The following is a 169,387-nucleotide window of genomic DNA, read 5'->3' as shown; positions in this document are numbered from 1 at the left end:
TCGCCCTTGATAAGCTCGAGTCAAACCATTGGCGTGTTTGTCAAGGGCGATTGCGTGGCCTTCCCACTAAATTCATGGAAAGAATCTGAACCATCTACCGACTTTTCATAGAACTTTTGACAGTACCTTTTATTGTTTTTTAGATTGAAAAGTATCGTTTTGGATTATATTGTATTAAATTTTGAATATCATTCTCTTTAATGCCTTTCTGCTTTAATTCGGGTATAACCGAATTAAACAAGTAACGCGGATGCCAATTTTCGTATTCTTCATTAAAAGGAAATCGACCGAGGTAGCTACATACAGAGTCACATGAAATAATAATTTGTTCGGAATACCCCATCTGTAATAAACCATAAAGTGTACCTATCCTTAGTCTATCTTTAGAAAAATGCTCATTTCCAAATCTATCGAATCCAACCAATGCGCCTTCATCCAATATACTCAATTGATAATCTAAATTGTGATTTGCACAACAATGCCCAATAATACATTTTTGTAAATTTACACCCTCACTTTTAAACAACTGTACTTGCTCCGGTCCCATTGTCCCATGCTCTGTATGAGTAATAATCGGAATTCCGGAGATTCTGGATGCATGACTTGCTGCTTTAAGACACATTTCTTCATATTCAGTTATCCTGTTATAGCCAGTGGCAGCTTTAATGATTCCTGGTCGAATTCCTGTTTCTCCAATGCCATCAGTGATTTCTTTCAAATAAATTTCTAAGATTTCTTCCCATGAAAGTCTCTGTATAGCAAACAATTTTCCTCTTGCCTCTAAGTCAAATCCCGTTGAACATATTATACGAACCCCGGAACGTTGGGAGACCTCGGCCATTAACTCAGGATCTCTGCCTAATTCCATAGTACAAGGATCAACCATACAGTCTACCCCGTAGGTTTTTAATTCTTGTAAGCGATCAACTGCCCGATCAATAATTTCTTTCCTAATATACTTAGGTGAAAAAGGGTCAAGATGCCATCCTGTATAGCCGATTTGTAAATGTTCATGCATCAAGATATAGTTAAAATCATTGATCTCAACTTCCCCTGTTACTGTTTGAACTTGTCCCATTATTTCCCCTCCCGCCACCTGGTTACCTTGTCAGATTCTTTTTATACATCACATAACTATTCCTATAGTATTTTTCCAAAAATTCAGATAATAAAATGAGTAAAGTTTTTCTTTTTTGGCTATATTCTTCTTTTGAGTTATTTCTGATCTACTCTCATACAAATTGGCCTTATTTTAAAACTAATCTTCTTCACCTAATTATTTATAAGGAACATGACTTTATACTAGGTGAAGAAGAAACTGATGAAGTTGTTCCCTTGCCTTTTCCAGCATACTGACTACATTACGCTTCTTTACTAATTATTTATTCATCCTCTTTCATCTTAATCTTCCACGTCTTCCATTCATTGTTTTTGAGGTGCTCGCGCATTGTGGCTCTTGCTTTTTTTTCATCTTTTTCACTGATTGCTTCCATTATTGTAAAATGTTCTTCTACCCCTTCTTTATGCCTATTTGGCAAGTTTGAAGACTGTTTTTTGCTTTCCTCAATCCCACTTTTAAACAGACTGGAAATAGAATCGAATACCTTTATAAAAGCACTATTATGGGTAGCATAGAATAATGTTTTGTGAAAAAGAAAATCATTCTCTACTCTTTCCTCAAGCTTCTCGGAACTCGCGAGTTTACGATTGTATTCTTTTAAAAGTTCAATATCTTCCTCTGTTGCTCTGTCGGCTGCTAACGAAGCTGCTTCAATTTCTAAAGCACGGCGAAGTTCAAGAATTTCGATTAGAGATTGAATATTTAGTAGCGAGGGTCCAATGGACTGGACAAACGTTTCCCCCTCTAATTTCCGAATGAAATTTCCTGATCCAGATCGGCTTTCCACTACACCGCTTGCTTTTAACACGCTCATAGCTTCCCGGACAACTGTCTTACTAACTCCAAATTCTTCAGCAAGTTTTCCTTCAGCAGGTAATTTATCACCTTCTTTGTAATCTCCCCTTCTAATAAGTTGATAAATTTGTTGAACAATTTCTTCATAAATTTTTTGACGCCTAATAGGAGTAATACTCACTTTTATCACCTCAATTATTTTTATCTTCTTAAACTATAGTAATCCCCCCTTTCATTTTTCACAAATATAAATGGACAGCTGCAGTTCTTTATTCGTTTATTTAAGAGTAAGGAGACAGAACTACTTCATGTCTCCCTCCGATCTTCATAGCACAGCTTTCATAAAGACTTAAAGGCTTGTTGATTTCTATCCTTTTCATTAATAATGGATCTTTCTGTATTACGTCCTTTCCTTCTCTGCATTATATACATACAAAGAATAACGATAGTACCCACTGTATCTGTTATCCAGCCAGGGTTAATTAAAATAATCGCCATTACAAACAGTAATGTACTTTCAACCATATTTAATTTCACTACCCAAAACCCTTGTAAGGATGTTGTTAATACATAAACACCTAATATAGCAGTAACAATTGCAATAACCGTTTGTAGTGTAAAGACTTCATCGCCAACGCCTAACAATAGAATTGGTGAATAAACAAACATAAATGGAATAATATAACCTGATAGTGCCAATCTGAAACTGGTCCATCCAACCTTGTTTGGTCTTTCACCAGCGATAGCCGCTCCAGTATAGGCTGCTAAAGCTACTGGAGGTGTAATATTAGATAAGCAAGCATAATAGAAAACAAACATATGAGCAGCTAACACCGGTACGCCTAGCTGAATAAGTGGCGGTGTTGCAATTACTGCAGCTACAATATAAGCTGCTGTAGTTGGTAGCCCCATCCCTAAAATAATACTTATAACCATAGTTAAAAAGAGAGTTATTACCAAGTTTCCATTAGCGAAACTAATTAGCTGATTTCCTAACGTTAAGCCAATGCTAGTTAAAGATGTAATCCCAACAATAAAACCGACTAACGCACAGGCAATTCCGATTCCTAATGCCCCTTTTGCTCCGTTTTCTAATGTGTTCAAAAAGTCTTTTAGTGATAACCGTGTTTCTTTCCTGAGAAAACTGGCAAGGATCGTTGTCACGATTCCCCAGAAGGCTGCAAAAAGTGGTGTATAGCCATCAATCAAAAGGTAGAAGATCACTACAATTGAGATTAATAAATGGCCTCGTGCCCGCATGGTTTTTCTAATGTTCGGTAATTCTTCTTTAGGAACCCCTTTAAGCCCTAATTTCCTAGATTCATTTTCCACCACAAACCATAAAGCCAAATAGAATAAGAGGGCAGGGACCAATGCAGCTAACATGATTTGGGAATAGGGAATCCCTGTGTATTCAATCATGATAAAAGCAGCTGCCCCCATAACAGGTGGAACCAGTTGTCCCCCTGTTGAACTGACCGCTTCAACAGAAGCAGCAAAGTGAGGCTTGTATCCTTTCTCTTTCATCAATGGAATAGTAAACGCTCCTGTGGAGGCTACGTTAGCAACCGCACTGCCGTTAATGGTACCCATCAAGCTGCTTCCTAAGATTGCGATTTTAGCCGGTCCTCCTGGTTTATGCCCCGCGATTCCCATGGAAAAATCATTAATAAACTGAGAAAGCCCTGTTTTGCCAAGGATTGCACCAAATAATATGAACAAAAATATATACGTGGAAGATACACCAAGGGCAATACCGAAAATTCCCTCTGAACTTAAATAGAGGTGTTCAATTATCCGTTCAATGGAGTACCCACTATGACCAAGCGAACCAGGCAATAAATAACCGAAATATCCATATAAAATAAACACCAATCCTAAAATAGGCAGTTCATAACCTATAGCTCTCCTCGTGGTTTCAAAAATCAGAAGAATACATAAAGCACCAAAGATGTAATCAGTAATAATTGGTACCCCGGCACGCAATTGCAAGGCATCATAACCAAATAATAAATAACCGGCAGCAGCAAGACTCATTATAGCTCCGATCCAATCCACTACAGTAGGTCGAACTTGATTAGATTTCTTTAAGGCAGGATACAGCAAAAAAATTAGAACCATTAAAAATGCAAGGTGGACTGATCTTTGTTTTACTTGCATCAAAAGCCCAAATTGAGCAGTATATAAATGGAAAAGGGAAAAAGATATTGCAATTAGAGTGACTATCAGGCCACTAACCCCTGTTAACTTTCTATAACGAGTGCTAGAATCAAATTTCTTTATCAACTCTTCTTCATTATTTTTTTTCTCCATTTCCCTTTACCCTCCTTACATTTTTTGTCACTCTACTTCGCTTGTATCCAGACCCTGCTCTTGATAGTAACGCTTAGCTCCTTCATGCAATGGAGCAGTTAAGCCTTCTAAAGCCAGTTCCAGTTCCATCGCCGCAATTGCATTATGACTTCCCTGTACCTCTTCAATATTTTCATATATTGATTTTGTTAAGTTATAAACAAGATCTTCATCCAAATCTTCATGAGTGAACAGAATATTAGACACACCCAAAGTAGGGATATCTTCATCAACACCTTTATATGTGCCTCCCGGAAGTGTCACGGATACATAAGTCGGATTCTTCTCTATAACAGCTTTACGTTTATCTTCCTCAATTGGTAATATTCCGATGTCTGTTGAATTAGCAAGGTCTACTACAGCCGGAGTTGGTAATCCTCCAGAAATCATGATTGCATCAGTCTGTCGGTTTTTCATTGCTTCCGCAGCTTCATTGAACCCAACAAAGTCAGCTTTAATAGAACCACCTTCTCCATAACCTAATCCATACGCTTCTAATATTTCAGTCGAGTTAACATCAGCTGCACTTCCTATCGCTCCAGGGATAAAACGCTTTCCATCAAGATCTTCAATTGTCTTAACATCTCCTTCATTATTAACTAGAAAATGAATGTAATTTGGATATAAATTTGTAATTGTTCTTAAATGTTCGTGAGATTCGGTATAAGTACCGGCTCCTTGATAGGCATCATAAATAACTCCACTTTGACCAATTGCAATTTGGACTTCCCCCCGCTTTAATAATTCGATATTATTAGGAGTTCCCTGGGTTGATTGTGCAGATACACGTATATTATCAATATGATTAGACCATAAGTTAGCCAATGTATTACCTATTGGATAATAAGCTCCTCCTGTTGTAGCTGTGGCAATATTGATATCTGTCAAACCGGAATTTCCAGAACCATTAATTTCTTCCGCTGACTCCTGCCCACAGGCGCCTAATAAGAAACCGCCTACTAACCCCAATATTACTAACATAGTTTTTTTGAACTTCAATATCATAACCTCCCTGTATATTGGTCAACTTAAGCCATTTGTATTAAATCGGTTAAAAAGTCTACATTTACCTCTAATTCTTTTCCTAGTCTTTCTAATTCTGTGACAGTTTCAATTGTTAAAGGAACTCCCTCAGATCTACGCTTTTCTAATGTAATTGTTTCTATTTCCCCTGGAATATAAATACGATCAAATCCTTTTTGTAGCTTTAGATTTCTAACTTCACTAATAGCTTGATCTATTTTCTTTTTAAATTCCACCTCGGATATGAATAGGTCTGGTCTTAATACAATTGCAAACATTCCCACGTTTTGAGGTTCTGTAAAGTTCGAATATAGATCATTTATATGCGGTCCCCAATTGCTGCCGGTCATAATTCCTGAAAGAATATCAACCATAAAGGCTAAGCCATATCCTTTTGGCCCTCCCAGTGGAAGAACTAAACCATCTACAGCCTCCTGAGCATTAGTCGTTTCTTGTCCATTCTTATCAATTGCCCATCCTAAAGGAATGTTCTCATTGTTTTTCATTGCTAATATAATCTTTCCTTTAGAAACCACACTTGTAGCCATATCAAGTATAAAAGGTTTTTCTCTCCCCGTTGGAAAACCATATGAGAAAGGATTTGTTCCAAAATATTTTTCAGCCCCTCCAAATGGAGGCATATTAGCGGGGGCATTAGCAGTAATGAATGTAATTAATCCTTCATTAACCGCCAACTCACTATAATATCCTAAAGTTCCAAGATGGTTGGCGTTTGTTAATCCTACTATAGCCACTCCTGATTTTTTGGCCTTTTCAATTGCAATCTCTGTAGTTTTTCGAGCAATATAGGGACCAATTCCATTATTCCCATCAATGTATGCGCTTACAGGCGTTTCATGAATGATACTGACATCAGCCTTAGCCCGTACTACTCCCACATGTAAGCGCTTTAAATAAATAGGAACGCGAGTAATCCCATGAGAGTCTACCCCCCGTAAATTAGCTCGAACTAAATGAGTGGCCGTTTCTTGTGCTTCCATCTCGGAAAGTCCGCCCTTTAATAAGATGTCATAAGCCAGCTTTTCTAGCCTTCTATAATCAATATATAATGGCTTTTTAGTCATTTTCATCACTTCTCTTCCACTTATTGAGTTTTATTTATCGTTAACTCCTTTTTAATTCCTTTTTGTATCAATACTTGGTCAATCCACGATTGATCCAGCGATTCGTTTTCTATTTGTTCAAAAATCCTTTCTTCAGCTTGGCTTTTTTCTATTGTCTTTCTAGCAACTTCTTCTACAAATTGATTTGGTACTATAACGACTCCGTCTAAATCTCCAATAACCAAATCACCCGGATGTACTACCACATCACCGCATGTAACTGGCACATTCACCTCACCCGGCCCATTTTTATATGGCCCCCGAGGCTGTAACCCTTTTGCATATACAGGAAACTGTAAGCTATTAATCCCATCTGCATCTCTCACTGCTCCGTTTATGACAAATCCTCTGATTCCTTTCTTCTTTGCATATCTGGACATAATTTCGCCCGTAGTCGCATGACTTAAAGTCCCCCCTGCATCGACAACAATCACATCACCAGGGGAAGCTAATTCTATTGCTTTGTGCATCATAAGGTTATCGGTTGGAGGCACCTTGGCAGTAATTGCCCTGCCTAGCAGCTTCATTCCATTTTTATGGATTGCTTTAATTTCACCACCAATCGAGTTCACTCTCCACATGACATCAGCAATATTTGAAGTAGGTAAATCAAGATAAGCATCAATCAACTCTTTTGGTAACGTAGGTACTTTTTCAATTATTTTAAAACCTGCTTCCAAATCAGCCACCTCTTCCTATTTTTTTTCATTAGGTTTTAAATCAATGTTCCAAGTTCTGAGCTCATTATTTTGTAAGTGATTCCTCATATTCTTGCGAGCTTGTTGGCTATTTTTTTCTTGTATTGATTCAATAATTTTATTATGCTCATCAACACCCTCGGCTTGACGGCCAGGTATATTTATTGATTTCATTTTATTCTCTTTAATACCATTTTTAAACAGAGTAGAAATGGTTGAGAAAACCTTGATAAAAGAAGAATTATGAGTAGCTTTAATAAGACACTCGTGGAATCTGAAATCCTGCTCAATGGTTTCTTCCAATATTTTCGCTTCACTTAATTTCCTATTAATCTCTCTCAACTCTTCAATTTCTTCCAACGTTGCCCTATCTGCAGCCAAAGAAGCCGCTTCAATTTCAAGTCCCCTTCGAAGTTCAAATATTTCCAACACCGACTCTTTATCCAGTAAAGCCGGTGCTATAGAAGTAACAAACAAACCGCCATCTAAATTATTAATAAAATTACCTGAACCGGGAAGTCCCTTTATCACACCACTTGTCTTAAGCACACTCATCGCTTCCCTGACAACCGTTTTACTAACACCAAATTTTTCTGCTAATGTTCCTTCTGATGGCAATTTACTACCAGACTGCAAATCACCATCATGCACCATATTACATATGTGGTGGACAATTTCTTCACTAATTTTCTTTTTTCTGATTGGTGTAAACCCTTCCATAAAATCATAGCTCCTAATTCACAGTATATTAGCTTAAAAAATCCACTTCTTTTTAAAAGCTTTATTAAATTATTAAAACATTAATTTAATTTTGCATTATCAATATAAATTTGTCAATATTTTTTCAGATAATTAAAATTTATTTATCAATTAAGATTGTTTTGTTTATTGCTGAAGAGTCTGAGGTTTAGCTGAGAATCAAAAAAAGATGCCCCTGCGAATTATAAAGAAGTCATCTTTTCTTTTGATTATTAGATTGTTTATTAGGCTTCAATATTATTAAAGTCTTCTTAAATTTACATTTTTCCCGCTTTGTTTTCTCTCTTTCGGGGAATAGGAAAACAAAAAGCCCAGCCTCTCTTCCACGATGGAAGAAAACTGGACTTTCTGGGAGGGAGCGCGTTAGTTACTTAAAGAAATTAAGCACGCCCTGATAAATTGCTTCGGCTGCATCCTCCTGGAAGGAATCAGATGCCAGCTTACGCGCTTCTTCTGCGTTCGTCAGGAAGCCGACTTCGACGAGGACGCTCGGCATTCGTGAGTTGCGAATGACATGGAAGTTGCCTTCCTTGACGCCGCGGTTGTTCGTCTTCAGCTTCTTGATTAATTCACTTTGAATCGAATCGGCGAGCTTTTTGCTCGAAGCTGCTGCATAATTGCTGTGCCAAAACGTTTCCGTTCCGCTGGCCGCGCTGCTTCCGGCTGCATTGGCATGCACGCTGATAAAGGCGTCGGCATTGCGGTTGTTGGCAATCGCCACCCGTTGACTCAGTTCGAGGAAGACATCGGATGAGCGCGTCATGACGACGGTCGCACCGGCCGCTTCCAAACGGCGCTTGAGCTTCAAGCCGACATTGAGGACGACATCCTTTTCCCTGACGCCATTTGCAACGGCTCCTGGGTCCTGCCCTCCGTGTCCTGGGTCGACGACAATTACTTTCCCGTTAAGGGAACCAGATCCGCCGCTTGATGGAGCACGCAGGTAGGAGAGTGAAACATAGGCTGTCTGCCCTTGGTACGTAAAGACGGCCCAGTTGCCTGTTGTCGCATAATACTGCACGACATCGCCATTGCTCAGCCTGCCGATCGGTGCCCGGCTCGTATCAGGTGTCGAGCGGACGTTCAAGCCTTCTGGAGCATTGTAGACGACGGCCCGCGTCGCGACAGAATCAAGCAAATCCTGATCCGGCTGGTATTCTGGCAGCTTGTATTCCGGATAAAGCGCTCTTGCGAGGAAAAGCGCGAATTCGAGACGGGTTGTCCCATTATTTGGACCGAATGTGCCATTTGGATAGCCCGCTGAAATGCGAGCTGTCGTAATCGCGTTGATTTGCGTGGCGCCGAACGTATTCGCGTTGACATCACGGTAGACAACATCGACACGCGTGCTCTTTAAATCAAACGCGCGTGATAAGAATACTGCCATCTGCGCTCTCGTCACCGGAGAGTTCGGTGAAAACGTCGTTGGCGTTGTACCGGCGATCAGGCCACGTTCTGTTCCTGTGGCGATATAGCCTGAAGCATAGTGATTAGCCGAAACATCAGAGAATTTCGTCGCTCTCTGTGTTCCATCGAGCTTCAACGCCCGTCCGAGCAGCGTCACCGCTTCTGCTCGCGTTACTTGATCGTTTGGCCGCAACGTTCCATCCGGATTTCCTTGAAGGATGTTATCCTGATACAAACGGGTGATTTCACTGCCTCCGTAAGAAGGCATATCAGGAAACGGACCTTGTGCCTGTACAACCTGCCCCTCACCTTGTATGAATGGCGTTAAGACCAAGGTCAATAAAATTGTAAGAAACGTTAGCTTGCGCATTGCATCACTCCATTCTATTTTCATCATTATGAGTCTATTAAAGTGTGGTGCTGCGTTTAATATGTATAGCGTTCATAGAGTAATGATACACATAGCTTCATTCTAGTGAAATTAACTTTAATGACTCATATCCGTCTAATGGAAATAGTAACACAGATTGCCGTCGAAATGATGGTGATTTTGGCTTATTTTACATAAAAAAAAAGAGAAATTTCATCTTTATGTCAAAAATGGCGAAACAAAGGGAACCAGCTCGCTCTTTCTCTGCTTTGTAGTCCGAAACGTCTAGTAGAATAAGAGAGGGGCTTTCTTCTTCGCTGCACAAATGAAACAGCGGGCCAAATGGAAACATCCTTTAGCCCGCTTCTTTTTCTTATGCTTTTTCGTTTGGCGGCAGCAAAAAGTCAAAATCACAGCCTTCATCTGCCTGGAGAACATGCTCGCGGTACAGCTTCGTATAACCTCTGCGGTAGTCGTCATAGACGGGCGGCCGCCATTGCTTCCGTCTGGCTTCAAGCTCTTCTTCCGCCACGTCGAGAATCAGCTGCCTTTTTTCGACATTAAGCTCTATCCAGTCGCCATTACGCACCAGTCCGATCGGCCCGCCAACCGCGGCCTCAGGGGCGGCATGGAGCACGACCGTGCCAAATGCCGTTCCACTCATTCGGCAGTCCGAAATCCGCACCATATCACGGACACCCTGTTTAAGCAGCTTTTCCGGAATCGGAATCATGCCCGCCTCCGGCATCCCCGGTGCTCCGACCGGCCCGGCATTTTGCAGGATCAGCACGCTATTTTCATCAACTTCAAGCTCCGGGTCGTTCACCCGCTTTTCCATCTCTTCAATGGACGAAAAGACGACCGCCTTGCCTCGGTGGGACAGCAGACGACTGTCTCTTACCGCCTTCGGCTTGATAATCGCCCCGTTTGGTGCAAGATTCCCTTTCAGAACGGCGATACCGCCTTCTTTATGCAACGGCTCGTCGAGCGATTTTATAATCGGGCGGTAGACCTCATCTACTTTTATTCTTTCTAAAATCTGCTTCCACGTCTGCCCGGTAATCGTCATCTCTTCATCATAAAGAAGTGGCTGCAGCTCCTTCAGCAGCGCAGGGACGCCGCCGGCACGATAAAAATCCTCCATCTGATAGTCACCTGCCGGCCGTAAATTCGCCAAAAACGGCGTCTCCCTGCTTAGTGTCTCAAAGCGATCAAGCGTCAAGCCGATTCCAAGCCGTTTGGCAATCGCAAGTAAATGAATGACGGCATTGGTCGAGCCGCCGACGGCAAGCAGCGTACGAATCGCATTGCTGAACGCTTTTTCGGTCATAATATCGGATGGCCGCAGTCCGCGCTTGACGGCAGTGACAATTGTTTTGCCGGTTTCTCTTGCCAGCCGCAGCCGCTCATTTTCGGTCGCCGGTGCAGCGGCTGCACCAGGCACCATCATCCCAAGCGCTTCGGCACAGGCGGCGATTGTCGAGGCGGACCCCATTACCATACAATGCCCCGCCGTCGGTGCCAGCCTGCTGTTAATCTCCTGTATTTCTTCTTCTGAGACCGTGCCGGCTTTGTACTCCTGCCAGAAGTGGCGGCAATCCGAACAGGCCCCAAGCGTCTTCCCTTTATATTCCCCATTGGCCATCGGCCCGCCCGTAAAAGCAATCGCCGGTTTATTGGCACTCGCCGCTCCCATCAGCTGCGCCGGCAGCATTTTGTCGCAGCCGCCGATCAGGATCACTCCGTCAATCGGCTGGGCCGCGATCATTTCTTCTGTATCCATCGCGACCAGGTTGCGGTAAAGCATCGTTGTCGGGCTTGTAAACATCTCTCCAATGGAAGTGGTCGGAAATTCAAGCGGAATGCCGCCGGCCATTAACACACCCTGCTTCATCACCTCAATCATCGGCTTAATGTGACTGTGGCAGCGATTGACCTCGCTGAACGTATTGCAAATCCCGATGACCGGCTTATCGAAATCCTCTTCCTCATGTCCAAGATGTCGCTGAAACGCCATTTTGATAAACCGGCTGAAGCCGGCATCCCCATAAGACGTTTGTTTCTTCTTTTCCATCTTCTCCCGCCTTCCTTATCGTTGAATGCGCTTTCAAAATAAAAGGCCAAACATATGCTTTACGTTTAAAAGGGAAAAAACATCCTCTTCGGCTTACATGAGCGGGCATTATGCATAGAGAAGAAGAGAACCCCGCTCCTCTCGAAGCTGCTGAAAAAGTACGATTTCCACTTTTCCAGCAGCTTTTTCGTAATGAGCGTAGCCGTTGCCTGATTTTGAAAGCCTTGCTACGAGTGGGCTTCCCGTAGCAAGGCGCGCAACGCGCGGAGCCATTACACTTCTTCGAGTTACGGAAAAAGAGGTTTTTCAGTGGCCTCCTCCTCTCCATGTTCTAAAAATGTAGCGCGGCTTCGCAGTTTTGCAGTGGCTCCGTTCTGCGCGCAGCGTCAGGCAGGAAAATCACCTGCCTGACTGCTTTAAAACCCTTGCGCAGACTTCACTTACGGCTTAGAGCTTGAGACAAAACTCGCTTTACCCTGTTTGCAGTGGCTCCACTCGCCATATGCATAGAGAAGAAGAGAACCCGCTCCTCTCCATGTTCTAAAATGTAGCACGGCTTCGCAGTTTTGCAGTGGCTCCGTTCTGCGCGCAGCATCAGGCAGGAAAATCACCTGCCTGACTGCTTTAAAACCCTTGCGCAGACTCCGCTCACTGCCTCGGCATAAACTCAAAAGGAAAAACACTCTTTTGAGTTTATACCTAAAACATCCGTTTTGTTCCGAGGTAGCGGTCTTTCCAGTAGGCGGCTTCGAGGCTGCCGATTGCGACGCCGGTTGAGGTGCCGCTGTGGGTGAATTGTCCATTTCCAATGTAGATGCCGGCATGGGATGGTCCTTTTGTATAGGTTTCAAAGAAGACGATGTCGCCGACGCGCGGCTCTTTCACTTCTGTCCCGACTTCCCACATTCCGGCGACGGTGCGCGGCAATTGAATGCCGTTTTTCGCAAAGACGTAGGAAATGAAGCCGCTGCAGTCGAATCCCGCCACCGTGGTTCCGCCCCAGACGTACGGGGTGCCAAGCAGTTCGGAGGCATCGGCGACGAGGTTCAAGGCGTTAAATTCCTGCGGGGGTTCCGTGGACTTGCCCGCTGCTGCATTCAGCTTCTCAATCGTCTTCGGTCCAGCCACACCGTCGACGGTTAATCCTTGTTGGCGCTGGAATGCTTTGACCGACTGCTCCGTTACCGTGCCATAATAGCCGGTGACCGACTGGTTAAACAAACCGATTCGCTTCAGTTGCGTCTGAAGATCGCTCACCGCCTGGCCCTCGGAGCCGAACTTCAATAATGCCGAGTCTGGCGCTTTCGGCTGTTCAACCGGTTTTTCTTTTTCCTGAGCCGGTGGTGGTGTCTTCTCGACAGGCGGCTTTGGCTGCACGGAAGGTGGTTCCTTGCTGACGACACTGGCCGATACAGAGGATACCGGAGATTGAAGCGCGCGCAGCGTTTGCGGACCGACAATACCATCAACCGTAATTCCCTGCTGTTGTTGAAAATGTTTGACCGCACTGGCGGTGCTGTTTCCAAAAATTCCGTCTGCCGTGCTTTTATAAAAACCAAGATCAGCAAGACGCTGCTGCACGTCCTTGACGGCCTGTCCTTTTGAACCAATGCGTAACATGCTGCTTGTCTGGACGGAGGAAGCGGACAGCTTGTGCTCAACCGGCGCGATAGTCGCCACGTTACGATTTTGCAGCGCGTTCAACGTCTGCGGCCCGGCAATTCCGTCAACGGCAAGCTGATTCTCCTGCTGGAACGAACGTACGGCAGCGGAAGTCGCCCGTCCGTAATAGCCGGTAATGTCATTGTCAAAATAACCGGCTTCCTTCAGTTGCTGCTGGAGTGTCTTCACCTGTTCACTCGTTGTACCCGGACGCAGCACCTGCTGCACCACTCCGCCGGAATTGGTGGAACCGGCCGCAGCTTTGCCGGCCGAAGAAAGAAGCTCATCAATCGTGCTTCTCGTAGCTTGTCCTGTCACCTCAAGTCCGTGACTGCGCTGGAAGGAGGCGACTGCCTCTTTTGTGATGGTGCCGTAATAACCGGTCGCCGTATGGTAGGTGAAGTGCCCCTTTTCTTTCAGCGCTTCCTGCAGCTGCTTCACATCCGGATGAGTCATCCCCTCCTGCAGCGGCTGATCGCCAAGTGCCGCCTCGGTAATCAAGGGAGATGTGAAGAACAGGCCGGTCGCGAATGTCGATGAAAGCATCACCTGTTTCATTTTCGGCGAGGAAGAAGACTGCTGCTTTCCCTCTGGATCTATCGTCAAATGGACGGCCATCAACCGTTCCCACCTTTCATCATTTTCTGTTTTCTTTTATTTTACTTCACAATCGGCAAAATTGTCCATTTGAGAATTTTCTGACTGTACATTGATGCAGTGCTGGAATTGTTGGAGCTAAATGGAAAGTGTTTTCATCGCGAAGATGGAGAAGCTAGAAAAGACGAATTCAATTACGAATAAGGGGGACATTGATGTTTTATCATGTGAAAGAACTTCAATATAACGCGAAGCCGGATAAGCCCGATGCTGTCTACGCAAAGAAATTGCAGGAGATTCTCGGAGGACAGTTTGGCGAGATTAGCGTGATGATGCAATATTTATTTCAAGGCTGGAACTGCCGCGGCGAGAAAAAATACCGTGATATGCTGCTTGATATTGGTACAGAGGAGATCGCCCACGTTGAAATGATTTCGACGATGATTGCCCAGCTGCTTGATCAGGCGCCGGCACGTGAGCAGGAGCAGGCTGCCCAGAATCCGGTCCTGAACTCGGCGATGGGGGGCAATCAGGATGTGCAGGATCAAATTGTAAAAACGGTATTAAGCGGAATGAGCCCGCAGCATATGATCGTATCCGGTCTTGGCGCACAGCCTGTCGACAGCGTCGGCTATCCGTGGAATTCCCGCTATATGATCGCCAGCGGAAACATGCTTGCCGACTTCAGAGCAAACTTGAATGCCGAGTCACAAGGACGCCTTCAAGTTGCCCGGTTGTATGAGATGACAACCGACAATGGGGTGCGGGATATGCTTTCCTTCCTTCTGGCTCGTGACACGATGCATCAGAATCAGTGGATGGCGGCGATCGAGGAGCTTGAGCAAAATCAGAAGCCAATTGTGCCGAGCACGTTCCCTCAGGAGCTTGAAAAACAGGAAGTCTCCTATTCGTTCATGAACTTTTCCGCCGGGGAAGACAGCAAAGCCGGGCGCTGGGCCAATGGTCAGAGCATGGATGGCCAGGCTTCATTTGAATATGTTGCCAAGCCTGAAGCAATGGGGCAAACGCCAGAGCTTACGCCTGCCCCGCCTTATGTGCACGGTACACCGCCAACTGCCGGGCAAGCACAAGCCCAGTATGAACAGGAAGCGATCCAAAGCCATTAAAACTCATTTTAGGGGCTGGGAATAAGGTTGTTTTTGCCTTATTCCCAGCCCCTGACCGTTTTTGTCTCCTATAAGAAAAAGGGATGGTTGGAAAGGCTCTCACCTTTCCAACCATCCCTTACGGCCATCATCCTCAGAAAACGAGCTGCTGAGACATGAGCGTCCTGTTGTGGGTATTCCCTTTTTTCTTTTGTATGAAATGTTATTAGCTAGCTGGATCTTCTTCTAGCTCGTCAACTGGTTCTTCTTCGTCTAATAGTGCGTCATCTTCACCTTCGTCAGCCGGATCTTCACCTAATTCCGGCTCTGCGTCCGCTGGCCCATCCATTGCTGGATCTTCAGGTGCATCTAACTCTGGTGCGTCAGCAGGTGCATCAGCTGGATCAGCTGGATCTTCCACTTCTGTATCAGGCTCAAGTGCTGGATCTTCTTCAGCGCCTCCGCATGCTGCTAATAGTCCTAGTGATAAGACAGCTGCTGCTGTTGTCATTAAAAATTTCTTCTTCATAATCAATTACCCCCAAATTTAGATATGTGACTAACGGACATACATGTCTCTCGCGTTAGCCTGTGTGTATCTTACCAAGTCTCTGCAACAACGTCTACACATTACTGGCTTTTTTGGCAATGTCTTGCCAGCTTCACAACTTATCACATGGTTTTTCAAAAGTTTGTCAAAACAAAAACTCATTTTGACACATCTTCGCCATGTGCAGCCTGCTCCGCTTGCTGCCAGTCAAACAGAAAAAGCCTATACCCCTTGTTGTATAGGCTTACCCATTGATCGAGCTTTTATACATATGCTTATGTAAATGATCGAATCAGCCTTTCCATGACGCCCTTACATTCGTCTGCGGGAATAGGCCGGCTGAACAAATAGCCTTGCGCTTTATAACAGCCTTCATTGCGAATAAGGGAGAGCTGTTCCTCCGTTTCGATTCCTTCACATATAACGGAGACATTCAAGCTGTTGGCCATCGCGATGATCAGCTTGACAATCGCCTGGTTCTCAGGTGAACCCTGTCCTCTGACAAACGATTGATCAATTTTCAACGTATCGATCGGGAACATTCTCAGCTGACTGAGAGAGGAATAGCCCGTGCCGAAGTCATCCAATGACACAGCGACACCCTTCTGCTTGAGCTGATTCAATTTGGCGCGAATTTCGTCGACCTGTAAAATGGCTGTTTTTTCTGTAATTTCCAGACAGAGATAAGACGGATCAAGCTCGGCCCGCAGCAGAGCCTGTTCAACACGGCTGACAAAGTCAGGGCGTTTAAAAAACTCTTTTGAAACATTAACGGAGACGATCAGCTCTCCAAAGCCTTCGCGATGCCATCGCTTCGTTTGCCGGCACGCTTCATTCAGGACCCACTCGTCAATTTCCGCGATGACGCCCATCTCTTCGGCAAGCGGCAGAAAAACCGCCGGGGAAAGGACATTTTTCAATGGATGATTCCATCTGACGAGCGCCTCTATTCCAAAAGGGATCCGTTTATCAATGTCGACTTGCAGCTGGTAATATACTTCGAGTTCCTGCCGGCGAATCGCTTTAAGCAGTTCCGTCTCAAGGGAAAGCTCGTCAGCGGTTGTCTCATTCATCCCCTGCTCGTAGCGCTGATAATGGTTACGGCCTTCTTCTTTTGTCCGGTACATCGCGCTGTCTGCGTTTTTCAGCAGCGTTTCCGCATCTTTTCCGTGCTCCGGAAAAAAACAGGCGCCGATGCTCATCGACATATACAGTTCTTTTTCATTTACGATGATCGGCTTTTCAAAAGCGGCAAATAAAGCGGAGATCACATCCTCCGTGATCACCTCATCCATATCGGGTAAAAAAATCGTGAACTCGTCGCCGCCGAATCGGCTGACAACGCCATCCTCGCCGATCACCCGCTGAATGCGCCGGGCCATTTTCACCAGCAGCTGATCTCCGACTTGATGGCCGTAAGAATCGTTAATTTTTTTAAAGCGGTCCAAATCAAGAAAAAGCACGGCCACTTTTTTTCCGTTTTCGGCCGCCGTCTGGAGAGCGTCCTCAAGCTTGTCCTTAAATAATACCCGGTTAGGCAGCTGCGTCAGCGTGTCATGAGAAGCATTATACTTCATTTGTTCTTCCTGCTGCTTCCGCTCACTGATATCGCGCATAATGCCGATACAGTAGCTATCCTCCGGCTGCGGCTGTTCTACTTGTGTAACGGTGAGAAAAGACCAAAAGAGCGTCCCGTCTTTGCGCTCATTTAACAGCTCGCCAGTCCACGAGCCATTACGGCTAATTGAATCCCACATTTCGTCATAGACATGCTTCGGTGTGTTTGCGGATTCGAGCATACTGGGGTTCATGCCCGCGATATCCTTTAATGTATAGCCTGTCATACGCTGAAATGCAGAATTAACGGCAATGATTTCATGCCGATGATTCGTCAGCAATAAGCCATCGTTCATGTAGTTGAACAGCGTTTCTACATTTCTGTGGTTTTGTGCAAAACGAATAAAAGCTGAGTTCATCTCTGGTCCCCCTCACTTATTAAATGAAGTACATTGTCTGCAAAGCACATTACTTGATGGCAAATGTAATGTCCGTTTCTGCTGCGACCTCTCCATTCACTGTAGCAAGAGCATGTCCCTTCCCAACGGGACCTTTCAAACGTGTAATTTCAACTTCCAGTCTCAACTGATCTCCCGGCTTCACCTGTCGTTTGAAACGGCAATTGTCGATACCGGCAAACAAGGCCAGCTTTCCCCGATTTGCCTCCGACTTTAATAGCGCCACTGCCCCAACCTGGGCAAGGGCTTCCACAATCAGGACGCCAGGCATTACAGGATAGTCGGGAAAATGTCCGTTAAAAAACTCTTCATTGATTGAAACATTTTTTATGCCAACCGCACGCTTTCCTTCTTCGACTTCAAGGACTTGATCAATTAATAAAAATGGATAGCGATGGGGGATTATCTCTTTGATCTCTTCAATTGTTAGCAATTCATCCACCTCTTAGTTGAATTCTTTTTGTTATTATACCATATTCACGCAGCCTGGTGGCGCTTCGCCGCTTGATTGTTGACATCTGATGTTATCATTTTGTCACCTATCGTAGAAAGAAAAGACGGCAACGGCGCCGCTCTGCACTTGTAATCAAGGTTGAACTGCAACCTGCCCTTCCCTCCTATCCGTCCGCTTTCTCTAGCGGGAAAGCACTGGAGGAACACAAAACCGACACGGTCCTCTCCGGAAAACCTTACGAAAAATGCAAAAACGGCTTTGAGAGTCCTATCCCAAAGCCGTTTTGTCTACGGTCTCAAACCGTGGTGTTATTCACCCCGGATAATGTCTAAAATATGATACCATGTTTCCGGTTTGAGAGCGTCGGCAGGATCACCGTCTCCAATGACGCCGTACCCGACGATCAATCCGAGCAAAAGGCTGCCGCCGATTAACACGATTGACAAAAGAATACGCAGCCAGATCGGGATGAGACGCAAACGCGGTCTCCTCCTGCTCTTACGGCCGCTTGCGCTTTTATGCTCGTCGCCGCTTGCCAGCCGACGTTCTTCCCTTGACTTTGGCTTAGCACTGCCGGCTTGAACGGCGTTCTCTCGTTTTGTTTGTTTCAGCCGTGAATCTTGTTCAGTCATCGTTTTCTCCTTGAATCCATCGACAGGGTTGGCGGATCACCTTTACTCGCTGCCTCATTCATCCGGTCTAAGTCCTTAGCAAAAAGCAAACTAAGAAGCTCTCTTCCCTATCGACGGTTATCTCCGAATCCCATTGACCAGCCCCGCCATCTCATCGGCAATTGACATCGCTCTTGTCGTAAATTGGTAATGGCGCTGGGTCGTCAGCAGCTCATTCATTTCCCGGCCCAGGTCAACATTTGACGCTTCAAGTGAGCCCTGCATCAGCCGCCCTTCATTTCCAGGCACTTCTTCGAGCATATCTGCCTCCGCATAGCCCAGTGCAGCAAAGTCAGGGAGACGGTAGAGATTATTTCCGGCAGCTTCCAACAGCTGCGGCTTATGGACGTGTGTTAGCGCCAGCTGCCCCGCATTGAGCACCGTCCCGTCATTTAACGTAATATTCAGCATCCCTTCCGGACTAAGCTGAATCTCCTCGAAATCAAGCGGGAAAGAAATGCGTTCAAATCCGCCATTCAACAGAAAGTCGCCGTTGCTTGTCACAATCGTGACGAGATCAGGGTTATCCGGATCTTCGCTCAAATAAAAGGCACCATCCCGCGTAAGATACTCGATCTGTTCTCCATTTTCCTCGATACCGATGCGGAAGAAATGGTTCGGCTGCGTGATCGCAAAATCAAGCTCACGGTCGGTTCCGACCAGGGAACCTTGATCAAGACGAAGCGCGGTGGAAGCGACTTTCGCGCCAACGCCTGAGCGCAACCCGGCCGGCGTCAATCGTCCCATTTCATAATTGGGATTCGTTTGATTGTTGATTTGCTGATGGAGCAAATCGGAAAACGTCACTTCCCGTCTTTTAAATCCCGTCGTATTCACATTGGCGATATTATTCGAAATGGTGTCAAGCTTCTGCTGAAGCTGCCCAGCCGTCACCGACGCCGTTATCATTGAACTGTTCATCCGTCCCCCTCCTTATAAGGAAACCCGTAGCTTTCTTTTTTTATCCTTTACTTTACGCATTCTGTTCTCGTTTCTTATCCAATCCGGCCAATTTCGTTAACAGCCTTGTCCATGCTTTGGTCATAGGCTTGCAAAATGCGCTGATTCGCTTCAAATGAGCGATAAGCATTCATCATTTCCGTCATCGTTCTTGCCGTGTCGACATTTGAACGTTCCAGAAAGCCCTGCTGAAGCTGATAGGTCAGCTCATCATTGCCGACAGCCGTCGGCAGCTCGCCTTCCCCTTCAAAACGCAACAAACCGCTGCCTTCCTTCACTAGCTGCAGTGGGTCATCAGCGTAAGCGAGATCAAGCTGGGCAATCGGCGCCCCGGCCGCTGTCATGATTTGTCCGGCTTCATTCACACGAAACTCCTCATTATCAACCTGGATCGGATTTCCCGCTGTATCAAGCACATAATGTCCTTCAGAAGTCGTCAGAAACCCTTGTCCATCAACGGTAAAATTCCCGTTTCTTGAATAGCGCAGTTCACCGTCATCATTTTGCACGACGAAAAAAAGCGCTCCCGGCCGGCCTGATTCCGTTGCCGGCATCACACCTTGTAAAATCGCCACATCCGTGTTATTGCCAGTTTCCATCATGTCTCCTTGACGAAAATTCGGCATCCGTTCCTGAAGATACACACCTGTCGTCAACGTGCCAATCGGTCTTGACTGTCCCGCCGGCATTTCCTGCGTTCCCATTGCCTGAATCAGCATGTTCGGAAATGAACGCAAAGAAGCCTGATCGGCTTTAAAACCCGGCGTATTGACGTTTGCAATATTGTTCGTAAGCATTTCCTGGCGCTGCTGCTGGGCAATCATGCCGGCCGCAGCCCCGTACATTCCGCGAAGCATGGCGTCAAGCCTCCTTTGAGCTTTACTCGTTAAATCCGGATTTTCTTATTCGACATTCGATCAAGGTTCTCAAGGATAATCCCTGTCCCTTTTGCCACACAATGCATCGGCTCTTCCGCGACTACGACCGGAACCTTCAGCTCTTCCGCGAGAAGCTGGTCAATTCCATGCAGAAGCGCGCCTCCACCTGTCAGGATCACACCGCGGTCAATGATGTCTGCCGAAAGCTCTGGCGGGGTTTGCTCCAACACTTGTTTGGAAGCTTGTACAATATAAGAAACCGACTCCGACAAGGCATGTTCAATCTCCTTCGAGTGTACCGTAATTGTGCGCGGAAGTCCACTGACCATATCACGTCCACGGATATCCATTTCCTCTTGACGTCCACCTGGAAATACAGTTGCAACCTGCATTTTAATGCTTTCCGATGTTCGCTCCCCGATCAACAGCTTATACTTCTTTTTAATGTAAGAAAGAATATCGGAGTCAAAACGGTCTCCCGCTACTTTAATGGAAGAGGAGGTGACAATATCACCCATTGAAAGAACAGCAACATCTGTTGTTCCACCGCCGATGTCTACGACCATGTTACCGCTCGGTTGAAAAATATCCATCCCAGCGCCGATTGCAGCTACTTTCGGCTCCTCTTCCAAGTACACATTTTTGCCTCCGCTCTTCTCAGCCGCCTCGCGAATTGCTTTTTGCTCGACTGACGTAATGTTTGTCGGGCAGCAAATTAAAATACGGGGCTTTGAGAAAAGACTCTTTACATTAATTTTCCCGAGAAAATGCTTTAGCATCGATTCTGTCATTTCAAAGTTTGCGATCACTCCGTCCTTCATCGGACGTAAGGCAACTATATTTCCTGGTGTACGTCCAACCATGCGGAACGCTTCTTCTCCTACTGCAAGAACTCTTTTTGTGGCTGTATCAACTGCGACAACGGATGGCTCATTTAAAACGATGCCGTTTCCCTTTACATAAATAAGGACGTTTGCCGTACCTAAATCAATTCCAATATCTCGACCAAACATGTTTCCTTGCCTCCCTGTTTTCCGAACATCAGTCGCATTTCTTGTTACGATTTACCTAATTGTTAATTCTACCACAAATTTGTTCGAACAGGGATGGATTTTCCAAATTTTATTGGCGTGCTTTTACAATCGATGATAATGGCTGGTCCTGCGTTTTGCGATACTTGACTTTGGTCGCTTCTCCCCCGCGAAGATGACGGATTGATTTATGGTACTCAAGTATTTCCTTTACCTCATTTGCCAGCTCGGGATTAATCTCTGGCAAGCGTTCCGTGAGGTCTTTGTGTACGGTACTTTTCGAGACTCCAAATTCCTTGGCTATTGTCCTCACCGTCTTTCTCGTCTCGACGATATACCTGCCTATCTTGATAGTTCGCTCTTTGATGTAATCGTGCACACGACTCGCCTCCCTAATTCTGTGATGGTGATTGGTACAGTTTATTAGGGTTCATAGGCAGATATACCATCTTATTAGGGGGACGAGCGCGACTTTTCAGAATTGGAGCATTCGGCTGTTCATTTCACTGATCTCAATCAAGTCGGCAAGCGTTCTTTTTCCGCGCTGTTCAAGCAGGATTAACAGCGCGCAAAATAAATTGGCTGTTGTCAGCGCATCACCGAGCGCTTCGTGACGGTTGAAGATTTTCGTGCCAAATTGCAAAGCGTATTTTTCCAAATCAAGCATCTGATTGGAAGGACTGATAAAGCCAATCAGATTTAATGTATCAAGGCAGATTGGAAAATTCAGCCGATAGCCGTGACGCTGGGCCTCTTTCTTTAGGACCATCATATCAAAGGCAACATAATGTCCTACCCAAATGCCGCTTGCCGTTTGATCCGCAAAATCAAAAAATGCTTCGAGCGCTTCCAGCGCCAGAGGAGAGTTCTCGACCGTTTCCCCGGAAATACCGGTCAGCCTTGTAATCTCAGCTGGAATCTCACGGCATGGATTGACGTACGTCTGAAATGTCCTCTGCTCAACTTCCAGCTGCCGCACTGTCACGGCGGCAAGCTCGATTATCCGGTCGTTTGCCCCTACGGCGAACCCGGTCGTTTCCGTATCAAATACCGTAAACGTCAGCTCACGAAGCGAGGTGTTTAACGGATACTCCGAATAAGGCGTATGCGGCAAAGACGGCTTCTTTTTAAACATAGTAGCACCTCCCATTAAGCGACGTAGAAGCAGTGGGCGGGGTTCTTTCATGGATCACGCAACTACCACGATTTCGTGAGCCGGTTTCTCACAAATAGAAGTGGATCTCTTTAAAAGCAGAGTCGAGACGATCCGTCCTTTTAAAAAGAGATCGCCTGATTTTGCAGAGAGCGGATCGCCCGTAAAGCAAGAATCAGTTCCTCCTTATCCTTTGTGCGCAACCGGCTGAAATGAATCTCGCTCGACGAAGGCTCGCCACGCTGATGAGCATGCCACGCGCTTTGCAGCCGAATCCGCAGAATAACCTCGTAGGCGAAGCGGAGATCATCGGCCGTTTCCCGGGAAAGAACGTTCGTTTCAATCAGCTTTTCAAGCAGTTCAAGCGGCGTTCCGTCAACGATTCCATGCCTCGCCGCCAGCAGTTGAATACTGTGATGCAGAGGGAACAGAGCATGCTTCTTTCCATCAATGGTTTCCCGTTTCATTCTGAATAAGGCGCGGATAGGATGATCCAGCTGTGGAACAGGATGCTCCTTTTCCAGCTCTGCCATCCGGTAAAGAAAGATCCGTGATTTTACGAGCTGCACCCTGACGATGGCAGTAAATTGATCATGCAGCTCCTCGTCGCCATACAGATGGCGAAATGATAAAAAATTATTGGCGAGCAGCACATGATCATTCGTCGCGCGCAGACTCCAGCCTCGCAGGCGCTCCTGCCAGGTCGAGATTGCGCCCCGCCATCTGTCTTCACTGGCCATCATCAGCCCGTCACAGCGTTTGTAGCCGGCCAGCTCAAGCTGACGAACGATCTCCTTCCCTAACTCAGCAAAATACTGGTCAACACTCCGCTTCGCCTCATTCGGCGGGTCAGCATAAACGAGGAAATGGTCCTGGTCTGTCAGCATAAACTGTTCGCCGCGCCCGCCGCTGCCCATCATATACCAGCCAAACGCAACCGGCGGTCCCACTGAACCATTCTCAGCTAAATGGTTCAGTGCCAGCTCGACACAATGGCGCGCGAGCCGGTCATAGAGCTTTGTCATTACATCGAGCGTGTGAACGACCGGAATTTCATCCTGAATCAAGTAGGAAAGAACTTCATACATTGCCGGCTTAAGCCTGTCTACCGTCGCCGGTGTTGCTTCTTCGATCTTTTGAATGACCCCTGTGACGCCACGGTTTTTCTGCTGGAGCAAATCGGAAAGACTGACCATTCCGGCGACCCGCCCTCCGTCCATGACAGGGAGGTGCTTAATGCCATTCATCAGCATGACGGACATCGCCTCGTAGTAAAAAGCGTCCCTGGAAATAATGTAGGGATGTGGCGTCATAATGTCACGAGCAACCGTCCCTGCGCCCAGCCCTTTTGCGACGACTCTTTCGACAAGGTCTTTCTCGGTAATAATCCCGATCAATTGATCATTATCATTCAGGACGACAACCGAGCTCGTCGCCTGTCCGACCATCGCCGCCGCCACATCCCGGACATCCTCCTCCATATCAGCGCTAATCATCGGCATTTTCATCACATCGTGAATGCGGCGAATGAAAGGCTCGCTCTCACCCCATTGCTTAGCGAGCGTAACCTGTTCCGCTAACGAGGCGTAAATATCGCGCAGCCGCACGGTCACCTGCTTTAAAATAAAGTCGCGGACAGCCGGCTCATGCCAGCGCAGCTCGATCACTGTATAGGGAATGTGGAGACAAAGCGTCTCCTCGATCGCCCTCACTTCAACAGGATAGCGCTCTCGCTGCCTGTTTTTTTCTGCCAGGAAATCAGCCAGGCTCGAAAAACCGATCATATCTCCCTTTTCCAGAACTTCCAGGACCTCCCTCTGGCTGCTCTGTCCGACAAAAACTTCTGCCATCCCCTGGAGGATGAGCAGAAGTCCTTGACGAGGCGTCTTGGCATACAGTACCCTCTCGCCTTTTTGATATCGTTTCAGCCCGCATTGAGCCAGCAGCCCGCCAAGCTCCCCTGTCGGGAGCCCGGCAAAAAGCGGATGCTCGTGTATCCGGGCCAGCTGTTCTTTATCTTCCAGTGGATTCATCCATCCAAACCTCGCCATCGCGATAGCTCATTTGTTCAGGATAACGGAGGTCAACGACTTCATCCTGCAGCTTTTGCGACGGAGCCGCCGTCATTTTCGAAACGAGATAACAAACAATCAGGTTAATCGGCACACCGATAATGCCGGCGCCGGTATCCTGTATTCCTAAAAACGTAATGCCGGCCCGCGCCAAAAAGATATAGGTCAATGTCACCGACAGGCCGACGAGCATCCCGGCGATCGCTCCTTGAGCGTTCATCCGCTTCCACCACACGCCAAGAAGCAGCACCGGGAAGAAGGTTCCACCGGCAAGAGCAAACGCCCAGGCAACAATTTGCGTAATCACCCCTGGCGGATTGAGCGCCACGATTCCGGCGATGACCGTCGCCAGCACAATCGCCCAGCGCCCGGCAGCAAGCCGTCTGCGATCGCTCGCCTGCGGATTGACAAGGCGATAGTAAATATCATGGGCAAAGGAGGAAGAAATCGTAATGAGCAAACCTCCGGCTGTTGATAAGGCAGCCGCCATCGCCCCGGCAGCGACCAAGCCGATGACAAACACACCAAGATTGGCGATTTCCGGTGTCGCCATGACGACAATATCATTCGAAATGATGATTTCCTGCCATTGCAGAATGCCGTCCCCATTCGTATCAGCCACTTGCAGCAATCCCGTATTGACCCAAGTTTCCGTCCAGGCAGGCAGTTGATCAATCGGCTGGTCAGCGACGCGCGTCATTAAAATAAAGCGGGAGAAGGCGGCATAGGCAGGAGCAGATAAATAAAGAAGAGCGATAAACACAAGAGCCCATGCTCCACTCCAGCGCGCTGCTTTCATTGTTGTTACGGTATAGAAGCGGACGATGACGTGAGGCAGGGCGGCCGTCCCGACCATCAACGTAAACATAAGCGCGATAAACTGCGATTTATCGCTTTCGGCAAACGGAGCAAAATACTCGCTTAACCCAAGCTCCCGGTCGAGTTCCCCGAGCCGATCGACAATTCCTCCATACGTCAGCCACGGCAGCGGATTGCTTGTGATTTGCAGCGACATAAATACGATCGGAATGATATAAGCAACGATCAAAATCATATACTGAGCCACCTGGGTCCACGTAATCCCCTTCATTCCACCGAGTGTCGCGTAAATCGCGATAACGACTACCCCGATCATCGTGCCATACATCGCCGGAATATTGAGGATTCGGCCGATCACCACGCCCGAACCGGAAAGCTGTCCGATAATGTATGTAAAGCTGATAATAATCGTCGCGATCGCCGCAATCAGGCGGGCGGCGTTACTGTCAAAACGGTCGCCGATAAATTCAGGGACCGTATAGCGGCCATATTTGCGCAGCTGCGGCGCCAGTAAGAAGGTGAGGAATAAATAGCCCCCGGTCCAGCCCATGATGTAGGCCAACCCATCATAGCCCATCACCATCACTGTACCGGCCATCCCGATAAAAGAAGCGGCACTCATCCAGTCACCGCCGATCGCCATCCCGTTCCACAATGGAGGAACGCCACGGCTGGCGACGTAGAAGTCCGATGTCGCCTTCGCTCTGTTATAGACAGAAATTCCAATATAAAGGCCAAAGGTAGCAATAATCATCAAAATCGATACGAGTGTTTGCTGGTCCATTATTGAACCCCCTCATTATTTTTTTAATGGTCTAATACTTTTCCTGAGCTGACCCGTGTATTTTGCTCCTCATCAATCCCGAATTTCCGATCAATTCTGTCACTGATGACAGCGTTTGCAAAAAGCAGGATGACGAAGATGACGACGGCGCCCTGCGCTCCCATGTAGTAATGCGCCGGCATGCCTAAGATCGTAAAGCTCGATAACGCTTCAGCAAAGGCAACGACACCAAAGGACACAATTCCCCCAATGATCAGACAGATCACAACAAGCCAAGTCCGTGCCCGAAAATAGGCTTCAGCAACACGTTTATCAATTTTTCTCATCTAGCTTCCTCCTTTTTTCTTTTTCCTTTCGTGAACTTCCGACGAACTCCGGCAGGCATCCCCCCTTTCAATGGCGCAGATTATGAGGCGCGCGGCCCTGTATAAAAGCACGTCTGACACCGCCCGAGCCGAATACGCTTTTTCGCCGCCCGTATATTGAGTAACAGGACAATCGGCACAAAAAGAATAAGAAGCGGATCAATGATGAACGTCAAACAGAGGGCAACGAGGACAGGAAGGGCACTAAGAAAGATCACATAACGCGCAAACGGCATTTCTTTCCATGATGGCTGTTGACATTTCGGGCAAACTGAATAGTCCGTCATTGGTTTACCTATCACTCCCATTTTTAACGCAAGCCGAAGATAAAGCGCACTGTTTCAAAAAAACCAAGAGGGACCATCGCCACTTGAACGATCATATAAAGAAAGATCGCCGCAAAAGGGACGGAGAGGATGAGTGGTTTTCTCAAACGAAAAGCTAGAATAATAGCGAGCAGTGTAATTCCTAAGAAGACATACAGCAATAGATTCTCCCCTTTCTTGAAAGCGCTACCATAAAAAGATAATAAAGACTGCAACTACTCTATAACACGTTTCACAGCTACTAACAGTAGGCTTCCGCCATATTAAAGAGATAGCATTCGAGGTGTTGCAGTACACATTATTTCAAATTTTAAGACAACTGTCAAGTATGGCAAATGTTTGAAAAGGTTAGAAATTATGGCTATATCGACGCTAGCAAAAGAAAATCGGCTAATTTTGCCTTTTTAAATTTTTTTCAGTCATTTTTTGAAAAAGGGAAAGTTTTTTCAGCACGCTCGAACTTTGAGCGGAACGTGATTCCTCTATTCCTTTATTCAAGGCAATTTTTCACCTTACAAGGAACGAGATTCCGTTATTAGGCTCTCATAAGCGGTCTACCCTCCTTGTAGCGGCCAATAGCGGAATGAGGTTCCTCACGTAAGCGCAACGAGCGGGCTGAATGCGAAATAGCGGAATAAGGTTCCGATTCCCGCCTCCGCTATATTAGCTTAACGCCGACACAAAAAACCACCCACCGAAGCAATCATAAAAGATTGGTTCGGTGGGTGGTTGAAGGTTTTATCGCACTCAGTTTGTAATCGTCCGCTTTGCAGTAATCCGCACCCACGGCCGTTCGCCTTCCCACTGCAGGGCGACAGGTACGTGGAACGTTTGCTCCAGCAACGGTTCGGTCAGTACGGCGTGCTTTTCGCCCGAGCCGACGATTTCTCCTTTGTTGAGCAGGAGGGCGTGGGAAACCGAAGGAACGATTTCTTCGATATGATGAGTGACATAGAGCAATGTCGGGCCTTCCGGGTCCTGGCACATCTCTTCAATCGTTGCCAGCAGCTCCTCTTTTGAATAAATGTCCAAGCCGTTACAAGGCTCATCAAGTATTAACAGTTCCGGCGAGGCCATTAACGCCCGGCCAATCATCGCCTTCCGTCTTTCCCCTTGGGAGAGCGACGGAAAGTATTGATTGCCGACATGGTCAATTCCGAGCTGTTTAAGCAGCTTGCGGCCCTTTTCGATATCGGCCTCTGTCACCTCTTCGTAAATGCCGACGGAGGCGTTTTTTCCACTAAGGATAATTTCGAGAGCGGTATCGCGCGTCCGGTTCTGAAAGCGGTCGTCCAATGATGTACTGACCCACCCGATTGATTTGCGCAGCTCCTGGATGTTGACTTGTCCAAAACGTTGTCCAAAGACGGTCACGGCGCCACCGTTTGGCCATTGATAGCCTGTAATCATCTTAAGCAGCGACGTTTTGCCGGAGCCGTTCAAGCCAAGTACCGCCCAATGCTGCCCCTTTTCGACCGTCCAGGATACGGAGTTTAAAATATACTTTCCGTCTCGTTTCCAGACAATATCTTCGAGTTCAATCACATGCTGTTTTTTCGCTTCTTCGTTCATAACCATTCTCCTATCCGAGCGTAAATAACGATCTCTATCCTTATTTATTTGCGGTTTCTTGTCGAAATCCTGCCTTGATCCGGCTTTTTGTGCGAATATTGGGACAGGCGGTGTCAACGGCCCCGTTCCGCCCGAGCCGTTTATCCCTCACTCCGTAGTATAGCCGAGCCGTTTTAAAATTTCTTCCGTATGCTCACCCAATGCCGGCGGGGCGCTTTTGATCTGCGCCGGCGTTCTTGAAAATTTCACCGGCGTGCCGAGCATTTTCAGCTTCCCGACCTTCGGGTGTTCCGTTTCCACGACCATTTCCCGTTCGAGCATGTGCTGATCGTTCAGAATATCTGAGAATTTGTTAACCGGACCGCACGGAATTTTCACCGATTCAAACAGCTCGATCCAATGCTTGATCGGCTTCTTGGAAAAAACATCATTCAAGTAGGCGACAAGCTCCTTGCGCTGTCTGACGCGATCGGCGTTCGTCGCATATTTTTCCTGTTCAAGCGTTTCATCCTTCATTGCCCCGAGAAACGTCTGCCACATTTTATCATTCCCGACCGCGAGAATAAAATGACCGTCCTCCGCTTCAAATACTTGATACGGGACGATGTTCGGATGCTCACTGCCAAGCGGAACCGGATCCTCGCCCGAAGCGAAATAATTGCCGGCATGATAGGTCGACCAGGAAACGATCGTATCGAGTAACGACGTATCAATCCACTGCCCTTCCCCCGATTTGTCGCGTTCAAGCAGCGCGGCTAAAATGCCGAATGCAGCCCACATCCCCGTTCCGACATCGGCAAGGGAAAATCCGGCCTTCGTCGGCGGTCGGCCCGGCTCTCCCGTCACGGACATCAATCCGCCCATTCCTTGCGCCAGCACATCATAGCCCGGCTTCTGCGCGTACGTTCCCGTCTGACCAAAGCCGGAGATGGAAGCGAGAATAATTTTCGGATTTCGCTCCTTCAGCACCTCGTAGCCGATACCGAGCCTCTTGATCGTGCCGGGGCGGAAGTTTTCCACGACGACATCGGCCTCCTCGACGAGCTTAAGGAAGATCTCCTTGTCGCGCTCCTCCTTCAAATTAAGAACGATGCTTTTCTTATTACGGTTAATGCTTAAAAAATAAGCGCTTTCGTCTTCAACAAAAGGAGGCCCCCATTGGCGTGTATCATCCCCGCCCGGGCTTTCCACCTTAATGATCTCGGCTCCGAGGTCCCCGAGCGTCATCGTACAGTAGGGTCCGCTCAAGATCCGCGTTAAATCAATCACCTTTATTCCTTCGAGTGCTGACATCTCTATCCTCTCCTTCTGAAATTCGGTTTTCTTTTTTCAACAAAGGCGCGAACCCCTTCCGGGAAGTCGACCGGATCGACGCTCGTCTCCGTACCGGTCTCCCACTGGATCGAGGTGCTCGGCTGGACGTACGCCACCGAACGTTTGACCGCTTTAAGCGAGGCCGGGGACTGGGACAAAATCTGCTGGGCGATTTTCAGCGCGTAATGGCTGCTGTCGCTATCTTCCGGCACGACATAATTGAGCATCCCGAGCTGATACCCTTCCTCGGCATCAAGAATTCTCCCCGTATAGACGAGATCCAGCGTCCGGCTTTTGCCGATTAACTGCACGAGCCGGTTCGTGAAGGCTTGATTTAACGTGATGCCGAGCCGTCCGATCGGCATCCCCAATTTCGCGTCGACCGTCCCAATTCGCAAATCACAGGCAAGCGCCAGCTCCAGCCCGGCTCCCATCGCCGGGCCGTTGACGACGGCAATCGTCGGCAGTGGGATTTTTTCAATCGTGGAAATGGCCCGCTCCATCGCCTGAAACGACTCTTCTGCTTCTTCCACCGTAAAACGGTTAAATTGCTTAATATCGGAACCTGCCGTGAACTGCCCTTGTCCACCGCGGATGATAACAACCTTCGCCCTCGGATTTTTGACCACTCTTTGGCCAATTCTCGCAAGCTCTTCCCACATTTCTTTCGTCATCGCATTCCGCTGCTGCGGGCGATGAATCGTGATAATCGCCATCTCGGCACTTTCCTGCAGGATCATTTTGCAATCCTTCTCCATGCGGCTTATCGTAACTTTCATGTGCTCCCCCCCATTTTGAGTTCGCTTGATCCGGTCGACAATCGACTTATCTTCAGTGTAGTATATTATTCTGACTATTACAACAATAAGATTGGTTTCGTGCTCGTTTCTAGAGAAAATCAGTGGTTCCTAGCTGAACAGCATCCATTTTTTATTATTTTCTTAGCAGACTGTCATCTTCCGGGCTACGCAACGACTGCAAATAGTCGACCAAGCTCACCCCTGTACATGTGAAAAAGCTCTCTCAAAGGAGACAATAGCCTTTGAGAAAGCTTCATTCGGGATAGCCCGGTCCTCCAGCGCTTACTTCCATTTACCCAGAAAAAGCGAAAATGAACCGTCACGAACGTCGAGATCGCTTTTAGTCCTGCGGAATTTCCCGTTTTGTCATCAGCCTTTTCAGCAGGGGAAAGAACAACGCCAAAATAGTCAGCGTCAGGATGATCCCACTTCCCGGCCGGGTGAAGAAGCCGAGGATGCTTCCCTGGGTAATCATCAGCCCTTGCCGGAGTCCTGTCTCAATAATTTGTCCTAACACGATGCCTAACACAACAGCCGCTAGTGAAAAATGATAACGCTTCAGCATATAGCCGATAAGCCCGAAGAAAAACATGATCCAGACGTCGCCAATGCGGTTATTAATCGCAAACGAGCCGACAAGTGAGAGGAGAATAATCGCCATCGCTAAATATTCGTATGGCACGTCGAGCACTTTTACTAAATAACGGATTGCCACTAACACGACAAGCGTCATCAAAATATTGGCGACGAACATGCCGCTGAATAATGTGTAGACAATCTCCGGATTTTGCTCAAATAAAAGCGGTCCCGGCTGAAGGCCATGAATTAAAAACGCGCTCAAAATAACCGCCGTCACCGCCCCGCCCGGAATCCCGAGCGTTAAAAGAGGAACCATCGCTCCGCCGACAGCCGCATTATTTGCCGCTTCCGGCCCGGCGACGCCATCGATATTTCCTTTCCCGTATGACTCCTTGTCTTTCGAAACAGAAACGGCGGCACCGTAACCGACAAAGGCGGCGATCGTCGCTCCGGCTCCCGGTAAAAAGCCGATGACGGTGCCAATCACGCTGGAGCGAAGCCATGTATTCTTAACATTGGCGACATCCTCTTTCGTCGGCATCGCAAAGCGCGGAACTGCTTTCCCTCCGCCCGGCATCTTTTGCCGCAATGCTTTTTTATGCAAGCGCAGAAAAACTTCCGATAAGGCAAATAAACCGATGATCGCCGGGACAAAATCAATTCCGGACATCAGGATTGTTGAATTGAAGGTGTAACGCGCCACCCCGGTAATAACATCAAGACCGACCGTCGCCAGAAAAAGTCCTAGAAAGACGGATACGAACGCTTTAAGCTGATGATTGGCATCAATGCTCGCCACGACGGTCAAGCCGAGAAGACCTAAAGCAAAGTATTCGGGAGGTCCGAATGAAAGAGCGATTTTCGCTGCCTGCGGCGCTAAAAACGTAATCGCTATGACGCTGATGGAACCGCCGACAAGCGAGGAAATCGCCGCCATTCCTAATGCGCGCCCGGCTTGGCCTTTCCTGGCAAGCGGGTAGCCGTCGAGCGCCGTCATCGCTGCCGGCGCATCGCCAGGTATATTAAACAGAATCGCCGCAATACTGCCGCCATAGATCGAAGCGGCATAAATCGCGATCATAATCAGAAAGCCATTTAAGGGCTCCATTGCATACGTAAAAGGAATCAGCAGGCTGATCGCCGTCACTCCGCTCAATCCCGGGACTACGCCGAACAGAATCCCGATCAGGACGCCGAGAACGACCATCATAAAATAGACAGGATGAAAGACCGTCTGCCAGCCTAAGAGAATACTTTCCATCATTCACATCCACCGCCTTAATAGAAGAAGTAACTCGCTTCCCTTAAAATCCCGACGCCTCTGGGAAGAGGAATCGTTAAGAAATTCCCGAAAACATAGGTTAGAAAGACGAGCGCGATCAAGGAAAACGCGATATTTTTCAACCGTTTCATCTTCATAATGACACCGCATACGACACTGAAAACAGCGGTCATCACGATAAAGCCGAGATACGGCAGTAGGAGAAGGTAGAAAAAGATCGCCGCGACGATCGCCAACAGACGGCCATTCGTAAATTGCTGAATATACGCTGTTTCTTCTTGTTCATCGACGCTTTCCTGCCGCTTCTTTTTGATCGCCCTGATGAATGTTACCGCCGATAGCGCACAAAGCAGCACGAGCAACAGCATCGGCCAAAACTGGGGACCGACAGACTCACCGGAGTCCCGCAATGGCGAAATACGGATATGCAACTGAACCGTCACGATCAAAATCAAGCTGACAAAAAAGATACTGCCGGTGACAAGCACCTCACCATAACGATGAAAAAAACGACTCAAAACCGCTCCCTCCTTTACGGATGATCATTCCATATAGCCAAGATCGCGCAATAGCTGCACGATTGTCTCACGCTCTTCTTCGGCATGGGCACGATAGTCCTCATAATCCAAGTACCCGTCCACCATATGAAAATAGGAATCCTCTTCAAATTGCCGATAGTGTGGCAGGTTTGCCGCCGCATAAAACACATTGTGCAAGTAAACGGTAATGGTCGGATCAAGATGACCAGGGGCGTTCATCCCTCTCCAGCGCCCAATCGAAATGTCGATCCCAAGCTCAGCTGTGGTCGGGGCGTCAATGCCGTCGAATGGGGCGTCACTCGGCACGAGCAACGGACGGATTTGCCCGGCGCGGTACAGGTCAATCACCGCTCCCGTCGTTTCATGCAGCACGTCAATATGGCCGCCGAGCACACTCGATACCCGTTCTCCCGACGCATTGCTTGGAATATACGTGAATGAGGTGCCAAGCTGGTTGTTCATTTCCATAATCCGCAATTCGTCATCAGCTAACGCACCGGCGCCGGTAAACGTTACACTTCCGGGATTGTCGCGATCAGCTTCGATCAGATCCTCCCATGTTTGATAGGGACCATCGCTGCGCGTCCAGAAGACCTCGGTCGGACCCTGGTTGCGGATGATGAATGTCGTATCATCAATGAAGCTGTACGGCTGTTCTCCTAATGTGTCATTAATGACCTGAGAGGTGATCGCTCCGTAAATCGTATAACCATCCGCCGGCTGTGAAAGAGCGTAGGCTAACGCCACTTCGCCATTTCCACCCGGCATATTGTTCGGAACGAGCGTCACGCCGAGAATTTTCTCCGCATCGCGGCTGATCTGCCGCGCATAAAGGTCCGAGCCTCCTCCTTCTCCCCACGGAATAATGTACTCGATGTTCCGCCGCGGATAGTCTTCGGGCTTCGGAATCCATTCGCGCAGCTCGGTGATTCCTTCCTCCTCCGTCAGCTCTCCTTTATGGACGCGCTCCGTAATCTCATCGATTCCGGCGATCACCTCCTCATTATCAATCGCCGCATACGCCCCCGGATCATAGGTTGTCTGTTCATTCCCACATGCCGCCAGCACTAGACAGCCTGCCGCCAGCAACATCATCATAAGTGCTTTCTTCATCTCCAAACCTCCAATAGGATAAGAAAACCGCGTAGCGGCTTTTCTTAGAAGCGGCGCGCGGAGCCGTTACCCTCTTTTAAGATGGCTGAAAACGGGCTTTTTTCTGCCTTCCGCGTAACGGGCGAAGCCGACGCCCTTCTTCGAATCATCCGAAAATGTTGTTCCTCCGAACAAGAAACCGCTTACAATTTATCGCTTTCGGACGACAGTCGACAATAGACCGTCGCACGATTTCATTTTCAGAGATAAGCAAGAAGCTCTTCAATCCTCTGAAAATGGTACGTAGGCTGATAGCTCAGATCAATCGGGAGCGCATTCAGCCGATTCGACCAGGCACTAGGAATTCCGGCGGAAATCGCTCCGACGATATCCGGTGCCGACCCGGCGACATGAAGCATTTGCTCTTTTTCAACTCCGGCTTGCTCATAAGCATATTGATAGACCGTTGGTGAGGGCTTATAACAGCCCATTTCCTCAGCCGAAAAGATGTAGTCAAAGCCGACTCCCAGCCGGTTTTGCAAGGAGATGAGCATCTCCTGCCCTCCATTTGAAAGCATCGCAATCGTATAGCCTTTCTCCTTCACCTGCTCGACGGTTTGGCGGGCATCATCCCAAAATTCAAGCTCGCTCCATTTCTGCACGAGCCGCTCCTGATCATGTTCAGAAAGGTCAATCCGATGGGCGTAAAGCGTGTGGACAAGTGTCCGTCTCGTCACTTCTTTAAACCCGAGGAAATGTCGCTGTAACGAGTTCAGCATGATTAAATATTCATACTGCTTTGTTCGCCACATTCGAAAAAAAGCGGCTGCATCCTGATTGACGAATTGAGGATGACGCGCCAAAATCGGAATAAAGGTGCCTTCGATATTGGCCAGCGCACTAAATACATCAAACGTTACTAAACGATAGTTCATAACGGCCTCCTATCTTTTCAATGATTAGTGCCAGTATATGAGCGGCTGTTCAGAAAATGTCTATCATTTGGAAAGAGAAAGGTTGCTAGCATGTGGATAAGCCGTCTGGCGGCCCTTTCGGCTAACTGAAAAATTTCGGGGGAGGATCGTATAAGGGTTGTTAGGTGATGAAAAACTGAGCTTGAGACAAAACTAGCTTAGAGGCTAGGCAAAAGGTAAAAAACAACCTTTTGTCCAGTCTCTTTCAAAATCAGGCAATGGCTTCACACGCTCCAAGCCCGTTGTGAGACATCCACTCACAACGGGCTTTTAAAAAAATCGTGACGGTTCCGCTCATTTTTTATGAGGAAAGATTTTTTGCTCAATCCGGCTGATGATGCCTTGATTGTGCATATCTAAAATGACGCGCGCTTCCTCGACAAGGCCCTTCTTGATTAAATCGAGGATCACTTTATGTTCTTCAATTGATTTGCGCACATGGGCTTCTTCCAGAAAGGACATCCGCTGCAGGACGAGCAATTGCCGGCTGAGTCTGGTGTACATATCTTTAATCGTTTTACTTCCGCTCATCTCAATCAAATAAAGATGGAAGGTTTGATTTAATAGCGCGTACGCCTTATCATCACGGGAGTCAAGCGCGTCCATTTCTTTAATCGTATCCTCCATTTTTTTGATCGTCGGCTGCTTTTGCTCCAAATCGGCTAAGCGCTTCATCGCCAGGCCTTCGAGCATCATCCGCAGCTCAAGCAAATCGTACACTTCCATTTCACTATAGCCTTTCACGACAGCGCCGCGTCGCGGGATCCGCTCTATTAATCCATCGGTCGCTAATAGATAAAGAGATTCACGAATCGGCGCACGGCTTGTGCCGAATTCCTTCGCATAGTTCGCTTCGATTATCTTTTCACCGGGCTGCAGCTCCCCGCTCATAATTTGATTGGTAATTTTCTCGGCAATTTGATGAGACAAGGACGTATTTTGTAACGGATCGTTATCTGGCATCGTTTTCATCCCCTAAATGGTCGACAGTCGATTTTTGCAATCATTATAGTATAAGTTTGCTGGAAATACAATGTAAGAGAAGGAAAGGGAGAGACAGGAAGGTGAAAAGAGGGGCAATGATCCGACAAAGAGGGCGGGAATGGCATCTGACATGCTTATCTAAAGAAGCTGGATCAGATACCATCTACGTTAAACTAGACTGACTGCTTCTTTACTTCATTAATATTAAAGACAAAGTCAAATTCTATTCCTGTGATCTGCTGATGATGATGGTAGCTGACATAGTAGATAATCTCATCATCAATATGGTAGGTAATCCCGTCATAGCCGTGCGTGAGCAAATATTCTTTAATAATCGTCCCGACCCATTTCAGCGTTTCCAGTGAGTCAGGTCCTGAATGAAGCTCGGGGAAATCATCCGTGAACTTCCAGCTTAGCGCGTCCTTTTTCAATTGCCGCTCACTATAGGTGTAGTTGACAATGAAAGGATTTTGAAAATGAACCGTCTGCTTTAAAACGACGGCCAACTCCTCCTCCTCCACTTCAGCATGGCAGAAGGCGTAATGCGCCGCCAGTTCCGCGTCATTAATGAGATAGATTCCCGGTCCAAACAATGATTTTGCAGCTACTCCATTTTGAAAATCTCGCAGCTCGCTGCGATCATATTTCTGGTTTTTGACGACTTCCTCTGCTTCCTTAAAGCCAATTCCCCGATACACCGTTCTTTTCATTTCCATTTACCTCCCTTAAGGAAAATAGATAATCAATTGAAAGCGCTTTCACCATTGAAGGGCCAGAAATAAAGGGCATAGTTATCCTTACGTTTCGTTGGGAATCGTTTCTCTCTTTTTACATGTTATCACAAAAGTGCTAATCAGGGACCAGAGATTGTAAAAAAACCTCTCACAAAAAATCTGACGTGAGAGGTTTCGCTCATTTTGCTAAAAGGGGGCTAAGCCTGCGCCCGCAGCACAGTATCGATCGTTCTTACTAAAAAGTGAAGATCATCCTCTGTTGACGACAACGGCGGCGCAATAATGAGTACGTTCTGATAGCCTGGAATCGTATCGCCGTTGCGGCCGATAATCAGCCCTTTTTCCTTGCAGGCCGCCAATATCGCCCCGACCTTTTCATCGGAGAGCGGCGCTTTTGTCTCTTTGTCTTCAACTAGCTCAATGCCATATAAGAAGCCGATGCCCCGTACTTCACCGACTTGCGGAAGCATGTTGAGCTGATGAAGCTTGCTGAGAATCGATTGGCTTACGGTCGCCACGCGCTCGACGATCCGTTCTCTTTCCAGGATTTCAATACTCTTCAGCGCCACAGCGCAGGCCGCCGGATGTCCGCCAAAAGTCGAGATATGGCGGAAATGGGCTTTCGTTTCCTGCTTTTTGAACCGCTCGTAAATGGTGGAACGGACCGCCGTCGCGCCAAGCGGAAGATAGCCGCTCGTTAAGCCCTTTGCCATCGTGATGATGTCCGGCTGGGCGTCTTTGGAATGCATGAAGCCAAACATTTCCCCCGTCCGTCCAAAGCCAGAAACGACCTCATCCAAAATAAGCAATACATCATACTTGCGACAAATTTCGGCCACCCTTGTTAAATACTCAGGCGATGGAATGATTACGCCACCACCCGAAATGTATGGCTCAAGAATAAAAGCCGCGACTGTCTCCGGATCCTCCCAGTTTATCACTTCCTCCACATAGTCAGCTGCCGCGAGATCGCTGTTCGCCCTGTCAGCAAATGAACTGCGGTAGCTGTATGGAGGCGGCACATGGAGAAAGCCCGGCGCACTCGGCCCATATTTCGTTTTTCGGTTTGCTTGTGCTGTCGCACTCAGCGCTCCTAATGTTGAACCATGATACGCACGGTATCTTGAAATGATTTTATACTTTTCAGGCTTGCCGTTCTGGGCATGGTATTGGCGGGCGATTTTAAAAGCGACCTCATTCGCTTCAGAGCCGCTGTTGCTAAAGTACGTCGTATACGACTCGCCGAGCAGCTCGCTAATCTTCGTAGACAGCTCAATCGCCGGTACATGGCTCATCGTCAGCGGCGAATAAGACATATTGAGCAGCTGGTCGTAGGCGGCCTGGGCGATTTCCTGCCGCCCATGACCGAGATTTAGACACCAGAGGCCGGAGACACCGTCTAAATATTTCTTGCCATCCGTCGCCGTAAACCACGAGCCTTCCCCCTCTGAAACGATCATCGGCGCCGCTTTTTCATTATATTTCGCCATTGAATGCCAAAGATGAGCCCTGTCTTTTTGAACGAGATCCTCTGTTCCTGCTTCCACTTTCATTCTTCTAACCTCCTTTTAGTTTTCTATCAAAGGAAGACACGCCTTTGACAGCGCTTCGACTTAGCCATGATTCATCTTACCCTTCTGCAGTCAACGGGGAGTGGGATCCCCTCGTTCCCGTCTCATTGCTCGGTTTGTTCAGCGCCCTTTACAAGTGACGTTGTTTGGCGAGAATCAGGTTGGAGAAATATTTTCGGGCGTCGGCTGTCAGGATGTGCAGCTCTTTGCTTTTTTCCGGGTGATCGAGCGCGTCATTCGGAAGTTGAAATTCGACGAATGCACCGCTCAAATTCTCGTTTACGTTCGTTATTTCGTATCCTTTAGCAAGCAGTTCATCAATTTTTTTCTTCTCTTCGATAAACTCGGCATACGCTGACATAACGAAGCCTCCTTCCAGCTTATTTAATTGACGATTTGTTTTTTCGATTCGAGCACTTCCTCGCTGTCAATCAGCCAGTCACGGCCGACCGTGATCCCTAAGTACTTATCATCATCCGGGTCTTCAATTTCCGCTTGCTTGTATTTCTCGAACCACCAATACTTGGCGAGCAGATAATAGCTGGCCGCACCGATGATGAAGCCGACAAAGAAGGAATAGGTCGGAAAGGCAATCGCGATCGCCCCGCCAATCACCCAGGCGAGAATGCCGGCCCAATTGACGCCGTTCACGTAAGCATACTGGCCTTCCTTCTCATACAGGTCATGTACATTCAAACGGCGCTTGCGCAGCATATAGTAATCGGCAAAAATCACGCCGACAATCGCCGATAGGATGCCGCCAACGGTCGTCAGAAACGGAATTAACACATTGAACAGATTCCACGGCTGCGTCACCGTGCCAACAACGCCCGCCAGAAAAACCCCTACATAAAACGGAATCTTTGGCCCGCCGGCATTGGAAAAAATCGTCGCCGCCGGAACGACATTGGCGGACGTGTTCGTCGACCATTGTGAAAAGACGATCATCAAAAGCAGGACGACTAAAATCCAGCCGCTTGCCGACTCCTGCAGTGCGACGATCGGATCATAATTGCCGACCGCGATATAGGCGACTCCGCCGATCGCCACAATGAGTGTTTGCGTCAATGGCAGGGCAACGACGCTGCCGACGAGCACCCCTTTATTTCGTTTGAACCAGTTGCGTTCAAACTTCGGCGCTTTAATAAAGCGTGACAAGGAGGAGGCATCCGTCGCAAGCGTTGACCAATAGCCCATATTACCGGTGATGACCGTCATAAAGGCAGTAAACAGCAAAATGCCCGAGACAGGACTTTCAATCCACGTCCATACGTTGCGGTCAATTGCCGCCGCCTGATCGGCGAGCGTGCTGTACATCCAAAGCGCGATCAGAATAATGATCGGCGCGGCGAGATCGGCAAACTTTTCGACTGCCTTGATTCCGATTGCCGTGTTGATCAGCTGAGCGAGAGCAAAAATCAGAAAACAGACGAACCAATTGTCAAAGCCGGTCAGGATATTTAAAATGCCGTTGATCGCCGCTGAACCGAAATACGTGTTGATCCCAAACCAGATCGAGGCGGTAATCCCCCGGACAATCGACGGAAAATGGGTGCCGGCGACGCCGAACGGCGCCCTCATATAGACCGGAAACGAGAGACCATGCTCAATTCCAACATCGGCTGTCAGCGTGATAAATAAGCCGATTAGTATACAGCCAATAATCGAGGCCAGGAGAACATAGATTAACGGCATACCTTGCACGCCATCTCCGCCGATGGCAAACGCCGCTAAGACGACCGCCATTCCGACCCACATGATGGAAAAACCGAGCGTACTAATTTTGCGCTCACTATGGGCAATTGGAAGAAGGTCTGGTGATTTTAAATGATAGCTGCTTTTTTTCATCTTAATTCCCCTCTTTTTCATGAAATGAAGAGAGCAAATCTGCAGCGACTTCCTATCTATTTCTACTTCGCCTTCGCAAGATTCACTTTCTTGACGCTCCTAAACAGAAGACTATGTTCCTTCCCTTCGAGCAGACCTTCTCAGATGCCATAATAGCGTTCTCTCCAATCCCCATCGTTTATTTTTGCTGCGGAAGAAGTGTGGGAAGACTCGCGGAAGGGCGTCGACTCCGCACGATACGCGGATGGCTGAAAAAAGTCCGTTTTCAGCCATCCTTAAAAGATGGTAACGGCTCTGCACGCCGCTTCTAAGAAAAGAAGCTGCGCGGTTTTCTTATTGTTGAAACGTCACCCGCTTTTTAGCTGAATTGCTTACATCGGCAAAGCGCTTGCGCTTCAAGTACTTCCCGGCTCCGGGCTTGCCGACAAATGCTTTATCACGGATGACAAACTCACCGCGTGACAGCACGGAAACGGGCTCACCTTTGATCGTCATCCCTTCAAATGCATTGTAGTCAACTGCCATATGATGCGTTTCCGCGGAAATGACCCGTTCCGCCGTTGGGTCAAAGATAACAAGATCGGCATCGCTGCCAACGGCAATCGTCCCTTTCTGCGGAAAGAGTCCAAACAGCTTGGCAATCTTCGTCGAGACAATATCAACAAATTGATTGAGCGAAATCCGGCCTTTCTCGACTCCCTCTGAATACAAAATGCTGAAGCGGTCCTCAATCATCGGCCCACCGTTCGGAATTTTCGTAAAGTCGCCTCTACCCAGCTCCTTTTGCCCTTTAAAATTAAATGAGCACTGATCCGAACCGAGAGTATGAAGCTGACCGTTGGCGAGCCCCTTCCACAGCTCCTCCTGGTTCCACTTTTCACGCAGCGGCGGCGACCAGACGTATTTGGCGCCTTCAAAATCCGGCTTTTCTAAAGCCGTTTGATCAAGCACTAAATATTGCGGACATGTCTCTCCGTAAATGCGGTAGCCCTTTTTCCGGGCATCGGCGATTTTCTCCATCGCTTCGGCACAGGAGACGTGGACGACGTAAAGCTGTGAATCGGCCAGTCCCGTCAGCTGGGCGGCGCGGTGTGTCGCTTCCCCTTCTACCTCAGGCGGCCTCGTTAAGGCGTGATAAATCGGGTCAGTCTTGCCGCTATCGAGCGCCTCCTTAACGAGATGCTCGATGACGTCGCCGTTTTCAGCATGAACCATGACAAGCGCCCCGTGCTCCTTCGCGAACAGCAGCGTCCGGAATAATGTCTCATCATCGGCCTGGAACACATTTTTATACGCCATAAACACTTTAAAGGACGTAATCCCTTCTTCCTCGATCACGAGCGGAATTTCTTCGAGCACCTGTTCATTCACTTCGCCGATCATTAAGTGAAAACTATAGTCGATCACCGCTTTATCCCGTGATTTGTCATGCCATGTTTTTATCGCGTTCTTTAACGGCTCGCCTTTATTCGTCAAACAAAAATCAATCACGGTTGTCGTGCCGCCAAATGCGGCGGCGGTCGTCCCTGTTTCAAAGTCGTCAACCGTCACCGTGCCGCCAAACGGCATTTCCAAATGAGTATGGGGATCGATCCCGCCCGGGAAAATATAGGCTCCTTTCGCATCGACGATTTCCGCGCCATCTGCCGTAAGCCGTTCACCGATCGCGGCGATTTTTCCATCCTCGATTAAAATATCCGCTTCATATTGATCTGCTGCGGTTACAATCGTTCCATTCGTGATGATTTTTTTCATCTTCCATTCTCCTCCTCACGATTTATGATTTTACGCTTTGCTGAAGCACAGCCTGCCGTTCGTTCCAGGTCATCGGCTCGCCATTTGGAATTTCGACCATCTCGATCGCCCCTTCGACCGGACAAACGATCGAGCAGAGGTTACAGCCGACGCAGTCCTCCTCGCGCACCTCCAAATATTTATTGCCATCAGGCGAGGTCAGCATATCAATGCATTGATGAGACGTATCCTCACAGGCAATATGGCATTTATTACAGTTAATACAGGTGTCGTTATTAATGCGCGCGACGACCTTGTAGTTGAGGTCGAGATTGCCCCAGTCTGAATACCGTTCGACTGATTTGGCGACAAGGCCTTCAACCGAAGAGATCTGCTTGCTGTCCAAATAATTGCTCAATCCGTCAATCATGTCCTCGACGATGCTGAAGCCGTGATGCATCGCCGCCGTACAAACTTGGACGCTGCCTGAACCCATCAGCATAAATTCAGCCGCATCCTTCCAGTTGGAAATGCCGCCGATGCCCGAAATCGGCACGTTGATTCGTGGATTGCGCGCGCATTCCGCGACCATGTTCAAGGCGATCGGCTTCACCGCCGGACCGCAGTAGCCGCCATGTGCTCCTTTTCCTCCGACATGCGGCACCGTATTCCACGTATCGAGATCGACACCGGCAAGACTGTTAATCGTATTAATCATGCTAATCGCGTCAGCGCCGCCCTGGACGGCCGCCTCCGCTGTCGCGGTAATATCGGTGATGTTTGGCGTCAGCTTAACGATGACCGGCGTTTGTGCGACTTCCTTCACCCAGTACGTCTGTTTTTCAACAAGCTCTGGCACCTGACCGGAGGCGGAGCCCATGCCACGTTCCGCCATGCCGTGCGGACAGCCGAAGTTCAGCTCCAGGCCGTCGACGCCGGCCGCTTCTGTCCGTTTGACAATTTCATGCCATTTTTCCTGTTCAGGCTCGACCATGAGCGAAGCAATCAAGGCGTGATTCGGGTACTTCTTTTTCGTCTCATAAATTTCCTCCAGATTGACTTCAAGCGGTCGGTCGGTAATCAATTCAATGTTATTAAAGCCGGCTACGCGCTGCCCGTTGAAATGCATTGCCGCAAACCGCGATGATACGTTAAGGATCGGATCACCGAGCGTTTTCCAGACAGCTCCTCCCCAGCCTGCTTCAAAGGCGCGCTGCACCTGATAGCCTGTGTTCGTCGGTGGAGCCGATGCGAGCCAAAACGGATTAGGCGCTTGAATCCCGGCAAAATTGATTTGTAAGTCAGCCATTGAATTACCTCCTGTCTTTCTCCATGTAGTTAAGCGCTTTCAATCGCTTTTTCTCCTAATTGTTTATGAATCGAATAGGCGGTCAGCTTCCCTTGCTGGGCTGCCGTCACAACCATTGCTTCTCCCTGACCATCACCGAAAATGACATCGCCTGCCGCGTAAACGTCCGGATCGGATGTCTGGTACGTCTCAAGATTCACCTTGACCGTTCCGTTGTGATGCTCCAGGCCGAATGCTTCAATTAGCTGGATATAGCGGGTTTGGCCGATCGCTTTAATGACCGCATCAACGTCAAGCGTAAATGTTGACCCTTCGATTGGCACCGGACGACGACGCCCGGACGCATCCGCTTCCCCCAGCTCCATCCTGACGCATTGAAGCCCCGTTACTTTGCCGTTTTCGGTCACAATTTTTGTCGGCTGGGTCAGCCATCTGAATTCGACGCCATCCTGCTTCGCAAATTCATATTCAAATTCATACGCGCTCATTTCCGCTTCCGTCCGGCGATAGAGCATCTTCACATTGCCGGCACCGAGACGAACCGAACAGGTTGCGGCATCAATCGCCGTGTTTCCGGCACCGATAATCGCCACTTTTTTGCCGATAAACGACTCGTCAAGCGGCGGCGTTTTCGTGCTTTCCACAAATTCAATCGCGTCATAAACGCCATCCGCGTCCTCGCCTTCTATCCCAAGCATCGGCACCTTCGCCATTCCGATTGCCAGCACAACCGCATCATAGCCTTCCTTCATTTCTGTGACGCTAATGTCCTTCCCGACAGTTGTGTTTGTCCGGATCTCGACACCGAGCTTTTCGACCTGCTCCACTTCCCAGAGCGAGACTTCCTGTGGCAAGCGGAAGGAAACGATCCCGTACGTGTCGAGCCCGCCCGCTTTTTCCTTCGCCTCAAAAATCGTCACCTGATAGCCGAGACGGGCCAGTTCGCGCGCCGCTGATAAGCCTGCCGGTCCGCCGCCGATAATCGCGACTTTCTTTCCATTGGCTCTGCCGGCTTTAAACAGCTGCTCGTTGTTTTTGATCGCCCAGTTTGTCGCATGACGCTGCAAGTTCCCGATCATAATCGGCAATGAGGCGTCATTCAGCACACAGGCCCCCTCACAAAGCTCCTCGGTTGGACAGACGCGGGCACAGCTGGCGCCGACAGGGTTTGCCTCCATGATCACCCTCGCGGAACCCTTCATATTGCCCGATGCGATCTTCTTGATGAAGGAAGGGATATTGATGTCGGTCGGACAGGCGGTAATACAGGGCGCATCATAGCAATAGAGACAGCGGTTTGCTTCGTCCATTGCTTCCTTCTCTGTTAATGGCGGTTCAATTTCAGAAAAGTTAGCGCTCAAGTCCTGCAATGAAATCGTTTTGTTTTTCATTCTGTTCATATGCATGAAGAGCCCCTCCTTACTGTTGGTTATGCGGCTTCATATAGACCGTCTTATATTCCGTGTAAAAGTCGATTGCCGTGCTGCCGACCTCGCGCATCCCGCCAATTCCGGTCGCTTTGATTCCGCCAAACGGAAAATGCGGCTCGCTATAGGTCGATGGCATGTTGACATGAGTAAAGCCGGCTTCAATCCCGTTCACAAAACGCATCGCTTTTTCCATATCATTTGTGTATATCGTCGAGGACAGGCCGTATTCAACTTGATTGGCCCATTCTAGCGCCTGCTCAAAGTTATCGGCCTCCATCACGCTGATCACCGGTCCGAAAATCTCCTCCTGGGCGATTGTCATTTCCGGCGTAATGCCGCGAAAAACCGTAGGGGCAATAAAGTAGCCATGAGCATAGTCTCCTTCCGTTAAGCGGCCGCCCCCTGTCACCAGCTGACCGTTTTCCCTCTTGCCGATTTCGATATAGGCAAGAATGCTTTCCATCGAGCCTTTGTCGATCACCGGCCCCATATCCGTCCCTTCATCGAGAGGATTGCCGACCTTCATCCGGCCGACGCGCTCCTTGAGCAGGGCGATGAATGACTCGGCGATCCCGGGAAGGACGATGACACGGCTCGTCGCCGTACAGCGCTGCCCACTTTCACCGAAGCCGCCGGCGATGACATGTTCCACGGCAAGAGTAAGATCCGCATCATTCAGGATGACAAACGGATTTTTCCCTCCCATTTCAGCCTGAAAGCGCGCGCCTCGTTTGGCGACAAGCTGATTGATGGCAAGTCCGATTTTGTTTGAGCCGGTAAAGCTGATCGCCTTAATATCCGGATGGGTGGCAATCGCGTTTCCTACCGTCGATCCGGGGCCGGTCACAAAATTGAGCACGCCTGCCGGGAGATTCACTTCCTGATACGCTTCGACAAGCTGGAGGCTGACGAGCGGCGTCTGGCTCGATGGCTTGAATACGACCGTGCAGCCACAAGTAAGCGCGGTCGCAATCTTCCAGGCGGCGATCGCAAGCGGAACATTCCACGGCGTAATCAGACCGACGACGCCAACAGGCTCACGCTTCGTATAGCCGATGACTTCCTTATCCCAGGAAGGAATCGTTTCGCCTTTCAACCGCTCGGCTTCTCCTGCCAGAAAGCGCATGACCCGCACGGTTCTAATGACCTCAGCTTTCGCATCGGCATAGGATTTGCCGACCTCGATGATCAGCTGTTTAATGAATTCGTCGGTGCGCTCTTCAATGAGATTGGCGGCTTTGGCGATATAGTGTCCGCGAACCGGGGCTGCTTCTGCGCTCCAGTCGGGCAATGCCTGTTTCGCCGCTGCCACCGCCGCTTCGACATCTTCCTCATTTGATTGCTGACAGACACCCAGCTCGATTCTCGTATCGGCCGGATTGATAACCGTAAATGTCTCACCAGAGTTTGATGGCAGCCATTCGCGGCCGATCAGATTATGAAACGACTTCGTTTGCTGCTGTGTTCCCATCTAATCCCTCCAAGTTTCTTTTTCTATGTCATGCTTTTTGTTTTCTCTTCTTTATGCAATCAGCCATCGCTTCACCTGCCTTTTAATTATCAAAATATTCTTACTAACCATACTATGTTATCAATATTTTTATGTCAATATTTTAATTGCATTAAATTATATTTTACATGTTATAATATCTTACAGATTTCATTTTTGATTTTTTTGTTGAATAATGGCGAAGGAATTCGTTCTTATGAGGCAAAATCAACTGAAAAAGTGAAAATCGTCCTTTTTCAGTTGATTCGTTCTTATTGCCGTTTTAAAAGAATTAAGATGACCTTTTGAGACATCTCCATGTAAAATAGAAAGTATAGCGCTAAGAGGGAAAGGAATTCAGGTAAGGAAGTGAACGGATTGAAACGAGAAGAGATCGAAGAGGCCATTAGAGCAACCGAAGAACGGATGAAAGCGGATCAACAGACATTGGTCGAGCTGAAGGAACGACTGGAGATCGTCGTCTCTCAGGAGAAGGAGCGGCTTCATTATATTTCCTCGAAGGAAATCATCGATCTTATTTACAAACATACTGGCAAGAAAAATAATATGTCGACGATAAAGCGCTGGGCCGATGAAGGCTATTTGGGAACGGTGCTTGATGAAAAGGAGAAATTCTGGGCATTGCCGACAAAGCAGGGAAAGAAACGGTTCCTCTATCCGAAAGCCGACGTCTACAGCTTTCTTTTTGAAAAAGGCTATTTGCAGCCGCAATACAAGGTGCTTGATCGTGTTTCTGTCGAGGCAGATGGTCAGCCGCCTGAAGCGGGGATTGTCGTCTCTTCCCAGTTGTTGAAGACAGAATTTATGTATACGATTCAATTGGAGTCGAGCTTTGCCCTGCTCAAGGATATTCCTGAAAATAAACTGAAGCCTTGTTAATCGGGAGGAATGGTTTAGATGAAGGTGAAAATCAAGCTGGAGAATACGACAAGCAATCAGGAGATCGCCAGACAAATACGCGATGCTAATGAACGGGAGCATAACCCGGTCAGCATTTCTTTTAATGAGACGTTAAGTGAAATTTATTTTGAAGGGGAGTACATTTCCATTCCGGAGGCGGACTGGTTTTCAGATGACATGCTCCTCGAAGGACAGGTAAAACAGTGCGAAGCCGGTCTGGAGATCCAGCCAAAGGATAAAGGAAAAACCGTTAATATTCATTTCGATGCCGACCTCGTCGCCGAGCTGAATGAAATCAAACAGCATGTGAGGAACAAAACGCAGCACGAAATCGTCCTTGAGCTTTTCCGCAAAGGTCTCGATCAGTATAATAAGGAAAAAGACCAGAACAAGCCTTCTGACTAAGAGAGGAGCCGACAGATGGAAATCTACGCGCTTTACGGGAAAAGCGGAACCGGAAAAAGCACATCAGCGCTCTCCTTCGCCTACAGTCACGGCATTACGACGATCATCGATGATGGTCTGTTGATCCACAACGGTCGGAAAGCAGCCGGAACGTCGGCCAAATACGAAAAGACTTATATTACAGCGGTCAAACGAGCGATCTTTTTTTATGACGATCATGCCGGTGAAGTGCAGGAAGCGCTCCGCTCACTGGCGATTGATAAGCTTTTGCTTATTGGTACGTCGAAAAAAATGGTGAACCGGATAGCCGATCAGCTTGAGCTGGGAACGATTGATCATTATTTTGCCGTTGAGGATGTCCGTTCCTCGAAGGAAATCAAAATGGCGCTTTACACAAGGCAAATGCAGGAGAAGCATGTGATCCCGCTGCCCTATAAAGAAGTGGAACAAAACATTTTCAAGCGGATTATGCAAAAGGGCAAGAAAATCTTTTTCCAGCAAAAAAAACTGATCGGCGAAACAACGATTATCCAGCCGAACTTTCAGGATGGAATGATTCATATCGACGATCAGGTGTTTAAACAAATTATTAGCAAAAGCTGCGAGTCGCTTGAAGTCGTTAAAAAATGCAGTCAGGTTGACATTCATATCGAACATTTACCTTGTATCAAAGTCCACCTGATTCTCCACTATTCCGCAGTTAAGCCGTTACGCGGCACCATCGCCGCGATTCAGCAGGCGATCTTCAATGATTTTTTATTTCATTTTCAAATCGAGCCGGCGACGATTGATGTCCATATCAAACAGCTCGACGTGGCTGGCTCTTGAACTGGCTCCTTCCACATGAAAAAGAGGCTGAACAAAAGGTTGTTTTTTTACCTTTTGCTCCAGCCTCTAAGCAATGAGCGGAACCGCCACGATCTTTTAAAGCCCGTTGTGAGTGGGTTTCTCACAACGGGCTTGTAGCGTGTGAAGCCATTGCCAGTAGGTCCAAAGCTAGTTTTGTCTCAAGCCCTTTTTTCTTTATTCTTGCGTGTTGTCAGTGTTTTCGTCTTCCAATGGCAGACCTTCTTCAGGCTGCTCACCTTCATCGTCAGCCGCATCGGCTTCATTCTCATCCCCGTCTGCCGGCTGGTCTCCTTCAGCTGGTGCGTCTTCGGCTGGCTGCTCTTCTTCATCCTTGCTCGCAGCATCCTTGATCGCATCAATTGGCTGCTGGAAAATATCATTAGGATTAACAGCGACTCCATCCTGACGGATTTCAAAGTGGACATGGATACCAGCATCTTCATTATAGATGCTTCGTCCTGCTTCACCAAGAACATCCCCTTGCTGTACGATAGCTCCTTCTTCTACTTCCAATGAGCCCAAGCTGTGATAATGAGTGACAACGCCATCATCATGACTGATTTCGACGACATAGCCGAGCAATTCATCTTTATCGGCTCTTACCACCGTTCCGCTTAACGAAGCGACAACCGGGAAGGCCTCTCCTTCCACATGGGCTAAGTCAATTCCTTTGTTTTGGTAATAGGTATTATTGTAGTAGACAAGGGCTTCTTGCTGTTCTTCTTCAGATGCGTTGACATCGTAAAATTGACCGACAATCGTTACATTTGCTTCTTCTTCAACAGGCATTCTGACAATTTCCTGGGACGATGTGACTTCAATCGCATTTTCCCCATATGGATTTGTTCCCTGCTCTCCCTCTGTCACTTCCATATTGTCTTCCGGTAATGCTGATTCATCCTGGCCTTGCAGGAAGAACACGGAGCTTAGCACTCCAGCTGCGGCAATTAAGTAAAGGGCAGGGACAACCCAGCGTTTCTTTAACAGACGTTGAATATTGATTTTCGCTTCAGATTTAGAAGAACGTTGATTTTCTTCTTTTTTCATTTCTCATCACCTCAGCAACCATTCTGTTCCGATTTGCCAAAATGTATACATCGGCGCGAGATTTTTTTTCATTTAGTATTCGACATTGTCATTTCTTTTATGTATGCGATTTTTGTTTTTTGCTTGAAAATAAGAAAGAGCCCCGAAAAGGTTTGTTTCACCTTTCGGGACCCTATCAAAACGCTGTCTGTCTGTTTATTCTTTTCTGGCAGTTAGTTTGGCGACATAAGGATCAAGCTCCTGAATATCAATACCCTGATAAAAGTGGCGGACAATTTCTTCATAGTTCCTGCCTTCCTTTGCCATCCCGTCGGCGCCGTATTGGCTCATCCCGACACCATGCCCCCAGCCTCTCGTCTGAATGACGACCTGATCTCCTTTCAGCTGCCACTGAAAGTCGGAGGAATCAAGCTCAAGCTTATCGCGTACCTCCCGACCGCTCAGCTCCTTATCTCCAATCACAACCTTCGCGACTCTTCCTCCGTCGGTTCGTTCCGCGATTGTGCCGATTTCGCTGTCACCGCTAAGTTGGACGTCAAGCCTTTGTTCAAATTCGGTCACCGGCATTTCCTTTTGCGCCGTAAAACGTGGAGACGTCTGATCCCACGGACTTGCGACGCTGCGTAAATAAGGAATCTCGTTTTGCCAGTAATCCTCAGAGTTTTCCGTATATCCATTACTCGTGGAAAAGAAAGAGGCTGTAATCGGCTCCCCTTCAAATGTCATCACCTGCCCTTGGGTGGCGTACACCGCTTCTTCAATCCGGGCTTTTTTCCATTCATACTCTTCGCCCCAGAGGCTTTTCAATTCTTCTTCATTATGGAACACCTGATGCATAACCGTATCGGTGACCATCGCTCCTTGCGGTACTTGGATGTCGGTAGGCTCGAGCATTTGCTTGATTATGTATGTTCTTGCTGTCAGCGCCTGGGCTTTTAACGCTTCGACTTCAAAGTCAGCCGGCATTTCTGAGGAAACAACGCCGACCACATATTGCTCAAGCGGCAGTTCTTCGACTGTTTCTGTCTGACTGCGGTACACCTTGACCTTGATGTCTTCCCCTGGATCATATGACCAGGCTTTTTCTTCAGGCGCGGGACCGGCAGTAGTCTGAGCCTGCTGATCAGCCGGGCCCGAAGTGAGTTGTACGAGCATTGCTGGAATCATTAGAACAACTGTGCAAAGAATGGTTGCTGCAATCAGAAGTCGCTTCATCATGAACAGTCCTCCATTAGTATAGTTCCTTACATCATATGAAGGCTTGCCAGAAAATAGAACAGAAGCGTAAGACAAAAGGTGACTTTGCTTTTGTCTTACGCTCTAAGCGGCGTGCGAAGGCGTTACAAGGAGTTGAAGTTAATTCTGAAAGCGGACTTCTTTCAGAATAACGTGTAACGCACGAAGCCGACGCCCTTCCGCGAATTAGCCAGATACATTCCACCATAAAAAAGTCTCAAAAAGGTGTCAATTCCCTTTTGAGACTTTTTGGCTTAAACAAAATTCGTATTAAGTCGTAATGATGCCGGAGCTTCCATGTCTTCGATTCCAGTCTCAACGACTTCCTCGATCCGGTCCACATCTGCTCCAATCGATTGCAGCTTGGCAGCAAGGTTGACATATCCTCTGTCAATATGTTGTAATTCAGTAACCCGAGTGACGCCTTCCGCCACAAGGCCGGCTAAAATAAGGGCTGCTCCCGCTCGTAAGTCCGTCGCCGCAACTTCAGCGCCCTGAAGTTGATTCGGTCCTGTAATAATCGCTGAGCGGCCTTCAATTTTAATGTTGCTGTTCATGCGACGAAACTCTTCCACATGCATATAACGGTTTTCAAACACGGTCTCCGTAATGACACTCGTGCCGTCAGCCTGCAAGAGCAGCGCCATCATTTGCGCCTGCATATCAGTGGGGAATCCAGGATGAGGCATTGTTTTAATATCGACCGGCTTTAATGTTTCCGGACCAATGACACGCAATCCATTCTCAACTTCCGTAATCGTGACGCCCATTTCCTCCATTTTGGCAATAAGCGGCCGAAGGTGCTCAGCTACAGCCCCTTCCACAACGAGGTCGCCCTTTGTGATCGCCGCTGCCACCATAAACGTACCTGCTTCAATTCGGTCAGGAATGACAGTATGTTCCGCTCCCTGCAATCCCTCGACACCTTCCACGCGAATGATACCCGTTCCGGCACCACGGACTTTCGCCCCCATCGCGTTTAAATAGTTCGCTAAACAGACAATTTCCGGCTCTTCCGCGGCATTTTCAATAATCGTCGTTCCTTCAGCCATCGTCGCAGCCATCATAATATTTTCCGTTGCGCCGACACTTGGGAAGTCGAGATAGATCTTTGCGCCTTGCAAACGTCCATCAACCTGGGCCTCAATAAAGCCTTTTCCAATTTCGACCTTTGCTCCCATCGCCTCAAAGCCTTTCAGGTGCTGGTCAATTGGACGGGAACCGATCGCACATCCACCTGGCAGGGCGATTCGCGCTTTCCCGATACGCGCCAATAATGGCCCCATCACAAGAAACGACGCTCTCATTTTCCGTACATATTCAAATGGAGCTTCTGTTTTCAGGACGCCTTCTGCATTAACCCGGAAGCTTCTATTTTCATATTCGACCTCAATATTTAAATTGCGTAATACTTCTCTCATCGTGTATACATCTGCCAATGATGGCACATCATAAATGTGGCTAGTGCCACGCTCAGCCAAAATCGAGGCAGCAATTACAGGGAGTACAGCATTCTTTGCGCCTTCTACCTTGATTTTGCCGTGCAGCTGATTGCCACCCCGGACAATAATTTTCTCCAACGTATTCCCCTCCGCGTCTAAATATATTCTCTTCTCTATCATCAATATTCAGTGGTAATAATAGGCGTTCCTAATGTTACTGTAGTTCTCGCGCCCAATCCTTGTTCCCGGATCGCGAGCTGGACATTCATTTCAAGTTCATTTGTTACAATTCCTGTTGGCCAATCGGGGTTATACGCTGACAGTGAAACAAAACTCTCTTCATCAAGAGCTTCAACCTTTTTTGCGCCAAGCTTTGTTACCCATGTTCGTGCCAATTGTTTGTTTGATACATTTCTGTCGTTGTGATCGTAAGCTTGAATTTGAACATATACATCAGATTGTGCGAGACCAAGCTGCTGAATTCTTTGTTCCACCAGATTCTGATGGCTTTCCAGATCTTCACCAGGATTGCTTGTTCCCTTGACCGCATACGTTAGTAAAGCAGTATGCTGATCTGCCTGACCGTCTTGGTAAGCGAAGAGCTGCACAGACTCCGTCATCTGCTGATTTGGGTCATGATATGTAAAAAGAGCCTTCCATTCCGAACCTTCGAGAGAAAGGGATTCTTTTTCCCAGCCGGATAGCTTCTTTTCCAACGATTGTGTTTTCGCGATGAACGCTTGTTTCGATACACTTCCAAGCTGATCCTCGCGCACACGAACCTGCCACTCATTGACAGCAAGCTGCTCATCTTCCGCAAATTGAAGCAGCTCCGTAAGCGGCTCAATAGATGCGTCATATGCCTCCGAGCTCTGTACATGCATATACCCCCATGCAGATAAAACAAAACCAATGACAACCCATCTCCAAAACGCCATATGCTTTTCTCCTCCCCCGAGAAAGTCTAATTACTACTCATTTTGACCATTGGGGAGTGATCCATACATGGAAGTTGTAGTCATCGCTCGACATCATTATTCCCATAAATACCTCAGCATCAGGGAAGAATTTAAATAGTCGAGGAAAAACTGGCTGACAAGGTGAGCAATGGCTATCGTGATAAGGATAACCAGCGCCTTCGCCTTTGGCCCTTCCGGATCCTTTACAAAAAGATCAAATCGAAAGGATTGTAATGCCCACCATGTAGCAGCTAAAAAAAAGATATTGACGACAATATGTATGACTGCTTGTTGACCAAATCCTTCTAGCACTGTCATTACTCCTTTTTGCTTTGATCTTCCTGCTGGATATAAAGCAATCCACCCTCCATAGTACCGGATATTTCTAAAAAAATCTACTGCTAAAACAAGTTTTCTTCGTGGTTGTTCGGACCTATTTTTTTTGATATTGTTCAACATTTGCTCACAAAAAGCGACATATTGTTTAACGAAGGGGAATAGCACGCACGTTTCACGTCAGCCGGGGATGATCCGCCCTGGCTGACTGCGACAAAAAAAGACCGATCCAATTTGGATCGGTCTTTTTTCTTTTATTTGCCTGCTACATCCAAACGGTTGACGGCACGCTTTAAAGCGAGTTCAGCCCGTTTAAAATCCACGGCATCATTTTGAGTTGAATGAATCCGTTTTTCTGCACGCTCTTTCGCTTGACGTGCACGTTCCACATCAATCCCTGAAGGCAACTCAGCAGCCTCTGCTAAAATTGTTACCTGGTCGGGACGAACTTCTACAAATCCGCCACTCACAGCTACTTTTTCAACAGTAGAGCCTTTTTTTAAGCGTACTGCTCCTACTGTTAATGGAGCAACCAACGGAATATGTCGAGGTAAGATACCGAGTTCGCCCTCTACTGTACGAACACTGACCATTTCGACATCGCCGTCATACACCTTGCCATCAGGAGTAACAACATTTACATGAATCGTCGACATGTGTAGACCCTCCCTACTAGCAATCCCGGGTTTGAAAAGTAAAGCTTATTACCTGAGCGGCCGCGCATTACGCAATGCAGGCCGGATCAAAGGGGATTAAGCCATTTCTTTTGCTTTTTCAACAACTTCCTCAATTCGTCCGACAAGACGGAACGCATCTTCAGGAAGATCATCATACTTTCCTTCGAGAATTTCTTTAAATCCTTTAATTGTCTCTTTTACCGGCACGTAAGAACCTGGCTGTCCAGTGAACTGCTCAGCGACGTGGAAGTTCTGAGACAGGAAGAATTGAATACGACGAGCACGTTGAACGACAAGCTTATCTTCTTCAGATAACTCGTCCATACCAAGAATCGCAATGATATCCTGTAGTTCTTTATACTTTTGAAGCGTAGATTGAACCTGACGCGCTACGTTGTAATGTTCTTCACCGACAATCTCTGGAGAAAGCGCACGTGATGTTGAAGCAAGCGGGTCCACAGCTGGATAAATCCCCATCTCAGACAGCTTACGCTCAAGGTTTGTTGTTGCATCCAAGTGGGCAAACGTAGTTGCCGGCGCTGGATCGGTATAGTCATCGGCTGGTACATAAATCGCTTGAATTGATGTAACGGAACCAACTTTTGTTGACGTAATCCGTTCTTGCAACTGACCCATTTCCGTAGCAAGTGTCGGCTGGTAACCAACGGCAGAAGGCATACGGCCAAGTAAAGCCGAAACCTCAGAACCGGCTTGTGTAAAGCGGAAGATGTTATCGATGAACAGAAGAACGTCCTGTCCGTCGCGATCACGGAAATGCTCAGCCATCGTCAAGCCTGAAAGGGCAACACGCATACGTGCACCAGGAGGCTCGTTCATTTGTCCGAAAACCATCGCCGTTTTCTTAATAACGCCGGAATCCGTCATTTCATGGTAAAGGTCATTCCCTTCACGCGTACGCTCTCCAACACCGGCAAATACAGAAATACCGCCGTGCTCTTGAGCGATGTTATTAATTAATTCCTGGATAAGAACTGTTTTCCCTACACCGGCTCCACCGAAGAGACCGATTTTACCACCTTTGATGTATGGGGCAAGCAAGTCAACAACTTTGATCCCTGTTTCAAGGATTTCCGTTGTTGTAGAAAGCTCTTCAAATTTTGGTGACTCACGGTGAATCGGATCACGCTTCGCATCTGCAGGAATCGGCTCATCAAGGTCAATTGTTTCTCCAAGAACATTGAAAACCCGACCAAGCGTTACTTCACCAACCGGTACTGAGATTGGCGCACCTGTATCAACAGCGGCTGTACCACGTACAAGACCGTCTGTAGAATCCATCGCTACCGTACGAACTGAATTGTCCCCAAGATGTAACGCTACTTCAAGGGTAACATTGACATCAACAGCATTTTGTCCAGAGGCCGATTGACGGACCACTAATGCATTGTTGATTTCAGGCAGCTGGCCGTCATCGAACTTCACATCGACAACCGGACCCATTACTTGTGTAATACGACCTGTATTCATGTTTTCCTATCCCTCCTATATAACTATATTCAGCTGTTATCGTTCAATCAATCATGTCTACTCCGTTAAGAGACAGGCATTTCTCTGTTTGTCAGTTAGCAGCGCCTCCCCGAAAAGACGCCGCCGTCATCCGATCTTTATTCAAGCGCCGCCGCGCCGCCGACGATCTCGGTGATTTCCTGCGTAATCGCCGCTTGACGCGCACGGTTATAGGATAATGTCAACTCATCGATAAGAGATGTCGCATTGTCTGTTGCTGCGCTCATCGCTGTCATCCGCGCGCCGAACTCACTCGCTTTCGCATCAAGTAAGGCGCCGAAAATCAAGCTCTCAGCATATTGCGGCAACAGGCGCTCTAAAATGGCCTGCTCAGACGGTTCATATTCATATGTGCTCGTAGCAGCCGTTTCAGCCAAATCCGTTAACGGTAAAAGCTTCTTCTCAGTCACATCTTGCGTAATCGGACTGACAAAGTGGTTGTACCAAAGATATAATTCATCAAATACGCCATCTGAGAACATATCAACCGTATTTTTGGCAATCGTTTTGATGTCGTGAAACTCAGGCTGATCGGCCAGCCCGACAATTTCCTGAACGATCGGCAGGTTACGCTTTTTAAACAAATCACGTCCGATACGCCCCATCACCACAATCGCATATTCATCGGTTGAGGAGTGGCGTTGCTTGATCGTTTCCATAAGCTCACGAATCAGACTGGCATTATAGCCGCCCGCTAACCCGCGGTCAGAAGTAATCACCACATAGCCTGTCTTTTTTACCGGACGTTCTTCCAGCATCGGGTGAGAGACCTGAGTTCCAGAAGCGGCAATACTCGCCACCACTTCACGGATTTTTTCTGTATAAGGCAGAAAAGACTGCGCATTGTTTTGCGCGCGGTTTAACTTGGCAGCCGATACCATTTGCATCGCCTTCGTAATCTGCTTCGTCTTCTTCGTTGACGTAATCCGTGCTTTTATATCTCGCAATGAAGCCATTTTATTTCACCACCTTTTTGAAGGTTCCAAGCATTAGTTGCTTGATACGTTAAACCCTTTTTTGAACTCTTCGATCGCCGCTTTGAACTCTGCATCGTCAGGCAGGTTGCCTGTAGTACGAATACCTTCAAGCAGCTCTTTCTTATTATGTTCAAGGAATGTAAGCAATTCCGCTTCGAAGCGGCGTACATCCTGAAGTGGAATATCATCCAAGAATCCTTTTGTTAACGCATAAATACTTGCAACTTGCTTTTCAACCGGTAAAGGCTGGTGAAGATCCTGCTTCAAAATTTCAACCGTACGTTGCCCACGGTTCAGCTTCGCCTGTGTTGCGCGGTCCAAATCAGAACCAAATTGAGCAAATGCTTCAAGCTCACGGTAAGCAGCGAGGTCAAGACGCAACGTACCGGAAACTTTCTTCATCGCTTTAATTTGCGCTGAACCCCCTACCCGGGAAACCGATAGACCGGCGTTAACCGCTGGACGTACACCGGAATAGAAAAGGTCGGATTGAAGGAAAATCTGTCCGTCTGTAATCGAAATAACGTTTGTTGGAATGTATGCTGAAACGTCACCTGCTTGTGTCTCAATGAAAGGAAGCGCTGTAATCGAGCCGCCACCCTTGGCATCACTGAGCTTTGCAGCACGTTCAAGTAAACGGGAGTGTAAGTAGAACACATCCCCTGGGAATGCTTCACGACCTGGAGGACGACGCAGCAATAATGAGAGCTCACGATAAGCAGATGCCTGCTTCGTCAAGTCATCATAGATCACAAGAACATGTTTGCCGTTGTACATGAACTCTTCACCCATCGAAACCCCTGCATATGGTGCGAGGAAGAGCAAAGGAGCCGGATCAGAAGCACCCGCCGATACAATGATCGTATAATCAAGTGCACCGCGCTGACGCAATGTTTCCACAACGCCGGAAACCGTTGATTCCTTTTGACCGATGGCGACATAAATACAAATCATGTCTTCATCTTTTTGATTCAAAATTGTGTCAATCGCAATCGCTGTTTTACCCGTTTGACGGTCACCGATAATCAATTCACGTTGCCCACGACCGATTGGAATCATTGTATCAATCGCCTTGATTCCTGTTTGAAGTGGCTCATGTACGGATTTACGATCCATAACACCTGGTGCTTTGCTTTCAATTGGACGAGTCTTTGATGTCGCGATTGGGCCAAGTCCGTCAATCGGCTGTCCTAATGGATTGACAACACGTCCTAATAATTCTTCCCCTACCGGAACTTCCATGATGCGACCAGTACGTTTTACTTCGTCACCTTCACGAATTTCCTTGTAAGGTCCAAGGATAATAATCCCGACACTGTTCTCCTCAAGGTTCTGAGCCATCCCCATTACCCCGTTTGAGAATTCAAGCAGCTCACCGGCCATAACATTTTCAAGGCCATGAGCAAGAGCGATACCATCACCAACACGGATAACCGTACCTACCTCTTGTACTTGAACTTCAGATTGAAAGTTTTCAATCTGCTGCTTTATAAGAGAGCTAATTTCCTCTGGTTTGATGCTCATATTCATTCACCCCTATCTTCTACTAGCGTGTTCCGGTACTAAGCTCGCGCTCGATACGGTCAAGCTGTGCTTTAACACTACCGTCAAAAATACGGTCCCCGATGCGGACCTTAATGCCGCCAATCAAATCCTGATTGACAATATTCTTCACGACAAGATTGGCTTTGCCTACCTTGCCTGCAAATACGTTAGCCACCTGCTGCTCATCCTGCTCCGTCAGCGGCTTGGCTGAATAAACAACGGCTTCCGCCATATTTTGAGCCTCATAAGCCAAGGCTTGAAATGTTGTAATCATTGGTACGAGAATATCAATCCGCTTCCGGTCAATAAGGAGAAAGAACGTATGTAAGCTCGTTTCGCTTATTGCATCTCCAAAGCTCTTCTGAATGAATTCTCTCTTTTGTGCATCGCTGATCTTCGGATGATTTAAAACCCGTCCAAGTTCAGGCGTTGATTCATACACTCTCTTCGCCAGTTCCAGTTCACTGCTCACTGTTTGAAGAATGTTCTTTTCCTGTGCAAGCTCAAATAGGGCTTGTGCATAGCGATTGGCTGCTATTTGATTGCTCATAGCTCCTCGCCTACCTCTTTAAGATACTCCTGCACAAGTTTCTCCTGCTCCTTCGCATCGAGTTCCTTTTCAATTACTTTTGTCGCAATTAAAACGGAAAGGCTTGCCACCTGTTCACGAAGAGAAGCAACGGCTTGTTCTTTTTCACGTTGGATTTCTGCAAGAGCAGAGTCCTTGACGCGCTCAGCATTTTCTCTCGCCTGCTGGATAATATCCTGAGCCTGCTGCTCGCTCAGCTTCTTCGCCTGCTCAATAATCTGCTGCGCCTCAACACGAGCCTTTTCTAGCTCCTTGCGCTGTTCATTAATAAAAGCATCTGCTTCTTTACGAGTCTTTTCAGCAGAATCAATTTGTTCATTGACAAGCTGCTCACGTTTTTCCATGATGCCCATAAGCGGCTTAAGAGCAAATTTATTTAATAATAGCAGCAATGCTACGAATGCTACTAGCTGATAAAGCGCTGATCCCCAGTTGATTGAATCCACTTCATTCACTCCTTTCTTCGTTATGAAGATTAAAAAGGATAATCTCTATGAATACTTCCTGTGATAAGTTACGTTTGACATTGACAACAAGCCACATAAGGAATGGCGAAGGTTCGCTTGAACGCTATCGCCATTTTGCTTATGAGAGCTTGTACGATCCTCATTATTATTGGAACAATAATAGGAAAGAAATAACGATCGCGATGATCGGCACGGCTTCGGCAAGTGGTACACCAATGAACATAAGTGTTTGTAGAGTTCCGCGAAGTTCAGGTTGACGTGTTACCCCTTGAATCGTTGCGGCTACGATAAGTGCTACGGCAATCCCTCCACCAATTGCTGCTAAACCTGCTGCAATACCAGCTGCTAATAAAGACATAGACATAATCTAACTTCCTCCTTAGTAATTTATGAAATAGTAAATTTATACAATGTCCGAAAAAAGGACGGTGTTCACTTAATGATGCTCAACTTTGTGAGCCATATAAACCATGGCGAGCATGGCAAAAATATACGCCTGGATCGATCCGATAAAAATACCGAATGCCTGCCAAGCCATAAGCGGTAAAAACGCCCCGAAAACCCCAAACAAGCTTGATGTCCCCACCGTTACGAGTAACACCATCAGGATTTCCTTCGCATAAACGTTACCAAACAGACGCATGCCGAGCGTTAACGTATTTGCAAACTCTTCAATGATTTTGAACGGCAGCAAAAATGGAACCGGGCGGATATAATCTTTCAAATACTCCCCGAGTCCTCTGATTTTGATCCCGTAGTAATGAGTCAGTACGACAACTAGTACCGCCATCGTCAACGTTAATACCGGGTCAGAGGTAGGCGATTTCCACCATACTTCATGCGTTGAAGGGTTATAAAGCTCAAACGGCATCCCAAGCATGTTGGCGACGAAGGTGTAGAATAACAAGGTAAAGGCCAGTGCGATAAACTGTCCCCCGACTTTCCAATCCATGTTAGCCTTAATAATGCCTCTGACAAAATCAATCATCCATTCCAGGAAGTTCTGCAGACCTGACGGACGCATTGACAAGCGGCGTGTTCCAATGAAACAGATAAGAAAAACAATTATGCAGGCGACCGTTGTCATTAGGACAGTCGACATATTAAAATCTAATCCGAAATAAGTTCGAATCGGAGCTTCATGATCCATATCTTTCACCTCTTTCTTATAAATTGGATAATCATGTCAATAAGTAAAATTATATAGATCAGGGAAAACCCTGTAATGACTGAAAGGAGATGAATATACGCAGGATAGGCAATCGCCAGCCAAACGGCACACAAGGCTATTGCTGTCCGTACGACAAACCCTGAACCTGCCCAGATGAATGAGAAGGCGGATTTATTTTTTACATTTGCAGCACGTCCAACAATTTTTGTCTTATAATAGATTGTCCAAAGATTGATGAAACCAAAGGTAAGGCCAATAAAAAAACCAAGGGAATAGCTTTGTAACGGAGTTAGTAGGAAGATGAGAAGTGTACTTATTCCAATCAACGCAACAACAACTGAATAATGCTTCATTTTCTCTTCGAACAGTATCATTTCTTAGCATCGTCTCCTAAAAAAGGCTGGATTGTGCGATAAGTTCCATAAAGTCCAGTTGCAAGCCCTAATAGAAGGAAACTAATCAGGAATAAAGGTTGTGTACTAAATTTGGAATCCAGCCATATGCCCAAAAAAACTCCACCTATTACGCCGCCTACAATATAAGAGGATATTATAGAAACAAGCACCATAGCTCTCCATGGGCTGCGTTTATGATCAGGCATCAGCTTGCCCCCTCAAAACCTTTAAGCTCTTTTAAAGAACGAACCTACCCTATGTACTGTAACCCTTACCATTTTATCCTTTGTAATCTTACAATAGGGATAACCTCATGTCAATGTGTTTTACTATTAAATCAATAGAGATTATCCCACTTCTTTTTTGCGTTCACACATCTGTCAAAAACAACAGCCACAAGACCTGCTTTATTACATTAGTTTGGTAAAGCAGGTCTAAATTGGGCCTCTGTACCCTGTTTTTCAGGGGGAGGATATTCCCCCACCGTAATCAGAGCTTCAATCGTGTCTTCCTTACCATCCTGCTTGGCGTAGACGAGCGCTTTATAGGTTCCGTCTTCCAGATCAAGCTCCTTCCATTCCCCTCCCGTCATGCCACGTCCGACATTGTGCTTGACGTCAAGGAAACGGATAAACTCGAACGTATCCGGATCATAAAGGGCGATGCCGACCTCTTCGGCTCCTCCCGGCAAATACAGCTCGTAGCGGTATTCTCCCGGCGCATCTCCCGGCGCAAAGCTGAAGGCCATGACGCGCGGATAATCAGGCTCCTCAATAAAAAAGACATACGGCACAACAATGTCCTCTTCGCCGCCTTCCACAACAATGTCCCCGTGATGAATGCCCTCTTCAAGTACAGCTGGAAAAAGATCAAGCTGAATCGTCACCTCTTCCTTTTCTCCGGGGGCAAGCGTTACCGCATAAGGGACCTCCCACTGCAACCCGTCAGGCGCTTCAAATGGCGGATTAATGTGATAGGTGTTTGTCCGTCTGCCGACGTTTTCAACGGTAAAACTGACCTGGCGCTTTTCACGCGGATCATCTTTCGACCATTTTCCGAACGTTAACGCGCCGGGGTAAGCAAGCGTCGTCGTTTCAACCGCCTTGTCGACCTGAAGACGTCCGGCTCCCTGTTCATACGGCAAATAAGGCTCTCCCTCCTTTGTGACGAGTTTTTTTGCACTGTTCATTAATGCCGCCTTGATTTGCTCCGGCGTCCAGTCAGGGTGGGCCTGCTTCACGAGAGCTGCCGCTCCAGCCACATGCGGAGCCGACATGCTCGTCCCGTTCAACCCGAGGTAGCCGTTCGGGACAGTGCTGTCAATCGCCACTCCCGGCGCGACCAGGTCCGGCTTCACCTCCCATGTCTGGGTGACCGGCCCCCTTGAACTGAACGGCGCGATAAAATCCTCCTCATGGCGGTAAATCGTCCGGATGTGTAGAGAGTCTCCTTCTTTCTCCACCTGCTCTTTCAACCATTCTCCATCTTCCTTTGAAATGCTGACAACCGGCAGCTTGACGCCAACCTGTGTGACGCCGACAAAGTCGCCCGGAAGATTATTGTAAATAATCGCCGCTTTTGCACCCGCCGCCAAAGCGGCCTGCGCTTTTTCCGCGAAAGGGATCATCCCTCGTTTGATTAAGGCAATCTTCCCTTGAACGTCGCTATTTTTCCAATCTTCTTCTAATCCATATCCGACATCAACCATCGGGGCATCCCGCTTTAATTCCCACGGAAGCGTTCCTCCTAGTGGATAAAGCGTGACTTCCCGCTCCTGCCCCGCCACCGTCACATAAGGGGTTTGAATCGGTGGAGCCGAAGCGCCGACGGAGATCGCTTTCGTTGAAGTGCCGGGCGAACCGACCGTCCACATATTCGGTCCACTGTTGCCATTCGAGGTTACCGCGACGATCCCGGCCTCGACCGCCTTATCAAGCGCCACGCTTGTCGGCCAGTCCGGTCCATTCACGGTATTTCCCAGGGAAAGATTAATGACATCAACACCATCAGCGACCGCTTTTTCAATCGCTTCAATTACTTGCTCCGTTGTCCCCTGGCCTCCCGGACCAAGCGCGCGGTAAGCATAAATTTCGGCTTCGGGCGCTACACCCTTCACCTGCCCATTGGCCGCGATAATGCCGGCGACATGCGTGCCGTGCAGCGTCGGAGCTCCCTGAGAGGAAATCGTCTCCATCGGGTCATTATCATAATCGACGACATCGTAGCCGCCTTTATAATTTCGCTTTAAATCAGGATGACGGTAGTCAATTCCTGTATCAATGACAGCAACCTTGATCCCTTTTCCGGTCAAACGATCCCCATTGCGATCGAGCGACCCCCGCACCTGATCACCGCCGATAAACGGCACGCTGCCATCCAGCTCCGCCTCGTATTGAACGACCGGATCAACGCGTTCAATTTCGTTGATTTGCCGCAGCAGCTCGACTTCACTTTCAAGAACCTCGACCGAGAACCCGTTCAACACTTCAGAAAAAGTCTTTCTTATTTCACAGGTTGAACATTGGGCCATCACTTCAGCAGCTGCATGATCAACATCCTCCGCGGCTGTTACAATAACGATTACTTTCTCTGCCGCTGGAAAGCCTGGGTAGCCAGCAGCTTGTGCTCCATTTAAGCCAAGTACACAAATGACAACACCAGCCCAAAGCCAGCTCAATACCTTACTCATACGAATCCCCTTTCTTTCCTGCATATGTTATGTAGTATGAGCAAGACATTGAAATCCATGTATAAGAAAAAAGCGTTGCGGCTTTTCTTAGAAGCGGCGTGCGGAGCCGTTACAATCGTTTAAGGGTAGCTGAAAGCGGGGTTCTTTCAGCCATCCGCGTAACGCGCGAAGCCGACGCCCCGCCTCGAATCATCCCGAAAATTTTTATACTTCCTTATCTTTTAGGAAAAACCGCCCAGTCGCTTTTCCCCTCTGACTTAAACTGCTATGGCTCCTCTCTCTGCTCACTGTCCGACAAACCCTTTCGGACTGTTTTTTGGGCAGAGGTTCCGCTCATAGCAATACCCCTGAAAAAGGGTAATGCGCCTTTTTCAGGGGTTAAATGGGGTTGGGCGGTTTGGGCGGTGGCCGAAATGGTAAAGAATCGCGTCGACGATTCGGGCCGAGGCCTGGCCGTCTCCGTATGGATTCGAGGCTTTCGCCATTTGCTGGTACGCTTCGCTGTTTGTAAGCAGCTCGTGCGCCATATGAAAGACATCGTCCTCGTCGGTGCCGGCAAGCTTCAGCGTTCCGGCTTCAATGCCTTCCGGCCGCTCGGTCGTATCGCGCAGCACAAGAACAGGCGTCCCAAGCGACGGCGCTTCCTCCTGGACTCCCCCGGAATCGGTCAGAATAATTTCCGCCTTTGCGGCAAAGTTATGGAAATCGACGACACCAAGCGGTTCAATCAAATGAATTCTTTCATGGTCGCCGAGTATCTCTCCGGCTATTTCGCGGACAGCCGGATTCAAATGAACCGGATACACAACCTGAATATCGGGATGTGCTTCAACGAGACGGTGAACCGCTTTGAAAATATTCTTCATCGGCTGGCCGAGGTTTTCGCGGCGGTGAGCCGTGAGAAGAACGAGGCGGCTGCTGCCAACTTTTTCGAGAATCTCATGCTCGTACGCTTCACTGACCGTTGTCTTCAAGGCGTCGATGGCCGTATTTCCTGTAATAAAAATCGCGTCCTCCGCTTTGTTTTCATCAAGCAGATGCTTGGCGGCCTGCTTCGTTGGCGCAAAATGCAGATCAGTCAGGACGCCGGTCAACTGCCGGTTCGCTTCCTCCGGGAAAGGGGAGTACTTATTAAATGTCCGCAGCCCCGCTTCGACATGGCCGATGGCGATCTGATTGTAAAAAGCAGCAAGGCTGGCAACGAATGTTGTCGTCGTGTCACCGTGTACGAGTACGATATCCGGCTGAAGCTCCTTCATCGTCCCGTCGAGTCCGAGCAAAGCATTCGTCGTAACATCGGCTAACGTCTGCCGCGCTTTCATAATATTCAAATCATAATCAGGCACGACTTGAAAAATATCGAGTACTTGATCAAGCATTTCACGATGCTGGCCAGTTACCGTCACATACGACTCAATCTCAGCTTCGTGTTTTTTTAATTCCAACACGAGCGGTGACATTTTGATCGCCTCTGGCCTCGTCCCAAATACCGTTAATACTTTCACTTTCTTTGTCATGATTGTGCTCCTCCAGTTGGTGTCCTATTTCGTTCCAAACAAACGATCTCCCGCGTCTCCCAAGCCTGGTACGATGTAGCCCTTCTCATTTAATTTCTCATCCAGTGCCGCGAGGAAAATATCGACATCCGGATGTGCCTTCTGCACCGCTTCCACTCCCTCCGGAGCGGCGACGAGGCACATCAGCTTCATCGTTTTTGCCCCGCGTTTCTTCAAGCTGTTGATCGCTTCAATCGCTGAACCGCCTGTCGCAAGCATCGGATCAATCACGATAAATTCTCTCTCCTCAACATCAGCGGGCAGCTTCACATAATATTCAATCGGCTTTAATGTCGCCGGATCCCGATACAGTCCGACATGCCCGACCCGCGCAGCGGGAATCATCCGCAATATCCCGTCGGTCATTCCAAGACCTGCCCGGAGGATCGGCACAAGGCCTAATTTCTTCCCGGCGATTTTTTTAGAAGCAGCTTGTCCGACAGGTGTTTCCACAGTGACGTCCTTTAATGGTAAATCGCGTGTGATCTCAAAGGCCATCAGCCCCGCGACTTCATCCACCAGCTCGCGGAATTCCTTTGTACCGGTTGATTTATCACGTATGTACGTCAATTTATGTTGAATTAAAGGGTGGTCAAATACAAAAACTTTGCTCATCTTCTTCGGCTCCTTTTTCCGTTCTTTTAACATGACTCTTTGAAAATTCTACTTGAATGACTACTACTTAGCAAGCCGAATTGACAAGATTCTTGAATCAGCTTGCAGCCACTGATTCCTCCCCTATTGCTTCTTATCCTGCAAAAAATCAGCCTGCATTGCTCATGAGGAACAACACAGGCTGATCAAGTTTTCTTATCCTAAATGCTCATACATCGGGAATTTGGCCGTTAACGCCGCTACGCGTGAACGCGCTTCTTCCAGCTTCTCTTCATTTTCAATATTTTTAAGCGTCAAAGCAATGATTGCGCCGATCTCATCCATTGCTTCTCCATCAAAGCCGCGCGATGTCGCAGCAGCTGTTCCGATCCGGATGCCGCTCGTCACAAACGGACTTTCAGGATCGAACGGAATCGTATTTTTATTCGTTGTAATCCCAACTTCATCAAGGGCCTTTTCAGCTACTTTCCCTGTCAGATTAAGGGAACGCAAATCAAGCAAAAGCAAATGGTTATCCGTACCGCCTGATACGAGATTAATTCCTTCACTGACAAGCTTCTCCCCGAGACGCTTGGCGTTCGTTTTAATCGATTCAGCGTATGTTTTAAATTCAGGTGACAGCGCTTCTCCAAAAGCAACCGCTTTGGCGGCAATCACGTGCATTAAAGGACCACCTTGAATGCCAGGGAAAATCGACTTGTCAATTTTCTTGCCGAACTCTTCTTTACAAAGAATCATCCCGCCGCGCGGTCCACGAAGTGTCTTATGAGTCGTTGTCGTCACAAAATGAGCATGCGGCACTGGGTTAGGGTGCAGTCCTACCGCTACAAGACCGGCGATGTGAGCCATATCAACCATCAGATAAGCGCCTACACTGTCAGCAATTTCACGGAATTTCGCAAAATCGATTTCACGCGGGTATGCGCTCGCCCCGGCGACGATCAGCTTCGGCTTATGCTCCTCTGCAAGCTTTTGCAGCGCGTCATAGTCAAGGCGCTGCGTGTCTTTATCGACGCCATATTCAACGAAATTGTAAAGCACGCCACTGAAGTTAACCGGACTTCCGTGAGTTAAATGTCCGCCATGCGACAAATTCATTCCAAGGACCGTATCACCAGGCTCAAGGATCGTAAAATAGACCGCCATATTCGCCTGCGCCCCGGAGTGAGGCTGCACATTGACATATTCAGCACCAAAGATCTCTTTAGCGCGGTCTCTTGCTAAATCCTCGACAATATCCACATATTCACAGCCACCGTAATAACGGCGTCCCGGATAGCCTTCTGCATATTTGTTTGTTAAGACAGAGCCTTGTGCTTCCATGACGGCAGGACTAACAAAGTTCTCCGAAGCGATCAATTCAATTTTGTCACGTTGACGCCCCAGCTCCTGCTGAATTGCTGCAAATACGTTCGGGTCTTGCTTTTGTAATGACATTCTCCATTCCCCTTCCCAATCCATAACTTTCGTCATTCCGACAAAAAACTATTCTTCCGCTTTTATCTTATCACATTTTCGCGCGTATTTCCGTACGAAATCATCTAAATTTCTTTTTTTGTTCACCAAAGACGAATGGACACGTCTAAAGCAATCCATCACGCTCATAGACAGCGCGGACACCGCCAATTAATTTCGGTCTTGTCACAGCCATCGTCACATGTGCCGCACCAATCATCTTCACCGCACCTCTGACCGGGATCGCGACCTTTTTTAAATGCATCCCGATCAATGTATCGCCAATATCAATTCCTGCTTCACAGGAAACTTCTTCGACGAGTACGGGATCATTCATCTGCCGGAAAGCATATGCCGCCATCGCCCCACCAGCCTGCCGGACCGGCACGGCGGAGACGATCTCATAGCCGCGCGCTCTTGCCGTCTCTCTTTCGACGACAAGAGCGCGATTCAAGTGCTCACAGCATTGAAAGGCCAGCTGCACTCCGGTTTGTTCACGTTGCTGCGATAAAGCGCGGTAAATCGCCGCCGCCACTTCCTCGGATCCATTTGAACCTATTTTTTCGCCGATGACTTCACTCGTGCTTGTCCCGATAACGAGCAGCACGTCCTCCGTTAAAGGCATGGCCCGCTGCAAGTCAGCGAGCACGGCAAGAACCTGCCGCTCAATCAATTGTGTTGACTCGTTCATAGGAGCCTCCTTGACTACGCTTCGTACTCAGTAATCTTGCCAACACGGCGTTCGTGCCGGCCACCTTCATAGTCTGTCTGTAGCCAGATCGTCGCGATTTCCCGCGCCAGCCCGGCACCGATGACGCGCTCCCCCATCGCCAGCACATTGCTGTCGTTATGCTCACGCGTCGCCTTTGCGCTAAAGCAGTCATGCACGAGTGCGCAGCGGATGCCTTTCACCTTGTTGGCGGCGATCGACATTCCGATCCCGGTGCCGCAAATTAAGATCCCGCGATCAAACTCGCCGCTTGCAACCTTTTCCGCTACAGGAATCGCATAATCAGGATAGTCAACCGATGTATCGCATTCGCAGCCGAAATCCTGATATTCAATGCCAAGCTCATCCATTAATTTCTTTATTTCTTCACGGATTTGGATTCCTCCATGGTCTGAACCAATTGCTACTTTCATTAAAATCACTCCATCTGCTTCTAAATATTCATCTTAAAAGCCGCCGCGCCTTCATTTCTTTAGATTGAAAATTTTTCAATCGTCGCTTTCAGTTTTTTCGCCTGCTCGGAAAGCTCATGTGCCGTTCCGGCCATTTCACGAATCACGCTTGACTGCTGCTCTGTCATCGAGGAGATTTCGGTTGATCCGGCCGACGTTTCTTCGGCAATCGCCGCGACTTCCTGAGATTCATGTGTTGTTTTCTTAATCGATTCCATTTGCCGGTCAATCATTTGCGAAATTTCTGCAATGACAGCCGCCACCTCATGAACCGATTTTTCCACTTCGGTGATCGCTTCGTTTGTTTTTGTTCCATGTTCTGACTGCTCATTCGCGACTTTTACTTGCTCGCTGATTTGCTCGACGACATTTTTTACTTCTGACTGGATATTGTGAATCAAGTCTGTAATCCCCTGAACCGCCTGCGCACTTTCATCGGCCAGCTTCCGCACTTCATCGGCGACAACCGCAAAGCCTTTACCCTGTTCGCCGGCACGCGCTGCTTCGATCGAAGCATTTAAAGCAAGCAGATTCGTCTGTCCGGCGATATCCCCCACGAGGGAAATAATATCGCCGACTTCCTTCGCCTGGGTTTCAAGCCTGCCGACGACAGTCAATGACTTTTCATTATCAAGCGCCAGCTGCTTAATGCCCTGGACGAGAGAATCAACGACTTTTCTGCTTTCTGTTAGCGTATGTACCATTGCCTCGGATGATTCTTTCGATGTGTTGGCACGCGCCTGAACATTCTCAGCAATTTGCGCTACATCCTCCATCGACTCTGCCGTATTTTGAATCGCATTCGCCGAATTTTCCGCCCCCTGCGCGATTTCATCCATCGTCAAACCGATTTGTGACGCTTTTGAAGCGGCAACTTCAGAGGCGCTTGTGATTTCATTTACTTTCTTGTTTGTTTCATTAAAGTTATCATCAATGTCCTTAACCATATGACGCAGGCTTCTCAGCATTTCGTTGTAAGCGAGTCCGAGCGACCTGATTTCATCATCGGACTTCGACACTTTTATATCGTGCTGGATATCGCCGGCAGCTGCCAGCCGGGCCGCCTGCTCAATTTCTTTAATCGGCTTTGTAATCAATGGCGCGAACAGATAACCGAGCACACCGCTCCAGAAAACACCTTTTATTAATGTAAAGACGATAAAGGCCTCGCGACTAATCCCAAACTTTCCTTCCAATAAATCAGCTAAAACGAAAATAAAAATAGCACTAAACCCGAATGTTACAACGGCTAATCCACTAATTCCAATAACCAGCTTTTTCCTGATGCTGGCCCGATAGCTCTTTTTTTCCCCCACCTCATGTCTCCACCTTTCACAAATTCGCTAGTTTGTGTGTTAACTTGTCCAAGCATCTTTCAATTTCCTTTGCTGTTTGCCGGTAGTCCTCAAGTGAACCACCAATTGGATCAGCGATATCGACCTCCTCTGACTCGTCATCGACAAATTCCTTTAATGTGTGAACATGTTCACTTGTCTCAGGAAAGAGAAGCTGAATCGCCTCTTTATGAGACCTGGTCATCGTCAGAACAAGATCAGCCCAAGTCAATAAATCAGCAGACACGGCCTGAGAGGTATGATCGGGCGCTATCGCCTTTTCCTCCAGGATCGCCCTCGTCCCGTCAGATGCCGGCATGCTCGGCAGCGCATGAATTCCCGCCGACTTCACTTCAACATCAGCGGCACGGCTGCGCAGCAAGGCTTCAGCCATTGGACTGCGGCACGTGTTACCGGTACACACAAATAAAATCTTCTTTTTTGACAAGGCTATCAACTCCTGTTCATCCATCAATATTACTCCCAAAAAACACTTTTCTTTTTCATTTTTCTGTCTAGTTCCATCTTATCACATTCACACTAAAAACGGTACACGGGCTATCGATAAAGCCGGTCTTATATCGGCAGAAACAGCTTAATGCCAAAACCGATTAAGATGCAGCCGCCCAACAGCTCGCCATAGGCGCCGATATAATGCTGAAACCTGCGTCCCATCATCAATCCGGTCCAGGCGAGAAGCATGCTTGCCGCTCCGAACATCGCCACGGTGAGCAACGTTTTCGCTCCCAGCATCCCTAAGCCAAGTCCGGCTGAGAAGCTGTCTAGGCTGACGCTCAGCGCAAAAAGAAACATTCCCGCTCCATACGGCTTCAGCGTCGATTCTTCATTCGCCTTGAAAGCGGAGGCCACCATCTGCAAACCGATCAGAAACAGCAAGGCGCCGCCAATAAAGGTCGCCAGCATACTAAAATAACTGGATAGCACTTTTCCGGCAGCGACCCCTAACAGCGGCATAATCATATGAAAAATCCCAATTGTAAAACCGATTTGAAAGACTTGCCTCAGCCGCAGCCCAAGCATTCCGAGTCCAAGCGACACCGAAAATGCGTCCATCCCGAGCGCACTAGCCATAATAAATAACGCGACCCATTCGCTCATCCCACCACTCCTCATTACAGACATGCTCTCTCTACTCTATGCACGTCCAAAAACAAACATGTGTATGAGTGTAAGTGGCGGGACGGTCTTGTTTACAGCATTCTTCCCGCGGCGGCCTTTTCCAGCCGGTTCATAATTGCAATCCCGACGCCTTCAGCGGGGAATGTTTCTGCATAAATGACTTCCACCTCCGCATGGTCGAAGGCGCGTAAGCTCTCATACAAGTCAGCGGCTACTGTCGCCAGGCTGCTTCTTTTTCCACAGGCTTTGACGAGGTCGGCTTGATAATCGGCCTGGTGCTCAATTGTCGTCAGAACACCGACGCGCTTCCCCTCCGCCTTGGAACGGGCGACCAGCTCCGGAATGCGCGACCGGTCCTGGACGAGCCAGAGCGTGCCGGCAGGGGCGTAATGTGTATACTTCATCCCTGGCGACATCGGCGTTTCCTGTGCTGAATGAAGCGCAAGGTCGAGGGCGACCGGGCCGATTTCCGCTTCAATCTGCTCCTTTGTTACACCGCCGGGGCGGTAGAGAACGGGCACTGTGCCGGAACAGTCGAGGACGGTTGATTCCAGTCCGACGCCGGTTTTCCCTCCATCGACGATGCCGGCGATTTTATGATCGAGATCATGGCGGACATGCTCTGCCGACGTCGGACTTGGCTTCCCCGAGAGGTTGGCACTCGGCGCCGCAACAGGGACACCCGCCGCCTGAAGCAATGCGCTGGCGACAGGATGATCCGGCATTCTGACAGCGACCGTGTCAAGCCCGGCTGTTACACTTGGCGCGACCGCCGCTTTTTTCTTGAAAATGAGCGTCAGCGGACCCGGCCAAAAGCGGGCAATCAGCTTTTCCGCTTGTGGCGATATATCCGTCACCAGCTGATCGAGCTGCTGCCGCTCGGCAATATGCACGATCAGCGGATTGTCGCTCGGACGGCCCTTGGCCGCGAATATTTTGCGGACAGCCTGCTCATCTAAAGCGTTTGCTCCGAGGCCGTAAACGGTCTCTGTCGGGAAGGCGATAACCTCTCCTTTTTTTATCCACATCCCGGCTTCGTTTATTTGCGCCTTTGTTCGCTCCTGATCGATATTTTTATCCACAATCCAATACTCCGTATGTTCATAACTCACATCTCATCGCTCCTATCCTCTTCATTTTGCAGAGGATGTTTACCAATGTCAATCTGCCGCTTTCATTTCCTTAAAAAAACCGCCAAATCAAGGAGTGCGCCTCATTACCTGTTTTTCCCTTTTTTCTTTCTGTCTTGATTGGCCAAAACGAAAAAAACAAGTTATCCACTCCTGTGGATAACTTGTTAGTAAGTTATACTAATTCACATGCCCATAGTTTTGTGTCAAGTCCGATATTGCGTTGATAATGAGCCGAGCCCTGAATCGCTTCAGGCACCTCTTTCTCCTTCACTTCCCGAAAACCGAGCTGTTGAAACAGCGAATTTGTTCCTTTTGAGCAAAGATAAATTTTATCAAGCTCCTGCTCCTTCGCATATTGCAACACGAGTTGCAAAAACTCCAATGTCAGCTGTGCGTTCCAACTATTTGAATCGAGGACGAGTGAACGTAAAAGCCCGTCTCGTTCGTATTGTTCAATGCCAACCGTACCAATGAGCTGGTTTTCTTCATTTAACACGACGAGAAATCCCTCCAGATTTTGCTCGATGCCATCTTCACGCAAACCCGCTTTCGCAATCAGGTACTGAATCGCCAGCAAATCCTTCGCTTCAGCTCTCCGAACGACGATGCTCATGCCTTTCACCCTTTCATCATCTGCTTACTAGAGCTATATGCATGGCTTGTACACATTATGCCTGTTCAGAAGAAAAGATCCGGTCAACCAAATTCGAGAACAACTCGACAACAAAAAAGGCAACTTCGACTTCATCTTCCGCTTCCTCTTCCTGTTCACTTTCACTTCCTGTCTCCTGTCCGGTCTCCACCGCTTCCCCATTGGCCATCTCAAGAAAACAGAGCGGCGGGAATAACACACACCACCAATTTTCTCCTTTTCCTTCTCCGAGTGTAATCAGAACAGCATCATAAACCCCTGCCGGATAAACGAGATTCCCATACAGCTTCGTCGGAAATTGAACTTCGGTAAATTCAACCTGATACGACTGCTTAAGGCCGGCTTTTTCCAGCTCTTCGGCGACGATTTCTTCAATCGCGGAAAGATTGGACGAAATGACGTCCTTCGCTTCCTCCACACTATCGAGTTCAACGGCCCATTCACTGATCGCCTGATTGACCTGATCGCGAATCGCCCGCTTTACCGCCTGATCGCCAATCGCGTCGCTGTTGCCGAGAATCCGTAAACGGATTGCCTCTTCGGCACTGACTTCCTGATGCAAGGTGGCAACCGCCTTGGCGTTTTGCTCTTCCCAGCTCAATACAAGGACAAATAACGAGAATAATAGATAAATAATAACTGTTGGTTTCATTTTGAAGCACCACCCTTTCACCAGCCATTGTCGCCAGGGTGGTGCTTCTTTAAACCTATCAGTCTTCGACAAAAAACTAGCGGCCTTTAATGGAGCTTGCCGTAAGCGAGTACGATCCGCTCTTTTCCGTTAATATCGCGGCGAATTTCTGTCTCCGCTTTTGGAAAAGCATGCTGCAGCATGTCTCTGACAGCTTCAGCCTGCCCAATGCCGACTTCAAAAGCGATGATTGCTTCCGCCTTTACGACAGCAGGAAGCTGCCCAATCATCCGGCGATAGAGCACAAGGCCATCTTCACCGCCGAACAGGGCGAGATGGGGCTCGTGGTCTTTGACATGAATAGCCAGCTCCTGTTCATCTGCCAGTGGAATATAAGGTGGATTGGAAACAACGATATCCATTTTTAGCCCGCGCTCCAGCAACGGCTCCAGCAAATCACCTCGCAAAAAGGAAACGTCAGCGCCAAGCCCGGCGGCATTTCTTTCAGCGATCTTTAAAGCCGCTTCGGAAAGATCAACGGCATACAGTTCGATCTCCGGCGCTTCCAGCGCAAGGGTGACAGCAATCGCCCCGCTGCCTGTGCCGATATCGGCCGCCGTCACCGGGCGATCAGCGAAACGTGACGCCTTCAGCCCGAGAACCGCTTGCACGAGCTCCTCTGTTTCCGGACGGGGGATCAGGACATCGGAATTCACGATGAACTTACGGCCATAAAACTCTTCGTAGCCGATTAGATGCTGAACGGGAATGCCTTCCGCATGGCGGGCGAGATCCTGCTTCAGCCTCGTGATCAGTTCATCGGGGACAGGATCATGTAGCCTCATCAGCAGCTGCGCCCGATCAAGCTGTAAATAATGACGGAGCAGCCACTCCGCAACAGGCTGTTCCAGCGACCTTTGCTCCAAAAAAGAAGAAGCCCAGCGAAGGGCCTCATGCAATGTCATTGTCTTCATTTATTGCTGCTCCGCCCGTTTCATCGCGTCTGCCTGTTCTTCAACAATCAGCGCATCGATGATTTCGTCGAGCTTTCCTTGCAGGATTTGTTCAAGCTTCTGCAAGGTCAGGCCGATGCGGTGATCTGTCACCCTGCTCTGCGGAAAGTTATACGTGCGGATACGCTCGGAGCGATCACCTGTACCGACAGCCAGCTTACGATTCTCATCGTATTCGGCCTGCACCTCACGCTGAATCTTGTCATAGACGCGGGCGCGCAGTACCTTCATCGCTTTTTCCTTGTTCTTGATCTGCGACTTTTCATCCTGACAGGAGACGACCGTTCCTGTTGGAAGATGCGTAAGACGGACAGCAGACATCGTTGTATTTACACTTTGTCCCCCCGGTCCACTTGAAGCAAAGGTGTCGACGCGGATATCCTTTTCATGGATTTCCACTTCGACCTCTTCCGCCTCCGGCAAAACGGCAACGGTCGCCGTCGACGTGTGAATCCGTCCGCCTGATTCGGTTTGCGGCACGCGCTGAACACGGTGGGCGCCGTTTTCATACTTCAGCTTGGAGTACGCCCCTGCTCCGTTAACGGTGAAGATGATTTCCTTATAGCCGCCAAGCTCGGTCGTCGTCGCCTCAATCACTTCTGTTTTCCAGCCTTGTGACTCAGCATAACGGGTATACATTTTATAAAGGTCGCCGGCAAACAGCTGGGCTTCATCTCCCCCGGCAGCTCCGCGGATTTCGACGATAACGTTCTTATCATCGTTAGGATCCTTCGGTAAAAGAAGAACTTTAAGACGCTCTTCCAGCTCCTGCTTGCGCGAAGACAGCTCGTCAATTTCTTCCTTGACCATCGCATGCATTTCGTCATCAAGCTTCTCTTCCAGCATCGCCCGGGCATCCTGATGCTGGGCAACCACTTCCTTATACTCTCTGAAAGCCGCTACCGTTTCCTGCAAATCAGCCTGTTCTTTCGAATACTCGCGCAGCTTCTTTGAGTCATTTATAATATCAGGATCACTTAATAGCTCGTTCAGACGATCATAACGATCCTCTACTGATTGTAATCGATCTAACACGGTTTTCACCTCATTACCTATTTCCAGTCCATAACAGTCTAATTATAGTATACCGATCGAACCTGGTCAATGTGAGCTCCGTTTCGCACGGAAAAGATTTTCGCTTAGCTTTGGCGGACAGCGGGAATACTATATAGACGATTCAGAACAGAGAGGTGAGGAGATGAACTACGTAATTATTGGCGGGGATGCCGCCGGAATGAGCGCGGCGATGCAAATTGTCAGGCATGACCCGACGGCGAGTGTGACGACGCTTGAAATGGGCGACGATTATTCGTACGCGCAGTGCGGACTGCCTTATTTGATTGGCGGACTGATTGATGATCCTGATCAACTCGTGGCTCGCACTGTCGAAACATTTCGTCGTAAATACAAAATTGACGCGCGCACCCGTCATGAAGTGACCGGGATCGACCCGACGGCCAGACGCGTCTTCGGTGAACATTTTGACCTTACATATGACAAGCTGTTGATTGCCACGGGAGCGCGTCCATTCCTTCCTTCATGGGAAGGGAAGAGCTTGGACGGCGTCCATACATTGAAAACGATCCCCGACGCGAGGCGGCTGCTACGTGAACTGAAGCAGGATGTGGACAATGTGGTGATTATCGGCGGAGGATATATTGGACTGGAGATGGCGGAAAATTTCGCCGCCCGTGGAAAGCAGGTTACAATCGTTGAGCGCAATTCCCAGCTGGCGACGATCTTTGATCCCGATCTGGCCGAACATATTCACGCCGAGGCAGAGAAAAACGGGATCAAGCTTGTGTTCGATCAGGAAGTTCAGGCACTCGGCGGTACCAAGCGGGTCGAGGAGGTCGTTACGGATAAGCAGACGCTCCCGGCCGATCTCGTTCTTGTCGCCATCGGCGTCAGGCCAAATACCGATTTTGTAAAAGGAAGCGGAATCGAGCTGAGTGAAAACGGGGCGATTAAAGTCAATGCCTTTATGGAAACAAACCTCGCTTCGATTTATGCCGCCGGCGATTGCGCGACTCAATATCACCGGATTAAAGAGCGCGATGATTATATCCCGCTTGGAACTCATGCCAACAAACAGGGCCGAATTGCCGGCATCAATATGAGCGGAAGACCGAGAAGCTTCAAAGGAATCGTCGGCACCTCGATTGTAAAATTCTTTTCTCTCACCTTGGGACGAACCGGACTTTCCAAAAGGGAAGCCGAGCAGCACGGCATTCCTTATCAGGCTGTCACTGCCGAGCTCCCCCAGCATGCCTCTTATTATCCGGGGGCTGAGAAGCTGCTGATCCGGCTGTTGTATCAGCCGAACACCGGGCAGCTGCTCGGCGCGCAGCTCTTCGGACGGGACGGTGTCGACAAACGCCTTGATGTACTCGCCACCGCCCTTTACCATGGCATGACGATGCAGGAGCTCGAAGACCTCGACCTCGCTTACGCCCCGCCGTACAATGGCGTCTGGGACCCTGTGCAGCAGACAGCACGCCGCAAATAAGGAAGCTGCTGAAAAAATACGATTTTCACTTTTTCAGCAGCTTCCAAGTAAAAGAGGTTTAACCGCGCAGTCGAAGCTGGTTCGGTCTCTTGCTCTGAGGGGCACAAGCCAGGAGATGATGGAATGCTTAAGGGGCTGGCCAAAAGGTAACAACAACCTTTTTGGCCAGCCCCTGCTTCTATTCCCGAATATGGACTTGATAACGAGGAATTTGCTGCTGCAAAGCTTCTTTCAGCTTAGTCATTTCAGCTTTTTTCTGCTGTGCGTCAAGCTCCGGCGGCGGCGTCACCTTCACATAAGCATGGCTGCCGGCAATCACGACCATTCCCATTTCAAAGCCAAACTGGTCATGGATAATTTGATGAATAAGCGATTGGTCGTCGCCGAGGTTTTGCCGTTCATTCGTTAATGTCCGAAAGCTGGTGCTCGTTGTGTTTTCCTCGCCGCGGTGAGAGTAGGTTGGCCGTTGCCGGATGCCACTATACATCATCGGACCGGGACCGAACAGGCCGTACATGACATTGCCCTCATGAGCAAGAGCCGAGACCGCCTGTCCTTGTTCTCCTCCCTGACCTGCGCAGCCGACAAGCAGCAGAAATGCCGCCAGCAGAACAGCTTTTACTTTTGTCATTCTGAAACACCTCCATGCCGCCTACAATGAGGCTGCATGAGTAGCTTGCCCAATTAAGCCTGATTATCTCTGTTAGTTTCCCCCAGCGGCGGATTTCGATAGCATTTGCGACAGACCGGATAATAGGACTCGTTGCCGCCAATTTTAATTTGCTCCCCGGTGTAAACAGGCTGATCATTTTCAACGCGCAACGCCATGATCGCTTTACGTTCGCAGAACCAGCAAATTGTTTTCATTTCTTCAATTTTATCAGCATAAAGCAGCATATATTTGCTGCCTTCAAACAGTTCATTTTGGAAGTCGTTTTTCAAGCCGAAGCCCATCACTGGAATGTCCAGCTCATCGACAATCCGCGTCAGTTGGATAATATGATGCTTATTCAAAAACTGGCACTCATCAATGAGCACGCAAGCCGGTTTTCGTTGAAGATCGCGAATGTATTCAAAAATGTCAGTGTCGCTAAAAATCGGCACAGCTTTCCGTCGAAGACCGATGCGGGAAGAGACATAACCCACTTCATCGCGCGTATCAACCGCCGATGTTAAAATAACGACATGCTTGTTCTGCTCTTCATAATTATGAGCCACTTTCAAAATTTCAATTGATTTTCCACTGTTCATTGCACCGTATTTAAAAAATAATTGCGCCAAAATAAATCTCCCTTGCGATAAGTTTTCCCCTTGCTTATGATCATGACCATGCAAAATTATAGCAGGTTTAGCATACAGTTGAAAGTTCAAAACGACCTGTTTCAGCAAGAGAAACGGCCGATTAATGCAGGCGATGTTTTACGGGTAATCTCTTCGATCTAAAAACGAGGCTGGCCAAAAGGTTGTTTTTTTTATCCCTTTTGGCTCAGCCTCTATGCAATGAGCGCCACGATCTTTTCATGAGTTTGGTTTTCTTAGTCATCCGCCATCCCAGCGCCGAAATAAGCGGGCGTCAATCTCAAATTGGTCAAGCGCCTTGCCAATCGTCTGATTGACAATATCATCAATCGTTTTCGGCTTATGATAAAAGGACGGAACCGGTGGAAGGATCACGCCGCCCATTTGAGTAATGATTGTCATATGCTGCAAATGGCTTAAGTTAAAAGGCGTTTCCCTGACGATCAGAACGAGCTTCCGTCTTTCCTTCAGCTGAACATCCGCCGCTCTTGTAATCAGTTCATCGTTAAAGCTGTTGGCAATCGCCGATAATGTTTTGATCGAACATGGCGCGACGATCATCCCGTCGACTTTAAACGAACCGCTGGAGATCGCTGCGCCAATTTCCTCCTGTCCATACACCGACGTCGCCAGAGCCTGGACGTCTTCGACCGTATAATCGGTTTCATATTCAATCGTCTGCTTCGCCGCATTACTGATGACAGCGTGACTTTCCATCCCTAATTTTTGCAATACTTCAAGCGTACGAATCCCGTAAATGGCCCCACTCGCACCTGATATTCCGACGACAATTTTTTTCATATTAGCCTTCCTCGTCTGTCCTTTGTATTCTTTGCAAATAAGACTGATACTCCTCTCTTGTATCAATATCCTCAGGAAGCTGTGCAGTTACATGGAGGCTAAACACCTGATCCTGATGCTGACGAATAAGCTGCCGCGCCCCCTGATCTCCCGTTACCGTAAGCAACTCCGGAAAAAAGCTTCTTGAAAAAAGAACCGGATGTGAGCGGGTTGTCCGATAGACCGTCTGAATAATCGGATAACGTTGCTTCTCATAAAGCTCAATCAGCTGATCGAGCGCCGCTTCTTCCATATCCGGCTGATCACCAAGCAATATGATCGCCGCTTCGGCGTTCCGCTCCTTGACATAGTGAATGCCCGCTTTCAACGAAGAACTCATACCGTCCCGCGATTCATCATTGGCGAGAGGGACAAGCGGAAACTCGGCTACCGCATCAGCGACGGCGGGCACGTCAGCATTATAGACAAGCACGACGCCACTTGCCTTCGCCCGGCAGGCGGTCCCCGCTACCCTGGTAATAAGCGGCTTCCCGTCCGGCAGTGGGAGAAGCAGCTTCGGCTCCCCCATCCGTCGCGAGTAACCGGCCGCTAAAATGATAATCCAAATGTTTTTCTCACTCATAGCTCCACCTCATATGGGCAATCGGATGATCTTGCTTTCCATTTTGAAAAGCGATCAGCTCACTAAGGATACTGACGGTAATTTCCTGGGGAGAAGACGCGCCGATCTCCAACCCGACCGGTGAATACAGCTTGTCAAGCCATTCCTTTTCAACTTGCAGTCCGTTTGCTTTTACCCCATCGAGCAGCATGCGAATCCGCCCGCGCGATCCGAGCACGCCGAGAAAAGGAAAGGAAAGCGGCAGCAAATGATGGAGCGCAAGCTGATCCAGCTCCAGATTATGAGTCATCAGGACACAATAGGTTGCAGCATCTGGCTGCAGTTCAGCAAAGTCTCCCCTGCTCACTAAAACTGTTTCATACCGGTCAAAATATGTTTGCAAATAGGCTTCGCGGTGATCGACGACAGAAACGCGCCAATCGAGTTCGTACGCCCCTTTCGCCAACAGCACGGCGTCAGGCCCGGCGCCGATAATCATCAACCGCGGTCGGGGTGTGACCGATTCATGAAAAAGCGTAACAGCCACGCCATCCAGCTCTGTCTCCTGTAAGCCCGTGACCTTTTCCCCGCTTTGTCCAGCAGGAGTGCGCCAATGACTTCCCGCTGGGTAACGATCCTCATCACCGGATTCCACAACGGTCGTGAACAAATACGGTTCATCCGCGGTTAACCGCCGGCCAAGCTCCTCAGCCAGCCGACTGGCACCCTGCCGGTCATTGACCGGATCAAACGGCTGAAGCAGCACGGTAATGACCCCATTGCAGCCTACCCCAAGACCCCAGACTTCTTCTTCCGACCAGCGAAAATCATACGTAAGCTTTTTCGGATGATTTGATTGCAGAACATCCCGCGCATGAGCAGCTAAATCAGGCTCGACGCATCCCCCGCTGATCATTCCGGTCACCTCTCCGCCGGGATCAATGACGGCCCGGGCTCCTTCACGACGGTAGGCGGACCCTTTTACATCAATAATGGTGGCAAGGACGGCACGTTTGTTTTCATGTAAAGCATCAATCAACTTGTGATAAACATCTCTCATCCCGTCACCTTCGATTTCTGTTTTCTCCCTTGGACGCCAGGATGCCGCTCCAAGGTATGATCAATCCCTACCCTTTTAGCGCAGCGGCCATCCCTGTTTTCTTATTTCGGCACATTCAAGACAAGCCGTTCATTCATAGTCATTAGCCAAACGCCAAACAGCTTCCGGATTTAGTGGTAATGCCCGGCCCCGCTTTCCAATTGCCTGGGCAATTGCATTGGCAATCGCTCCCGGAACCGGATCAATCGCGACTTCACCAACTGATTTAGCGCCGAATGGTCCATGCGGATCCGAGCCGTCAATAAAGGCAATTTCAATTGGCGGTATATCCGCTGCCCCCGGCATCCGATAGTCCATGATCGTCGGATTTTGCACCCTTCCTTCCTTCACCTTCAGCTCTTCCATCGTCACCCAGCCGATTCCTTGCGCGACAGCCCCATAAACCTGGCTTTTCGCGCCGACTTCATTAATAATTGTGCCGGAATCGTGGACAGCCCAGTAGCCGACGAGCTTAACCCGGCCTGTATCAGGATCGACTTCAACTTCAGCTACATGGGCAGTAAACGGATAGTTTGGCGATGGATGACCGTAATACGTCTTATCCGGCCGATCCGTGTCTGGGCTGTACGTCGCCCGTACAGTGAGCTGGTCGCCGGCGTGCAGCCCGCGATAGCTTGCCGCAAGCTCTTCTAAGGTCAGGACGCGGTCATTCACTTGAATGCCTTCGTAACAGAAAACGCCATCTTCTCCCGTCGTCTCCTTCACGAGCTCCAGCATTTTTCTCTTTACTTCCTTCGCGGCAAGGTGAACTGCGTTACCGCCCATGACCGTACTGCGGGAAGCAAGCGTTCCGATACCGAACGGATTCCGCTCCGTATCACCGGACTTTACAAGAATTTGATCAGCGCTGATTCCCAGCTCCTTCGCGGCGATAGTGGCATACGTTTGCGTCATTCCCTGGCCAAGCTCGATTTCACCAGTCTGGACGATCAGCTCCCCGGCGGAAGATAATGTGATGACGGCTGTTGAGCCTTCAAAGCGCGGATCAATTCCGCGGAAGCCCGAGACATGGTTTCCAAGCGCCATCCCGAGGCCGCGGTTTGGCGGCAGGTCTTTCTTCCGCTCCCAGCCCGAGATTTCCTTCACTTTTTCAATACATTGATCGAGCTTACAGCTGTCCAATTGATAGCCGTGAATCGTCACATCCTTTTCACGGACGATGTTTTTCATTCTGATTTCACTCGGATCCATTTCCAACGCTTCCGCCAGTTCATCAATAATGCTTTCAACGGCAAACAGCATTTCGGCGTTCCCGAAGCCGCGCATACATGTCGTTGGGCTTATATTCGTATAGCATAAATGCCCTTCGGCGCGGACGTTCTGGAAATGATAGACACCATCCGGCCGCGTGCAAGCCGTGGCGACAATGTTCGGGCTCCAGTAAATGCGCGCTCCTGCATTAGCATAGACCGTAGCATCTTTGTACACAAAACGCCCCTCTTCATCGGCACCGATTTCAACTTCCATCTTGAGCGGGACACGCGGATGGGCGCTGATCATATCCTCTGTACGATTTAAGACGATTTTTACCGGGCGGGCGGCGGCTTTGCTTAACGCGCACGCAATCAAATGCATTTTTAACACATATTTCGCGCCGAATGAGCCTCCGATTGGCGGAATGATGATTCTTACTTTGTCTTCAGGCAAACCAAAGGCAGCGGCATACGTTTCCCTTGCTAAATAAGGGATATGCGACCCGGCCCACAGCGTAACGCCATCTTCCTCCGACCAGCTGGCAATCGCAGCGATCGGCTCGAGATGTCCTTGATAAATCGGATTGATGACGTAGGTTCCGCCACGGACGACCGCCGCTTTTTCCTTCCCTACTTTTACGTCGCCGCGCTCCAATTGAAGATGCATCGGCCGATTATCCGGGGCGCTGCTATGCAAAACAGGGGCGTCTTCCAGCATCGCATCCTCTGTTTCAAAAATAGCCGGGAGCACCTCATATTCAACTTCAATCGCCTCCAGCGCTGCCTCGAGAGCCGCTTTCGACTCTGCTGCGACTGCCGCGACTTCATCCCCGATAAAAAGCACCCGTTCCTCGGCTAAAATGTTCCAATCTTTAAAGCGCGTCGGTCCAAATGGTGGATGGGGAACATCCGCCGCCGTGATGACGGCCACGACGCCGTCGATCGCTTTCGCCTTTGTTGTATCGATTCGGACAATGTTGGCATGCGGATGCGGGCTGCGCAATATTCCGCCAATCAATTGACCTGGCAAATTCATATCCTCAATAAATTTTGTTTTCCCGCTCAGCTTGTTCATATGAGCATGCGGGGATTTAACGTTGGAGGTCATGGGCCTTCTCCTCCCTATTCAATACTTTCTCAACTGCCTGGAAAATACTCTGATATCCTGTACAGCGGCATAGATTATTTTTCAACGCCGCGCGGACGTTTCCGGCAAATTGTTCAGGCTTTTGGATGTAGGCAGATAAGGTCATCATAATCCCCGGAGTGCAAAAGCCGCACTGCACGCCGCCCGTCTCCATCATCGCCTCGCTCAAATGCTGGAAGGTTTCCGTTTCGGCGACGCCTTCAATCGTTTCCACTTCCGCCCCTGCTACAGCAGCGACCGGGAGAATACATGAAATCGTCGGTTTGCCGTCGACCATCACGGTACAGGCCCCGCACTCTCCCGTCTGGCAGCCAATCTTCGTTCCTGTTAAACCGGCCTCTTCACGGATATAACTGACAAGCGGACGGGTTGGATCACCATTCCAGCTTTTTTCCTGTCCATTTATCCGAAGCGTTATATTCTGCTTGCTGTCCATTGTTGCCTCCTTCTATGATCCTTGTCTGCTTATGTGTCCAAGAGACTGGAATCAAACACTTCATCCTTCGTGAAGGTTCTTGAGATAAGCCCGTCCTCTTTCAAATAGTGCATAAAGCTTTCAATTTGCGCCCAATTCTGCTTCAACCCATAAGGCCAGATGTCATCGCCAAGCAGCTTGGCTGACTTTTCGGCAGCTTCCCATAAAAACGGCGCCGATGTTTCGTTTTTCACCGTTTCAAACAGGCGAAGCTGCGCCTGCTGCTTTTCCTTTAAGAACAATTCATAGACCTGCTTTGGCAGCTGAGGATCGTTCTCTACCGCTTCCTTACGCAGGGAAACGAGATGCATAATCGGGAAAATGCCCGTGCGCTCGTAATAATCACGTTCGACTGTCCAGACATCAGGAATGAGGCGACGGATTTGTCCCCCTTCTCCGGTCAGAGAAAAGTATTCCGCCGGCGGTCTTCTAGCTGTCATAATCGCATCGACCTCACCATCAACCAATGCCTTGAAAATATCGCCCGATTCCGCCTGCTTCGCCGGAGTATCGACAGGAATCCGCTCCGGCCGGTACGTCACCCAGTTCAGTTCCTCCGTCGCGACATTCCACTCATGACGGAAGTAGGCGCGCACCCAAACCGCGGCCGTCATTTGATATTCAGGCACCCCGAAGCGGCGCCCTTTCAATTCACTAGGATGCTGCCACGGCGCATCGGAACGGACATATATCGCATTATGACGAAAAGAGCGCGACAGAAAAACCGGGATCGCCGTCAGCCGCTTTTCACCTTTGCTAAGACCGATCAAATAGGAGGCAAGCGACATTTCCGCAATATCATAGCTTGCTTCCGACACTTGCTTTTCAAAGATTTCCTCGACCATCGTGCTTTTAAGCTCAAGATCATATGCAGCAAGCGCAGCCTGGCCGCTAATAATGGATTGAGTCCGGTCGCTTTTTGAAACGGCAAGACTTAATGTTTTTTTCATGATTCTCTCCCCGCCTTTGCTGTAAGCTTCATCAATGCTTTTTTGACGAATACCTTGACCATTTCCTTTCGATATTCAGCGCTCGCGCGGACATCGGAAATCGGCTGACATTCATTTGCATAGAGCCGGGCAATGCCCGCGATCGCTTCTTCGGTCAGCTCAGTCCCGTTCAGCTCGTCATTACTCAACGCGACAACCGTTGTATTGGCAGCACCGACAGCGATCTTGATCCATTCCTTCTCTGCGCCCGCTCCTTTTACAACCGTGGCTACCGACACTAAAGAAATATCCGTTCCGCCGCGCTGGTCATGCCGCAAAAATGTTTGCGGGACACCGACGACCTCATGCGGGATAAAAACACTCGTTATCATTTCATCATCCTGAAGCACCGTTGTCTTCGGCCCGGTGACAAAGTCAGCAGCTGCGACTTTTCTCGTGCCAGTACGGCTCGCCAACGTTAACACGGCTCCATAGGCGATTAATGGCACGATCATATCCGCGGCGGGTGACGCATTGGCAAAATTACCGCCAATCGACGCCCGGTTTTGAATTTGCCAGCCGCCGACGACTTGACATGCTTCGCGGAGCGCGGCGAGCCCTTCCGTCACCGGACTTTGCCACAGTTCCGCCGCCGTTACCGCTGCGCCAATTTCAATTCCTTCCGCCGTCTGCTCAAGACGCTGCAGCTCGGGAATATGCTGAATGTCAAGCCACGACCTGGTCGGACTCTGCTTCTTTCTTGCTTCCCAATTCACGAACAAGTCCGTTCCTCCACATACAATCGTCGGCTGCTCCTCAGCAAGAAGCGCAAGCGCTTGTTTCAAATTATCCGGTCGATACCACATTCGTTCTTCACCGCCTATTCGATTGCTGTCGTTAAATCCTTCACCCAAGGTCGCGCGGCTAAAGGTTCGATTTTTTGTTCACTGTTTTCTTCCGCCCGGATGCTGCACAGGTAGCCGGCCTTACCGTCAACGACGGCCATACACTCTTTGCAGGCGTTGGCCGACCGGCAGGAATAGCGGACAGCCAAAGTCGGATCCTTATGCTCCCTGATCCAGAAAATGGCATCAAGCAGACTCATTCCTTCGACAAAAGGAACCTGGTACGTTTCTTCATGCTTCCCTTCTTTTTCGCTTCCGCGAGTGATGTGCAATGTAATCTCTGCCATATGTACCTTCCTCCTTTTATTCCATCTCCACTTTATTGAACGTCCATTCTCCTGCCTCATTAAGCGTAAATAACGAGCTGTACGCTTTCTCAAGCTGCTCCGGATAGTCAAGTCTGACGTGAGCGCCCCGTGTTTCCTTACGTTCGATCGCTCCTTGAATGATCGCCTTCCCTAAACGGGCCATATTGACCGCTTCGATCTTTTCCACCAGCGAAAGTGCATAGCTGTCTTGCGGTGCAAGCGCCACTTCTTTTACTTCGGCTTCCACCTGCTCAATTTCGCCAAGTGCCTGCTGAAGCTCCCCTTCCGTTCTTAACGGACCGGAACCTTTCCAAAGAATTTTCTGGATTTTTCGTCTCAGCCCAAGAATCGAGTCCTCGTCCTTTTCCACTTTCTCCGGATACCAGAACGCCTGAAGCTGCGCCCATTCCTGTTCCAATTCTTTCTTTACAATCTCATCCTCACGCTGCTGCAAGTCCTTTGCCGCTGTTTCCCCGGCAATTCTTCCCGTCACAAGCGCTTCTGTAATCGCGTTGCCGGACAGCCGGTTCGCCCCGTGCATGCCATAAATCAGTTCGCCACAGGCAAGCAAATTCGGCACAGTTGTTTTCATCGCCTTATCCACTTTAACGCCCCCGAGCATAAAATGGGCCATTGGCGCAACTTCAACCATTTGCTTCGTCAAATCAACGCCCTGCGACTTCAAAATATCGATCACCGGCCCGAAGCCTTCTTTCAGCTTGTCCTCCGGAACCATTCGGAAATCAAGGTAAGCGCCGCCATGCTCTGAGCCTCGTCCGGCCTCAACCTCTTTAAAAATCGCATAGCTTGTTAAATCTCTCGTCGCCGTGTACTTCCCGGCTACTTCTCCATTGTAGCGCTGCATAAATTCCTCATGCTCGCCATTTAACAGCCTTCCACCAAGCTTATAGCGGAATGGGTCCCACATAATCGGGTCAATTCCGACTAATGGAGGAAACAGATGAGCGATCGGGAAAAACTGCACCATTTCCATGTCGCGCAATTCACCGCCGGCTTCTGCCGCTAAAATAAAGCCGTCCCCGGTCATATTCGATGACGCACTGTTGCGCTCGTACACTTCTGTCAGTCCACCTGTCGCCAAAATGACCTGTGAAGCAGAAATGCTGATTGGCACCATATCCTCCATTGAAAAGCCAACGGCCCCGACGACGCGCCCTTCGTGTTTCACCAGGCGGGTAATCATGACATTTTTCAGCCGGGTAATCTTTTCATCTTTCCAAATCGCGCGCTTTAAGCCGTTTGCCGTTGCACCGCCCGTATTTAAAATATCGACATAGACACAGCGGCGCTTCGAATGACCGGGAGATACAACCTGAGACCGTTTACCATCCTCCGTTCGCGCCCATTTCACCCCGTAACCTTCAACCTCATTGATCACTTCAGGTCCTCTTTCAACAATCGCCCTAATAATTTCAGCGTCGCCTAAGCCACGGCTTCCGACCATCGTATCTTCAAAATGAAGCTCGGTGCTGTCCTCTTCGGCTTCACCTAAAGCGACAGCGACCGTCATTTGGGCAATAATTGTTGCTCCGCCCCGTCCAATCAAGCTTTTGTCAGCAATGATGACATTCGCTCCTTCATCCGCCGCAGCCCGGGCGGCCATCATCCCGGCCGCCCCTGATCCGACGACTAATACATCCGTTTCATAGTTGTTTGCTGTCATCACATTCGCTCCTCCGTTTACTTTTCTTTGCCAATTGCTTGTACGGTAATGTCGGCCTGTTCAAGCTCTTGCTTAATTTTCTTCGCATACGCCAACGCATTCGGACCATCGCCGTGGATGCAGATCGTTTCAGCGAGAATCGAAATATCTTTGTTTTGCTGGCAAAGCACTTTCTTTTCCTTGACCATGCGAATGACCTGCTGTACTGATTCTGCTTCACTTTCAATCATCGCATTCGGCAGGCGCCGCGATGTCAGCGTCCCGTCTTCCTGATAAGTGCGGTCGGCAAAAACTTCGCTTCCCGTTCTTAAGCCGATCCGTTCTCCCGCTTTTAATAATTCACCATTCGCCAGGCCAAATAAAATGAGCTCTGGATCGACCTTGTACACCGCCTCGGCAATCGCCTCTGCTAAATCCTTATTAACGGATGCCATATTGTATAAAGAACCGTGCGCCTTGACATGCTGCATCTTGGCACCCTCTGATTTAACAAAGCCGTACATCGCGCCAATCTGATAGACAACGATATCATACGCTTCCTGCGGGGAAATATCCATGTCTCGCCGGCCAAAGCCAATCAAATCCTGCAACCCTGGATGCGCTCCGATCGCAACATCGTTCTCAAGCGCCAGCTTAACCGTTTTCCGCATCGTCGTCGCGTCCCCGGCATGAAAGCCGCATGCAATATTAGCGGAAGTGACATATTTTAAAATCTGTTCATCCGTTCCCATCTTATAAGCGCCAAAACTCTCACCCATATCACAGTTTAAATCGACTACACTCATTTTGACATCCTCCTTGAATTTAGAATGTGAGGGACCTTCTGCAGACGAGGGAATCACTTCTTCACTAACTAGTCTTCCCCTGTTTCCCCATCCGCTCAGATCATCCCTTTATTATATAATCGCACACCTTGCTTTAATTGTTCAAAATTTAATTCCTGTTCTAGCAGAAGAAGCTGAGCTTCCTCCAGTGACACTTCTTTAAAACGGACCTCTGCGCCAAGGTTTAATTGAGCCATCACCGGTAAATCAACGGTAATCACCTGGGCAATTTTATGATAGCCGCCGGTTGTTTGGCGATCGGCCATCAGCACAATCGGATTGCCACCAGACGGAACCTGAATACTGCCGAAGGTCACCGCCTCGGACAGCAGCTGCTCCTTATGCTTCAGACGCAATGGCGGGCCCGCAAGACGAAATCCCATCCGATCCGATTGTGGCAGTACTTTAAACGGCTCGCGATAAAAGGCGTCTATACTCTCCTGCTCAAAGCTGTCGGCCTGCATCCCTTTTACGACGCGAATAAGGGGATTCATTTCGTAGAAAGGCCTAATATAGCGGAAAAGCGGCAATGTCGCCTCATAAAACGGTCTCTCTCCCGCCCTTTGCCTTAATGCCTCCTGCTTCTCTTGCTGCTCCGCTTTTCTTATGTAAAGCTGATCATTCGCTTTCAGCGCCCGGCCTTCGTAGCCGCCAATTCCAGCTCGTAAATAGGTCGAACGGCTGTTCATCACCTCAGGAATATCATATCCACCGGCAACGGCCAAGTACGCGCGCGTCCCATGCTTTGCCGGGCCAAAGGACAAGGTTGTCCCCCCTCTGACAAAGACGGCTCTCCACATCGGCAGCGGCTGTTTGTCAATTGTCGGTGACAAGTCAGCACCACAAATCGCAATCAGGGCATCTTCTTCAAAGGTTAAGGTCGGGCCGACCAATGTGATTTCAAGCGCCGCCTCATGCTCCTCATTTTCCACAAGCACATTTGCCGCCCGCAAGGCGTAGCGATCCATCGCCCCGCTGGCGATAATGCCAAACTTCTGAAACCCGGTTCTGCCTTTATCTTGGACCGTCGTTAATAATCCAGGCTTTTTCACAACAATACTCATTGTGCCCCCTCCTTCACGAGCTGATCGTATTCATCCTTGCTGATCGCTTTGAACTTTACTCGATCACCAGCTTGTATAAGGGTAGGCGGCCATTGATCCGGCTGAAACAGCTTTAACGGCGTATGGCCGATAAGCTGCCAGCCTCCCGGAGTTTCAATCGGGTAAACGCCGGTCTGGGTTCCCGCAATGCCGACTGTGCCGGCCGGTATCGCCAACCGGGGCGTTTCCCGCCGCGGTGTCGCGATCCGCTCGGAAAGCCCTCCCAGGTAAGGAAAGCCCGGCGCAAACCCGATCATATAGGTAAGATAGTCACCTTCTGTATGAATCCGGATGACGTCCTCCGGAGTTAAAGAGTTATGCCGGGCAACGGTTTCTAAATCCCGACCGAGCTCTCCTCCATAATAGACTGGTATCTCTACTGTTCGCGCCTCAACTTGTTCACCCGGTTCAATTTGCTCCAGCAGCCGTTGGACTCTTTCCCGGAAAAGCTCATAAGGGAGCTGTTCGGAGTCTAGACCTGCGTCCTGTAAGACGTGATAGCAATCATAATAGATTGTCACATTCGTAAAAGCGGGCAAATATTCAGTCATCCCTTCTAGTGGATGGTCGTCAAGATAGGCGCAAAGCAGCTGAACCTTTTCATGGGTCGCCGGGTCGACGCCCTCCCCCAGTTGCACAACAAGAGCCGAATCACCAAACGGAAAAATATTGATTGCCTTCATTCACTTCCCCCCTCCTTCTTACTCGTAATTCGATGTAAAATAGGGGTTGCATGAAAAGGACTTTTTCCTTTTGATGCAACCCCGAAGCAGCGAAGGCTGGGCAATGCTTTGCAGGCAAACCGCCGCAGCCTTTCACCATCGACTTGTAAGACAGCCGAAAGCAGTCGTGAAGTTTGAATGAAACAAGCTTAAAACCACTGCCCTTTTTCTTCGTCGCTCAATGCTCTTAATTGCTCGGGTTTCGCCTTATCAACATGTTCCTTTGGCACAACGGCCCGCTTCGGATAAGGAATTGGCGGAGCCGGTTTGGTCGCATCGACAATGACAGCACTCGACATTCGCGCTGTATGGGAGCCATCCTCATGATAATCCCAGTTTGTCGGCAGCAGCCCGCCAGGTCCGTTCCATTTCGGGATAATGAGCTGATCACGTTCAGCGTCAAAGCGAGTCCCGACCGCCCAAGCCACTTCTTCCTCATTAAAAACATTGATATCATCATCGACGACAACGATATGACGCAAATTTTCCTGCTCTGTATTCAATGCTGTAAAAGCTGCTTTTTTGACGTCGGCATCCCGTTCCTTGTGCAAGGAAATATAGCAGTGCATCCGCGCATAATGCGGCACATTGACCGTATTAAGGCTCGGGACGACGGATTTCACAGAATGATAAATACTTCCTGAGCGCGGAATCCCGCCCACCATTAAGTGTTCTCTGCTGGAAGCGACAATATCCTGGAAAATCGCCTGATTTCGGTGCGTAATGCAAGTCACCCGGATGACAGGGACGGAGCCGCCGCCAAGGTAGTGACCAGGCCATTCACCGAAAGGACCTTCCGGCGCTTCTTTTTCAGGGAGGATTTCACCTTCAATGATAATTTCTGCATCGGCCGGCACCATTAAATCAGATGTTTCCGCCTTGACGACATTCAACGATTCCCCGATCAGCGACCCGGCAACTTCATACTCGCCGCCAATTCCCTGAATACGGGAGACCGCCCCCATTAAAAAGCCTGGATGATGGCCAAGGACGATCGCCACCGGGGCGGGTTTTCCTTCTTTTTCGTATTTCTTATGTATCAAGCCGCCATGATGGGCACCGAGAAACCATACCCCTAATTCACGCTTATCATAAATTTGGTGACGGTAAATTCCGGCGTTGATTTCCTTACTTTCAGGGTCGCGGATCACCATCACCCCGGCTGATAAATAAGGGCCTCCATCCATTTCATTATGGACAGGGATCGGAAGCTTCGATAAATCGGCTTCATCGCCCATTAATATGTTCTCTTTAACTGGCGCCTGCTCGGCAGGGACGACGGTCGGCGGAATTTGGTTGCGGATCTTCTCGCCAAATACGCGCGGGATGTCCGGCACCTCACAATTTAAAAATAACGCAATTCGTTCATACGTCGTCAGCAAATTGGAGATACATGACAACTTAGCACCCTTAACATTTTTAAAAATGAGGCCGGGGTACTCGCCTTGTTCTGCAAGGCGAGCCGCATAGCCCGTAATTCCGAATCTTGGATCGACCTCTTCCCCGACAACGCGGATGCTGTTCGGGTTCAGCTCATCGAGCTGCTTTAAATACGTTCGCAAATCCTTCCCCATCGTTCAACCCCTCCTAAGGTAGGTATGATAAGTCAACAGCCTCATCAAACGAAACAGGCTCCTCAATAATTTCTAATTCAACCGCTGTTTCCGCCACATTGGCTGCGCCTTCCTCAGTAACTCTTAACCCTTCAGGAACACGTGCCAGCTGATTGGCAATCGCCATTTCAAGCACATCAGGTTCAATGTTTTCGAAGTTTTGCTGCATTGGTTCAACAGCCGAAGCCGGATCATCCGTCACACGGTCATTGATTTCATTCATCACTCTCAAAAATACAGTCATCGCCTCACTGTTTTCGTCCACCCATTCAGTTGTCGCCATGACGACGATACCGGCATATTCAATCTCCGGCTCATAAAGAACTCTAAAGTCGCCGGAAGAGACCATTTGCGAGATCGTTGGCTCTGACACCATTCCTCCTGCTACCTGTGAGTTTTCGATCGAAGCAAACATGCTTGCCCCGCTGCCGCTGCCGATGATTTCCACATCGCGGTCAGGATCCAATCCACTTGCTTCAAGCCCATAACGAAGTCCGGTATCAGACAAGCTTCCTGCACGTGTAACAGCCAATGTTTCCCCTGCGAGCTCTTCCAATCCTTGATAAGGAGCATCCTCTCGGACAATTAGTGAGTAGCCAACACCATCATAAAGCTGTCCATACGCTTTGACAGACAAGGCATTATTGGCAAAACGAAGCACGTGCTCATAGGAACCGAGATTGACATCGATACTGCCGCCGACCAATGCCTGAACGGCATCCGACCCAGACGTAAAGCAATGTTCTTCCACGGTTAACCCAGCTTCCTCGAATGAACCATCATTGATTCCGATTTGCGCAAGAAGTGGAGTCATACCTCCGCAGACGAGCCCGAGACGAATGGTCATATTCTCTTCTGTCTCACTTCCTTGATCCGTGCCTTCAGGCTGCTCTCCGGCGCCTTGATCCGGCTCATTGCCACCGCATGCGGTTAATGCGATTACCATTACTGCTAATAAAGATAACATCCACACTTTTACTTTCATCTTGTTCCCTCCACATTCGTATAAGATCATCTTTTTTTCCTTTTGTTTAACGATATCTAAGAAGTTTTTTCTCAAATTGAACGATGATCTGCTCCAAAATAACAGCAATAATCATAATTAAGACCAATCCGGTAAAGACTCCCGTAATATCGAGAAGCCCGGAAGAATAGGTAATATAATAGCCCAACCCGCGGTTTGAACCGATCAATTCAGCAATCACGGCCCCAATCAGAGCCATCCCGATGTTCAGCCGTAAACTTGTTAAAATCCATACCGTAATCGATGGCAGCACAACCCAGGTGAACGTCTTCAACCGGCCTGCTTTGTAAGTTTTCATCATGTCAAGCAGGTCACGATCGATATTTTTAATTCCTTCATAGGCATTGTAGAACGCGACAAAAATAACCATCGCGATAACCATAATAATCTTTGAGCTCATGCCAATCCCGAACCAGACAACAAAAAGCGGCGCGAGAGCAACACGCGGCAAGCTGTACAGCGCCATCATATATGGATAAATCCACTTATCAAGCCAATGAGTCGAAGCAAGCGCCACACCAAGCAACGTCCCGAGAACCATCCCGATGACAAGCCCGATAATCGCCTGCTGCAGCGTAAAGCCGACGTGATACCATAAATCCCCGCCCACCGTTAAATCGACAATCCGTTCAACGATCAAGGAAGGCTTACTAATCCAGAATTCATTAAAAAAGCGTCCTGACGTCCATTCCCAAAAAAATAAGATAATAACCCCGACTAATATCCGTCCTGTCCAGACAATTAATGCTTCATTATTGTTCTTTTTCGCAATCGTTTGACCAGGGGATGTCTTTGTTTGTTTGTTTGTCTCTTCGTTACTCATTACAGCTGACTCCCTACTTCTTTATTTGCTTCGGCCAAAGCTTGCCAAATTTCTTTCTGCAATCTTTGAAATGTCGGATTAAACCGCGTTTCATAAAAAGGGCGCGGGCGCTCGATATCGACCTTAAACTCAGCTTTAATCCGGCCAGGACGATTCGACATTACGACAACTTTATCCGCCAGCGCAATTGCTTCCTCGATATCATGCGTGATAAACAGCACGCTTTTTCCGACCTTCTCCCACATTTTCAAAAATTCCTCGCCAATAATCACCCTTGTCTGGGCATCCAATGGGCCGAACGGTTCATCCATCAAATAAAGAGACGGATCATATGTAAAAGCACGGGCAAGCGCCACACGTTTTTTCATACCGCCGGAAAGCTGCTTCGGATAAAAGTCTTCAAAACCGGCGAGTCCGACCATCTCAATATATTTGCGTGCCGTTTCCTCCTGGATCTCTTTCGACTGGTTTTTTACAGCGAGCGGCAGGCGCACATTATCGAGCACGGATTTCCATGGGAGCAGCGCATCATTTTGGAAAACCATCCCTACGCCATCCGGGATCTTTTTAACCGGCTCGCCATCAATAAGAACAGAGCCTTCAGCCGGCTTAATCAGATTGGAAACTACTTTTAATAAAGTAGATTTTCCGCATCCGCTCGGTCCGACAACCGCGACAAATTCTCCATCTTCCACGGTTAAGTCGACTCCGGTTAAGGCGAGTGTACTTGATTCTTTTGTATTGTAACGCACCGCGAGGTTTTTAATTTCTAATTTCGGTTTTGTCGCCATTTTGTACCCTCTCTCTATCTCTCACAATTCTTTATTCCCTAAAACTGACTATACCAATAGGGTATACTGATTTTATCACCTATCAATTTTTCCGTCAAATCATTTATCCCTATTATGAGAATAGGTAAATCTTTTAAAACAGTTAATTCAAAGCCTTTTTTCCAGTTTGTTCTAACCCGTGTGTTTGTGAAAATTCAGTTTTATTTTAACAGAAAAGCACACTACTTTGTAAAGCATGACACATCTTCTCTCATGTATTTTTTCGGGACATAATAAGAAATCTGCTTGAGGGCGGGTCAAAAGGATTTTCCCTGTATGAAAATCCGAACAAAGAGTGTGCACCTTAGTGATCTCCCAGATGTTGAAAAAAGGAGGGTGCCCCAATAACTCGGGACACCCTCACTAAGCATGCTCAGCTTCTAAAAGCCATTGCCACTCTTCCTCTCGGTCGGCGGGTCCAGCTCCCTTGAGAAAGCTGAGCATTGTGCAGCGTATGCTCTTATTTCATATTATATTTCTTCTTAAAGCGATCAACACGTCCGCCTACATCGTTAAGCTTCTGCTTACCAGTGTAGAATGGGTGTGAATCCGCACTAATTTCAACTTTTAAAAGGGGATACGTGTTGCCGTCTTCCCACTCAATCGTTTCGGCTGATCCTTTTGTAGATCCGCTTAGAAACTTAAAACCAGTGCTTGTATCCATGAATACCACTTTTTGGTAATTTGGGTGAATACCTTGTTTCATTTCCTTCATCTCCTTTTGCCCTGAATCTTTTCGAAACAGAGTTTATCTGATCACACATGTCGAAATTATATCAAGCCAGGCTTAGAATTGCAACTATGAAAATGAAGTTTCTTGATCAGCTTCTTCTGCGGCTCTGCCTGTTCATTTCATCTTCCATCACTTCAAAAAAGTCGAGGTTCGTTTTCGTATCCTTTACCCGTCTGATGAAATGATCGACAAATTCCGGAGAATCGTTCATCGTCTTCCGAATCGCCCAAAGCTTTTCAAGCTGGTTCTTCGGCAATAGCAGCTCTTCTTTTCTTGTTCCGGAACGGCGAATGTCGATCGCCGGGAAAATGCGGCGTTCTGCCAGCTTCCGGTCAAGATGAAGCTCCATATTACCCGTCCCTTTAAATTCCTCGTAAATGACATCGTCCATTCTTGAGCCGGTCTCGACGAGAGCCGTCGCCAGAATCGTCAGGCTGCCGCCCTCTTCAATATTTCTTGCCGCACCGAAGAACCGCTTCGGCCGGTGGAACGCGGCTGGATCAATCCCTCCGGAGAGAGTTCGTCCACTCGGCGGGATGACCAGGTTATACGCCCGGGCCAACCGCGTAATGCTGTCCATCAGAATAACAACTTCTTTCCGGTGCTCGACGAGACGCATCGCCCGCTCAAGTACCAATTCGGCCACTTTAATATGGTTTTCCGGCACCTCATCAAAGGTAGAGCTGACGACTTCCGCTTTGACAGAACGCTCAATATCGGTTACTTCCTCAGGCCGCTCGTCAATGAGTAGGACAATTAATTCAACCTCGGGATGATTTTCGGCAATGCTGTTCGCCACTTCCTTCAGCAAGGAAGTCTTCCCTGCCTTAGGAGGTGCAACAATTAAGCCACGCTGTCCGAATCCGACCGGCGAAATCATATCAATGATTCGCGAAGAAACACGGCCAGGCGCTGTTTCAAGTTCAATTTTTTGTTCAGGATAGAGTGGAGTTAAAGCCGGAAAGTGGGGACGTTCCTTGGAAGTCTCCGGCGCTTCACCATTTACCGCTTCGACATGAAGCAGCCCGTGATAGCGTTCATTCTCCTTTGGAGGACGCACCTTTCCTGAGACTTTATCACCGTTTCGAAGATCAAAGCGGCGAATTTGCGAGGCGGAAATGTAAATATCCTCAGAGCTCGGCATGTAATTAATCGGCCGCAAAAAGCCAAAGCCTTCCGTCTGGATGATCTCAAGCACACCTTCCATAAACATTAGTCCATCCTGCTCGGCCTGACCTTTTAATATAGCAAATATTAGTTCTTTTTTTGTTAACTTGCTGTAGTAGGATACTTTATATTCCCTAGCAAGTTCATAAAGCTCTTTTAGCTTCATATTTTCTAAATCTGAGATATGGACTCCCATTGTTACACCACGCTTCTATAATTAATAAATCATTGGCCGCCAGCGGCAATGATTGCTGTGATCACGAAAAATAATGAAGAACGCAACTCAATTCTTGACAATACTTTTTATTCCTAAGGGTAATCGGTAATCCCTTGAAAAAGCATAAAGGAAGAATGGAGGGTTTCGGAGATGGATTCGGTGAATGTGATTAGCAAAAGCAAAGTATGTCTATATTAGCTATATTTTACCCACATTTCAACATAATATTCAAGGACTCTTTCATTTGCTCCGCCAAACATAAGGCACCGCCTTCCATACATCACGACAGTGCCAGCGTTTTTATAAGCTTCTCTCTGCTAAAAAGAAAGATTTATTACCGAATGACCAGATCCGGTTTCTTTTTCATGCTATGCTTGCCGTCCACAAACCGGACGGTTCCGGATTTTGCCCGCATGACAAGCGATTGTGTCGTCGCCGTTGTTCCATTGTAGCGCACGCCTCGTAAAAGTTCGCCATCCGTTACACCGGTAGCAGCGAAGATACAGTCATCTCCCTTGACGAGATCATCCATATAAAGAACTTTCGTCACATCTTCAATGCCCATCTTCTTGCAGCGTTGAAGTTCAGCCTCGTTTTGTGGCAAAAGCTTGCCTTGAAGCTCTCCTCCGAGACATTTCAGACCGACGGCCGCCAGTACTCCTTCCGGCGCCCCGCCTGAGCCGAGCAACAGATCGACGCCTGTATCGCCAAAAGCCGTGTTGATGGCGGCGGCTACATCTCCATCTGGAAGAAGCTTAATCCGGGCGCCGGCAGAACGAATTTCTTCAATCATTTTCTCATGCCGCTTGCGATTCAAAATAACGACGACAAGGTCTTCAACATCCTTATTCTTCGCCTTGGCCACCGCCTGAAGATTGTCGATAATCGGCGCGTTAATATCCACTTTGCCGACCGACTCCGGACCGACCGCGATTTTATCCATATACATATCCGGCGCATGAAGGAGGTTCGAGTGATCGGCTACTGCCAATACAGCGAGGGCGTTCCACTGCCCGGAAGCGACGATATTCGTTCCCTCCAGCGGATCGACCGCGACATCAACCCGCGGGCCATAGCCGTTCCCCAGCTTTTCGCCAATATAAAGCATCGGCGCTTCATCCATTTCCCCTTCTCCAATGACGACCGTTCCCTTCATTGGAATCGTGTCAAACACGTCCCGCATTGCTTCTGTCGCCGCGCGATCGGCCTCCTCTTTATTGCCGCGTCCCATCCATCGTCCCGAAGCAAGCGCTGCTGCTTCCGTAACCCGGACTAATTCCATCGATAAACTTCTTTCCATCTTTTCTCCCCCTCTTCTCGCTTGTATCCTTTAGCTTTTCACCTGATCCAATTCCTCTTCCGTCATTTTTTCTCTCCATATATCTGCACCGAGACCGACAAGCTTTTCGACTAAATTGGCATAGCCGCGATCGATATGCTCCAGTCCAGAAACTTCGGTCACTCCATCAGCCAGAAGGCCGGCGACGACTAAGGCGGCACCTGCGCGAAGATCACTTGCTCTCACTCTGGCGCCCTGCAGTGTCGTACTTCCGTTAATAATGGCGGAGCGGCCCTCCACTTTCACATTGGCTCCCATCCGTCTCAGTTCATCAATATGCTTGAAACGTGCGTTATAGATCGTATCGGTGACGATGCTCGTTCCTTGCGCCTGAGTCAGCAGACTCGTAAAAGGCTGTTGGAGGTCAGTTGGAAAACCAGGATAAACAAGCGTCTTAATATCAACACCCTTTTTCTTGGTGCTGTTATGTATGAGCAGCCGATCATCCTCGACTTCAATCGTTACCCCCATCTCCCTCAGCTTGGCAATCAACGATTCTACGTGGTAAGGAATGATATTATCAATGACAACCTTCTGTCCAACTGCAGCGGCGATAATCATATACGTTCCGGCCTCAATCCGGTCAGGGATAATCGAATGCCTGCAGCCGCTTAAGGAATCGACGCCATCAATCCGGATGACGTTTGTACCTGCTCCCTTGATCTTAGCTCCCATGCTCGTCAACAAAGTAGCAACATCAATAATTTCAGGCTCTTTCGCGGCATTTTCAATAATCGTTTGTCCCTTGGCCCGCACGGCGGCCAGCATAATATTAATCGTCGCTCCGACGCTGACAACATCCAGATAGATCTTTGCGCCGCGAAGCTCCTCCGCCCGCAAATAAATCGCTCCCTGCTCATTCGTTACTTTTGCTCCCAGCGCCTCAAACCCTTTAATATGCTGATCAATCGGCCGGGGACCAAGATTGCAGCCACCCGGAAGTCCAATGACAGCCTTTTTAAATTTCCCAAGCATCGCTCCCATTAAATAATAAGAGGCACGCAGTTTTTTAACACGGCCGTTTGGCAGCGGCATTGAAATCATTGAAGCTGGATTTATCGTAATTTCCTGAGCGTTGAGCTGGACCTCGCCCCCGATTTCTTTCAGGAGTTCAGCTAACAGCTGCACATCAGATATTTCTGGCAGATTATCGATTGTCACATAAGAATCAGCCAAGATTGCTGCGGGTATTAAAGCAACCGCGCTATTCTTAGCTCCGCTTATTTGTACAGTTCCTTCTAAAGGCTTGCCGCCTTTAATCATTAATTTATCCATAATCGCATCCCTTCCATCTATTACTCAGCCCGAAGACACGTAGGTAGCTTCTCTATTTCCATTATAACCATAACAAGGAGAAAGTAACGAGCTTTTGTGTGTCAGATTGGCAAGGGAATTGTTTGGGAGTATGGATAGAGCGACGAATAATTATGAAGAAACAGGAGCTGCCAAAATGGCTGGAACCCTTAATCAATCCGAAAATAGCAGCGAGGCTCCGGACTTGTGTCAAACTGGCACAAGTCCGGCAGAATCTCCCTATTATACGCTTTTGTCCGCTCTTTCCATTACGAGCGTTCTTTCCAATCGGCCAGGAACTTTTCGATGCCCTGATCGGTTAATGGATGCTTCGTGAGCTGCTGGATGACCTTGAATGGAATGGTCGCAATATGCGCTCCTCTGCGTGCCGCTTCATTGACATGCACAGGGTGGCGCACCGATGCGGCGATAATTTCAGTTGGAATGTTGTGGATTTCGAAGATCTCGACAATTTCACTAATCAAATCGAGCCCGTTATGGCCAATATCATCAAGCCGTCCAAGGAATGGAGAGACATAGGTCGCTCCCGCCCGCGCAGCGAGCAACGCCTGTGTTGCCGAGAAAACAAGGGTGACATTTGTTTTAATTGATAATTCAGAAAAAGCATGGACCGCTTTCAGCCCTTCCGTTGTCATCGGGACTTTCACGGTAATATTCGGAGCAATCGCCGCTAATTCCTTCCCTTCACTGATCATTCCTTCAGCATCGAGCGCTATCACTTCGGCGCTGACGGAGCCGGGAACAAGCGCCGTAATTTCACGAAGCCGCTCATGAAAATCAACGCCTTCTTTCGCTACTAAAGACGGGTTCGTTGTGACGCCGGCAAGAATACCTAAGGCGTGCGCCTCTTTGATTTCATCTAGATTAGCTGTATCAATAAAAAACTTCATGTTCATCACCCTTTCACATAGTGTAAAATCGGTTACATCGTTCATGATGATAAGGGGATGTCTCAAAAGGGTTTACCTTCCCTTTTGAGACATCCCCGAAGCAGTGCGGAGTCGCAGATAAAAGCGAGCTACCGTCTCCGAAGCTGCTGAAAAAGTACGATTTTCACTTTTTCAACAGCTTTTTCGTAATGAGCGTAGCCGTTGCCTGATTTTGAAAGCCTTGCTACGAGTGGGTTTCTCGTAGTAAGGCGCGCAACGCGCGGAGCCATTACTCTTCTTCGAGTTACGGAAAAAGAGGTTTTTCAGTGGCTTCACCGTCTCCCGCTCTATTTCTTTCATTATGCTTTATTCGAAGAGCCGAATTCCTGCATTTTCCCTTTGACGGTTTCTTTAATCGCCTCACGGGCCGGCCCTAAATATTTACGCGGATCATACTGCTCCGGATTGGCCGCAAGGTATTCACGAACCGCTTTCGCAGATGAGATCTGGTTTTCCGTATTCACATTGATTTTGGCATGGCCGAACTGAATCGCCTTTTTAATATCGGCTGTCGGAATTCCCGTTCCCCCGTGAAGCACAAGCGGAATGCCAACTAAGCTGTCAATTTTCTTCATATGGTCAAAGCCGAGGTTCGGCTCTCCTTTATAAGGGCCGTGAACCGAGCCTAATGCCGGAGCAAAACAGTCGACACCAGTCGCTTCAACCAGCTCTTTACACTCCTCCGGAATCGCATACGCCGCTTCGGCATCCTCAACAACGAGGTCATCCTCCTGGCCGCCAATCCGTCCAAGCTCTGCTTCAACAGAAACATTAAGAGCATGTGCAACGTCAACGACACGCTTCGTTAACGCGATATTTTCCGCAAGCGGATAATGCGAGCCATCAATCATGACAGATGTAAATCCGGCATGAATCGCTTCCACACATTTTTCAAAGCTCGAACCATGATCGAGGTGAATCACGACAGGTACTGATGTCTTGTATTCCTCCATTAACGCTTCCACGATATTGACCACCGTTTTGAAACCGCCCATATAACGGGCTGCCCCTTCTGAAACCCCGAGAATAACCGGAGACTTTTCTTCCTCCGCTGCCTGTAAAATGGCTTGTGTAAATTCAAGGTTATTGATGTTGAACTGACCTACCGCATAACCTTCCGCCTTCGCTTTGTTGAGCATATCTTTCATGGATACTAAAGGCATTGAATGTCCTCCTTTACGATTGAGCAAATGATAGAACTCTTTTGTCCTTAACAAGATTCCCTCTTCAGAACTGTTTATGTATCGGGAAGTTTTACTTTAAACAAAAAAGCACTATACGATGTTTCATTAATTGAACGTGTCCATTATAGCATAATGACCTGAAATTACACGTCTTTGTGCAAGGATTGATTCGTTTTTTTACAAGAAAGCGTTTTTTCAAGGGCGGACAGTTAGACAGTTAAGCTTTTGCGAATGACTTCGCGAATATCATCAATATCAAATGGTTTAGCAAAATGAGTAATTGCTCCTAAATTCATCGCTTCATAAATAAGATTCAATTCTCCATACGCCGTCATCATAATAACGTTAATATGCTCATGATTTTCCTTAATGCGCTTTAAAATTTCCAATCCATCCATTCCAGGAATCTTCATATCAAGTAACACAAGATCAGGCTGTTCTTCCTCCACAATCTTTAATGCCTGGACGCCATTGGCAGCCTCAAACATCTGATATCCGTCCTTTTGAAGAATTTCACAAAGCAAGATTCGTATTCCGTACTGATCATCAACTACGAGGATTTTCTTCATGAAAGCCACCCCTTTTCTCTTTGCTGATATATCTTGAGAACGGTCGCCCATTTCTCATCATAACGCTATCCTCCACCCAATTCCTATTCTGCACCAACCTGTAAAATCCTGCTTCATTTTGCATTTTGCAACTTCAATTCCATTCCGCTGAAGATCCAGCTGCGCCTTTATGACTATGCCGTTCTGCGCTATAATATATGGATAACGGTAAAGGAGTTAGACAAATTGCTGAAAATATTTACGACACAATTGAATGGTCTGTTAAAGAAAATAGCGGAACAAGAGGATGAGAAGCTCGAGGATGCGGCGAGGCTGCTTAGTCAGGCTCTTGTCGGAGACGGTCATCTCTACATATACGGCAAAGATGAAATGACAGCCGTGACAGCAGAAGCTCTTTATGGAAAGGAAAGATTCGAGCAGGCGAAACCGCTGACGTTATCTGCCGTCCCTTCTCTCACTTCTGCTGACCGGGTGCTGCTTGCAGCCAGTTCAGCAGACGATCCCGAGCTGCTCCTTCTCATTTCAAAGCTTTACGAGCATCAAGTCCCTTGCGTGCTAATCAGCGGCTCAGAAAACAGCGACGCTCCTGCGCCGGAGCAAGTCGATGTTCACCTTCCCCTGCCGCTGCGCCAGGGACTGGTGCCAACAGAAACCGGCGACCGCATCGGCTACCCCCTTTCCCTTGCCGCCCTCTACGTCTATTTCTGTTTATCCCTGCTCATGCGCGACATTTTAGCAGAGTATGAATAAGAAAAGCCGCGTTGCGGCTTTTTTGCGGCTTTTCTTAGAAGCTACATGTGGAGTCGTTACAAGGGGTTGAGCTCTTTTGAAAGTGGTGTTCTTTCAGAAGAGCGCGTAACGAACGGAACTGTCGCTCTTCTTCGAATCAGTAACGTTTTAAACATTCAAAAAGGAGAACTTCCTTTTTCGTAACTCGAAGAAAAAGCTGCTGAAAAAGTGAAAATCGTACTTTTTCAGCAGCTTCTTTGAGATCTCCTTGTTCCTATAGCTGATTAACTGAATTGTTTTAATGACGCTCCGATGAACTCTCTGAATAACGGCTGAGGACGCGTCGGTCTTGAGCGGAATTCCGGATGGAACTGGGAGGCGATAAAATAAGGATGATCGGCAAGCTCAATAATTTCAATTAAGCGTCCGTCCGGGCTTGTCCCGGAGAAAATAAAGCCTTCCTTCTCCATTTGTTCACGGTATTCATTATTAAACTCATACCGGTGACGGTGACGCTCGTAAACGATTTGTTCTTCGTACGTCCGGTGAGCAAGTGAATCCTCCTCCAGCTTGCACGGGAAAAGACCTAACCGCAGCGTTCCGCCAAGATCCTCAATTTCCTTCTGTTCAGGCAGCAAATCGATAATCGGATACGGTGTCATTGGATCAAGCTCGGCAGAATGAGCCCCTTCCAGCCCCAGTACATTCCGGGCGAACTCCACCGTTGCGAGCTGCATGCCGAGACAAATTCCGAGGAATGGAATTTTATTCTCGCGCGCATAGCGGATCGCTGAAATTTTCCCTTCGACCCCGCGGTCACCGAAGCCTCCCGGGACTAGGATGCCGTCTGCTTCTTTTAACAAGTCGGCTGCATTTTCATCAGTTACATCTTCGGCATGAACCCAATCAATGTCAATGTCGGCATCAAATGCGTATCCGGCATGGCGAAGTGCTTCCGCCACGGAAAGATAAGCGTCCGGCAAAGCGACATATTTTCCGACCAGGGCAATTTTTACTTTGCGGGAAAGGTTCTGCACCTTTTCGACAAGCTCGATCCATTCGCCCATCTCGGCTGACTGACAATCAAGCTTTAAATGCTGACAAACAATCGAGTCAAGCTTTTGCGCCTGCAGGTCTAACGGCACCTGATATAAGGTGGACGCGTCACGCGCCTCAATAACCGCATCCTTATGAATGTCGCAGAAGAGAGCGATTTTTTCCTTCATATCCTGAGGGACAGGTCTTTCTGTGCGGACGACAATGACATTTGGCTGAATCCCGAGGCTGCGCAGCTCCTTCACGCTATGCTGCGTAGGCTTTGACTTCATTTCTCCGGCCGCGGCCAAATAAGGAATAAGGGTACAATGAATGTACATCACATTATCAAACCCGACATCACTTTTAATTTGGCGAATCGCTTCAAGAAACGGCAAGCTTTCAATGTCGCCGACGGTGCCGCCAATTTCGGTAATGACGACATCGGCGTTTGTCTCGCGTCCTGCTCTGAAAACACGTTCTTTGATTTCATTTGTCACATGGGGGATGACCTGAACCGTACCACCTAAATAGTCGCCACGACGTTCCTTTTTCAACACGGTTGAGTAAATTTTTCCAGTTGTAACATTGCTGTTCTGATTCAGGTTAATATCGATAAAGCGCTCATAGTGCCCGAGATCAAGATCCGTTTCGGCCCCGTCATCGGTTACGAATACTTCCCCGTGCTGGTACGGACTCATCGTCCCCGGGTCAACATTAATATATGGATCAAATTTCTGGATCGTGACTTTCAACCCGCGATTTTTCAGCAATCGTCCAAGGGATGCTGCCGTAATCCCCTTTCCAAGTGATGATACAACGCCACCAGTTACAAAAATATACTTTGTTGTCATCTAATCGTCTCCCTTGCCTTCTATACATGAAAAGTTTAGTTACCATTATGGTTTCCCTATTCAAATAAAAAAACAAAAGTGACAGCCCTCCCTCAGAAAAAGGGGGCGCACTTTTGTTCCTTGTATCTTTCTATATACGTATCGTTTTCTAAAGCCCAAAAATGATTCTACCTAGAATAGCGGGAGAAGTCAAGAGACAGTTTACCGTCAGTCGATCTCTTCTTCCTCTTCAAAGTCCTCGTCATCGCTTTCCTCTACATCATCTTCAAGCTCTTCGATTTCTTTGTCATCAAAATCTTCTTCTTCGTCGGCATCCTCTTCATTGGAAATTTCATCAAGCTCATCTTCTAAATCTTCGTATTCATCTTCATATTCATCAAAATCTTCGTCGAGATCAATATCTTCATCATCTACTGCTTTTGCTTTTCTCCGCGGCTTAACCGGCGTTGTAATTTCTTCCTCTGCCTGTTCAAGCGGATACCAGCTTTTCAGGCCCCAGCGGTTATCTCCAAGTGAGTGAAAGCGGCCATCGATGTTCATATCTGTATAAAGGTTGGCGATCCGCGCTTCTACTTCTTCATCGGTCATTCCTTTCAGCTCGGCAACCTTTTTCATGAGGTCATAGTAATCAAACGGATTGCGCTCTTCTTTCATAATCGCATACGCAATTTCTACCATTGGAACTTCTTGAATTTCCTCTTTTGTCATGGCATCAAAGTTCATATCTTGCACGTCCTTTCAGTCCAATCTTCTATCTATTTGTCAATAATGGGATTGTAAGCATACTTTTCATTATAAACATATTTCCTATCATTATGCTAGCTGAAGTAAGAGAAAAAACGATTCTCGTTTTAGATGCCTCTATTATACAACATTTCCGCTCCCGCAAACATCGAGAAGAATTGACGTGAAAAGGGGTTTTGGCCATGTCATCTTCGTTACATATTTCTTCGATACTGCCCGCCGACCTGATAAAGAGCGGCTGTAATTTGGCCGAGGCTGGCGACTTGCACGGTATTCATCAATTCCGCAAAAATATTCCCTCCCGTAACAGCCGTGTGCTGAAGAGCCTGTAACGCTGCCGGAGCTTGTTGCGCATGCTTTTTGTGAAATGCCTTAAGATTTGCGATCTGCTGCTCCTTTTCGGCCTGCGTCGCCCGGGCGAGCTCCATTTTGAAATCATCTTCCGGCGCTTCCTTCGGATTCAGATACGTGTTGACGCCGATAATCGGCAGCTCGCCTGTATGCTTTTTCATTTCATAATACATCGACTCTTCCTGGATTTTGCCGCGCTGATACTGTGTTTCCATCGCCCCGAGCACGCCGCCGCGCTCGTTGAGGCGCTCTAATTCCTGAAGCACCGCTTCTTCCACTAGATCGGTCAGCTCCTTGATAATATAGGAGCCTTGCAGCGAATTCTCATTTTTGGCGAGGCCAAGTTCTTTTGTGATAATCATCTGAATCGCCATCGCCCGTCTGACTGACTGCTCAGTTGGCGTCGTGATTGCCTCATCGTAAGCATTCGTGTGCAGGGAGTTACAGTTATCATAGATCGCCATCAATGCCTGCAGCGTCGTGCGAATGTCGTTAAAGTCGATTTCCTGGGCATGCAGAGAACGGCCTGACGTCTGAATGTGGTACTTCAGCTTTTGACTGCGTTCGTTCGCCTTATATTTCTCCCTCATGACCGTCGCCCAAATCCGGCGCGCGACACGGCCGATTACCGTATACTCAGGATCAAGACCATTGCTGAAAAAGAACGACAAATTCGGGGCAAAGTGATCGATATCCATTCCGCGGCTTAAATAATACTCCACATAAGTGAATCCGTTTGCGAGGGTAAAGGCGAGCTGCGAAATCGGATTGGCGCCTGCCTCGGCGATATGATAGCCTGAGATCGAAACAGAATAATAGTTACGGACATTGTGATCAATAAAATATTGCTGAATATCGCCCATCATCCGGAGAGCAAACTCCGTTGAAAAAATACATGTATTCTGCCCCTGATCCTCTTTTAAAATATCAGCCTGCACCGTTCCCCTGACCGTCGCCAGCGTCCGGGCTTTAATTTCTTCCGCTTCTTCATTGGTCGGCTTCCGGCCCTTTTCAGCGGCAAAAGCCTCCAGCTGCTGAGCAATTGCCGTATTCATGAACATCGCCAGAATAATCGGCGCCGGTCCGTTGATCGTCATCGAAACCGATGTCGACGGCGCGCATAAATCAAAGCCGGCATACAGCTTTTTCATGTCATCAAGCGTGCAAACACTGACGCCGCTCTCGCCGATTTTCCCGTAAATATCCGGCCGATAATCAGGGTCCTCCCCGTACAGCGTCACCGAATCAAACGCCGTGCTTAAACGCTTCGCCTCGTCTTCCTGCGAGAGATAATGAAAACGCCGGTTCGTCCGCTCTGGTGTTCCTTCTCCGGCAAACTGCCGTTTCGGATCTTCCTCCCGTCGTTTAAACGGAAAAACGCCGGCGGTGTAGGGGAATGAGCCTGGAACATTTTCTTCGCGTGCCCAGCGGACAATTTCGCCCCAGTCAGCAAAGGACGGCAGAGCGACCTTGCGAATCTTTAAGCCGGACAGGCTTTCCGTCGTCAGCTCGGTTACGATTTCCCGTCCGCGCACTTTTGTGACATAGACGTCCTGCTTATAGGCGTTTTGAAGCGCCGGCCATTGCTCCAAAATGCGCTTCGTCTCCGGCGTCAGCTTCTGCTCATACAGCTGCTTGAGCTGTTGAAGCGGTTGCTGCGCATCGGCGGAAGAGAACTCATGTTCAGCGAGAGCCTTCACTGTGCCTTCAATTTGAAAGAGGCGGCGCGCCGTTGCGACCTGTTCCTCCGTCTGCTGCTTATAGGAGCGGATCGTCGCGACGATCTCATGTAAATAATGAACCTGTTCCGGAGGGATGATCACATTTTGCTTTGTGACGGCCTCCGCGTCCGCTTCCTCAGGTACCTCCCAGTCTTTTTCGCATTTCTCGACAATCGTCTTTACTAAAGCGGCGAACAAATTCGTCGTCCCCTGATCATTAAATTGGCTGGCGATCGTCCCGTAAACAGGCATCGCGGAGAGCGGCTCGGCAAACCGGTTGCGGCTGCGCTGATACTGCTTCCTCACCTGCTGCAAGGCATCCTCCGATCCTTTACGGTCAAATTTATTTATTGCGATCAGATCGGCGAAATCAATCATATCAATTTTTTCAAGCTGGGACGGCGCGCCAAATTCGCTCGTCATCACATAGAGCGAAACATCGGCGATATCGACAATTTCAGCATCCCCCTGTCCGATCCCGCTCGTTTCAATGATAATTAAATCAAAACCGGCCGCCTCGGTTACGGCAACCGCTTCCCGCAAGCTTGCCGAAATTTCAGAACGCGAGCTCCGCGTCGCCAGGCTTCGCATGTAGACGCGTTCATGATGAATCGCGTTCATCCGGATCCGATCACCGAGCAATGCTCCGCCTGTCTTCTGCTTCGTCGGGTCAATCGACAAAATCGCCACCGTCTTTTCAGGGTAAGCATACAAAAACCGGCGGACCAGTTCATCAGTCAGAGAACTCTTTCCCGCTCCTCCTGTACCGGTAATACCTAAAACAGGCGACGTTTCAGGACGGTTCTTTATTTGCTCGTTCAGCGCCTGTTCGACAGTGGCCGCCGCCTCGCTGTTTTCGAGCGTCATTTGCTCGACATAGGTAATACAGCGGGCGATCGCTTTGTCATCTCTCGCCTGTAACGCCGTCAGCTCATCATGCAGCTCCTTGACCGTTAAAAAGTCACATTCACGGAGCATATGATCAATCATGCCCTGTAATCCCTCTTTTCGCCCGTCGTCCGGTGAAAAGATCCGCGCGATCCCGTACTCATGCAGCTCTTTTATTTCCGGAGGAGTGATTACCCCGCCTCCGCCGCCGTATATCCGGATATGGCCGGCACCTTTTTGTTGCAGCAGGTCGTAGCAATATTTAAAGAATTCCAAATGCCCTCCTTGATAGGAGGAAATCGCAATACCTTGAACGTCCTCCTGAATTGCAGCGCTTACAATTTCGTCGGCAGAGCGGTTATGACCGAGATGAATCACCTCAGCCCCACTCGCCTGCAAAATTCTTCTCATAATATTAATGGAGGCATCGTGACCATCAAACAAGCTTGAAGCTGTGACAAAGCGCACATGATGCTTCGGACGATAACTCGTTATTTCACTCATTTTTCATCCTCCTTTTTGGATAAGGGCTGCGACAAACAACCATGGTTGAAATACACCAGATGAATGAAAACTAGTGCAAGGCGAGGGGGAAGGCCGCCTTTGCTGGAGAGGGACAGAGGGGAACGTCATTCCGTTATCTCGCTTTCAGGGCCCTTCTCGTTGGGGTACAAGGAACCTCATTCCGCTATTGTCGGTTACAAGATGGTTGAACCGCTTGTTTTTGCCTAGTAACGGAATTTCGTTCCTATTGTTGCACAGATGAGCGTCAAAATAGAAGATTAACGGAATCTTGTTCCAACACGCTGTGCCTCTAAAGGCGGAGCAGAGCCATCCTTGAACTTCGGCCAGACTCTAGTTTTCGTATAAAAAAGGTTGTTCTTTACCCCCTTAAAGCTAGTTTTGTCTCAACCTTCGAAGTAGTGTGCAAAGTCTATAGCAGGCTTTTAACGGCTTGATGCGAGCAGCTGCTCCATTTGCAAGGCTGTATATTGTTCAAGCGTAAACAGCTTTTGGATCGACCAGCGGCGGAACGTCCACATATGCCCCTGAACGAGAATATTGTGGGCGCGCAGCTTGATCTGGTCATCTGATAGTGAGAGAACGCCTTCCGTTACACAGTCGCGGATGATCGCTTCAATCATTGCCGTCATTTCATGCTCCTTTTGTAGCACATAAGGCAATGCTTCCTTCGGTAAAGATTTTGCCTCTTGATACATGACGAGCACCTCGTCCTGCATTTCATCGACGACCTGGAAAAAGGAAGCAATCGCTTTTTGCAGACGTTCGATCCCCGTCAGACTTGAGTCAAGCTGCTTTGTCAGCTTACGGCTGACCTCCTCATAAATCGCATCACAGACGAGATAAAGCACATCTTCCTTTGATCCAATATATTCATAGAGCGTGCCGATGCTGAAGCCGGATTCCTTGGCAATCTCTCTTGTCGTTGTCCGGTGAAAGCCTTTTTCGATGAATAAGCGAACCGCTCCTTTCACCATTTGTTCGCGACGCTTTTTAACAAGCTGTGGATCTTTGACCATAGATGGAACAGACTTTTTCATGATTGGCTAACCTACCTTTTCAAAATCGTTGTTGCTTCAAGCATACTAGACTTTACAGCAACGTTCCATCCACAATTATTCCGTTAACAGCATTTTTGAAATGACGAGCCGCTGAATTTCATTTGTTCCTTCATAAATTTGCGTAATTTTCGCATCACGCATAAAACGCTCGACCGGATAGTCCTTCGTATAGCCATAGCCGCCGAACACCTGCACCGCCTCGGTCGTCACTTCCATCGCCGTATCGCCGGCAAACAGCTTTGACATCGCCGACTCCAGGCCGTACGGGAGCTGTTCACTTTCGCGCCAAGCAGCCTGGTACGTTAAAAGCCGGCTCGCTTCGACCTTTGTCGCCATATCGGCGAGCTTAAAGGCCACACCCTGCTGCTGACCGATCGCCTTGCCAAACTGCTTGCGCGTCTTCGCATAATCGATGGCGGCATCAAGCGCCCCCTGTGCAATGCCAACCGCCTGGGCGGCAATTCCGTTCCTTCCTCCATCCAGCGTCATCATCGCGATTTTAAAGCCTTCTCCCCGCGCACCAAGCATATTTTTCTTCGGAACACGACAATTTTCAAAAATGATTTCCGTTGTCGGCGATGAGCGGATGCCGAGCTTTTTCTCCTTTTTGCCGACGGAGAAGCCCGGTGTATCCGCTTCGACGATAAAGGCGCTCACACCTTTATGACGCAGCTCCGGGTCGGTCAGGGCGAAGATAATATACAGATCGGCGACACCGCCATTTGTAATAAAAATCTTCGACCCGTTCAGCACATATCCGTCCTCTTCTTCGACGGCAGTTGTTTTCATCGCGGCGGCATCCGAGCCGGAGCTAGGTTCCGTTAAGCCGTAGGCGCCGATTTTCGTTCCTTCCGCCAAGGCGCGCAAATAGGTCTGCTTCTGTTCTTCCGTGCCGAATTTGTAAATCGGCCAGCTCGCAAGCGAAAGATGGGCTGACAATGTCACTCCTGTCGACGCACAGACACGCGACAGCTCTTCAACGGCGATCACATAGCTGACATAATCTGCCCCGATCCCGCCATATTCCTCAGGCCACGGTATTCCGGTGAGACCGAGAGCCGCCATCTTTTCAAAATGAGACCGGTCAAACCGTTCCTCTTCGTCGCGTTCAGCCGCTGTTGGTGCAATTTCCTTTTCAGCGAAATCACGCACCATCTTCCGAATCATCTCCTGCTCATCCGTCAGTAAAAAATTCATCCTTCTCCCCCCTAGTCTGCTAACAGCTGTTTGCTAATGACGACTCTTTGAATCTCGCTCGTGCCCTCATAGATTTCGCACACTTTTGCGTCGCGAAAGTAACGTTCAACCGGATAATCCTTTGTATACCCATAGCCGCCAAACACTTGCACCGCTTCAATTGCCACCTCAACTGCCGTGCGCGAGGCAAAGAGCTTCGCCATCGAAGCCTCCTGCCCACAGGGCCGTCCTTGATCGGTTAGCACGGCTGCCCGGTAGGTCAACAGTCTCGCCGCTTCGATCTTCGTCGCCATTTCAGCGAGCTTGAAGCCGACGGCCTGCTGCTGACCGATCGCCTTGCCAAACTGTTTCCGCTCCTTCGCATAGCGACTTGCTGCCGCAAAAGCGGCTTCAGCGATTCCCAATGCCTGGGCGGCGATCCCGATCCGGCCATGATTAAGGTTGGCGAGGGCGATTTTAAAGCCTTCCCCCTCGGCTCCGAGCAAGTTTTCCTGCGGGATACGGGCGTCTTCGAAAATGAGTTCTGTCGTATGGGAGCCGTTCAGACCCATTTTTTGCTCTTTTTTTCCGATCATAAAGCCAGGTGTATGTTTCTCCACAATAAAAGCGGAAATTCCTCTCGCTCCTTTCTCCGGTGCCGTTGACGCAAAGACGATATAGGAATCGGCTTCCCCGCCATTCGTAATAAATGACTTCGAGCCGTTCAGCCGGTATACGCTCCCGTCCTTCACCGCCGTCGTTTTCAGCGCCGCCGCATCGGAGCCGGCACTCGGTTCGGTTAGCGCAAAGGCTCCCAAATATTGTCCGCTTGCCAGCTTCGGCACGTAGCGCTGCTTTTGCTCCTCTGTTCCGAAGAAAAGAATCGGATTCGTCCCGACGGAAGTGTGGACCGAAAGAATGACACCGACCGCCGCGCTTACCTTTGATAATTCATGAATGGCGATGATATAAGAGGTGAAATCCATTCCCGCTCCACCCAGCTCCTCCGGAATCGGAATACCCATTAGCCCAAGTTCACCCATCTTCCCGACGATGTGGCGCGGAAATGTTTGATTGGCTTCCATCTCTTCAATAAAAGGGGTAATTTGCTCTTCCGCAAAGTCGCGAACCATTTTCCGCATCATGTCCTGCTCTTCGCTAAACCGTAAATTCATCTCTTCCCCTCCTCAGCTTTCGTAGATGTAGAAGCCCCGGCCTGCTTTCTTACCGAGCCAGCCGGCCTTCACATATTTGCGCAATAACGGGCACGGACGGTATTTATCGTCGCCGAAGCCTTCATGCAGCGTTTCCATAATAAACAGACAAGTATCGAGGCCGATAAAATCAGCTAACGTAAGCGGGCCCATCGGATGATTCATCCCGAGCTTCATTACTTCATCGACCGCTTCCGGTGAGGCTACCCCTTCGTAAACGGTATAGATCGCTTCATTAATCATCGGCATCAACACCCGGTTAGAGACAAATCCCGGAAAGTCATTGACTTCCACCGCTGTTTTCTGCAGCCGGCCGGCAAGCTCGGCCACCGTTTCATACACGTCATCATCGGTGGCCAGTCCGCGAATAATTTCGACGAGCTTCATTACCGGCACCGGATTCATAAAATGCATTCCGACTACCTTTTCCGGCCGTTTCGTTGCCGCCGCGATTTCTGTAATCGGCAAGGAGGATGTATTTGAGGCTAAAATCGTATGCGGCGGAGCGAGATGGTCAAGCTCGGCAAACAGCGCCGTTTTGCTTGTCATATTTTCCACGATTGCTTCGATTATGATATCCGCACCGGCCGCTTGCTCCAAAGCGGTTGACGGCGTGATCCTGGCGATTACCGCTTCCATCTCTTCGGCTGTCAACCGCCCTTTTTCAACCTGACGTGAGACATTTTTTCGAATGCCTGCCATGCCGCGGTTCAGGCTGTCATCGTCCAAATCGTGCAAGACGACGTCAAAGCCTGCCTGTGCATGAACCTGGGCAATCCCCGCTCCCATCTGTCCAGCTCCAACGACCATTACGCTTTTGATCTTCATTTCCATTCCTCCTTCAATTCATCCTTCAACGCTCAGCAACAGCGCGTCGCCCTGCCCGCCGCCACTGCAAATTGCCGCGATTCCTAATCCGCCGCCCCGCCGCTTCAGCTCATAGGCCAATGTCAAAATAATCCGGGCTCCGCTTGCCCCGATCGGATGCCCAAGCGCTACAGCCCCGCCATTGACATTGATTTTGTCTTCATCGAGCTGAGCGATCTGCATACTCGCCAGCGCCACGGCGGCAAATGCTTCATTAATTTCAAACAAATCAATATCATCCGCCTGATAGTTCGTTTTCTCCAGCAGCTTATTAATGACGAGGCCCGGCGTCTTCGGAAAATCCTTCGGAGCCACAGCCAATGCCGTATGCGCTTCGATCGTCGCGAGCGGGACTATCCCTTCCAGCTTCGCGCGTTCCTCCGACATTAGCAAAAGCGCCACCGCTCCGTCATTGACGCCCGGCGCATTGCCGGCCGTAATCGTTCCTTCGCTGCCGAAAACCGGGCGGAGCGCCGCGAGCTGCTCAAGTGAGCTTTGCCGCGGAGCTTCATCCTGCGCAAACAACAGCGGCTCACCTTTACGCTGCGGTACTGCAACCGGCGTTATTTCTTCCCCGAGCCGGCCGGCCTTAATCGCCTCCGCGGCCCGCTCCTGGCTTCGCAGCGCCCATTTATCCTGCTCCTGACGCGACAGCTTTAACTCCGCGGCGACTTTATTCCCGTACGTTCCCATATGAACATTTGTGAATGAGCAGGTCAGCCCGTCATATACCATACCGTCGACAAGCTCACTGTTGCCCATCCGGACGCCCCAGCGCGCTTTTTCCACATAATACGGCGCGTTGCTCATTGATTCCATCCCGCCGGCAAGAATGACCCCTGCTTCTCCTAAACGAATCCGCTGATCGGCCGTCATTACGCTGCGCATCCCCGAAGCACAGACTTTATTAATCGTTTCCGTTTGTACATTCCACGGCAGTCCCGCCTGATGTGCCGCCTGTCTTGATGGCAGCTGCCCCTGTCCAGCCTGAAGCACATTGCCGATCATCACTTCATCGACCTCTTCGGCCGACCAGCCGCCCCGCTCCAAAGCGGCTCGCAGCGCCACACCTCCCAGCTCTCCTGCACTGAAGTTCCGCAACGCCCCGCCGAATTTCGCAAAGGGCGTTCTTGCCCCGCTGACAATTACCGTTCTCATCGAAATCTCCCCTTCCATCTTTGTCGAGCGAACGCTCACTCATTTTGTCCACCTGGCCTCTGCTTCACCTATTAGCCGAAGCAAATGAGCCTTGTTTTAGCCTGCATTCTTTTCTTCAAAAAGCGATTTCTCCAAAATTTCCACAATGTCCAGCGTCTGAACGTGCTCCTCGACCTCTTTGGCTTTCGTGCCATCGCTGAGCATTGTCAAGCAATACGGACAGCCGCTGCCAATCACCGTCGGCTCCACTTCAAGCGCCTGCTCGGTTCGCGCGACATTAATCCGCTGGCCGACATCCTCTTCCATCCACATCATGCCGCCACCGGCGCCGCAGCACATCCCATTTTCCCGATTCCGCCTCATCTCCGTCAGCGTAATCCCCGGGATCGCCTTTAAAATCTCGCGCGGCGGCTCGTAAACCTCGTTATAGCGCCCTAAATAACAGGAGTCATGATAGACGACGGTTTCCTTCACCTCATACTTTGGCTGAAGGCGTCCTTCCTGAATCAGCTTTGCCAGCAATTCCGTATGGTGGTACACTTCGACATCGTCAAGACCGAATTCCGGGTATTCATGTTTAAAGCTGTTATAGGCATGCGGATCAATCGTCACAATTTTACGGACACCGTGCTTTTGAAACAGGGCAATATTCGCCGTTGCCAGCTCCTGAAAGAGAAACTCATTGCCGAGACGGCGCGGCGTGTCACCCGAATTCTTTTCCTTGTTGCCGATAATCGCAAAACGGACCCCCGCCTCATTGAGCACCTTTGCGAGCGATTGGGCAATTTTTTGGCTCCGTTTATCAAATGAACCCATCGAGCCGGCAAAGAGCAGATACTCAAATTCCTCTCCCGCCTTTTCAACCTCCTTGACGGTCGGAACACTAATATCCTCGCGTCCTTCACGCCATTTTTCACGATCCTTGCGGCTGATGCCCCACGGGTTTCCCTGCCGCTCGATATTCGTCATCGCCCGCTGTGCATCGGCGTCAAGCTTCCCTTCCGTCAGCACTAAATACCGGCGCAGATCGATAATTTTATCAACATGCTCATTCATCACCGGACATTGATCCTCACAATTGCGGCACGTCGTACAGGCCCAGATCTCTTCCTCTGTGATCACATCGCCAATCAGGCTTACATCATAGCCGGCAGCCGCTTCCCCGGCCCCGGCAAGCTGATTGGCCCGTGTGCCGCTGAAGGCAAAGGCCGGCAGCCACGGGGAGCGCGACGTAATCGCCGCCCCTTTCTCGGTCAGATGATCGCGCATTTTCACAATCAGGTCCATCGGTGAAAGCAGCTTTCCCGTTCCGGTCGCCGGACACATATTCGTACAGCGCCCGCACTCGACACAGGCATAGAGATCAACGAGCTGTTTTTGGTTGAAGTCTTCAATCTTTTGAACGCCAAACACTTCCTGACTTTCATCCTCGAAATTGATCGAGGCGAGCTGCCCGACCGGATGCGTCCGGCCGAGAAAGACGTTGACCGGTGCGGCCAGCAGATGAGCGTGCTTCGACTGCGGCACATAGACCAAAAACGAGAGCAAAATGAGCAGGTGAACCCACCAGAACAGAAAGAAAAGCCCGCTTGCGGCTGCCGGTGGAACGAAGGAAAATACGGCCGCCAGTCCGGAGGCAATCGGTTCAAATCCGCTGAGCGGTTTGCCGAGCCAGATTATTTCCATCGCCTTCGCTACTAGCTTAGAGACCATCAGCCCGCCGATAAATAGCAGCACAAGGCCGGCTTTCCAGCCTCGCTTCAGGCGGACGAGCTTTTCAATATAGCGGCGGTGAAATGCCCAGACGACCGCCACGAGAATGATGAAAACAACGACCTCCTGAAAGAGGGTAAAGACAGGATAAAACGAGCCGAGCGGCAGATGGCTGCCGACAGCAAGCCCTTTCCAAATCAGATCAATCGCTCCAAATTGTACGAGCAAAAACCCGTAAAAAAACATCAGGTGAATCATCCCGCTTTTTTTATCCTTTAACAGCTTCTTCTGGCCAAACACGTTCACCCAAATCGCGCGGAACCGCTCTTCGATGGAGTGGGAGAATTCGGCTTTTTTCCCGAGCTTGATGTAGTGGTATCTAGTAAGAACGAGGGAGACAAACAAATAGACGGCATAAGCTGTCAGCAATAGAAATGCAAGACGGTGAATCAATGTTAGCGCTTCCATAAAACTCTCTCCTTTCACCTGACCATCTAAACGAACAGGACATGCGTATAGCGTAGCGGCCTTACTCCGAACCACCCCAATTTTTTGTATTTTCCCAATTAAATAGCAAATTGTTTCTTTCAGTATAGCATATTTTTAACTGAATGAGCATTCAGTCGACAAAACTTTTCATTTTTTCTTGAACGTCGGGGCAAACTATTAACAAATTAACGCCAGAACTTCTCCTGTTACCAACAGGATTGACCGCTGGACTTTGTGTAAGGAGGGACATTTTCCAAATGAATGGCAGCCTACTGTTTGTCCTCTTGCTTGTTATCATCATCGTCTGGCTACGCTATGATTTCCGCGCCGGGATGCGGAAGCAGCGCCGAGAGGCAACCCGTCACACCCAAAAAACCCGTTACGGGGAAGTCGGACTGCTCGGGGACGGAGAGACGTTTTTTTTAAAGCTGTTTCAAGATGTAAAGCAGGCGAAACACCATATCCACCTGCTCTTTTATATTTTCCGCGGCGATCATATTGGCGCTCAGCTGCTTGATTTATTGGAGGACAAAGCAAAGGAAGGCGTGACTGTCCGGATTTTAGTCGACCGCTTCGGCTGTAAATTATCGCGCTCGCAAAAAAAGAAAATGAAAAAAGCCGGGATCCATTTCGCTTATTCCCATCCTCCCCAGCTTCCGTTTCTTTTTTTTACGTTAAATCGCCGCAACCATCGAAAAATCGTCATTATTGATGGAGAGACGGGCTATATTGGCGGCTTTAACGTCGGTGATGAATATTTAGGGAGAAGTGCGAAGTTTGGATTGTGGAGGGATTTTCACCTGAGGTTAAAAGGAGATGGCGTCCAGGATTTGCAGGAGCAGTTTTTACAGGATTGGACGACGGCAAAGCAACTGTACATCACGGAGCCGGCTTTGTATCCTGTACTTGATCAGGGCCGTCATCCGCTGCGGATTTTGCCAACGGACGGCTCCTACTTGGAGGAAACGTTTATTGCTTTAATCCGTCAGGCGAAAAGCTCGATTATTATCGGCACGCCCTATTACATCCCGGGCCGCCGGCTTCAGCAGGAATTGATTTCCGCCGCCGAAAGAGGGGTTGACATTCGCATCATTCTGCCGAAAAAAGCGGATCACCCTCTCGTGAAGGAAGCGGCCTTTCCGTATTTTCGGTCACTGCTTGAAGCCGGCATTGACATTTATCAGTATTACCGCGGCTTCTTCCATGCCAAGGCGCTTGTGATCGATGAGCAAATGTGCGATGTCGGCACGGCCAATTTCGATAAACGAAGCTTTCATATTAACCATGAAATCAACTGCCTTGTGTATGACAAAGCGTTTGTCCAAATTGTCCTTAGCGAATTGGAATATGACATCTCAATTTCCGAGCGAATGACGCTCGCAGCTTATGAGCAGCGCTCCTTGCTCCATAAAGGAAAAGAAAAAGTAGCGACGCTCGTTTCCGAGCTTTTGTAGAGGCTTGGATAAAGGCGTTTTATTCCCTTTTATCCAAGCCTCTCCTGTAGGCTAACCCGTTACAGTCCAGCCTCTCCACGATCTTTTAAAGCCCGTTGTGAGTGGGTTTCTCACAACGGGCTTGTGGCGTGTGAAGCCATTGCCAGTAGGTCCAAAACTAGTTTTATCTCAAGCTCTTCTCCTATTAGCGCGTTACATGGTAACCAATTTTTTTCGCAGCAACCAGCTCTTAATGATTTGATTGCACTCCTCTGGACGCTTTGTCGGCACTTGATGGGCGACCTCACTGACGATGACGATCTCCAAGTCAGCAAGATGGCGGCAAAAGGGCAGCAAATATGTGCGCATATATCGATCCCGCTTGCCGTACAGCAGAAGGACTGGTACTTTTATTTGCGCTAAGCGGTCGGTCGAGACATAGTTCATCCCGTCTTCGTAGATGCGCTTCAATGTTTCACCGTCGGCCTTTTTAATAAAGCCGGCCATTTCCTGCTGTTCTTTATGTGAAGTAAAATGAGCCCTGGAAAGCACGAAAGAAAATAAAGAAATAAGCTCTTTTCCCGCAGCCCAGATCCCAAGTTCGAATTCCTTTTTCAGCAAAAAGCTTGATACCTCGGGGAAGCCGCCAATTAATATCATCCCTGCCGTGCTCTCCGGATAGCGCAGAGCGAATTCCTGGGCAATGGAACCGCCATTGGAATAGCCCAGCACAATCACTTTTTTTACATTCAGCTTCTTAAGTAAGGAATGGGTCAGCCTGGCAAGCTCCGTCACATTAGCAGCTGACGAATGCTTCGTGCTGCGCCCGCTGTCGAGCAGGTCAACGAAGATAAGCTTGAAATGCTTCGCCAGCGGACGCTGAAAACGAAACGTCAGATGCCCCATCACCGGGGGGTGAAGCAATACGATCGGGGTCCCTTCACCGTCTGTCTCATAGTAAAGCTTCACATCATTTTCCTGAAAATATGGCAACTTGCTGTACCCCTTTCATTCGCGGGAGCACTCATGCAGACATACAGTGTTCTTAGGACTGAAAAAACGGAATAATCCATTGGTACAATTTATAACCGATAAAAATGCCAACAATGCCCATGACTCCTGATAACGCAGGAGGCGCAGGGATCGGCAGCTTAATTAACGCAAAAAGAAAACCGACTACCAGTCCGGCAAGCAGTGCTAAGAAAACCTCTTGCATGTTTATCCCTTCTTTCTTGCTATAGTGTGTGTTCAAATTCCGTCTTTATACAAAACCAACCACCTGCCGTGCTATTCTAAAAAGGAGAAGGTCACTCCTTTTGGCCGGCTGCGCTCGCTGGCGGTCCATGAGAAAAACGCTCATGGCCCTTCCACTTCTTCAGCGGCTCCGCTCGGCCTTCGTGATGTTCTAAAAAGGAGAAGGTCACTCCTTTTTAGAACATCACTTCCAGCGTAAACCAGATGATGAGGAGGAGTTGGATGATGAATTTGGCAAGGGTGCTGCTGAGGAAGGCGAGGAAGGAGGCAACCGCCACCAGGCCGGCGTGCTTGGCGTCTTTTGAGGAGAGAAGCTCAGTGACGAAGACTAGCGCAAACGGAACAAGAATGATGCCGAATGGTGGATAGACGAAGGAGCCGACGATCACGCCGACAGCCGCCATTCGTTCTCCCCATTTTGATCCTCCGTATTTTTTCACAAAATATTGACCGGCAATCAAATCTGCCACCAGCATCACGATCGTTAACAGCGCTGCCCCTATCCAAAACCAGAGCGAAAGGGGCTCCCCGTCAAGCGCGAACGCATACAGCAGGAACCCTCCCCATAAAACAAGGACAGACGGCACGAGCGGGAAAATCAGTCCAATGAAGCTCAATAGAAATAAAACGATAATCAAAATCCAGATAAGCGTTGTCATTCTTTATCTTCCTTTCTTCCCGCTCATGCAGCCTTACATTTTTTCCGGTGCAGAGACGCCAACGAGTGTTAGGGCGTTTTTAATCGTAATTTGCGTCGCTTTCATTAACGCAAGCCGGGCGCTCGTCGCTTCTGCATTGTCGGCATCGATGACGCGTTCGGCATTGTAAAAGCTGTGCAGCGTCGAGGCTAGTTCATGCACATAATTCGTAATCCGGTGCGGGATTTGCTTTTCGGCCGCTTCCGCCACGACAAGCGGGAAGTCGCCAATCGCTTTTAACAGGTCATACGCCTTCTCGGAATTGAGCACAGACAGATCGGTCGCCTCATCGAAAGTAAAGCCGGCTTCTGCCCCTTGACGAAGCATGCTGCATACGCGGGCATGAGCATACTGCACGTAATAAACCGGGTTTTCATTCGATGTCGATACCGCCAGATCCATATCGAAATCAAGCTGAGTATCAGCGCTGCGCATCGCAAAGAAATAACGGGTCGCATCAATGCCGACTTCCTCCATCAGGTCACGCAACGTTACCGCTTTCCCCGTCCGTTTGCTCATTTTCACTTTTTCTCCGCCCTGATAGAGGCTGACCATTTGAATAATCTGGACTTCAAGCTGCTCCGCCTCATAGCCGAGCGCCTGGATCGCCGCCTTCATGCGCGCGATATAGCCGTGATGATCGGCGCCCCAAATGTTGATCAGCTTATCAAAGCCGCGCTTCATTTTATCCTGATGATAGGCAATATCCGGAGTCAAATAGGTGTACGAGCCGTCATTTTTGATCAGAACACGGTCTTTATCATCGCCGTACTCCGTTGTTCTAAACCAAGTCGCGCCGTCCTGTTCATATGTTTTTCCTTTATGCTTTAACACCTCGAGCGCTTCCTCGACTTTGCCGCTCTCGTATAAGGATGTTTCCGAGAACCAATTGTCAAACTCAACCCGGTATTCACGCAAGTCCTGCTTAATTTTATCAAGCTCCTTTTCAAGACCGTATTGACGAAGGAAGGCGTGGCGCTCTTCTTCCGATACATGGACGAATTTATCGCCGTATTCCTCAGCAAGCTGTTTGCCGAAGTCAATAATGTCCTGCCCGCGGTAGCCGTCCTCCGGCATGTCTTTCTCCAATCCTAACGCCTGATAATAGCGCGCTTCAAGCGAGAGTGTTAAATTGTCAATCTGATTTCCGGCATCATTAATATAATATTCCCGTTCCACGTCATAGCCGGCCTTCGCCAAAATATTGCAAAGTGCATCGCCGACGGCCGCACCGCGCGCATGACCTAAATGGAGGGTGCCCGTCGGGTTCGCCGAGACAAACTCAACCTGAATCCGGCTGCCACCTCCGACGTTCGTCTGCCCGTATGTATCGCCTGCCTTCAGCACGGCCGGAACGACTTCGCGCAAATAACGGTTGTCCATAAAGAAATTAATAAAGCCAGGGCCGGCAATTTCGACCTTCTCTATCGCTGCGGCCTGATAGTTCAGCTTTCCGACAAGCTCTTCGGCGATGACCCTAGGGGCTTTTTTAGCGATCCGGGTCAGCTGCATTGCCATATTGCTCGCATAATCACCGTGCGCTTTCTCTTTCGGTGATTCAAGAATCACTTCCGGAATTTGCTCTTCCGGCGCAAGACCGGCTTCGACGACGGCCTTGATGATTTCCTCTTTCAACCGTTGTTTGATTTGTTCTACACTGTTCATCTACTCGTGTCCTCCTCTAGTGTCAATCGTACCGTATGCTTTCCAGTCGCCTGACCTTGCAGCTCAAATTGATACGTCAGGTCGATTCTTCCTTTGACCTTCCCCGCCGGCCACTGGACAAACACTTTCTCAGTCGCCGCCGTCGTCTCCCATGAAGCCTCCGGGGTTACATAACGGCCAACTGTTGTTTCTCCGGCAATAAACGTTTGGCGCATTAAAATGACCCCTTGACGAATCAAAATAAGCTCGCGGCCATTCCATTTCATCGTCGTTTGGATCGTTTCATTATTCAATACTTCTTCAAACCGCAAATAATCATGTTTCCCTTTATGAAAGAGTTCTCCTCTTGTTGTAAATTCATAGGCATCTGTGTGATCTTGATGGTCAATCCTTGTTTGAAATCGCATTTTAATTGATCGCTGAATCGCTTTTTTCATGCCCCGCACACCTTTCTCTGTTCAAGTTTAGCGAGTTTACAAGGCAGTTGCAAGCAGTGCTGTGATCTTTTCTGAAAAGGAAAAAGAGAGGGGGCTGGGACAAAAGGTTGTTCTTACCTTTTACCCAGCCCCTAAGCAATGTTTGAAGCGGGCGATCGAAAACACGCCCTCTTATTTCACCCAGCCAAGCAGCATTTCGCGGACAAATTTGCTGGCTGCGATTTGCGTTTGTTCTGTCGGGTCATAGGCAGGCGCGACCTCAACCAGATCCGCTCCAATCACCGTTATATCCGAGTTGGCAATCGCCGTTATCGCTTCAAGCAGCTCCTTTGACGTAATCCCGCCGGCTTCGGCCGTGCCGGTGCCCGGCGCATGAGCCGGATCAAGAACGTCAATATCAATCGTCACGTAAACCGGACGGTTCGCCAATGTCGGCAAAATTTCTTTTAATGGCTCGGCGACTTCAAACTTCGCCATGTACATCCCGGCGTCCTTCGCATATTGAAATTCTTCGCGCATGCCGGAGCGGATGCCAAACGAATAAACATTTTGCGGGCCGATCAGCTCGCACGCCTTACGAATCGGTGTGGAATGGGAAAGAGGTTCCCCTTCGTATTCTTCTCGCAAGTCGGCATGGGCATCGATATGGATAATCGCCATCTCCGGGTACTTTTTCGCCATTGCTTTGAAAATAGGCCACGACAGCAAATGCTCTCCGCCAAGACCAAGAGGAAACTTTCCATCCGCAAGCAGCCGGTCAACGTACTCCTCAACCATATCAAGGCTGCGGGCCGCGTTACCGAACGGCAGCGGAATATCGCCGGCATCGAAATAGTTGACGTCCTCTAAATGCCTGTCCAAATACGGGCTGTATTCTTCCAGTCCGAGAGAAGCCTCGCGAATCCGTGCGGGACCAAAGCGGGAGCCGGGACGGAAGGAGACCGTCCAATCCATCGGCATGCCGTAAAGAACAGCCCGGCTTTCTTCATAGCTTGGCTTGCTCATAATAAACACTTTACCTGAATAGGCTTCGTCAAAGCGCATCCTTATCTCCCCTTACTTCACGAGATCAGCTACAAACTTCGGCAAAACAAATGCCGCCTTATGAAGCTCTTTCGTATAATACTTCGTTTCTATGTCGTGAAAGCGGCTCTCTTCCACAGCAAGCGGATCGTGACGCTTTGAACCGATCGTAAATGTCCACAGCCCGCTTGGATATGTCGGGATATTCGCCGTATACAGACGGGTAATCGGAAAAATATCCTGGACGTCGCGATACACATTTTTGATCAATTCCTGATGAAACCACGGGTTGTCCGTCTGCGCGACAAAAATACCGTCCTCTTTCAACGCTTTTGAAATTCCTTCATAAAATCCTTTTTCAAACAGCTTCACTGCCGGTCCGACAGGCTCCGTAGAATCAACCATAATGACATCATAGGCATCCTCCGCCTTGGCAATATGCATAAAGCCGTCATCGACTTGAACATCGACGCGCGGATCATCCAATGCCCCGGCAATCGACGGCAAATATTTCTTCGAATACTCAATCACTTTTCCGTCAATTTCAACTAGAGTCGCTTTTTCGACGGACGGATGCTTCAGCACCTCACGGATCACTCCTCCGTCCCCGCCGCCGACAACGAGAACATGCTTCGGCTCAGGATGGGTAAACAACGGAACATGAGCGACCATTTCATGATAAACAAATTCATCCTTTTCCGTTGTCATCACCATTCCATCAAGGACAAGCATATTGCCAAATTCCTCGGTTTCGATAACATCCAGCTGCTGAAAGTCCGTTTTTTCTGTATGAAGCGTTCGCTTGATTTTTGCTGTAATCCCAAAACGCTCTGTCTGCTTTTCTATAAACCATAATTCCATGACAATCACCTCGTTCAAATACTGATCCTCTATTATAGCGTTTACTTAATTATGTTACTTATGTGAAACAAGTCGAAAGCCGTTTTTTGTTACGAAAAAGAAAGTTTTTCAGCAGCTTCCCCTGACCTGCTGTCTTCAACAAATGAAAGTATAAAGCAATAAGGTAAAAAAGCAAGCAAAATTTCTATGTCTTCTGTTGCTTCTGATGTTTAAAACCTACTGTTTCTACCAAAACTAGAAACGTGTCCACTAGATTAGTGACGAAACTAAGAATGAGGTGACGAAATGGAAGTCATCATAAACCGCCGAATTAGACGCAGACGGCGACTCGTACGGCTGTTTTTTCGCCTCTGTTTACTGGGGCTTGTTTTCCTGGCAGCAAGTGCGGTCGCGCTGCTTTCTTATACGAAAATGCAAGGGCCTCCCCCCTTAAATGTGTCGCAAACGACTGTCTATTACGGAGCTGATAATACGCCAATCGGCGAAAGGCATCACGGCGAGCACCGTTATTGGGTCGACTTATCAGAGATTTCGCCTGATGTGATCGACGCCACGATTGCCGTCGAGGACCGCCGCTTCTATCAGCATTTTGGCTTTGATCCGCTCCGGATCGGCGGGGCCATCATTGCCAACATCCGCTCCGGTTCGAAATCACAGGGAGCGAGCACGATTACACAGCAGTACGCGCGCAATCTTTATTTAAGCCATGACAAAACATGGAAACGCAAATGGAATGAGCTGTTATATTCCCTACGGCTGGAAATGAATTACGAGAAGGATGATATTCTTGAAGGCTATTTAAATACGGTTTACTACGGTCACGGGGCTTACGGCATCGAAGCGGCAGCCCGCCATTATTACGGCAAATCGGCCAATCAGCTCACGTTGGCCGAGGCGAGCATGCTTGCCGGTATTCCAAAAGGACCAAGCTATTATTCTCCCCTCTTTCATTATGAACGGGCCAAAACACGGCAGGGCATTGTTCTGCAATCGATGGTCGAAAACGGCAACCTGACACAGGTGGAGGCCGATGAAGCCCATCTTGAACCGTTGACTTTCACCCATGAACAGCTCGAACGCGAGGCTGTCATCGGCCCGTATTTTCAGGACGTTGTCGAAGAGTTGCTCATAGAAGAGGCCGGGCTTGATCCCGCCTTGTTCGAAGCGGGCGGACTTAGCATTTACACAACGCTTGACCCTGACATGCAGAAAGAAGCGGAGAGCTGGGTCGAGAAGGAAATGCCCGATTCCGAGCTGCAAACCGCGCTCGTGGCGATGGACCCGCGCACAGGAGATGTGAAAGCATTGATCGGCGGAAAAAATTATGCCGACAGTCCGTACAATCGCGCCACGCAGGCGAAGCGGGCCCCCGGCTCCGCCTTTAAGCCTTTTCTGTACTATGCGGCGCTCGAAAACGGCTTCACTCCCGCGTCAACCTTATTAAGTGAGGAAACAACGTTCACATATGATGACGGACGGGCGACGTACTCACCGAAAAACTTTCAAAGTGTGTACGCTGATGATTTTATTACACTCTTGCAGGCAATTGCTTTCTCCGATAATATTTATGCGGTGAAAACCCATCTGCTGCTTGGAACCGACAAAGTCATCGAAGTCGCGGAAAGGCTTGGGGTTACATCGCCATTGCGGGAAATTCCTTCTTTGGCGCTCGGCACGTTACCGGTTGATGTCGTCGAGATGGTTCGGGCGTATAGCGCCTTTGCCAATGGCGGAAAAAGGGTCGAACCGCGCTTCATCCGCAAGGTGGTCGATGCGGAGGGGAATATCCTGTTTGAAGCTGAGCCGCACCTCGCCCAAGTTCTCGATCCGAAGCTGGCTTTCATTTTAACCGACCTGATGACCGGAATGTTTGATCCTTATTTGAATGCTCACACCTCTGTCACAGGCGGTTCGGTTGCCCATTTAGTCAATCGGCCAGTCGCCGGAAAGTCGGGTTCGACCTCGACCGACAGCTGGATGATCGGCTATGCGCCTCAGCTCGTTACCGGCGTCTGGGTCGGCTACGATCAAGGACAAACACTCGAGCATGCCACGGAAGGGCAGATCGCCAAGAAAATTTGGGCCAATTTTACTGAGCATGCACTGGAAAAGCAATTAAAGATTCCGTTCCAGCAGCCGGAAGGAGTCGTCGCTGTCGAGATGAACCCGCAAAACGGCTTACTCGCAACAGCTGACTGCCCGACTCACCGCGTCACTTATTTTGTGGAAGGGACCGAGCCGACAAAGCCGTGCCCGCCACCCGCGCCCGACGGGGAAGAAGTGGAAGCGATCGATGAGGCGACTCATGAAAAGGAACATATCATTAACCGTTTCTTTAAATGGTTTCAGCATGACTGAGGCCGATGCCTTTCCTTGTAAAAAAAGAGTGCCCCAAAAGCTAAAGCTTTTGGGGCACTCTCGTGTCCTAGTATAAATGTGCTTTTATACTGCCTTTAAGTTTACTCGCTCTAGCCAAAAAGCTCAAGAGGGCGCACCAGTGTTCAAAAATCGTTCAAAGTTAGGCTATTTTAGGGGTTTACAATCCTCTTCTAAGCTGATTCTTCTCCCATGAGCGCTTCGTGCAGCTCTTTTTCAGAATGAAGCCACATTTGCTCGCTATGTTTTTTTAAGAAGTCAGCGAGAATCGCTTTTGACTTTTGATCCATATGCTCCACCATAATTTTCCCTTTCAGCGCCTTATCCATTTTATTGACATGCTCGGGCAAGCTTTTATAGCCGCGGCGGATTTCTTTATCAACCGTCATCTCGCATCCTGTCACGCCGGCGTAATACGGCTTGCCTTCTTTATACTGGATGGCTACCCATACGAGCCAGTAGAGCTTGCCGTTTGGCACCTCTTCCTTGTTCGGAAGGAATTTGATCCGCTTTTCAACGGCTGAGCGAGCATGCAGCGCCCCCATATCGACGAACGCTTCCCCTTCTGCCGGGTCGACGAAAACCGGCGATACATTATCAAGATTCAGCACACCGGCCCCATACCCACCATGGCCGGAGGTCGAATCCCCACTTAAAATATTAAAGCCGCTGCTTTTCTTTTTCTTCAGATTATCGTCATTCAGTAAATCCATCTATGTCACCCTTTCCTATTCCTGCCTTAATTAAATTCTACACAAAATGACCTCCCATATGCTAGTCTTAAGATAGCGTTTTCTACTTCCCTGCTTTTATGCCTGATAAGACGTAAGCGCAGCGGCAAGAAAAACGGATGGAATACATATTTTCCCAATAGGAAAGGAGGCTGTTTTCATGCCAATCGTAACTGTAAAAATTCTTGAAGGCCGTTCTGATGATCAAAAGCGGGCACTCGTTGAAAAAGTGACTGAAGCGGTCACCAGCTCAATCGACGCTCCAGCTGAGCGCGTCTCAGTCGTAATTGAAGAAATGAAGAAAACCAACTTCGGCGTCGCCGGCGTAAGAAAGTCGGACGAATAGAAGAGAGGCTGGGCCAAAAGGTAAAGAATACAACCTTTTAGTCCAGCCTCTTCTTGCCTTACATGCTGATTTGTTTCAATGTCGTCTTTTTACTCCGTTGCCATTGCAGCAAACTGACGACAATAATGATCGTAAAGCCGATGATATCCTGAATAAAGTTTGGATTCATGAATAACAGAGACCCCGCAAAAAGCACGATCCGTAACGGCCACGGCATCTCGGTAAATAAATAGCCCTCCGCTGCCGTTCCAAGCATGATCACTCCTGTCACCGATGTTATCACGACGACAAGCCCTTCGACAAAAGTTGTGTTCAACAGTAAAAGCGCATCATTGTAAACGAACATATACGGGACGATAAATCCGGCGATCGCCAATTTCATCGAAACGAACCCTGTCTTCATCTGCTCGCCACCCGAGATCCCGGCTGCGGCAAAAGCGGCCAGCGCGACAGGCGGAGTAATGTTGGCAAACAAGCCGAAATAGAAGACAAACAGATGCGCTACAAGCGGCTCAATGCCCATCGAAATAAGCGCCGGAGCGGCCATCGTCGCTGTAATAATATAGGTTGGAATACTTGGCAGTCCCATACCGAGAACGATACAGGCGATCATCGTAAAGACGAGCGTCAGCAACAAACTCTCGCCGCCGAGAGTGACGATGCCATTGGCCAGCTTCAGGCCGAATCCCGTCATCGTCGCCACACCGACAACAATCCCGACGCAGGCGCAGGCAATTGCCACCCCAATCGAGGTTCTCGCCCCTTGCTCCAGCGCTTCAATAATATCCTTCAGTGACATTCTCGTCGTTTTTCGCAGCATCGCCACGAGAATCGTAACGAGAATCGTCAGCAGCGCTGAATAAATGATCGTCCGCCCGCTGAAAAATAGCATATACATTAAGAACATCAGCGGAATCAGCAGATGCCCTCGCTCCTTTAGCACTTCCAGCACACGCGGCAGATTTTCCTTTGATATCCCGCGCAGCCCTTGCTTTGTCGCCCGCAAATGAATCTGGACGATAATTCCTGTGTAGTAAAGCAAGGCAGGCAGCAGCGCGGCAAGGGCGATCTGGCTGTATGGAATCCCAAGCGTTTCGGCCATAATAAACGCCGCCGCACCCATGATCGGCGGCAAAATCTGTCCGCCGACCGAAGCTGATGCTTCCACTGCTCCGGCGAAATTGCGGCTGTAGCCGATTTTTTTCATTAACGGGATCGTAAATGAGCCGGTTGTGACGACATTGGCAATTGCCGCGCCATTAATACTTCCGAGAAAGCCACTGGCAATGACCGCCACTTTCGCCGGACCGCCTTTCGTCTGACCGGCAACCGCCAAGGCGAGATCATTAAAAAACTGCCCCATACCTGATTTCGACAAAAAGGCACCAAATAAAATAAAAAGAAAAATATACGTCGCCGAGACGCCGATCGCCGTACCGTAAATCCCTTCTGTCGTCACATACATGAAATTGACCAATTCATCCCATGAATAGCCGCGATGGCGAAAGATTCCCGCCATCTCTCGGCCAAACAAACCGTATAAGAAGAAAAGTACGGCGAGCAGCGGCAAGCCCCAGCCCGTGACTCGGCGAGCCGCTTCCAATACGAGCAGAACGAGCAGCGCTCCAAACAGAAGATCAAGCCCATTAGGCAGGCCACCGCGATTTACGATGCCTAAGTAATCGACGAAAATATAAACCGACGTCGAGATTGCACAAAGCGCAAAAATGATATCGTAAAACGGCAGCTTCGTCCGGCTTGCCTTTTTAAAAGGCGGATACAGCAGAAAGACAAGCGTTAAAATCGCGGCCACGTGCAGGGAACGATGCTGGAGCGTGACTGGCGTTCCGAAATAGGATGTGTACATATGATAAAGCGAAAGCGAGATCGCCAAAATCGATACAAGCAAAGTGGCGATTTTACTGGAATGAGTGCGAACCCTTGATTCGCTGTCGTATTTTTCTAAAAGCTCCTGCTGGTCATCGGACAGCTCAGCTTCTTTTCGATTCGTCTGCTCCATGCTGGTCACCTCTTCTCTATCACGCTTTTTTAATTCGGGAGAGCCCTGATTTCTATTTTTTCAAAATGCGGCAAATCTTCTGCCTGAAAAACCGGCTCCCCGTCCACCATCAGTTCAAATCCGACATGATGTGAATGGATCCAGCGCAAGGCATCGATTCGTTCATCAAGATTGCGAACGATCACCTCACCATGTTCAACAGTCATTTCCCCTTTTTGATGAGGAACACCGGCACCAAATGACTGAAAAGCCGTTTCGATCAGCTCCAGCTCCCCATCGTCTGTCAGCTGATAGGTTTCCCTCCACGGAGTATGCTCGACAGAGTGAACCCACATTAGCGAAAATGTGTCGCCCGCTTTCAGGTGCTGCACTTCTTTATATATTTCGTAATTTTCCTGATGCTGCACGACGAGGGTCATCTCTCCGCTGTCCGCGCACGCTGTTAAGCAAAGTAAGACGATGAAAAGCCTGCCTTTCATTGAGGAAGCTCCTTCCAAAGATAATGTGGAACAATTTCAAGGGGAAGCTGCAAAGTGAACAGTGAAAGCGTGGTTCTCCTGCCCACTTTGGGCAGGGTAGAACCGGCGCGCCTCATTTTTGGCTTCAGGCAAATCCGCCGCCCTACTCCAAAGCCCCGACTTCCTTCAAGTAGCGCTCAGCACCAGGGTGAAACGGCACAGGCATCCCGACATCGACTGTCTCCAGTGAAATGTCCTGAGCGGCATTGTGAGAGCCTTGAATGGCTTCAAGGTTTTCAAATAATGTTTTCGTAATTTCATAGGCGGCATCCTCGGAAAGATCATTGGAGATCAACAATAAATTTGTAATCGCCGCTGTCTGGATCTCTTCTTCATTGCCGTACACATCAGCCGGGATCACTTCCGATGTAAAGAATGGATACGTATCGATCAAATAATCGAGCGCTTCCCCTTCAATCGGCAGTACCTTCGCGGAATGAGTCGTATCAAGATCAATGACGGTCGCATTCGGAACACCGCTCGTCACAAAAGCAGCATCAATCATCCCATTTTTAATCTGATCAATCGCCTCGCTATAAGAAAGATAATCCTCCTCGATATCGTCATAGCTTAATCCATACGCTTCCAGCACCATCCGCGCGTTTAACTCAACCCCTGAATTCGCCGCCCCGACGCCAACGCTTTTACCGGCTAGGTCGGCAATGCTCTCAATCCCGGAGTCCTCTGTCGTGACAACTTGAACAAAATTCGGGTACATCGCCATCAGTCCTCTCAGCGATTCAATCGGCTCCTCTCCTTCAAACGCGCCATTGCCTTCATACGCCTGCAGCACCGCATCGGCCATCGTAATTGCCAATTCGGCCCGCTCTGTATTAAGCAAATTAATATTTTCGACAGAAGCGCCCGTCGCCTGTACGGATGAATCAACGCCTAACTCCGTTTCGAGAATGTTCGCAATCGCCCCGCCAATTGGATAATAGACGCCCGACGTTCCACCGGTTGCGACCGTGACAAACAAGTCCTCCAGACCGCCGGCCTCGCTCTGCTCAGCTGTCGGCTCTCCTCCCTCCGTCCCTGCAGGCTCTTCACTTCCCCCACAGGCCGCAAGCAGCAAAGATGACATTACCAATAAACTTAAAAACTTCTTCATCTCGTTTCCCCTTTCGTTTTATAAAAGTATTGGACACCCTCTTTTTTGCAATAATCATGCCAAGTCAAAAAACAGCGCCCCCATTTGGAAACGCATACATTTCCACCGCTAAAAAAGCGGAAAAAAATTCCGGTCTGCATTTTTTTCCGCTTTTTCATTTAGCGATGCTCATACTGCTTTAATTTATCGCGCAGGCTGCGTTCGCTGATTCCTAGCATATGCGCCGTTTTCTTGCGATGCCCTTTGTTCGCTTCCAGCGTCGCCAGAATGAAATGCTTTTCGATCTCCTTTAACGGCAGCCCGATAAAGCTTTTATACAGCCCGTTCTCCCCGTTTGAAGCGTGATTGATTTTCCTAACCTGATTCGGCAAATCCGTCGCCTCGATATACTCGTCATCGGCCAACACCATCGATGATTCAATAATATTGGACAGCTCACGAATATTGCCTGGATACTCATAATCAAGCAAAATTCGCTGGGCCTGCTTCGTCAGTCCCTTTACATTCAAGCCCATCTCCTCGTTAAACTGCCCGATGAAATGCTTAATTAAATACGGGATATCTTCCTTTCTTTCTCTTAAGGCCGGCAACGGCACCTTAATTACATTCAACCGAAAATAAAGATCCTCACGGAATTCGCCTTTTCTCACTGCTTCGTCAAGATTTTTATTGGTAGCGGCTATCACCCGGACATTAAGTTGAATTTCCCTGTTCGACCCAAGCCTTGTGACAACCTTCTCCTGCAGGACGCGGAGCAGCTTCACTTGCAGGGCAAGCGGCATATCCCCGATTTCATCGAGAAAGATTGTTCCTCCATTTGCCTGCTCGAACTTTCCTTTTTTGCTTGAAATCGCCCCGGTGAACGCCCCCTTCTCGTAACCAAATAACTCACTCTCCAGCAACTGGTCCGGTATCGCCGCGCAATTTACCACCTCAAAGTGGGCCTTTTTTCTTTTGCCCGAGAAGTGAAGCGCTTTAGCGACAAGCTCTTTGCCCGTCCCGCTTTCCCCGGTTAGTAAGACGTTGGAGTCGACCTCTCTCACTTTTCCAATCAGGTGAAAAACCGCCTTCATCGCTTTGCTTTTGCCGATGATCCCTTCATAGCTGTACTTTTTCTCCAGCTCCTGACTTAAAAAATCGACCTGCTCGTTCAGATGCTGGTAGCGGAAAGCCTGCTCAATCACGGAATGAAGCTCTTCGATATTGATCGGTTTCGTCAAATAGGAGTACGCTCCCTCCCTGACCGCCCGGACAGAGGTCGCGATCGTCCCGTAAGCGGTGATCATTAAAACGATCGTTTTCGGGCTGACCTCCTTTATTTGCCTCAGCACGTCAATCCCGTCAATCTGCCCGATTTTTAAATCGAGCAGGCAGAGGTCGTAATGGTCATGTTCAAGCCACGTTACTCCGACTGACGGGTCTGTCGTCGTCATGACCTCATACTTGTCCTCCAGCGCAAACGCAAGCGAGGAGCAAATGGCCGCTTCGTCATCAATGATTAAAATTCGTTTCATCGCGCCGCCTCCTTTTCCATCGCTTTTAAAAATGTTAGCGTAATCGTCGTCCCTGCTCCTTTTTCACTATTGATCTCCAGCTCGCCGTTGTTTTCCTTTATATATTGGCTGGCGATCGCCAGTCCGAGTCCGGTCCCTTTCGCTTTCGTCGTATAAAAGAGCTTCAACGCCTGTCGACGCTCATAGTCATCCATTCCTTCCCCGGTGTCGGTCACTTGAATGCAGACGCTTGGGCCTTTTTCAAATGCCGCGAGCTGCAAGAGAGCCTTCTCCTGCTCATCTCCACTGTTTATCGCGTCCAGACCATTAATAATTAAGTTGATCAGCACTTGCTTCAGCTGATTGGCATCGGCCTCGATCCAGAGGTTGCCCTCCGTTGTGCATTGCATCGTAATTCCTTTATGAAGCGCCGTTCGCTCAAATAGAATCAAACATTCCCGAACAACCGCAGCGGCATCGATTCGTTCTTTATTCAGCCGGGCCGGCTTCGTATAATCGATCAACCCTTGAATTAGCTGATTCATCCGCTCAATTTCCTGAGGGACATAGGCCGAAATTTCATTTTGAAAGCGCGCGTTATTGTATTTATGGGGAATCAGCTCCACAAACGTTTTAATCGAGGTTAACGGATTGCGGATTTCATGTGCAATCCCGGCAACGATCCTACTAAGCTCTTCATTTTTTTCCCGCTCAAACAGCTGAAGCCTCAGCTTATGTTCCTCGGTAATATCCTCAAATGTCACAATCAGCCCGATCACTTGTTTTTCAAAGTTTTTTAACGGATAAATATAATAGCGTAAATAATACGTATTCGTCTCATTTTTTTGCCAGACGGCTTCCTCGCCCAGTATTAAATTGTCCGGGCGCAGCACGTCGGCAAACCGGCCTTCCAGCAGCAGGTTCAGCAATGGAATCTGAGCATAATGTCTGCCGGCGACAGATTGCCGCTCACCGGAAATCGTGTGCGCTTTTTGATTAAACGACGTGACGAGCCCGGCAGCATTAATCGTCGCGATCCCTCTTGGGCTGCTGTTTAAAATTTGCTTTTGAAACTCGTCGCTGTTTTTGATTTCAGCCATTTTCTGTTCAAGCTGGACATTCATCTTTTGCAGCACATTCGTTTTCTTCGCCACCTCCCGCTGCAGCTGCTTGTTCCAGCGCATCCCCAATAAGAATAAGGCCGTCGCCACGAGCAGCAGTCCGCCGATAATTTGCAGGGCCAGCCACAGACGGCCCTCAAGTTCGCTTTCCCTTTCAAACCAGGCTTCATAGATGAGACTGTACGTACCATCGGCTTTCATCTCGCGAATCGCTTCGTTGATCCTGCTCAGCAGCTGATAATTTTCCTGCTGAACAGCCATCGTATAATCAACAGGCAGTAAATAATTTCCGACGATTTTATAGTCATCCTCCAGCCCTCTGGCTGCCAGCACATATTCCGCTGTCAGCACGTTTCCGACAAAGGCGTTCGCTCTTCCTTTCAGCAACAGCTCAAGGGCCGTGACCTGGTTGCTGGCGACATGATACTGAATGCTGCGAATATTACGGAGAAAATCATATTCCAATGTGTCCTTTTGCAAGGCTGTCACCGCATCGGTCAACTCGGCAAGTCCTTCAATCGTTTCGTTATCGCGGTGGACGATCAGACCGATCGACGTCGTTAAAATCGAATCCGAGAACTCCATCATCCCGGCATGCTCCTCGTTAAAATAGGCGCTCAGCAAAATATCAAGCTCATTATCTTTCAGCTGCCGGACTCCCTCAGACTGTGGAACAGGCACATACAAAATGTCCTCACTCATCCTGGAAGCGATTTCATTCATCAGGTCAACAGCAAAGCCTTGAGGTTGCCCATCAACCGCGAAATGTACAGGAGGGAATTCCGGGTCATAGCCGACGACTAAGCGCCTTTCCTCAGCCGCTCCCACCCTCCCGCTCATAAGCAAAAGAAGCAGGGCCGTGATAAGTATACTAGTTTTTCCCACGCTTTCCAGAGACCTCCCTTCTTTTTTAATCCTAGTCGATTGCCCGTTTATTGACAATCATTATATTTGCATAAAAATAGAGGCTTGGCAAAGGTAATCAAACAACCTTTTGCCAAGCCTCTAAGCTAGTTTTGTTTCAAGCCCCAAAACAAGGCTTCGCTAATCTTGATGCGTCCCTTATGTAGTTACTTTGACACTGACTCTTTCAAAACACCAATAAAATCATAAGCCTGGTCAATTTCTTCTTCGCGGTAATTTTGCTTGCGCTTTAAAGTAAATACCTTTTCCTCGACTTCCTCACGCGGCAGCTCCTCAAAATATAGTAACGTCGAGACAAGCTCGAGAAAGCGGGAGCTCTGCTCGTTTAACCGGGCGGCCAGCTCTCTCACATCCGGCTGCTCAAATTGATATAATTCCAAAAAGCGTCTGCCTGATTCAGATAGCTGATATCGGTACTGATAATAGTTGCCTTTATCTTCTCTCGTTTCCGTCATAAATCCGAGGTTGCACAGTTCCTCCATTCGCAATGACAGCTCTTCTGAATAAGGGCCGAACATATGAAAGGTGTAACGCTCAGAAAAAGGCATGTCCAGCTTTTTCGCGATGTAGATCATTTTTTGCAGTTTTTTTCTCCCGACGACCTCGCCGACCTGCAAGAAAAGGCTCATGACATTGGCATGGTCCTTCAGCAATGCCAACCCCTCCTCCCGTTATGGATTTAATAATTCACGAATCTGCTGCTTACTCCGCCGATGCTCCCCTTCGTCGCTCAGGCAATCATGCGGAAAATACAATTTATGATCCGTGCGCTTCTTTCCTGATATCGCTTCAACGACCTCCGACTCACGCGAAAGCTCGCGGATCTTTCCATTCGGTAAAATAAGATGAATCGGCACCCGTTCTTCCTCTTCGCCAGGCCTGTAGAAATCATAAGGCAGATCAGACGAAGAATCGATCACCAGGTAATAGTCAGGATCAAGCTCCGCTTCACGAAACAGCTCCTGCAGCTTAGGCCAGTCATTCATCCGCTGATTCGGGTCAAATTCGACATACTTGAAAAGACGCCTATTAAGGAATCTTACACAAAGATCACGCAAAATGCGATCCTCTTCCTCCTGCCAAACTTGGAAATAATACAGGGTTATCGCTTCATCGAGCCTTAAATAGTCGCGCAAGCTCCCTTTTCCATGAAAAAAGGAAAGAAAGTGAACCGGCTGATGAGTAAAGGAATAGCCCGCGTGATACAAGGCTTTCACCCGCTTGAAAATTTGGCTCAAAATCACTTCCGCGCTGCGTGTCACCGGATGAAAGTAAACTTGCCAGTACATTTGATAGCGGCTCATAATATAATCCTCCACCGCGTGCATGCCGCTCTGCTTGATCACAACCTGATCTTCCATCGGCCTCATCACCCGCAAAATTCGTTCCATATCAAAGTGACCGTAGCTCACACCGGTATAGTAGGCATCGCGCTGCAAATAATCCATCCGGTCAGCATCAATCTGACTTGAAATGATGCTTGTCACCAGCTTATTGGAATAGGTTTTTTCGATGACATCAGCGACCGCCTTCGGAAACTCCGGGCTCACCCGCGCCAACACTTGATGAATTTCGGTGTCCCCCATGATAATCTCGCGCGTCCATTCCTCGTGGTCGGTATCAAATACTTTTTCAAAGGAATGAGAAAATGGCCCGTGTCCTACATCGTGGAGGAGCGCCGCAGCAAGTGCCAGCAATCGCTCATCCTCTTCCCAATTTGGCCGCCCTTCAAACACTTCAAGAATGCGGCGGGTAATTTCATAAACGCCAAGTGAATGATTAAAGCGCGTATGCTCAGCCCCGTGAAACGTCACATACGTCGTGCCGAGCTGCCTGATCCGCCGCAGACGCTGAAATTCCTTCGTGCCGATCAATTCCCATATCAGTTCATCTCTCACATGAATATAGCGGTGCACCGGGTCCTTAAACACTTTTTCTTCTTCTAATTGACGATAGTAAGGTTTAGCCATAGTTCCCTCTCGTTTCCATAGAGTCGTACCTTTATTATATACGAACAGGAACACATTTTGTTAGCGCGTTTCTCATTTCTCTTCTAAGAAAACCGCGTAGCGGCTTTTCTTAGAAGCGGCGTGCGAAGCCGCCACCCTTCCTCGAATCAACCCGAAAATTTTATTCTTTCTTATCTTTTGAAAAAAACCTTACCAGCGCTCCGGGAATCCAGAAGGCTGATAAGGTTCTTCTTCCTAGGCTCTCCGCGCGCTCGCGGCAGCCTCTTTCTCGATATGCTTTGCCTCAGTCCGGTCGATGATGACCGCCGCAGAAGCATCGCCGGTAATGTTGACCGCCGTACGAAGCATATCCAGCATGCGGTCAACAGCCAGCACGAGAGCGATTCCTTCAACCGGCAACCCGACTGAATTAAGGACCATCGCCAGCATGATCATTCCGACACCCGGCACCCCGGCCGTGCCGATACTGGCCAGCGTCGCCGTTAAGATGACGGTTACCAAATCACCGAATGAGAGCTGCGCCGCATAAACCTGGGCGATAAAGACCGTTGCGACCGCCTGCATAATCCCGGTCCCGTCCATATTAATCGTCGCCCCCAGCGGTTGAACAAAGCTTGACACCGGCTTGGAAACCCCGAGGTTCTCCTGTGCCGTTTTCATCGACAGCGGCAACGTTGCGTTACTGCTCGACGTACCAAAGGCGACGGTCATCGCCGGGAAAAATCCTTTAAAGAAATCAATTGGATTTTGCCTCGCCAGCAAAGCGATCAAACCACCGTAGGTTAAGATGGCATGAATAACTAAAGCTAGCACAACCGCGATGACATACATCATCATCGAACCTAGCGCATCAAGGCCGAGCTTCCCGAGCGCCGAAGCGATTAAAGCAAACGCCCCAATCGGTGCCAGCTTCATCGCCACGGTTACGAGATACATCATAATTTCATTTCCCTGTTCCATTAGCCGGAGAATCCCGCGTGTCTTGTCTCCGAGCTTCGCTAACGCAAAACCGATAAAGACGGCAAAAGCGATAATTTGCAGCATCTCTCCTGTCGCCATCGCTTCGATCGGATTTTCTGGAATAATATTTAACAATGTTTCCATGATCGGCGGAGCCTCTTCTGCCGAATATTCCGCTTCGCCTTCTCCCATTAATCCCGGCTGTCCCGGCTGCAATATGTAGGCAACGGCGATCCCGATAACGAGAGCGATTGCGGTTGTCACCAAATAATAAGCGATCGTTTTCGAACCAATGCGTCCAAGCTGCTTCGGATCACCAATTCCGGCTGTTCCGAGCACAATAGAAAAGAATACAAGCGGCACAACGAGCATCGTGATCACTTTCAGGAAAAGCTGACCGAGCGGGGTTAACGCATACGTGTCAAGCGGAGTAAAAGCGTTAGGTGCAAAAAGATTGAAACCTAAGCCTACAATAATACCCAAAATGAGGGCGATTACTATTTTTTTCGTTAAACTCATAGCCTAGCCTCCAATCCGTTTCTTCATTCCTACCATCTAAAGTCAAAAATATTCTGGCATTTATTATTTCCCGAGACGGCCAATCTCGAAACTCACTTACGTTTCAAAATTTTATCAGTAAAATGTCTTTTAGACAACCATGAACTAATTATGTAGGTTTAAGGACTTAATTGAAATGTTTTCCATCTGATTCCATCAGGACCTAGGGACTATAGCGCAGCCCGGTTTTTTTAGGATAACAACTTTAATGAGCTTGATACAAAAGAGGCCGGGCAAAAGGTAAAAAAAACTACCTTATGACCCCGCCTCTTATTTAGAAAGTTTACTAATCACTTTTTCGATTAATTGATCCTCGTCTGGTGCAGCTACAGGCCGATTATTCACAAATGCAAACGACTTTTTTCTCCCCGGTCCACAGTAAGACTGGCAGCGAATATCGATCTTCGCCTCCCCGTCAACCTTTTTTAGCCGTGGAAGGAGCGTCTTCACATTGGTCGCTTGACATTCATCACAAATGCGAAATTCATTAGCCATTTCTGATGTTCCTTTCCTTATTCATTTTTCTTCTCATCTATATCAAATCGATAAAATTGTTTGTAACGCTACCCTTCAGTATAGCACATATTTTGAAGGAAGCAATCCTTTCAGCGGCATGCTATAATGAGCTTGTTTGAGAATTTATCTATAGGAGCTGCCTCCCATGAACTATGATTTACAGACGATTTCCCCCCAATGGCGCTGGCTTGATCAAACGCGCTTCGGTCCGGCTTTTGATGCGCTGCAATCCTTTGCCTATGATGACACATTTTGCACATTAATCGGTCAAAAACAGGCGGTCCCGCTTGTACGGACATGGGTTCATCACGACACCGTCGTTCTCGGTATTCAGGATACACGTCTGCCGGCTGTTGAGGCTGGCTGCTCTTATTTAGAAGAGCAGGGATACCGCGTGATCGTCCGAAACTCTGGCGGTCTCGCCGTCCTGCTGGATAGCGGAATTTTAAACATCTCGCTTTTATTACCTGAGATAAAAGGCATGACAATTGATGCAGCTTATGAACAAATGTACAGCACGATAAAGGAGCTGCTCGCTGATTACGAAAGGCCGATCCAGGCATATGAAATCGTCGGCTCCTATTGCCCGGGAAGCTATGATTTAAGCATTGACGGCAAAAAGTTTGCCGGCATCTCCCAGCGCCGGATACGCGGCGGGATCGCTGTCCAAATTTACCTGTGCGTGGAAGGCTCAGGCTCAGGCAGGGCCGCCTTGCTGCGGGATTTTTATCATCTTGCCGTCCCTGAAACGAATCCTTCCGTCGACTATCCGCTGATTCAGCCCGCCACCATGGCTTCGTTAGCAGAACTGCTCGATTCAGGTTTAACAGTTGCCGGCTTAAATGAACGGCTGTTGCATCTTTTGCAGCAGAAGGTCGATGTCCATCCTCATCTTTCCTCGACCGAGGAGACGGCATTATTTAGTACGAACTATGAACGAATTGCCAGCCGCAATGAAAAAAGGCTGACACAAAAAGGAATGAATTGACCTTTTTCGTCAGCCTTGTCTGCTTACATCACGACAGACTCTCTCTGGTTAATCGCCTGGAGCGCGGTGATTAACGACAATTTATAAACATCGGCTGCGTTACAGCCGCGGGATAAATCATTGACCGGCTTATTCAAGCCTTGCAATATCGGACCAATGGCATCATATCCACCAAGCCGCTGGGCAATTTTGTAGCCAAGATTGCCGGACTCCAGACTCGGAAAAATAAAGACATTGGCCTGCCCTTGAAGCGGCGAATCAGGAGCCTTCTTCTGAGCGACCGCCGGAACAAACGCGGCATCGAATTGAAATTCGCCATCAATCACGAGGTCGGGCCGGGCTTGCTGGGCGATTTTCGTCGCCTCCGCGACCTTTTTCGTTTCGATCGAGGAAGCGGAGCCTTTCGTGGAGAAGCTGAGCATCGCGACTTTGGGGTCTAAGCCAAACACTTTCGCCGTTTCAGCGGTTGCAATCGCAATCTCCGCTAATTCCTCACTCGTCGGCGCGATATTGATCGCGCAATCGCCGAAAACGAATTTCTTTTCATCCTTTACCATCACAAAGACGCCTGACGTTCGTTGAATACCTGGCAATGTTTTAATGATTTGTAAAGCCGGGCGAACCGTATCCCCGGTTGAATGGGCCGCCCCGCTGACGAGGCCGTCGGCTTTTTCCATATAGACAAGCATTGTACCGAAATAATTCACATCCTGCAGCTTTTCCCGCGCTGATTGTTCCGTTTCTTTTCCTTTGCGGCGTTCCACAAAGGCCGCCACCATCTCGTCGATCCCGCTATAGGACGCTGGATCAATGATCGGTACTCCGCTAAGATTGACATTGATTTCCGTTGCCTTCCCCTTAATGTCTGCTTCATTTCCAATTAAAAGCGGCTTTATCACCTGGTCGTTGGCCAAATTGGCGGCCGCCTCAAGAATTCGTTCATCTGTTCCTTCAGGCAAAACAATCGTCGGCCGGTGTTTTTCCACCTTTTCCTTTATATCTGTAAAGAGATTACCCACTACAGCATCCTCCTCTTTTTCTTTCACGAAATGATCTCTTTCAAGGATACCTTCCTCCCGTTAAAAATGAAACCAATTTTGTCAAGTTCATTATAATATCAATTTTTCAAAAAATCTCATTGATTACGCTTCCATACTCTTTATTTGCCTGTTTTCCGCCTATTCAAACGTTTTTATAGCTTGGCCACTAATCGATTTGTTATGTATAGCGGGCAGATGACTATTTTGTGAACAAGTCCCGTTTCCTTAGCCTCCCCCCGATCATTTGCTTTTTTCCCGCTTGCTAAATATGGTATAGTGCTAGTGATACGGTGCGCAAAAGCGTCCGGCAGATGGTCATAAAAAGGAGCTGTTTTCAATGAGTGAAGCTGCGATAACATTAGATGGCTGGTATTGTCTTCATGATTTCCGTACAATCAACTGGCCGGCCTGGAAGTCGATTTCTACAGAAGAGCGGGAACAGATTTTAGCTGAATTCCACGCAATGATTGAAAAGTGGGAGCAGACCGAGGCAAAAGAACAAGGAAGTCATGTGATTTACTCGATTGTCGGGCAAAAGGCCGACATCATGTTCATGCTTCTTCGTCCGACGATGCAGGAGCTGAATGAGATTGAGAATGCCTTTAACAAAACACGTCTCGCTGAATTTACAATTCCGACCTATTCCTATGTGTCTGTTGTGGAGCTCAGCAATTATATGGCCGGGGAAAGCGACGGCGACCCTTACGAAAATCCTCATGTGCGTTCCCGCTTGTATCCGACTCTTCCGAAGGCGGCACATGTCTGCTTTTATCCAATGGACAAGCGTCGACAAGGCGAGGATAACTGGTACATGCTTTCGATGGATGACCGCCGTTCTCTTATGAGAAGCCACGGCATGATTGGACGGAGCTACGCCGGAAAGGTGAAACAAATTATTACAGGTTCAGTCGGCTTCGATGATTGGGAATGGGGCGTAACGTTATTCGCCGATGATGTTCTTCAATTTAAGAAGCTTGTCTATGAAATGCGTTTTGATGAAGTGTCAGCGCGTTACGGCGAGTTCGGCTCTTTCTATGTCGGAAATATTCTCGATCCGACCGGGCTGTCCCGTTATTTCCACGCTTAACAAGGTTGGGAGAAAAGGTTGTTTCTTTGACCTTTTGTCCAGCCTGCATTAAAGCAGTTTTCTTACCAGCAGAGGGTATGTCAAAAGGGAAATCACCCCTTTTGACATACCCTCGTTTTTTTAGGTTCTACGTCAAATGTTGGGGTAGCGAGAGGATCACTCCTTATCCTACCCCGAATGTGATGTCTTTGTATTGATGGTGAAGTAAGATCCGGTTGCGCAACCGATCATATCTTCGAAAGCCAAACGCATTCCGCTTGATGACCTTCGTTTGATTGTTGAGTCCTTCGACAAATCCATTGGTGTACCCAAACGCAAAGCTATTTAAGATTTCAGTTTCCCAGTTCCGGAATGTTCGAATGGCTTTCCGAAAGGCGTCAAGGTTACTCTGTTCCACTTTTTCATAGAACGCATAAAGTCCCTCTTTGACTTCCACCATTTTGCCTTCCTTGCCCCACTCTTTCGCCCGATCAAACCATGCCATATACGCTTCTTTCAGCTCATAGGCCTCTCGTAGAGCGTCAGAAAGGGACAAGTACCGTTCTACGTACCATAGCTGCCTTTCGGTCAGCTCTTCTCTTCGCTTGTAGAAAATGCTTCGGAGTCGCTTGCACTTCTTCCGGTCATAGGGGTGGAAGGCTTTCTGTTCGGTTCGTCGAACCGCCTCTAAGGCCCAAATCATGTAGCGGGAAAAATGGAACCGATCCCCAATAATGACCGGGCTGCCAAGTGCCTTTTGTACGGCTGATTTGAAGGAGTAGCTCAAGTCCATCACGACCATTTGCACATGTTCCCCCTTCTTCTCCAAATACCATTGTAACGTCTTGGCAGAGCGGTCGGGAAGGATGTCGAGAGGGCGGCGTGTTTGAGCATCTGCTAGAATGAGCTGGTAGGTCCCTTCCTGCGTGTCTGCCTTGTATTCATCAATCGCGATCACCGGCGGAAGCTGATCCACTTCCTTTACCAGCGAAGCTGACAGGTGATCGAACCTCCGCATCACCGTCGTCGGAGAGGTATGGAACTGCTTGGCTGTATCCGTAAAGTTCTTCCCTTCGATCACCCTCATACCCAACGCCTGGTTCCACTCGATGGTCTGGCGTTGATACTTTTTCACAAACGATACCGTTTCCGCGAACTTTTTTCCGCATGGACAAGCATACCGGCGCTTTCGATAAAACAAAGCGACCTTCCGCTCAAACCATTTAAGGTGCTGGATCTTTTGGATTCGATAATCATGCACACGTGTCGTCATCGTTTGACAGGCCGGACATTCATGGGGTTTTCTTGGTACCTCCACATGAATCGCTACCATGTCCTCGCGTTCTTCTACCTTTGTCACGTTGACCTCTTTTAATCCTGGGATTTTCATGATAGACTTTTGTTGCACGCGGCTCCATCCTTTCTTTGTTTCTCATCAATTCAAGGATAACAGGATCAAAGGAGCTTGCGTGTCTTTTTTTGTCCTCATTGTGCGAATACCCCAACATTTATTTTAGAGCCTTTTTTTAAGCAGGCTCTTAAAAAGTGGTATATGCCTTTCTTTTTCCTCATATAGTGAAGTAACTGTAACTGTCTGCGTCAGCCGATGTCCTCGTTACATATAAAGGCAATGCGCTTCACGACATCTGAGATTGCCAACTTTATGGGAGGTGAATGGATGGCTGTTATAAAGGCTTCATCCAGCGACATTGATATGCTTGCACGCCTGATGCGAGCAGAGGCTGAAGGGGATGGGGAACTTGGAATGCTCAATGCCGGAAACGTGATGGTGAATCGCATTAGAGTCCGCTGTCTCGATTTTGCCAATATTGCCACGATCCCACAGATGACCTTTCAATCGCCCGGCGGCTTTGAAGCGACACAGAAAGGATACTTTTATCAACGGGCGAGAGAGCGCGACAAAAGACTGGCTCAACGGGTAGTAAATGGAGAACGGTTCAACCCCGGAGAATTTGCGTTATGGTTTTTCAGGCCTGAAGGGGCTTGCCCGCCCCAATGGTGGGGGCAATGGAACTCAGGAAGGTACAAATCTCATTGTTTTTATACTCCGCTTGCATCAGAATGTCCGGAAGTGTATAGCACTTATTAAATCTTGATAAAAAAAGAGGGGGCGAGAAATATGAGTCAACAACCTAACCAGCAATGGAATCAGGCGACACAAGGCTTCGAAAACTACGGCTATGCGCAGCAGCAGCAAGGATATGCACAGCCGATGCAGCCTCAGCCACAGACCCAGGCTCAAGGCCAGATGCCTTATTTTTCTGCGCAAAATTATCAGGTTCCAGGCTTTGTCCAGCAGCAGCAGGCTGCCCAGAATCAGGGAGGGTTGCTGCCACTGGAACAATCCTTTATTGAAAATATTCTCCGGCTCAACCGGGGGAAAATGGCGACTTTTTATATGACCTATGAAAACAATGACCAATGGAATGCGAAAATTTTCAGAGGAAGAATCGAGGAAGCCGGCCGCGACCATATTATCGTCGGCGATCCGGAGACAGGGATGCATTATTTGCTGTTGATGGTCACGTTGGACTATGTGACATTTGAAGACCCAATTGACTATGAATACCCTTACGGCGGGCAAACGCCGCTTACACAGTATTCACCGCGGCCATAAGGATTGGCAATCGCTTCGTTTGCTAACCGGGGGCGGGACAAAACTAAAGGCTGGGCGAAAGGGACAAACAACCTTTCGCCCAGCCGTTTTGTAACAGCTCCTTCAATGCTTCGCCTTTCCCACAATCCTCTACAAGCCGCGAACGACTGCGATCCCCAGCAAAATCCAGCCGATGATAAAAGCAAGTCCACCGATTGGCGTGATGGCGCCCAGCTTTGTTACACCGGTTAATGCCATCGCATACAAGCTTCCTGAAAAGAGGACAATCCCGACGACAAAGCTCCAGCCGGCTCCGGTGAGTAAAGAAGAAGACGCCAGCTTGATTGCCACCAAACCGACGAGCAGGAGACCGATCCCGTGGATCATATGATACTGGACTCCTGTTTGGTAATTTTTCATCATCCGCTCTGACAAACGGCCTTCGAGACCATGAGCGCCAAATGCCCCGATCACTACCGCCAATGCCATCAAAAGACTACCTAGTAAAAGAAAGATTTTCGCCATACTGACAACTCCTATTCCTGTCGTTTCTTCTATGAATACAATAGCGAATATTGCTACAGACGTCAAAGGATCGCCAATAGACTCCTTTGCGACGTTACGCTAAAATAAGGACAATAGCCGTCGACACAAAGGAGTGACTGATCTTGTCTTCTATTACAATCAGACGTTACACAATCGAGGATTACCCGCAGTTATTGGATTTGCAGAAGGAAGCTTTTCCGCCGCCCTTCCCGCCGGAGCTTTGGTGGTCTCCTGAACAGATTCAGGCCCACGTCGACACTTTCCCCGCCGGCGCCCTATTAGCGGAAATAGATGGTACTGTCGTTGGCTCAGCAACCTCGCTTCTGACAACGTATAACGGAAAGCCCCACACGTGGGCCGAGATCGCCGATAATGGCTACATTCGGGCGAGTCACGAGCCTGACGGGGACAGCTTATACGGAATCGATGTGTGCGTCCGCCCGAGCTTTCGCGGCAAAGGTGTCGCCAAAGCGCTCTATGAAGCCCGCAAACAGCTTGTACGTGAGCGCGGCCTCGCCCGTTTTCTCGCCGGCTGCCGCATTCCCGATTATCATAAATATGCCGGCACGCTCTCGCCGGACGAATATGTAAAGGCGGTCGAACGACAGGAAATCAAGGATCTCGTCCTCACGTTCATGCTCAAGCAAGGGTTGACGCCGCTTCAAGTGCTGCCAAACTACGTCGACGACGACGAATCACTCCACAACGCCGTCCTCGTCGAATGGACTAATAACAGCGACTAATGTCGCCGTTGTTAGTAGCAATGTGCGGAGCCGCTGCAAGGTTTTGGAATCTGACAGGAATGGGCTTCTCCTGTCAGATGGGCAGCGTGCAGAGCCATTGCGGCTGCCTTAAACTTTCTAAACGCTAAAAATCCAACAAGCTCCCCTTGTCCTTATCTTCCTCTTTTTCATGGAGTGTCGGCTGGACAAAGCTTAACGGCTTAGGGGTGACGGTCGGCTGGTTGACAGAGGCAGCTTGCTCTTGCTTCTCTGCCCCTTTCAACAACTGGCAATACGCCTCGATCGCCGTGGCACATTCGCTTACCCGGACCGCCTCGCCGGCAGCCGCCGCCTTTTTCAGCGCCGCAACTTGTACGTCTATATGGTGAATAATTTTCTGTGCAGGTATGTTCATTCAACTCCCTCGCTTTCTTGATATCATCTTAGCATAGGCAGAAAGAGAAGCCTATAAAAAAACCGCCATAGGCGGCCTTTCTTTGAAGCACTGCGGGAGCCGTTACAACGGTCTTTGTTTTCCATGAAAGTGGTGTTTTTTCAGGGAGAACGTAACGTACGGAGCCAGTGTCTTCCTCGATTTTTTCCCACACTTACCTCTGAGAATGTTTATAACTTTCTAACCTTAAAAAAGAGACCAACCACCTTTTTCAAGTGATCAGTCTCGTTTGTCCTGTTCCTTTGCAGCGAAAATCGCTTTAATTCCCGCGATATTCACCCCTTGTTCAATAAATCGTTTAATTTCGCGAAACTGCTCGATATCTTCAATCGAAAACATTCGCTGGTTTCCTTCATTGCGTGAGGGCTTCACTAAACCTTGTTCCTCATAATAACGAATTTGTCGTGCAGACAGATTTGTCATTTCCATTACAACTCGAATTGGAAAGCAAGCCTGCTCACGTGGAATATCGGGTTTCACTCCCTCCCCTCCTCCTTCATTCACCTATTCTTTATCTAGACGTTTCTCCTGTACGACCTTTTGCTAAAAAAGTGTAGACGTCCCGCAACGTGTCAAAGCCAGCTTCCCTCGCTAAGTGTATATTTTCCTGCCAAAGTCTTGCTGTCATCAGAGCGTCTTCCTTAGCATGGTGCCTCTTCTGAACTGGAATATTGAAATACTCACAACATTCATCTAACGTAACAAGCTTTTTTGTCGGTACTACCACTTTGGTTAAAAAGGACGTATCGATGATACGGTGCTGAAAGGTTGTTCGTAATGTTTGCCATGTTGCATGAGACATAAAACTTTTTTCATGACTTGCATGATGAGCGACTAAGGTCGCGTGCCCCGTAAATTGATAAAAATCTGTCAGTACTTCAGCCAAGGGTGGAGAAGCGGCCAGTTCATCCCGTGTAAGGCCCGTCAGCTCAAGCACCTCATCCGACGGCTCCTTTTTACACTGGATCGTTGAGTAAAACGTTTCCTCCGTTAAAATGTCGCTCCCCTTCATTTTCACAGCGCCAATGGATAGAATACAGTCACCTTTGTCAGGGTAGAAACCGCTCGTTTCCAAATCAAAAACGACAAAAGGCAGCTCTGCCAAACTCTTATCCAATACATCTTCCTGCTTCAGCTCCCGCTGTATTTGACGCAAATGGGAAAGGCGCGCCGCTGCCGACTGCTGCTGCATCGACGTATAAATGGAAGGACTCAGCTTTCCTGATAGCTGCTTCACCAGTTGTACCATGGAATTCATGACCATGTTGATCCACCCTTTTTATAGCGTTTTTCAATTTCCCGGTACAGCTGATGACCTTCCTTTACCCAGCTTTTCAACAGTTGTTTATCTTCATCGTTAAGCTCATGGAGGGAAAGGTGATGGATGTCCCCATACCGCTCTGTCGTCTTTTGCCATTGTAGTCTTTTTTCCAATAATTTCTCAAAAGAAGGCTTCAGCTCCTTAACGGAAGCAAATGCCGGAGAAAGCTCTTCAAATCGCCCAAGCGTCGAAGCAGCGAAGATTTCCTCTTCAATCGCCAGAAGTCTAAGCGCATTGACATAAGGGAACAGGACAATCTGCTTCAAATCAAATTTACCGATATGCTCCCCTTTTGTCTCAACGAGCAATTGATTGAACAGCCCGACCCCTTTCCGCAGCTTCCCTGTATTTTCGGTCAGCCGCGGCAAATAGCCGGGATGCTTCTTCACTTCCTGAAAAAGAAATGACTTTAAATCCTTGACCAGCCTGTCTTCCCCCTGCATCGGACGAGCATCAACAAATGTCAGTGTATGCCGCAGCGTTTCCCATTTATCCTCGCTCAGCCAATGCTTGAGCTGGGCTTCCCAGCTTGAATACGAGCGGCACCAGCGCGGATGCGACGCCATCACTTTACCATCACATCGCTCATAGCCAACCGCGGCCAACACATCGACAATTTCGTTTCCTAAATGGAGGAAATACTTCTGGTCCTCTTCATTTTCGCTTTCAAACACAATACCATGATCCTGATCGCTCCAAAAAGATTGCTCCAGTCTGCCTCCACTTCCCATTAAAAAGAAAGCAAAGTGAGCAGGAGGCCTGCCCCACTCACTTTCAGTCCTATTTAAAGCGAGACTGACCGCTTTGCCAATTATCTCTTCGTGACTCTGTTGAAGTGAGGTCGAGGTATGCTCCTGCTGATGAATCTTACGAAGACGTTCCTGATACAACTGCTGTTTACATTCATCCCATTCTTCATTTTGCTTCATCGGATAAACCTTGGCCTCTGACATGCTTACGCTCCTGTGCTTTTATTTTGACCTTGCATGCTTTCAGGATAACCGTAGCTGCCATGCTCACTTAAGTCAAGACCGACAATTTCCTCTTCTTCTGTTACACGCAAGCCGCCAATTAGGGCTTTCGTTACAAGCAACAGGATGTAAGACGCGATAAACGCGAACGCTCCACAAGCGACAACACTTAACGTTTGAACGCCTAACTGGCCAAGTCCTCCGCCATAGAAGAGGCCGGCACTACCACCATTCATTTCGGCAAGCTCAGGTGTCGCAAAGAAACCAGTTGAAATCGTTCCCCAGACCCCGGCTACACCATGAACCGATAAAGCGAAAATCGGATCATCAATCCGGGCTTTATCAAAGAATTTCATACTGAAGAATACGATGAGACCGCCAATAATACCGATGATAACAGCTGCCCACGGAGCAACGAACGCACAACTTGCTGTGATCGCAACAAGACCTGCTAAAGCCCCATTTAACATTGTTGGGACATCTGATTTTCCTGTCATCGCCCAAGCAATGAACAGCGCTGCAACCGCACCCGCCGCCGCGGCCAATTGCGTATTTAGAGCTACATATCCGAAGAACGCATCTGCTACTCCTAATGTACTACCTGCGTTAAAACCGAACCAACCGACCCACAGAATCAAAACACCCAATGCCGTGTACACCTGGTTGTGCCCAGCAATCTCGTTGACTGAACCATCTTTGTTGTATTTCCCTAAACGCGGCTTTAATAGAATCGTAGCCGCCAATGCCCCCATTGCACCTGTTAAGTGAACAACCGTTGAGCCGGCAAAGTCTTGCTTTCCTAGCTCAGATAACCAACCTCCGCCCCAAATCCAGTGAGCGACAATCGGATAAACAAAAGCAGTGAATAAGACAGCGAAAACGAGATAAGCTGATAGCTTCGCCCGCTCTGCGAAACCGCCGAAAGCAATCGTTAACGCGATCGCCGCAAACATTACCTGGAAGAAAAAGTCAACCGAACCGACTAATCCTTCTTCTGCCGTCGAAGTATCGCCGAAGAAGAAATCAGACAACCCGATAAACGAGTTTCCTTCCCCATAGGCGAAGCCCCATCCGACAGCCCAGTACACGAGCGAAGCAATACCGACTGTGAAAATGGTCTTACCAGCGATATGACCCGCATTTTTCATTCTTGTTGAGCCTGCTTCCAAAAGAATAAATCCACCTTGCATAAATAAAACTAAAATTGCAGCAACCATGACCCAAAGATTATCCATAAGTACTAATGCATCCATTTCTCATCTCTCTCCTCTCATTAATAGAACATGTCAGCGTCAGGGAAGCTGACATCTCTTGTTAGTTCTTATTATACGTTCTTCCTTTTTTGATTCCACACCCTTGTCAGGTTTGCTGACATGCTTTTTGATTTCCATTGTAAGATGGAATGACTTCCGATCACTGAGTCCAAAAAAATAATCGCCTTAAAGGCTGAATGTTCAACCTTTAAGGCGATCTGTTTTCCCGCTTATTCCGTTTAAACCCGCACTTTCTTTTTTTCGTTGACCGGCTTTGAAAACCATTTAATTAAAAACGGCAACGCCGCAAACAGCGTTAATACCCTCATCATTTGCAAGGTGGCAACCATCATCGGCTCAACATGGAGCGCCGTCGCGGTCGAAGCCATTTCAGCAGCACCGGCCGGCACGACACTCAAAAGGCTGGTGAAGAACTCAAGCGGCGTCAGTAAGTAAAACAGCCCCGCCAGCCCAAAGCTCATTACAAAATAAAGCGCCAGCGTCATTAAACTGACACCGCCAATTTCTTTCAACTCCAAAAGCGTTTCCTTATCAAACCGGATTCCGATAATCGCCCCCATCAGCCCTTGGGCAATGCCGGAAACAAAGCTGGGAATCTCAAGCGTCGGCACGACCCATTGATGAAAGACAAACCCGAGCGCAATCGCCAGAAACAGCGACGAACCCGGGAGCGGAATCCGCTTCCCGAGCAACAGGGTGACAAGACCGATTCCGCCGATACAGACGAAAGAAAGAAGCGCGTCACCAATCATCACCCCGCCAGCTGAACCATTTTGCGCCGGAATCGGTACGTTTAATCCGATAATGAGTGGTATAAAGAGAACGAACACCGTAATTCTCGTCGTGTGGAACGCAGCCACAACCTGCTGGTCAGCCCCATACTCCTTGCTCAGCGCGATGACTTCCGAAGCGCCACCCGGCATACAGCAAAAAAAAGCCGTGTTTGGATGCAGGCTTGAAAAACGTTGCATGAACTTACCGAGCAGCAATCCCCCTGTGATCGTTAACAGGAACACAAAAACAAAAGGCAGCAACAATGAGCGGTAGGTGATAAACTGCTCGGGAATCACTCTAAAACCAATTGTTGCGCCAATGATCGCAAGCGCCACTTTAAACAAACTATCAGGAAAATATAATTTTTTTATAAAAAAGGCACAGATAAGGCCCGTGACAAGAGAACCCAGCAACCAGCCTGCGGGAACTTGCCCTAACGCGCATAACCCGCCAACGGTTATCGCAATGATCAGATAAAGGATTTTTTGCATAAGAAGCGCCTCCCGCTTGTTCGACAACTTCACTGTTGCCTCTTTGCTCCTTTATTTTACCACTTTTTCTTTCGGCAGGCAGTTTTTATGAGAAGTCAAGCTCGACAAGCGGTCCGTGCTGCTGACCGCCAAAAACATCACCATCGCCAATATCCCCTGAACTGACAGGTCTCGGGAAAGAAATTTTGAGAGCTTTCACCTCATCGCAATATATGAGGCTTATCTCTTCCGCTGTTAAATCATATAAAGAAGCAATGAACGCTTTAGACAGCTTGGTGGAATGTTTCACTAACAGATAGTTTTCTTCACTGTCCATAATAATATCAATCGTCAGCATAAAAGGACCGGCGTTTTTTGAGCGAATCAGCTTTGCTACACTTCCTAAAGTCATCATTTTCTTCCCCCTTTACAGCTCAACGTAATCAATCGTAAAAAGTTCTAAAGGATCCTGCACTTCGATAACATGATTAACTGCAAAGCGGAACACTTCTCCCATACTGACATCCGGAGGGGAGAAAGGGAAAGCGACCTGGCTGACTAGACCGGACCATTCCTTTATTGGATGATGGAGGAGCGTATGCCAGGCAATCGCCATAATCGCTTCGCTTTGCTCAGGCGTTTCTGCAATGACTTCGAATAATAGACCAACCTCATGGCCAAATTCCCGCTCCGGCTCTAACCGCCCCATCACCCCGGCCTGTCCATAGACTCTATGGGCCAGCTGATAGTCATTTTCTTCAATTGCCAAGCTATCGCTCACTTTTCTTTTCACAACCCGAAAGGCCTCTTCAAGAAACTCAGACAGCTGCTTCAAAACAAAAGGATCACGGATTCCGCCGATGCAAATCCGGCGATGGCCGACGAGTTCGACGCCCTCCACTCGAATCGTATACTGATCGGCCCGGTGAAATTCACTCCCTGCCACTTTGACAGCCCGCTCTCCCTGCTCTGTATACGTTGCTTTACTCGTATCCAATGTACCTGAAGGCTCCTTTAAGTAATAAGGATCTGTATTTTCATATAAAAAGTGTGAGAGCACGCTTGCCGGGCTACAGCTCATCTTTTCATTCGGCGGCTCAATCACAAAATGATCCTCCCCAATCGTCGCAAACATACTATCCGGATGAAGCCGGTTCACTACACAGCCAGCACCGCATTCCAATATTTTCGCAGCATGCCAGACAGCTCCATTTTCTAACCCTTTCATAATCGGAACGGCGGCATAAATGGAAGTATCACTTGAACGCCCGGCAATGATGATTTGCGCGTCATTTTTTAATGCTTCAATATATGGCTCTACCCCCATTTGTCCGACCGCTTTGCTTAGGCGTTTAATCTCTTCCTCACCGAGCTCTGGCGCATTTTCCAACGGCTTTAGTTTTCCTTGTGAATAATAATTCAACAGCTGATCGGTTGAAATCTCGGAATATATTTTCGCAACTCTACAGTGCATCTTTTTTTCCTGAAGAATCTCCGCTACGATCTCGACAGTCCAATCAACGAGTTTATTCGTCCCGGCGGTTCCCGCCGTTCCGATCAGCAGAGGAATTTCGTACTCCAGCGCTCCTTCAATCATATAAGTCAAATCCCGCTTCGTTGCTTCTCGTGAAACCATCGGCTGATCCGCTCCTAAATAATAGGGACCCGGATCAGTGGAACCTGCATCACAGCCTATCACGTCCGGTTTTAAGGAAAGCGCTTTACGAAAGCTTTCAATTGAATACCCGGTCCCTAGCATCCCTGTTCCGGCTACGATTCGAATGACATTCATCTTCTTCCGCCTCCTTTATTCTCAAAAAAACATTCCCGACGGCCAATATAAGCCAATCACACGTCCAAAAAGGAAAATAACTGCGATCGTAATTCCCATCGTTACTGCCGCTTTCACTATTTTGAATCCTGTCTCAATATAAAGAAAGGCGAATAAAAACACTGCTGTGCCAACGATAAACCCAAGGAAGAAAATGAGCACAAGATAACCAACAATCCAACCGATATAAATCAATACTTTCAAACTAGTGGTCGACGAAACATCCGTTGTTTTGCTTCGGCGCTTCAATTGCAACAGTAGATCGATCAAACATACGAGAATCGCAAAAATGGCGATGGTTAATGGGAAATATTTCGCCAATGATTGAAAGTTGGTCGCTTCAATCGCCATGTATCCAAATAAAAGCAGCATGAGCGCAGAAAAAACGAGAGACAGCGTCTGCTTTTTTACCTTCATGTTGTCATCCCTCCTTTATGCTGGCGGTCGCTCACTCTCTTCATATAAAACCCGGCAACAATGATCAAAATGGTGATCAGGCCGATAATGATTACTTTAGGATGTGTGAGCCACATAAAACCATATCTCGACATGGACAGATGTAAATAACGTTCTGCTGAAGTCGAAAGAACGAAGCCGACGAGTAACGGGGCACGCGGCCAATCCAGATGTTTCATGCACCATCCAATGAGACCAATTACTATGAAAATAATAAAATCTCCCCAATGCCTGGTACTTTGATACGCCCCGATCATCATGATGATAAGGAGAAAAGGAACAAGCTTCTCGGCGGGGATTGTGCTGATTTTTGAAATAGGACGGGCCAGTAAGAAACAAATACCTGCCCCGAATATATTCGCTAACGCAAGAGTCCAGACAATCGTCAAGGTGATAGGCAGGTCCGTCGTCAGCATGCTTGGCCCGGCCTCTACTCCGAGAACGATCAGTCCACCTAACAGGATGGCTGTCGTGCCACTGCCCGGTATACCGAACATTAAAGTCGGAATGAGCGTCCCGCCTTCTTTGGCATTATTGGCACTCTCAGGCGCAATGACACCCCGGATGTCTCCCTTCCCAAAGTTCTCAGCATTCTTTGATGTTTGTTTGGCTACGCCGTAGCTGATCCAGTCGACCACACTTCCTCCAAGTCCTGGAATAAAGCCGATAAAAGCTCCCATCACCGCACTGCGGAAGACGAGCCATTTGTTTTTTATAACATCTTTCAACCCTTGCATTCGGTTGCCGCCCACCGTCTGCCCTTTGGACACACTTCTTTTTTCAACGAGCAAATCAATCATTTCCGGCAGCGCAAAAAGACCAAGAGCCAACACGGTAAGGGGAATACCATTGAATAAATAAATCCAGTCGAACGTAAACCGGTATTCGGCGGTAGCCGGCGCTCCGCCGACGGAGCCGAGCAACATACCAAGTGCCCCGGCAGACAATCCTTTAAAAATGGAATTACCCGCTAAAATTCCGACCATACTCAATCCGAGTATCGCTAGCATAAAGAGTTCCGGGGAACTAAAGGCCAATACGAGCGGCCGGCCAATCGGGATCGCTAAAAATAAAATAATGGCGCCGATAACTCCACCGATAATAGAAGAAATAAATGCAGCTCCTAAAGCCCTGGCGGCCTGGCCTTGCTGAGCCAATGGATAGCCGTCCATAATCGTCGCCTGGGATCCGGAAGAACCGGGGACCCCGATTAACACAGAAGGAAACGTATCCGCTGTATGGATAACGGCTACCATCCCAATTAACAAGGCAATTCCCGTAAAAGGATCCATTCCGAAAATAAAAGGTAGCAGCAGAGACATCCCGACAGGGCCTCCAAGCCCCGGCAAAAACCCTACTGTGATCCCGACTAAAATGCCTAGAAAAATAAACAAAATCCTCGAGGGATCTAACACAATAAACAGTGCTTCAAACGCTGCTTCAAACAAGATGATACCTCCATTCCTGGTGAATAGCGAATGCTGTAGTCAGACTTTCACTACAGCATTCACCCACTATCTCTTAATCAATTAAACCGGTTACGTCATATTCCTCACGCAAGTAATTTCTTACCCACGCTAATGTTTCTTCATTAATACTCGTCAGTGCACTAATCGCTGACTCCAGATCTTCTCCAACCAACGGATCATACCCACCAAGAATTTCAGCGCCCTCTTCTATAAACTGCTCGTCTGCTACAGCACCTGCTGCACCTTCCTGTAAAGCAGCGACTGCTTCAGGCGGGGCATCAGCATGAAGCCAAAGTGATTTATGCAAGTTATTGACGATACCGACAAATGCTTTATAGGCTTCCCACGCTTCGCCGGAAGGCTCTTCCCCATACATATCAATATAGACATCTTTTACTGTCGGAATTTCCGGAAAAGCAGGATCACTAACAATATCACCATCACTTCCGGTAAAACCGTAGGTAAAGAGCGGGATCGCTTGCCCGGCTTCTACCATTGGCTTAACATCACTTTGATAGGCCGTTCCACTTTGATAGTCGAGATTTGTTTCTCCTTGTTCAAAGGCGATCCGTGACGCGCCTGCTCCTTCATAGCCGAAAATGATCTGAATGTTATCCTTCACTCCCAATACTTCCAAGGCAAGTAAGGTCATGACGTCGATGCCTGTAGGAGAGGTTGCTCCGAGAATTAATTCCTGATCTGTATCCAGTAAATCCTTTCCTTCTGTTAATCCTGTATCAGGGGAGGTGTACAGAACTACCCCGTTTGGCGTGCCAATGATTGGCTTAAGTTCTCTCAAATCGTAACGAACCGCTTCCTGACCAATTAAGAACGGGATCTTCGTCGAAGCGCTTGTAGCTAAAGCGGTTAATCCATCTGGCTCGCGTAAATCGACATATTCATTGGCGCCGTTTATACTTCCTCCTCCTTCAATATTCACCACTTGAAGGGCAGGATTCCCTTCCGTGTGCTCCTTCATATACTGGGCCAAATATCTAAACAGCGTATCTGTTCCGCCTCCCGCACTAAATGGTACAATAACTTCTAACGTCTCCCCATCGTAAAATGCTCCATCCCCACTGCCTGTCTCACTTCCACTTCCATTTTCTGAGGAAGAGGACGAATTACAGGCTGCTAAAAACAATAAACTTACAATCATGACAACAAACCAATTTTTCATTTTCTTAGACTTCATACAATAATTCCTCCTTAAAAACTTTCCTATTTTGTAAAACAACGCGCTCCATCCAAATCGTATGCGCTTACATTTATTGGAGGTTGACCTCCGGAATGCAATCAATCGCATGGGGAATAAATAGAGTCTCTGCTGCATCACCCATTATATGATAGCCCTTATTCAAGGCTTCCTCTAGTGTTGAAGCATAAATAAAAAACATATCTTCAACTAAAGCAGGATCGATTTGCGGATCGACAAGAATAACATGATGATTCTTAAGCGCTCTTGCCAGCATAAAAGCCTTCGAAGAGTGATCGGGAGTAAAACCAACTCTTTCAAATGTATCAATCACTTCCTGAGGGTCGCTGGCTTCCACCAGCCATTTCGCATACTTGCCCACTCCGTCACGGCATTCTGCCACGAGGATAATGACGCCTCCTTTTTTTGTGACGACCTCTGCCGCCGACAGCGCTTTTTGCGCCTGATGAAGATCGAAATCCTTTGGGTAGCCTCCCGGACTGGTAATGACAATGTCATAATAACGATCCACTTTCACCTTCCAGCTTTTATCACAAATGCTTACCCCTTCAGCGTGAGCCTGCTCCAAATCTCCTGCGACCACAGAGACAATCTCTTTCTTACTGTTCTTCACTACATTCAAAATAAAATCGACGCCGACCCGCTTGGCCGCTTCAAGCGCTTCATCATGAAATGGATTATCGATCATTTGTCCAAGAATCGGATGATAGGATCTTATCGGAAAGGAATGATGCTTTGTCAGCGCCTCAATTCCGGCCACTCCAGGCATTATGCTTTTTCTTCCTCCACTGTAACCAGCCGATTGATGCGGAGTAATAATTCCCGTTAAGATCCGGACAGATGCCTCGGCCACGTACCGATTGACAATAATCGGCAAGCCTCTTTTCGTAAAGCCGAGATGAACCAGATTCTTTTCATCATAGCAATCATGATTAATGATTTTCACCCGGCTGTGGACCTTTTCACCAACCATCCTTTTTAATTCTTCTTCAGTATTCGGCCGATGATTTCCTAAAGCAACAACTAACGTCACTTGATCATCTGTAATCCCGGCTTTTTCAATCTCCTTCAGCATTTCTTCAACGAATAAGTCTGTCGGACTCGGCCTTGTAATATCATTGATGACAATTACAATCGATTCTTTCCCCATACATATTTCTCTCAAGGAGGGACTTCCTGTCGGATGTTTTAACTTCCTCGCCATTTCCGCGCGCGGGTTCGGCAACGGCGGCATATCAATTGGTAATAACACCCTCGAATTCTCCGGTTTTTCGATTTGTTTCTGTTTCTCTCCATAAGGAATCTCTATCTTATCCATATTTGTTCACCTTTCCTCGACGTGCTTTCAGCACCTTTCAGCTCTATTTCTCAATTAATGGCAACGTTTTCATTTTACTGGAATAAACAACTCACCTTTCATAATTTTCCTGGCTGTGCGGGTTAATCCAACATAAGCGATATCCGTTAAGTCTTCTGTCAGGGCGGCCCGTACCTCCACGATGCCTTCTGCGTGACCGATACGAATGATTTTCTCCCCTTTCTCCGCTCGCTGATAAAAGCGAGAAAGCCGATTTGGCAACGTGCCCGGGAGCAATACGGCGGCTGCTAAATTAAGAAGGCCGCTTCCAGCAAACGTCCGGTGTACTCGTTCCATCGAGATCATTCGCGCAACGATATCCACGTCTTCTCGCTTAATCCGCTTTTTTGCTGCTGTAAAATAATCATGTGGTTCGGCGACGAAGGCGATTTTCGGCACTGCCGGGCTTTTTTGTCTTGCTTCCTCCACTGTGGCGACCATTCCACTTTGAACAGCAGCTTCACTTCTAATCGCTTCTAAACGCTCCATTACATTCGTGTCTGCTGATAGCTCTTGATTGTTTTCCGTTCCTCTTATCCCTAAATCCTCACTGCGCACATAAATAAATGGGTTAACTGCATCGACAAACGTCAGCTCGTATGACTTTTCCCAGTTCGGCTTCTCCATTGTAAAGATTTCTCCCAACGGCAATGTCCGCCCTGTCTTTCCGCCGCCTGGCGTGAGAATATTCACTTGATAAGCGGCTCCTTCATTGACAAGCCCCGGCATCAGAAAATCGCCATTTACTTTCGCCTCACCATTTTGTACAGGTACACGAATCCCGATTTTCTTTTTCATATTCGTGTTATAAACGACGACATCGGCATGCTGCTGATGATCTGATACTGATATAAGCTTTTCATTGACAGCAAAGGCTCCTACCGCTGCCATCAGGTTTCCGCACGTTCCGTTATCATCCACGACTTCCCGGCCGATCCCGATTTGAAAAAAAGTATAATCAATATCCACCTCTGCTGCTGATGAAGGTGCAATAACGACGACCTTGCTCGTATGGGAGGTACCGCTACCAAGGCCATCAATTTGTGAAAGATTATATGCATCTATTCCCGAAAGGAAAATCCTGTTCATTTTTTCCATGTCGCCGGGCAAATCCCGCTTATGAAAAAACAGCCCCCGACTCGTCCCCCCTCTGTACACAGAGCAAGGTATTGAAAATTGCGTCATAGGCTCACCCCCTGCTTAGGAATCGCTTAAATTTTCTGTATTATTACTATAATAAAGGCTTAGAAATCAGTAAAATATATTAATTCTATCTAAATCGATAACCTTTACTTATGGCTATTCGTTAAACTGTTAATATAATTTTTAACAGCTTCAACATTTCCAACAATGCTCTCGTAGCGCTTTTCATCGGCTACAATCTTTTGCTTCGCGGCGTTTACCGTCTGCTCTTCCACTTCCTGTGGAATGATGATAACCCCATCTGCATCACCAACGACAATGTCACCCGGTCGTACAGCAACCCCTCCGCATGAGATAGGCACATTGGTCTCTCCTCGTCCATGTTTCTGACTCGCTGCTATTGTCGAGCCTTTGCAGAATACGGGAAACTCCAGACGGTTGATCGCTTGAATATCGCGAATTACGCCATCAGCTACCACTCCACGCAGTCCCATTGTTTTGGCCATCGCCACGACAAAATCTCCCGCCACAGCATGATGCTGGTCACCTCTCCCATCGACGACCAGGACTTCGCCTCCTTTCGCTTGGCTAATTGCTTGCAAAAGCAGAAAATTATCAGCATCAGCTAGTTTAACAGTTAAGGCTTTCCCATACACATAGCTTTCCGGCTTCAATGGCTTTATTGACGTATCCATTGTATTCAGCCCTTGCAAAGCATCGGCCACCGCCGTTGTCGGGATTCGTTGAAATCCGTCAGTCTCCATTCACTTCCACCCCTTTTTCCAAAATTCAAACATTTGCTTTGACTTATGTTCATTTTATCGAGCTTGAGAAATAAGTAAAATATAACATTCTTATAAATATTGATAGATTTTGGTTATGTCAGATTAGTAAAGTCCAGGTATAATAGAAGAAAGAGATAGAAGCAATGGGGGGGAGAGTTCGTGAGGGATCAGGACTGGCAAATTATAAAGGTACTTTTTCAAACGAAAAACATTACAAAAGCGGCTAACCAGTTATTTATCTCCCAGCCTGCTTTAACAAACCGGATTCAGCAAATAGAAAAGGAATTCGGTGTCCAATTAATTCATCGTGGAAGAAGAGGGGTTCATTTCACATCAGAAGGAGAATATCTGGCCAAAACGGCAGATGAAATGCTGTTAAAAATCAGGCTGATTAAAGAGGATGTAAAGAATATTGGCAAGGATGTCACCGGAACATTACGAATCGCTGTTTCCCACATTTTCACTAGATACAAACTTCCGCGCCTGTTAAAGCTGTTTCACAATCTTTATCCGGATGTGGAGTTTCAAGTGATTGCTGGCCGCAGCAAAGATGTCTTTCAGCTAGTGAGTAACAATGATGTCCACATCGGCTTTGTCAGAGGGGATTATACGTGGCATGAAAGCAAGCATTTATTATTTGAAGAAACGATTTGCGTCGCTTCACAGAGGAATATCTCGATGGAAAATCTGCCGTCGTTGGCGAGAGTCAATTATCAGACCGAACCATTATTAAAAACGACAATTGATAACTGGTGGAGGGAAAATTACTCTCAGCCTCCCCTTATCGGGATGGAGGTCGATAAGGTAGATACATGCAAGGAGATGGTCATTCACGGATTAGGCTACGGAATTTTTCCAAGCGCGATCCTTGATGACCGGCAGGACCTTTATAAAATGGATCTGCTCGATAAAGATGGCAAACCCGTTATTCGCAAAACTTGGATGATCGTTAAAGATGACACCTTACAACTTAACATTGTCAATGCTTTCGTTGAATTCGTTGCGGAGTTAGATGTGCGCCATTTATGACTCCAGCTAACTCCGCCTTCCCTTATTCTGAAACGGTTTGCGGCAGCTGCCAATCGATCCCTTCTTCACCCATCTTCTCCAGCAAATGATTGATCTTTGAGAACGGCCGGCTACCGAAAAATCCTTTGTTCGCGGAGAATGGACTTGGGTGAGGAGCTTCGAGAATATAATGGCGGGAATTCGTAATCAGTGCTTTCTTCTCCTGGGCGTGACGGCCCCACAGTACAAAGATAACCGGTCGTTCCCGTTCATTAAGCGCCTTTATTACAGCGTCGGTAAATTGTTCCCATCCTTTGCCGCGATGCGATCCCGCCTCTCCCTTTCTGACAGTCAGCACCGTGTTTAAAAGCAGGACGCCCTGCTTGGCCCAAGGAACTAAATAGCCGTGATCCGGAATCCGGCAACCAAGATCAGCATGTAATTCTTTATACATATTTTGCAGCGATGGCGGAACCTTAACACCGGGCTTGACCGAAAAGCTGAGCCCGTGAGCCTGATTCGGGCCATGGTAAGGATCCTGGCCAAGAATCACCACTTTCGTTTCCGAATAATCGGTATAGTGCAAAGCATTGAACAAGTCATACATCGACGGATAAATCACCCGTGTCTTATATTCCTCTTTTAAGAAATCCCGTAATCTTTGATAATAAGCCTTGGAAAATTCATCACCTATTATCTCATTCCATTCATTTTTTAAAATGCTCATACTAGACTCCTTTCCTGCCGTTTCTCCTAGTTTACCAGAAAATAAACTCCTTTGTTTTTACTAAAATAAAGGCCGGAACAGAAGCCAACGTTTGAGATCAAAATATAGGGGCAACCTTGCCTCGGTCAATTTTGTTTATACTTGTTAATCACTTGACGGTTAATCTCAACCCCGATGCCTGGTTGAGACGGGATCTTGACCATTCCCTGTTCATTCATTGAAATTTGATCAAAAATCAGCTCCGAGCGGAAAGGATGAGAGGACTGATCGTACTCTAGCATCGGTTCGACCGGTTTCAGCGCCAGCCGGGCCGGTGGAATTGTTGCCAAATATTGCAGGGAAGCAGCCAGTCCTACTCCAGAACCCCATACGTGGGGGTTTAGCATCGTATTCCATGTTGACGCTAATACGGCGATCCGTTTACAGGCGGTAAACCCTCCCGAGGAGCATAAATCCGGCTGTAAGACGTCGAGGGCGCGGTTTGCGACCCAATCACGAAACCCGATTGGGCCAAACTGATTTTCACCGGAGGCAATAAAGGTGGAAGTCAGTCCCTTCAGCTCTTTGTAGCCGCCAATATCCTCGGGATCAAGCGGTTCCTCGAACCAGTAAAGATCAGCGTCCGCCTCAGCTAGCTCAAACAAAATGCGTCTCGCTGTTGCCGCATTATAGGCACAATTGGCATCCGCCATTAGAAGAATCTCGGCGCCGACAGCTTGACGAACAGCTGTAATATAGTCAACGTCCACTTTCATCCCGAAGCCCGTTTTGAGCTTCATTGCCCTAAATCCTTTTTCAATATGACGCTGCGCTTCCTCAATCGCCGCTTCAGGGTACTGTTTCGTTTCCTCACGATAGAATCCGGTAGCATACGGCATTATTTCTGTCCGGTAAGCTCCTCCTAATAATTTATGCACCGGCTTATTGACCGCTTTTCCGACAATATCCCATAGAGCAATGTCGACAGCACTCATCGCGTTAATTACAGCTCCACCGTGATAAGGACGAGTAAAGGTAAAAAGCTTATCCCAGATGACTTCAACATCAAACGGATCCTGTCCAATGACAAGCGGTGCCAGGCTGTGCTCGATAATCGCCGCCGCTACCTCAGGCGGCTGCAAACCGTGACATAATGATTCTCCCCAGCCGGTTATTCCTTCATCGGTTTCGATTTCAACTAGTACAGTGCTCCGCTGCCTGACCCATCCTTGCGAGAAAGCAAAGGGCGTTTCCAAGGGCACCTGCAATACGTGAACTGTTAAATTGGTTACTTTCATAACTCCCACCTTCTTTTCCTCATTTGGCATAATTCCAAAAAAGAGATGCCTGCAGTCGTTTCATCAGGCATCTCCTACTCTGTCATATTTAATTATTGGGCTTCTGCTTGAATTCTCTCGACAATGTCTTCTGCCCAGTCATACTGTTCGAAGAATGAATCATACATTGGCTGAACAGCGTCGATCATTTGCTGTCTGAATTCATCAGACGGAGTCGTGAATTCGACACCGTGCTCCTCTAAATACGCACGGTCTTCTTCATAGCTGTTTTCCATTAATTCAAATTCATACGCCGCTGACTCGAGCGATGCATCCTGGATCACCTGCTGTTGTTCCGGGCTTAGAGAGTTCCAGAAATTAGAGTTGATGATATAAAGGTTCGGGCTGAACATATGGTTTGATTCAAGGACATTCGACTGTACCTCATACCAGCCTGATGCACGCACTGTAGCGACAGGGTTTTCCTGGCCATTAATAACGCCTTGCTCAAGTCCGGTGAACACCTCAGAAATAGCAAGCGGAGTTACATTTGTTCCAAGCAATTCCCACATTTCAATGTAGTTTGGAATGTTTGGTGTACGCATCCGGAAGCCGCTGAAGTCATCCATGCTATCAATCAGCTTATCGCTCGACACCATTCTGAAACCGTTTGCACTCCAGGCTAAAGGCTTCACCCCATGGATTTCTTCAAGATCAGCCATTAGTTCATCACCAATTGGTCCGTTTAATACGTTTTTCACGTGCTCGTAATCTTCAAATAGGAATGGCCATTCTCCGACTGCAAGCTTTTCGACTGAGGACTGCATGATCATACCAGGAATCCCCATTTCGATTGTCCCGTTACGAACCCCATCATAGAACTCCTGCTCTGCACCAAGCTGACTGTTCGGATAAATTTCAACTGTTAGGCTGCCGCCTGAGTTTTCTTCAACCGTTGGCTTAAATACTTCTTGTAAGGCGATATTTTGCGGGTGGTCTTCTGCGAAGTAGTGAGCAATTTTAATCGTATGTGACTCTTCAGTCGCAGCTCCTTCGCCTCCGCCATTTGCCTCTCCACCACCATCAGTGGATGCCTCGTCTCCACCACCACAAGCAGTGAGGAAAAGGACACTTGCCATCGTTATTCCTAAAAAACGGTTCAGTAATTGACTCTTTTTCATCTTTGTCTCCTCCTTAAATGTATTATCTATAGCAGCCATTGGCTTACTAACCTTCTAAACAAAAAGTCACTTTCCTCGTGAGAGTTGTCTCAAAAGGCTGTTTAGCCGACCTTTTGAGACAACTCGGTGAAACGTTACACTACTTCGTGAGCCATTCCAGCGGAACGAGAATGATTTGCGGGAACAGGACTAGCAGGAATAACACCAGGATCTGGACAAGCAGGAAAGGCCAGATTCCTTTCGTAATGTCAATAATACTAATGCGGCTAATCCCACACGCGACATAAAGCACCGTTCCGACCGGCGGAGTGATTAAGCCGATACAAAGGTTAATAATCATTAAAATCCCGAAGTATACCGGATCAATCCCCGCTGCCGTAACGACAGGCAGCAAGACCGGAGTGAAGATAAGAATTGCTGGTGTCATATCCATGACCACTCCGACTAACAGCAAGAACACCATTAAGATAAGCAGCAGCACAAGTGGACTTTCTGTAATACCGCTTAGCATCGTCGCCAGCTCAGCCGGCACTTGAGCGACGGTAATGACCCATGATGTCACAATTGCGGCGGCGGCGAGGAACATAACAACACCAGTTGTTTTCGCCGAAGCAACGAGAACCTCAGGAAGCTGTCTGATTTTCAGATCTCCGCGATATACAGTCAAGCTGATTAAAAGCGCATACACACAGGCAATAACAGCTGCCTCAGTTGGCGTGAAAATCCCGCCCCTTAAACCGACGATAATGATAAAAGGTAAGAATAGCGCCCAGATCGCCTGACCAAAAGCTCTCAATCTTTCTTTAGCGGTCGCTTTTTCCATCGTTTCATAGTTTCCACGCTTGGCGACAAAGTACCAGGCGACCATCAGCCCTACAGCAAATAAAATACCCGGTACGATCCCGCCCATAAATAATTGGGTAATGGAAACGCCACCAATAACACCAAACATGATTAGAGGAATACTCGGCGGGATGATCGGCGCGATAATCCCCGAGGATGCGACAAGTCCTGATGCCCGGTTGACATTGTAACCGCGGGCAACCATCATCGGGATCAAAATCGCCCCAAGCGCGGCTGTATCAGCTACCGCTGAACCTGATAACCCGGCAAACATCACACCCGCCAGGATCGTTACATACCCGAGACCACCGCGGATATGTCCGACAAGTGTTGTCGCGAAATGAACGACTCGTTTTGAAATACCACCGGCGTTCATAATTTCACCAGCAAGAATAAAGAATGGAATCGCCATCAACGGGAAGCTGTTCGCTCCATTTACGAGCTGTTGCGCTACGACCTGAGAATCAAAAATCCCCATGACAAGCATCATGGCAACCGCACTCATAAGCATTGAAAAAACAACAGGCAACCCTAGGAAGAGGAAGAAAAATAATACGCCTAAAAACACCCAAATCATAACGGTTTCTCCTCCTCTCTCGCTTTAGCCCAGGAAGGTAAATTTTTATTCTTTACTACATATTGGAACGTTTGGATGAGACTCATTAAAATAATTACCACTGCTGCCAACGTGGCGGCGACAAAGAGCACAGATAGAGGAATTCCGGTCGCCGGCCCGTAGCTGTTACTGTTTACTTGTATCATCTTCACGCCACCGTTAATCACAATACCCATCAAACCGATAATGACGATTTGGTTAAACATATAAAGGGCTTTTTGCGCTTTCGGAGGCAATGAACCTATTACTATATCAACACCCAAATGAGAGCGATCCTTAAATGCGGCAATCGCACCTAAGAACACAATCCATACAAACAAATACCGCGCCATTTCCTCAGACCATGTAATGCCTGATTCAAATACATATCGGAGCACTACATTCATAAACACGAGAAACACCATTGACGTGAGAAAAATGGTAATTGTTGCTGTCAAAATGCCATTTAAAATCCGCAGTAACTTTTGCATAATATCCCCCTTACTTTTTACATTTTTTCAAAAAGCTGATTTGTTTTATATTACAAAACAAAGTTTCATTTATATGGTTCAATGTTTCTAATTATTCTTTTATAATTATTATGTTATTGAAAGCACTTTCAAATGTCAACATTGTTTTCGAATTTTTTGTCAATAGAGCTGTTAAAATAAAAAATATTTTTTATTTCGAAAACTCGGAATTTTTTAATTTATTGAAAATAGGATGCGAAAGGGGCATTCTGCTCTCCTTTTTCGCATCCTGTTCTTTTCTCTCTTTATTATATTTTAAATTTGCTAACCTCTTCCTGCAGCTCTGTTGATAAATGATTCAGCGCCTCTGCCGAGCTGGCGATTTCCTCCATTGAAGCCAATTGCTCCTCAGTGCTGGCAGCAACTCCCTGGGAGGCGTCGGCATTTTGTTCTGATGCCGCTTCCATTTCTGACAGTGCTTCATTCAGACGATTCGTGTGCAGCGAAATCTGCTCTGTCGCTGTCGTGACGTGAGACATTTCTTTCGATACTCGTTCAACGGCATCTGAAATCCGGGTAAAGGATTCCCCTACCTCATGAACGACTTTTGTCCCGACTTCGACTTCTTCCGTACCGCGATTCATTTCTTCAACAGCCCGTTCCGTATCCTCCTGAATGAGAAGAATCATCGTCGAAATCTTTTCTGCTGACGCTCTTGATTCCTCGGCTAATTTACGTACCTCATCCGCCACCACAGCAAACCCTTTTCCATGTTCACCTGCCCGTGCAGCTTCAATTGCGGCATTTAAAGCGAGCAGATTCGTCTGTTCAGAGATCGACGTGATCAATTCGAGTATATTTCCTATCTCATGTGACCGCTCACCCAGTTGTTGAATGAAGTCAGCTGACTGGCTGACCGTTTCCCGGATTGTGCTAATCTGACTGACGGCCCGGCTGATGGAAGCCTCTCCCTCTTTTGCTTCCCGCGAAGCTTCTTCGGCCAATGTACTGACTCCTGTCGTCGCTTCTGTAATCATCTCAACACCTTCGTTTACCTTCAGCGCTGATTGCGTGCTTTCCTGCGAGCGCTGAAGCGTTTGCTCAGAGGCAGAAGAGACTTCCTGGATCGTCACGGCAATTTGATTTGTCGCAGCCGATGTCTCCTGAGAACTGGCCGACAATTGTTCAGCCGTGGCCGCAACCTGTTCGGACATATTCGTCGTTTTACTTAAAAGATCGCGTAAATTGTCACGCATACTGTTGAACGCCATCGTCAATTGACCGATTTCATCCTTTTTCTTTACCGGAATTTCCTCGCCTGTTAAATCGCCGCTGGCAATAATGTTGACGCGACCGAGTAGAACGTTAATCGGCCGGACAATCATGCTCGCGATAAGAAGCCCGCTCATAATGCTCAGCACTGTCACAGCTATAGAAATCCAAATGGTCGTCATTTGCAGCTGTGACCCTTTGGAATTGATTTCATTCAATTTCGTCGCCAAGGCATCCCGATTTAATTCAGACTGTTCCTGAAACGAACGCATCAGCTGTTGCGCCGGGGAAGTTCCTCTCGACAACAGTATCAGCATCGCCTCGTCCTCGTCTCCATTTTGCTGAGCCGGAAAAACCTCATCAACCATAATCGTTTGCCATTCCCTCGTTTTACTGACGAGATGATGAAGAACTTCATCCTCGGTATTTTGCAGCAGCCATTCTTCCAGCTCGCGACTTTCATCCGTCAGCTGTTGGAACTCCTCTACATATTGAGCATTCCCCATCAGCAAATACCCTCTCGACAAGGCCAGACGATTGGCGACATTAAATGCCATTCGTTCCATTGTCATAAGAAGCGGTACTTCTTCCTCCTGCAGCTGTGCAATTTCCTGGTTCGTTTGCTGCACGTTCCAAATACTGTATCCGGCATAGCCGATCATTAAAATCACAACAAATAAAAACCCAAGTAAAATTCTCCCACGAATTCCCCGCAACATGTTTCCTCCTTCTCTCTTTTTATCATTTTCTATTTTGTTATATATTTCTAGATCATTATACTCTATTTTTCCACTATATAGATGATAAAAATCTACTTTTAGATCTAGGAAATTTGTTTCATCCATTGCCGGATCGCCGCTTACTTTAATATGGCGGGTTCTTTTAGTATAATAAAGAAATCATGAAAGAAGAGGGGATGAACATCATGGCAATGCCGAAAGCATTAACAATCGCTGGTTCAGATACGAGCGGCGGTGCCGGACTGCAGGCCGACTTAAAAACATTTCAGGAATTAGGCGTTTACGGGATGAGCGCTTTGACCACAATTGTCGCCCAAGATCCTCACCGTGACTGGTTTCACGAGGTCTTCCCACAGCCGGTACACACTTTGGAGAAACAGCTTGAAACCGTTCTTGCAGGCATTGGTACAGATGCTGTCAAAACGGGGATGCTCGGTTCGATCGAGATCATTGAACTCGTCGCGCGAAAAGTGGAGCAATATCAGCTAAAGCAGCTCGTCGTCGATCCTGTTATGGTGTGCAAAGGCGCGGATGAGGCGCTTAACCCTGAAACCGACGCCTGCCTGCGCGATGTGCTTGTGCCAAAGGCCTTTGTTGTTACGCCAAACTTGTTTGAAGCGGCTCAATTAAGCGGCCACGGACCGATTACATCGCTTGATGACATGAAGACTGCCGCAGCAAAAATCCATGAACTTGGCGCAAAATATGTCATTGTAAAAGGCGGCAGCAAGATCGGATTAGACCGCGCAGTTGATGTCCTGTACGACGGGAAAGATTTTACCTTATTAGAATCTGAAACAATCGTCACGAGCTATACGCACGGCGCCGGCTGCACCTACTCTGCCGCGATTGCAGCAGAGCTCGCTAAAGGCCGTCCAGTTGAGGAAGCTCTGCAAACTGCAAAACAATTTATTACAGCGGCGATCAAGCATTCATTCCGCCTCAATCAATACGTCGGGCCTACTGATCATGGCGCCTACCGCCAAAAAAAATAAGCCCGCTTCCCCCGAAGCTGCTAAAAAGTACGATTTTCACTTTTTAGCAGCTTTTTAGTAATGAGCGTAGCCGTTGCCCGACTTTGAAAGCCTTGCTACGAGTCGGTTTCTTGTAGCAAGGCGCGCAACGCGCGGAGCCATTAACTCTTCTTCGAGTTACGAAAAAGGAAGTTTGTCAGTGGCTGCGCTGTCCGGGGTGGAACGCTCCGCTCCGGTCGGATGGCGGGCCGACGTCGTGCTCCAAATCCGGATGCCGTCGCTTGTTCACCGCTTTCTCATTTTAGCTTTTATTCCCTCTACCCGCTCTCCTGCATATATCAGCCTGCCTTTTGCCAATTTAAGTTAAGTAGTGTATACTCATGTTCAAACGTTTCTATACACGAAATAAATGTTCAGGATAATTGATTTATCACGAAAACCTTTTATTCTTGGAAAGGATCTGAGAGAATGCAAGACAATGCTCACCGTAATGGCGTCATTGCAACAATTACGGCTTATTTGATATGGGGAATTCTTCCACTTTATTGGAAGCTGCTGGAGCATATTCCGGCGATGGAAGTGTTGGCCCATCGGATCATTTGGTCATTGGTTTTAATGCTTCTTCTTTTATTTGCGCGAAAACAGCTCCCCTCTTTTTGGAAAGAGTGTAAGGTGATTTTTTCGAACAAAAAGTCGGCTTTCGGGATCACGTTCGCTGCTTTTTTTATTAGTATCAACTGGTTTTTATATATCTGGGCCGTCGCTAATGACCGCGTGATTGAAGCCAGTCTCGGTTATTATATCAATCCGCTTATAAGCGTACTGCTCGGGATTTTATTTTTGAAGGAGCGTATTTCACGCTGGCAAGTCGTATCATTCGTGCTGGCCTTTATCGGGGTGATGATGCTGACGCTGTTTTACGGGGTGGTGCCGTGGGTCTCACTGATTCTTGCCTGTTCATTTGGAATTTACGGGTTATTAAAGAAAACGGTTCAGATTGGGGCGCTTTTTGGCTTAACGATCGAAACATTGATTACTGCCCCTTTTGCGCTAGGATTTCTTTTCTTTTATCATCAACAGCTTGCCGAAAGTAGAAGCTTCTTTGTTGATTCTACAACAGCGTGGCTGTTAATTATCGCCGGAGCTGCCACGGCGATCCCGTTGCTGTTGTTTGCGACAGGAGCAAGGCGGATTCCTTTATCGCTTATGGGCTTCCTACAATATATTGCGCCGACATTGATGCTGATACTTGGGATTTTTCTATACAAGGAGCCGTTCCATCTTTTGCAGCTTATCGCTTTTCTTTTCATCTGGATCGGATTGTTTATTTTTACAACTTCCCGTCTCGGGTTCTTTCAAAAGCTCGGGCGCTATCTTCCTTTTTGGCATGGGCACCGGAAAAAAGAAGGGATCGAACGGGGAAAGCAGGCCCTTTAAATCGAGTAGGAGGGGGCGACTAACCCCCGACCTCTCACACCACCGTACGTACGGATCCGTATACGGCGGTTTCAGTTAAGTCTGACGAAGGGTTTCATAACGTTCCAGTACGCTCTTGAGCCCTTG

General features: G+C 48.3%; 161 protein-coding genes. 18 read left to right on the top strand and 143 right to left on the bottom strand.

Annotated elements, in window-relative coordinates:
* Positions 1–139: 139 nt before the first annotated feature.
* The 10 genes from M3202_RS09565 to M3202_RS09520 all read right to left on the bottom strand — a co-directional run bounded on the left by M3202_RS09565 (position 140) and on the right by M3202_RS09520 (position 14,002).
* Positions 140–1,078 carry a phosphotriesterase family protein gene (locus M3202_RS09565; RefSeq protein WP_251223124.1) on the bottom strand — a complete coding sequence of 313 codons (939 nt, stop codon included), beginning with the start codon at positions 1,076–1,078 and terminating at the stop codon, positions 140–142.
* A 304-nt stretch (positions 1,079–1,382) separates the two neighbouring features.
* Positions 1,383–2,096 (bottom strand): FadR/GntR family transcriptional regulator, encoded by a 714-nt coding sequence (locus tag M3202_RS09560; protein WP_251223123.1) that lies wholly within the window; start codon positions 2,094–2,096, stop codon positions 1,383–1,385.
* Positions 2,097–2,254: 158 nt separating this feature from the next.
* Entirely contained in the window at positions 2,255–4,228 is a 1,974-nt protein-coding gene (locus M3202_RS09555; RefSeq protein ID WP_251223122.1) for a TRAP transporter permease, read from the bottom strand.
* A 27-nt stretch (positions 4,229–4,255) separates the two neighbouring features.
* Positions 4,256–5,266 (bottom strand): TAXI family TRAP transporter solute-binding subunit, encoded by a 1,011-nt coding sequence (locus M3202_RS09550; protein ID WP_251223121.1) that lies wholly within the window; start codon positions 5,264–5,266, stop codon positions 4,256–4,258.
* Between the two features lie 29 nt (positions 5,267–5,295).
* Positions 5,296–6,381, bottom strand: a complete 1,086-nt coding sequence (locus M3202_RS09545; RefSeq protein ID WP_251223120.1) for an Ldh family oxidoreductase — start codon at positions 6,379–6,381, stop codon at positions 5,296–5,298.
* A 14-nt stretch (positions 6,382–6,395) separates the two neighbouring features.
* The gene (locus tag M3202_RS09540; protein ID WP_251223119.1) at positions 6,396–7,094 is read right to left on the bottom strand and encodes an RraA family protein; all 699 of its coding nucleotides are present in this window, start codon (positions 7,092–7,094) and stop codon (positions 6,396–6,398) included.
* Between the two features lie 15 nt (positions 7,095–7,109).
* Positions 7,110–7,832 (bottom strand): FadR/GntR family transcriptional regulator, encoded by a 723-nt coding sequence (locus M3202_RS09535; RefSeq protein WP_251223118.1) that lies wholly within the window; start codon positions 7,830–7,832, stop codon positions 7,110–7,112.
* Between the two features lie 406 nt (positions 7,833–8,238).
* Positions 8,239–9,648: an N-acetylmuramoyl-L-alanine amidase gene (locus tag M3202_RS09530; RefSeq protein ID WP_251223117.1), complete on the bottom strand. Its 1,410-nt coding sequence runs from the start codon at positions 9,646–9,648 to the stop codon at positions 8,239–8,241.
* A gap of 373 nt (positions 9,649–10,021) precedes the next feature.
* On the bottom strand, positions 10,022–11,722 hold the full coding sequence (locus M3202_RS09525; RefSeq protein ID WP_251223116.1) for an IlvD/Edd family dehydratase: 1,701 nt from the start codon (positions 11,720–11,722) through the stop codon (positions 10,022–10,024).
* A gap of 699 nt (positions 11,723–12,421) precedes the next feature.
* Positions 12,422–14,002 carry a C40 family peptidase gene (locus tag M3202_RS09520; RefSeq protein WP_251223115.1) on the bottom strand — a complete coding sequence of 527 codons (1,581 nt, stop codon included), beginning with the start codon at positions 14,000–14,002 and terminating at the stop codon, positions 12,422–12,424.
* 194 nt (positions 14,003–14,196) lie between these two features.
* Here M3202_RS09520 and M3202_RS09515 point away from each other — a divergent pair, with 194 nt between their 5' ends.
* On the top strand, positions 14,197–15,108 hold the full coding sequence (locus tag M3202_RS09515; RefSeq protein ID WP_251223114.1) for a manganese catalase family protein: 912 nt from the start codon (positions 14,197–14,199) through the stop codon (positions 15,106–15,108).
* Positions 15,109–15,313: 205 nt separating this feature from the next.
* Here M3202_RS09515 and M3202_RS09510 read toward each other — a convergent pair whose 3' ends face one another.
* The 30 genes from M3202_RS09510 to M3202_RS09365 all read right to left on the bottom strand — a co-directional run bounded on the left by M3202_RS09510 (position 15,314) and on the right by M3202_RS09365 (position 46,398).
* Positions 15,314–15,598: a hypothetical protein gene (locus tag M3202_RS09510; protein ID WP_251223113.1), complete on the bottom strand. Its 285-nt coding sequence runs from the start codon at positions 15,596–15,598 to the stop codon at positions 15,314–15,316.
* A 314-nt stretch (positions 15,599–15,912) separates the two neighbouring features.
* Positions 15,913–17,613: a putative bifunctional diguanylate cyclase/phosphodiesterase gene (locus M3202_RS09505; RefSeq protein ID WP_251223112.1), complete on the bottom strand. Its 1,701-nt coding sequence runs from the start codon at positions 17,611–17,613 to the stop codon at positions 15,913–15,915.
* 49 nt (positions 17,614–17,662) lie between these two features.
* A complete protein-coding gene (gene fabZ / locus M3202_RS09500; protein ID WP_251223111.1) occupies positions 17,663–18,085 on the bottom strand; it encodes a 3-hydroxyacyl-ACP dehydratase FabZ in 423 nt (140 codons plus the stop codon).
* A gap of 329 nt (positions 18,086–18,414) precedes the next feature.
* Entirely contained in the window at positions 18,415–18,738 is a 324-nt protein-coding gene (locus M3202_RS09495) for a DNA-directed RNA polymerase subunit beta (protein WP_251223110.1), read from the bottom strand.
* Positions 18,739–18,855: 117 nt separating this feature from the next.
* Positions 18,856–19,698, bottom strand: a complete 843-nt coding sequence (locus M3202_RS09490) for a flagellar hook-basal body protein (protein WP_251223109.1) — start codon at positions 19,696–19,698, stop codon at positions 18,856–18,858.
* A gap of 74 nt (positions 19,699–19,772) precedes the next feature.
* Positions 19,773–20,594, bottom strand: coding sequence for a flagellar hook-basal body protein (locus tag M3202_RS09485; RefSeq protein ID WP_251223108.1), 822 nt, complete (start codon positions 20,592–20,594; stop codon positions 19,773–19,775).
* Between the two features lie 29 nt (positions 20,595–20,623).
* On the bottom strand, positions 20,624–21,628 hold the full coding sequence (locus tag M3202_RS09480) for a rod shape-determining protein (RefSeq protein ID WP_251223107.1): 1,005 nt from the start codon (positions 21,626–21,628) through the stop codon (positions 20,624–20,626).
* Between the two features lie 109 nt (positions 21,629–21,737).
* Entirely contained in the window at positions 21,738–22,025 is a 288-nt protein-coding gene (gene spoIIID, locus M3202_RS09475; protein WP_251223106.1) for a sporulation transcriptional regulator SpoIIID, read from the bottom strand.
* A gap of 96 nt (positions 22,026–22,121) precedes the next feature.
* Complete coding sequence (locus tag M3202_RS09470) at positions 22,122–22,781, bottom strand: 3'-5' exonuclease (RefSeq protein ID WP_251223105.1); 660 nt, start codon at positions 22,779–22,781, stop codon at positions 22,122–22,124.
* Positions 22,782–22,921: 140 nt separating this feature from the next.
* Entirely contained in the window at positions 22,922–24,850 is a 1,929-nt protein-coding gene (locus M3202_RS09465) for a DUF294 nucleotidyltransferase-like domain-containing protein (RefSeq protein ID WP_251223104.1), read from the bottom strand.
* Positions 24,813–26,474, bottom strand: a complete 1,662-nt coding sequence (locus tag M3202_RS09460; protein WP_251223103.1) for a sodium:solute symporter family protein — start codon at positions 26,472–26,474, stop codon at positions 24,813–24,815. The genes M3202_RS09465 and M3202_RS09460 overlap by 38 nt, the downstream gene beginning before the upstream one ends.
* A gap of 23 nt (positions 26,475–26,497) precedes the next feature.
* Positions 26,498–26,800 (bottom strand): DUF4212 domain-containing protein, encoded by a 303-nt coding sequence (locus M3202_RS09455; RefSeq protein ID WP_251223102.1) that lies wholly within the window; start codon positions 26,798–26,800, stop codon positions 26,498–26,500.
* Positions 26,801–26,880: 80 nt separating this feature from the next.
* On the bottom strand, positions 26,881–27,126 hold the full coding sequence (locus M3202_RS09450) for a hypothetical protein (protein ID WP_251223101.1): 246 nt from the start codon (positions 27,124–27,126) through the stop codon (positions 26,881–26,883).
* Between the two features lie 23 nt (positions 27,127–27,149).
* On the bottom strand, positions 27,150–27,326 hold the full coding sequence (locus M3202_RS09445; protein ID WP_251223100.1) for a hypothetical protein: 177 nt from the start codon (positions 27,324–27,326) through the stop codon (positions 27,150–27,152).
* A 586-nt stretch (positions 27,327–27,912) separates the two neighbouring features.
* On the bottom strand, positions 27,913–28,737 hold the full coding sequence (locus tag M3202_RS09440; RefSeq protein WP_251223099.1) for an ABC transporter ATP-binding protein: 825 nt from the start codon (positions 28,735–28,737) through the stop codon (positions 27,913–27,915).
* A 147-nt stretch (positions 28,738–28,884) separates the two neighbouring features.
* Positions 28,885–30,030: a CaiB/BaiF CoA transferase family protein gene (locus tag M3202_RS09435; RefSeq protein ID WP_251223098.1), complete on the bottom strand. Its 1,146-nt coding sequence runs from the start codon at positions 30,028–30,030 to the stop codon at positions 28,885–28,887.
* Between the two features lie 2 nt (positions 30,031–30,032).
* Positions 30,033–30,830: an enoyl-CoA hydratase/isomerase family protein gene (locus tag M3202_RS09430; protein ID WP_251223097.1), complete on the bottom strand. Its 798-nt coding sequence runs from the start codon at positions 30,828–30,830 to the stop codon at positions 30,033–30,035.
* 361 nt (positions 30,831–31,191) lie between these two features.
* Entirely contained in the window at positions 31,192–32,694 is a 1,503-nt protein-coding gene (locus M3202_RS09425; RefSeq protein WP_251223096.1) for a tripartite tricarboxylate transporter permease, read from the bottom strand.
* 14 nt (positions 32,695–32,708) lie between these two features.
* Positions 32,709–33,230, bottom strand: coding sequence for a tripartite tricarboxylate transporter TctB family protein (locus tag M3202_RS09420; protein ID WP_251223095.1), 522 nt, complete (start codon positions 33,228–33,230; stop codon positions 32,709–32,711).
* Between the two features lie 24 nt (positions 33,231–33,254).
* Positions 33,255–34,364: a tripartite tricarboxylate transporter substrate binding protein gene (locus tag M3202_RS09415; RefSeq protein ID WP_251223094.1), complete on the bottom strand. Its 1,110-nt coding sequence runs from the start codon at positions 34,362–34,364 to the stop codon at positions 33,255–33,257.
* 239 nt (positions 34,365–34,603) lie between these two features.
* Positions 34,604–35,278 (bottom strand): haloacid dehalogenase type II, encoded by a 675-nt coding sequence (locus M3202_RS09410; protein ID WP_251223093.1) that lies wholly within the window; start codon positions 35,276–35,278, stop codon positions 34,604–34,606.
* Positions 35,279–35,611: 333 nt separating this feature from the next.
* A complete protein-coding gene (locus M3202_RS09405; RefSeq protein ID WP_251223092.1) occupies positions 35,612–36,280 on the bottom strand; it encodes a GntR family transcriptional regulator in 669 nt (222 codons plus the stop codon).
* Between the two features lie 194 nt (positions 36,281–36,474).
* Positions 36,475–37,011, bottom strand: a complete 537-nt coding sequence (locus M3202_RS09400) for a hypothetical protein (RefSeq protein WP_251223091.1) — start codon at positions 37,009–37,011, stop codon at positions 36,475–36,477.
* Positions 37,012–37,232: 221 nt separating this feature from the next.
* Complete coding sequence (locus M3202_RS09395) at positions 37,233–38,588, bottom strand: aminotransferase (protein WP_251223090.1); 1,356 nt, start codon at positions 38,586–38,588, stop codon at positions 37,233–37,235.
* 148 nt (positions 38,589–38,736) lie between these two features.
* On the bottom strand, positions 38,737–38,967 hold the full coding sequence (locus tag M3202_RS09390; RefSeq protein WP_251223089.1) for a hypothetical protein: 231 nt from the start codon (positions 38,965–38,967) through the stop codon (positions 38,737–38,739).
* Positions 38,968–38,990: 23 nt separating this feature from the next.
* Positions 38,991–40,454, bottom strand: a complete 1,464-nt coding sequence (locus M3202_RS09385) for an NCS1 family transporter (RefSeq protein ID WP_251223088.1) — start codon at positions 40,452–40,454, stop codon at positions 38,991–38,993.
* Positions 40,455–40,787: 333 nt separating this feature from the next.
* On the bottom strand, positions 40,788–42,209 hold the full coding sequence (hydA, locus tag M3202_RS09380; protein WP_251223087.1) for a dihydropyrimidinase: 1,422 nt from the start codon (positions 42,207–42,209) through the stop codon (positions 40,788–40,790).
* A 22-nt stretch (positions 42,210–42,231) separates the two neighbouring features.
* Entirely contained in the window at positions 42,232–43,497 is a 1,266-nt protein-coding gene (gene preA, locus M3202_RS09375; RefSeq protein WP_251223086.1) for an NAD-dependent dihydropyrimidine dehydrogenase subunit PreA, read from the bottom strand.
* A 29-nt stretch (positions 43,498–43,526) separates the two neighbouring features.
* Positions 43,527–44,897: an NAD(P)-dependent oxidoreductase gene (locus M3202_RS09370; RefSeq protein ID WP_251223127.1), complete on the bottom strand. Its 1,371-nt coding sequence runs from the start codon at positions 44,895–44,897 to the stop codon at positions 43,527–43,529.
* A 19-nt stretch (positions 44,898–44,916) separates the two neighbouring features.
* Complete coding sequence (locus tag M3202_RS09365) at positions 44,917–46,398, bottom strand: aldehyde dehydrogenase family protein (RefSeq protein ID WP_251223085.1); 1,482 nt, start codon at positions 46,396–46,398, stop codon at positions 44,917–44,919.
* 396 nt (positions 46,399–46,794) lie between these two features.
* Here M3202_RS09365 and M3202_RS09360 point away from each other — a divergent pair, with 396 nt between their 5' ends.
* From M3202_RS09360 to M3202_RS09350, 3 genes are read left to right on the top strand one after another with little or no spacing between them, the layout of a single operon-like run.
* Positions 46,795–47,316, top strand: coding sequence for a hypothetical protein (locus M3202_RS09360; protein WP_251223084.1), 522 nt, complete (start codon positions 46,795–46,797; stop codon positions 47,314–47,316).
* Between the two features lie 18 nt (positions 47,317–47,334).
* Positions 47,335–47,742, top strand: coding sequence for a hypothetical protein (locus M3202_RS09355; RefSeq protein ID WP_251223083.1), 408 nt, complete (start codon positions 47,335–47,337; stop codon positions 47,740–47,742).
* A 15-nt stretch (positions 47,743–47,757) separates the two neighbouring features.
* Complete coding sequence (locus tag M3202_RS09350) at positions 47,758–48,570, top strand: hypothetical protein (protein WP_251223082.1); 813 nt, start codon at positions 47,758–47,760, stop codon at positions 48,568–48,570.
* 195 nt (positions 48,571–48,765) lie between these two features.
* On the opposite strand, the gene spoIIQ is transcribed toward M3202_RS09350, so the two are convergent.
* The 29 genes from spoIIQ to prfA form a co-directional block, all read right to left on the bottom strand.
* A complete protein-coding gene (spoIIQ, locus tag M3202_RS09345) occupies positions 48,766–49,638 on the bottom strand; it encodes a stage II sporulation protein SpoIIQ (protein ID WP_251223081.1) in 873 nt (290 codons plus the stop codon).
* A gap of 195 nt (positions 49,639–49,833) precedes the next feature.
* A complete protein-coding gene (spoIID, locus tag M3202_RS09340) occupies positions 49,834–50,853 on the bottom strand; it encodes a stage II sporulation protein D (RefSeq protein WP_251223126.1) in 1,020 nt (339 codons plus the stop codon).
* A 275-nt stretch (positions 50,854–51,128) separates the two neighbouring features.
* Positions 51,129–52,454 (bottom strand): UDP-N-acetylglucosamine 1-carboxyvinyltransferase, encoded by a 1,326-nt coding sequence (murA, locus tag M3202_RS09335; RefSeq protein ID WP_251223080.1) that lies wholly within the window; start codon positions 52,452–52,454, stop codon positions 51,129–51,131.
* A 41-nt stretch (positions 52,455–52,495) separates the two neighbouring features.
* On the bottom strand, positions 52,496–53,254 hold the full coding sequence (locus tag M3202_RS09330) for a YwmB family TATA-box binding protein (RefSeq protein WP_251223079.1): 759 nt from the start codon (positions 53,252–53,254) through the stop codon (positions 52,496–52,498).
* 96 nt (positions 53,255–53,350) lie between these two features.
* Positions 53,351–53,587, bottom strand: a complete 237-nt coding sequence (locus M3202_RS09325) for a DUF1146 family protein (protein ID WP_251192869.1) — start codon at positions 53,585–53,587, stop codon at positions 53,351–53,353.
* Positions 53,588–53,865: 278 nt separating this feature from the next.
* On the bottom strand, positions 53,866–54,267 hold the full coding sequence (locus M3202_RS09320) for a F0F1 ATP synthase subunit epsilon (protein ID WP_251223078.1): 402 nt from the start codon (positions 54,265–54,267) through the stop codon (positions 53,866–53,868).
* Between the two features lie 96 nt (positions 54,268–54,363).
* Positions 54,364–55,776 (bottom strand): F0F1 ATP synthase subunit beta, encoded by a 1,413-nt coding sequence (gene atpD / locus M3202_RS09315; RefSeq protein WP_251223077.1) that lies wholly within the window; start codon positions 55,774–55,776, stop codon positions 54,364–54,366.
* Between the two features lie 137 nt (positions 55,777–55,913).
* The gene (gene atpG / locus M3202_RS09310; RefSeq protein WP_251223076.1) at positions 55,914–56,771 is read right to left on the bottom strand and encodes an ATP synthase F1 subunit gamma; all 858 of its coding nucleotides are present in this window, start codon (positions 56,769–56,771) and stop codon (positions 55,914–55,916) included.
* A 33-nt stretch (positions 56,772–56,804) separates the two neighbouring features.
* Positions 56,805–58,316 carry a F0F1 ATP synthase subunit alpha gene (gene atpA / locus M3202_RS09305; protein WP_251223075.1) on the bottom strand — a complete coding sequence of 504 codons (1,512 nt, stop codon included), beginning with the start codon at positions 58,314–58,316 and terminating at the stop codon, positions 56,805–56,807.
* Positions 58,317–58,338: 22 nt separating this feature from the next.
* A complete protein-coding gene (locus tag M3202_RS09300; protein WP_251223074.1) occupies positions 58,339–58,887 on the bottom strand; it encodes a F0F1 ATP synthase subunit delta in 549 nt (182 codons plus the stop codon).
* Positions 58,884–59,372: a F0F1 ATP synthase subunit B gene (gene atpF / locus M3202_RS09295; RefSeq protein WP_251223073.1), complete on the bottom strand. Its 489-nt coding sequence runs from the start codon at positions 59,370–59,372 to the stop codon at positions 58,884–58,886. The genes M3202_RS09300 and atpF overlap by 4 nt, the downstream gene beginning before the upstream one ends.
* A gap of 166 nt (positions 59,373–59,538) precedes the next feature.
* The gene (atpE, locus tag M3202_RS09290; protein WP_285890361.1) at positions 59,539–59,751 is read right to left on the bottom strand and encodes a F0F1 ATP synthase subunit C; all 213 of its coding nucleotides are present in this window, start codon (positions 59,749–59,751) and stop codon (positions 59,539–59,541) included.
* A gap of 78 nt (positions 59,752–59,829) precedes the next feature.
* Entirely contained in the window at positions 59,830–60,543 is a 714-nt protein-coding gene (gene atpB, locus M3202_RS09285; RefSeq protein WP_251223071.1) for a F0F1 ATP synthase subunit A, read from the bottom strand.
* A 5-nt stretch (positions 60,544–60,548) separates the two neighbouring features.
* The gene (locus M3202_RS09280; protein ID WP_251223070.1) at positions 60,549–60,938 is read right to left on the bottom strand and encodes an ATP synthase subunit I; all 390 of its coding nucleotides are present in this window, start codon (positions 60,936–60,938) and stop codon (positions 60,549–60,551) included.
* Positions 60,935–61,165, bottom strand: a complete 231-nt coding sequence (locus M3202_RS09275) for an AtpZ/AtpI family protein (RefSeq protein WP_251223069.1) — start codon at positions 61,163–61,165, stop codon at positions 60,935–60,937. Before M3202_RS09275 ends, M3202_RS09280 begins: the two co-directional genes overlap by 4 nt.
* A 209-nt stretch (positions 61,166–61,374) precedes the next feature.
* Positions 61,375–63,648: a S8 family serine peptidase gene (locus tag M3202_RS22340; RefSeq protein ID WP_285890354.1), complete on the bottom strand. Its 2,274-nt coding sequence runs from the start codon at positions 63,646–63,648 to the stop codon at positions 61,375–61,377.
* A 371-nt stretch (positions 63,649–64,019) separates the two neighbouring features.
* Positions 64,020–65,165: a non-hydrolyzing UDP-N-acetylglucosamine 2-epimerase gene (gene wecB, locus M3202_RS09265; protein WP_251223068.1), complete on the bottom strand. Its 1,146-nt coding sequence runs from the start codon at positions 65,163–65,165 to the stop codon at positions 64,020–64,022.
* Between the two features lie 24 nt (positions 65,166–65,189).
* Positions 65,190–65,819 carry a uracil phosphoribosyltransferase gene (upp, locus tag M3202_RS09260; RefSeq protein WP_251223067.1) on the bottom strand — a complete coding sequence of 210 codons (630 nt, stop codon included), beginning with the start codon at positions 65,817–65,819 and terminating at the stop codon, positions 65,190–65,192.
* 195 nt (positions 65,820–66,014) lie between these two features.
* Positions 66,015–67,256, bottom strand: coding sequence for a serine hydroxymethyltransferase (gene glyA, locus M3202_RS09255; RefSeq protein WP_251223066.1), 1,242 nt, complete (start codon positions 67,254–67,256; stop codon positions 66,015–66,017).
* Between the two features lie 145 nt (positions 67,257–67,401).
* Positions 67,402–67,965 (bottom strand): TIGR01440 family protein, encoded by a 564-nt coding sequence (locus M3202_RS09250; protein ID WP_251223065.1) that lies wholly within the window; start codon positions 67,963–67,965, stop codon positions 67,402–67,404.
* Between the two features lie 14 nt (positions 67,966–67,979).
* The gene (rpiB, locus tag M3202_RS09245; protein ID WP_251223064.1) at positions 67,980–68,417 is read right to left on the bottom strand and encodes a ribose 5-phosphate isomerase B; all 438 of its coding nucleotides are present in this window, start codon (positions 68,415–68,417) and stop codon (positions 67,980–67,982) included.
* 59 nt (positions 68,418–68,476) lie between these two features.
* A complete protein-coding gene (locus tag M3202_RS09240) occupies positions 68,477–69,772 on the bottom strand; it encodes a methyl-accepting chemotaxis protein (protein WP_251223063.1) in 1,296 nt (431 codons plus the stop codon).
* Positions 69,773–69,788: 16 nt separating this feature from the next.
* A complete protein-coding gene (locus M3202_RS09235) occupies positions 69,789–70,262 on the bottom strand; it encodes a low molecular weight protein arginine phosphatase (RefSeq protein WP_251223062.1) in 474 nt (157 codons plus the stop codon).
* Positions 70,263–70,366: 104 nt separating this feature from the next.
* Positions 70,367–70,909, bottom strand: a complete 543-nt coding sequence (locus M3202_RS09230) for a manganese efflux pump MntP (RefSeq protein WP_251223061.1) — start codon at positions 70,907–70,909, stop codon at positions 70,367–70,369.
* A gap of 92 nt (positions 70,910–71,001) precedes the next feature.
* Positions 71,002–72,042: an L-threonylcarbamoyladenylate synthase gene (locus tag M3202_RS09225; protein WP_251223060.1), complete on the bottom strand. Its 1,041-nt coding sequence runs from the start codon at positions 72,040–72,042 to the stop codon at positions 71,002–71,004.
* A 193-nt stretch (positions 72,043–72,235) separates the two neighbouring features.
* Positions 72,236–72,676: a GNAT family N-acetyltransferase gene (locus tag M3202_RS09220; RefSeq protein ID WP_251223059.1), complete on the bottom strand. Its 441-nt coding sequence runs from the start codon at positions 72,674–72,676 to the stop codon at positions 72,236–72,238.
* A gap of 55 nt (positions 72,677–72,731) precedes the next feature.
* A complete protein-coding gene (gene spoIIR / locus M3202_RS09215; protein WP_251223058.1) occupies positions 72,732–73,367 on the bottom strand; it encodes a stage II sporulation protein R in 636 nt (211 codons plus the stop codon).
* Positions 73,368–73,453: 86 nt separating this feature from the next.
* Positions 73,454–74,320, bottom strand: coding sequence for a peptide chain release factor N(5)-glutamine methyltransferase (gene prmC / locus M3202_RS09210; protein WP_251223057.1), 867 nt, complete (start codon positions 74,318–74,320; stop codon positions 73,454–73,456).
* Entirely contained in the window at positions 74,321–75,394 is a 1,074-nt protein-coding gene (gene prfA / locus M3202_RS09205) for a peptide chain release factor 1 (RefSeq protein WP_251223056.1), read from the bottom strand. It abuts the gene before it with no gap.
* A gap of 163 nt (positions 75,395–75,557) precedes the next feature.
* On the opposite strand from prfA, the gene M3202_RS09200 reads away from it, so the two are divergent.
* Positions 75,558–76,868 carry an FAD-dependent oxidoreductase gene (locus tag M3202_RS09200; protein WP_251223055.1) on the top strand — a complete coding sequence of 437 codons (1,311 nt, stop codon included), beginning with the start codon at positions 75,558–75,560 and terminating at the stop codon, positions 76,866–76,868.
* Between the two features lie 178 nt (positions 76,869–77,046).
* Here the strand turns inward: M3202_RS09200 and M3202_RS09195 are convergent, their stop codons facing one another.
* The 25 genes from M3202_RS09195 to M3202_RS09075 form a co-directional block, all read right to left on the bottom strand.
* Positions 77,047–77,499, bottom strand: coding sequence for a hypothetical protein (locus tag M3202_RS09195; protein ID WP_251223054.1), 453 nt, complete (start codon positions 77,497–77,499; stop codon positions 77,047–77,049).
* Positions 77,500–77,552: 53 nt separating this feature from the next.
* A complete protein-coding gene (locus tag M3202_RS09190) occupies positions 77,553–78,149 on the bottom strand; it encodes a thymidine kinase (protein ID WP_251223053.1) in 597 nt (198 codons plus the stop codon).
* 258 nt (positions 78,150–78,407) lie between these two features.
* Complete coding sequence (locus tag M3202_RS09185; RefSeq protein WP_251223052.1) at positions 78,408–78,968, bottom strand: UbiX family flavin prenyltransferase; 561 nt, start codon at positions 78,966–78,968, stop codon at positions 78,408–78,410.
* Between the two features lies 1 nt (position 78,969).
* Positions 78,970–79,590, bottom strand: coding sequence for a nucleotidyltransferase family protein (locus M3202_RS09180; RefSeq protein WP_251223051.1), 621 nt, complete (start codon positions 79,588–79,590; stop codon positions 78,970–78,972).
* A complete protein-coding gene (locus M3202_RS09175) occupies positions 79,583–80,629 on the bottom strand; it encodes an XdhC family protein (RefSeq protein ID WP_251223050.1) in 1,047 nt (348 codons plus the stop codon). The genes M3202_RS09180 and M3202_RS09175 overlap by 8 nt, the downstream gene beginning before the upstream one ends.
* A gap of 129 nt (positions 80,630–80,758) precedes the next feature.
* Positions 80,759–82,990, bottom strand: coding sequence for a xanthine dehydrogenase family protein molybdopterin-binding subunit (locus M3202_RS09170; protein ID WP_251223049.1), 2,232 nt, complete (start codon positions 82,988–82,990; stop codon positions 80,759–80,761).
* Positions 82,974–83,465 (bottom strand): (2Fe-2S)-binding protein, encoded by a 492-nt coding sequence (locus tag M3202_RS09165; protein WP_251223048.1) that lies wholly within the window; start codon positions 83,463–83,465, stop codon positions 82,974–82,976. Before M3202_RS09165 ends, M3202_RS09170 begins: the two co-directional genes overlap by 17 nt.
* A 29-nt stretch (positions 83,466–83,494) precedes the next feature.
* Entirely contained in the window at positions 83,495–84,454 is a 960-nt protein-coding gene (locus M3202_RS09160) for a substrate-binding domain-containing protein (protein WP_251223047.1), read from the bottom strand.
* Positions 84,451–85,299 carry an FAD binding domain-containing protein gene (locus M3202_RS09155; RefSeq protein ID WP_251223046.1) on the bottom strand — a complete coding sequence of 283 codons (849 nt, stop codon included), beginning with the start codon at positions 85,297–85,299 and terminating at the stop codon, positions 84,451–84,453. Before M3202_RS09155 ends, M3202_RS09160 begins: the two co-directional genes overlap by 4 nt.
* A gap of 14 nt (positions 85,300–85,313) precedes the next feature.
* A complete protein-coding gene (locus tag M3202_RS09150; protein WP_251223045.1) occupies positions 85,314–85,625 on the bottom strand; it encodes a 2Fe-2S iron-sulfur cluster-binding protein in 312 nt (103 codons plus the stop codon).
* Between the two features lie 16 nt (positions 85,626–85,641).
* Entirely contained in the window at positions 85,642–87,330 is a 1,689-nt protein-coding gene (locus M3202_RS09145; protein WP_251223044.1) for an FAD-binding protein, read from the bottom strand.
* Between the two features lie 17 nt (positions 87,331–87,347).
* Positions 87,348–88,115: a LamB/YcsF family protein gene (locus M3202_RS09140; protein ID WP_251223043.1), complete on the bottom strand. Its 768-nt coding sequence runs from the start codon at positions 88,113–88,115 to the stop codon at positions 87,348–87,350.
* Between the two features lie 95 nt (positions 88,116–88,210).
* Positions 88,211–89,218 (bottom strand): 5-oxoprolinase subunit C family protein, encoded by a 1,008-nt coding sequence (locus M3202_RS09135; RefSeq protein ID WP_251223042.1) that lies wholly within the window; start codon positions 89,216–89,218, stop codon positions 88,211–88,213.
* A complete protein-coding gene (gene pxpB, locus M3202_RS09130) occupies positions 89,215–89,940 on the bottom strand; it encodes a 5-oxoprolinase subunit PxpB (RefSeq protein ID WP_251223041.1) in 726 nt (241 codons plus the stop codon). Before pxpB ends, M3202_RS09135 begins: the two co-directional genes overlap by 4 nt.
* Positions 89,941–90,128: 188 nt before the next feature.
* On the bottom strand, positions 90,129–91,553 hold the full coding sequence (locus tag M3202_RS09125; RefSeq protein ID WP_251223040.1) for a UbiD family decarboxylase: 1,425 nt from the start codon (positions 91,551–91,553) through the stop codon (positions 90,129–90,131).
* Positions 91,554–91,566: 13 nt separating this feature from the next.
* The gene (locus tag M3202_RS09120) at positions 91,567–92,577 is read right to left on the bottom strand and encodes an ABC transporter substrate-binding protein (protein ID WP_251223039.1); all 1,011 of its coding nucleotides are present in this window, start codon (positions 92,575–92,577) and stop codon (positions 91,567–91,569) included.
* A 46-nt stretch (positions 92,578–92,623) separates the two neighbouring features.
* Positions 92,624–93,439 (bottom strand): ABC transporter permease, encoded by an 816-nt coding sequence (locus M3202_RS09115; protein WP_251223038.1) that lies wholly within the window; start codon positions 93,437–93,439, stop codon positions 92,624–92,626.
* Entirely contained in the window at positions 93,439–94,230 is a 792-nt protein-coding gene (locus M3202_RS09110; protein WP_251223037.1) for an ABC transporter ATP-binding protein, read from the bottom strand. Before M3202_RS09110 ends, M3202_RS09115 begins: the two co-directional genes overlap by 1 nt.
* A gap of 499 nt (positions 94,231–94,729) precedes the next feature.
* Positions 94,730–94,975: a type B 50S ribosomal protein L31 gene (locus tag M3202_RS09105; protein ID WP_251223036.1), complete on the bottom strand. Its 246-nt coding sequence runs from the start codon at positions 94,973–94,975 to the stop codon at positions 94,730–94,732.
* Positions 94,976–95,090: 115 nt separating this feature from the next.
* Positions 95,091–96,365, bottom strand: coding sequence for a transcription termination factor Rho (gene rho / locus M3202_RS09100; protein ID WP_251223035.1), 1,275 nt, complete (start codon positions 96,363–96,365; stop codon positions 95,091–95,093).
* A 355-nt stretch (positions 96,366–96,720) separates the two neighbouring features.
* Positions 96,721–97,686 carry a class II fructose-bisphosphatase gene (glpX, locus tag M3202_RS09095; protein ID WP_251223034.1) on the bottom strand — a complete coding sequence of 322 codons (966 nt, stop codon included), beginning with the start codon at positions 97,684–97,686 and terminating at the stop codon, positions 96,721–96,723.
* A 30-nt stretch (positions 97,687–97,716) separates the two neighbouring features.
* Positions 97,717–99,000, bottom strand: a complete 1,284-nt coding sequence (murA, locus tag M3202_RS09090; RefSeq protein WP_251223033.1) for a UDP-N-acetylglucosamine 1-carboxyvinyltransferase — start codon at positions 98,998–99,000, stop codon at positions 97,717–97,719.
* Between the two features lie 287 nt (positions 99,001–99,287).
* Positions 99,288–99,929, bottom strand: coding sequence for a fructose-6-phosphate aldolase (gene fsa / locus M3202_RS09085; protein ID WP_251223032.1), 642 nt, complete (start codon positions 99,927–99,929; stop codon positions 99,288–99,290).
* Between the two features lie 338 nt (positions 99,930–100,267).
* Positions 100,268–101,131 (bottom strand): class II fructose-1,6-bisphosphate aldolase, encoded by an 864-nt coding sequence (gene fba / locus M3202_RS09080; protein WP_251223031.1) that lies wholly within the window; start codon positions 101,129–101,131, stop codon positions 100,268–100,270.
* 230 nt (positions 101,132–101,361) lie between these two features.
* The gene (locus M3202_RS09075) at positions 101,362–101,721 is read right to left on the bottom strand and encodes a response regulator (RefSeq protein ID WP_251223030.1); all 360 of its coding nucleotides are present in this window, start codon (positions 101,719–101,721) and stop codon (positions 101,362–101,364) included.
* 225 nt (positions 101,722–101,946) lie between these two features.
* On the opposite strand from M3202_RS09075, the gene M3202_RS09070 reads away from it, so the two are divergent.
* Positions 101,947–102,471: a DUF2529 domain-containing protein gene (locus tag M3202_RS09070; RefSeq protein WP_251223029.1), complete on the top strand. Its 525-nt coding sequence runs from the start codon at positions 101,947–101,949 to the stop codon at positions 102,469–102,471.
* 263 nt (positions 102,472–102,734) lie between these two features.
* On the opposite strand, the gene pyrG is transcribed toward M3202_RS09070, so the two are convergent.
* From pyrG to M3202_RS09025, 9 genes are all read right to left on the bottom strand, one after another.
* Positions 102,735–104,339 (bottom strand): CTP synthase, encoded by a 1,605-nt coding sequence (gene pyrG, locus M3202_RS09065; protein WP_251223028.1) that lies wholly within the window; start codon positions 104,337–104,339, stop codon positions 102,735–102,737.
* 207 nt (positions 104,340–104,546) lie between these two features.
* A complete protein-coding gene (gene rpoE / locus M3202_RS09060) occupies positions 104,547–105,062 on the bottom strand; it encodes a DNA-directed RNA polymerase subunit delta (protein ID WP_251223027.1) in 516 nt (171 codons plus the stop codon).
* Between the two features lie 215 nt (positions 105,063–105,277).
* Positions 105,278–108,547, bottom strand: a complete 3,270-nt coding sequence (icmF, locus tag M3202_RS09055; RefSeq protein WP_251223026.1) for a fused isobutyryl-CoA mutase/GTPase IcmF — start codon at positions 108,545–108,547, stop codon at positions 105,278–105,280.
* 443 nt (positions 108,548–108,990) lie between these two features.
* Complete coding sequence (locus M3202_RS09050) at positions 108,991–109,608, bottom strand: TetR/AcrR family transcriptional regulator (RefSeq protein WP_251223125.1); 618 nt, start codon at positions 109,606–109,608, stop codon at positions 108,991–108,993.
* Positions 109,609–109,680: 72 nt separating this feature from the next.
* A complete protein-coding gene (locus M3202_RS09045) occupies positions 109,681–110,823 on the bottom strand; it encodes an acyl-CoA dehydrogenase (protein WP_251223025.1) in 1,143 nt (380 codons plus the stop codon).
* Positions 110,824–110,834: 11 nt separating this feature from the next.
* On the bottom strand, positions 110,835–111,977 hold the full coding sequence (locus M3202_RS09040; RefSeq protein WP_251223024.1) for an acyl-CoA dehydrogenase: 1,143 nt from the start codon (positions 111,975–111,977) through the stop codon (positions 110,835–110,837).
* 12 nt (positions 111,978–111,989) lie between these two features.
* Positions 111,990–112,844: a 3-hydroxybutyryl-CoA dehydrogenase gene (locus M3202_RS09035; RefSeq protein ID WP_251223023.1), complete on the bottom strand. Its 855-nt coding sequence runs from the start codon at positions 112,842–112,844 to the stop codon at positions 111,990–111,992.
* An 18-nt stretch (positions 112,845–112,862) separates the two neighbouring features.
* Positions 112,863–114,041 carry an acetyl-CoA C-acetyltransferase gene (locus M3202_RS09030; RefSeq protein ID WP_251223022.1) on the bottom strand — a complete coding sequence of 393 codons (1,179 nt, stop codon included), beginning with the start codon at positions 114,039–114,041 and terminating at the stop codon, positions 112,863–112,865.
* Positions 114,042–114,137: 96 nt separating this feature from the next.
* Positions 114,138–116,222 (bottom strand): (Fe-S)-binding protein, encoded by a 2,085-nt coding sequence (locus M3202_RS09025; protein WP_251223021.1) that lies wholly within the window; start codon positions 116,220–116,222, stop codon positions 114,138–114,140.
* A 278-nt stretch (positions 116,223–116,500) separates the two neighbouring features.
* Between M3202_RS09025 and cls the strand changes: the two genes are divergently transcribed.
* Positions 116,501–117,697 carry a cardiolipin synthase gene (gene cls / locus M3202_RS09020; RefSeq protein WP_251223020.1) on the top strand — a complete coding sequence of 399 codons (1,197 nt, stop codon included), beginning with the start codon at positions 116,501–116,503 and terminating at the stop codon, positions 117,695–117,697.
* Positions 117,698–117,889: 192 nt separating this feature from the next.
* On the opposite strand, the gene M3202_RS09015 is transcribed toward cls, so the two are convergent.
* The 7 genes from M3202_RS09015 to speE all read right to left on the bottom strand — a co-directional run bounded on the left by M3202_RS09015 (position 117,890) and on the right by speE (position 123,614).
* On the bottom strand, positions 117,890–118,669 hold the full coding sequence (locus M3202_RS09015) for an alpha/beta fold hydrolase (RefSeq protein ID WP_251223019.1): 780 nt from the start codon (positions 118,667–118,669) through the stop codon (positions 117,890–117,892).
* 52 nt (positions 118,670–118,721) lie between these two features.
* Positions 118,722–118,892 (bottom strand): XapX domain-containing protein, encoded by a 171-nt coding sequence (locus M3202_RS09010; protein WP_251223018.1) that lies wholly within the window; start codon positions 118,890–118,892, stop codon positions 118,722–118,724.
* A gap of 214 nt (positions 118,893–119,106) precedes the next feature.
* Complete coding sequence (locus M3202_RS09005; protein WP_251223017.1) at positions 119,107–119,589, bottom strand: DUF456 domain-containing protein; 483 nt, start codon at positions 119,587–119,589, stop codon at positions 119,107–119,109.
* Positions 119,590–119,622: 33 nt separating this feature from the next.
* Complete coding sequence (gene argS / locus M3202_RS09000) at positions 119,623–121,293, bottom strand: arginine--tRNA ligase (protein ID WP_251223016.1); 1,671 nt, start codon at positions 121,291–121,293, stop codon at positions 119,623–119,625.
* A complete protein-coding gene (locus tag M3202_RS08995; RefSeq protein WP_251223015.1) occupies positions 121,290–121,730 on the bottom strand; it encodes a YwiB family protein in 441 nt (146 codons plus the stop codon). The genes argS and M3202_RS08995 overlap by 4 nt, the downstream gene beginning before the upstream one ends.
* 171 nt (positions 121,731–121,901) lie before the next feature.
* Positions 121,902–122,774 carry an agmatinase gene (gene speB / locus M3202_RS08990; RefSeq protein ID WP_251223014.1) on the bottom strand — a complete coding sequence of 291 codons (873 nt, stop codon included), beginning with the start codon at positions 122,772–122,774 and terminating at the stop codon, positions 121,902–121,904.
* A gap of 12 nt (positions 122,775–122,786) precedes the next feature.
* Positions 122,787–123,614 (bottom strand): spermidine synthase, encoded by an 828-nt coding sequence (gene speE, locus M3202_RS08985; RefSeq protein WP_251223013.1) that lies wholly within the window; start codon positions 123,612–123,614, stop codon positions 122,787–122,789.
* Between the two features lie 285 nt (positions 123,615–123,899).
* On the opposite strand from speE, the gene M3202_RS08980 reads away from it, so the two are divergent.
* A complete protein-coding gene (locus M3202_RS08980; protein ID WP_251223012.1) occupies positions 123,900–125,972 on the top strand; it encodes a transglycosylase domain-containing protein in 2,073 nt (690 codons plus the stop codon).
* A 191-nt stretch (positions 125,973–126,163) separates the two neighbouring features.
* Here M3202_RS08980 and M3202_RS08975 read toward each other — a convergent pair whose 3' ends face one another.
* Positions 126,164–126,703, bottom strand: a complete 540-nt coding sequence (locus tag M3202_RS08975; RefSeq protein WP_251223011.1) for a YwhD family protein — start codon at positions 126,701–126,703, stop codon at positions 126,164–126,166.
* Between the two features lie 178 nt (positions 126,704–126,881).
* Between M3202_RS08975 and thmT the strand changes: the two genes are divergently transcribed.
* Entirely contained in the window at positions 126,882–127,067 is a 186-nt protein-coding gene (gene thmT / locus M3202_RS08970) for a 2-hydroxymuconate tautomerase (RefSeq protein ID WP_251223010.1), read from the top strand.
* A 58-nt stretch (positions 127,068–127,125) separates the two neighbouring features.
* On the opposite strand, the gene M3202_RS08965 is transcribed toward thmT, so the two are convergent.
* From M3202_RS08965 to M3202_RS08925, 9 genes are all read right to left on the bottom strand, one after another.
* Positions 127,126–129,087 (bottom strand): TRAP transporter permease, encoded by a 1,962-nt coding sequence (locus M3202_RS08965; protein ID WP_251223009.1) that lies wholly within the window; start codon positions 129,085–129,087, stop codon positions 127,126–127,128.
* 29 nt (positions 129,088–129,116) lie between these two features.
* A complete protein-coding gene (locus tag M3202_RS08960; protein WP_251223008.1) occupies positions 129,117–129,566 on the bottom strand; it encodes a DUF1850 domain-containing protein in 450 nt (149 codons plus the stop codon).
* Between the two features lie 142 nt (positions 129,567–129,708).
* Positions 129,709–130,716, bottom strand: coding sequence for a TAXI family TRAP transporter solute-binding subunit (locus M3202_RS08955; RefSeq protein WP_251223007.1), 1,008 nt, complete (start codon positions 130,714–130,716; stop codon positions 129,709–129,711).
* Positions 130,717–130,874: 158 nt separating this feature from the next.
* Complete coding sequence (locus M3202_RS08950; protein WP_251223006.1) at positions 130,875–132,230, bottom strand: sigma-54-dependent transcriptional regulator; 1,356 nt, start codon at positions 132,228–132,230, stop codon at positions 130,875–130,877.
* Positions 132,227–134,215, bottom strand: a complete 1,989-nt coding sequence (locus M3202_RS08945; protein WP_251223005.1) for a transporter substrate-binding domain-containing protein — start codon at positions 134,213–134,215, stop codon at positions 132,227–132,229. The genes M3202_RS08950 and M3202_RS08945 overlap by 4 nt, the downstream gene beginning before the upstream one ends.
* Before the next feature lie 185 nt (positions 134,216–134,400).
* Entirely contained in the window at positions 134,401–134,907 is a 507-nt protein-coding gene (locus M3202_RS08940) for a YwgA family protein (protein WP_251223004.1), read from the bottom strand.
* 18 nt (positions 134,908–134,925) lie between these two features.
* Positions 134,926–136,224, bottom strand: a complete 1,299-nt coding sequence (locus M3202_RS08935) for an HD domain-containing protein (RefSeq protein WP_251223003.1) — start codon at positions 136,222–136,224, stop codon at positions 134,926–134,928.
* A gap of 234 nt (positions 136,225–136,458) precedes the next feature.
* On the bottom strand, positions 136,459–137,703 hold the full coding sequence (locus M3202_RS08930; protein WP_251223002.1) for a dicarboxylate/amino acid:cation symporter: 1,245 nt from the start codon (positions 137,701–137,703) through the stop codon (positions 136,459–136,461).
* A gap of 309 nt (positions 137,704–138,012) precedes the next feature.
* Positions 138,013–138,237, bottom strand: coding sequence for a YuzB family protein (locus M3202_RS08925; protein WP_251223001.1), 225 nt, complete (start codon positions 138,235–138,237; stop codon positions 138,013–138,015).
* Between the two features lie 166 nt (positions 138,238–138,403).
* Between M3202_RS08925 and M3202_RS08920 the strand changes: the two genes are divergently transcribed.
* Entirely contained in the window at positions 138,404–139,246 is an 843-nt protein-coding gene (locus M3202_RS08920; RefSeq protein ID WP_251223000.1) for a lipoate--protein ligase family protein, read from the top strand.
* Positions 139,247–139,269: 23 nt separating this feature from the next.
* Here M3202_RS08920 and pta read toward each other — a convergent pair whose 3' ends face one another.
* On the bottom strand, positions 139,270–140,265 hold the full coding sequence (gene pta, locus M3202_RS08915) for a phosphate acetyltransferase (RefSeq protein ID WP_251222999.1): 996 nt from the start codon (positions 140,263–140,265) through the stop codon (positions 139,270–139,272).
* A 358-nt stretch (positions 140,266–140,623) separates the two neighbouring features.
* On the opposite strand from pta, the gene hemQ reads away from it, so the two are divergent.
* Positions 140,624–141,373: a hydrogen peroxide-dependent heme synthase gene (hemQ, locus tag M3202_RS08910; RefSeq protein WP_251222998.1), complete on the top strand. Its 750-nt coding sequence runs from the start codon at positions 140,624–140,626 to the stop codon at positions 141,371–141,373.
* A gap of 163 nt (positions 141,374–141,536) precedes the next feature.
* On the opposite strand, the gene M3202_RS08905 is transcribed toward hemQ, so the two are convergent.
* Complete coding sequence (locus tag M3202_RS08905; RefSeq protein ID WP_285890356.1) at positions 141,537–142,742, bottom strand: ISL3 family transposase; 1,206 nt, start codon at positions 142,740–142,742, stop codon at positions 141,537–141,539.
* Positions 142,743–143,030: 288 nt separating this feature from the next.
* Here M3202_RS08905 and M3202_RS08900 point away from each other — a divergent pair, with 288 nt between their 5' ends.
* Both M3202_RS08900 and gerQ read left to right on the top strand, forming a co-directional pair.
* Positions 143,031–143,462 (top strand): cell wall hydrolase, encoded by a 432-nt coding sequence (locus M3202_RS08900; protein WP_251222996.1) that lies wholly within the window; start codon positions 143,031–143,033, stop codon positions 143,460–143,462.
* A gap of 30 nt (positions 143,463–143,492) precedes the next feature.
* Positions 143,493–143,990 carry a spore coat protein GerQ gene (gene gerQ / locus M3202_RS08895; protein ID WP_251222995.1) on the top strand — a complete coding sequence of 166 codons (498 nt, stop codon included), beginning with the start codon at positions 143,493–143,495 and terminating at the stop codon, positions 143,988–143,990.
* A 129-nt stretch (positions 143,991–144,119) separates the two neighbouring features.
* On the opposite strand, the gene M3202_RS08890 is transcribed toward gerQ, so the two are convergent.
* Positions 144,120–144,494: a DUF423 domain-containing protein gene (locus tag M3202_RS08890; RefSeq protein WP_251222994.1), complete on the bottom strand. Its 375-nt coding sequence runs from the start codon at positions 144,492–144,494 to the stop codon at positions 144,120–144,122.
* 143 nt (positions 144,495–144,637) lie between these two features.
* On the opposite strand from M3202_RS08890, the gene M3202_RS08885 reads away from it, so the two are divergent.
* Complete coding sequence (locus M3202_RS08885; RefSeq protein ID WP_251222993.1) at positions 144,638–145,258, top strand: GNAT family N-acetyltransferase; 621 nt, start codon at positions 144,638–144,640, stop codon at positions 145,256–145,258.
* 124 nt (positions 145,259–145,382) lie between these two features.
* On the opposite strand, the gene M3202_RS08880 is transcribed toward M3202_RS08885, so the two are convergent.
* The 14 genes from M3202_RS08880 to M3202_RS08815 all read right to left on the bottom strand — a co-directional run bounded on the left by M3202_RS08880 (position 145,383) and on the right by M3202_RS08815 (position 158,737).
* Positions 145,383–145,652, bottom strand: a complete 270-nt coding sequence (locus M3202_RS08880) for a DUF5327 family protein (RefSeq protein ID WP_251222992.1) — start codon at positions 145,650–145,652, stop codon at positions 145,383–145,385.
* A 258-nt stretch (positions 145,653–145,910) separates the two neighbouring features.
* Positions 145,911–146,171, bottom strand: coding sequence for a MerR family transcriptional regulator (locus tag M3202_RS08875; protein WP_349775612.1), 261 nt, complete (start codon positions 146,169–146,171; stop codon positions 145,911–145,913).
* A gap of 31 nt (positions 146,172–146,202) precedes the next feature.
* Positions 146,203–146,955: a 3'-5' exonuclease gene (locus M3202_RS08870; RefSeq protein ID WP_251222991.1), complete on the bottom strand. Its 753-nt coding sequence runs from the start codon at positions 146,953–146,955 to the stop codon at positions 146,203–146,205.
* Positions 146,946–147,965 carry a DUF294 nucleotidyltransferase-like domain-containing protein gene (locus tag M3202_RS08865; RefSeq protein WP_251222990.1) on the bottom strand — a complete coding sequence of 340 codons (1,020 nt, stop codon included), beginning with the start codon at positions 147,963–147,965 and terminating at the stop codon, positions 146,946–146,948. Before M3202_RS08865 ends, M3202_RS08870 begins: the two co-directional genes overlap by 10 nt.
* 2 nt (positions 147,966–147,967) lie before the next feature.
* A complete protein-coding gene (locus M3202_RS08860) occupies positions 147,968–149,236 on the bottom strand; it encodes an ammonium transporter (protein WP_251222989.1) in 1,269 nt (422 codons plus the stop codon).
* 239 nt (positions 149,237–149,475) lie between these two features.
* Entirely contained in the window at positions 149,476–150,522 is a 1,047-nt protein-coding gene (locus tag M3202_RS08855; protein ID WP_251222988.1) for an AbrB family transcriptional regulator, read from the bottom strand.
* A gap of 85 nt (positions 150,523–150,607) precedes the next feature.
* Positions 150,608–150,916, bottom strand: a complete 309-nt coding sequence (locus M3202_RS08850) for a DUF4387 domain-containing protein (protein ID WP_251222987.1) — start codon at positions 150,914–150,916, stop codon at positions 150,608–150,610.
* A 12-nt stretch (positions 150,917–150,928) separates the two neighbouring features.
* On the bottom strand, positions 150,929–152,293 hold the full coding sequence (locus M3202_RS08845; RefSeq protein WP_251222986.1) for an acyclic terpene utilization AtuA family protein: 1,365 nt from the start codon (positions 152,291–152,293) through the stop codon (positions 150,929–150,931).
* Between the two features lie 21 nt (positions 152,294–152,314).
* Entirely contained in the window at positions 152,315–152,749 is a 435-nt protein-coding gene (locus M3202_RS08840) for a tripartite tricarboxylate transporter TctB family protein (RefSeq protein ID WP_251222985.1), read from the bottom strand.
* Positions 152,746–154,236 (bottom strand): tripartite tricarboxylate transporter permease, encoded by a 1,491-nt coding sequence (locus M3202_RS08835; RefSeq protein ID WP_251222984.1) that lies wholly within the window; start codon positions 154,234–154,236, stop codon positions 152,746–152,748. Before M3202_RS08835 ends, M3202_RS08840 begins: the two co-directional genes overlap by 4 nt.
* Positions 154,237–154,309: 73 nt before the next feature.
* Positions 154,310–155,452 carry a type 2 periplasmic-binding domain-containing protein gene (locus M3202_RS08830; protein ID WP_251222983.1) on the bottom strand — a complete coding sequence of 381 codons (1,143 nt, stop codon included), beginning with the start codon at positions 155,450–155,452 and terminating at the stop codon, positions 154,310–154,312.
* Between the two features lie 73 nt (positions 155,453–155,525).
* Positions 155,526–156,791, bottom strand: coding sequence for a nickel-dependent lactate racemase family protein (locus M3202_RS08825; protein ID WP_251222982.1), 1,266 nt, complete (start codon positions 156,789–156,791; stop codon positions 155,526–155,528).
* A 69-nt stretch (positions 156,792–156,860) separates the two neighbouring features.
* Complete coding sequence (locus tag M3202_RS08820; protein ID WP_251222981.1) at positions 156,861–158,015, bottom strand: PrpF domain-containing protein; 1,155 nt, start codon at positions 158,013–158,015, stop codon at positions 156,861–156,863.
* Between the two features lie 104 nt (positions 158,016–158,119).
* Entirely contained in the window at positions 158,120–158,737 is a 618-nt protein-coding gene (locus M3202_RS08815) for an RraA family protein (protein WP_251222980.1), read from the bottom strand.
* Between the two features lie 180 nt (positions 158,738–158,917).
* Here M3202_RS08815 and M3202_RS08810 point away from each other — a divergent pair, with 180 nt between their 5' ends.
* Positions 158,918–159,787, top strand: coding sequence for a LysR family transcriptional regulator (locus tag M3202_RS08810; protein ID WP_251222979.1), 870 nt, complete (start codon positions 158,918–158,920; stop codon positions 159,785–159,787).
* Positions 159,788–159,809: 22 nt separating this feature from the next.
* On the opposite strand, the gene M3202_RS08805 is transcribed toward M3202_RS08810, so the two are convergent.
* The 6 genes from M3202_RS08805 to M3202_RS08780 form a co-directional block, all read right to left on the bottom strand.
* Positions 159,810–160,493, bottom strand: a complete 684-nt coding sequence (locus M3202_RS08805) for a uracil-DNA glycosylase (protein WP_251222978.1) — start codon at positions 160,491–160,493, stop codon at positions 159,810–159,812.
* A gap of 125 nt (positions 160,494–160,618) precedes the next feature.
* A complete protein-coding gene (locus M3202_RS08800; protein WP_251222977.1) occupies positions 160,619–161,770 on the bottom strand; it encodes a mandelate racemase/muconate lactonizing enzyme family protein in 1,152 nt (383 codons plus the stop codon).
* A gap of 92 nt (positions 161,771–161,862) precedes the next feature.
* Complete coding sequence (locus M3202_RS08795; protein ID WP_251222976.1) at positions 161,863–162,930, bottom strand: TRAP transporter substrate-binding protein; 1,068 nt, start codon at positions 162,928–162,930, stop codon at positions 161,863–161,865.
* 139 nt (positions 162,931–163,069) lie between these two features.
* Complete coding sequence (locus M3202_RS08790; RefSeq protein ID WP_251222975.1) at positions 163,070–164,350, bottom strand: TRAP transporter large permease; 1,281 nt, start codon at positions 164,348–164,350, stop codon at positions 163,070–163,072.
* The gene (locus M3202_RS08785; protein ID WP_251222974.1) at positions 164,347–164,859 is read right to left on the bottom strand and encodes a TRAP transporter small permease; all 513 of its coding nucleotides are present in this window, start codon (positions 164,857–164,859) and stop codon (positions 164,347–164,349) included. The genes M3202_RS08790 and M3202_RS08785 overlap by 4 nt, the downstream gene beginning before the upstream one ends.
* Positions 164,860–165,146: 287 nt before the next feature.
* Entirely contained in the window at positions 165,147–166,826 is a 1,680-nt protein-coding gene (locus tag M3202_RS08780; protein ID WP_251222973.1) for a methyl-accepting chemotaxis protein, read from the bottom strand.
* Positions 166,827–167,035: 209 nt separating this feature from the next.
* On the opposite strand from M3202_RS08780, the gene pdxK reads away from it, so the two are divergent.
* From pdxK to rarD, 3 genes are all read left to right on the top strand, one after another.
* Entirely contained in the window at positions 167,036–167,845 is an 810-nt protein-coding gene (gene pdxK / locus M3202_RS08775; protein WP_251222972.1) for a pyridoxine/pyridoxal/pyridoxamine kinase, read from the top strand.
* A 178-nt stretch (positions 167,846–168,023) separates the two neighbouring features.
* Positions 168,024–168,191 (top strand): hypothetical protein, encoded by a 168-nt coding sequence (locus M3202_RS08770; RefSeq protein ID WP_251222971.1) that lies wholly within the window; start codon positions 168,024–168,026, stop codon positions 168,189–168,191.
* Between the two features lie 101 nt (positions 168,192–168,292).
* Positions 168,293–169,261, top strand: a complete 969-nt coding sequence (rarD, locus tag M3202_RS08765; RefSeq protein WP_251222970.1) for an EamA family transporter RarD — start codon at positions 168,293–168,295, stop codon at positions 169,259–169,261.
* The last annotated feature ends 126 nt before the right edge of the window (positions 169,262–169,387 follow it).

It is taken from the genome of Halalkalibacter oceani, from assembly GCF_023715605.1.
Lineage (GTDB): Bacteria > Bacillota > Bacilli > Bacillales > Bacillaceae_D > Halalkalibacter > Halalkalibacter oceani.
The sequence above is the reverse complement of the archived record's forward strand: the minus strand, read 5'-3'. Positions and strand labels throughout refer to the sequence as shown.

What these genes read in the sequence shown, in the direction of transcription:
- M3202_RS09150 (WP_251223045.1), bottom strand. Translation starts at nt 85,625, where the DNA reads ATGGCAGAGATTACATTGCACATCACTCGCGGAAGCGAAAAAGAAGGG.
- M3202_RS09165 (WP_251223048.1), bottom strand. Translation starts at nt 83,465, where the DNA reads ATGGACAGCAAGCAGAATATAACGCTTCGGATAAATGGACAGGAAAAA.
- M3202_RS09520 (WP_251223115.1), bottom strand. Translation starts at nt 14,002, where the DNA reads ATGGCCGTCCATTTGACGATAGATCCAGAGGGAAAGCAGCAGTCTTCT.
- M3202_RS09180 (WP_251223051.1), bottom strand. Translation starts at nt 79,590, where the DNA reads ATGAGTGAGAAAAACATTTGGATTATCATTTTAGCGGCCGGTTACTCG.
- M3202_RS09495 (WP_251223110.1), bottom strand. Translation starts at nt 18,738, where the DNA reads ATGACTGAACAAGATTCACGGCTGAAACAAACAAAACGAGAGAACGCC.
- rarD (WP_251222970.1), top strand. Translation starts at nt 168,293, where the DNA reads ATGCAAGACAATGCTCACCGTAATGGCGTCATTGCAACAATTACGGCT.
- glpX (WP_251223034.1), bottom strand. Translation starts at nt 97,686, where the DNA reads ATGGAAAGAAGTTTATCGATGGAATTAGTCCGGGTTACGGAAGCAGCA.
- prmC (WP_251223057.1), bottom strand. Translation starts at nt 74,320, where the DNA reads ATGAAGACAATGACATTGCATGAGGCCCTTCGCTGGGCTTCTTCTTTT.
- M3202_RS09530 (WP_251223117.1), bottom strand. Translation starts at nt 9,648, where the DNA reads ATGCGCAAGCTAACGTTTCTTACAATTTTATTGACCTTGGTCTTAACG.
- M3202_RS09410 (WP_251223093.1), bottom strand. Translation starts at nt 35,278, where the DNA reads ATGAACTATCGTTTAGTAACGTTTGATGTATTTAGTGCGCTGGCCAAT.
- M3202_RS09040 (WP_251223024.1), bottom strand. Translation starts at nt 111,977, where the DNA reads ATGAATTTACGGTTTAGCGAAGAGCAGGACATGATGCGGAAAATGGTT.
- M3202_RS09025 (WP_251223021.1), bottom strand. Translation starts at nt 116,222, where the DNA reads ATGGAAGCGCTAACATTGATTCACCGTCTTGCATTTCTATTGCTGACA.
- M3202_RS08845 (WP_251222986.1), bottom strand. Translation starts at nt 152,293, where the DNA reads ATGAATGTCATTCGAATCGTAGCCGGAACAGGGATGCTAGGGACCGGG.
- thmT (WP_251223010.1), top strand. Translation starts at nt 126,882, where the DNA reads ATGCCAATCGTAACTGTAAAAATTCTTGAAGGCCGTTCTGATGATCAA.
- M3202_RS08800 (WP_251222977.1), bottom strand. Translation starts at nt 161,770, where the DNA reads ATGAAAGTAACCAATTTAACAGTTCACGTATTGCAGGTGCCCTTGGAA.
- M3202_RS09365 (WP_251223085.1), bottom strand. Translation starts at nt 46,398, where the DNA reads ATGGGAACACAGCAGCAAACGAAGTCGTTTCATAATCTGATCGGCCGC.
- speE (WP_251223013.1), bottom strand. Translation starts at nt 123,614, where the DNA reads ATGGAATTATGGTTTATAGAAAAGCAGACAGAGCGTTTTGGGATTACA.
- speB (WP_251223014.1), bottom strand. Translation starts at nt 122,774, where the DNA reads ATGCGCTTTGACGAAGCCTATTCAGGTAAAGTGTTTATTATGAGCAAG.
- rho (WP_251223035.1), bottom strand. Translation starts at nt 96,365, where the DNA reads ATGGGAGTCCATATCTCAGATTTAGAAAATATGAAGCTAAAAGAGCTT.
- atpE (WP_285890361.1), bottom strand. Translation starts at nt 59,751, where the DNA reads ATGTCTTTATTAGCAGCTGGTATTGCAGCAGGTTTAGCAGCAATTGGT.
- M3202_RS08790 (WP_251222975.1), bottom strand. Translation starts at nt 164,350, where the DNA reads ATGATTTGGGTGTTTTTAGGCGTATTATTTTTCTTCCTCTTCCTAGGG.
- M3202_RS09415 (WP_251223094.1), bottom strand. Translation starts at nt 34,364, where the DNA reads ATGAAGAAAGCACTTATGATGATGTTGCTGGCGGCAGGCTGTCTAGTG.
- pyrG (WP_251223028.1), bottom strand. Translation starts at nt 104,339, where the DNA reads ATGACAACAAAGTATATTTTTGTAACTGGTGGCGTTGTATCATCACTT.
- M3202_RS09545 (WP_251223120.1), bottom strand. Translation starts at nt 6,381, where the DNA reads ATGAAAATGACTAAAAAGCCATTATATATTGATTATAGAAGGCTAGAA.
- M3202_RS08995 (WP_251223015.1), bottom strand. Translation starts at nt 121,730, where the DNA reads ATGAAAAAAGCGATTCAGCGATCAATTAAAATGCGATTTCAAACAAGG.
- M3202_RS09510 (WP_251223113.1), bottom strand. Translation starts at nt 15,598, where the DNA reads ATGACAACAGCAGCAGCTGTCTTATCACTAGGACTATTAGCAGCATGC.
- pxpB (WP_251223041.1), bottom strand. Translation starts at nt 89,940, where the DNA reads ATGAAGGCAATCAATATTTTTCCGTTTGGTGATTCGGCTCTTGTTGTG.
- M3202_RS09525 (WP_251223116.1), bottom strand. Translation starts at nt 11,722, where the DNA reads ATGGAAAAGAAGAAACAAACGTCTTATGGGGATGCCGGCTTCAGCCGG.
- M3202_RS09320 (WP_251223078.1), bottom strand. Translation starts at nt 54,267, where the DNA reads ATGTCGACGATTCATGTAAATGTTGTTACTCCTGATGGCAAGGTGTAT.
- M3202_RS09430 (WP_251223097.1), bottom strand. Translation starts at nt 30,830, where the DNA reads ATGAAAGTTACGATAAGCCGCATGGAGAAGGATTGCAAAATGATCCTG.
- M3202_RS09465 (WP_251223104.1), bottom strand. Translation starts at nt 24,850, where the DNA reads ATGGCGAGGTTTGGATGGATGAATCCACTGGAAGATAAAGAACAGCTG.
- M3202_RS09400 (WP_251223091.1), bottom strand. Translation starts at nt 37,011, where the DNA reads ATGAAAAGAACGGTGTATCGGGGAATTGGCTTTAAGGAAGCAGAGGAA.
- rpiB (WP_251223064.1), bottom strand. Translation starts at nt 68,417, where the DNA reads ATGAAAGTAGCAATTGGTTCAGACCATGGAGGAATCCAAATCCGTGAA.
- cls (WP_251223020.1), top strand. Translation starts at nt 116,501, where the DNA reads ATGAATGGCAGCCTACTGTTTGTCCTCTTGCTTGTTATCATCATCGTC.
- murA (WP_251223033.1), bottom strand. Translation starts at nt 99,000, where the DNA reads ATGGATAAATTAATGATTAAAGGCGGCAAGCCTTTAGAAGGAACTGTA.
- hemQ (WP_251222998.1), top strand. Translation starts at nt 140,624, where the DNA reads ATGAGTGAAGCTGCGATAACATTAGATGGCTGGTATTGTCTTCATGAT.
- rpoE (WP_251223027.1), bottom strand. Translation starts at nt 105,062, where the DNA reads ATGAACTTTGATGCCATGACAAAAGAGGAAATTCAAGAAGTTCCAATG.
- M3202_RS09200 (WP_251223055.1), top strand. Translation starts at nt 75,558, where the DNA reads ATGAACTACGTAATTATTGGCGGGGATGCCGCCGGAATGAGCGCGGCG.
- M3202_RS08870 (WP_251222991.1), bottom strand. Translation starts at nt 146,955, where the DNA reads ATGGTCATGAATTCCATGGTACAACTGGTGAAGCAGCTATCAGGAAAG.
- M3202_RS09185 (WP_251223052.1), bottom strand. Translation starts at nt 78,968, where the DNA reads ATGAAAAAAATTGTCGTCGGAATATCAGGTGCGAGTGGGGCCATTTAC.
- M3202_RS09460 (WP_251223103.1), bottom strand. Translation starts at nt 26,474, where the DNA reads ATGGACCAGCAAACACTCGTATCGATTTTGATGATTATTGCTACCTTT.
- M3202_RS09505 (WP_251223112.1), bottom strand. Translation starts at nt 17,613, where the DNA reads ATGAACTCAGCTTTTATTCGTTTTGCACAAAACCACAGAAATGTAGAA.
- atpB (WP_251223071.1), bottom strand. Translation starts at nt 60,543, where the DNA reads ATGGATCATGAAGCTCCGATTCGAACTTATTTCGGATTAGATTTTAAT.
- spoIID (WP_251223126.1), bottom strand. Translation starts at nt 50,853, where the DNA reads ATGAAGCGACTTCTGATTGCAGCAACCATTCTTTGCACAGTTGTTCTA.
- M3202_RS09135 (WP_251223042.1), bottom strand. Translation starts at nt 89,218, where the DNA reads ATGAGTATTGTTGTGAAAAAGCCTGGATTATTAACGACGGTCCAAGAT.
- M3202_RS09355 (WP_251223083.1), top strand. Translation starts at nt 47,335, where the DNA reads ATGAAGGTGAAAATCAAGCTGGAGAATACGACAAGCAATCAGGAGATC.
- hydA (WP_251223087.1), bottom strand. Translation starts at nt 42,209, where the DNA reads ATGAAAAAAATCATCACGAATGGAACGATTGTAACCGCAGCAGATCAA.
- M3202_RS09565 (WP_251223124.1), bottom strand. Translation starts at nt 1,078, where the DNA reads ATGGGACAAGTTCAAACAGTAACAGGGGAAGTTGAGATCAATGATTTT.
- atpD (WP_251223077.1), bottom strand. Translation starts at nt 55,776, where the DNA reads ATGAATACAGGTCGTATTACACAAGTAATGGGTCCGGTTGTCGATGTG.
- pdxK (WP_251222972.1), top strand. Translation starts at nt 167,036, where the DNA reads ATGGCAATGCCGAAAGCATTAACAATCGCTGGTTCAGATACGAGCGGC.
- M3202_RS08865 (WP_251222990.1), bottom strand. Translation starts at nt 147,965, where the DNA reads ATGTCAGAGGCCAAGGTTTATCCGATGAAGCAAAATGAAGAATGGGAT.
- M3202_RS08980 (WP_251223012.1), top strand. Translation starts at nt 123,900, where the DNA reads ATGGAAGTCATCATAAACCGCCGAATTAGACGCAGACGGCGACTCGTA.
- fsa (WP_251223032.1), bottom strand. Translation starts at nt 99,929, where the DNA reads ATGAAGTTTTTTATTGATACAGCTAATCTAGATGAAATCAAAGAGGCG.
- M3202_RS08795 (WP_251222976.1), bottom strand. Translation starts at nt 162,930, where the DNA reads ATGAAAAAGAGTCAATTACTGAACCGTTTTTTAGGAATAACGATGGCA.
- M3202_RS09220 (WP_251223059.1), bottom strand. Translation starts at nt 72,676, where the DNA reads ATGAGCATCGTCGTTCGGAGAGCTGAAGCGAAGGATTTGCTGGCGATT.
- M3202_RS09535 (WP_251223118.1), bottom strand. Translation starts at nt 7,832, where the DNA reads ATGGAAGGGTTTACACCAATCAGAAAAAAGAAAATTAGTGAAGAAATT.
- M3202_RS09455 (WP_251223102.1), bottom strand. Translation starts at nt 26,800, where the DNA reads ATGAGAAAAATTGATAAACGTGTTGCTGAAGCCTATTTTCGGGCACGG.
- M3202_RS09045 (WP_251223025.1), bottom strand. Translation starts at nt 110,823, where the DNA reads ATGAATTTTTTACTGACGGATGAGCAGGAGATGATTCGGAAGATGGTG.
- upp (WP_251223067.1), bottom strand. Translation starts at nt 65,819, where the DNA reads ATGAGCAAAGTTTTTGTATTTGACCACCCTTTAATTCAACATAAATTG.
- M3202_RS09010 (WP_251223018.1), bottom strand. Translation starts at nt 118,892, where the DNA reads ATGCAAGAGGTTTTCTTAGCACTGCTTGCCGGACTGGTAGTCGGTTTT.
- M3202_RS09155 (WP_251223046.1), bottom strand. Translation starts at nt 85,299, where the DNA reads ATGTGGTATCGACCGGATAATTTGAAACAAGCGCTTGCGCTTCTTGCT.
- M3202_RS08785 (WP_251222974.1), bottom strand. Translation starts at nt 164,859, where the DNA reads ATGCAAAAGTTACTGCGGATTTTAAATGGCATTTTGACAGCAACAATT.
- M3202_RS09275 (WP_251223069.1), bottom strand. Translation starts at nt 61,165, where the DNA reads ATGCCTGATCATAAACGCAGCCCATGGAGAGCTATGGTGCTTGTTTCT.
- M3202_RS09555 (WP_251223122.1), bottom strand. Translation starts at nt 4,228, where the DNA reads ATGGAGAAAAAAAATAATGAAGAAGAGTTGATAAAGAAATTTGATTCT.
- fba (WP_251223031.1), bottom strand. Translation starts at nt 101,131, where the DNA reads ATGCCTTTAGTATCCATGAAAGATATGCTCAACAAAGCGAAGGCGGAA.
- icmF (WP_251223026.1), bottom strand. Translation starts at nt 108,547, where the DNA reads ATGAGTGAAATAACGAGTTATCGTCCGAAGCATCATGTGCGCTTTGTC.
- gerQ (WP_251222995.1), top strand. Translation starts at nt 143,493, where the DNA reads ATGAGTCAACAACCTAACCAGCAATGGAATCAGGCGACACAAGGCTTC.
- M3202_RS09075 (WP_251223030.1), bottom strand. Translation starts at nt 101,721, where the DNA reads ATGAAGAAAATCCTCGTAGTTGATGATCAGTACGGAATACGAATCTTG.
- atpA (WP_251223075.1), bottom strand. Translation starts at nt 58,316, where the DNA reads ATGAGCATCAAACCAGAGGAAATTAGCTCTCTTATAAAGCAGCAGATT.
- spoIIR (WP_251223058.1), bottom strand. Translation starts at nt 73,367, where the DNA reads ATGAAACCAACAGTTATTATTTATCTATTATTCTCGTTATTTGTCCTT.
- M3202_RS09235 (WP_251223062.1), bottom strand. Translation starts at nt 70,262, where the DNA reads ATGGATGAACAGGAGTTGATAGCCTTGTCAAAAAAGAAGATTTTATTT.
- M3202_RS08920 (WP_251223000.1), top strand. Translation starts at nt 138,404, where the DNA reads ATGAACTATGATTTACAGACGATTTCCCCCCAATGGCGCTGGCTTGAT.
- M3202_RS09470 (WP_251223105.1), bottom strand. Translation starts at nt 22,781, where the DNA reads ATGTTTAAAAAGAAGCCGTCTTTGCCGCATACGCCTTATTCGGAGTAT.
- atpG (WP_251223076.1), bottom strand. Translation starts at nt 56,771, where the DNA reads ATGGCTTCATTGCGAGATATAAAAGCACGGATTACGTCAACGAAGAAG.
- M3202_RS09030 (WP_251223022.1), bottom strand. Translation starts at nt 114,041, where the DNA reads ATGAGAACGGTAATTGTCAGCGGGGCAAGAACGCCCTTTGCGAAATTC.
- M3202_RS09385 (WP_251223088.1), bottom strand. Translation starts at nt 40,454, where the DNA reads ATGAAAAAAAGCAGCTATCATTTAAAATCACCAGACCTTCTTCCAATT.
- M3202_RS09490 (WP_251223109.1), bottom strand. Translation starts at nt 19,698, where the DNA reads ATGAACAGTTCAATGATAACGGCGTCGGTGACGGCTGGGCAGCTTCAG.
- M3202_RS08925 (WP_251223001.1), bottom strand. Translation starts at nt 138,237, where the DNA reads ATGGCTAATGAATTTCGCATTTGTGATGAATGTCAAGCGACCAATGTG.
- preA (WP_251223086.1), bottom strand. Translation starts at nt 43,497, where the DNA reads ATGGCTGACTTACAAATCAATTTTGCCGGGATTCAAGCGCCTAATCCG.
- M3202_RS09485 (WP_251223108.1), bottom strand. Translation starts at nt 20,594, where the DNA reads ATGCTTCGCGGAATGTACGGGGCTGCGGCCGGCATGATTGCCCAGCAG.
- M3202_RS08830 (WP_251222983.1), bottom strand. Translation starts at nt 155,452, where the DNA reads ATGAAGTCTAAGAAAATGAAAAATTGGTTTGTTGTCATGATTGTAAGT.
- M3202_RS09195 (WP_251223054.1), bottom strand. Translation starts at nt 77,499, where the DNA reads ATGACAAAAGTAAAAGCTGTTCTGCTGGCGGCATTTCTGCTGCTTGTC.
- M3202_RS09170 (WP_251223049.1), bottom strand. Translation starts at nt 82,990, where the DNA reads ATGACCTCCAACGTTAAATCCCCGCATGCTCATATGAACAAGCTGAGC.
- M3202_RS09140 (WP_251223043.1), bottom strand. Translation starts at nt 88,115, where the DNA reads ATGAGTGTAGTCGATTTAAACTGTGATATGGGTGAGAGTTTTGGCGCT.
- M3202_RS09145 (WP_251223044.1), bottom strand. Translation starts at nt 87,330, where the DNA reads ATGACAGCAAACAACTATGAAACGGATGTATTAGTCGTCGGATCAGGG.
- M3202_RS09035 (WP_251223023.1), bottom strand. Translation starts at nt 112,844, where the DNA reads ATGAAGATCAAAAGCGTAATGGTCGTTGGAGCTGGACAGATGGGAGCG.
- M3202_RS09160 (WP_251223047.1), bottom strand. Translation starts at nt 84,454, where the DNA reads ATGAAAAAAACATTAAGTCTTGCCGTTTCAAAAAGCGACCGGACTCAA.
- M3202_RS08950 (WP_251223006.1), bottom strand. Translation starts at nt 132,230, where the DNA reads ATGAAACGAATTTTAATCATTGATGACGAAGCGGCCATTTGCTCCTCG.
- M3202_RS09405 (WP_251223092.1), bottom strand. Translation starts at nt 36,280, where the DNA reads ATGCCAGATAACGATCCGTTACAAAATACGTCCTTGTCTCATCAAATT.
- M3202_RS09515 (WP_251223114.1), top strand. Translation starts at nt 14,197, where the DNA reads ATGTTTTATCATGTGAAAGAACTTCAATATAACGCGAAGCCGGATAAG.
- M3202_RS09330 (WP_251223079.1), bottom strand. Translation starts at nt 53,254, where the DNA reads ATGGCGTTTTGGAGATGGGTTGTCATTGGTTTTGTTTTATCTGCATGG.
- M3202_RS09390 (WP_251223089.1), bottom strand. Translation starts at nt 38,967, where the DNA reads ATGTCAGCGTATGCCGAGTTTATCGAAGAGAAGAAAAAAATTGATGAA.
- M3202_RS08905 (WP_285890356.1), bottom strand. Translation starts at nt 142,742, where the DNA reads ATGAAAATCCCAGGATTAAAAGAGGTCAACGTGACAAAGGTAGAAGAA.
- M3202_RS09300 (WP_251223074.1), bottom strand. Translation starts at nt 58,887, where the DNA reads ATGAGCAATCAAATAGCAGCCAATCGCTATGCACAAGCCCTATTTGAG.
- M3202_RS08815 (WP_251222980.1), bottom strand. Translation starts at nt 158,737, where the DNA reads ATGGAGACTGACGGATTTCAACGAATCCCGACAACGGCGGTGGCCGAT.
- M3202_RS08975 (WP_251223011.1), bottom strand. Translation starts at nt 126,703, where the DNA reads ATGGATTTACTGAATGACGATAATCTGAAGAAAAAGAAAAGCAGCGGC.
- M3202_RS09480 (WP_251223107.1), bottom strand. Translation starts at nt 21,628, where the DNA reads ATGTTTGGTCGAGATATTGGAATTGATTTAGGTACGGCAAACGTCCTT.
- M3202_RS08960 (WP_251223008.1), bottom strand. Translation starts at nt 129,566, where the DNA reads ATGAAAGGCAGGCTTTTCATCGTCTTACTTTGCTTAACAGCGTGCGCG.
- M3202_RS09350 (WP_251223082.1), top strand. Translation starts at nt 47,758, where the DNA reads ATGGAAATCTACGCGCTTTACGGGAAAAGCGGAACCGGAAAAAGCACA.
- argS (WP_251223016.1), bottom strand. Translation starts at nt 121,293, where the DNA reads ATGAACAGTGTAGAACAAATCAAACAACGGTTGAAAGAGGAAATCATC.
- M3202_RS08840 (WP_251222985.1), bottom strand. Translation starts at nt 152,749, where the DNA reads ATGAAGGTAAAAAAGCAGACGCTGTCTCTCGTTTTTTCTGCGCTCATG.
- M3202_RS08890 (WP_251222994.1), bottom strand. Translation starts at nt 144,494, where the DNA reads ATGGCGAAAATCTTTCTTTTACTAGGTAGTCTTTTGATGGCATTGGCG.
- M3202_RS08880 (WP_251222992.1), bottom strand. Translation starts at nt 145,652, where the DNA reads ATGAACATACCTGCACAGAAAATTATTCACCATATAGACGTACAAGTT.
- M3202_RS08955 (WP_251223007.1), bottom strand. Translation starts at nt 130,716, where the DNA reads ATGAAGAAGTTTTTAAGTTTATTGGTAATGTCATCTTTGCTGCTTGCG.
- M3202_RS09370 (WP_251223127.1), bottom strand. Translation starts at nt 44,897, where the DNA reads ATGAACAGAATGAAAAACAAAACGATTTCATTGCAGGACTTGAGCGCT.
- wecB (WP_251223068.1), bottom strand. Translation starts at nt 65,165, where the DNA reads ATGACAAAGAAAGTGAAAGTATTAACGGTATTTGGGACGAGGCCAGAG.
- M3202_RS08860 (WP_251222989.1), bottom strand. Translation starts at nt 149,236, where the DNA reads ATGGATGCATTAGTACTTATGGATAATCTTTGGGTCATGGTTGCTGCA.
- M3202_RS08850 (WP_251222987.1), bottom strand. Translation starts at nt 150,916, where the DNA reads ATGATGACTTTAGGAAGTGTAGCAAAGCTGATTCGCTCAAAAAACGCC.
- M3202_RS08965 (WP_251223009.1), bottom strand. Translation starts at nt 129,087, where the DNA reads ATGGAGCAGACGAATCGAAAAGAAGCTGAGCTGTCCGATGACCAGCAG.
- M3202_RS08930 (WP_251223002.1), bottom strand. Translation starts at nt 137,703, where the DNA reads ATGAGTTTAACGAAAAAAATAGTAATCGCCCTCATTTTGGGTATTATT.
- M3202_RS09450 (WP_251223101.1), bottom strand. Translation starts at nt 27,126, where the DNA reads ATGACGGACTATTCAGTTTGCCCGAAATGTCAACAGCCATCATGGAAA.
- M3202_RS22340 (WP_285890354.1), bottom strand. Translation starts at nt 63,648, where the DNA reads ATGAGTAAGGTATTGAGCTGGCTTTGGGCTGGTGTTGTCATTTGTGTA.
- M3202_RS09115 (WP_251223038.1), bottom strand. Translation starts at nt 93,439, where the DNA reads ATGAGTAACGAAGAGACAAACAAACAAACAAAGACATCCCCTGGTCAA.
- M3202_RS08825 (WP_251222982.1), bottom strand. Translation starts at nt 156,791, where the DNA reads ATGGATAAGATAGAGATTCCTTATGGAGAGAAACAGAAACAAATCGAA.
- spoIIQ (WP_251223081.1), bottom strand. Translation starts at nt 49,638, where the DNA reads ATGAAAAAAGAAGAAAATCAACGTTCTTCTAAATCTGAAGCGAAAATC.
- M3202_RS09105 (WP_251223036.1), bottom strand. Translation starts at nt 94,975, where the DNA reads ATGAAACAAGGTATTCACCCAAATTACCAAAAAGTGGTATTCATGGAT.
- M3202_RS09175 (WP_251223050.1), bottom strand. Translation starts at nt 80,629, where the DNA reads ATGAGAGATGTTTATCACAAGTTGATTGATGCTTTACATGAAAACAAA.
- M3202_RS08805 (WP_251222978.1), bottom strand. Translation starts at nt 160,493, where the DNA reads ATGAGCATTTTAAAAAATGAATGGAATGAGATAATAGGTGATGAATTT.
- M3202_RS09435 (WP_251223098.1), bottom strand. Translation starts at nt 30,030, where the DNA reads ATGTCAGCACTCGAAGGAATAAAGGTGATTGATTTAACGCGGATCTTG.
- M3202_RS09395 (WP_251223090.1), bottom strand. Translation starts at nt 38,588, where the DNA reads ATGAAAGTGGAAGCAGGAACAGAGGATCTCGTTCAAAAAGACAGGGCT.
- glyA (WP_251223066.1), bottom strand. Translation starts at nt 67,256, where the DNA reads ATGTCATTACAAAAGCAAGACCCGAACGTATTTGCAGCAATTCAGCAG.
- M3202_RS08900 (WP_251222996.1), top strand. Translation starts at nt 143,031, where the DNA reads ATGGCTGTTATAAAGGCTTCATCCAGCGACATTGATATGCTTGCACGC.
- M3202_RS09280 (WP_251223070.1), bottom strand. Translation starts at nt 60,938, where the DNA reads ATGATACTGTTCGAAGAGAAAATGAAGCATTATTCAGTTGTTGTTGCG.
- M3202_RS08855 (WP_251222988.1), bottom strand. Translation starts at nt 150,522, where the DNA reads ATGCAAAAAATCCTTTATCTGATCATTGCGATAACCGTTGGCGGGTTA.
- M3202_RS09230 (WP_251223061.1), bottom strand. Translation starts at nt 70,909, where the DNA reads ATGAGCGAATGGGTCGCGTTATTTATTATGGCTAGTGCGCTCGGGATG.
- M3202_RS09250 (WP_251223065.1), bottom strand. Translation starts at nt 67,965, where the DNA reads ATGAACGAGTCAACACAATTGATTGAGCGGCAGGTTCTTGCCGTGCTC.
- M3202_RS09425 (WP_251223096.1), bottom strand. Translation starts at nt 32,694, where the DNA reads ATGATGGAAAGTATTCTCTTAGGCTGGCAGACGGTCTTTCATCCTGTC.
- M3202_RS09120 (WP_251223039.1), bottom strand. Translation starts at nt 92,577, where the DNA reads ATGAAAGTAAAAGTGTGGATGTTATCTTTATTAGCAGTAATGGTAATC.
- M3202_RS09125 (WP_251223040.1), bottom strand. Translation starts at nt 91,553, where the DNA reads ATGGGGAAGGATTTGCGAACGTATTTAAAGCAGCTCGATGAGCTGAAC.
- M3202_RS09110 (WP_251223037.1), bottom strand. Translation starts at nt 94,230, where the DNA reads ATGGCGACAAAACCGAAATTAGAAATTAAAAACCTCGCGGTGCGTTAC.
- M3202_RS09005 (WP_251223017.1), bottom strand. Translation starts at nt 119,589, where the DNA reads ATGACAACGCTTATCTGGATTTTGATTATCGTTTTATTTCTATTGAGC.
- M3202_RS08820 (WP_251222981.1), bottom strand. Translation starts at nt 158,015, where the DNA reads ATGACGCAATTTTCAATACCTTGCTCTGTGTACAGAGGGGGGACGAGT.
- M3202_RS08935 (WP_251223003.1), bottom strand. Translation starts at nt 136,224, where the DNA reads ATGGCTAAACCTTACTATCGTCAATTAGAAGAAGAAAAAGTGTTTAAG.
- M3202_RS09440 (WP_251223099.1), bottom strand. Translation starts at nt 28,737, where the DNA reads ATGAACGAAGAAGCGAAAAAACAGCATGTGATTGAACTCGAAGATATT.